Annotated in this window: 201 protein-coding genes (1 of these 201 cut by a window edge); 100 read left to right on the top strand and 101 right to left on the bottom strand. The window is 68.2% G+C overall.

What is annotated here, in order from left to right:
* The 6 genes from KM176_RS15270 to KM176_RS15245 form a co-directional block, all read left to right on the top strand.
* Positions 1–687 carry the 3' portion of an ABC transporter substrate-binding protein gene (locus KM176_RS15270; RefSeq protein ID WP_160894816.1) on the top strand. 294 nt of this gene lie to the left of the window's left edge, so the window shows 687 of its 981 coding nt (coding positions 295–981); its start codon lies off the left edge, out of view; it ends in the stop codon at positions 685–687.
* Positions 688–707: 20 nt separating this feature from the next.
* Complete coding sequence (locus tag KM176_RS15265) at positions 708–1541, top strand: ABC transporter permease (RefSeq protein ID WP_202397834.1); 834 nt, start codon at positions 708–710, stop codon at positions 1539–1541.
* Between the two features lie 10 nt (positions 1542–1551).
* A complete protein-coding gene (locus tag KM176_RS15260) occupies positions 1552–2376 on the top strand; it encodes an ABC transporter ATP-binding protein (RefSeq protein ID WP_160894817.1) in 825 nt (274 codons plus the stop codon).
* Positions 2377–2510: 134 nt separating this feature from the next.
* Positions 2511–2726 (top strand): hypothetical protein, encoded by a 216-nt coding sequence (locus tag KM176_RS15255; protein ID WP_160894818.1) that lies wholly within the window; start codon positions 2511–2513, stop codon positions 2724–2726.
* A gap of 69 nt (positions 2727–2795) precedes the next feature.
* Positions 2796–3467, top strand: coding sequence for a winged helix-turn-helix domain-containing protein (locus KM176_RS15250; protein WP_160894819.1), 672 nt, complete (start codon positions 2796–2798; stop codon positions 3465–3467).
* On the top strand, positions 3464–4807 hold the full coding sequence (locus KM176_RS15245) for a sensor histidine kinase (RefSeq protein WP_215558793.1): 1344 nt from the start codon (positions 3464–3466) through the stop codon (positions 4805–4807). The genes KM176_RS15250 and KM176_RS15245 overlap by 4 nt, the downstream gene beginning before the upstream one ends.
* A gap of 62 nt (positions 4808–4869) precedes the next feature.
* Here KM176_RS15245 and KM176_RS15240 read toward each other — a convergent pair whose 3' ends face one another.
* A complete protein-coding gene (locus KM176_RS15240; RefSeq protein WP_160894617.1) occupies positions 4870–5103 on the bottom strand; it encodes a hypothetical protein in 234 nt (77 codons plus the stop codon).
* A 180-nt stretch (positions 5104–5283) separates the two neighbouring features.
* On the opposite strand from KM176_RS15240, the gene KM176_RS15235 reads away from it, so the two are divergent.
* The 10 genes from KM176_RS15235 to KM176_RS15190 all read left to right on the top strand — a co-directional run bounded on the left by KM176_RS15235 (position 5284) and on the right by KM176_RS15190 (position 14298).
* Complete coding sequence (locus tag KM176_RS15235) at positions 5284–5931, top strand: cytochrome b/b6 domain-containing protein (RefSeq protein ID WP_160894618.1); 648 nt, start codon at positions 5284–5286, stop codon at positions 5929–5931.
* A gap of 144 nt (positions 5932–6075) precedes the next feature.
* Complete coding sequence (locus KM176_RS15230) at positions 6076–6975, top strand: LysR family transcriptional regulator (protein WP_160894619.1); 900 nt, start codon at positions 6076–6078, stop codon at positions 6973–6975.
* A gap of 137 nt (positions 6976–7112) precedes the next feature.
* Complete coding sequence (locus KM176_RS15225; RefSeq protein ID WP_160894620.1) at positions 7113–8237, top strand: BMP family ABC transporter substrate-binding protein; 1125 nt, start codon at positions 7113–7115, stop codon at positions 8235–8237.
* A 4-nt stretch (positions 8238–8241) separates the two neighbouring features.
* Positions 8242–9351 carry an ABC transporter permease gene (locus KM176_RS15220; RefSeq protein WP_160894621.1) on the top strand — a complete coding sequence of 370 codons (1110 nt, stop codon included), beginning with the start codon at positions 8242–8244 and terminating at the stop codon, positions 9349–9351.
* Complete coding sequence (locus tag KM176_RS15215; RefSeq protein ID WP_160894622.1) at positions 9344–10273, top strand: ABC transporter permease; 930 nt, start codon at positions 9344–9346, stop codon at positions 10271–10273. Before KM176_RS15220 ends, KM176_RS15215 begins: the two co-directional genes overlap by 8 nt.
* A gap of 13 nt (positions 10274–10286) precedes the next feature.
* Complete coding sequence (biuH, locus tag KM176_RS15210) at positions 10287–10967, top strand: biuret amidohydrolase (protein ID WP_160894623.1); 681 nt, start codon at positions 10287–10289, stop codon at positions 10965–10967.
* The gene (locus KM176_RS15205) at positions 10964–12484 is read left to right on the top strand and encodes an ABC transporter ATP-binding protein (RefSeq protein WP_160894624.1); all 1521 of its coding nucleotides are present in this window, start codon (positions 10964–10966) and stop codon (positions 12482–12484) included. The genes biuH and KM176_RS15205 overlap by 4 nt, the downstream gene beginning before the upstream one ends.
* A complete protein-coding gene (locus KM176_RS15200; RefSeq protein ID WP_160894625.1) occupies positions 12481–13146 on the top strand; it encodes a cysteine hydrolase family protein in 666 nt (221 codons plus the stop codon). The genes KM176_RS15205 and KM176_RS15200 overlap by 4 nt, the downstream gene beginning before the upstream one ends.
* The gene (locus KM176_RS15195; RefSeq protein ID WP_160894626.1) at positions 13139–13483 is read left to right on the top strand and encodes a cupin domain-containing protein; all 345 of its coding nucleotides are present in this window, start codon (positions 13139–13141) and stop codon (positions 13481–13483) included. The genes KM176_RS15200 and KM176_RS15195 overlap by 8 nt, the downstream gene beginning before the upstream one ends.
* Positions 13484–13845: 362 nt before the next feature.
* A complete protein-coding gene (locus tag KM176_RS15190) occupies positions 13846–14298 on the top strand; it encodes an RES family NAD+ phosphorylase (protein ID WP_160894627.1) in 453 nt (150 codons plus the stop codon).
* A 268-nt stretch (positions 14299–14566) separates the two neighbouring features.
* Here the strand turns inward: KM176_RS15190 and KM176_RS15185 are convergent, their stop codons facing one another.
* Positions 14567–15106, bottom strand: a complete 540-nt coding sequence (locus tag KM176_RS15185) for a YbhB/YbcL family Raf kinase inhibitor-like protein (protein WP_160894628.1) — start codon at positions 15104–15106, stop codon at positions 14567–14569.
* Here KM176_RS15185 and KM176_RS15180 point away from each other — a divergent pair.
* Positions 15105–15452 (top strand): GntR family transcriptional regulator, encoded by a 348-nt coding sequence (locus KM176_RS15180; RefSeq protein ID WP_160894629.1) that lies wholly within the window; start codon positions 15105–15107, stop codon positions 15450–15452. The genes KM176_RS15185 and KM176_RS15180 overlap by 2 nt on opposite strands.
* A gap of 218 nt (positions 15453–15670) precedes the next feature.
* Here KM176_RS15180 and KM176_RS15175 read toward each other — a convergent pair whose 3' ends face one another.
* A complete protein-coding gene (locus KM176_RS15175) occupies positions 15671–17389 on the bottom strand; it encodes a DUF4091 domain-containing protein (RefSeq protein WP_160894630.1) in 1719 nt (572 codons plus the stop codon).
* 370 nt (positions 17390–17759) lie between these two features.
* Between KM176_RS15175 and KM176_RS15170 the strand changes: the two genes are divergently transcribed.
* The 6 genes from KM176_RS15170 to KM176_RS15145 all read left to right on the top strand — a co-directional run bounded on the left by KM176_RS15170 (position 17760) and on the right by KM176_RS15145 (position 23973).
* Positions 17760–18548: a copper homeostasis protein CutC gene (locus KM176_RS15170; RefSeq protein ID WP_236045326.1), complete on the top strand. Its 789-nt coding sequence runs from the start codon at positions 17760–17762 to the stop codon at positions 18546–18548.
* Entirely contained in the window at positions 18545–19738 is a 1194-nt protein-coding gene (locus tag KM176_RS15165; protein ID WP_160894631.1) for a Gfo/Idh/MocA family protein, read from the top strand. The genes KM176_RS15170 and KM176_RS15165 overlap by 4 nt, the downstream gene beginning before the upstream one ends.
* A 4-nt stretch (positions 19739–19742) precedes the next feature.
* A complete protein-coding gene (locus tag KM176_RS15160; RefSeq protein ID WP_160894632.1) occupies positions 19743–20639 on the top strand; it encodes a carbohydrate ABC transporter permease in 897 nt (298 codons plus the stop codon).
* A complete protein-coding gene (locus tag KM176_RS15155; protein WP_160894633.1) occupies positions 20636–21478 on the top strand; it encodes a carbohydrate ABC transporter permease in 843 nt (280 codons plus the stop codon). The genes KM176_RS15160 and KM176_RS15155 overlap by 4 nt, the downstream gene beginning before the upstream one ends.
* A gap of 68 nt (positions 21479–21546) precedes the next feature.
* Positions 21547–22761 (top strand): ABC transporter substrate-binding protein, encoded by a 1215-nt coding sequence (locus tag KM176_RS15150; RefSeq protein WP_160894634.1) that lies wholly within the window; start codon positions 21547–21549, stop codon positions 22759–22761.
* Positions 22762–22830: 69 nt separating this feature from the next.
* On the top strand, positions 22831–23973 hold the full coding sequence (locus KM176_RS15145; RefSeq protein WP_160894635.1) for an ABC transporter ATP-binding protein: 1143 nt from the start codon (positions 22831–22833) through the stop codon (positions 23971–23973).
* Between the two features lie 6 nt (positions 23974–23979).
* On the opposite strand, the gene KM176_RS15140 is transcribed toward KM176_RS15145, so the two are convergent.
* Positions 23980–24459, bottom strand: coding sequence for a nuclear transport factor 2 family protein (locus KM176_RS15140; RefSeq protein ID WP_160894636.1), 480 nt, complete (start codon positions 24457–24459; stop codon positions 23980–23982).
* A gap of 127 nt (positions 24460–24586) precedes the next feature.
* Between KM176_RS15140 and KM176_RS15135 the strand changes: the two genes are divergently transcribed.
* Genes KM176_RS15135 through KM176_RS15100 form a run of 8 tightly spaced genes read left to right on the top strand, consistent with a single transcriptional unit; the run spans position 24587 to position 34173 of the window.
* Positions 24587–26494 carry a beta-N-acetylhexosaminidase gene (locus tag KM176_RS15135; RefSeq protein WP_160894637.1) on the top strand — a complete coding sequence of 636 codons (1908 nt, stop codon included), beginning with the start codon at positions 24587–24589 and terminating at the stop codon, positions 26492–26494.
* An 18-nt stretch (positions 26495–26512) separates the two neighbouring features.
* Positions 26513–27985, top strand: a complete 1473-nt coding sequence (locus KM176_RS15130) for a M81 family metallopeptidase (RefSeq protein WP_202397825.1) — start codon at positions 26513–26515, stop codon at positions 27983–27985.
* 49 nt (positions 27986–28034) lie between these two features.
* Positions 28035–29126, top strand: a complete 1092-nt coding sequence (locus KM176_RS15125) for an SIS domain-containing protein (RefSeq protein WP_160894638.1) — start codon at positions 28035–28037, stop codon at positions 29124–29126.
* Positions 29123–30070, top strand: a complete 948-nt coding sequence (locus KM176_RS15120) for an ROK family protein (RefSeq protein WP_160894639.1) — start codon at positions 29123–29125, stop codon at positions 30068–30070. The genes KM176_RS15125 and KM176_RS15120 overlap by 4 nt, the downstream gene beginning before the upstream one ends.
* On the top strand, positions 30070–31329 hold the full coding sequence (locus KM176_RS15115; protein WP_160894640.1) for a class II D-tagatose-bisphosphate aldolase non-catalytic subunit: 1260 nt from the start codon (positions 30070–30072) through the stop codon (positions 31327–31329). Before KM176_RS15120 ends, KM176_RS15115 begins: the two co-directional genes overlap by 1 nt.
* Complete coding sequence (locus KM176_RS15110; protein WP_160894641.1) at positions 31326–32432, top strand: N-acetylglucosamine-6-phosphate deacetylase; 1107 nt, start codon at positions 31326–31328, stop codon at positions 32430–32432. Before KM176_RS15115 ends, KM176_RS15110 begins: the two co-directional genes overlap by 4 nt.
* Before the next feature lie 3 nt (positions 32433–32435).
* Entirely contained in the window at positions 32436–33257 is an 822-nt protein-coding gene (gene nagB / locus KM176_RS15105; RefSeq protein WP_160894642.1) for a glucosamine-6-phosphate deaminase, read from the top strand.
* 58 nt (positions 33258–33315) lie between these two features.
* Positions 33316–34173 carry a DeoR/GlpR transcriptional regulator gene (locus KM176_RS15100; RefSeq protein WP_160894643.1) on the top strand — a complete coding sequence of 286 codons (858 nt, stop codon included), beginning with the start codon at positions 33316–33318 and terminating at the stop codon, positions 34171–34173.
* Between the two features lie 6 nt (positions 34174–34179).
* Here KM176_RS15100 and KM176_RS15095 read toward each other — a convergent pair whose 3' ends face one another.
* Genes KM176_RS15095 through KM176_RS15070 form a run of 6 tightly spaced genes read right to left on the bottom strand, consistent with a single transcriptional unit; the run spans position 34180 to position 40752 of the window.
* The gene (locus KM176_RS15095) at positions 34180–35055 is read right to left on the bottom strand and encodes an aminotransferase class IV (protein WP_160894644.1); all 876 of its coding nucleotides are present in this window, start codon (positions 35053–35055) and stop codon (positions 34180–34182) included.
* A gap of 3 nt (positions 35056–35058) precedes the next feature.
* Positions 35059–36012 (bottom strand): ABC transporter ATP-binding protein, encoded by a 954-nt coding sequence (locus tag KM176_RS15090; protein ID WP_160894645.1) that lies wholly within the window; start codon positions 36010–36012, stop codon positions 35059–35061.
* Complete coding sequence (locus KM176_RS15085; RefSeq protein ID WP_160894646.1) at positions 36009–37034, bottom strand: ABC transporter ATP-binding protein; 1026 nt, start codon at positions 37032–37034, stop codon at positions 36009–36011. The genes KM176_RS15090 and KM176_RS15085 overlap by 4 nt, the downstream gene beginning before the upstream one ends.
* Before the next feature lie 11 nt (positions 37035–37045).
* Positions 37046–37996 (bottom strand): ABC transporter permease, encoded by a 951-nt coding sequence (locus tag KM176_RS15080; RefSeq protein ID WP_160894647.1) that lies wholly within the window; start codon positions 37994–37996, stop codon positions 37046–37048.
* 7 nt (positions 37997–38003) lie between these two features.
* Positions 38004–39077, bottom strand: coding sequence for an ABC transporter permease (locus tag KM176_RS15075; protein WP_160894648.1), 1074 nt, complete (start codon positions 39075–39077; stop codon positions 38004–38006).
* Between the two features lie 58 nt (positions 39078–39135).
* The gene (locus KM176_RS15070; protein ID WP_160894649.1) at positions 39136–40752 is read right to left on the bottom strand and encodes an ABC transporter substrate-binding protein; all 1617 of its coding nucleotides are present in this window, start codon (positions 40750–40752) and stop codon (positions 39136–39138) included.
* 140 nt (positions 40753–40892) lie between these two features.
* Here KM176_RS15070 and KM176_RS15065 point away from each other — a divergent pair, with 140 nt between their 5' ends.
* From KM176_RS15065 to KM176_RS15055, 3 genes are read left to right on the top strand one after another with little or no spacing between them, the layout of a single operon-like run.
* A complete protein-coding gene (locus KM176_RS15065) occupies positions 40893–41618 on the top strand; it encodes a FadR/GntR family transcriptional regulator (protein ID WP_160894650.1) in 726 nt (241 codons plus the stop codon).
* Positions 41615–42796: a PLP-dependent transferase gene (locus KM176_RS15060; protein WP_160894651.1), complete on the top strand. Its 1182-nt coding sequence runs from the start codon at positions 41615–41617 to the stop codon at positions 42794–42796. The genes KM176_RS15065 and KM176_RS15060 overlap by 4 nt, the downstream gene beginning before the upstream one ends.
* Before the next feature lie 4 nt (positions 42797–42800).
* Entirely contained in the window at positions 42801–44186 is a 1386-nt protein-coding gene (locus KM176_RS15055; RefSeq protein ID WP_160894652.1) for a M20/M25/M40 family metallo-hydrolase, read from the top strand.
* A 33-nt stretch (positions 44187–44219) separates the two neighbouring features.
* Here the strand turns inward: KM176_RS15055 and KM176_RS15050 are convergent, their stop codons facing one another.
* The 13 genes from KM176_RS15050 to KM176_RS14990 all read right to left on the bottom strand — a co-directional run bounded on the left by KM176_RS15050 (position 44220) and on the right by KM176_RS14990 (position 58464).
* Positions 44220–45722 (bottom strand): aldehyde dehydrogenase family protein, encoded by a 1503-nt coding sequence (locus tag KM176_RS15050; RefSeq protein ID WP_160894653.1) that lies wholly within the window; start codon positions 45720–45722, stop codon positions 44220–44222.
* A complete protein-coding gene (locus KM176_RS25295) occupies positions 45719–46183 on the bottom strand; it encodes a (2Fe-2S)-binding protein (RefSeq protein WP_160894654.1) in 465 nt (154 codons plus the stop codon). The genes KM176_RS15050 and KM176_RS25295 overlap by 4 nt, the downstream gene beginning before the upstream one ends.
* Positions 46180–49224, bottom strand: a complete 3045-nt coding sequence (locus KM176_RS15040) for a molybdopterin cofactor-binding domain-containing protein (protein WP_160894655.1) — start codon at positions 49222–49224, stop codon at positions 46180–46182. Before KM176_RS15040 ends, KM176_RS25295 begins: the two co-directional genes overlap by 4 nt.
* The gene (locus KM176_RS15035) at positions 49221–50063 is read right to left on the bottom strand and encodes an aromatic ring-hydroxylating dioxygenase subunit alpha (protein ID WP_160894656.1); all 843 of its coding nucleotides are present in this window, start codon (positions 50061–50063) and stop codon (positions 49221–49223) included. Before KM176_RS15035 ends, KM176_RS15040 begins: the two co-directional genes overlap by 4 nt.
* 13 nt (positions 50064–50076) lie before the next feature.
* On the bottom strand, positions 50077–51450 hold the full coding sequence (locus KM176_RS15030; protein WP_160894657.1) for an amidohydrolase family protein: 1374 nt from the start codon (positions 51448–51450) through the stop codon (positions 50077–50079).
* A complete protein-coding gene (locus KM176_RS15025; protein ID WP_160894658.1) occupies positions 51447–52973 on the bottom strand; it encodes a GMC family oxidoreductase in 1527 nt (508 codons plus the stop codon). The genes KM176_RS15030 and KM176_RS15025 overlap by 4 nt, the downstream gene beginning before the upstream one ends.
* Complete coding sequence (locus KM176_RS15020) at positions 52973–53581, bottom strand: thiamine pyrophosphate-dependent enzyme (protein ID WP_160894659.1); 609 nt, start codon at positions 53579–53581, stop codon at positions 52973–52975. Before KM176_RS15020 ends, KM176_RS15025 begins: the two co-directional genes overlap by 1 nt.
* Positions 53578–54078 (bottom strand): thiamine pyrophosphate-binding protein, encoded by a 501-nt coding sequence (locus KM176_RS15015; RefSeq protein ID WP_160894660.1) that lies wholly within the window; start codon positions 54076–54078, stop codon positions 53578–53580. The genes KM176_RS15020 and KM176_RS15015 overlap by 4 nt, the downstream gene beginning before the upstream one ends.
* A 106-nt stretch (positions 54079–54184) precedes the next feature.
* Positions 54185–55102, bottom strand: coding sequence for a LysR family transcriptional regulator (locus tag KM176_RS15010; RefSeq protein ID WP_160894707.1), 918 nt, complete (start codon positions 55100–55102; stop codon positions 54185–54187).
* Positions 55102–56904, bottom strand: coding sequence for an adenine deaminase C-terminal domain-containing protein (locus KM176_RS15005; RefSeq protein WP_160894661.1), 1803 nt, complete (start codon positions 56902–56904; stop codon positions 55102–55104). Before KM176_RS15005 ends, KM176_RS15010 begins: the two co-directional genes overlap by 1 nt.
* A 17-nt stretch (positions 56905–56921) precedes the next feature.
* Positions 56922–57551 carry a glutathione S-transferase family protein gene (locus KM176_RS15000; protein WP_160894662.1) on the bottom strand — a complete coding sequence of 210 codons (630 nt, stop codon included), beginning with the start codon at positions 57549–57551 and terminating at the stop codon, positions 56922–56924.
* Positions 57548–58201, bottom strand: a complete 654-nt coding sequence (locus tag KM176_RS14995) for a Rieske (2Fe-2S) protein (RefSeq protein ID WP_160894663.1) — start codon at positions 58199–58201, stop codon at positions 57548–57550. Before KM176_RS14995 ends, KM176_RS15000 begins: the two co-directional genes overlap by 4 nt.
* The gene (locus KM176_RS14990) at positions 58198–58464 is read right to left on the bottom strand and encodes a hypothetical protein (RefSeq protein ID WP_160894664.1); all 267 of its coding nucleotides are present in this window, start codon (positions 58462–58464) and stop codon (positions 58198–58200) included. The genes KM176_RS14995 and KM176_RS14990 overlap by 4 nt, the downstream gene beginning before the upstream one ends.
* A 290-nt stretch (positions 58465–58754) precedes the next feature.
* On the opposite strand from KM176_RS14990, the gene KM176_RS14985 reads away from it, so the two are divergent.
* From KM176_RS14985 to KM176_RS14965, 5 genes are read left to right on the top strand one after another with little or no spacing between them, the layout of a single operon-like run.
* Positions 58755–59879: a BMP family ABC transporter substrate-binding protein gene (locus KM176_RS14985; RefSeq protein ID WP_160894665.1), complete on the top strand. Its 1125-nt coding sequence runs from the start codon at positions 58755–58757 to the stop codon at positions 59877–59879.
* 3 nt (positions 59880–59882) lie between these two features.
* On the top strand, positions 59883–61442 hold the full coding sequence (locus KM176_RS14980) for an ABC transporter ATP-binding protein (RefSeq protein WP_160894666.1): 1560 nt from the start codon (positions 59883–59885) through the stop codon (positions 61440–61442).
* Entirely contained in the window at positions 61439–62500 is a 1062-nt protein-coding gene (locus KM176_RS14975) for an ABC transporter permease (RefSeq protein ID WP_160894667.1), read from the top strand. The genes KM176_RS14980 and KM176_RS14975 overlap by 4 nt, the downstream gene beginning before the upstream one ends.
* Position 62501: 1 nt before the next feature.
* Positions 62502–63437, top strand: coding sequence for an ABC transporter permease (locus KM176_RS14970; protein WP_160894668.1), 936 nt, complete (start codon positions 62502–62504; stop codon positions 63435–63437).
* A complete protein-coding gene (locus KM176_RS14965) occupies positions 63434–64843 on the top strand; it encodes an 8-oxoguanine deaminase (RefSeq protein ID WP_160894669.1) in 1410 nt (469 codons plus the stop codon). The genes KM176_RS14970 and KM176_RS14965 overlap by 4 nt, the downstream gene beginning before the upstream one ends.
* A gap of 10 nt (positions 64844–64853) precedes the next feature.
* Here the strand turns inward: KM176_RS14965 and KM176_RS14960 are convergent, their stop codons facing one another.
* The 16 genes from KM176_RS14960 to KM176_RS14885 all read right to left on the bottom strand — a co-directional run bounded on the left by KM176_RS14960 (position 64854) and on the right by KM176_RS14885 (position 84583).
* Positions 64854–66155, bottom strand: a complete 1302-nt coding sequence (locus KM176_RS14960; RefSeq protein WP_160894670.1) for a type II toxin-antitoxin system HipA family toxin — start codon at positions 66153–66155, stop codon at positions 64854–64856.
* A complete protein-coding gene (locus KM176_RS14955) occupies positions 66155–66400 on the bottom strand; it encodes a helix-turn-helix domain-containing protein (protein WP_160894671.1) in 246 nt (81 codons plus the stop codon). The genes KM176_RS14960 and KM176_RS14955 overlap by 1 nt, the downstream gene beginning before the upstream one ends.
* Positions 66401–66489: 89 nt before the next feature.
* Entirely contained in the window at positions 66490–69900 is a 3411-nt protein-coding gene (locus KM176_RS14950; RefSeq protein WP_160894672.1) for a molybdopterin cofactor-binding domain-containing protein, read from the bottom strand.
* Positions 69893–70369: a (2Fe-2S)-binding protein gene (locus KM176_RS14945; protein ID WP_202397826.1), complete on the bottom strand. Its 477-nt coding sequence runs from the start codon at positions 70367–70369 to the stop codon at positions 69893–69895. Before KM176_RS14945 ends, KM176_RS14950 begins: the two co-directional genes overlap by 8 nt.
* Before the next feature lie 80 nt (positions 70370–70449).
* Positions 70450–71151, bottom strand: a complete 702-nt coding sequence (locus KM176_RS14940; RefSeq protein ID WP_160894674.1) for an ABC transporter ATP-binding protein — start codon at positions 71149–71151, stop codon at positions 70450–70452.
* Positions 71144–71920: an ABC transporter ATP-binding protein gene (locus tag KM176_RS14935; RefSeq protein WP_160894675.1), complete on the bottom strand. Its 777-nt coding sequence runs from the start codon at positions 71918–71920 to the stop codon at positions 71144–71146. Before KM176_RS14935 ends, KM176_RS14940 begins: the two co-directional genes overlap by 8 nt.
* A complete protein-coding gene (locus KM176_RS14930) occupies positions 71904–73796 on the bottom strand; it encodes an ABC transporter permease (RefSeq protein ID WP_160894676.1) in 1893 nt (630 codons plus the stop codon). The genes KM176_RS14935 and KM176_RS14930 overlap by 17 nt, the downstream gene beginning before the upstream one ends.
* 94 nt (positions 73797–73890) lie before the next feature.
* Positions 73891–75099, bottom strand: a complete 1209-nt coding sequence (locus tag KM176_RS14925) for an ABC transporter substrate-binding protein (protein WP_202397830.1) — start codon at positions 75097–75099, stop codon at positions 73891–73893.
* Positions 75100–75513: 414 nt separating this feature from the next.
* Positions 75514–76659 (bottom strand): Gfo/Idh/MocA family protein, encoded by a 1146-nt coding sequence (locus KM176_RS14920; protein WP_202397827.1) that lies wholly within the window; start codon positions 76657–76659, stop codon positions 75514–75516.
* Entirely contained in the window at positions 76656–77708 is a 1053-nt protein-coding gene (locus KM176_RS14915) for a sugar phosphate isomerase/epimerase family protein (RefSeq protein ID WP_160894679.1), read from the bottom strand. Before KM176_RS14915 ends, KM176_RS14920 begins: the two co-directional genes overlap by 4 nt.
* Positions 77709–77718: 10 nt before the next feature.
* Complete coding sequence (locus tag KM176_RS14910) at positions 77719–79368, bottom strand: GMC oxidoreductase (RefSeq protein WP_160894680.1); 1650 nt, start codon at positions 79366–79368, stop codon at positions 77719–77721.
* 51 nt (positions 79369–79419) lie between these two features.
* On the bottom strand, positions 79420–80490 hold the full coding sequence (locus KM176_RS14905; RefSeq protein ID WP_160894681.1) for an ABC transporter ATP-binding protein: 1071 nt from the start codon (positions 80488–80490) through the stop codon (positions 79420–79422).
* 3 nt (positions 80491–80493) lie between these two features.
* Positions 80494–81384, bottom strand: a complete 891-nt coding sequence (locus KM176_RS14900) for a carbohydrate ABC transporter permease (RefSeq protein WP_215558792.1) — start codon at positions 81382–81384, stop codon at positions 80494–80496.
* Positions 81381–82271, bottom strand: a complete 891-nt coding sequence (locus KM176_RS14895; protein ID WP_160894682.1) for a carbohydrate ABC transporter permease — start codon at positions 82269–82271, stop codon at positions 81381–81383. Before KM176_RS14895 ends, KM176_RS14900 begins: the two co-directional genes overlap by 4 nt.
* A gap of 93 nt (positions 82272–82364) precedes the next feature.
* The gene (locus tag KM176_RS14890; RefSeq protein ID WP_160894683.1) at positions 82365–83585 is read right to left on the bottom strand and encodes an ABC transporter substrate-binding protein; all 1221 of its coding nucleotides are present in this window, start codon (positions 83583–83585) and stop codon (positions 82365–82367) included.
* A gap of 44 nt (positions 83586–83629) precedes the next feature.
* Complete coding sequence (locus KM176_RS14885) at positions 83630–84583, bottom strand: sugar phosphate isomerase/epimerase family protein (RefSeq protein WP_160894684.1); 954 nt, start codon at positions 84581–84583, stop codon at positions 83630–83632.
* Between the two features lie 216 nt (positions 84584–84799).
* Between KM176_RS14885 and KM176_RS14880 the strand changes: the two genes are divergently transcribed.
* Positions 84800–85843, top strand: a complete 1044-nt coding sequence (locus tag KM176_RS14880; RefSeq protein ID WP_160894685.1) for a LacI family DNA-binding transcriptional regulator — start codon at positions 84800–84802, stop codon at positions 85841–85843.
* Positions 85844–85846: 3 nt separating this feature from the next.
* Here the strand turns inward: KM176_RS14880 and KM176_RS14875 are convergent, their stop codons facing one another.
* Complete coding sequence (locus KM176_RS14875; RefSeq protein WP_160894686.1) at positions 85847–86716, bottom strand: Rossmann-fold NAD(P)-binding domain-containing protein; 870 nt, start codon at positions 86714–86716, stop codon at positions 85847–85849.
* A gap of 288 nt (positions 86717–87004) precedes the next feature.
* Between KM176_RS14875 and KM176_RS14870 the strand changes: the two genes are divergently transcribed.
* The 5 genes from KM176_RS14870 (at position 87005) to KM176_RS14850 (ending at position 94498) form a co-directional block, all read left to right on the top strand.
* The gene (locus tag KM176_RS14870; protein WP_160894687.1) at positions 87005–87439 is read left to right on the top strand and encodes a hypothetical protein; all 435 of its coding nucleotides are present in this window, start codon (positions 87005–87007) and stop codon (positions 87437–87439) included.
* 68 nt (positions 87440–87507) lie between these two features.
* Positions 87508–91155: a M10 family metallopeptidase gene (locus KM176_RS14865; RefSeq protein ID WP_160894688.1), complete on the top strand. Its 3648-nt coding sequence runs from the start codon at positions 87508–87510 to the stop codon at positions 91153–91155.
* Positions 91156–91264: 109 nt separating this feature from the next.
* Positions 91265–92455 carry an MFS transporter gene (locus tag KM176_RS14860; RefSeq protein WP_160894689.1) on the top strand — a complete coding sequence of 397 codons (1191 nt, stop codon included), beginning with the start codon at positions 91265–91267 and terminating at the stop codon, positions 92453–92455.
* Positions 92452–93432: a GlxA family transcriptional regulator gene (locus tag KM176_RS14855; protein ID WP_202397828.1), complete on the top strand. Its 981-nt coding sequence runs from the start codon at positions 92452–92454 to the stop codon at positions 93430–93432. Before KM176_RS14860 ends, KM176_RS14855 begins: the two co-directional genes overlap by 4 nt.
* Positions 93433–93664: 232 nt before the next feature.
* Entirely contained in the window at positions 93665–94498 is an 834-nt protein-coding gene (locus KM176_RS14850) for a hypothetical protein (RefSeq protein ID WP_160894690.1), read from the top strand.
* 20 nt (positions 94499–94518) lie between these two features.
* Here KM176_RS14850 and KM176_RS14845 read toward each other — a convergent pair whose 3' ends face one another.
* The 7 genes from KM176_RS14845 to KM176_RS14815 form a co-directional block, all read right to left on the bottom strand.
* Positions 94519–95493, bottom strand: coding sequence for an arginase family protein (locus KM176_RS14845; RefSeq protein WP_160894691.1), 975 nt, complete (start codon positions 95491–95493; stop codon positions 94519–94521).
* A gap of 48 nt (positions 95494–95541) precedes the next feature.
* The gene (locus tag KM176_RS14840) at positions 95542–96231 is read right to left on the bottom strand and encodes an ABC transporter permease (protein WP_160894692.1); all 690 of its coding nucleotides are present in this window, start codon (positions 96229–96231) and stop codon (positions 95542–95544) included.
* Positions 96228–96917, bottom strand: coding sequence for an ABC transporter permease (locus KM176_RS14835; protein ID WP_160894693.1), 690 nt, complete (start codon positions 96915–96917; stop codon positions 96228–96230). Before KM176_RS14835 ends, KM176_RS14840 begins: the two co-directional genes overlap by 4 nt.
* 5 nt (positions 96918–96922) lie before the next feature.
* Positions 96923–97675 carry a transporter substrate-binding domain-containing protein gene (locus KM176_RS14830; RefSeq protein WP_160894694.1) on the bottom strand — a complete coding sequence of 251 codons (753 nt, stop codon included), beginning with the start codon at positions 97673–97675 and terminating at the stop codon, positions 96923–96925.
* A gap of 62 nt (positions 97676–97737) precedes the next feature.
* Positions 97738–98511 carry an ABC transporter ATP-binding protein gene (locus KM176_RS14825; protein WP_160894695.1) on the bottom strand — a complete coding sequence of 258 codons (774 nt, stop codon included), beginning with the start codon at positions 98509–98511 and terminating at the stop codon, positions 97738–97740.
* 279 nt (positions 98512–98790) lie between these two features.
* The gene (locus KM176_RS14820) at positions 98791–99708 is read right to left on the bottom strand and encodes a LysR substrate-binding domain-containing protein (protein ID WP_160894696.1); all 918 of its coding nucleotides are present in this window, start codon (positions 99706–99708) and stop codon (positions 98791–98793) included.
* A 71-nt stretch (positions 99709–99779) separates the two neighbouring features.
* Entirely contained in the window at positions 99780–100913 is a 1134-nt protein-coding gene (locus KM176_RS14815) for a citrate synthase (protein ID WP_160894697.1), read from the bottom strand.
* A 72-nt stretch (positions 100914–100985) separates the two neighbouring features.
* Here KM176_RS14815 and KM176_RS14810 point away from each other — a divergent pair, with 72 nt between their 5' ends.
* Together KM176_RS14810 and KM176_RS14805 are read left to right on the top strand one after the other, a co-directional pair.
* Positions 100986–102323: a CoA transferase gene (locus KM176_RS14810; RefSeq protein ID WP_160894698.1), complete on the top strand. Its 1338-nt coding sequence runs from the start codon at positions 100986–100988 to the stop codon at positions 102321–102323.
* A 223-nt stretch (positions 102324–102546) separates the two neighbouring features.
* A complete protein-coding gene (locus tag KM176_RS14805; protein ID WP_160894699.1) occupies positions 102547–103008 on the top strand; it encodes a GNAT family N-acetyltransferase in 462 nt (153 codons plus the stop codon).
* A gap of 13 nt (positions 103009–103021) precedes the next feature.
* Here the strand turns inward: KM176_RS14805 and KM176_RS14800 are convergent, their stop codons facing one another.
* A complete protein-coding gene (locus KM176_RS14800; RefSeq protein ID WP_160894700.1) occupies positions 103022–103903 on the bottom strand; it encodes an AraC family transcriptional regulator in 882 nt (293 codons plus the stop codon).
* Positions 103904–103998: 95 nt separating this feature from the next.
* Between KM176_RS14800 and KM176_RS14795 the strand changes: the two genes are divergently transcribed.
* The gene (locus KM176_RS14795; RefSeq protein WP_160894701.1) at positions 103999–104826 is read left to right on the top strand and encodes an oxidoreductase; all 828 of its coding nucleotides are present in this window, start codon (positions 103999–104001) and stop codon (positions 104824–104826) included.
* Positions 104827–105248: 422 nt separating this feature from the next.
* The gene (gene opgC, locus KM176_RS14790) at positions 105249–106505 is read left to right on the top strand and encodes an OpgC domain-containing protein (protein ID WP_236045325.1); all 1257 of its coding nucleotides are present in this window, start codon (positions 105249–105251) and stop codon (positions 106503–106505) included.
* Here opgC and KM176_RS14785 read toward each other — a convergent pair.
* Positions 106466–107122: a TetR/AcrR family transcriptional regulator gene (locus KM176_RS14785; protein ID WP_202397829.1), complete on the bottom strand. Its 657-nt coding sequence runs from the start codon at positions 107120–107122 to the stop codon at positions 106466–106468. The genes opgC and KM176_RS14785 overlap by 40 nt on opposite strands.
* A 191-nt stretch (positions 107123–107313) precedes the next feature.
* Here KM176_RS14785 and KM176_RS14780 point away from each other — a divergent pair, with 191 nt between their 5' ends.
* From KM176_RS14780 to KM176_RS14750, 7 genes are all read left to right on the top strand, one after another.
* Positions 107314–108609, top strand: coding sequence for an MFS transporter (locus tag KM176_RS14780; RefSeq protein WP_236045324.1), 1296 nt, complete (start codon positions 107314–107316; stop codon positions 108607–108609).
* A 54-nt stretch (positions 108610–108663) separates the two neighbouring features.
* Positions 108664–110346, top strand: a complete 1683-nt coding sequence (locus KM176_RS14775; protein WP_160894702.1) for a glycoside hydrolase family 3 protein — start codon at positions 108664–108666, stop codon at positions 110344–110346.
* Between the two features lie 228 nt (positions 110347–110574).
* A complete protein-coding gene (makB, locus tag KM176_RS14770) occupies positions 110575–111657 on the top strand; it encodes an alpha-pore-forming cytotoxin subunit MakB (RefSeq protein ID WP_160894703.1) in 1083 nt (360 codons plus the stop codon).
* A 65-nt stretch (positions 111658–111722) separates the two neighbouring features.
* Positions 111723–113138, top strand: a complete 1416-nt coding sequence (gene makA, locus KM176_RS14765; RefSeq protein WP_160894704.1) for an alpha-pore-forming cytotoxin MakA — start codon at positions 111723–111725, stop codon at positions 113136–113138.
* Positions 113139–113800: 662 nt separating this feature from the next.
* Complete coding sequence (locus tag KM176_RS14760) at positions 113801–114526, top strand: Crp/Fnr family transcriptional regulator (RefSeq protein ID WP_160894713.1); 726 nt, start codon at positions 113801–113803, stop codon at positions 114524–114526.
* A 201-nt stretch (positions 114527–114727) separates the two neighbouring features.
* Complete coding sequence (locus KM176_RS14755; protein WP_160894714.1) at positions 114728–117610, top strand: NAD(P)-binding protein; 2883 nt, start codon at positions 114728–114730, stop codon at positions 117608–117610.
* A complete protein-coding gene (locus KM176_RS14750) occupies positions 117607–120567 on the top strand; it encodes an ATP-binding protein (RefSeq protein WP_160894715.1) in 2961 nt (986 codons plus the stop codon). Before KM176_RS14755 ends, KM176_RS14750 begins: the two co-directional genes overlap by 4 nt.
* Positions 120568–120642: 75 nt before the next feature.
* On the opposite strand, the gene KM176_RS14745 is transcribed toward KM176_RS14750, so the two are convergent.
* From KM176_RS14745 to KM176_RS14710, 8 genes are all read right to left on the bottom strand, one after another.
* A complete protein-coding gene (locus tag KM176_RS14745) occupies positions 120643–122115 on the bottom strand; it encodes an NAD-dependent succinate-semialdehyde dehydrogenase (protein WP_160894716.1) in 1473 nt (490 codons plus the stop codon).
* Positions 122116–122119: 4 nt separating this feature from the next.
* Entirely contained in the window at positions 122120–123163 is a 1044-nt protein-coding gene (locus KM176_RS14740) for a tartrate dehydrogenase (RefSeq protein WP_160894717.1), read from the bottom strand.
* Between the two features lie 15 nt (positions 123164–123178).
* Positions 123179–124630: an aldehyde dehydrogenase family protein gene (locus KM176_RS14735; protein ID WP_160894718.1), complete on the bottom strand. Its 1452-nt coding sequence runs from the start codon at positions 124628–124630 to the stop codon at positions 123179–123181.
* A 108-nt stretch (positions 124631–124738) separates the two neighbouring features.
* Positions 124739–126112, bottom strand: a complete 1374-nt coding sequence (locus KM176_RS14730; RefSeq protein WP_160894719.1) for an FAD/NAD(P)-dependent oxidoreductase — start codon at positions 126110–126112, stop codon at positions 124739–124741.
* Entirely contained in the window at positions 126109–126417 is a 309-nt protein-coding gene (locus KM176_RS14725) for a (2Fe-2S)-binding protein (protein ID WP_160894720.1), read from the bottom strand. The genes KM176_RS14730 and KM176_RS14725 overlap by 4 nt, the downstream gene beginning before the upstream one ends.
* Entirely contained in the window at positions 126414–128399 is a 1986-nt protein-coding gene (locus tag KM176_RS14720; protein WP_160894721.1) for a hydantoinase B/oxoprolinase family protein, read from the bottom strand. The genes KM176_RS14725 and KM176_RS14720 overlap by 4 nt, the downstream gene beginning before the upstream one ends.
* 3 nt (positions 128400–128402) lie before the next feature.
* Entirely contained in the window at positions 128403–130445 is a 2043-nt protein-coding gene (locus KM176_RS14715) for a hydantoinase/oxoprolinase family protein (protein ID WP_160894722.1), read from the bottom strand.
* Positions 130446–130549: 104 nt separating this feature from the next.
* Positions 130550–131425 carry a LysR family transcriptional regulator gene (locus KM176_RS14710; RefSeq protein WP_160894723.1) on the bottom strand — a complete coding sequence of 292 codons (876 nt, stop codon included), beginning with the start codon at positions 131423–131425 and terminating at the stop codon, positions 130550–130552.
* Between the two features lie 97 nt (positions 131426–131522).
* Between KM176_RS14710 and KM176_RS14705 the strand changes: the two genes are divergently transcribed.
* Positions 131523–132626 carry an NAD(P)/FAD-dependent oxidoreductase gene (locus KM176_RS14705; RefSeq protein WP_160894724.1) on the top strand — a complete coding sequence of 368 codons (1104 nt, stop codon included), beginning with the start codon at positions 131523–131525 and terminating at the stop codon, positions 132624–132626.
* A gap of 2 nt (positions 132627–132628) precedes the next feature.
* Here KM176_RS14705 and KM176_RS14700 read toward each other — a convergent pair whose 3' ends face one another.
* On the bottom strand, positions 132629–133954 hold the full coding sequence (locus KM176_RS14700) for an NAD(P)/FAD-dependent oxidoreductase (RefSeq protein ID WP_160894725.1): 1326 nt from the start codon (positions 133952–133954) through the stop codon (positions 132629–132631).
* 158 nt (positions 133955–134112) lie between these two features.
* Here KM176_RS14700 and KM176_RS14695 point away from each other — a divergent pair, with 158 nt between their 5' ends.
* A complete protein-coding gene (locus tag KM176_RS14695; protein WP_160894726.1) occupies positions 134113–134610 on the top strand; it encodes an Lrp/AsnC family transcriptional regulator in 498 nt (165 codons plus the stop codon).
* A gap of 35 nt (positions 134611–134645) precedes the next feature.
* On the opposite strand, the gene KM176_RS14690 is transcribed toward KM176_RS14695, so the two are convergent.
* The 10 genes from KM176_RS14690 to KM176_RS14645 form a co-directional block, all read right to left on the bottom strand.
* Entirely contained in the window at positions 134646–136307 is a 1662-nt protein-coding gene (locus KM176_RS14690; RefSeq protein ID WP_160894727.1) for an ABC transporter ATP-binding protein, read from the bottom strand.
* Between the two features lie 3 nt (positions 136308–136310).
* Entirely contained in the window at positions 136311–137165 is an 855-nt protein-coding gene (locus KM176_RS14685) for an ABC transporter permease (protein WP_160894728.1), read from the bottom strand.
* On the bottom strand, positions 137165–138124 hold the full coding sequence (locus KM176_RS14680) for an ABC transporter permease (RefSeq protein ID WP_215558791.1): 960 nt from the start codon (positions 138122–138124) through the stop codon (positions 137165–137167). Before KM176_RS14680 ends, KM176_RS14685 begins: the two co-directional genes overlap by 1 nt.
* A gap of 67 nt (positions 138125–138191) precedes the next feature.
* Positions 138192–139802 (bottom strand): ABC transporter substrate-binding protein, encoded by a 1611-nt coding sequence (locus KM176_RS14675; protein WP_160894729.1) that lies wholly within the window; start codon positions 139800–139802, stop codon positions 138192–138194.
* A gap of 63 nt (positions 139803–139865) precedes the next feature.
* The gene (locus tag KM176_RS14670) at positions 139866–140603 is read right to left on the bottom strand and encodes an HAD-IA family hydrolase (RefSeq protein WP_160894730.1); all 738 of its coding nucleotides are present in this window, start codon (positions 140601–140603) and stop codon (positions 139866–139868) included.
* Between the two features lie 240 nt (positions 140604–140843).
* Positions 140844–141755, bottom strand: coding sequence for a 2-hydroxyacid dehydrogenase (locus KM176_RS14665; protein ID WP_160894731.1), 912 nt, complete (start codon positions 141753–141755; stop codon positions 140844–140846).
* The gene (locus tag KM176_RS14660; protein ID WP_160894732.1) at positions 141755–143125 is read right to left on the bottom strand and encodes an aspartate aminotransferase family protein; all 1371 of its coding nucleotides are present in this window, start codon (positions 143123–143125) and stop codon (positions 141755–141757) included. Before KM176_RS14660 ends, KM176_RS14665 begins: the two co-directional genes overlap by 1 nt.
* Before the next feature lie 12 nt (positions 143126–143137).
* Positions 143138–143977: a GNAT family N-acetyltransferase gene (locus KM176_RS14655; RefSeq protein WP_160894733.1), complete on the bottom strand. Its 840-nt coding sequence runs from the start codon at positions 143975–143977 to the stop codon at positions 143138–143140.
* 128 nt (positions 143978–144105) lie between these two features.
* Positions 144106–145203: an acetylornithine deacetylase gene (gene argE, locus KM176_RS14650; protein WP_160894734.1), complete on the bottom strand. Its 1098-nt coding sequence runs from the start codon at positions 145201–145203 to the stop codon at positions 144106–144108.
* A complete protein-coding gene (locus KM176_RS14645) occupies positions 145203–145571 on the bottom strand; it encodes a cupin domain-containing protein (RefSeq protein ID WP_160894735.1) in 369 nt (122 codons plus the stop codon). The genes argE and KM176_RS14645 overlap by 1 nt, the downstream gene beginning before the upstream one ends.
* A gap of 203 nt (positions 145572–145774) precedes the next feature.
* On the opposite strand from KM176_RS14645, the gene KM176_RS14640 reads away from it, so the two are divergent.
* Both KM176_RS14640 and KM176_RS14635 read left to right on the top strand, forming a co-directional pair.
* Entirely contained in the window at positions 145775–146440 is a 666-nt protein-coding gene (locus KM176_RS14640; RefSeq protein ID WP_160894736.1) for a haloacid dehalogenase type II, read from the top strand.
* A gap of 14 nt (positions 146441–146454) precedes the next feature.
* Positions 146455–147744, top strand: coding sequence for an NAD(P)/FAD-dependent oxidoreductase (locus KM176_RS14635; protein WP_160894737.1), 1290 nt, complete (start codon positions 146455–146457; stop codon positions 147742–147744).
* Positions 147745–147773: 29 nt separating this feature from the next.
* Here KM176_RS14635 and KM176_RS14630 read toward each other — a convergent pair whose 3' ends face one another.
* The 10 genes from KM176_RS14630 to KM176_RS14585 form a co-directional block, all read right to left on the bottom strand.
* Positions 147774–148763: a GNAT family N-acetyltransferase gene (locus KM176_RS14630; protein ID WP_160894738.1), complete on the bottom strand. Its 990-nt coding sequence runs from the start codon at positions 148761–148763 to the stop codon at positions 147774–147776.
* A gap of 179 nt (positions 148764–148942) precedes the next feature.
* Positions 148943–149158, bottom strand: coding sequence for a hypothetical protein (locus KM176_RS14625; protein WP_202397837.1), 216 nt, complete (start codon positions 149156–149158; stop codon positions 148943–148945).
* A gap of 81 nt (positions 149159–149239) precedes the next feature.
* Positions 149240–150352: a helix-turn-helix domain-containing protein gene (locus KM176_RS14620; protein WP_160894739.1), complete on the bottom strand. Its 1113-nt coding sequence runs from the start codon at positions 150350–150352 to the stop codon at positions 149240–149242.
* A gap of 183 nt (positions 150353–150535) precedes the next feature.
* Complete coding sequence (gene repB / locus KM176_RS14615; RefSeq protein WP_160894740.1) at positions 150536–151486, bottom strand: plasmid partitioning protein RepB; 951 nt, start codon at positions 151484–151486, stop codon at positions 150536–150538.
* Positions 151486–152706: an AAA family ATPase gene (locus tag KM176_RS14610; protein ID WP_160894741.1), complete on the bottom strand. Its 1221-nt coding sequence runs from the start codon at positions 152704–152706 to the stop codon at positions 151486–151488. The genes repB and KM176_RS14610 overlap by 1 nt, the downstream gene beginning before the upstream one ends.
* Before the next feature lie 234 nt (positions 152707–152940).
* Positions 152941–153837, bottom strand: coding sequence for a LysR family transcriptional regulator (locus KM176_RS14605; RefSeq protein ID WP_160894742.1), 897 nt, complete (start codon positions 153835–153837; stop codon positions 152941–152943).
* A 31-nt stretch (positions 153838–153868) separates the two neighbouring features.
* Entirely contained in the window at positions 153869–154705 is an 837-nt protein-coding gene (locus KM176_RS14600) for an alpha/beta fold hydrolase (RefSeq protein ID WP_160894743.1), read from the bottom strand.
* Positions 154702–155082, bottom strand: a complete 381-nt coding sequence (locus KM176_RS14595; RefSeq protein ID WP_160894744.1) for a hypothetical protein — start codon at positions 155080–155082, stop codon at positions 154702–154704. The genes KM176_RS14600 and KM176_RS14595 overlap by 4 nt, the downstream gene beginning before the upstream one ends.
* Position 155083: 1 nt before the next feature.
* Positions 155084–156256, bottom strand: coding sequence for a muconate/chloromuconate family cycloisomerase (locus tag KM176_RS14590; RefSeq protein WP_160894745.1), 1173 nt, complete (start codon positions 156254–156256; stop codon positions 155084–155086).
* 60 nt (positions 156257–156316) lie between these two features.
* Entirely contained in the window at positions 156317–157183 is an 867-nt protein-coding gene (locus KM176_RS14585) for a dioxygenase family protein (RefSeq protein WP_160894746.1), read from the bottom strand.
* Between the two features lie 305 nt (positions 157184–157488).
* On the opposite strand from KM176_RS14585, the gene KM176_RS14580 reads away from it, so the two are divergent.
* Together KM176_RS14580 and KM176_RS14575 are read left to right on the top strand one after the other, a co-directional pair.
* Positions 157489–158433 (top strand): NAD(P)-dependent oxidoreductase, encoded by a 945-nt coding sequence (locus KM176_RS14580; RefSeq protein ID WP_160894747.1) that lies wholly within the window; start codon positions 157489–157491, stop codon positions 158431–158433.
* 123 nt (positions 158434–158556) lie between these two features.
* Positions 158557–160071 carry an amidase gene (locus KM176_RS14575; RefSeq protein WP_160894748.1) on the top strand — a complete coding sequence of 505 codons (1515 nt, stop codon included), beginning with the start codon at positions 158557–158559 and terminating at the stop codon, positions 160069–160071.
* A 58-nt stretch (positions 160072–160129) separates the two neighbouring features.
* Here the strand turns inward: KM176_RS14575 and KM176_RS14570 are convergent, their stop codons facing one another.
* The 12 genes from KM176_RS14570 to KM176_RS14515 all read right to left on the bottom strand — a co-directional run bounded on the left by KM176_RS14570 (position 160130) and on the right by KM176_RS14515 (position 173331).
* Complete coding sequence (locus KM176_RS14570) at positions 160130–161485, bottom strand: TRAP transporter large permease (protein WP_160894749.1); 1356 nt, start codon at positions 161483–161485, stop codon at positions 160130–160132.
* Positions 161478–162017: a TRAP transporter small permease gene (locus tag KM176_RS14565; RefSeq protein WP_160894750.1), complete on the bottom strand. Its 540-nt coding sequence runs from the start codon at positions 162015–162017 to the stop codon at positions 161478–161480. Before KM176_RS14565 ends, KM176_RS14570 begins: the two co-directional genes overlap by 8 nt.
* Complete coding sequence (locus tag KM176_RS14560; protein WP_160894751.1) at positions 162017–163054, bottom strand: TRAP transporter substrate-binding protein; 1038 nt, start codon at positions 163052–163054, stop codon at positions 162017–162019. Before KM176_RS14560 ends, KM176_RS14565 begins: the two co-directional genes overlap by 1 nt.
* Positions 163055–163190: 136 nt before the next feature.
* Positions 163191–164912 carry a thiamine pyrophosphate-requiring protein gene (locus tag KM176_RS14555; RefSeq protein ID WP_160894752.1) on the bottom strand — a complete coding sequence of 574 codons (1722 nt, stop codon included), beginning with the start codon at positions 164910–164912 and terminating at the stop codon, positions 163191–163193.
* A gap of 135 nt (positions 164913–165047) precedes the next feature.
* Positions 165048–166493, bottom strand: a complete 1446-nt coding sequence (locus KM176_RS14550) for an aldehyde dehydrogenase (protein WP_160894753.1) — start codon at positions 166491–166493, stop codon at positions 165048–165050.
* A gap of 87 nt (positions 166494–166580) precedes the next feature.
* Complete coding sequence (locus tag KM176_RS14545) at positions 166581–167375, bottom strand: ABC transporter ATP-binding protein (protein ID WP_160894754.1); 795 nt, start codon at positions 167373–167375, stop codon at positions 166581–166583.
* Between the two features lie 33 nt (positions 167376–167408).
* On the bottom strand, positions 167409–168350 hold the full coding sequence (locus tag KM176_RS14540) for a nucleoside hydrolase (protein WP_160894755.1): 942 nt from the start codon (positions 168348–168350) through the stop codon (positions 167409–167411).
* On the bottom strand, positions 168350–169276 hold the full coding sequence (locus tag KM176_RS14535) for a cupin domain-containing protein (protein WP_160894756.1): 927 nt from the start codon (positions 169274–169276) through the stop codon (positions 168350–168352). The genes KM176_RS14540 and KM176_RS14535 overlap by 1 nt, the downstream gene beginning before the upstream one ends.
* Positions 169273–170526, bottom strand: coding sequence for a Zn-dependent hydrolase (locus KM176_RS14530; protein WP_160894757.1), 1254 nt, complete (start codon positions 170524–170526; stop codon positions 169273–169275). Before KM176_RS14530 ends, KM176_RS14535 begins: the two co-directional genes overlap by 4 nt.
* A gap of 3 nt (positions 170527–170529) precedes the next feature.
* A complete protein-coding gene (locus tag KM176_RS14525) occupies positions 170530–171408 on the bottom strand; it encodes an alpha/beta fold hydrolase (RefSeq protein ID WP_160894758.1) in 879 nt (292 codons plus the stop codon).
* Between the two features lie 10 nt (positions 171409–171418).
* Positions 171419–172549 carry a pyridoxal phosphate-dependent aminotransferase gene (locus tag KM176_RS14520; RefSeq protein ID WP_160894759.1) on the bottom strand — a complete coding sequence of 377 codons (1131 nt, stop codon included), beginning with the start codon at positions 172547–172549 and terminating at the stop codon, positions 171419–171421.
* Positions 172549–173331: an SDR family oxidoreductase gene (locus tag KM176_RS14515; protein ID WP_160894760.1), complete on the bottom strand. Its 783-nt coding sequence runs from the start codon at positions 173329–173331 to the stop codon at positions 172549–172551. The genes KM176_RS14520 and KM176_RS14515 overlap by 1 nt, the downstream gene beginning before the upstream one ends.
* Positions 173332–173641: 310 nt before the next feature.
* On the opposite strand from KM176_RS14515, the gene KM176_RS14510 reads away from it, so the two are divergent.
* The 10 genes from KM176_RS14510 to KM176_RS14465 all read left to right on the top strand — a co-directional run bounded on the left by KM176_RS14510 (position 173642) and on the right by KM176_RS14465 (position 183796).
* The gene (locus tag KM176_RS14510) at positions 173642–174709 is read left to right on the top strand and encodes an ABC transporter ATP-binding protein (RefSeq protein WP_160894761.1); all 1068 of its coding nucleotides are present in this window, start codon (positions 173642–173644) and stop codon (positions 174707–174709) included.
* A gap of 47 nt (positions 174710–174756) precedes the next feature.
* A complete protein-coding gene (locus tag KM176_RS14505; protein WP_160894762.1) occupies positions 174757–176052 on the top strand; it encodes an extracellular solute-binding protein in 1296 nt (431 codons plus the stop codon).
* Positions 176053–176114: 62 nt separating this feature from the next.
* A complete protein-coding gene (locus KM176_RS14500) occupies positions 176115–177050 on the top strand; it encodes a carbohydrate ABC transporter permease (protein ID WP_160894763.1) in 936 nt (311 codons plus the stop codon).
* The gene (locus KM176_RS14495) at positions 177050–177901 is read left to right on the top strand and encodes a carbohydrate ABC transporter permease (RefSeq protein ID WP_160894764.1); all 852 of its coding nucleotides are present in this window, start codon (positions 177050–177052) and stop codon (positions 177899–177901) included. The genes KM176_RS14500 and KM176_RS14495 overlap by 1 nt, the downstream gene beginning before the upstream one ends.
* A gap of 33 nt (positions 177902–177934) precedes the next feature.
* Positions 177935–178708 carry a class II aldolase/adducin family protein gene (locus KM176_RS14490; protein WP_160894765.1) on the top strand — a complete coding sequence of 258 codons (774 nt, stop codon included), beginning with the start codon at positions 177935–177937 and terminating at the stop codon, positions 178706–178708.
* Entirely contained in the window at positions 178705–179985 is a 1281-nt protein-coding gene (locus tag KM176_RS14485; RefSeq protein WP_160894766.1) for an LLM class flavin-dependent oxidoreductase, read from the top strand. Before KM176_RS14490 ends, KM176_RS14485 begins: the two co-directional genes overlap by 4 nt.
* On the top strand, positions 179982–180776 hold the full coding sequence (locus tag KM176_RS14480; RefSeq protein WP_160894767.1) for an alpha/beta fold hydrolase: 795 nt from the start codon (positions 179982–179984) through the stop codon (positions 180774–180776). Before KM176_RS14485 ends, KM176_RS14480 begins: the two co-directional genes overlap by 4 nt.
* Positions 180777–180876: 100 nt before the next feature.
* Positions 180877–181578: a GntR family transcriptional regulator gene (locus KM176_RS14475; protein ID WP_202397832.1), complete on the top strand. Its 702-nt coding sequence runs from the start codon at positions 180877–180879 to the stop codon at positions 181576–181578.
* 258 nt (positions 181579–181836) lie between these two features.
* The gene (locus KM176_RS14470) at positions 181837–182838 is read left to right on the top strand and encodes an ABC transporter substrate-binding protein (RefSeq protein ID WP_160894769.1); all 1002 of its coding nucleotides are present in this window, start codon (positions 181837–181839) and stop codon (positions 182836–182838) included.
* Positions 182839–182908: 70 nt separating this feature from the next.
* Entirely contained in the window at positions 182909–183796 is an 888-nt protein-coding gene (locus KM176_RS14465; protein WP_202397833.1) for a hypothetical protein, read from the top strand.
* Here the strand turns inward: KM176_RS14465 and KM176_RS14460 are convergent.
* Positions 183793–185187, bottom strand: a complete 1395-nt coding sequence (locus tag KM176_RS14460) for an amidase (protein ID WP_160894770.1) — start codon at positions 185185–185187, stop codon at positions 183793–183795. The genes KM176_RS14465 and KM176_RS14460 overlap by 4 nt on opposite strands.
* 270 nt (positions 185188–185457) lie before the next feature.
* On the opposite strand from KM176_RS14460, the gene KM176_RS14455 reads away from it, so the two are divergent.
* The 3 genes from KM176_RS14455 (at position 185458) to KM176_RS14445 (ending at position 187584) form a co-directional block, all read left to right on the top strand.
* Positions 185458–186219, top strand: a complete 762-nt coding sequence (locus KM176_RS14455; RefSeq protein WP_160894771.1) for an ABC transporter permease — start codon at positions 185458–185460, stop codon at positions 186217–186219.
* 1 nt (position 186220) lies between these two features.
* Positions 186221–186964, top strand: coding sequence for an ABC transporter permease (locus KM176_RS14450; RefSeq protein WP_160894772.1), 744 nt, complete (start codon positions 186221–186223; stop codon positions 186962–186964).
* Positions 186965–187131: 167 nt separating this feature from the next.
* Entirely contained in the window at positions 187132–187584 is a 453-nt protein-coding gene (locus tag KM176_RS14445) for a phasin, PhaP (protein ID WP_160894773.1), read from the top strand.
* 18 nt (positions 187585–187602) lie between these two features.
* On the opposite strand, the gene KM176_RS14440 is transcribed toward KM176_RS14445, so the two are convergent.
* Positions 187603–189045: an MFS transporter gene (locus KM176_RS14440; RefSeq protein WP_160894774.1), complete on the bottom strand. Its 1443-nt coding sequence runs from the start codon at positions 189043–189045 to the stop codon at positions 187603–187605.
* Between the two features lie 104 nt (positions 189046–189149).
* On the opposite strand from KM176_RS14440, the gene KM176_RS14435 reads away from it, so the two are divergent.
* Complete coding sequence (locus KM176_RS14435) at positions 189150–190031, top strand: LysR family transcriptional regulator (protein WP_160894775.1); 882 nt, start codon at positions 189150–189152, stop codon at positions 190029–190031.
* A 51-nt stretch (positions 190032–190082) separates the two neighbouring features.
* Here KM176_RS14435 and KM176_RS14430 read toward each other — a convergent pair whose 3' ends face one another.
* The 5 genes from KM176_RS14430 to KM176_RS14410 form a co-directional block, all read right to left on the bottom strand.
* On the bottom strand, positions 190083–190535 hold the full coding sequence (locus tag KM176_RS14430) for a hypothetical protein (RefSeq protein ID WP_160894776.1): 453 nt from the start codon (positions 190533–190535) through the stop codon (positions 190083–190085).
* Positions 190536–190748: 213 nt separating this feature from the next.
* Entirely contained in the window at positions 190749–191378 is a 630-nt protein-coding gene (locus KM176_RS14425) for a riboflavin synthase subunit alpha (protein WP_160894777.1), read from the bottom strand.
* A gap of 144 nt (positions 191379–191522) precedes the next feature.
* Positions 191523–193766 (bottom strand): xanthine dehydrogenase family protein molybdopterin-binding subunit, encoded by a 2244-nt coding sequence (locus KM176_RS14420; RefSeq protein ID WP_160894778.1) that lies wholly within the window; start codon positions 193764–193766, stop codon positions 191523–191525.
* On the bottom strand, positions 193759–194808 hold the full coding sequence (locus tag KM176_RS14415; RefSeq protein WP_160894779.1) for an FAD binding domain-containing protein: 1050 nt from the start codon (positions 194806–194808) through the stop codon (positions 193759–193761). The genes KM176_RS14420 and KM176_RS14415 overlap by 8 nt, the downstream gene beginning before the upstream one ends.
* Positions 194805–195314 carry a (2Fe-2S)-binding protein gene (locus KM176_RS14410; protein WP_160894780.1) on the bottom strand — a complete coding sequence of 170 codons (510 nt, stop codon included), beginning with the start codon at positions 195312–195314 and terminating at the stop codon, positions 194805–194807. The genes KM176_RS14415 and KM176_RS14410 overlap by 4 nt, the downstream gene beginning before the upstream one ends.
* Positions 195315–195483: 169 nt before the next feature.
* Between KM176_RS14410 and KM176_RS14405 the strand changes: the two genes are divergently transcribed.
* Entirely contained in the window at positions 195484–196044 is a 561-nt protein-coding gene (locus KM176_RS14405) for a TetR/AcrR family transcriptional regulator (protein ID WP_160894781.1), read from the top strand.
* Positions 196045–196062: 18 nt separating this feature from the next.
* Here the strand turns inward: KM176_RS14405 and pobA are convergent, their stop codons facing one another.
* On the bottom strand, positions 196063–197232 hold the full coding sequence (gene pobA / locus KM176_RS14400; RefSeq protein ID WP_160894782.1) for a 4-hydroxybenzoate 3-monooxygenase: 1170 nt from the start codon (positions 197230–197232) through the stop codon (positions 196063–196065).
* Positions 197233–197324: 92 nt separating this feature from the next.
* On the opposite strand from pobA, the gene KM176_RS14395 reads away from it, so the two are divergent.
* From KM176_RS14395 to fsa, 20 genes are all read left to right on the top strand, one after another.
* Complete coding sequence (locus KM176_RS14395) at positions 197325–198173, top strand: helix-turn-helix domain-containing protein (RefSeq protein ID WP_160894783.1); 849 nt, start codon at positions 197325–197327, stop codon at positions 198171–198173.
* A 175-nt stretch (positions 198174–198348) separates the two neighbouring features.
* A complete protein-coding gene (locus KM176_RS14390) occupies positions 198349–198825 on the top strand; it encodes a MarR family winged helix-turn-helix transcriptional regulator (protein ID WP_160894784.1) in 477 nt (158 codons plus the stop codon).
* Positions 198826–198888: 63 nt separating this feature from the next.
* Entirely contained in the window at positions 198889–199995 is a 1107-nt protein-coding gene (locus KM176_RS14385; RefSeq protein ID WP_160894785.1) for a C4-dicarboxylate TRAP transporter substrate-binding protein, read from the top strand.
* A 63-nt stretch (positions 199996–200058) separates the two neighbouring features.
* Entirely contained in the window at positions 200059–200598 is a 540-nt protein-coding gene (locus KM176_RS14380) for a TRAP transporter small permease (protein ID WP_160894786.1), read from the top strand.
* Positions 200598–201878 carry a TRAP transporter large permease gene (locus KM176_RS14375; protein WP_160894787.1) on the top strand — a complete coding sequence of 427 codons (1281 nt, stop codon included), beginning with the start codon at positions 200598–200600 and terminating at the stop codon, positions 201876–201878. The genes KM176_RS14380 and KM176_RS14375 overlap by 1 nt, the downstream gene beginning before the upstream one ends.
* Before the next feature lie 12 nt (positions 201879–201890).
* Positions 201891–202655, top strand: coding sequence for an SDR family NAD(P)-dependent oxidoreductase (locus KM176_RS14370; protein ID WP_160894788.1), 765 nt, complete (start codon positions 201891–201893; stop codon positions 202653–202655).
* Between the two features lie 20 nt (positions 202656–202675).
* A complete protein-coding gene (locus tag KM176_RS14365; RefSeq protein ID WP_160894789.1) occupies positions 202676–203449 on the top strand; it encodes a crotonase/enoyl-CoA hydratase family protein in 774 nt (257 codons plus the stop codon).
* 24 nt (positions 203450–203473) lie between these two features.
* Entirely contained in the window at positions 203474–205372 is a 1899-nt protein-coding gene (locus KM176_RS14360) for a feruloyl-CoA synthase (RefSeq protein ID WP_236045323.1), read from the top strand.
* A gap of 10 nt (positions 205373–205382) precedes the next feature.
* Entirely contained in the window at positions 205383–206258 is an 876-nt protein-coding gene (locus tag KM176_RS14355; RefSeq protein ID WP_160894790.1) for an amidohydrolase family protein, read from the top strand.
* Positions 206259–206270: 12 nt separating this feature from the next.
* Positions 206271–207743 (top strand): acyl-CoA dehydrogenase family protein, encoded by a 1473-nt coding sequence (locus KM176_RS14350; protein WP_160894791.1) that lies wholly within the window; start codon positions 206271–206273, stop codon positions 207741–207743.
* Between the two features lie 211 nt (positions 207744–207954).
* Positions 207955–208992, top strand: a complete 1038-nt coding sequence (locus KM176_RS14345) for an NAD(P)-dependent alcohol dehydrogenase (protein ID WP_160894792.1) — start codon at positions 207955–207957, stop codon at positions 208990–208992.
* A gap of 376 nt (positions 208993–209368) precedes the next feature.
* Positions 209369–210250, top strand: a complete 882-nt coding sequence (locus tag KM176_RS14340; RefSeq protein ID WP_160894793.1) for an AraC family transcriptional regulator — start codon at positions 209369–209371, stop codon at positions 210248–210250.
* Positions 210251–210345: 95 nt separating this feature from the next.
* Entirely contained in the window at positions 210346–211257 is a 912-nt protein-coding gene (locus tag KM176_RS14335; protein WP_160894794.1) for an ABC transporter substrate-binding protein, read from the top strand.
* A gap of 63 nt (positions 211258–211320) precedes the next feature.
* Positions 211321–212823, top strand: coding sequence for a sugar ABC transporter ATP-binding protein (locus tag KM176_RS14330; protein ID WP_160894795.1), 1503 nt, complete (start codon positions 211321–211323; stop codon positions 212821–212823).
* Positions 212813–213790 (top strand): ABC transporter permease, encoded by a 978-nt coding sequence (locus KM176_RS14325; RefSeq protein ID WP_160894796.1) that lies wholly within the window; start codon positions 212813–212815, stop codon positions 213788–213790. The genes KM176_RS14330 and KM176_RS14325 overlap by 11 nt, the downstream gene beginning before the upstream one ends.
* Positions 213791–213871: 81 nt before the next feature.
* Positions 213872–214603, top strand: a complete 732-nt coding sequence (locus KM176_RS14320; protein ID WP_160894797.1) for an SDR family oxidoreductase — start codon at positions 213872–213874, stop codon at positions 214601–214603.
* A 54-nt stretch (positions 214604–214657) separates the two neighbouring features.
* Positions 214658–216277 carry an FGGY-family carbohydrate kinase gene (locus KM176_RS14315; RefSeq protein ID WP_160894798.1) on the top strand — a complete coding sequence of 540 codons (1620 nt, stop codon included), beginning with the start codon at positions 214658–214660 and terminating at the stop codon, positions 216275–216277.
* Complete coding sequence (gene tkt, locus KM176_RS14310; protein ID WP_160894799.1) at positions 216274–218280, top strand: transketolase; 2007 nt, start codon at positions 216274–216276, stop codon at positions 218278–218280. The genes KM176_RS14315 and tkt overlap by 4 nt, the downstream gene beginning before the upstream one ends.
* 10 nt (positions 218281–218290) lie before the next feature.
* Positions 218291–219016, top strand: coding sequence for an SDR family oxidoreductase (locus KM176_RS14305; RefSeq protein WP_160894800.1), 726 nt, complete (start codon positions 218291–218293; stop codon positions 219014–219016).
* A 58-nt stretch (positions 219017–219074) separates the two neighbouring features.
* Positions 219075–219728: a fructose-6-phosphate aldolase gene (fsa, locus tag KM176_RS14300; protein ID WP_160894801.1), complete on the top strand. Its 654-nt coding sequence runs from the start codon at positions 219075–219077 to the stop codon at positions 219726–219728.
* A gap of 132 nt (positions 219729–219860) precedes the next feature.
* Here the strand turns inward: fsa and KM176_RS14295 are convergent, their stop codons facing one another.
* Positions 219861–221195: a dicarboxylate/amino acid:cation symporter gene (locus tag KM176_RS14295; RefSeq protein ID WP_160894802.1), complete on the bottom strand. Its 1335-nt coding sequence runs from the start codon at positions 221193–221195 to the stop codon at positions 219861–219863.
* A 197-nt stretch (positions 221196–221392) separates the two neighbouring features.
* Here KM176_RS14295 and KM176_RS25290 point away from each other — a divergent pair, with 197 nt between their 5' ends.
* Positions 221393–223036, top strand: coding sequence for an ATP-binding protein (locus KM176_RS25290; RefSeq protein WP_160894803.1), 1644 nt, complete (start codon positions 221393–221395; stop codon positions 223034–223036).
* A complete protein-coding gene (locus KM176_RS14285; RefSeq protein WP_160894804.1) occupies positions 223033–224388 on the top strand; it encodes a sigma-54-dependent transcriptional regulator in 1356 nt (451 codons plus the stop codon). Before KM176_RS25290 ends, KM176_RS14285 begins: the two co-directional genes overlap by 4 nt.
* Before the next feature lie 19 nt (positions 224389–224407).
* Here the strand turns inward: KM176_RS14285 and KM176_RS14280 are convergent, their stop codons facing one another.
* Both KM176_RS14280 and KM176_RS14275 read right to left on the bottom strand, forming a co-directional pair.
* Positions 224408–225187, bottom strand: coding sequence for a CPBP family intramembrane glutamic endopeptidase (locus KM176_RS14280; RefSeq protein WP_160894805.1), 780 nt, complete (start codon positions 225185–225187; stop codon positions 224408–224410).
* A 31-nt stretch (positions 225188–225218) separates the two neighbouring features.
* A complete protein-coding gene (locus tag KM176_RS14275; RefSeq protein WP_160894806.1) occupies positions 225219–225590 on the bottom strand; it encodes a response regulator in 372 nt (123 codons plus the stop codon).
* A 63-nt stretch (positions 225591–225653) separates the two neighbouring features.
* On the opposite strand from KM176_RS14275, the gene KM176_RS14270 reads away from it, so the two are divergent.
* Positions 225654–228772 (top strand): transporter substrate-binding domain-containing protein (locus tag KM176_RS14270; protein ID WP_215558790.1); only part of this gene is annotated, 3119 nt, incomplete at its 3' end.

Raw genomic sequence — 228772 nt, 5'->3', positions numbered from 1 at the left:
ATGCCGGTGAAGATCGTCGCGCTCTACCACCCGGCGGCGCCGCTGGGCATCCTCAGCTTCCCCGACAACCCGGTAAGGACCCCCGCCGATCTTGAGGGCAAGTCGCTGCCGACCTCGCCCGGGGACACCGTGACCAGCTACCTGCCGGTGTTCTGCAAGATCAACCAGATCGACTGCGGCAAGATCAAGCTGGTCTCGCTCAACACCGATGCCCGCACCTCGATGTTCATGACCAAAAGGATCGACGCCATCGGCTCCTATCTGAACGTCGATGCGCCGATCCTCGACAGCATGGTCAAGACGCCCTTCGTGCGGCTGGACCTGGCCAAGTACGGCCTGGTGCTGCCGGGTCTGGCCGTCGTGGCCTCCGACAAGGTGATTGCCGACAAGCCCGGGATGGTGACCCGCTTCCTCAGCGCGCTCAACCAAGGCACCGAGGTCGCGATCCGCGATCCGCAAGAGGCGGCCAAGGACATCAGCAAGGACTGGGCCGCCCCGCCCAAGCCCGCGATCCTGGTCGCGCAGATCAAGGCCACGACCGCCGCGATCCCGGTGACCGAGGGCAAGCCGATGGGCTATGTCCAGGAGGCCGCCCTGACCCAGGCGCTGACGCTGCTTTCGGGTGCCGACAGCGACATGAAGGTCCTGCCGGTGGCCGATTACTACACCAATGCACTGCTGCCCTGAGACGGCGGCGGAGAAAGGACATGACTATGGCACGGGCGGATCAGCCTGCGGCGGCCCCCGGGCGGGGCACCGACCATAGCCGGGCAGAAAGGATGCGCCGCCGCCGGCGCATCCGCACCCTCGAGAAGCTGGCGGCGCCGGTCCTCGGGCTGGTGCTTCTGGGAATCTGGGAGCTTTGCGTGCGCGTCTTCGATGTCAGCACCTTCATCCTGCCGCCGCCCTCGGCGATCCTGCTGCGGCTGGTCTCGGACTGGCAGCTGTTCCTCGGGCAGGGGGTGACCACCGCCATCGAGATCTCGGTGGGCTTCGCCATGGCGGTGCTGGCCGGGGTGATCATCGCGCTCTGCATCTTCTATTCCCGCATCGTCGAGGTCGCCGTCTATCCGCTGCTGATCGCGCTGCAGACCGTGCCGAAGGTGGCGCTGGCGCCGCTGGTGGTGCTGTATTTCGGCTATGGCTGGGGGCCGAAGATCTTCCTGGCCTTCCTGATCTCCTTCTTCGCGATCCTGGTGCCGACGGTCGTCGGCCTGAAGGAACTGAACCCGGGATTCGCCAACCTCGCCAAGTCGATGGGGGCCAGCGAACGCCAGGTGTTCTTCAAGATCCGTCTGCCGGCGGCGCTGCCGAACATCTTCGGCGGGCTGAAGGTCGGGCTGACGCTGTCGGTCATAGGCGCGGTGATCGGCGAATATGTCGCCGCCGAGCGCGGCCTGGGCTACCTGCAATTGCAGGCCAATGCCAATTTCGACACCACGCTGAACTTTGCCTCGGTCTTCGCGATCGCCCTGCTGGGCCTGGCGTTCTATGCCATCCTGCGGCTGATCGAGGATCTGGCAATGGGCAAGATGCGCTGAGGAGCTGGCCATGACATCCGAACTGACCCGTGATCAGGCCGGCCCCACCGGCGTTTCCGTCCGCCTCGGCGCCGTGGTGAAGGAATTCGAGACCGAGACCGGAGAGCTGATCCGCGCGCTCGACGGGCTGTCGCTGGATGTGGCCGCGGGCGAATTCATCGCCATTGTCGGCCCCAGCGGCTGCGGCAAGAGCACGCTGCTGAACATCCTCGCGGGGCTGGATCGGGCCAGCACCGGCCTGGTCGAGATCGGCGGCGCCCCGGCACGCGGGCCCCATCCCGAGGCCGGTGTGGTGTTCCAGTCCGACTATCTGCTGCCCTGGCGCAGCGTCCTCGACAACGTGCTCCTGCCGATCGAGATCAAGGGCCTGGACCGCAAGGCCCATGTCCCGGCGGCGGAACAGCTGTTGGCGGATGTCGGGCTGGCCGGTTTCGGCGCCAAGAAGCCGAGCGAACTGTCGGGGGGGATGCGCCAGCGGGCCGGGATCTGCCGGGCGATCATCCAGAAGCCCGGTCTTCTGCTGATGGACGAACCCTTCGGGGCGCTGGACGCGCTGACCCGCGAACAGATGATCATCGACCTTCAGGCACTGTGGCTGCGGCTGGGCAACACCGTGATCTTCATCACCCACGGCATCGACGAGGCCGTCTTCCTGGCCGACCGGGTGATCGTGCTGTCGCCGCGCCCGGGGCGGATCGACCTGGACCTGAAGGTCGACATGGCGCGCCCGCGGCAATGGGCCGAAGCCCACGCCGATCCGGAGTTCCAGCGCTGCATCGGCGAGGTTCGCCGCTGTTTCGAACGCCGGGGCGTGCTGCACCGCGCCCAGGGCTGAGCCCGCCTTGGGCCCGGCGGCGCTGCGGCGGGCCGGGCCGAAGATTGCGAAATGCCAATCTTGGCGTCATCCGCAGGCGAGGAACGGGACCCAGATCGGGATCGGACCTGATCACAACCCGAAAGGATTGCCTGATGAAACGCCGTCTGCCGCTGAGCCTGCTTCCGCTGACCGTCGCCGGAAGCCTTGCCGGAACCCTGGCCTGGGCCGCCGAAGGCCCGGGCGATGCCCCCCGCACCTGGCCCCTGCGGGCCGAGATCGCCCGGCCCGCCGGCCCCGCGCGCACCTGGATCATCGATCCAGAGCGCGCCACGGTCAGCGAACTGCCCGCCCGGGCCCTGCGGGACTGACAGCGCCGCCCGGGATCGCTAGAACGGGAGCGGAGCGCCGCCCGGGCGGTCCGCGCAACGGAGGCTGCGATGCATATTCTGGTCATCGAGGATGACGTCACCACCGGGGATTACGTGGCCGGCGGCCTGCGCGCCGAGGGCCATGTGGTCGACCTGTTCGACGACGGGCGCGCCGGCCTCGTGCAGGCGATGTCGGGGGAATACGACGTCATGGTGCTGGACCGGATGGTGCCCAATGTCGACGGCATGTCGATCCTGCGCACCCTCCGGGCCTCGAAGAACCCGGTGCCGGTGCTGCTGCTGACCTCGCTCGACGGGATCGAGGACCGGATTGCCGGGCTCAATGCGGGGGCCGACGACTACCTCGTGAAACCCTTCGCCTTCGGAGAGCTTTCGGCGCGGCTGAATGCGCTGGCGCGCCGTCCGCCGCCCTCGGACGAACCCACCGTGCTGCGCGCCCGCGACCTGGAAATGAACCTGCTGTCGCGCCGTGTCACCCGTGCGGGCCAAGAGATCGACCTCCAGCCCCGGGAATTTGCCCTGCTCGAACACCTGCTGCGCCGCAAGGGCCGGGTGCAGACCCGCACCATGCTGCTGGAATCCGTCTGGGACATCCATTTCGATCCCCAGACCAACGTGGTGGAAAGCCACATGAGCCGCCTGCGCGGCAAGGTCGACAAGCCCTTCGATACCCACCTGATCGAGACGGTGCGCGGCTCGGGCTACCGGATCTGCGCATGAGGGCGCTGCGCTCCACGCCGCTGCGCCTGGCGGTGGCGCTGATCGCCGTCTTCGCGGTCTTCCTGGCGGCGGGGCTGGGCACCGCCTACGTGCTGATGCACCGCACCCTCAGCGCCGAGATCGACGGCCGTGCCTTGCAGGTGGTGGCCGAGCTGCGTGCCATAGGCCGCCCCGAGGAACGCCTGGAACGGGTGCAGGAAATCGCCGCGACCTCGCGCCCCGATACGCTGCTGATTCGCCTTGAGACCGGCGGCGACAGTATCGGAAACCTGCCCGAGAGCCTGGATGCGGCCAGCCTGCGCGATGGCGGGCTGCTTTCGGGCCATGCGCTGCCCCTGGCCCATCCCGCCGACAGCTACCGGATCCTTCTGGCCACGCTGCCGGAGGGCCGGGTGGCGGTGCTGGTCGGGCGCCGTGCCCTCTCCGAGCTGAACGAGATCTTCCTGGCGATCCTGGGGTTCAGCTTCCTGCCGGCGCTGGCGATCACGTCGGGGCTGGCCATCGTCGTGGTGCGCCGTACCGGGCGCCGGGTCGAGGCGATCCGGGGCACGTTGCAGGCGCTCAGCGCCGGGCGGCTGACGGCGCGGGTCGGCGGGACCCCTCCCGATACCGATCTGGGCGACATCGCCCGCGACCTTGACCGCATGGCCAGTGCCCAGGAAGCCGCGACGGAGGCCCTGCGCCAGATCGGCTCGGACATCGCCCATGACCTGAAGACACCGATCCAGCGGGTCGCCGTGCATCTGGAACGGGTCGGGGCAGAGGCTCTGCCGGTTCCGGCGCGGACCTCCCTTGATGCGGCGCAGGCCGAGACGGCGGGGATCATCGGCACTTTCCAGTCGCTGCTGCAGATCGCCCAGCTGGAGGGCGGGCAGGGGCGCCACGGCTTTGCCCCGGTCGACCTGGGCGCGCTGGTGCGGGACATGGCCGAAATCTACGCCCCGGCGGTGGAGGAGGCGGGGGCGCGGCTGGACTGCAGCGTCACCGCGCCGCGGCCCGTTGCCGGCGATCGCCACCTTCTGGCCCGGCTGATTGCCAACCTTGTGGAAAACGCCCTGCGCCATGCCCCGGGCACCCCGATCCGGCTGGCGCTGGAGGGCCGGGTCCTGAGCGTCAGCGACGGCGGTCCGGGGATCCCGGAGGCGCGCCGCGAGGATGTTCTGCGGCGGCTGGTCCGGCTGGAAGCCAGCCGCAGCACGCCCGGATCGGGGCTGGGGCTGGCGCTGGTCAAGGCGATTGCCGACCAGCATGGCGCCGCCCTCGGCCTGGAGGACGCCGAGGGCGGGGGCCTGCGCGTGCGGCTGGTCTTTCCTGCCGGCGGAGAGCAGCCGGAGGTCTGAGCGCCGCCACGTCTTCCGGGGCCCGGCCCGTGTCCGACCGGCCCCGGCGGCATCTGCAGGGCTTACTGCGGCATCCGCACCCGGATCACCGGGCCGTCCCGCCAGCCCGCGCCGTGCATCGCCTGCATCTGCGCCTCGGCGCGTTTGAGAAGCACCGGCGCGGCGATCCGGGCGGCCAGCATCGCCACCGCGCCGATCACGGCGGTCACCAGCAGTGCGACCAGGCCGAAGCCCAGCCCGGCAAGGCCCACCGCGGCCATCAGCAGGGCGGCGCATGTCATCTTGATCCGTTCCATGTTCAGGACCTCCTGTCCCTTGTTGCGGTCATGAGGAACAGATGGGGGGCCGGTCCTGCGATCTCCTGACCGCAACATTGGGAAATCGTAATCTTCGGGCAAGGCGGCTGGAAGCTGGCCGGGACAAAACGGGACAGCGCCGCTTCCGGCGCGGTCCCGGTCTTGCCAGAGAGTTCAGCCATGTCCGTTTCCCCGTCTTCCCGTCCCCCGCTTGCCACGCGCCACGCGCTGCCGACCCGGCTGCTTCATGCCGGGCTGGCGCTGGCCATCCTGGTGCAGCTGCTGACCTCGCTCGGCATGGAGCCCGAGGAACATGGCCACGCGGGTAACCTGCTCTACACGTTCCACGAGCTGGGCGGCCTTGCCTCTCTGGGGTTGGTGCTGGCCTTCTGGCTGTGGACCCTGGCGCGGCGGCGCGGCAGCGCGCCGGGGGCGTTGTTCCCCTGGCTCTCGGCGCGGCGGCGCGGGCTTCTGGGGGCGGATATCGGCCAGCACCTGCGGCAGCTGAGCCGCCTGCGTTTTCCCGAACACGGTCCCGAGACGCCGCTGGCCTCGGCGGTGCATGGTCTGGGCCTGTGCCTGATGACGGTGATGGCCGCGACCGGCACGCTCTACCTGCTGTCGGGCGCCCCCGATCCCGAGGCCGCAGGCGCCATCATGCTGATCCACAAGGCGCTGGCGAACCTGGTCTGGGCTTATCTGATCGGCCATGCCGCCATGGCCGTGCTGGCCCATCTGTTGAGCGGCTTCGACATCCGCGAGATGTGGTCGCTTGATGCGCGCACAAAGGCCCCCGCCGATCTGCCGCCAAGGGCCCCGGGCGCCTGAAGGGCGCCGCCGCCACGGGAATGGGCGTCCGGCCCGGCCTTCCCCCGGGCCGGGCCCGCGCACGGCTTCCAAGCGCTGCCGGCAGGGTCTAGGATTTCGCCGAAGCGCTGCGAAAAATGCAGCACCCGGACGGCGGAGACAGGGATGCGGCACCTCAAGGACTTCCACTACATCGAGGCGGTGATGCGGGTCGGGTCGATCCGCAAGGCGGCGGATGACATGAACATCACCGCCTCGGCACTGAACCGGCGCATTCAGCGCTTTGAGGAGGATTTCGGCTACGAGATCTTCGAACGCCTGCCGCGAGGCGTGCGGCTGAACACCGCCGGAGAGATGCTGGTGCAGCACTTCCGCGCCCAGAACTCGGATCTGAAGCGGGTGCAGAGCCAGCTGGCCGATCTGTCGGGCGAGCGGCGCGGCCATGTCACCATCGCCTGTTCCCAGGCCCTCAGCCCTTATTTCCTGCCCGCCCGCATCGCCGCCTACCGGGGGGCCCATCCCGGGGTCACCTTCCGGGTCAAGATCCGCGACCGTGCCGCCGCCGAGGAAGAGCTGACCAGCTTCCGCAGCGACCTTGCCCTGGTGCTTGAGCCGGTGCACCTGGTCGATTTCGAAGTGCTGATGGCCGTGCCCCAGGTGATCCACGCGGTGATGCGCAGCGCCCATCCCCTGGCCGCCGAGCCCGAGCTGCGGCTGCGCCAATGCCTTGATTTCCCCTATATCCTGCCGTCCTCGGACTATGCGGTGCGCGATCTGATGGAACGCGCGCTGGCGGGGGCCTCGCGCACGCTCAGCCCGCTGATCGAGGCCGACAGCTTCGATTTCATGCGCCATTACGTGGCCCATGAGGACGTGCTGTCCTTCCAGATCCCGATCGGGCTGCGGCTGGGGCCGGACAGCGGCCTGATCTCGCGGCCCATCGCCACCCGTGACCTGGCGCCCGCCGCGCTGCTGCTGGGACAGATGAAGGGGCGCACCCTGCCCATCGCCTCGGCCAAGTTCGCCCAGGACCTGGGCCGAGAAATGCGCGCCCTGCCGGCCTGACCCCGGACCGGTGCATTTTCGGAAGCGGAGTTGGGATTTTTTAGCAGACGTCAGCAGCGCTCGGGCTGGCTACAGTCCTCTCAATCCAGACGGTCCCGCCACGAGGACCGGTTTCCCACCACAGAGAGGACCTAGAGATGACCCGCATTGCCGCGCTGTCGCGCCGACGTTTCCTGCAATCCTCCGCCGCGGCCGTCGGCGCCAGCGTGGCGCTGCCCGCGGGCCTGCGCCCCGCCCATGCCGCCGGAAAGCTGACCGTCGGCTTCATCTACGTCGGGCCGAAAGACGATTTCGGCTACAACCAGTCCCATGCCGAGGGCGCCGCGGCCCTGAAGGCGATAGCCGGCGTCACCGTCGTCGAGGAAGAGAACGTGCCGGAGTCGAATGACGTGGTCAACACCATGGAATCGATGATCAATTTCGATGGTGCCGGCCTCGTCTTCCCGACCTCCTTCGGCTATTACGACCCCTTCATCAAGGAAACCGCGCCGAAATACGGCAAGGTCCGGTTCGAGCATTGCGGCGGGCTGTGGCAGAAGGGCGACCCGCAGAACGCGGGTTCCTACTTCGGCTATATCGGCATGGGCCAGTACCTGAACGGCATCGTCGCCGGCCACATGACGAAGACCAGGAAGATCGGTTTCGTCGCCGCCAAGCCGATCCCGCAGGTCCTCAACAACATCAACTCCTTCCTGCTGGGCGCCCGTGCCGTCGATCCCGCGATCACCTGCCAGGTGATCTTTACCGGGGAATGGTCGCTGGCGGTGAAAGAGGCCGAGGCCACCAATGCCCTGGCCGACCAGGGTGCCGATGTGATCACCTGCCATGTCGACGGGCCGAAGGTGGTGGTGGAAACCGCCGCCGCCCGCGGCGCCTATGTCTGCGGCTACCATGCCGACCAGTCCTCTCTCGCGCCGGAAAAGTACCTGACGGGGGCGGAATGGAATTGGGCCAAGGTCTATACCGACATGGTGACTGCGCAGATGGCCGGGGAAACCATCCCCAATTTCGTGCGCGGCGGACTGGCCGAGGGCTTTATCAAGATGTCGCCGCTGGGCCCCGCCGTGACCGAGGCCGCCCGCGCCCAGTTCGAGGCCACGAAGGCCGAGATCCTGAAGGGCGGCTTTGCCGTCATCAAGGGACCGCTGAAGGACAACAAGGGCAATGTCATCGCGACCGAGGGCCAGGCCTTCCCCGAGGACGACGTGGCGCTGGAATCCATGAACTACCTCGTGGATGGCGTCCTGGGTTCGACCAGCTGATCCGATGAGCAAGATCAGCACGGCCGTTCCCGTGGCGGGGCGCGGCAGGGGCCTGCCGCTCCTGCCCCGTCTCGAGGCCTTCCTCATCCCCCTCATGGCGCTGATCGCGGGTGGCGTCCTGTTTTCCCTGTTCCTGCTGGTGCAGGGGAAATCCCCGGTCGAGTTCTTCTCGCTGGTCTGGCGGGCGGGCTTTTCGACCGCGTTTTCCTGGCCGAACACCCTGTCGCGGGTCAGCCCGCTGCTGTTCGCCGGTCTCTGCGTCGCGATCCCCGCGCGGCTGGGCCTGATGGTGATCGGCGGCGAGGGGGCGATCGTGCTGGGCGGGCTGGCGGCCGCCGTGTCGGGTGCCGCCCTGGGCGGTGTCCCCGCGCCCCTGGGCTTTGCCGTCATGGTGATCGCCGCCATGGCCCTGGGCGGGCTGTGGCTGGGCATCGTAGGCGCCCTTCGGGTCAGGCGCGGCGTGAACGAGACCATCGCCTCGCTGCTCATGGCCTATATCGCCACGGCACTTTTCAACCACTTCGTCGAAAGCGTCTTCCGCGATCCCGCCAGCCTCAACAAGCCCTCGACGCGGCCCCTGCCCGAGAGCCTGCGGGTGGGCGACATGCCCGTCCTGCAGGCCCACTGGGGCGTCGCGGTGGGCGTGCTGGCCTGCCTGCTGGCCTGGCTGCTGATCGAGCGCACGACGCTGGGCTTTGCCGCCCGCGTCACCGGCGACAACCCCCGCGCCGCTCAGGTGCAGGGCTTTCCGGTGGCGGGCCTGGTGATCGGCTTCACTGCGCTGGCCGGGGCGCTGGCGGGCCTCGGCGGGTTCTTCGAAGTCGCGGCGGTGCATGGCACGGCCAATGCCTCGCTGATCTCGGGGGTGGGCTATACCGGCATCCTGGTGGCCTTCCTGGCCCGGCACAACCCGCTGGCGATCATCCCCGTCGCCGTCCTCCTGGCGGGGATCGAGGCCTCCTCCGGGCTGGTGCAGCGCCGCATGGACCTGCCCGATGCCACGATCCTGGTCCTGCAGGGCTGCGTCTTCATCATCGTGCTGCTGAGCGAAACCATCCAGGGCCGTCTTCCGGCGGCGCTGCGCAGCCTGACCCGGAGGATGTCCAATGGCTGATCCTGTCGACCTCGGCCTCTGGGCCGTTCCGCTGGCGATCCTGGGCGGCGCGATCCGCGTCTCCACGCCCTTCCTCTTCGTCTCGCTGGGCGAATGCCTGACCGAACGCTCCGGGCGCATCAACCTCGGGCTCGAGGGCACGCTGATCCTCGGCGCGGTCTCGGGCTACGCGATGTCCTACCATTCCGGTTCGGCGCTGGTCGGCGTGCTGTGCGCTGCGCTGGTGGGCGGGATCTTCGGGATGCTGCACGGCTGGCTGTGCAGCTTCAAGGGGGTGAACGACATCGCCATCGGGATCTCGATGATGATCCTCGGCATGGGCCTCGCCTTCTATTTCGGCAAGGCCTACATCCAGCCGACCGCGCCGCGCCTGCCGGCGATCCCCTTCGGCGGGTGGTCCGACATCCCGCAGCTGCGCGCGGCACTGCAGGTCAACGTGCTGTTCCTGCTGGGCGGCGCGCTGGCGGTATTCCTGGCCTGGATGCTGAAGAACACCCGCGTCGGCCTGACGATCCGCGTCGTCGGCGACAGCACCGACGCGGCGCGGGCCCTAGCGATACGGCCGAACCGCGTGCGCCTCTGGGCCACCTCGGCGGGGGGCGCTCTGGCGGGGATCGGCGGGGCCTACCTGTCGCTCTACTACCCCGGGTCCTGGAACGAGGGGATCTCCTCGGGGCAGGGGCTGATGGCAGTGGCGCTGGTGATCTTCGCCCGCTGGAACCCGATCAACTGCTTCTGGGCGGCGCTGCTGTTCGGCGGCGCGGGCGCCCTTGGCCCGGCCCTGCAATCGGTGGGCATCACCGAAGGCTACTACCTGTTCTACGCCGCGCCCTACGTGCTGACCCTCGGCATCCTCATCGCAACCTCCTCGACCGAACGCGCCGTCACCGGCGCCCCGGGAGAGCTGAGCATCACGAAATAAGGACCCCTCCCTCATGAGCACCATTGCCTCCGTCCCCTATGCCTGGCCCTGGAACGGCGACCTGCGCCCCGAGAACACCGCCCTGATCGTCATCGACATGCAGATCGATTTCTGCGGACCCGGCGGCTATGTCGACCGGATGGGCTATGACCTGTCGCTGACCCGCGCCCCGATCGCGCCTATCCGGGCCGTGCTGGAGGCGCTGCGCGCCCGGGGCTTCCTGATCATCCACACCCGCGAGGGCCACCGCCCCGACCTGTCGGACCTGCCGCCCAACAAGCGCTGGCGCTCGCGCCAGATAGGGGCGGGGATCGGCGACACTGGCCCCTGCGGGCGCATCCTGGTGCGCGGCGAACCCGGCTGGAACATCATCGAGGAACTGGCGCCCCTGGACGGAGAGGTCGTCATCGACAAGCCCGGCAAGGGCAGCTTCTGCGCCACGGATCTTGAGCTGATCCTGAGGACGAAGGGCATCGACAACATCATCCTGGCGGGCATCACCACCGATGTCTGCGTCCATACCACCATGCGCGAGGCCAACGACCGTGGCTTCGAATGCGTGCTGCTGGCGGATTGCTGCGGCGCGACCGACAAGGCCAACCACGATGCCGCGCTGCACATGATCCAGATGCAGGGCGGGGTCTTCGGCTGCGTCTCCGACAGCGCCAGCCTGATCGCGGGTCTGGCGGCATGAGCGCCCCTGCGCCCAGCCTCGAGGCCGTCGGCATGACGATGCGCTTCGGCGATTTCACCGCGCTCGACAATGTGTCGCTGAGCGTGCCGCCCGGCAGTTTTCATGCCCTTCTGGGCGAGAACGGCGCCGGAAAGTCGACGCTGGTCAAATGCATCATGGGCTTTTACCACGCCACCTCGGGCGCGCTTCTGGTCGATTACCGAGAGGCCCGCATCCAGGATCCCCGCGATGCCCAGGCGCTTGGTCTTGGCATGGTCTACCAGCATTTCACCCTGGTCCCCTCGCTGAGCGCAGCTGAAAATCTGGTCATTTCCCGGGGCGACACCCCGGCGCTGATCAACTGGGCGGCGGAACGGGCGCGGCTCGAGGCCTTTCTGGCCGGGATGCCCTTCCGGGTGCCGCTGGATCGCCCGGTTTCGAGCCTTGCCGCCGGCGAGAAGCAGAAGCTGGAGATCCTCAAGCAGCTCTACCTCGGCTCGCGCTTCCTGATCCTGGACGAGCCCACCTCGGTGCTGACCCCGGACGAGGCCGACGAGGTGCTGGGCCATGTCAAGGCACTGACGGTTTCGGGCGCGCTGAGCGTGCTGATGATCAGCCACAAGTTCCGCGAGGTGCGCGCCTTTGCCGATGACGTGACCGTGCTGCGCCGGGGCGCGCTGGCGGGCCGGGGCCGGGTTGCGGAGCTGACGAACGAGGACATGGCGGCGATGATGATGGGCAAGGCCCAGATCGGCAGCGCCCCGCCGCGCACCGGGACGCCGGGTGACGCAGTGCTTGAGCTTCGCGGTGCAAGAGCCCGGGATCGCTCGGGTTTCAAGGAGATCGGCATAGAGGATCTGAAGGTCCGCGCCGGAGAGATCGTCGGCGTTGCCGGCATCTCGGGCAATGGCCAGGTCGAGCTGATGGAGGTCCTGACCGGTCAGCGGCGCCTTTTGTCGGGGGCGATGACGGTGCAGGGCGCGCCCTATGCCGCCACCCGGGCCCAGGCGCGGCGCCACCGGGTCCGCTACCTGCCGGAAGAGCCGCTGCACAACGCCTGCGCCCCGCACATGAGCGTGGCCGAGAACCTGGCGCTGCGCGATTTCGACAGCGGGCGGAACGGAACGGGCGGGCGGATCTTCCTGGGCCGGGCCCGCATGGCCCGCCGCGCCGAGGAGCTGATCCGCAGTTTCGACATCCGCACCCGGGGCCCGCAGGCGCAGATCCGGGACCTTTCGGGCGGCAATGTCCAGCGCGCGGCGCTGGCGCGCGAACTCAGCGGGGACGTGGCGCTTCTGGTTGTCGCCAACCCCTGCTTCGGGCTGGATTTCTCGGCGGCGCGGGCGATCCGGGACCGGCTGATGCAGGCCCGCAACGATGGTGTCGCCGTGCTGCTGATCAGCGAGGACCTGGACGAGATCCTGGAACTGGCCGACCGCGTGCTGGTCATGAGCGATGGCCACATCACCCACGAGGCCCGGGCCGATCAGGCGAAACCGGCGGAACTGGGCCGCTACATGGCAGGACACGCCGCATGAAGACCATGACCGCGACCCCCTTTGACTATGCCTTCGATCTCGCGACCACGGCGCTGATCGTCATCGACATGCAGCGCGATTTCATCGAGGCGGGGGGCTTCGGGGCCGCCCTTGGCAATGATGTCACGCGGCTGCAGGCCATCGTGCCGACGGTCGCGCGGCTGATCGGCGGCGCGCGGGCGGCGGGGCTGATGGTGGTCCATACCCGCGAATGCCACCGGCCCGACCTGTCGGATCTGCCCCCGGCCAAGCGCGACCGGGGCAACCCCGCGCTCAGGATCGGCGATCCCGGTCCGATGGGACGGCTCCTGATCGCGGGCGAGCCCGGCGCCGACATCCTGCCCGAGCTGGCCCCCGCTCCCGGAGAGCTGGTGATCGACAAGCCCGGCAAGGGCGCCTTCTACGCCACCGGCCTGTCCGGGGCGCTGCAGGCGCGCGGCATCCGCCAGATCCTCTTTGCCGGCGTCACCACCGAGGTCTGCGTCCAGACCACCATGCGCGAGGCCAATGATCGCGGCTACGACTGCCTGATCGTCACCGATGCGACCGAAAGCTACTTTCCCGAATTCAAGGCGGCAGCCATCGCCATGATGACCGCGCAGCAGGGCATCGTCGGTTGGGCCGCGCCCAGCGATGCCGTTCTGGAGGCCCTCGATGCCTGATCCGCAGTTCTTTCCGGCGCTGATCCCCTCAGGTTGGCGCGACCTGCCGTTCCAGCCCTTCCTGCGCGCGGGGGTCGAGGTGCACTACCTGTGGCAGACAGAGGAGGGGCCGGTCTGGGCGTTGCTGCGCTATGCGCCGGGCGCCTCGGTGCCGCGTCACCTGCACACCGGGCTGGAAACCATCCTTGTGCTTGAGGGCAGCCAGTCCGACGAACACGGTTGCTACGGGCCGGGCACCCTGGTCTGCAATCCCGCCGGCACCGTCCACAGCGTCTGGTCGGAAGAGGGCTGCACCATCCTCATCCAGTGGGAAAGCCCGGTGCAGCTGCTGGACTGATCCCGCCCGTGGCGCGCAGGGGCAGACGGCCCGCTTCCCGGCATGATGCAGCGCCGGCTTGCGGGTGCGGGGGGCCTTTCGCCCGGGTGCCCGCGTGCCGGGGCGGGCCGGTCAACGGACCACCTGTGCGGGCATCACGGCCCCGGCAGAAGCGGAAGGGCCCTCCGCAAGGCGGCTCGGCGCAAAGGAGGCTGAAAATCTGGCGGATACCGATGGCGGATCGCATGGCAAACCGATCTAATGGCTTGCCCCAAGGCCCCGGCGATCTTTTCGCGATGTTGCGGACCCCGGGGAACCCGCGCTAGGTTTCGCTTGGGCGGTGCTTCTTCGGGGAAGGCCCGTTTCCCAGCCTCGGGGGTCCGATGAAACCGATATCCAAGTTCGAGGGGCCTGTCTGGCGGATCATTCCCTCAGCCGATCTGGCAGAGCCTGGCCTGCCCGCGCGGGCTCCGGTCGGACGCTTTCACCATTCCGGACAGATTGCGATATATGCGTCCCTGAGCGCCGAAGGCGCCGGCATCGCGATCCGGCGCTACCTGAGCGATGGCGTTGCCCGGATGCTGGTCCCGATGTGGCTGTCCGTGGAAAGGGCCGCCGATGAAAGCGCAAACCGCGCCGCTTCCGTGGTCTGGCAGGATCTCCATGCCGCGGGGAAGCCGTCTCCGACCTGGGCCTATTCGGATGCCGCCCGAGAGCTGGGGGCGGAGGCCATGCTCTATGCGTCCCGATCACGTCCGGATCTGTCCCATGTCGTCATCTTCAGCCCGGGCAAGCTGCGCCCCGCCGGGCCGGCCCTGCCCTTCAATCCGGGCTAGGCCGCGTCCTCGGGGCTGGGCGGGATCACGCGGCAGCAGCGCCGTTTCCGAAGGCCGGGGTGATCCTGCGGATGTGGCGGAACGCGAAACCGTCTGTATCCGATCACCTTCACGCGGCGCGGTTGATCCCCCGTGGCGATGAGCGGGGCGGGCATCCGCAGCGACCCTTCATCGTCCTGACCGGGCCCCGGAAGCAGGGGCGATGACGGGAAGATACCAGGCGATGATGATCTGCGGCATGCCCGTCGGCGCGCCGCAGATGACCCGTTCACCGCTTGTAGATCGCGGTCAGGCGGGCCTGGCCGATGCTGTTGCCATTGATCATGTAGCTTGCCAGGGCGTTGGAGGCCTGCGCGGGCAGATCGAGCGTCTCGACGCCCAGTGCATGGACCGTGAAGATGTAGCGATGCACCTCGCCCGGCGGGGGGCAGGCGCCGCCGAACCCGGTGGCCCCGTAGTCATTCGCCAGTTCGATCACGCCCTCCGGCAGGGACCCGCTGATGCCCGTCGCAAGCTCTGTGGTGGTCGCGGGAATGTTGGCGACCAGCCAGTGCCACCAACCCGAATCCGTCGGGGCATCGGGGTCGTGGGCGGTGAGCGCGAAACTTTTCGTGCCCTCGGGGGCGCCGGACCAGGCCAGCTGCGGAGAGGTGTTGCCGCCTTCGCAGCCGAAGCCCTGGAACACCTGGGCCGGAGGCAGCTGGACGCCCTCGGCAATCGCAGTGCTGGTAAGGGTGAAATCCTGTGCCGCTGCGGGCAGGGCCGACAGGGTGATGCCCGTGCAGGCAAGGGCAGTGATGATACGCATGGTCCGGTTCCTGTTCTTCTTCGGATGGGAACAAGGTTACGTCGGCCCGGTCCCGTGCGCTTTTGGCGAACGATCAAAGACTATCGAAATTCGTTCATTTTGCAGCAATCCGGATGGATTTTGGCGGGATTCCGAAGCGCATTACACCTTCGCGACCCATCCGATCCGCACGCGGGCCTTTCCGAACGACGCGATCCGCGAGATCGCCATCGAAGAGCACTTCCGCATGATCGAGATCCTCGGACGGGGCGATCCGGAGGCGCTGCGCGAAGTGATCCTGTCGCACATCCGGCGCCCCAAGGACTTTTACCTGAAGGCCAATTTCATCATGGAACGCGCGCTCTAGCGCCACCCCGCAGCGTTCCGGCATGGGCAGGGGCGCCCCAAGGCAGCCCCGCCAGCGCCATGAACGTCAAGACGCTTCAATTCCAATCCGGATGACAGTTGAACCCGCGAAAAGAAGCGGGAGCCGAAGGGAAGCACCGCCCCCCGTTTCAACACCGAAAGCCAGCCTGATCCCGATGCGCAATCAGAGCGGTTGACAAATCATTAACATAACGTCGATTACGACCTACTCTGAACCTCTGCGACCTCCAGCGCCCGCACAAGTGTCGCCCGCTGCCGGTGGTAGTGATCGGGATCCATCGGATAGGAGGTCAGCGTCAGCGCCTCCTCGGGATCGACGATCTGTCGCACGGCATCCCGCCCGACCAGCGCCTCCAGGCTCTGCATCAGTTGCAGGTCGGCGAAGGCCTCGGCCACGACACGGCCGCGGATCGAATGCCAGGCGCAGTTGTCCGGCCCGGGATAGATCACGAAGGGATCGCCCGCCGGGAAAGCCCCCCCGGCATCGGGTTCGCGGAAGGGATCGACGGGGCGCTTCGAATGCGCCGTGTTCCAGAAGTTCAGCCCCCAGTGCAGGAAGCCCTTCGCCCCCGTCAGCCAGAGCTGCGTGCCCAAAACCCGGTTGCGCGCAGGCGGGGTCGCGAAGAAGCGGTTCGCCACGTCGCGGTGCTGGGCGACGCAGTAATACAGCCAGAAATCCGCGATCCCGCGATCCAGGAAATCCTGCCCGTGGTCGGTCGAAACCACCGGCGTCGTTACAAGGCCCTGATCGTAAAGCGCGATATCGCTCATCGCGTCGATGATCGTGCAGCCTTCCAGCAGATCCTCGACCACGGCGCGGGCGGCACCGAAGGCCTGGGCCATATGGGCCTCGGGCTCATCCGAGATATGGAACAGGCAATGCGCCAGCCCCCAGTGCCGCTCCAGCACATCGCGCAGCGCGGGCAGGAACTGTTCCAGGAAGTGGCGATAGGCGGGGTCGGTCGCAGCCACGTCCCAGCCGAAGCGGCGCTGGCCCTCGACATAGATCGCCGGGGTCGCCTCTGCGCCCCACTGGGTGAAAAGATGCGGCAATTCCAGATGGGTGAAGCCCAGGCACCGCATCCGCGCCAGCCAGTCCTCCAGCCGGGAAAAGTCGAAGGCATAGCGGCCCGGGGAAGGTTCGCGAATGATCACCAGCTGGGTGGGCATCCGCTCGGCCCCGACCTCGGTATCCAGCGGCGGGGTCCAGACCGGCACCAGCAGCGCGTTGCAGCCCAGGTCCCGGGCCGCCGCCATGCAGCTTTCGGCCAGCGCCATGAAGGGCGCCGAAAACGGCTCGGATCCGCTCTGCCGGGCGATGCCGTCACAATGCATCCAGATCGTGTTGACGATCCCAAGAGGGGCCGGCCTGACCGCGCGGATGTCCAGGTTCAGGCTATGGCGCGCGACCTCTGTGCCGTCGGCCAGGCACAACGCCAGCGTCACGGGCGTGGGGCCGCAGGGGGCATCCGCGGCGATCTCCAGGTCGATCCAGACCGATTGCCACTGCCCGGGATAGCATTTCACCCCCTCGCCCGGCGCCAGGGGCCGCAGCACATCGGGCCAGAGGCCGGCCGTGTCGCGCAGATAGCCTTCGTCATGCTGTTCGAACGCCAGGAAACGCGCCGGCACCAGATCGACGGCACTGGCCGCGATGGCAATGCCTTCCGGCGCCTGTGCGACCAGATGCACCCACGGCACCAGCCCCTCGGGCGGGGGCGGCACCACCCGCCCCATCGGCACCGAAGGCGCCCGCACCGCCAGCTGTACCGAGACCCTTGCGCCGGGCCAGCCGGCCAGCTCGCTCGCCGGGGACATCGGGCGGGGCGCCGTGTCGGGAAAGACCTTTTCGAGCGAGTCGCAGAGCAGCACCTGCCAGGCCGTGCGTTCGGGGGCGGGATGAGGTTTGGGTGGCATGTCACATTCCGTATTTTAGCAAAACAATCTTACAAAGCCGGAACACAAGGCAAGCCCCGAGGGTCGAATTCCGGCGCCCCGGAGGCGGATTGAGCCCCGAAAGGCGGTCGAAGGAACCCGAAGAATGCTGCCGGACCCCCATTATAATATTGTTTTGCATTGTTATTCTCCGTTCCAGCCGGGGTGGGCCTGTCTCCTTCCCCGGCCCGACACGGAAGTTTCCGATGACAGGCCTTTGGTCATTTCATAGGCATCCTCAGGGTTTCTTGAAGCAAACGCTAACATGATGATACTTGGATCGTCATTTTTGATGGACGCAGCAAAGGACTCTGTCGCAGCGTGCCCTCAAATCCGCTGACCGGTGATCCCGATGCCTCCCCCCCTTTCGCCCATGCCTGCGCCAGACCGCCGCCCGCCGATGCTGGAAGTCTGCGTCGACACGCCGGACGGCGCGGATCAGGCCGTGGCGGGCGGCTGCGACCGGATCGAGCTTTGCGCGGGGCTGGCCCTTGGCGGGCTGACGCCTTCTGGCGCGCTGATGGAGACCGCCGCCCGGCTGCCGGTGCCGGTGATCGCGCTGATCCGCCCCCGCGCCGGGACCTTTCAGGCCAGCCCCGCCGAGCTGGCGCAGATGCGGCGCGAGATCGCGCTGGCCCGGCAGGCCGGGCTGGCCGGCGTCGCCATCGGCGTGCTGGATGCCAACGGTCGGCTCGACACTGCGGCCCTGACACCGCTGATCGCGGCGGCGCGGGGCCTGCAGATCGTCCTGCACCGCGCCTTCGACCTGACGCCCGATCCCGAAGCGGCGCTGGAGAGCGCCATTGCCCTGGGCTTTCACCGCATCCTGACCTCGGGCGGGGCGGTATCGGCCCCCGAGGGCGCCGCGCAGCTGGCCGCGCTGGTGCGCCGGGCCGGCGACCGGATCGAGATCATGCCCGGTGCCGGGATCACGGCGGCCAATGCCGCAGCCCTGCTGGAACGCACCGGCGCAGGCAGCCTGCACGCCTCCTGCGCGGGGCCCGTGATCCCGGCGGACCCGCAGCGCGCGGCCCGCGAAAGCGCCCTGGGCTTTGCGCCGGCAGCGGGGATGCGGGCCACGCAGCGCGCCCTCGTGCAGGCGCTCAGGACAGCCATGACTGCAAAAGGATCAAGGACATGAAAGTTGGCATCGTCGGGCTTGGCGCCCGCATCTCCCACGTCGCGGCGCTCTTCAAGGAGGCCAAGCCCGATTACGATTTCGTGGCCTTCGCCGACCCGACCCCGGCCGGGCGCGCCTACCTTGAGGGCCAGATCGGCCAGACCCTGACCGCCTATGACGACCTGGCTGCGATGCTGGCCGCCGAAGACCTCGACATGCTGATGATCGGCTCTCCGAACCACATGCATATCGACCACCTGCGCGCCGCGATCGAAGCCGACGTGCCCTATATCTTCGCCGAAAAGCCGGTGGTGGTCAGCGAGGAGGAAACCTTCGAGCTGCTGGAACTGCTGCGCGACAGCGGCGGCCATCAGCGGATCATGATCGGCCTCGTGCTGCGCTACTCGCCGCTCTACATCATGCTGAAAGAGGCGCAGGCCAAGGGGCAGCTGGGCCAGATCGTCTCGATCGAGGCCTCCGAACATATCGGCGGCTACCATGGCGCCTTCTTCATGCAGGACTGGCGGCGCTACACGAAATACTCGGGCGGCTTCATGCTTGAGAAATGCTGCCACGACATCGACCTTTACCAGGGCGTCGTGGGCTGCCGGCCGAAATACATCTCTTCCTTCGGCGGTCGCAAAAGCTTCACCCCCGAGAACCGCCCCGAGACCATGCCCGACTACGATGGCATCGCGCAGCGGTTCCTGCCGGAAAAGGCCAACCGGGTGAACGGTTTCAAGCCCCGCTGGGGCGGCGGCAACGCGATCTTCGAAAGCGATGCCGACATCATCGACTACCAGACCGCCATCGTGGAATACGAGGACGGCGTGTCGATGACCTTCCACACCAACATGAACGTCCCCGACGAGTTCCGGCATTTCGCGGTCATGGGATCGCGCGGCATGGCCGAGGGGGATTTCATCCGCAACACCTTCAAGCTGACCGACGCCTTCACCGCCGAAACCCTGTCGGAAAACGCCCATGTCGGCCCGTCGCGGGCCAATCACTACGGCGCCGATGATGCCATGGCGCGCGACATTGCCGCCTGGATCGACGACGGCGTGCCGCTGAAGGTCACCGTTCTTGACGCGCTGGAGGCCGGGCTGACCGCGCTGGCCATGGACCGCGCCCGGGTCAGCCGCAGCGTCGTCGACATGACCCCCCTGTGGGAGAGGTTCGACAGCTACGGCCTGCGCGGGGAAGCCTGATCCGATGTCCGCCCCGGCCCCGAAAAAGCCCGTCGACTGGTTCCCCTACCTGCTGCTGCTGCCGGCGCTGGCGGTGACGCTGATCATCGTCGCCTGGCCCCTGGCCGAGACGGTCCGGCTGTCGTTCACCGATGCCTCGATGAACCCGGTCACCCATTACGTGGGGCTGGAAAATTACCAGAAGATGTTCGCCCGCCGCTTCCCCGAGGTGATCGGGCGGACCTTCGTCTGGATGGTGTTCAGCGTCAGCCTGAAGCTGCTGATCGGCCTTTACGCGGCGGTGCTGCTGAACGCGGCGGTGCCGGGGCGGACGCTGGCGCGCATCCTGATCATGCCGCCCTGGATCGTCCCCGTCGCCATCGGCGTCTTCATCTGGGGCTGGATGTACAACGGCCAGTTCGGCATGATCTCGGGGCTGGCGCAGCGGCTGGGCCTGCTGTCGGGCCCGTTCGAGTTTCTGGCCTACAAGAATGCCGCCTTCCTCTCGACCGTCGTCACCGACGTCTGGATCGGCACGCCGCTGGTCGCGGTCTATCTGCTGGCCGCAATGCAGGGGGTGCCGCGCGACCTTTACGAAGCCGCCTGGACCGATGGCGCCTCGCGCTTCTACCGCTTCCGCCGCATCACCCTGCCGCTGATCATGCCGGCCATCGCCACCATGTCGCTGCTTTCGGCGATCTGGACCTTCAATTCCTTCGACATCATCTGGATCCTGACCGAGGGCGGGCCGCGCAACGCCACCACCACGATGATCATCGACACCTACAAGACCGCGATCTCGCGCTTCCATTACGGAGAGGGCGCGGCCCGCGCCGTCATGATCGTGATCTTCCTGTCGCTATTCTCGGCGCTCTACTTCGCGCTGATCCGCAAACTCTCGAGCCGGGGAGACGTGAAATGATCAACCGCTACCGCTGGTGGGAATACCTGCTGATCTACCTCGGCATGGCCGTGCTGCTGATCTTCATCCTGGCCCCCTTCCTCGAGGCCTTCCTGGTCTCGCTGCGCCCGCTCGACAGCCTGTTCTCGGTGCCCTACCGCTTCGTCAGCGACCACATGTCCTTCAAGGCCTATGTCACCATGTGGCAATCGGTGCCGCTGCTGTGGCGCTACATGCTGAACAGCTTCTTCGTGGCGGGATCCGTCACCGTGCTGGGGCTGATCGCCATCATCCCCGCCGCCTATGCCTTCTCGCGCTTCGAGTTCCGTGGCCGGGGCCTGCTGATGGGGGCCTTCCTGTCGGTCAACATGGTCTCGGGCGCGGTGCTGATCATCCCGCTCTACAAGGTGATGCAGAGCCTCGGGCTGCTCAACAGCTACATCTCGATGATCGCGCCGGGGGTGGCCTTCGTCATCCCCACCGGCATCTGGCTGCTGCGCTCCTACCTGGTGAAGATCCCGAAGGAGCTGGAAGAGGCCGCGCTGGTGGACGGGGCGGGCCGTCTCTACATCCTGGTCCGGGTCATCATCCCGGTGGCCCTGCCCGGCATCATGGTGGTCGCCATCACCACCTTCATCGCCGCCTATGCGCAGCAGTTCCTCTATGCGCTGACCTTCAATTCGGTCAACGAGCTCAATCCCCTGCCGGTCGGCCTCTATCAGTTCTTCGGACGCCAGAAGGTCGTCTGGAACGAGCTTATGGCCGCCAGCCTCATCGGCATCATCCCGGTGATGCTTCTCTACGTGTTCCTGCAGAAATTCATCGTCGCCGGGCTGACCTCCGGCGCCGTGAAGGAATGACACGGGCAGCCGCAAGGCCCGGGTCCAACACCAAGAAACCAAAGATCCGCAACAGGGAGTTCACTGACATGAAGAAGATGACCACGCTGCTGGGCGCCGCCCTTCTGGCCAGCACCGCCGCCACCAGCGCCTTTGGCGCCGAGACCCTGCACATGATCATGTGCGGTGACGACACCACCCCGGGTATTCCCGTCCAGCAGGGCCTCATCTCGGACTGGGAAAAGCAGAACCCCGACTTCAAGGTCGAGGTGGAATTCGTGCCCTGGGGCCAGTGCCAGGAGAAATCCATGACGCTGGCCGCCGCCGGCAACCCGGCAGCGCTGTCCTACATGGGCTCGCGCACGCTCAAGCAGCTGGCGAAGAACGGCCTGATCATCCCCATGGACCTGACCGACGAGGAAAAGGCCAGCTATGCCGCGCCGATCCTGGGCACCGTGACCTGGGACGGCAAGATCTGGGGCCTGCCCCGCGCCTTCTCGACCAAGGCGCTGTTCTACAACAAGAAGCTGTTCAAGGAAGCCGGACTTGATCCTGAAAAGGGCCCCCAGACCTTCGATGAGCTGCTGGCCGATGCCAAGGTGATCACCGAGAAGACCGATGCGGCGGGCTATGCCATGGCCGGCGCCTCCTTCGACAACTCGATGCACCAGTTCCTGAACCTGGTCTATTCCAACGGCGGCCAGGTGATCGACGCCGACGGCAACATCGACTTCGACAGCGCCAACAACGTCCAGACCATGGAGCTGGTGAAGAACCTCGTGCCCTATGCCGAACCCGGCCCCGTCGCCTACAACCGCGGCAAGCTGGAAACCCTGATGGGAGAGGAAAAGGCGGCGATGATGATCGACGGCCACTGGCTTTACGATCGCGTGCCCGCCGATGTCGATATGGGCGTCGTGCCGGTGCCCGCCGGGCCGATGGGCAAGCATTCCTCGCTGCTGATCACCGACAGCCTGGCGGTGTTCAAGGGCTCGGGCCAGGAAGACGCCGCCATGTCGCTGGCCAAGTTCCTGACCAGCCCCGATCACCAGATGGCCTATGACATCGCCGAGGGCTACACCCCGATCCGCGGCGGCCAGAAGGTCGATGAGCTGCTGGCCAAGGATCCCAGCTGGAAGCCCTTCATCGACATCATTCCCGCCGGTGGTCCCGAGCCCTTCGTGACCGATTACGTCTCCATGCAGGATTCGATCAACGAGGCGCTGCAGGGCGTCATCCTGGGCGAGGTCGATCCCAAGGAAGCGATCGAGACCGCTGCCGAAAACCTCGAGGACGCGCAGTAAGCCCCCCCGGGCGCGGCGCCCCGGTGCCGCGCCCATCCCTTCAGAAAGACCGACGAGCGGGAGCAGCCCATGGGCCAGTTGAAGATGACCGAGGTCCGCAAGACCTACGGAACGATGGAAGTGATCAAGGGCGTGTCCCTGGATATTGCCCATGGCGAATTCGTCGTCTTCGTGGGCCCCTCGGGCTGCGGCAAGTCCACGCTGCTGCGGATGATCGCCGGGCTGGAAGAGATCTCGGGCGGAGAGGTCGCCATCGACGGCACCCGCGTGAACGACCTGCCTCCGGTCAAGCGCGGGATCTCGATGGTGTTCCAGAGCTATGCGCTCTATCCCCATATGTCGGTCTACGAGAACATCGCCTTCCCGCTGCGGGTCTCGAAGATGCCGAAGGCGGAACTGGATGCCCGGGTGCGCCGCGCCTCCTCGATCCTGAAGCTGGACGAACGGCTGCGCCACAAGCCCGGACAGCTGTCCGGCGGGCAGCGCCAGCGGGTCGCCATCGGACGCTCGATCGTGCGCGATCCGCAGGTGTTCCTGTTCGACGAGCCGCTCTCGAACCTCGATGCGGCCCTGCGCGCCGAAATGCGGGTCGAGCTGTCGAAGCTGCACGGGGAACTGGACGCGACGATGATCTATGTCACCCATGACCAGGTCGAGGCGATGACCATGGCCGACCGGATCGTGGTGCTGGACGGCGGGCGGATCAGCCAGGTGGGCAGCCCGCTCGAACTGTATCACAAGCCCGCGAATGTCTTCGTCGCGGGTTTCATCGGCAATCCCAAGATGAATTTCCTGCCCGTCACCTGCCTGGGCGCCGATGCCACGGGCGTCACGGTGGAGCTGCCGGGCGCCGGGCGCCTGACCCTGCCGGTCAGCCCGCGCGACGGTATCGCCGGACAGGCCCTGACCCTGGGCATCCGCCCCGAACACCTGAGCGCCGAGGGCGGCGATCTGCGCCTGTCGCTGATGCCGAAGGTGATCGAGCGGCTGGGGATGCAGACCGTCGCCTATGCGACCCATGGCGAAGAGGAAACCGCCTTCAACGCCATCCTGCCCGGCAGCGCCCCGGCCCGCGCCGGCACGCCGCTGTCGCTGGGCCTGTCCGCCGCCGATTGCCACCTCTTCGATGCCGAGGGGCAGGCGTTCGAGCGCCATGTCGCGCTCAGCGCGCTCGACCCTGCTCTGATGATGGCCGCCTCCGAGGCGGGCTGAGCCGCCTCAGCCTGCCGCGGGATGCGGCAGGTAGCCCGTGAACCCGCAGATCCGCCACCGCTTTTCGACCCGCTTGCAATGATAGATCGTCATCCATTCCATCCGCACGACCCCGCCATCGGCCCGGTGCAGATCGCCCAGGAACTCCTTCCGTGCGAGCGCCCGGTCACCGGCGATCTCGATATGCTCCAGCCGGGTGTTGCGATGGATGGCGGCCTCCAGATCCTCGGCCCATCCGGTGGCGGCATCGCTGGCCGACTGGCGCAGCCACTCGGCCCGGTAGCTTTCCAGCGTCGGATAGGCCAGCCGCCAGTCGCGCGGGTCAGTGGAACGCCCGGCATCGACGCCCAGGAACTCCTCGGGCAGGAAATCCCCGGCCACGCGGTCGAAATCCCCGGCGACATAGGCCGCGATGTCGCGCGGCACCAGCATCTTCCAGATCTGGGCGCGGTCGGGATCGGCGGGGAACGGGCAGATGGATGGCATCGGGGCACCTTCGGAACGGGGACGTTTGCCGGGAACCCAAGACGCTTGCCCGGGCCTTGTCAACTGACAATGACGGCAATGCCATCATCCGCCGTTAGCAAAACAAATCCTCCCGGAAGGGGCTGACATGACCACCTACAGGCTGGAAGCCTTCACCAATGGCGCCCCCGAACTGGCCGACTGCCGGATCGAGATGGTGCTGCACAATCTCTCGGACCAGCCGCTGTCGGGGGCCGTGCTGGCCATGGCCTCGATCACCCGGATGGCCGAGGACGCCCAGGTCTTCGGCGCCGATATCGGCCGCCGCTTCGCCAATTACCATGAATTTACCATGCCCGCCGGGCTGGTGGTGCCCCCCGGCGGCACCTGGAGCTTTGGCTTTATCGGCGCCCGCGGCCTGCCGCCCCGGCACCGCACCGACGGGCCGAAATCGGCGGTGCTGCTGCGGGACGGCGCCGCCCTCCCCGTCACCGTGGGCGATCTGCATCCCGGCCCCGGCACCCCGCGTCCGGGGCCGGCCAAACAGGTCCCCGAAACGCCGCTGGACCTGCCGCTGATGGCGATCCCCTGGCCCGCCGCGCTGCAGATCGACGCCTGGCAGCCGGGTCACCCGATCAGCCTGCCCCCCACGGCCCCCGCCGCCGACCGCGCCGCGCTCGACACGGTCGCGGCCCTTCACAAGCGCCTCTTCCCCGAGGCCGCCGCGCCGCTGCATATCGGCACCGATGGCCTGACCCTGACCCTCATCCCCACCGACCTGCCCGGCGAAAGGTACCGTCTGGACTTTGCGCCGGAGGGCATCACCCTGCGGTACGGCAGCGATCAGGGACGCTTCAACGGCCTTGTCGCCCTGGCCCAGATGACCCATGGCGCGCTGTCGGAACCGGGGCAGTTCCAACTGCCTGCCGCAGGCGCGATCTCGGACGCGCCCCGTTTCGGCTGGCGCGGCGCGCATCTGGATGTCTCGCGGCATTTCTGGAGCGTGGCGCAGGTGATGCGGTTCCTCGACACCATGGCCTGGGCGCGGATGAACCGCTTCCAGTGGCACCTCACCGATGACGAGGGCTGGCGGGCCGAGATCCTGGCCTATCCCGAACTGACGCGCAGCGGCGCCGAACGCGGCCCCGGCCTGGCCCTGCCCGGCCAGTACGCCCATGTCGAACGCCGCTACCACGGTCATTACACGAGGGACGAAATGCGCGCGGTGGTGGCCCATGCCGCCGCCCTCGGGATCGAGATCCTCCCCGAGATCGACATTCCCGGCCATTGCACGGCGGTCCTCGCTGCCCTGCCCCATCTGGTCGACCCGGACGAACCCGCCGACAGCTACCGTTCGGTCCAGGGCTATCCGAACAATGCGCTGAACCCGGCGCTGCCGCAGACCTGGGATTTCCTTGAAACCGTCATCGCAGAGCTTGCCGAGCTGTTTCCCGGGCGTTGGATCCATGTCGGCGCCGACGAGGTGCCCGAGGGGGCATGGATGGACAGCCCCGCGATCCAGAGGCTGGCCCAGACCGAGGGATTGCAGGGCACCGCCGCCATCCAGTCCTGGTTCCTGCGCCGGGTCCAGCAGATGCTGCGCCACCACGGCAAGGAGCTGGCCGGCTGGGACGAGGTCAGCCATGGCGCCGGGGTCGATCAGGAAAACACCCTGCTGGTGGCCTGGCAGCGCCCCGATCTGGTGCCAGCTCTCGCCGCGCAAGGATATCGCGTGATCGCCAGTCCCGGGCAGGCCTATTACCTCGACATGGTGCAGGCCGAGGGCTGGTCGGAACCCGGCACCGCCTGGGCCGGAACTGTGACGCCCGAGGTCAGCTATGCCCATGATCCCGAAGGGATGTTGCCCGAAGATCAGCGCGGTGCCCTGGCCGGTATCCAGGCCTGCATCTGGTGCGAGCACATCTACACGCCCGAGCTCTTCAACCACATGGTCTACCCCCGCCTGCATGGCGTGGCCGAGGCCGGCTGGACCCCGCAATCGGCCCGCAACTGGCCGCGTTTCGCCACCCTCTCGGCCCGGATGCCGCGGCTCTGAGCCAGAAAGGACCTTCCGATGATCCGCATCGCCACCGGCGGCCTGCACACCGAATGTTCGACCGGCAATCCGCTGATCCAGACCGAGGCCGATTTCACCGTGCTGGAAGGCGCCGACCTGCCCGACGCCATGGGGCTGCTCCCCGATCCCGAGGTCACCCTTCTGGGGCTGCTCCATGCCCGCTCGGTTCCCGGCGGGCCTGTCGCGGCCGCAACCTACCGCGCCTTCCGGGATCGTTTCCTGACACAGCTCAGCGCGGTGCTGCCGGTCGATGGCGTGCTGCTACTGATGCATGGCGCCGTCCATGTCGAGGGGATGCAGGACGCCGAGGGCGACTGGATCGGCGCGGTGCGCGCCCTGATCGGCCCCGAAGTGCCCCTTGCCGTTGCCTATGACCTGCACGGCAATGTCACCCAGCCGATCCTTGATGCGATCGACATTTTCGCCGCCTATCGCACCGCCCCGCACGAGGATGTCACCGAGACCCGCAACCGCGCCCGCACCCTGCTGGTGGATCACCTGAAGGGCGGGCCGCGCCCGATGGTGGGCTGGACCCCGGTGCCGGTGCTGCTGCCCGGGGAACGCTCTTCCACCCGGGTCGCGCCCGCCGCCGGGATCTATGCCCGCCTGCCCGAAGAGGATCGCGGCGCGGGCGTGCTCGATGCCAACATGATGGTCGGATATGTCTGGGCCGACACGCCCCGGGCCACCGCCTGCGCCGTGGTCACCGGCACCGATCCGGCGGCCATGCAGGCGGCCTCGGACCGGCTGGCGGGGGCCTGGTGGGAGGCGCGGGACAGCTTCGGCTTTGATGTGACCACGGCCCCGCTCTCCGAGTGTCTGGATCTGGCCATGGCCGTGACGACCGGTCCCGTGATCCTGGCCGACAGCGGCGACAACCCGACCGGGGGCGGCGTCGGCGACCGGGCCGATGTGCTGGCGGCGATGCTGGCGCGGGGCCTGACCGGCGCGGTCTTTGCCGGCATCGCCGACGCGCCTACCAGCCTTGCCGCCCATGCGGCCGGCGCCGGTGCCGTGATCCCGGTGCGGATCGGCAATGCCTTCGGCTCGGACGGTCCGGTCGTCACGGCACAGGCCGAGGTGCTGGCGGTGCTGGGCCAGCCGGAGGCGCGCAGCGTCGAAGCGCTGCTGCGCATCGACGGGCTGCGAGTCATCGTCACGCAGCGCCGCCGCCCCTTCCACGACCTGAAGGATTTCCGCCGCTTCGGGCTGGAACCCGCGGAACTGCCGATGCTGGTGGTGAAATCCGGCTACCTCTCGCCCGACCTGTCGCCACTGGCGGCCCCGGCGCTGATGGCCCTGACCGAGGGCGCGGTGAATCAGGACATCGAGTCCCTGCCGAACCGCCTGCGCCCGGTCCCCAGCTGGCCGTTCCAGCGCCAATTCGACTGGCAACCGTACTTCCGTCTCTCTGCCCGCGCCGAAATGACGGTCAACCGTCAAGAATTACCATATGGACAGATTGACTAACATTTGATGTTAGCAATACAAACACTCAAGAGATCTGAAAGGGACCGTCATGAGCTATACCGCCGATTGCGCAACCTGGACCGAGGTCCTGCGCCAGCCCGCGATCTGGCGTGACTGGTCCGCCCCCCTGCAAGGCCGCGCCGCCGCGATCCGCGACTGGATCGCCGACAAGGGCATCCGGGAGCTGTGGTTCTGCGGCGCCGGGACCTCGGCCTACCTGGGCGACATCCTCGCTGCCGAGCCGCATCCCGACCTGCGGCTGCGCGCCGTCCCCACCACCGATATCGTCGCCTGCCCGCAGGATTACCTGCCGGTGCCCGAGGACGTGCTGATCGTGCAGTTCGGGCGCTCGGGCAGCAGCTCTGAAACCATCGGCCTGCTGGACCTGCTGGACCGTGCCGCCCCTCAGGCGCACCGGCTGCACATCACCTGCAACCCCGAGGGCGCGCTGGCCACCCGCCCGGGCACCGGCACGGGCGAAACCCGGGTGCTGCTGCTGCCCGAGGCGACCCATGATGCGGGCTTCGCCATGACCTCGAGCTTCACCACCATGCTGCTTTCGGCGCTTGCAGTGCTTGAGGATCCGACCCGGGTGCCCGCCCGCATGGCGCATCTGGCGACCGAGGCCGAAGCGCTGCTGACCCGGCTTTCTGCCCATCCGGTCCCGCGCCCCGAGCGGGCGATCTTCCTGGGCTCTGGCGCGCTGAAGGGCGTGGCGCGCGAAGCCGCCCTGAAAGTGCTGGAACTGACCGCCGGGCAAAGCCTGACGCAATGGGACAGCACGCTGGGCTACCGCCACGGCCCCAAGGCCGCCGCCGCCCCCGGCGCGCGTTTCGCGGTGATGATCCACCCCCATCCCCATACCGCCCGCTACGACATGGATGTCGCGACCGAAATCGCCCGGCAATACCCGGATGCCACCGTGCTGACCCTGGGCCCCAAGGGCTGCGACATCGGCTTTGAGGGCACCGGACATGCCGGCTGGGACGGCGTGCTTTACGTGCTGGCGGGGCAGGTCTGGTCGGTAATGTGGTCCGACGCGCTTGGGCTGAACATCGACAACCCTTTCGCCGATCAGGGAAATCTGTCGCGCGTGGTCGCTGGCGTCACCCTCTACCCCTGGGAAGTCGAAACGGCATGACCGGCCTGCCCGCCTGCGGCGCCATCGATCTGGGCGGCACCAAGATCGAGGCCCGGCTGTTCGATGCCGATCTGGCCGATCTGGACAGCCGGCGCATTGCGACGCCGACCGCCGATTTCGACAGCTTCCTGACGGCTCTTGCCGCTCAGATCCGCTGGTTGTGCGACCGCGCGGGCCGGTCCGACCTGCCGATCGGCATCTGCGTGCCGGGGCTGGTCGATCCCGACACCGGGCTGGCCTTCGCCTCCAACGTGCCGATCACCGGGCGCGACCTTGGCCAGGCGCTTGAGGCGCTCTTTCACCGGCGCTTTCCCCTGGCCAATGATTGCATGGCCCTGGCCCTGTCCGAGGCCAACGGCGGCGCCGGGGAGGGGTTCGAAAGCGTCGTCGGCCTGATCATCGGCACCGGGGTCGGCGCCGGTCAGGCGCTGAACGGCCAGATGGTGCCGCGCCACGGCGGGCTGGCGGTCGAGATCGGCCATGTCGGCATGACCGCCCGCAAGCTGATCCCGCATGACCTGCCGCTGTCGCCCTGCGGCTGCGGCAAGACCGGCTGCATGGAACGCTACATGGCTGGATCGGCCTTCGCGCGGCTGTCGGAATGGAAGCTTGGCCATCCCGTCGAGGGGCCGGAGCTGGTGGCCCGTGCCGCCGCCGGAGAGCCCGCGATGGCCGCGATCCTCGATCTGTGGACGGATCTGGCGGCGGAATGCCTGCTGACCATCCAGCTGATGCTGGCGCCCGACTGCATCGTCATCGGCGGCGGCGTCTCGCGCCTGCCCGGGCTGATCCCGCGCCTCGCCGCCGCGCTGGAGGCCAACCGGCTGGGCCCGGCCCGCCTGCCCGAACTGCGCATCGCACAGCACGGCGACAGTTCCGGCGCCCGCGGCATGGCGCATCTGGCCCTTTCCCGGGGCCTGGAATTCAAGACGGAGGCAAGCTGATGTTCGATTTCAACGAGGGCGTGGCCCGGACCCGCGCCGGGACCGGCACCGCCTGGGTCTCGGTCTGTTCGGCCCATCCCGATGTGCTGCGGGCCAGCCTGCGCCTGGCGCGCGACAGCGGCGCGCAGATCATCGTCGAGGCGACCTCGAACCAGGTGAACCAGTTCGGCGGCTATACCGGGCTGACCCCGGCGCAGTTCATCGCCGAGGTGCAGGCCCTGGCCGACCGGCTGGACTGCCCGAGGGGCCTGCTGGCCTTCGGCGGCGATCACCTGGGACCGCAGGCCTGGAAATCCGAACCGCCCGAGGCCGCGATGGAGAAGGCCGAGGGCATGATCCGCGCCTTCGTGCAGGCGGGCTTCAGCAAGGTCCACCTGGATTGCTCCGAGGGCTGCGCCGGAGAGCCCGCGCAGGTCGGCGATGCCCTGGCCGCCGAACGCGCCGCGCGGCTTGCCGCGGTGGCCGAGGCCGCAAGCCCCGGCACGGTCTCCTACGTGGTGGGAACCGAGGTGCCGCCCCCCGGCGGCGCGCGCAACGATGCCGAGGAGGTCACGCCGACCGATCCGCAGGCCGCCCGCCGCACCCTGACCATCACCCAGGCCGCCTTCGAGGCCCTGGGCCTGCAGGACGCCTGGAGCCGGGTGCACTGGCTGGTGGTCCAGCCGGGGCTGGAATTCGCCCCCGCCCATGTCCATCCCTTCGACCGCGCCCAGCCCGATGCCCTGTCGGCGGCGCTGGCCGACCGCCCCGGCATCGCCTTCGAAGCCCATTCCACCGATTACCAGGCCGCTCCGGTTTTTGCCGATCTGGCGCGGCGCAACTTCGCGGTGCTCAAAGTCGGCCCCGCGCTCAGCTTCGCGCTGCGCGAGGCGCTTTACGCGCTGTCCCATGTCGATGGCTGGCTCAGCGGTGCGCCGCACCTCGGCCTGCTGATGGAAGAGCTGATGCTGGAAAATCCCGGCGTCTGGCAGGGCCATTACCACGGCACGCCCGAGGCACAGCGCCTGCTGCGCCATTTCGGCTATGCCGACCGAATCCGCTACCTCTGGGCGCAGCCCCGCGCGCAACAGGCCGTCTCCGCGATGAACGCACGCCTCGACGCCGCCACCCCGCCGCTGCCGCTGCTGGCGCAATACCTGACGCCTGCCGCCCTGACCCGCGCCCGTGCCTTGCAGGGAACCGGATTGCCCCTTTCCCAGGCCGTCATCGACGCCTATGTCGAAGCCGCCCTGCGTCCCTATATCGAGCTGAAATCATGACCCTTCTTCTTCCCGACCGGATCTGGCGCGACGGCGCGCTGCACGCGGACCTGGTGGCAGAGCATGACGGGAAAACCCTTACCGCGATCCGGCCCCGCCAGCCGGGCGACCAGGGACAGCAGGTGGCGCTGCTGATGCCCGCCTGCACCGATCTTCAGGTCAACGGCTCGGGCGGGGTGATGCTGAACTCCGATCCCACGCCCGAGGGGCTGGCCGCCATTGTCGCGGCGCAGCGCGCCGTTGGCACCGGCTGGGTGATGCCGACGCTGATCACCACCTCTCTGGACCAGATGCGCCAGGCGATTGCGGCGACGCTTGCGGCCTGGACCCGCCCCGGCGGTCTGCCCGGCCTTGCCGGGCTGCATATCGAGGGGCCCTACCTGAACCCGGCGCGCAAGGGGACCCACGACGCGGGCTTCATCCGCCCCTTCGACCCGGAACTGCCGGGCCTTCTGGCGCCGCTGCGCGCCGCCGGCATCCCGGTAATGGTGACGCTGGCGCCCGAGCGGGTCGATCCCGCCGACATCCGCGCGCTGCACGAACTGGGGGTCGTCGTCTCGGCCGGGCACACGGCGGCCACGGCCGAGGAAGCCCGCGCGGGCATCGCCGCTGGCATCACCTGTTTCACCCATCTTTTCAACGCCATGCCTCAGATGGAATCGCGCGCGCCGGGGGTGATCGCCGCCGCCATCAATTCCGACTGCCACGCCGGGATCATCGTCGACGGCCATCATGTCCACTGGGACATGGTGGCGCTGGCCTGCCGGGCGCGGCCCCGCGCCGGGCGCATGTTCGCGGTCTCTGACGCCATGGCGACCATCGGCGGCCCGGATCACTTCACCCTCTACGGCGAACGCATCGACGTGAAGGACGGCAAGCTGGTCAATGCCGCCGGATCGCTGGCCGGTGCCCATGTCACGCTGCTGGAGTGCCTGCGCAACCTGGTCCTGAAGGTCGGCCTGCCCGAGGCCGAGGCCATCGCCATGTGTACCGACGTGCCGAACGCGGTGATCGGCCAGCCTTCTCCGGCGCTGGCGCCCGGGATGCCGCTGGATCTGGTGCTGGCGCTCGACGCCGACTGGCGCCGGGTTCCGGCAGGCTAGACCATGCGCATCCTGATCGAGCCCTCCGCCGAACAGGCCGTCTCCCGCACTGTCGGGCTGATCGCGGAACAGATGCACCGCAACCCGGCCTCGGTGCTGGGGCTGGCGACCGGCGGCACGATGGAGGCGGTCTATGCCGGGCTGATCGAGGCGCATCGCGCGGGCGGGCTTTCCTTCGCGGGCGCGCGCAGCTTCAACCTGGATGAATATGTCGGGCTTTCGGGCGCGCATCCGCAGTCCTACCGCCACTACATGCAGGACCGGCTGTTCCGGCATGTCGACTTTCCCAGGGGCGCCACTCACCTGCCCCGCGGCGATGCCGAGGATCCGGTGGCCGCAGCCCAGCAATACGAGGCCCGCATTGCCGCCGAGGGGCCGATCGACCTGCAACTGCTGGGGCTGGGGACCAACGGCCATATCGGCTTCAACGAACCGACCAGCTCGCTCGCCTCGCGCAGCCGGGTGACCTGCCTGGCGCCCAGCACGCTGGAGGCCAACAGCCGCTTCTTCGGTCCCGGAGAGCCCCAGCCCGGCACCGCGATCACCATGGGCATCGGCACCATCCTGGAGGCCCGGCGCATCGTGCTGCTGGCCACCGGCGCCGCCAAGGCCGAGGCCGCCGCCGCGATGATCGAAGGACCGCTATCGGCCTTCTGCCCCGCCAGCGCCCTTCAGATGCACACCGATGCGACCGTGGTGCTGGACGAGGCCGCCGCCGCCCGGCTGACCCAGCGGGCCTTCTACCTGTGGGTGGCCCGGCAGGATCCCGACGGCGGCCTGTTCCGACCGCGACCCCATGGCCGGATGACACCTGTTGCAAACTGAATGCAAATTGATCTGGCACCAGACTTCACTTAAGCACACAGAAAAAGGAGGCCAGATCATGCAGGACACGGCAGACCGGGAAAACATGTTCGACGTCCTGAGGCAAAGCCTGCCCTCCCTGTCGCCGAAGATGAAGATCATCGCGACCTTCGCGCTGGATCACCCGCAGGAGTTCATTCGCCAGACCAGCAAGGACCTTTGCGCGACGCTGAACACCTCGGAACCGACGATGATCCGCTTCTGCAAGCGCTACGGGCGCTCTGGCCTGTCGGAATTCCGCATCGATCTTGCGCTGTCGCTGGTGACCGAACGCCTGGGCGAAGCCACCGGAGAGCGCAGCGTGGTCGAGCCGCGCGCCTCCGACCGGCGCAAGCTGAACTCTGACCGCAAGAGCGCCATCGCCCGCGCCGCGATCGAGCTGGTGCGCGACGACAACGCGATCCTGCTCGACAACGGTTCGACGGCCGAAAGCTTCGCCAGCGAGATGGGCGCGCTGCCCCCAATGACGGTGATGACCAGCGGGCTCACGGTGGCGCTGGCCGCGCTGGCCCATGAAAAGCACAATGTCATCGTCACCGGCGGCACGGTCCGCGCCGCCTCCATGTGCATGACCGGCTGGATGGTGCGCGAGGCGACCCGCAACATGCAGTTCGACACTTTCGTCATGGGCGCCGACAGCATCTCTCTGGAACATGGCATCACCACCTTCCTCGAGGACGAGGCCGAGAACATGCGGGTGATGATGAAGGCGGCCCGGCGGATCATCGTGCTGGCCGACGGCTCCAAGTTCACCAAGCCCTCGCTGCACCGGATCTGCGACATCGCCTCGGTCGAGCAGATCGTGACCGACCTGCCCGCCGATGATCCGACCACCCGCGCGCTGATCGCCGCGGGCGCCCGGCTGCATCTGATCTGAGCCGCCTCAGGCGCGGGCCGCCAGCCGGGCCTGCAAGGCCGCGACCGTCTGGGTTTGCAGCCAGTCCCAATAGATCCGGTGGACCTGCCGGTAGACCGGCCCCGGCGCCATGTCCCGCGCATCCAGCCGGGTGACCGGGCGGATCTGGCCGGAATTCCCGGTCGAGAACAGCTCGGACGCGGCCTCCAGATCGGCGGGGTAAAGCGGCGCCTCCTCCACGGGAAGGCCCGCCGCCCGCAGCAGATCCAGCACCCGGGCCCGGGTGATCCCCGGCAGGATGGAACCCGCATCGGGCGGTGTCACCAGCCGCCCGTCGCGCACCAGCCAGAGGTTCGCGGTCGAGAATTCGACGACCTGCCCCGACGGCGCCAGCATCACCGCATCGTCGAAGCCGCGCTGCTGCGCCGCCCGCCGCGCCGGCACCGCGTTGGCATAAAGCCAGGACGCCTTGTAGGCGGTCTGCATGGTGCCCGGCGCCGGACGGGTGATGCCGATGCCGGTGCAGACCTCCAGCCCCCGGCGCGGCAGCGGCGCCTCGGCGACCGACAGCATGAACTCGGTGGCGCCGGCATCCGGGATCAGCCCCTCTCCGGTCGAGAACAGCAGCGGCGTGATGTACAGCTCTGCCGTATCGGGAAAGCGCGCGATCCCCTCCAGCGCCAGCGCGGCGATCCGTTCCGCCGAAAGCGGCGATTGCATCAGCATCGAGGGGGCCGCATCCACCAGCCGCTGGCAGTGCTCCAGCAGGTCCGGCACCCGCCCGGAAATCGCCCGGGCCCCGTCGAAGACCGAGCAGGCATTCCACAGCCCGTGCAGCCCGATCGGCAGGCTGACCTCGCGCGCACCGCCCCAGACACCCCGGAAATAGGTCTGCTTTTCCAAGGCTCAGCCCTCGGCGTGATGGCAGGAGACCTGGGCCTCGCCGATCTCGCGCAGCGCGGGGGGCGTGCTGCGGCAGACCTCGGTTGCCAGAGGGCAGCGCGGGTGGAAGGCACAGCCCGGCGGCGGCGCCACCGGAGAGGGAATGTCGCCCTCCAGCCGGATGCGCTGGCCCCGCCGGGTCGGATCGGCGACCGGCGTCGCCGACAGCAGCGCGCGGGTATAGGGATGGCGCGGCGTGGCGAACAGGGTGGCGACCGGCGCGATCTCGACCGCGCGGCCCAGGTACATGACCATGACGTCATCGGCGATATGCTCCACCACCGCGAGGTTGTGGGAGATGAACAGCATGGTCAGCCCCAGCTCCTCCTTCAGGCGCATCAGCAGGTTCAGCACCTGCGCCTGAACCGAGACATCCAGCGCCGAGGTGGGCTCGTCGCAGATCAGCAGCTCCGGCTCAAGGATCAGCGCCCGGGCGATGCCGATGCGCTGGCGCTGCCCGCCGGAGAATTCGTGGGGAAAGCGGTCGGCGGCCTCGGGGGGCAGGCCCACCACCTCCAGCATCCGACCGACGGCGGCCCTGCGCGCCTTCGCATCGCCGATCCCGTGGATCACCAGCCCCTCGCCGATCGACTCTCCGACCGTGACCCGGGGATCGAGCGAGGCATTGGGATCCTGGAAGATGAACTGGATGCGCCGGCTCAGCGCCCGGTCATGACCCTGCACGGGCTGGCCGTCAAAGCGCACCTCGCCGCCGCTCAGCCCGTGCAGGCCGACGATGACGCGGGCCAGGGTGGACTTGCCGCAGCCGGATTCCCCCACCAGCCCCAGGGTGCGCCCGCGCTCGACCCGGGCCGAAACGCCGGAGACCGCGTGCACATGGCCGATGACCCTCTGAAAAAGCCCGGCGCGCAGGTCGAAGCTCTTGCTGACGTTGGAAAGTTCCAGAAGGGCGGTCATGCGGTCGTCTCCTTGCCGCGCAGGTCTTCGGGGCCGCGCAGGTCTTCGGGATCGACCAGCCAGCAGCGGCAGCTGCTGCCGGCAGTACTGCTCAGCGGCGGCGCTTCGGTGGTGCAGCGGGGATCGCGGACCTCGCGGTAGGCGCTGCAACGGGGATGGAACAGGCAGCCCGGCGGGCGACGCTCCAGCGGCGGCACCCGTCCCTCGATCACCTCGAGTTGCGCCGTTCGTCGCCCGATCACCGGGACCGAGCGCATCAGGGCACGGGTATAGGGATGGCGCGGGCTGCGGAACAGCGCGCCGACCTCGGCGGTTTCGACCACCTGGCCCGCGTACATCACCGCCACCCGGTCGGCCATTTCGGCCACCACGCCCAGATCGTGGGTGATCAGCAGGATCGCGGTCCCGGTTTCCTTCTGGAGATCGCGCATCAGGTCGAGGATCTGCGCCTGGATCGTCACGTCGAGCGCGGTCGTGGGTTCGTCCGCGATCAGCACCTCGGGGCGGCAGGCCAGCGCCATGGCGATCATCACCCGTTGCGCCATGCCGCCCGACAGCTCGTGCGGCCAGGCCTTCATGCGGCGTTTCGGATCGGGGATGCCCACGGCGGCCAGCACCTCGACCGCAGCCGCCTCGGCGGCGCGCCGCGCAAGGCCCTGGTGCAGCATGAAGACCTCGGCGATCTGGCGGCCCACGGTATGGACCGGGTTCAGCGCCGAGGACGGATCCTGGAAGATCATCGAGATGCGGTTGCCGCGCAGCCCCGAGAGCGTGCGCGGCGACAGGCCCAGCAGGTCGGTGCCGTCGAAGCGGACGCTTCCGCCGGTGACCCGGCCCGCCTTCGGCAGCAGACCCATCATCGCAAGCGAGGTGATCGACTTGCCGCAGCCGGATTCACCGACGATGCAGACGGTCTCTGCGCGCGCCAGATCGAGCGAGAAGCCCTGGACCGCCCGCAGCGGCCCTTCCGGGCTGGTGAAGGCGATATCGAGGTCCGAGACCTGAAGCAGGGGGGATGACATGGCGGCCCTCCTCAGTTCAGCCGCGTGTCGAGCGCGTCGCGCAGCCCGTCACCCAGCAGGTTGAAGCCCAGCACCGTCAGCATGATGGCGATGCCCGGGAAGAACACCAGATGCGGCGCGGAAAAGATCTGGTCCTTGGCAGATCCCAGCATGGTGCCCCATTCCGCCATTGGCGGCTGGGCGCCCAGGCCCAGGAAGGACAGCCCCGCCGCATCGAGGATCGAGGTGGCGATGCCCAGGGTTGCCAGCACCACGATGGGGGTCAGCGCATTGGGCAGCACGCGGCGGAACAGGATGCGCCAGCGCGAGGCGCCCAGAAGCTGCGAGGCGGCCACGAAATCGAGCGTCTTCACCGACAGCACGCTGGCCCGCGTGACCCTCGCATAGGCCGGCAGCGACACGATGGAGACCGCCAGCAGCGCGTTCTGGATGCCCGGGCCCAGCACCGCCACGATGGCAATGGCCAGCAGCAGCGAGGGGAAGCCCAGGATCACATCCATGAAGCGCATCAGGATGGTATCGGTCCAGCCGCCGAAGAACCCCGCGACGGCGCCGATCAGCACCCCGAAGATCAACGAGACCGAGACGGTGACGATGCCGATCATCAGGCTGATCCGGGCCCCGTAAAGGATGCGGGAATAGACATCGCGGACGTTTTCATCCGTGCCCATGATGTGCTGGGGCTTGCTGGCCTCGCAGCCCAGCAGGTGGATGCAGGGCGCCTCGCGGCGCTTGACGTGCTCGACCCCGATCAGCACCTGGTCGGGATCGTAGGGCGCCAGGATGGGGGCGGCCAGGGCGATCACCACCATGAAGCCGATGATGAACAGCCCGACCTGCCCCGAACGCTTGCGCAGAAGGCGCTGCCAGGTGCGCTTCCACATCGGCACGGCGGGGCCCATCAGGGTCTCTGCGGTGATATTGGCCTCGGCCGCGGCCACGGCGGTTTTCATCTTGGTCATGTCGGTCTCACTGCGGCCGGATCCGGGGATCGAGGTAGGAATAGGACAGGTCGACGATCAGGTTGATGACGACGTAGATCACGGCGATCAGCACCGTGAAGGCCTGCACCACCGGGAAATCGCGCGAGAAGATGGCATCCACCAGCATCCGCCCGACCCCCGAGAGGCCGAAGACCGTCTCGGTCAGCACGGCGCCGCCCAGCAGCGCGCCCATCTGCAGGCCCAGGATGGTGATCACCGGCAAGAGCGCATTGCCAAGCGCATGGCGCCGCACCAGCCGGCTGTCGGGCACGCCCTTGGCCCGGGCGGTGCGCACGTAGTCGCGCCCCAGCACGTCCAGCAGCGAAGAGCGCGTCATCCGTGCGATCACCGACATCGGAATGGTCGACAGGGTCAGCACCGGCAGGATCATGTGGCGCAGCGCATCCCAGAACACCGGCCAGTTGCCGGTGACCAGCGCGTTGAAGATGTAGAAATTCGAGAAGAAGGTGGCGACCTGCGCCCAGCCCCCGGAAAGCTGCCAGCCCCAGGCCTGGTAGAACGGCACCGAAACGACCCCGGCCGAAAGCCGCCCCGAGGGCGGCAGCCAGAACGGCGTGCCCCGCGCCCAGACCCCGAAGACATAGGCCAGCATCAGCCCCAGCCAGAACACCGGCATGGAGATCCCGGTATTGGCCAGGATCATGGTGCCGATATCGACCGAGGAATTGTGCCGCCGTGCGGCCAGGATGCCCAGACCGACCCCGGTGATGGTGGCCACGATCAGCGCCAGCAGGGCCAGCTCGGCGGTCAGGGGCAGGCGTTCGATGATGATCTGGGTGACCGGTCGGGAAAAGCGGACCGAGGTGCCGAAATCGCCCTGGAGGATCTTGCCGACGTAGAAGGCGAACTGCAGCGGGATCGGCTGGTCGTAGCCCTGGGCGTGGTTGAAGGCCTGGCAGGTGGCCTCGGTGGCCTTCTCGCCCAGCATGGCCTTGCAGGGATCACCGGGGATCAGGCGGCTGAGCGAAAAGGTGACAAGCAGGATCCCGAAGATCACCGGAACGGAGATCAGGATCCTTTTGAGCGCATATGAGAGCATGGGCGTTCCTTGGATCGGAAAAGGCGGCCCCCGAAGGGAGCCGCCTGTCCTGCCTTGGTTACTTGGCGTTCATCAGGCTGCCGAAGAGATAGGCATAGTAGGTGAAGGCACCGGTATTGCCGACATGCGCGGGGTTGGCGGCATCGATGCCGGCGCCCCAGCTGGCCACCACGTCATTGGCATCGAAGGCGCTGCCATCGGTGAATTTGACGCCCTCGCGCAGGTGGCAGGTCCAGACGGTGCTGTCCTCGTTGGCATCGCAGGAGGTCGCCAGGTTCGGCCCGATCTTCTTGGTCTTGGGATCGTAGCGCAGCAGCGTCTCGGTGATCGGGGTGCAGGCCGCCAGGCTCTCGCCGTCAGATTCATCCGGGCAGTAAAGGCTGATCGGCTCGGCGTTCTGCATGAAGACGAAGGTATCCTTGCCGGGATTGACGTCCTCGAAGCGGATCGCGCCGAAGGCGGGCACCTCGCCCCCCGTCAGGTTGGCCTGCGCTGCATAGGCCGAGGCGCCATGGGCGATCGGCACCGTCGGCACCAGCTTCTTGATCTCGTCGTTGGCCTCGGCATAGAGCGGCTCGGCCTTGGCGGGATCGGCGATGGTCGCGGCCTTGGCCAGCGGCTCGTAGATCGCCGGCTGCGGCTTGCCGAAGTTCTTGGTGTTCGACGAGAAGTGGTAGTCCAGGAAGTTGGTGACATGGGGATAGTCCGCGCCCCAGCCCAGCAGGTGGAAGCCATCCAGACGGCCCTGCGCGGCGGCGTCGATGAACTCGCCCGATTCCATCGGCACGACTTCGGCGTCGATGCCCAGGTTCTGCTTCAGCTGGGTCTGGATCTCGACCGCGACGGAGCCCGGCTCGGGCAGGTAGCTGCGGAAGACGTCCCGGTAGAAGATCTTGGTCTTGAAGCCGTCGGGATAGCCCGCCTCGGCCAGCAGTTCCTTCGCCTTCTTGGGATCGAAGGCGTACCAGTCATCCCCGGCACAGCCGTTCTCAAGCGAGCAGGGCGTGAAATGCGACGCCACCTCGGAGCCCTCGGGATAATAGTAGTCGATGATCCGCTGGCGATCGATGCCCATGCCGATGGCCTGGCGCACCCGCACGTCATCGAAGGGTTTGTAGGTGTTGTTCATGCCCAGGTAGAAGGAGTTCGGCGAGGCCACGGGCAGGAATTGCAGCGAGGGATCGTTTTCCACCGCGTCGAAATCGTCGGGGCTGAGGTTGGTGATCTCGTCCACCGTGCCGGCGCGCAGCTCGTTCAGGCGACCCGCCCCCGAGGCGTTCCAGCGGAACACCAGCTTGTCGTAGGCCGGTTCCTTGCCCCAGTAGTTGTCATTGCGGCTCATGACGATGGAATCGCCGCGGTTCCAGGCATCAAGCTTGAAGGGGCCGGTGCCGATGGGATCGTCCAGCAGCTTGCCCTCGGGACCAAGCGCGGCGATGTGTTCGGACGGCTGGATGCCGAAGACCGGGAAGATGATCTTGGCGCTGAACGCCGGATCGGGCTTGCACATGGTCACGGTGACGGTCAGCTCATCGGTCGCCGCGATCGACTTGATCGTGCCGCCGTAGTCGCAGGACGGCGCCGAAACGCTGGTGCCCTCGAAGGCGAAGGCCGGACTCCCCAGGACAGCCCCGAGGGCGAGCGCGGCGCCGTAGCCGAGCAGGCGAACTTTCATGCGGATTCTCCCTTATTTTTATTTGCGCGGTCTTTGACCGCGGCCTCTCTGTCGCGCCGGATGGGCCTCCGTGGGGCCCTCTGGCACCTTGACACTGGTAAGACGTCAGACCAATTGTCAATCGCATCGCAGGAGATTTCATGGACCGCCCCGCCCCGAAACCGCAGGTCACGCTCGGACCGCTCGAAAAACAGGACCGCGTGAGCCTGGTCAGCAGGGCCCTGGCCGATTTCATCCAGACCGCAGAGCTGAAGCCCGGCGACCGGCTGCCTGCCGAACGCGTTCTGATGGAAACGCTGGGCGTCGGACGCTCGACCATCCGCGAGGTGATCGGGCGCTTCCAGGCCCTGGGCGTGGTCGAGATCCGCAAGGGCAGCGGCACCTACCTGCGGCGCCGGGTCTCGGCCTCGACCATCCAGATGCCGCTGTCGATCGACGCGGCCAGCCTGGGCGATGCGCTGCGGCTGACGCTGGAGGTGCGCCGCGGGCTTGAGGTGCAGGCCTCCGCCATCGCCGCCGCCCGTCGCAGCGAAACGGACCTGCGCCAGATCGAGGCCTGCCTGCTGACCATGGAAGAGGCCCATGAACGGGAGGGATCGGCGGGGCGCGCCGATCTGGCCTTCCACCTGGCCATCTATGATGCCACCGGAAATCCGCTTTTCCGCCAGTTGCTTGAACAGATGCGCGAAGGGTTCGAACGGTTCTGGGACCAGCCCTTCGACCGTCCCGATTTCGCCGCCCGTTCCTTCCCGCTGCATCGCGACCTCTACGAGGCCATCGCCGCCGGCGATCCCGCGCAGGCCGTCGCGATCACCACCCGCATCCTCGACATCGTCGAGGAAGACCTTGAGGTCCTTTCGAAATGACGTCTTTCTTGCTGCCCGAAACCATCGTCGCCCATGATCACGACGTGCCGCTGGATGCGGTCGTGCCGCCGATCGCGCAGACCTCGCTCTTCACCTTCCGCGACTACGACGAGATGCTCGCGACCTACCGAGGAGAGCTGGCCCGCCCGGTCTATTCCCGCGGCCTCAACCCCACGGTCCGCGCCTTCGAAGAGAAGCTGGCGCAGCTGGAGGGGGCCGAGGATGCCTGCGCCTTCGGCAGCGGCATGGCGGCGATCTCGGCCACGGTGCTGACCTTCGCGGGCCCCGGTGACCGCATCGTCGCGCTGGAAAGCATCTATCCCGACGCCTACCGCTTCTTCGAAACCCTTTGCGCGCGGTTCGGCATCCAGGTCGATTACGTGGACGGCAGCGATCCTGATGCCGTCGAGGCCGCCCTGCCCGGCGCGCGGCTGCTTTACCTCGAAAGCCCGACAAGCTGGGTGATCGAAGCCCATGACGTCGGTGCACTGGCGGCGCTGGCGCGGCGCCACGGCGTGCTTTCGGTGATCGACAACAGCTGGGCCACGCCGATCTTCCAGCAACCGCTGGGGCTGGGCGTCGACATCGTGCTGCATTCCGCCTCGAAATACCTCGGGGGCCACAGCGACGTGGTGGCGGGCGTCATCGCCGGGCCGAAGGCGCTGGTCACCCGCGTCCGCAACGAGGCCCTGCCCTACCTGGGCGGCAAGTGCAGCCCTATGGACGGCTGGCTGCTGCTGCGCGGGCTGCGCACCCTGCCGCTGCGCATGAAGGCCCACCAGGAGGCTGCCGCGCTGATCGCAGACCGCCTGGCCGCGCATCCGCAGGTGACTTCGGTCGCGCATCCCTCGCGCCTGGCGACCCTCCCGCCGGGGCTGACCGGCTGGTCCGGGCTGATGTCCTTCGCCGTCAGCGAACGGATCCACATCCCCCGCTTCTGCAACGCCCTGCGTCTGTTCCGCCTGGGTGTCAGCTGGGGCGGCCACGAAAGCCTGGTGGTGCCGGCGCAGGTGGTCCTTTCGCAGGCCGCGCCCCCCAATGCCGCGCTCGCCTTCAACATGGACCCGCGCTCGGTCCGGATCCACGTCGGGCTGGAGGGCGCCGAGCCGCTCTGGGCCGATCTGAGCGCTGCCCTCGATGCCGCCGCCGCCCCCTCCCAGGATACCGCAAGGAGCTGAACCGATGACCGCCCCCCTCGATACCGTGCTGGCACGGGCCGATGCCAACCTGCCCTCCAGCCTCGACACGCTGTTTGGCCTGCTGCGCATTCCCTCCGTCTCGACCGACCCGGCCCATGCCGGCGATTGCCGCGAGGCCGCCGGGGCACTGGCCGCCTATCTCGAAACCCTTGGGCTGGCCGCAACGGTGCGCGAAACCGCCGGGCATCCGGTGGTGCTGGCCCGCCTCGACGGCCCCGAGGGCGCGCCGCATGTGCTGTTCTACGGTCATTACGATGTCCAGCCCGTCGATCCGCTTGCGCTCTGGACCCGCGATCCCTTCGACCCCGCGATCCTGACCGAGGCCTCGGGGCGCAAGATCATCGCGGCGCGCGGCGCCTCGGACGACAAGGGCCAGCTGATGACCTTCGTCGAGGCGCTGCGCGCCTGGCGCGAGGCCGCCGGTGGCCTGCCGATCGGCGTCACCCTGCTGCTGGAGGGCGAGGAGGAATGCGGCTCGGTCTCGCTGCCCGCCTTCCTTGAGGAAAACAAGGCCGAGCTTCAGGCCGATTTCGCGGTGATCTGCGACACCGGCATGTGGGATGCCGAGACGCCTTCGATCACAACCTCCCTGCGCGGGCTGGTGGGCGAGGAGGTGGTGATCCGCGCCGCCGACCGCGACCTGCATTCGGGCGGCTTCGGCGGGGCGGCGGCCAATCCGCTGCACATCCTCTCGGCGATCCTCGCGGACCTGCGCAATGCCGATGGCCGGATCACCCTGCCCGGCTTCTACGACGGCGTGGAGGAGGTCCCGGAAGAGCTGAAGGCGCAATGGGCGGCGCTGTCGGAAGGCCGCGACCCGCTGGGTGCGGTCGGGCTGTCGCAGCTCTCCGGAGAGGTCGGGCGCAGCCACCTGGAGCTGGTCTGGGCCCGCCCCACCGCCGAGGTCAACGGCATCGCCGGCGGCTATGCGGGCGCGGGCTTCAAGACGGTGATCCCGGCAGAGGCCACCGCCAAGGTGTCGTTCCGGCTGGTGGGCCATCAGGACCCCGAGAAGATCCGCGCTGCCTTCCGCGCCCATGTGCGCGACCGCCTGCCCGCCGACTGCAGCGCCAGCTTTGCCGATCACGGCGGCGCCATCGCGGTGCAGATGCCCTGGGACTGGCCGGTCTACGACGGGGTGAAGGCGGCGCTGGCCCAGGAATGGCCGCAGCCCCCGGTGCTGGTGGGCGGCGGCGGTTCGATCCCCATCGTGGCCGATTTCCGCGCCACGCTGGGCCTCGACAGCCTGATGGTCGGCTTCTCGCTGGGCGATGACCGGGTGCATTCCCCGAACGAGAAATACAACCTCGGCTCCTTCGAGGGGGGCATCCGTTCCTGGGTGCGCATCATCGCCGCACTGGCGGAATAAGGTGTCGGGGGCCGGGATCCGGCCCCCCTCGCCTCAGATCACCATGCAGACGGTCTTTTCCTCAAGGTAGTTCGACAGGCCCGCCAGGTTGTTCTCCACGCCCCAGCCCGAGGCCTTGATGCCGCCCTTGGGCAGCTCGGGGGAAAAGTAGCTGTGGCAGTTGACCCAGACCGTGCCCGCGCGGATGCCCGCCGCCAGCCGGTGCGCCGACGAGAGGTCCTGCGTCCAGACCGAGGCCGCCAGCCCGTATTCGGTGTCATTGGCCAGCGCCAGCACCTCTTCGGGACTGTCGAAGGGGGTGACGGCGGTGACCGGGCCGAAGATCTCCTCGCGCATCAGCGCCATGTCGGGGCGGGTATGGGTGACGACGGTGGGCGCGTAGAAGGCCCCGCCCAGATGCGCGCCCCCGGCAATGACCTCGGCGCCCTCGGCGCGGCCGCCGTCGACATAGCGCGCCACCCGCGCCGCCTGTGCCTCACTGACCAGGGGGCCAAGGTCGCTTTCGGGATCAAGGCCATGGCCCAGCTTCAGCCGCGTGGCCTCGGCGGCCAGCCCCTCGCAGAACCGGTCATGGACCGACCGGTGCACGTAGATGCGCGACCCCGCGACACAGACCTGACCGGAGTTGGCGAAGATACCCCGCGCCACGCCGGGCACGCTCAGCGACAGGTCGGCATCGGGCATCACGATGGCAGGGCTCTTGCCGCCCAGCTCCAGCGTCAGTTTCTTGAGGTTGCCGCGCGCCGAGTTCAGCAGGATCCGCCCCACCTCGGTCGAACCGGTGAAGGCCACCTTGGCAACGCCCGGGTGTTTCGCCAGCGCGTCGCCGACCTCGTGACCATGGCCGGTCAGCAGGTTGACGACACCGGCAGGCAGCCCGGCTTCCTGCATCAGCTCGACCAGGCGGATCGCGGTGAGCGAGGTTTCCTCGGCCGGTTTCAGCACCACCGTGCAGCCCGCGCAGAGCGCCGGCGCCAGCTTCATCGACGCCATCAGCATCGGCGAATTCCAGGGCGTGATCGCCGCCACCACGCCAATCGGCTCTGGGCGGGTATAGGCCATCACCTGCTTGCCCTTCGGCGCATAGCCGATGGAAGGCGTGATGGTCTGGCCGTGGATCTTGGTCGCCAGCCCCGCGTAATAGCGGAACTGCGCCGCCGAGGCCGGAATCTCTGCAAAGCGGGCGGTGGCATAGGTCTTGCCCTGATCGAGGCTTTCCAGCTCCGAAAGCTCCTCCGCATGGGCGTCGATCAGATCGGCGATCTTCCACAGCAGCGCCTGGCGGGCGGCGGGCAGCATCCCGGCCCAGTCCGGACCTTCCAGCGCTGCCTGGGCGGCGGCAACGGCGGCATCGGCCTCTGCCGCACCCGCGCGCGAGAGGCTGGCCAGGTGCTGGCCGGTGGCGGGATCCCAGGTCTCGAACTGCTGCTCCAGCACCGACCATTCGGCGCCGATCAGGACGGGCTTGGCACCGCCTTCGAGGAACCGGCGCGCACCGTCGGTCTTGGGGGGATGGGGGCGCAGGGTCAGGCTCATGAGGTTTCCTTGATCAGATCGCGGGCGCGGGCAGCGCCGCGCAGGATGGAATGGTAGCCGGTGCAGCGGCAGATATTGCCCTCAAGCGCCTCGCGCAGCCCCGCGTCATCGACATCGGGACGCGCCGAGAACAGCCCGGCCAGGGTCATCATCACGCCGGGCGCGCAATAGCCGCACTGGAAGGCGTTCTCCTCGGCCATGGCGCGCGCCAGGAGGGAACCCACGGGCAGGGTCTCCAGCGCTTCGATGGTGGTGACGGCGCGGCCCTGCAACTGCCACCCCATCAGCAGGCAGCTGTTCACCGCCTGCCCGTCCAGCAGCACCATGCAGGCGCCGCAGCGACCGATCTCGCAGCCGATCTTGGTGCCGGTGCGGCCCAGATCGTCGCGCAGTACCGTGGCCAGCGTCGCCTCGGGGGCGATGGTGGCGGGCAGGCCGTTCAGGATGAAGGTGACGCTCATGCCGCGCTCTCCGCTTCGCTCATCGCCAGGATCTCCTCGGGGGGGAAGGGGGCGGTGGCGGGCCAGCGCCCGGTGGCATCGGCCACCGCATTGGCAATCGCCGGGGTGATCGAGGAAAAGCCGATCTCTCCGGCGCCGCGCGGCCCGAAGGGATCGCCGGGATCCAGCGTTTCATGGGCGGTGACATGCATTTCCCCGGGCACATCGCGCACCCCGGGCATGGCGTAGGTGTCGAAATTCTTCGTCACCATCTGGCCGTCCCGCATCAGGATGTCCTCGCTCAGGGTAAAGCCCGCACCCTGGATCAGCGCCCCCTCCATCTGGCCAAGGTAGGAGGCCATATCGATCACCGGCCCCGCGGCCGAGTGGAACTCGAGCCGGACCAGCCGGACCGCGCCGGTGATGCGATTGACGGCAACGCGGGCCAGCGTCGCGCCATAGGTGAACAGGAAGCGGGCATTGCCCTTGAAGTAATCGCTTTTCGGGAAGGCGTAATGGGCCTCCTCGGCGGTGACATCGCCCAGATCGGCAAAGCGCAGCAGCGGTGCCGGGGCGTTGGCGCCCCGCGCGCCGATCCCCCCCGGCACGATGCAAAGGCTCTCGACCGCATGGCCGAGGCGTTGCGCAGCCTGCCCCAACAGGCGCGCGGACAGGCCCGGTGCGGTTTCCGAGACGCCCTTCCAGACCACGTAGCCCCCGCGCGCGGCGGTGGTCGATCCGCTGTCGGGCGCGGCACCTGTATCGCCAAAGATCACCTCCACGTCGCTGCGCGCGCAGCCCAGACGCTCGGCCACGGCGGCATGGAGCGAGGCGACAAGGCCCTGCCCCATCTCGTCCAGCCCACAAAGCGCCTGCACCTTGCCGTCCTTCAGCCGCAGCGCGAAACGGGCCTCGTCCTCGGGGATCGTGCCAAGGCCGGTGCCCTGGTAGGTCAGCGCCATGCCGGTGCCGGGGATCTCCTCGGGCGCGACCTCGAAGGGGGCCCAGATGGCAGAGGCCTGCGCGGCATCCAGCATCTCGTGCAGCCGCTCCGAGGGGCCGACGGCCTGCCCCAGATAGCCCGGGCTGCCGGGCACGCGCAGGTTGCGCCGCCGCATGGCCGCGGGATCAAGGCCCGCCTTTGCCGCCAGCCGGTCGATCTGGCATTCCACCGCATAGGTCATCTGGTTGCAGCCAAAGCCCCGGAAAGCCCCGCCGATGCCGTTGTTGGTATAGGCCAGCCGCCCCCGGGTGCGGATATTGGGGATCACATAGGGCCCGGCGCAATGTTCCATCGCGGTTTCCATCACCCCCGGAGAGAGCGAGGCATAGGCGCCGCTGTCGGCCAGTAGCGCCACCTCCTGCGCCAGCAGGAGGCCTTCGCCGTCGCAGGCGGTGCGCATCCGGATGGTCATCGGGTTGCGCTTGATCCCGGCACGGGTGCTTTCGGCGCGCGACAGCTGCAGGCGCACCGGGCGCCCGGTCTTCAGCGCCAGCAGCGCCAGCGCGGGCTGCACCGTCAGTTCGTCCTTGCCACCGAAACCGCCACCGATGGGGGATGTGATCACACGGATCTTCGCTTCGGGCAGGGCAAGGATGCGCGACAGTTGCAGCCGGTCACGGGCGCCGTGCTGACCGCCGACGCAGACCAGCAGCCCGTCACCCTCGGGGGCGATCCAGCCGCCCTCGGTCTCCATGAAGCCATGCATCTGGCGCGGCGTGGTATAGGTCGCCTCGACCACATGGGCAGCGGTGGCAAAGGCGGCCTCGGCATCGCCGCGTTCCAGCACTACCTCCGAGACGAGGTTGCCGCCCGCATGGACCTTCGCCGCCCCGGGCGCCAGGGCGGCGGCCATGTCGGTGACCAGCGGCAGCGGGCGGTAGGCGACCCGGATCAGCGCCAGCGCCGCCTCGGCGGTGGCAGCATCGCGGGCGGCGACGGCGGCCACCATGTCGCCGATATGGCGCACCTTGTCGGCACAAAGCGCCGGCTGGTCCTGAAAGACGATCCCGAAGGCATTGAGGCCCGGGATGTCGCGATGGGTGACCACGGCTTCGACGCCGGCAAGCGCCTCGGCCTCGGTGGTGTCGATCGAGAGGATCTCGGCATGGGGATGGGCGGCGCGCAGGATGCGGCCCACCAGCATGTCCGGGGCGCGGTGATCGGTCAGGTATGGCATCTGGCCGCGCACCTTGGCGGGCATGTCGGGGCGGGTCTGCCAGCGTTCGCCCCCGCTGGCGCGGCCCAGCACGGTCTGCTGCGGCGGCAGGGCGCGTGCGGGGATCGGGGTCCGGCGCCCGGGCTGCGCGGGCAGCTGCCCGGTGATCCCGAAGGCCAGCGCATTGGCGGCGATCCGGCGGCGGTAGCGGGCAGAGCGGAAGGCGCAGTCCGGCGCCTGGACCTCGGCCTCGATCCGGGCGCGCAGGGCGTCCGGGTCCAGCGTCGCGGGGTCCTGCCCGGCCAGCCAGGCCTCGGTGCCCGCAAGGCGGCGCGGCGGAACCGGGCCGCCGCCAACCGCCAGATGCGCCATGGAAATCCGCGATCCCTTCATCTTCAGCGCGAAGGCCGAGGTCAGGATCGCAGGGGAGAAGGCCGCGCGCAGGCCGGTCTTGCGCCAGCCGTGCCGGTCGGCGGGGCGGATCGCCACCGACAGGATCAACCCGCGCGGCTCGGCCAGATATTCGGCCAGGGCGCGCGGGCCCTCGGTGGTCTCCAGCTGCGCCCCCAGCACCAGAAGCGCCGGCATCAGGCAACCGGCGCCGAAACCGATCTGACCGCCCAGCGTGCCCATGCGCCGGATGCCCGGGGCGGCCACGTCGCGCAGCGCCTCAGACAAAAGCGGCAGGCCGGCGCGACGGATCTCTTCCAGCGGGGTTGCCGCGCCGATGGTCAGGCCCCGGATGCCCCGCGGCAAAAGCGAGCCGACCTCGGCCATCACGGCGGGGCGCGCGCGCCCCTGCGACCATTGCAGCTGCAACGCCGTGCCGCCCGCCACCGGCACCGCGCCCTCTGCCATCATCTCTGCCGCCTGCGTCAGAGAGGCGGGGTGCAGGATCTTCATGCGGCGGCCTCCGGCAGGGTGGTGCCGTAGGTCAGCCCCTTCTCCTTCAGCCAGCGGCGATAGGCGACGGAGGAGCCGTCGGCGCGGGTCGGGATCTCGGCGCGGGGCTCCAGCGGCAGCAGCAGCGGGCGCTGGTTCTCGACGATGATGCGGTCCTGAAGGAAGATCACCTGTTCGAAGCGCAGCAATTCCGTGTGGCTCGCGGTCTGGTCGGTCAGGTACATGACCGGCTGGGCGCGGCAGAGCCCCTCTTCCAGCGGCTGGATGAACAGCGCGATCGCGTCCAGCACCCCGCCGCTGTCGGGCACGACCCGGTACAGCATGACGACGAAGGGCGCCGGCACCCGGTAGATCAGCTGCGCGAATTCGCCTTCGGGCCGCGAGGCGGTCATCTGCGGCTGGAAGAACTTGCAGTTGGTGGCCCAGACCTCGTCCACGTCGCGGCGGATCTCGGTGGTGTAATGCAGAACCTCGGTGTGCGGTTCGGAGCCCAGGATATCCGCGTGCACGAAGGGGAAATGCGCCATGTCGAGGAAGTTCTCGACCACCCGCAGCCCCGAGGCGCGCATCTTCACCCAGCCGCAGGGCACGAAGCGGCGGGTGGGGTCGTTCGCCTCCTCGATCTCGAAGATCTCCTTCGCGGGCTGGCCGAGGGTGGTCCAGAGGCAGCCGTATTTCTCGCGCACCGGCAGGGCCGCGCCATCGCAGATGACCTGCGGGCCGGGACCCACGGTGATCTGCTGGCCCAGAAGTCGGGTCTCCTCGGCCCGGTGTAGATCGCCCATCGAGGCGACGGCATACCAGTCATCCAGAGCGACCCTGTCGGTGGTGCGTGTCATGGGAAGGCGATCCTCAGTTGTCGGTCCATTGCCGGGTGCCGCCGCCATTGGCGTCAAGCCAGGCCTGACGGCGGGTGAAATGCGCGGGCGCCAGACGGTGCACGCGTTCGATGATCTCGGCCATGTTGCCGGTCTTCAGCTGGCCGTCCTCGACGACGATCTCTCCGTTGACCATGGTCATCGACACGTCGCTGCCGCGCACCGCGTGGACCAGGTTGTGCTGCAGGTTGAACCAGGGCCCATCGGGATGGAACGGCACCATGCGCGGCTGATCGGCGCGCAGGGCGATGATATCGGCCTTCTTGCCGACCTCCAGCGATCCGGTGACATCACCCAGCCCGAGGGCCTTCGCGCCAAGCGAAGTGCCCATTTTCAACACCTGCCAGCTGTCCATGGCGGCGGCGTCGCGGTGGCGCAGCTTGCCCAGAAGCGAGGCGACCTTCATGTCCTCGAACATGTCGAAGTTGTTGTTCTCCTTCTCGCCATCGGTGCCGATGCCGACGGGCACGCCCAGCTCCAGCATCTCGGCAATCGGCGCGATGCCGGAGGCCAGCTTCATGTTCGACACCGGGTTGTGCGCGACCGAGACGTTGTGCTGCGCGATCAGCTCCACCTCGTCCTGATCCAGCCAGACGGCATGGGCGAACATGGTCCAGGGGGTCTCGAAGAAGCCCAGGTCCTTGAAGACCTGCATCGGCTTCTTGCCGTAGCGGTCCACGTACCCCTGCTTCTCGATCTCGGCCTCGGAGGAATGGGTGTGGAAGCCGGTGTTGTGCTTCTTGGCCATGTCGATGGCGCGCTGCTGGCCCTTCTCGTCGGCGTAAAAAAGGTGTTCCAGACCGACCCAGACGTTGACGCGCCCGTCCGCCCCGCCATGCCAGCGCTCGATCAGCGCCTCGTTCATGTCGAGCGTGTCGAAATAGTCGTAATCGGGATGCTCGCCCACGTAGGGCACCGCCACCAGCCGGTTGCCCAGGGTTTCGGCGGCCCGGGCCGAGCCGTCCATGTAGCGCCACATGTCGACGATGGTGGTGGTGCCACCCAGCAGGCTTTCGGCATAGGCAAGGTAGCTCGCCGCCTCGGCCTCTTCTGACAGCAGGCAGCGGTGCATCGGGTTGATGTGTTTCGTCAGCCATTCCCAGACCGGCAGGTGTTCGGCGGTGCCGCGCAGGAAGCCGGAATGGGCATGGGCGTTGATCAGGCCCGGCATCAGCACCATGCGGCCCATGTCCTTCACGGGCAGGTCGGGATGGGCGGCCAGCACCTCGGCCTTCGGGCCCACGGCGGCGATGGCATCGCCCTTCACCGCGACGGCGCCGCCGGCGATCACGCGCAGATCGGCGTCCATGGTGACGACGGCATCGGCGGTCAGGATCATGTCGGTCATTGATCTTCCAGTACGAATTGGGCCGCCCGTTCACCGATCATGGTGACGGGGGCATGGGTGTGGCAGGCGGGAATGTCCGGAATGACGGAGGCATCGGCGACCCAGAGGCCGCGGGCGCCCTTGACGGCGAGGCGCGGGGTGACGGGGGCATCGTCCCCCTGCCCCATCCGCGCGGTGCCGCAGCAATGGAAGAAGGTCGAGGTGGCGCGGCGCACGAAGGTCTCTGTCGCGGCGCCGGTGAGCTTCGTGTCGGGGGCGGCATAACCCGCGAAGAGGTCCCCGAAGCCCGCGCTTGCCACCATGTCCTGAAGGAATTCGACACCCCGGATCAGCGCCTGAAGGTCGCGCGGATCCGAGAGCAGGTTCGGCTGGATGTCCAGGGGCGCATCGGGGGCCGCCCCGCCCAGCCGCATCCGGCCCTTCGAATGCGAGCGCATGACGCCAAGGCCGATGGCAAAGACGTCGCCCTCAAGATCGTAGTGATCCCAGAGCGCCGGCACGGCGGAGCGCCCCTGCACCGGGAAGGCCAGCAGATCGGCCTGCTCCAGCGCCGCATCGGATTTCCAGATCGTCAGCGTGCCCCCGCCATTGCCCTTCATCGGGCCAAGGGGGCGGGAGGCGCGGAAGTTCAGCGCCCGGATCAGCGGGTGATCCTGAAGGTTCTCGCCCACCCCTTCGGCGCGGATGCGCAGGGGCAGGCCAAGGCGGGCCAGCTCGGCCTCGGGGCCGATGCCCGACAGCTGCAGCAGGCGCGGCGTTTCCAGCGCCCCGGCGGCCAGGATCACGCCACGGGTGGCTTCCAGCCTTTCGCTTTGACCGCTCCGCCAGACCGTGACGCCGCAAGCGCGGTCGCCGTCAAACAGCACTTCGGTTGCCCGGGCGCCGGTCAGCAGGGTCAGGCCGGGATGGTTCAGGACCGGCTCCAGATAGCCCATGGCCGAGGTCCAGCGCCGCCCGTCGGGACCAATGTTGAAATTCGCCAGCGCCACGCCAAGGGGTTCGGACCCGTTCGGATCGGCGTTTTCCGGCAGGCCCATCGACCGTGCCCCGCCCAGCATGGCCTGTGTCAGCGGATGATCGGGATCGGGCGGGGTGATCTGCATCGGGCCATCTTCGCCGCGCAGGGCGTCGGGCGCACCATGCCAGGTCTCGCAGGCCCGAAAGGCTGGCAGGCAGTCGTCCCAGCCCCAGCCCGGCGCAACGGCGTCCCAGCGGGCGTAATCCGCCGGGACACCGCGATACCACATCATCGCATTGGTGGCGGAACTGCCGCCCAGCCCAAGGCCCCGGGGGATCGGGATCTCGCGCCCAAGGATGCGCTCCGTGGGGGTGTAGCGGTGCCCCCAGTCCCAGCGGCCGCTTTGCAGGGCGAACCAGCCGGCGGCATCCTCGATCTCGGGGACGCCCAGGGTGCTTTCGCCCGCCTCGATCAGGATCACCGAGGCCCCGGCCTCCAGCAGGCGGCGCACCACCGGCGCGCCCCCCGATCCCGATCCGACGACGATGTAGTCCGCGCCGCTCATCAGTTGTGCTCCGACGGGCCCATGATGGTGATGCCCTCGGTCTTCTCGACATGGCGCACGAAGATGTACTTGTCCTCGCGCCCGTCGGAATGCTTGCGCTTGATTTCCGGCTGCACGGTGCCGGCGACCTTGGCGACGACGATATAGGGTTCGCCCGCCGCGAGGCCCGCTTCGCAATGGGCGTCGAAGTCCTCAAGCGTGCGGGCGGTATAGGCGTGTTTCACCCCCGCGCCCTGCGCGATGGCGGCCAGATCCACGGTGCCCGAGGCGGTGTGGGTCTTCGGGCCGCCGATCGACTGGTACTGTTCGTTGTCCCAGACCACGATGAAGAGGTTCTTCGGTTTCTCGTTGCCCACCGTGGCCAGGATGCCAAGGTTGAACAGCAGCCCGCCATCGGTATCCAGCGACACGATCTGCCGCTCCGGCAGGCCGGCGGCCAGACCGAAGGCCTGCGGCGTCACGCAACCCAGCTGCTGCTGGAAGAGGGACGCCTCGCGCATATGCGGCGCGGCATTGTACCATTCATCGACCGAGGCCCCGAGCGAGAGGATCACCAGCTCGTTCTCCAGCCGGGCGGCCAGTTTCGTCATGCAGTCAAAGCGTTTCATCGCACGATGCTCCCCGAAAGGGCCACGGCCGTGTGGTAGTAGGAGGAATAGGCCAGCTCGTAGGCATCCACGATGGCCTGTTCGATGCGCGCTTCCTCGCGTTCGACCACGTAGGGGATGCGCAGCGCCTGAAGGACCGGCTCCATGGTGATGCCATGCGGCACGGCCCACCAGTTGTTTTCGCCCATGTCGCCGCGATAGCTCATCAGCATGACGACGGGGATGCCGGCGCCCAGGCCCATCCGCGCCAGCGGTTCGACAGAGGCACGCAGACCCGAGTTCTCCATCACCAGGGCGGCGCGCTTTCCCGACAGGAAGACCCCGCCGCAGATCGCCGCGCCCTCGCCCTCGTTGGTGACCTGGATGGTGCGGATGTCGGGATCGGCATCCAGAGCCGGGTACAGTTCCTTGAACAGGCTGTCGGGCAGGTAGCAGACGATGCTCACTCCGGCCCGCCTGAGGCCGCGGATCACCGCGTCTACGGCGCTTTGTTGCATGGGGGGATCTCTTTCAGAAGTCTTTCAGGGGCCAGCCTGTCAGAGCCGAGGTGTTCCGAAAAGACGCTCATTTCGGAACCGGATGTTCGCCTTTATGCAACACCTTTCAGAACCTCTCGATCATCCGGGTCAGGCTGTTGCCAAGCGCCTCGGCGGCTTCCGAGGTCTCGCCCTTGGGGCGCCCGATCAGGGTCAGGCGCCGCGAGGCCAGCCGCGCATCGCTGAGCGGGATGAACACCAGCTGACCGCGCGCGATCTCGGCCTCGACGCCCAGGCGGGTCTGCATGACAGTGCCCAGCCCGCGCGTCGCGAGATCCACCATCAGCGCGATGGAATTGGTGCTGGTGCGCCGCGACAGTTCCACGAAAGAGCCGGCAAAGACCTGTTCGACGGAGTTCGCCAGGGTCAGCGATCCGTCCGACAGGATCACCCTTTCCCCTGCAAGATCATAGACCTTCAGCGGCCCTTCATGGCGGGTCAGCGGGCTGCCGGGCGGCACCAGAACGCCCAGCGGCAGCGCCACCGCCGCCATCCGGCGGGCGCGGCGCGGCAGGCGCACGTCGAAGGCCACCGCCAGATCGGCATCGCCCGCCGCCACCATGTCGGCGGCCTCCTGCCCGGAGGTGACGCGGACATCCACGCTGACCTCCGGATGACGCACCCAGAAGGACGAAAGCACCTCGGGCACCATGCCGCGCGCAACGCTTTCGATCACCGCAAGCGTCACCGAGCCGCGCCTGAGCCCGCGCAGATCGCTCAGCCCCGTCATCGCCCGGTTCAGTTCCGAACTCGACTGTTGCAGGTGGTAGGACAGCAGTTCTCCGGCCGAGGTCAGCCGCAGCCGCTGCTTGGTGCGTTCGAACAGCGGCATTCCGACATCCTCCTCCAGCTGCTTGATCGTGCGGCTGATCGAGGAGGGCGCGACATTGAGCGAGAGTGCCGCCTGCCGGATGGAGCCCAGCCGCGCCACCAGCATGAAGTGGTGAACGCGGGAGGAGACGAGGCCGAGCCGGTGAAGATCCATCACTCGGCCGATTCAAAAAGCGGCTGGATCGCCATTTCCGGCACCAAAACCAGCCCCTTGTCGGTGATGCGGATCTCGGGGATGACCGAGAGCGGGATCAGGTTGAAGCCCATGTAGGGGATGGTGCAGCCGGCCTTTTCCCATTCGACCTTCAGCGCCTTGACCTCTTCTGCGACGACGCCCACGCGCTTGTCCGACAACAGCCCCGCAACGGGCAGTTCGACCATGGCGGTGACCTGGCCGTCCATCACGACGCAGACGCCGCCCTGCGCCGCCTCGATCGCCTGAAGGGCCACGGCCATGTCGGCCTCGTTGGTGCCCGCGACGATGATGTTGTGGCTGTCATGCCCGACCGAGGAGGCCACCGCCCCCGCCTTCAGGTTGAAATTCGACAGCAGGCCATGGGCGACGTTGCCCTGCGACTTGCCATGCCGTTCCACCACGGTAACGAAGCACAGGCCGTGGGTGTCGAAATGGCTCTGCCAGTCGTTCGCGGGCTCAAGCCGGATCTTTTCATGCGGCAGGGTGATGCCCGGAAGCTCGGTCCGGATGGCATGGGCGATGACCGGCGCGGTCGGCAGGTCCGGGGTCAGCTTCAGCCCCTTCGGCAGCTTCACCGTGTGATAGGCGGCCTCGGGGTAGCGGTAGGGCTGCGACAGCGCCTGATCGAGGCGCGGCGTGACCTTGCCGTGCTCGACCATCAGTTCACCGCCATACCAGGTGTTCACCGGCTTCAGATCGTCGTCCAGCAGCACCAGATCGGCGCGCCGCCCGCCGCCCAGGCCGCCGATCTCGTCGCCCATGCCAAACCGCGTGGCACCGTGGAGCGAGCCCATGGACCAGGCGGTTTCGGGCTTCATCCCGCAGGCCACCGCCTGCCGCGTCACCCAGTCGAGCCCGAAGAGCATCAGGTCGTCGGCGTCGCGGTCATCGGTGCAGACCGCCACCCGCTTGGGGCTGGCGCCGCGTTCGGTGATGACCCTGATCGCCTCGGGAAGCGAATGCCAGGGCGTGGTGGGCGGGCCGCCACGCAGGAACAGCCAGATGCCGGCTTCCATCAGGTCCTCGGCGATATCCACGTCGATGGCCTCATGGGTGTCGGTGACGCCCCCGGCGGCATAGGCGGCGACGAATTCGCGCCCGTAGACATGGCCCGAAACCGGGCGCCCGCGTTCCAGCGCCGCCTGGATGATGGCATGGCTGCGCGGGTCGGACATGGCGACGGGGACGAAATCCATCTTCTCGCCCAGGGCCACGGCCTCGGGCCATTTGTCGAAGAGGGCCGCGATCTTTTCGGGCGTCAGGTCTCCGCCCGCGGTTTCGAGCTCGGGCGAGGTCGCGGGCACGGTGGAAGGCACCGTCAGGAAGATCGACAGCGGCGCCTGGCGGGCATCTTCCAGCATCGCCTCGACGCCGGCCACATCCATGACGTTGCCGATCTCGTGACTGTCGCAGAAGATCGTGGTGGTGCCGTTCAGCAGCGCGGCTTCGGCATAGGCGCAGGCGGTGATCATCGAGCTTTCGATGTGGATATGCGGATCGACCAGACCCGGGGCGATGATCCCGCCGCCGGCATCATAGCGCGGCGCCGCCCCCCTGTAGCTGCCCGCCGGCATCATCGCCGCGATGCGCCCGCCCGACAGCCAGAACTCCTTGCCCGGCAGGGTGCGCTGCGAATAGGTCGACAGCGCCCGCGCGCCTGTGATCACAAGGTCGGGCTCGGCCCGGCCCGAGGCGACATCGGCCAGCTGCCGGGTCATGCCCGACAGCGGGGCCACGGAAAAACGGGTGATCTTCGTCATGTCATCTCCTCCGGGGATCAGTGGTAATCGGGAATGCCGGGCATGGTGATGAACCCCTCGCAGCGGCGCACCCGGCGCGCCCAGAGGCGCAGGGCAGGAAAATCGTCATGGTCGATGCCGAAATCGCGCGACAGCGCGAAGGGCACGAACAGCGCCAGATCCGCGAGGCTGAGCGTTGCCCCCGCCACGTAGCCCTGCCCCAGCGTGCCCTGGCGGGTCATGTGGTCTTCGAGGAGGCGCAGCAGCGCGCGGCTGCGGGCCCTCAGCGCGACCTCGTCGCCCGGGGCATCCATCAGCGCGCAGGCCCGCGCGGCGCTGGCCACCGCCAGATCGCGGTCCGCGAAGATCAGCCAGTCGTGCATCCGGGCCTGTTCGGCCGGGTCAGCGGGGATCAGCGCCCGCGCGCCGGGCAGCCCGGCAAGATAAAGCTGCATCGCGGCGGGCTGGCACAGCACCAGACCGTCATGCTCCAGCGTCGGCAGCCGCCCCAGCGGGTTCTTCGCCAGATAGCCGCGCGACAGGTGATCGCGCCCCGGGAAGGCATCGAGGTTCACCAGGTCCAGCGCCACCCCGGCCACCGAGGCGGTCAGCCGCAGCCGGTAGCACTGATCATCAAGGTCGTAATTCGACAGAACGGGCGCGCTCATGCCGGGATCTCCTCTCCGGCGAGGCGGCGCAGCCATTGCGCGCGCTCCAGCAGGTCCAGCAGCAGCCCGGTGCCCGGCGCACCAAGCGCGGTGATATGCAGCGCCGAACGGGTCGCCGAGAGCGCCTGAAGCCCGATGCGCAGCTGCACCGCCCCCGCATCCAGCAGCGCAACCTGCCCCTCGCGGATCAGCGGGCCTTCGAAGGCTTCGGGAAGGGCGGCCAGCGCGGCCTCAAGCGGTACGTCCAGCACGAGGGAGCGCACCGGCGTCACCGTCGCGTCATCGGGGGGCGGCCCGGCGGGATCGCCCAGCGGCTGGAAGACCCAGATCATCCCGGCGGCCTCGGTCGCGGCATAGGTGGTCGCGCAGATCGTCGCGGGCACGTCCAGCGCGGGATGCGCGGGGATGCCAGTGCAGCGGCCCGACCCCTCGAAGGCCCAGCCATGGTAGAGACAGGTGATATGGTCGCCGCGCACGAAACCGAAGCTCAGCTTCATGCCCCGATGCGGGCAGCGATCTTCCCAGACATGGGCGGTGCCGGCCTGATCGCGCCAGACCACGATCTCCTGGCCCTCCAGCAGGGTGCCGGCAGAGCTGCCCGCTTCGATGTCGCGCGACAGCGCAATGGGGCTCCAGCCCGGGATCGTCATGGTTTCTCACTCCGGTTGCAGGGGGTGGCGGTCCGGATCACCTCCCGGACGAGGCAATCGGCAGGGCCGAGACTCATCGCCATCTCGAACGCCTCGACAAGATCGACCGGGCCGCTCACGCAGAGCGTCGCAGTGGTCGAATTTTGGGCAACCACGCGCAGACCGAGCGAAAGTCGCCCCGCCCTGTGTTGCGCGAATTCGATGAAACTCGCTTCGGGAAGGGTCCCGAGAAAGGTGAAAGTCGCCGTCTGTCGCTGCGTCATGAAAGGGGTCTTGCGCCTTGTTTTCAAGGCTTTCCTGTAGGGGTCACGGCCCGGTCGGGGCCTGTGTCGCGCCCAGTAAGGCAAGTGCACCCTCCCGGGTCAAGTGTTGTTGAAAACGCAACAACAGCATCTGTTTTTTCGATCTTGGCACCAGGACCACCGATGCCGCAGGTTTTCCCCAGCCCCGCCCCGACGCCCTCCGGTCCTGCCGACCGGACCGCGCCCGACAGGGGCGGAAGGCGCCACTCCACCAGAACAGAGCGCCGCTCACAGCCAGAGGGTCGAACCGAATGATTTCCACCAAAGAGCTTTCCCGCCGCGGGTTTCTGAACATGGGCGCCGCCGCGGGTGCCGGCCTCGTGCTGTCGCAGACCGGGCTGATCCGTCCGGCCCATGCGGCGGCCCCGCTGGCCCCCGTGAAGGCCGAGGAGGCGCTGATCGCCTTCGGCCATACCGGCCCCACCTCGGACGAGGGCTGGACCTGGGCGCATGACCAGGGGATGAAGGCCGTCGAGGCCGCCTTCCCCGGCATCAAGACCACCTATGTGGAATCGATCCCCTATTCCGCCGACGCCACCCGGATCTTCCGCCAGTTCGTCAGCCAGGGCGCCAACATGGTCTTCGCGACCTCGAACTACGGCGATTTCCTGTATGATGTCGCCAAGCGCGCGCCCAAGGTCGGCTTCTACGAATGCGACGGGCGCAACCCGCTCGACAACCTCGGCACCTACTACGTGCAGCACTGGTACCCGACCTATGTCGCGGGCATCGCCGCCGGCGCCATGTCGCCCACCGGCAAGCTGGGCTACGTGGCCTCCTTCCCCGTGCCCTCCGTCTATTCCGGCACCAACGCCTTCCTGATGGGCGCCCGCACGGTGAACCCCAACGCCACGCTGCAATGCATCTCGATCAACAGCTGGTTCGATCCCCAGGCCGCCACCCAGGCCGGCACCGCGCTGCTGGACAACGGCTGCGACGTGCTGTTCGGGATCATGGACGAGGCCGGCTACCTTCAGGTCGCGCAGGATCGCGGCAAGAAGGCCGTGATGTGGAACACCGACCTGCGCCGCTACGGGCCGGATGCCTACATCAGCTCCATCGTGGTCAACTTCAACGACTTCTACGTCAAGCAGGTCGGTCGCCGCCTTGAGGGCTCCTGGACCCCCACCTACGAGCTGCTGCCGATGGGCGGGGGCGTGGACCGCGATGCCTGGGGCGCCACCGTTCCCGCCGAGGTCGCCGCCAAGGCCGATGCCGTGCGCACCAAGATGATGACCGAGGGCTACAGCCCCTTCGTCGGCGAGATCAAGGACGCCAAGGGCAACATCAAGGTCGCCAAGGGCCAGACCATGACCGAGCAGGAGCTCTATCACTGGAACTGGTCGATCGAGGGTGTCTCCGGTCTCGACGGCTGATCCATGGCCGAGGAATCCGTGCAATCGCGTCTCGGGCTGAAGCCCGGGACGCCGCCGCTGGTCGCGCTTCGCGGCGTGGCCAAGTACTTTCCCGGCGTGATCGCGAACGAGGACGTGAACCTTGCGATCTACCCGGGCGAAATCCACGCCCTTCTGGGCGAGAACGGCGCCGGCAAGTCCACGCTGATGAACATCCTCACCGGCATCTATCAGGCCGATGCCGGAGAGATCGTGGTGGATGGCGAGACCATGGCCTTTGCCTCTCCGGTCGAGGCCATCGCCGCCGGGATCGGCATGGTGCACCAGCATTTCAAGCTGGTGCAGGCCTTCACCGTGGCCGAGAACGTGCACCTTGGCTGGTCGCAGACGCCCGCGCGCATCTCCGCCCGCGATCTTGAGGCGCGCACGCTGAAGCTGTCGCAGGATCTGGGGCTGGCCGTCACCCCGGGCGCGCGGGTCTCGGACCTGTCCACCGGCGAGCAGCAGCGGGTCGAGATCCTGCGCGTGCTCAGCCGCGATGCCCGCGTGCTGATCCTGGACGAGCCGACCGCCGTGCTGACACCGGCAGAGGCGCAGGAACTGTTCGTCGCGCTGCGCGCCTTCACTGCGCGCGGCAATGCGGTGATCTTCATCTCTCACAAGCTGGACGAGGTGATGGAGATCGCAAACCGCGTCACCATTCTGCGCGGCGGTCGCAAGGTCGCCACCGAATGGACCGAGAACTGCTCGGAAAAGGGTCTGGCGCAGATGATGGTGGGGCGCGAGATCGTGCTGAACACCCTGCGCGGCCGCCCCGAGGGCGCGGGTATCGGCGCCCCGGTGCTGGAGCTGCGCGATGTCTCCCTGAACGCCGGCGACCTGTCCCTTCTGAAAAACATCAACCTGACGCTCCATGCCGGAGAGGTGCTGGGCATCGCCGGGGTCGCCGGCAACGGCCAGCGCGAACTGAGCCACCTTCTGACCGGCATGAGCACCCCCAGCGAAGGTGCGGTGCTGCTGGAAGGGCAAGACGTCTCGCGCAGCGGCGCGCGTGCCATGGCGCAGGCCGGTGTCGGCCATATCCCCGAGGACCGGCTGCATGCCGGCATGGCCCCCGCCCTGCCGATCACCGACAATGCGGTGCTGCGCGAATACGACCGCGCGCCGCTCGCGAAGGGGCCGTGGTACCTGCCCCGGCAGGCCTTCCACCTGGCCCGCGAGATCGCGAAGATCGCCGAGGTCGCGGTGCCCGATTTCGCCATGCCCGCCCGCAACCTTTCGGGCGGCAACCAGCAGCGGCTGGTGGCGCGTCGCGAGATGCGGATCGCCGACAAGGTGCTGATCGCGGCCTACCCCTCGCGCGGGCTGGACGTCGGCGCCATCAACACGATGATGCGCTACTTCGTAGAGCTGCGCGACAGCGGCGTCGCGGTGGTGCTGATCTCCGAAGAACTGGAAGAGCTGATGAACCTGGCCGACCGGATCGCCGTCATGTTTCACGGCGAGATCATGGGCATCCTGCCCGCCGAGGGCGTCGACATCGACGAGATCGGCCTGATGATGGGCGGGAGGCGCGCGGCATGAGCACCTGGCGATTGCAACGCCTGCCCGCGGCCTCGCCGCTGGTCTCGCTCTCGGCGCGGCTGATCTCGGTCGTGCTGGCGCTGGTGACGGCCGGGATCATCCTGGCGGCGACGGGCAAGAACCCGCTCGATCTGGGGGCGCAGGTGATCTCCTCGACCTTCGGGTCCAGCTTCGGCATGGCCGATCTGGCGCTGCTGTTCACGCCGCTGCTCTATACCGGGCTTGCGGTGGCCGTGGGGCTGCGCATCGGCGTCTGGAACATCGGCGCGGAGGGCCAGTTCAACCTCGGCGCCTTCGCGGCGGCGGGCGTCGCGCTGTTCCTTCCCGGGCCCCCGGCGCTGATCCTGCCGCTGATGGCGGTGATGGGCATGGCCGCCGGGGCGCTCTGGATCCTGATCCCGACGCTGGCGCGCGCCTATGCCGACGTGTCCGAACTGATCACCACGCTGCTGATGAACTTCGTCGCCGCCCTTCTGGTGACCTATGTGGCGACCGGCCCCTGGCTGGATCCCTCGGGCATGGCGCTGGCCACCACCGCCCGCCTGCCGGTCGAGGTGCCCGCCGTCTGGGATATCGTGCACTGGGGCCTGCCCGTCGGGCTGATCCTGGCGGTGCTGCTGGCGGTGGCCTTCGGCTTTACCCGCTGGGGCTACGAGGTGCGCATCGGCGGATCGAACCCCGGCAACGCGCGCTACGCGGGGATGCCCGTGCGGCGCCACCTGATCACCGTCATGCTGGTTTCGGGCGCCATTGCGGGCCTGGGCGGCATGATGGAGGTCGCCGGCACCGTGCACCGTCTTCAGGGCGGGATTTCCAACAATTTCGGCTATATCGGCATCATGGTCGCGGTGCTGGCGCGCGCCGCGCCGCTGGGCGTGATCTTCACCGCGCTGCTGATGGCCGTCATCCTGAACGGCGGCATCATCCTGCAACCGCAGGGGCTGACCACCCAGACCGTGCTGGCGGTCACCGGGCTGATCCTGTTCTACGCCGCCATCGGCGACGAATTCGCCCGCTACCGCCTGATCCGCAACGCCAAGCCCGCGGGGACACGCTGACATGGACATTCTTGCAGGCCTGATCCAGACCGCGCTTCTGGCCGGGGGCGTGCTGGCCCTTGCCGCCCTGGGCGAGGTGCTGGCCGAACGCGTCGGCGTCGTGAACCTGGGCGTCGAGGGGCTGATCGCGCTTGGCGCCATGACCGGCATCGCCGTCGTCTCGGTCACGCCCGAGCCCTGGCTGGGCATGGCGGCGGCCCTTGGCGTGGGCCTTCTGGCGGGCATGATCTTTTCGCTGGCGACCGTCGTGGTGCGCGCCAATCAGGTCCTTGCCGGTCTGGCGCTGACCTATATCGGCACCGGCCTTGCCTCCACCCTGGGCAAGCCCTTCTCGGGCGCGCCGGCGCAGGCGACCTTCGCGCGGCTCGACATTCCGGTCCTCTCGGACCTGCCCTTCTTCGGGCGCGCCTTCTTCTCAAGCAACATCCTGGTCTACATCATCTTCCTGGTGCTGCCGCTGGCGCTGCACTACCTGATGTTCCACACCCGGCACGGGCTGAACATGCGCGCCGTGGGCGAAAACCCCGCCGCCGCCGATGCCGCCGGCATCCCGGTGCTGAAGATGCGCTTCTGGTACACCTCCATCGGGGCGGCGCTGGCGGCGGGCGCGGGCGGCTACCTGACGCTGGCCTTCGTCCCCTCCTGGTCCGAGGGCGTGGTTGCGGGGCGCGGCTGGATCGCCGTTGCGCTGGTGATCTTCGCGGGCTTCCGACCGATCAACACGGTGCTGGCGGCGCTGCTCTTCGGCTTCATCACCGCGCTCGGCTTCGTCGGTCAGGCCCGCAACTGGCCGGTCGCGGCGCCGATCCTGGCCATGCTGCCCTATGCGGGCACCATCGTGCTGATGATCCTTCCCGTGCTCGCCTGGCAGAAGATGCGCCGCCTGATGGCCGCCCCCGAGGGGCTGACCCAACCCTATTTCCGGGACGAACGATGACCACCACCTTTCTCAAGAACATCTCGAGCCTCGCCTGTTTCGACGGCACCGCCCGCGATGCCGGCACCGAGCTGTCCGACGCCGGCATCCTGATCCGCGACAAGGTGATCGAAAAGGTCGGCCCCATGGCGGCCTTCGAAGGCGTCAGCGCGGACCGGGTGATCGACATGACCGACCACGTGGTCATGCCCGGCATGGTCAACACCCACCACCACTTCTACCAGAACCTGACCCGGGTGATGGTGCAGGACGATCCGCTGTTCGTCTGGCTGAAGACGCTCTACCCGATCTGGGCCAATATCGACGATGCCGCGATGGAGACCACCGCCCGCATGGCCATGGCAGAGCTGATCGCCTCGGGCTGCACCACGTCCTCGGATCATCAGTACATCATGCCCAACAACTGCACGCTGGACACGCCGATCCGCGTCGCGCAGGAGATGGGGATGCGGTTCCACGCCGCCCGTGGCGCCATGAGCCGGGGCGAAAGCCAGGGCGGCCTGCCCCCCGACAGCTGCGTGGAGGATGAACAGGCGATCCTCAGGGATGCCGAGCGGCTGATCCAGACCTACCACGACATGTCCGACCAGGCGATGACGCGGATCGTCGTGGCGCCCTGTTCGCCGTTTTCCGTCACCCCCGGGCTGATGAAGGAGGCCGCGCAGCTGGCCCGCAGCCACGACGGCGTGCGCCTGCATTCCCACATCGCCGAGGTGCTGGACGAGGAGGTCTACTGCCAGGAGATCTACGGGATGCGTTCGGTCGGCTTCGCCGAAAGCGTCGGCTGGCTGGGAGAGGACGTCTGGTTCGCCCATGCGATCTTCCTCGACGATGCGGAGATCCGCGCCTTTGCCGAGACCGGCACCGGCGCCACCTTCTGCCCCTCGGCGCACATGCGCTGCGGCCTCGGCATCATGCGCGCGCGCGAGATGCTGGATGCCGGGGTGACGGTGGGGCTGGGGGTCGATGGTTCGGCCTCCAACGATACGTCGAACATGTTCCTCGAGGCGCGGATGGGCATGATGCTGCAACGGGTGGCGCCCAACCAGTACCTCTCGGCCAAACCGGGCGGGCGCGGGGGCTTCGGCGGCACACCGGGCGCCATGTCCGCGCGCGAGGTGCTGTGGATGGCAACGCGCGGCGGCGCAAAGTTGCTGGGGCGCGACGACATCGGCCAGATCGCCCCGGGCAAGGCCGCCGACGTCATCGCGGTCAACCTCAACCAGCTGGGGCTGGCAGGCACGCAGCGCGATCCGCTGGCCGCACTGGTGCTTTGCGGGCCGTTCCAGGTGGATTACGCCTTCATCAACGGCGTCCCGGTGGTCGAGCAGAAGGCCTTCACCCGTTTCGATACCGAGGCGGCGCTGGCCGACCACGCCCTGACGCTGAAGCGGATCTACGCCTGAGCCGAGGGCGCTAAAGCGCGGCGGCCAGCGCTGCCGCGCGTGCGCGCACGCCCTCGGCGGTGACCTCGGCCAGGGGCGCGGGAAAGTCCGCCGGCAGTGCCTCCAGCGTGGCGCTCAGCGCCGGTTCGACCCGGGCCGCGACCTCCTCCAGAAGGGACTGCATCAGCGCCACGCCATGGCCCGAGGCCCGCGCCACCTCAAGGTAATGGCGCGGCACCACCTCGTTGATGCGGTAATGCCCGGCCACCGCCATCGCCAGACGCAGCCGGTTCTGCCGGATCTGGCCGTCCTGCATCGCCTTCTGGGCGCTCAGCACGTCGTAAAGCGGCGTCATGCGGAACCCGCCGCCGGGCCGCAGCGCCAGGCTGAAGTTCTTGGCATGGCCATCCGTCGCCCCCAGCAGCCAGAACAGCAGCTGCGCGCGCAGGAAGGCCTGCTGGTCGGCGCCGGGCCGGTCGCTGCCCTGCAACAGCCCCAGCCCCTCGGCGATGCCGGGGCCGCCATCCATCTGGTACTTCAGCCCCGGCGGCACGCCGAGCGCCTGGCAGAAATCCTCCTGCGGCAGGCGGATCAGGCGACCATCGGCGGTGCGGCGGCGGTCGAACCGGGTGACGACGAGGCTGCGCATGTCCTCGAAATCATGGATCGCGACCTCGGCCACATCGGCGCCCATGGCGCGGCAGAAGGACATGCAGAGATATTCGTTTTCCACGCTGTCGGACAGGTTGATGCCGTTCGGCAGCACCCCCAGCTGGGTCTTGAAGATATGCGTCGTGGGGGTCAGACCGGCGGGGCGCAGCCAGCCGCCCTCGTGCCAGAGCAGCGCGGTCTTTTCCTGTGCCCCGGCGATGGAGATGCGGAAATCCTCGCCCTCGTCCAGGCCCAGGGGCGCCACGGCAAGATTGCGCAGCAGCGCCGCCACCTGCGCCTGCGACAGCGGCGTGCCGTCGATCCCCGGCGCGGGCTCCGGCGTGCCTTCGGGCAGGAATTGCAGCGCGCCCACGCAGTCGCGACCGATCTTCTCCAGCAGGTGCCAGGCATCGGTGCCGCCCGCCCTGACCCGCGCCGCAACCCGGGTGCGGATCGGCTGGTAGTCGGGCAAGAGGTTCTCAAGATAGGCGCTGACCAGGGCGCCCCGGTGCGGCGCCTCGCGCAGCGGCAGCGAAAGCGAGACCGGCATCGCATGTTCCCAGCCCAGCCACCCGGGCGCGTAGGTCAGGCTGATCGCCCCCGATCGCGCCATCTCGAGCGTGCCGACGTGGCGCCCGTTCAGCTGAAGCCGCATCCGGCCCGTCCCGCCCGTGCGGGCCATCAGAAGATGTCCTCCGGATCGGCACCGCCGGCGCGCGGCTCCAGCTGCAGCTCCAGCTCCAGCGCGGCCAGAACGCTCAGCAGCGTGGCGAGCCGCGTTCCCGGCTCACCGTTTTCCAGAGAAGAGATCGTTGCCACCCGCAGGTTGGTGCGCGCGCTCAGGTCGCCCTGGGTCAGCCCCTGCGCCTTGCGGGCGCGCCGCAGCGCTTCGCCGATCTGATCCGCCGTGCGAAGAGCCTGCCGCATCTGTGCCCCCTGAATTTACGCCACGGCGTAAGATTGCACAATTTACGCTATGGCGCAAATTCTACTTTCTTACGCTAGGACGTAAATTTTCAGGAGTCCGGGAAGGGCTTCAGATCCGGGGCGTATCGGGCACGCAGGAAGTCGGCGATCTGGTCGATCTGGTGGTCCGAAAGCTCTTCTCCGAAGGCGGGCATGTCGCGCAGGGGCAGCTCCAGCGGGGCGGTGATGCCTTCCCTCAGCAGGCTGCGCAGCGTCGCGCGCGTCGGCGCCCGGATCGCCGCCGAACGGGCCAGCGGTACCTGGGCCGCCGTCAGCGCACCGGCCAGGCCCGGTTCGTGGCAACTGGCGCAGGCGCCCCGGAACAGCCGCGCACCGGGGCCGGGCGTAACCTCTGCGAGGGTGGGCACGGCGGCGGGGGCAACGTCGGGGGCCGCGAGGCTGGCAAGGTAGACCGCCATCGCGCGGCGGTCGGCCTCGGGCAGGGTCGCCAGACCTGCCACGACCGGCGCCATCGGACCGGCGGCGCTGGCCAGTCCCGGCGCATGGCCGGTGCCGAGATAGGCGAACAGGCGGTCCTCGTCCCAGCCGCGCAGCGCCGGGGCCGTGCCCGCCAGCGCCGGCGCCCACCAGCCATCGACCTCGGCGCCCGAAAGCGCCGCCGCGCCACCCTTCTCGGCGCCAAGCGCGCTGCGCGGACTGTGGCAGGCAGAACAATGCCCGGCCCCCTCGACCAGATAGCGGCCCCGGTTCCAGGCCTGCGAGCGCGCCGGATCGTCGACCAGCGGCGCGCGGTCAAGGTAGAGCAGGTTCCAGGCGGCATTCACCGGGCGCAGGTTCAGCGGCGCCACCATCCGCGCCCTCGGCACCGCGGCGCGCACCGGCGCAAGCGTTTGCAGATAGGCATAGAGGGCATACATGTCCTCGCCGTCCATTTTCGCGAAGGCGGTGTAGGGGAAGGCCGGATAGAGGTTGTGACCATCGCGGCTGATGCCCCGGCGCATGGCCCGGTCGAAGGCGGCAAAGCTCCAGTTGCCAAGGCCGGTTTCGGGGTCCGGGGTCAGGTTGGTGGTAAAGACGGTGCCGAAGGGCGTCTTCATCGGGCGCCCGCCGGCATTGGGGGAACCGTCCTGCGCCGTGTGGCAGACCGCGCAATCGCCGGTCGCGAAGACCTGGCGACCGCGTTCCAGCAGCGGGGCCGCGAAGCTGGCCGCCGAAGGTGCCGCCTGTGGCGGGAGCGCCCGTGCCATCGGCAGGGCCACCGCCCCCAGGGTCAGCGCCCCGGCGATCCCGCCCGCCCAGGCGGCCCAGCGACGCCGGCGCGGCTTCTGCCCGGCATCCGGCGCCGGGAGCGGTGGCGCGCCGCCCAGCTCTGCCAGCCCGGCGCGCATCCGTTCCGGGGTGAAGGGCGCCTCGCGCAGCCGCACGCCGGTGGCATCGAAGATCGCATTGGCAATTGCCGCCGCCGCCGGAACGGCCGCACTTTCACCGACGCCAAGCGCCGGATCCCCGGGCCGCGCGATCAGCATGGAGCGGATCTCGGGCAGGGTATCGAAGCTCTGGATCGGGTAGCTGCCCCAGCTTTGCGGCGCCGGCGTGATCGCATCCACCGTCACCTCTTCCAGAAGGGTCCGGCTGGCGGTCTGGATGACATTGCCGTGGATCTGCTGGCGCACCCCGTCGGGGTTGATCACCAGACCCTGATCCTGCCCGACGAAGACGCGGGTCAGGGTGATCTCTCCGGTCCGGGTGTCGACCGCCACGTCGCAGACCCAGGCAGAGGACGCCGCCGCCGTGCCCGGGAAGGTGCCGTGCACATAGGTCGCGAAGGCAAAGCCCTGACCATAGGCCATGCGCCCCTCCCGGCGCAGCCGGGGGCCGGAGCGCGCCTGCCAGCCGGCCTCTTCGGCGGTCTTGATCACCAGATCCCGGGTGCGCGGATCGTCGAGGTGCTTCAGGCGGAAGGCCACCGGATCCTCGCCCGCCTCTGCGGCCATCTCGTCGACAAAGCTTTCATGGGCGAAGGTGTTGGGCAGCGCCGAGACCCCGCGCATCCAGGCCGCGCGCACCAGCGGCGCCATGTCGTGCACGGTGATGCGCTTGTGGGCAATGCGGTAGGGCGGGATCGCGGTGCGGTCGCCCATGTCGGCGGAGCGCGGTTCCGGAGAGATCCGGCCGGTCAGCAGCAGCGCCAGGTTCGGGCCGCGGTTCGACGGATACCAGGTGTCGAGCGTATAGGCGTGCAGATGCCCTGCCTTCAGCCCACCCGAGACCTCCATCAGCTGGGCGGCGCCGCGCGGCTCCCAGAGGTGTTCCTGCGCGCGGGTCAGCTGCACCCGGACCGGACGGCCCAGGGCGCGCGCCAGCAGCAGCGCATCGCCCGCCACGTCATCGGCACAGTTGCGCCCGTAGCAGCCCGCAGCCTGATGGCGGCGCACCTCGATCCGGTCGGGCTCCAGCCCGACCAGCTGCGCCAGATCGCCCTGCAGCATGTGCGGGTTCTGGGTGCCGGACCAGACCACAGGGGCGCCGCCGTTCCAGTCCGCCACCGCGCAGGACGGCCCGATGGAGCCATGCAGGTGATAGGGCCAGACATAGCTGCGCGCCGCCCGGTGATCGGCCCCGGCCAGGGCCGCCTCCACATCGCCGCTGCGTTCCAGAACCCGGGGCATCGAGGGGGCGGCCTTCAGCGCGTGGCGCAGGTCCGACAGGTCGGGCCCCGGGGGCGGCTGGCGCCAGTGCACCGGCAGCGCCTCGGCCAGGGTCCGGGCCTGATGCGCGGTCTCGGCCACCACGGCCAGGAAATCGCCCTCTCGCACCACGGCCAGAAAGCCCGGGCGGGTGGCAATGGCGGCCTCGTCCCAGCCCAGCAGGCTGGTGCCGATGAAGGGGCCGCTGTCGCGCCCGGCATAGGGCGGGCGGATCACATGGCCATGCACCATGCCCGGCACCCGGATGTCCTGGATGTAGTCGAACTGCCCGGTGACCTTGGCCGGCAGATCGACCCGGCCCACGGGGCGCCCGACGATGCGGTAGCCTGCCGGATCCTTCACCGGCATGTCGGGATCCAGCCGCATCGCCAGATTGTGCCCGGCCACCAGATCGCCAAAGGCGACCTCGGTCTGCTGCCAGAGCGCCCGGCCCTCGCGGGTCTCGACCTCGGCCAGGGGGGCGTTCAGGCGGCGCGCGCCCTCGCCCGCCAGGAACTGCCCCAGCTGGGCGGCGGCCTTGCGCAGCGGCACCGCCGCCACCTGGATCGTCTCGGAGGCGATGGTCGGCCCCTGGTTCGGGGTCCGCCCGGTGTCGCCCAGCACCACCGTCACCGCCTCCAGCGTGCAGCCCAGTTCCTCGGCGACGATCTGCGCCAGCGCGGTCTGGATGCCGGTGCCCAGATCGACATGGCCGTTGAAGGCCGTGACCTGGCCGCGCCCGTCAATCTGCACATGGGTCATGCGCCCCTCGGGCCGGTCCTCGTAGACCGAGATCATGCCGCCCTCAGTCATCGGCCTGCGCTCCGGAGGCCAGCAGGACAGAGGCGACGATCTCCCGGTGGGTGCCGCAGCGGCAGAGGTTGTCGCGCAGCGCCGCCTCCACCCGCGCCCGGTCCGGCGCCGGGTCCTGCCGCAGCAACGCCACCGCCGAGATCACCATGCCGTTCAGGCAATAGCCGCACTGGGCACCCTGCCGGTCGATGAAGGCCTGCTGCACGGGATGCAGCCTGCCGTCCGGCGCCAGCCCTTCCAGCGTGGTGACCTCCTGTCCCGCGACGCGCCCCGCCCGCAGCACGCAGGCCCGCGCCACCTGCCCGCCCACCAGCACCGAACAGGCGCCGCACTGGCCCTTGCCGCAGCCGTATTTCGGGCCCTTAAGCGCGAAATCGGTGCGCAGCACATCCAGAAGAGAGCGCGTCGGATCGACCTCGCCCTGCACGGGCCGACCGTTGAGGACGAAGCGTAACTGTCGAGATGCCAAAGCCAATTCCTTTCCACCCCGGGCAGATCCGGCCCCGAGCCTCGCCCGGAACGCCGCCCGGGGCAATCCCCCCGCAGCCCTCAGACCGCGAGGTATTTCGCGCTGACCTCGGGCTGGGCATCCAGCTCGGCGAAGGTGCCTTCGTAACGCATCTGGCCCTTCTCGATGATATAGGCCCGGTCCGAGACCAGCCGCGCGAAATGCAGGTTCTGTTCCGAGATCAGCACCGAGAGCCCCTCGCGCTTCAGCTCGGCGATGACATGGGCCATCTGCTCGACAATGACGGGGGCGATGCCTTCGGAGGGTTCATCCAGCAGCACCACCTTGGGATTGCCCATCAGCGTGCGCGCGATGGTCAGCATCTGCTGTTCCCCGCCCGAGAGGTGCTTGCCAAGGTTGCGCCGCCGCTCCTTCAGGTTCGGAAACAGCGTATAAAGGTGATCGAGGGTCCATTCCGGGGCATCGGCGCGTTTCTCGCGCTTGCCGACGGACAGGTTCTCTTCCACCGTCAGCTCCTTGAAGATGCGGCGTTCCTCGGGGACATAGCCGACACCGGCGCGGCAGATCACGTGACTGGGGCGGCCCAGCATCTCGGCGCCCTCGTAGAGTACGGAGCCGCTTTTCTGCCGCACCATGCCCATGATCGACTTCATCGTCGTGGACTTGCCCGCGCCGTTGCGTCCCAGCAGCGCCACCACCTCGTTGGCGCCCAGCGTCATGGTGACCCCGTGCAGGATCTTGGCGCCGCCGTATTGCGAATTCAGCTCCCGGACCTCAAGCATGGGCGGTTTCCTTTTCGTGGAACAGACTGCCGCCGCCCAGATAGACCTCCTGGACCAGGGCATTGGCGCGGATCTCGTCGCCGGTGCCCTCGGCAATCAGCTCGCCTCGGTTCAGCACCAGAATGCGGTGGGAATGGGCAAAGACCACATCCATGTCGTGTTCGGTGAAGATCACGCTGACATGGCCCCTGGCCACGATGTCGGCGGTCAGCTGCATCAGCGCGATGCGTTCGTTGGGCGCCATGCCGGCGGTGGGTTCATCCATCAGCAGCAGGTCGGGATCATGGGCCAGCGCGATCGCCAGCTCCAGCTGCTTCAGATCGCCATAGGCCAGTTCCGCACAGGGGCGGTCGGCCTGCGCGGCCATGCCGATCAGCTCCAGCAGCTTCAGCGCCTCGTCGCGGTAAAGCGCCGTCGCCTTCGAGAACAGGTCGAAGATCCGCCGGTTGTGCGAGATCAGCGCCATCTGGACATTCTCCAGCACCGTCATGGAGCGGAAGGTCTCGGTGATCTGGAAGGTCCGTCCGACCCCCATGCGCCAGACCTTGCGGGGCGGAATGCCCACCAGTTCGCGCCCCAGCAGCTTTACCGATCCGGTGTCGGGCCGCAGGTAGCCGTTCAGCATGTTGAAGCAGGTGGTCTTGCCGGCCCCGTTGGGGCCGATCAGGGCCAGAAACTCTCCGCGTTTCAGATCGAAGCTGACGTCGCGGACGGCGCGGATGCCGCCAAAGCTCTTCGACAGGGAGCGGACCTCAAGAACGTTGCCCATGCAGCGCCTCCTTCTTGGTATCGGTGCCGGGCCGGATGCGCGCCTTCAGGAAGGCCAGCAGCCGCGACAGCGCCCCGGCCAGCCCGTCGGGGGCGATCAGCACGACGCCCAGGATGATCAGGCCGAAGATGAAGCGCCAGTATTCCAGCCGCGTCACCCAGCTTTCGATCAGCACGAAGACCGAGGCGCCCAGAAGCGGCCCGAGCAGCGTGTGGATACCCCCCAGCAGCACCATGATCAGCGCGTCGATGGAGCTGGAGATATTGAGCACATCCGGGAAGACCGAGCCCTTGGCGAAGGCCGACACCACCCCCGCCAGCCCCGCCAGCGTGCCCGCGAAGGTGAAGGCCATCCATTGATGGAAGCGGGTGTCGACGCCGATCGCCTCGGCGCGGATCTCGCTGTCGCGGATGCCGCGCAGCATGTAGCCGAAGGGCGCATGGGCGGCGCGGCGCAGCAGCCAGACGCCGCCCGCGCAAAGCACCAGCGCCAGGTAGAAATAGGCGGTTTCGGAGCTGGCCCATTTCGCCGGCCAGACGCCGATGATGCCATCATCGCCGCCGGTGACGTCCTGCCACTGGAAGGTGACGCCCCAGACGATCTGCGCGGCGGCCAGCGTCAGCATGCCAAGGTAAACCCCCGACAGGCGCACGCAGAACCAGCCGAAGACCAGCGCCGCCAGCCCCGAGGCCACGGGCGCGACGATCATCGCCGGCACCATCGACAGGCCCAGCCACTTGACGACCAGCGCCGCCGCATAGGCGCCGACCCCGAAATAGGCGGCATGGCCGAAAGAGATCATGCCCCCCGTGCCCATGATGAAATGCAGCGAGGCCGCGAACAGCACCGCGATCAGCACGTCGACCAGCAGGATCATGGTGAAATCGGCCGAGACCAGCGGCACCAGCGCCAGGATCACCACCACGGCGCCCATGGCCAGCCGCCCGGCCGGGTTCAGCGGGCGCAGCGGCGCCTCGGGATCGGCAGGGGCGCCCTTCTCGCTGCCGGGCTTGCCCAGCAGGCCGTAGGGACGCACCACCAGCACCAGCGCCATGACGATGAACGGCAGCACGAGCGAGATCTGCGGGAAGACCAGCACCGCAAAGGCATTGAGGACCGAGATCAGCACCGCCGCGATGAAGGCGCCGGTGACGCTGCCCATGCCGCCGATCACCACCACCACGAAGGCGTCGCCGATGACGGAAAGGTCCATGTTCAGGTTCACCGCCTCGCGCGGGATCTGCAACGCGCCCCCCAGACCGGCCATGACCGAGCCCAGGAAAAAGGCCGAGGAAAACAGCAGCGCCTGGTTGACGCCAAGGGCGCCGACCATCTCGCGGTCCTGGGTGGCGGCGCGCACCAGCACGCCCCAGCGGGTGCGGTGGAAGATCAGCCAGATCAGCCCCAGCACCACCGGCCCGATGACGATCAGCGCCAGATCATATTGCGGAATGGGTTCCCCCAGGATGCGCACGGCCTTCGACAGGCCCGGGGCGCGCGGCCCCAGCAGGTCCTGGGCGCCCCAGATCGCCAGCGCCGCGTCCTCGATGATCAGCAGGATGCCGAAGGTGGCGACCAGCTGGAACAGCTCGGGGGCGCGGTAGATGCGGCGCAGGATCAGCACCTCGACCAGCAGCCCGATCACCCCCACCAGAAGCGCCGAAACCAGCACGCCGCCCCAGAAGCCAAGCGCGCCAAGGGCGCTCAGATGGGTGACCAGCGTATAGGAAAGATAGGCGCCCAGCATGTAGAAGGAACCATGGGCGAAGTTCACGATCCGGGTCACGCCGAAGATGATCGACAGGCCACAGGCAATCAGGAACAGCGAAGAGGCATTGGCCAGCCCGGTCAGGAGCTGCGCGAGGTAGAAACCCATGGCGGGTCTCCCTTCTGGAGAAACGTCGGGAAGGCGGGCGGCGGCTGGCCCCCCGCCCGGACCGGCGCGGATCAGACCGCGCCGGGAAAGGCGATCAGCTGGCCGGGCGCAGCTTGGCGGCCTCTTCCTCGGAGGGCAGGAAGTCGGCGCCGTCCTCGTAGCTCCAGTCGATCATCTTCGGCTTGCCGTCGACCAGCGCGGTCTTGCCGACCCAGGCGCCCATGGTGGACTGGTGGTCGGCGGCCCGGAAGTAGAACTCGCCCGTGGGGGCCTTCACGTGCAGCTCGTCCATCGCGGCCAGCATGGCATCGGTGTCGGTGGAGCCCGCCTTCTCCATCGCCGTGGCAGCGGCGAGAAGCGAGTTGTAGCCCACCACCGAGCCGGTCTTGGGGTCTTCGCCCCAGCGGTCGATATAGGCCTTGGCGAAGGCCTCGTGCTCGGGCGTCTTGATGTCGGTGCCCGGATAGCCGGTGACGATCCAGCCGTCGGGGCATTCATCGCCCAGAGGATCAAGGTACTCGGGCTCGCCGGTCAGCAGGGAGACCACGGAACGGTCATCGAAGAGGCCGCGCAGCGACCCCTCGCGGACGAATTTCGCCAGATCCGCGCCGAAGGTGACGTTGTAGATCGCCTCGGGCTTGGCGGCCTCCAGGGCGCGCACGGTGGCACCGGCGTCGATCTTGAAGACCGGCGGCCATTGTTCCTCGACGAACTCGACCTCGGGCTTGAGCTTTTTCAGCGCGGTCTTGAAGGCCGCGACCGCATCCTTGCCGTAGGCGTAGTTCGGCGCCACGGTCGCCCATTTGGTGACGTCGAGCTTGGCGGCCTGCTCGGCCAGCATGGAAGACTGGGTATAGGTCGCCGGGCGCAGGCGATAGGTGTACTTGTTGCCGCTCGACCAGATGATCGCGTCGGTCAGCGGTTCGGAGGCCAGGAAGAACACTTCCTTCTGCTTGGCGAAATCCGAGACCGCCAGGCCGATGTTCGAAAGGTAGGTGCCGAACAGCATCGCCACGCCATCCTTGGAGACCAGCTCCTCGGCGATGCGGATGGCGGTGGAGGGATCGCCGGTGTCATCGCGGCTGATCACCTCAAGCTGCTTGCCCAGCACGCCGCCCTTGGCATTGATGTCCTCCATCGCCAGCGTCCAGCCCTTCTTGTAGGGCTCGGTGAAGGCGGGAAGCGCGGTGTAGGAGTTGATGTCCCCGATCTTGATCGTCGCCCCCTGCGCCAGCAGGCGTGCCGGCAGGGCCCCGACCGCACCAAGCGCGGCCATCGACGTCAGTAGCGTTCTTCTCTTCATCATCTCGCGAAGCTCCAGATCCCTAAGCTGTTGGACGGTCTTTCGACCCGGTCCGCCTTTTTGGCGGCTTCTTTCCGACCCGGCAGCAGACATGCCGCCACCCTGCGCGCGCCGGACAGCCGGGCACGTTCGGGGTGCGGGAGCCGCGCCCGGGACCCGGCCGCAGGCCGGAACCGAGGGCAGATCCCGAGGATCGGACACTCATTAGTATGCAAACGGTATTTGCGGATTTCCCGGGCCGTCAAATGCTTTTGCCGCAACGCCCGGGGCTGTGATCCCCGCGCCTTTCGGCTGCATGAATTTTCGGCGCAGGACGTCCCGGGCCACCCGCCCGGCGCGAAATGGCGGGGTCAGGGAACGCGAAAAGGCGCGGAACCGGGGCTCCGCGCCTTGCAGACTCGCCTCTTGGGCGGATCAGGGGGCCGTGACCGGATCCAGCGGCAGCCAGCGGCCATCCTGCGCCGAGGACTCGACACAGGCGGCGATGAACTGCATTCCCTCCAGCCCCTCCTTCAGCCCGGGCAGCAGGCCGATGTCGCGCCCGTTGCCGGCCCGGGCCGCGCGGATCGCCGCGGCGGCCTCGGTGTAGAGATTGGCGAAGGCCTCGATATAGCCCTCCGGATGGCCCGAAGGCGTGCGGCTGAGTCCAGCGGGTCCGGTTCCCGGCCCGGCACGCGTCAGCCGCTGGCGGGGTTCGCCGAACCGGGTGTACCACAGCAGCTCGGGCTCTTCCTGGGACCATTCGATCCCCGCCTCGGCACCGAAGACGCGCAGCCGCAGCCCGTTGCCGCAGCCCACCGCCACCTGAGAGAACCACAGCATCCCGCGCACGCCGCCACCATAGCGCAGCATCACGTGGCCATTGTCATCGACCCGCCGCCCCGGCACGAAGCTTTGCAGATCGGCCGAGAGCGCCTCGGCCCGCAGGCCGGTGACGAAGCCCGCCAGATTGAAGGCATGGGTGCCGATGTCGCCCACCGCGCCGCCGATGCCGGCGCGGGCCGGATCACCGCGCCAGTCCGCCTGCTTCCCGGTGCTGTCCCGGGTCAGCCAGTCCTGGGCATATTCCGCCTGCACGACGCGCAGCGGTCCCAGATCGCCCCGGGCAATCATCGCGCGGGCCTCGCGGATCATCGGATAGGCGGTGTAGTTGTGGGTCAGAATGAACAGCGCGGCGCTGTCCTGCACCGCATCGGCCAGCATCCCCGCCTGCTCCATCGTGGCGGCCAGGGGCTTGTCGCAGATCACGTGGATGCCCTCGGCCAGGAAGGCCGATGCCGCCGCCGCATGGACATGGTTCGGCGTCACGATCACCACCGCCTCGATACCATCGGGGCGGGCGGCCTCGGCGCGGGCCATCTCGGCGAAGCTGCCGTAGCAGCGCCCCGGATCAAGCCCGAGCGCCAGCCCGCTTTCCAGCGATTTCTCCGGGGTCGAGGACAGCGCCCCCGCGACCAGATCAAACTGGCCATCCAGCCGTGCGCCCAGCCGGTGCACCTCTCCGATCAGGGCGTCCTTGCCGCCGCCGACCATCCCCAGCCTGATCCGTGCCATCGTCATAGTCCCAGCATCCTGCGGTTGGCCGCCGCATCCGTACCGGCGGCGGCGAAATCGTCAAAGGCCCGGTCGGCGACCCGGATGATGTGATCGCGCACGAACTGCGCGCCCTCGCGCGCGCCGTCCTCGGCATGTTTCAGGCAGCATTCCCATTCCACCACGGCCCAGCCATCGAACCCCATGGCCGTGAGTTTCGAGAACACCGCGCCGAAGTCAACCTGCCCGTCCCCCGGCGAGCGGAAGCGCCCGGCGCGCGCCAGCCAGGGCTGGTAACCGCCATAGACCCCTTGCCGCCCCGAGGGCGTGAACTCTGCATCCTTGACGTGGAACATGCCGATCCGCTCGGCGTAGATGTCCAGATTGGCAAGGTAATCGAGGCATTGCAGCACGTAATGCGACGGATCATAGAGCATCTTCGCGCGCGGATGCCCGTCCACGCGGTCCAGGAACATCTCGAAGCTGATGCCGTCGTGCAGGTCCTCTCCGGGGTGGATCTCGTAGCAGATGTCGACGCCGCAGTCCTCGGCATGATCGAGGATCGGACGCCAGCGCGCGGCCAGCGTGTCGAAGGCGGTCTCGATCAGGCCGGGAGGGCGCTGCGGCCAGGGATAGAGATAGGGCCAGGCGAGGGCACCGGAAAAGCTTGCCATGGCGGTCAGGCCGAGGTTGCGCGAGGCGGTGATCGTCTTTTTCACCTGATCGACCGCCCACGCCTGACGCGCCGCCGGGTTGCCGCGCAGCTGCGGCGGGGCGAAACCGTCGAAGGCCGTGTCATAGGCGGGATGCACCGCGACCAGCTGGCCCTGAAGATGCGCCGAAAGCTCGGTGATGGTGACGCCGTTCTCCTGCGCCTGCCCCAGCAGCTCCTGGCAATAGGCGGGGCTTTCGGCGGCCAGGTCCAGATCCATCAGGCGCGTATCACCGCTGGGCACCTGGACGCCCAGATAGCCGCAGCCGGCGGCCCAGCGGGTGATGCCCTCCCAGCTGTCGAAGGGCGCAGCATCGCCCGCGAACTGCGCCAGGAACAGGCCCGGCCCCTTGATCGTCTTCATCGCCGCCCCCTCAGCCCTGCTTCAGATCGGCGGCCAGGGCCCTGCAGGCGCGCACGGTCAGTGCCATGGCGGTCAGCGTGGTGCCGGTGACGCCGCTGGTGCAGAAGGCCGAGGCATCGGTCACCAGCAGGTTCGGCGCATCCCAGCAGCGGTTCATCCCGTCCAGTACCGACGCAGCGGGGTCCTCGCCCATGCGCGCACCGCCCGTCTCGTGGATCGCGGCGCCCATGACCATGGTCCTGGCGAACCACTTGCGGAAGATGAAGCGACTGAAGGCATCGGCATCGGGATAGGCGCCCCGACCCATTTCGCGCAGCCCGTTCGGAGAGCCGATGAATTCCAGCTTGGCGCCGGTCTTTTCGGCCATGTCGATCAGGGTCTCTTCCTGTTCGGCCAGCAGCGCCTCGTCCTCGGGGGCCATCTTGCAGCGGATATGCGGCACCGGGATGCCCCAAGCATCCTTGCGCCCGGGATCAAGGGTCACGCGGTTCTCGGGCGCGGGCATCATCTGGCCGAAGCCGAAGACCGAGAACCGCGCATCCTGATCCTCGGGCACGGGGATGCGCCCGACGGTGGCCTGGAAATCGTAAAGGCTTTCGGCGCTGCCATCGGGGGCGACGAAACGCGGGATGAAGGCGCCGCCGCTGGGCGGGTAGAACGGATCCTCGGGCGAGGCGGTGTCGAGCGTCCAGCCTTTCGCCCGGCTGTAGGAACCGACCGCGAGGCAGGGCAGCTGGTCCATGAAGTAGCGCCCCAGCGTCCCCGAGCTGTTGCCAAGCCCCTGCGGATGCGCCTCGGAGGTCGAGTTCAGCATCAGCCGCACGCTTTCGATGGCCGAGGCACACAGGACGACCGCATCGGCCTCCACCGTTTCCACCGCGCGGGTCTTTGCATCCAGCAGCTCGACCCCGGTGGCGCGACCGGTTTCCGGATCGGTCAGCACCTTGCGGGCGATGCTGTCGTAGCGCACGCTCAGCCGGCCCGTCGCAAGGGCCGCGCGCAGCGGCGAGGGCACGCGTTCGGGCTCGGTCGCGATGTAGCGCCAGGTGGTCACGCGTCGGTTCGGCCAGAGCGCCTCCAGGTCGGTCTTGAAGCGCGTTTCGGCGGGGTTCAGCTGGGCCTCGTGGGCATAGACCCCGTCGGGGAAGGTCGGGATGTCGTCCTTCTGGCCGTAAAGACCCAGGAAACCCTCGACCTCGTCGTAGAAGGGGGCAATGTCATCGTAACGGATCGGCCAGTCGGCGCCCTTGCCGGTGCGGGTCTTCAGCTTGAAATCATCATCCGTCCAGCGCAGCAGCACCCGCCCGAAGGTATGCATCCGCCCGCCCGACTGCTTGCCGCGGATCCACAGGAAGGGGGCGTCCTTCGGCGTCGTATAGGGGTTCTGGCGGTCGTTGACGTAAAGATGCGCCAGCTTTTCGGAAAAGAAGGCGGCACGGGCCTGCACCGGCTGGCCCTTCAGGGTCGCGCGGGCGCGTTCCCAGATGTTGATGTCGCTTTGCGGCGGCTTCTTGCGATTGGGGTCGAAGGCCTCGGGGCCGACCTCGGGGCCGGCTTCCAGAAGCAGCACGTTCAGCCCCTGCTCCGTCAGTTCCTTGACCGCGAAGGATCCGGTCGGGCCGGACCCGATCACAACCGCGTCGTAGCGCGTGCGGGACATGTCATTCTCCAGTACGTTGGGTCGGCGGACCCGGGCGCGCCCGGGCAAAGCTCAAAGGCGGGTGCCGTCGGCTCCGAAAAGATTGGCGCGGGTGATGTCGATCCCGGCGCGCAGGGGGTCGCGGGGACGCAGGCCGGTGTCGCCCATCAGGCGCAGCGAATGGCTCTGGCCCTCGTGGCTGAACCAGACCACCGTGTCGGCGCCCATCGGTTCGACCACGCTGACCGTGCCCTCGATCGCCGGGCCGCCGCCGGCTTCGGGCATCAGATGCTCGGGGCGGAAGCCGAGGGTTGCGGGACCGGGCAGCGGGGCGCCCTGATACCCGGCCAGATCCAGATCAAGCCCGCCCGCCACGAAGGCATGGCCCGCGCCGCGCGCCACGATCTGCCCTTCGATGAAATTCATCGCCGGGGCGCCGATGAAGCCCGCGACAAAAAGGTTGGCGGGGCGATGGTAGATCTCGGCCGGGGCGGCAAGCTGCTGGATCACCCCGTCCTTCATGATCGCGATCCGGTCGGCCAGCGTCATCGCCTCCACCTGGTCGTGGGTCACGTAGATCATCGTGTTGCCCAGATCCTGGTGCAGCTTCTTGATCTCGACCCGCAGCTCGTTCCTGAGCTTGGCATCGAGGTTCGAGAGCGGCTCGTCGAAGAGGAACACGTCGACCTGACGCACCAGCGCGCGCCCGATGGCGACCCGCTGGCGCTGCCCGCCCGACAGTTCCGCCGGGCGGCGGTCCAGCAGCGGCGTCAGGTGCAGCATCTCGGCGGCGCGGTTCGCCCGCGCGGCGATCTCGGCCTTGGGCAGGCCCGCGACGCGCAGACCGAAGCCGAGGTTCTTGCGCACGCTCATCCGCGGATAGAGCGCATAGCTCTGGAACACCATGCCGATGCCACGGTCCTTGGGCTCGGCCCAGGTGACGTTCCTGCCCTCGATCCAGACCTCTCCGTCGGCGATGTCGGTGAGGCCCGCAATGGCGTTCAGCAGGGTGGACTTGCCGCAGCCCGAGGCCCCCAGAAGCACCAGGAATTCCCGCGGCGCGATCTCGAGGTTGATGTTCTGCAGCACGACAGTGCTGCCATAGGCGATCTTCAGATCCTTGACGGAAACGGCAGATTGCATGGCTTAGCCTTTCACGGCGCCGGCGGCGATCCCGCGGACGAACCAGCGGCCGGACACGAAATAGATGACGAGGGGAACCAGCGCGGTCAGGATCGTGGCAGCCATGTTGACGTTGTAGAGCCGCTCTCCGGTGGTGGTGTTGACGATATTGTTGAGCTGCACGGTCATCGGCAGGTTCTCCCGCCCGGCAAAGACCAGACCCAGCAGGAAGTCGTTCCAGATCCCGGTGAACTGCATCATCGCGGCCACCACCAGCATCGGCACCGACATCGGCAGCATGATCTCGGCGAAGATCCTCCAGAAGCCGGCCCCGTCAAGGCGCGAGGCCTTGAACAGCTCCTCCGGGATGGTGACGAAGTAGTTGCGGAACAGCAGCGTCACCAGCGGCAGGCCGAAGAGGATGTGCACCAGCACGATCCCCGGCAGCGAGTTGTAAAGATGCCCCGTGGCGAACCAGCGCACCAGCGGGTAGAGGAACACCTGATAGGGCACCAGCGCGCCGGCCATCAGCAGGCCGAACATCAGCGTGCCGCCACGCGGGCGCCAGAACGACAGCGCGTAGCCGTTGACCGCCCCCACGAGAACCGAGATCGCCACCGCCGGCAGGGTGATGCGGACCGAGTTCCAGAACCCCGCCTGCACGCCCGCGCATTCGGTGCCCGCGCAGGCCCCCGACCAGGCCGTCTTCCAGGCCGACAGGTCGAGCCCCTGCGGCAGGGAGAAGATGCCCCCGGCGCGGATTTCCGGCATGGTCTTCAGCGAGGTGACGATCATCACGTAGAGCGGCACGGAGAAGAACAGCGCCGCCGAGATCAGGAAAGCATAGAGGCCGAAGCGGCCCAGGGTCAGCCGACCGGGCTTTGGCCCGCGGGGAGTGACGGAAGCGACGCTCACAGGACACCTGCCTTGCGCCTTGCGCGCATCGAGGAAACGAAGCGGAACGGCGCCACGACGATCAGGACGCTCATCAGCAGCATCACCGCCGCCGCCGTCGCGAGGCCCAGGTTCTGACGCTGGAAGAGGTTGTCCATGATGAACTTGGCGGGCACCTCGGTCGCGGTGCCGGGGCCGCCGTTGGTGATCGCGACCACCAGGTCGTAGGTCTTGATCACCCCCATGGTCAGGATGGTCGAGACCGCCGCCAGCGCCGGACCAAGCTGGGGCAGCACCACCGAGACATAGGTCCGCCAGACCGGGATGCCGTCGATGCGCGCGGCGCGCCATTGTTCGGTATCGATGCCGCGCATCCCCGCCAGCATCATCACCATGACCAGCCCGGCACCCTGCCAGACCCCGGCGATGACCACGCCGTAGATCGCCAGTTCCCGGCTGGAAAGAAGATCGAAGGAAAAGCCGCTCCAGCCCCAGGCCTGAACGCTGGCCTGGACCCCCAGAAGCGGGTTCATCAGCCATTGCCAGATCAGCCCGGTGACCACGAAGGACATGGCATAGGGGTAAAGGAAGATGGTGCGGAACAGGCTTTCGAAGCGCACCTGCCGGTCGAGCGCCGCCGCCAGCAGGAAGCCGATCACCAGGCAACCGGCGATGTAGAGCACGCCGAAGACCACCAGATTGCCCGCCGCCGCCATCCATTTCGACGACGACAGCAGCTTTTCGTACTGCGCGAAGCCGACGTAATGGTCCGTCGGGAAGATCCGCGAATTGGTGAAGGACAGCCGAAGCGTCCAGACCATCGCGCCGATATAGACCAGCACCACGGCCAGCCAGGTCGGAAGCAGCGCCCCGAAGGGCATCAGCGACCGCTTGATCCTGTGTTTCATGTCCTGTCCTTCACGCTCCGGCCCGCCCGGGCGTCTGCGCGGAAAAAATGGCGCAGGGCCGTCCGGAAACGGACCCTGCGCCAGTCGGGGAGGTTATTCGAAGACTTCCGCGAAGCTCTCCATCGCGTCGTCCAGATCGGCCTCGGGGTTGGAGAAGAAATCGCCGACGAAATCGGTCAGCATGCCGGTCTGCTCCAGCGTCAGGGTGATCGCGTGTTCGGGCACGATCTTGCCGTCGTTCATCAGCGTGATCGCCTGCTGGGTGCAGACATCGAACTGGCTGGTATCGACATCGGTGCGCACCGGGATCGACCCCTTGGCCAGCGAGAAGGCAACCTGCACCTTGGGATCCATCACCACCTCTGCCAGCAGATCCTGCGCGGCCTCGGCCCCCTTGAGGTTGGGGAAGGCGAAGGCATCGCCGATGTAGATCATGCCGGGGCTGGCAGGCGCCAGGGCGCAGCCGTAATCGACGCCGGCGGTTTCGCCCGCATTGCTGAATTCGCCCTTCGCCCAGTCGCCCATGAACTGCACGCCGGCAGTGCCCTTGATCACCATCGCCGTGGCGTCGTTCCAGTTGCGCCCCGCCGCGCCCTCGTCGATGTAGCCGCGCAGCTTGCCGAAGATCTCAAGCGTCTTGCGCACGCCCTCGGACTTGATCGCTGCGGCGTCGCGGTCGATGTAGATCTTGCGGAAGCCGTCCAGGCCGACCTGGCTCAGCAGGATCATGTTGAAGACCTTGGTTTCCTGCCAGGACTGGCCGCCCCAGGCGATCGGGGTCAGGCCCGCCGCCTTCAGCTTGTCCATGTCGGCAAAGAAGCTGTCCCAGTCGGCGGGCGCGGCCTCGATCCCGGCCTTCTTGAAGGCGGCCATGGAATAGAACATCCAGCTTTCGCCGTGGATGCCGGTCGGCACCTCGTAGACCTCACCATCGAAGGTGACGTTGTCGTAGATCGCCTTGGGCATGACATCGGCCCAGTGGCCGGCCTCGGCAACCTTGGTGATCGGCATGTAGAGGCCGCCGTCGATGTATTCGCGCTGCTCCATGCCGATCACGACCTGCTTGGCGGCCGGCGGATCGCCCGCCATCATGCGGTTCTGGAAGGCGGCATTGGCGTTCTCGAAACCGGCGACCGAGGAGGTCTCCCAGGTGCCGCCGCGGGCCTCGAAGGCCTGCTTGATGGCATCCGCCGCCTTCAGCTCTCCGCCCGTGGTCCAGGAGGTGAAGACCTCGGCCTTCAGATCCTCGGCGGCTGCCATCCCCGTCGTGGCCGCGAAAGCGACCCCGGCAAGCAAGAGGGAAGCAAGTTTCATCGTCTGTCTCCTGTTGGATTATGCTTGGTTATTATGGGGGGCCGTCAGGCCGGGATCGGCAGCAGCGCCTGGCGCACGAAGCCAAGGCCCCGCGTCAGGTCGCCCACCGGATCGGGGGCGGCGTCCAGTTCCAGGATCGCCCAGCCACCGATGCCGCGCCGGCGCATCAGGCGCATCCAGGCGTGCCAGTCGACCCGGCCCAGGCCGAAGCCGCAGAAATAGGGGCGGTGGCGGTCGTGGATCAGATCGTCGATCGGGGTGTCGGCGGGCATCGGGCCGGTGGCATCCTTCCAGTGCGCGATCACCACCCGCTCGTGGTGGCGTTCCACCAGCTGCACCGGATCGCCGCCCATCAGCAGGATATGCGCGGTGTCGGGGCACAGGCCGACATAGGCCGGATCGGTCAGCAGCAGCATCAGGTCGACATCGCGGGCGGCGGCAAAGACCGAATGCCCCTCGGTGTGCAACGCCAGGCGCAGCCCCTTCGCCGCCAGCAGCGCCCCCAGCCGGTTCAGCAGATCGGCCAGCGCCCGCGCCGCGTCGAAATCGAAGAAACGGGCGGGCGTTTCCCCCGGGGTCTGGCGCATCGGCAGGCCGGCCACCATCACCTCGGCCCCGCAGGCCGCGAGGAAATCGCCGTAGCGTGCCGCGCTGGCAAGGATCCCGGCCTCGACCGCCGGATCTGTCAGATCGGCACCAAGCGCCAGCTCGGCGAAGAAGCCGCTGCACAGCCGAAGGCCGCGTGCCGAAAGCGCCTCTGCCAGTCCCGCCTCAGAGCCGAAGGCCGCCACCGCGCCCTGCCAGTCGAAGGGCGGGAAGGTCATCTCGATCCCTTCAAGGCCGGTCTCGGCCACCGCATCGAGGATCTTCGTCCAGAAGCCCAGCGGGTCCTCGGCGGCGCGGCGCGCGATGCCGGCATAATCCTCGACACCCCAGAACCCCGGGTGATGGAAGGTGACCAGATCGACCCCGAAACGCAGCTCCGCCTTGTCAGACATGCCCGACTCCTGCCCAAGAATGTCGCGAAACGAGTCGCGCTCAGTCTTTTAATTTCAATTATTTACGTTTGGCAATCGTTTGCCATAATGCGACCATGGCGAAACTGTCGCGTCGTCACAATCCATTTTCCGCTTGCGAGGCCGCTAAACTGGCTGGACGTTGCGGCGACCGACCAAATATTGGGCGCAGGCAGATACAGGGCGCCGGGAGGCCGCATGAAGAAACCCACTCCGCCCGTCAGCGGCGCAGCCCCGAACATGAAGCAGGTGGCCGAGGCCGCAGGCGTCGCCGTCTCGACCGTGAGCCGGGCGCTGACCAATCCGGGCCGGGTGAACGAAAAGACCCGCACCCGCGTCGCCGAGGCGGCGCGCAAGCTGGGCTACACGCCCAATGCGGCGGCGCGCTCGTTGCGGATGGGCAAGTCGAAGACCATCATGATCGTGCTGCCCGGGGCGCTGTATTACGGTGCCTCGCAGATCATTCCGCTGGCGCTGGCGGGCATCGACGGCCTGCTGGCACGCAACGGCTTCAAGATCCTGATCGCCAACCTCGACCGAGAGGAAGCCACCGAACAGCACATCATCAACCTGGCCGGCAGCGGCACGGTCGACGGGGCCATCGTGCTGTCCTCGGCGCCGCCCAGCGTCGGCGGGCGGTCCCTCAAGGATCTCGGGCTGCCGGTGGTGGCGATGCTGCACGACATCAGCGACCAGGGCGTGCCCAGCGTGATCACGAATGAACACCAGATCATGTGCGCCGCGACCGAACTGCTGATCGCCGAGGGGCACCGCCAGTTCCTTTATGTCGCGGGTCCCGACGGCGTCTACCACGAGGTGCACCGCTATGCCGGTATCCGCGAGGCCATCGCCCGCCACGGCCTGCCCGAAAGCGCCCTGACGCGCACCGAGGGCGTGGGCGCCTATCAGGAGGGTTTCAACATCGGTTTCGCCGCCGCCGAGCAGCTGCTGGCGATGGCACCGCGCCCGACCGCCGCGCTGTGCTGTTCCGATGATGCCGCGCTCGCCCTGCTGAAGCGGCTGCTGGACGAGGGGATCGAGGTCCCCTCGGAGGTCGCGGTGATGGGGTTCGACGGTGCTGCCGTCGGCGCGCTGTTCCGCCCCGCCCTTTCGACGATCGAACAGCCCGCGACCGAGATGGGCACCCGCGCCGCCGCCCTGCTGCTAGAGATGCTGGCCGGAGAAGAGGTGCCCCCGGTCACCGTGGTCGACAGCACCATCCTGCGGCGCGGCAGCGCCTGACGCTCAGGCCCGCAACCGCTCCGGCAGGGCCGCCGCCAGCGCCGCGTCAAGCGGCGTCGGCACCAGCCCGGGCAGCAACGCCCGGAACCGCCGGTCGTCCAGCCAATGCGGCGTGTTCCAGAGATAGCGCAACTCGACCAGCCCGCGGGCGGTGGGCCAGACCGGCGCCGCCAGCCGCAGGAGGCCCCAGGGCACCGGGCGCAGCCGGACCGGACGGCCCAGCACACGCGCCAGCGCCGCCGCCATTTCGGTGCCGCTGGGTGCCAGCCCGGGGAAGGGAATGTCGGTGAACCCGTCGAAGGCATCGCTGCGGGCCGCCAGCGCCTCGGTCGCGCGGGCCAGGTCGGGCAGGAAGGCCCAGGCATGGGGGCAATCCACCGGCCCGGGATAGCGCAGCACGCCCCGCTCCAGCCCCCGGGTCATCAGCGCGTCGAACCAGTTGCCGGAGGCCCGGGTGTCCAGGAAATCTCCGGCCCGCAGCAGGATCACCGGCACGCCCGCGGCATGGTAGGCCGCCTCCATGCGGATCCGGGCCCGCCCCAGCGGATGGGTCGCGGCATGGGCCGAGGTCTCGGACCAGGGCGGCGGGGTGGCCGGCCCGAAGACATAGACATTGCCCGGCAGGATCACCGGCACATCCCGGCGGGCGGCGGCGGCGATCACCTGGCCGTGCAGCTCCGGCAGCAGCCGGGGCCAGTCGCCGTAGGGCGGGTTCCAGCCATTGACGATGACATCGGCGCCCCGGGCGCTGCGCATCAGGTCGTCCCGCTGCCGGTCGAACCGGCGCAGCTGCCAGCCCCGGGCCTCGAAGGCGGTGGCGCAGGCGCGCCCGAAACGTCCCGACGCCCCCAGAAGAAGGGCAATCCGGGTCATCGGAACCTCCCTGAGATCGCCGCCAGCCTGCGCCGGAGCGCCCGCTCCGGCCATGATCGAGATCAAGCGGCGTGCCGATTCTGGCCACAGTCTTGGGCGGCGCCCGGCCCCGCCACCGGAGTCGGCGGAAAATTGTCCTGATGTCAGTCACTTGCCAAAGTGTGACGCCACGAAACCCCGCCGCAATTCGGCCATATCCCGGCGCTAGGGTGCAACCCGGGCAGCGCCAGTAACGGCCGCGTCACCGACCGGAGAACCCGGGGCCTCTGACCAGGAGACCGAGCGTCCATGACCGACCGATTGTCGCGTTGCCTGCTGCTGCCCCCCGTGGCGGCGGCGCTGATGTGCGGGTTGCCCGATGCGGGCGGCGCCCGGGCCGGCGCCCCCCCGGGCCAGATCCTGTTCCATTGCGATGCCGCCCCCGCGCTCTGCGCGGCGCTTTACCGGGCGCTGGACACGGCCCTGTCCGACCGGGCCCCGGGCACGGCCCTGGCGCGGGCCTCAGATCCCCTTCCCCCCGGCGCGACCGGGCTGCTGATCCGCTACCGGTCGCTCGACGGCCCGCCGGGCGGGCTGCGCGGGCAACTCTGCTGGCAGGTCGGCCCCGATCCTGCCGTCAGCGGACCGCCCGTGGCCTTCACGGTGCTGGATCAGCCGCTGGCCGACGCCATGCTGCAGGATTTCGCCACCGCGCTGGTCCGGGCCTCCGACCTGCCCCTCTGAACCGCCTTTCCCCTTCTGTTCCGCGCCCGGCCCCGGTCCGCGCCCCAAAGGTTGATGCCATGTGCCTCATGTGCCAAGCCCTGAACCCTTCCGCGACGGGCTATGACAGCCACGGACTGGTCAACCTGACCACGACCGGTACCGGCGCCGTCCCCACGGCAGCCGCGCTGCCGACCTACAGCGTCGACCAGGCCGCCTACCAGCTGACCCACGGGTTCTGGGCCTCGGTCGGCTCTGGCAGCCGGCATTTCGATGTGCAGAGCGGCGGCACGCTGACCGTCAACCTGACCGCGCTCGGCAGCACCGCGAAGGCCACGGCGCTGAAGGCGCTCGATGCCTGGTCGCAGGTCACCGGGCTGACCTTCGTGCAGGCCAGCGGCGCCGACATCACCTTCGGATCGTCGCAATCGGGTGCCTATGCCACCTCCTCCACCATCGGGGAGCGCATCGTCTCGTCCAATGTCAACGTGCATGACAGCTGGCAGGGCTACGGCGACTACTACCTGCAGACCTACATCCACGAGATCGGCCATGCCCTTGGGCTGGGCCATGCCGGCAACTACAACGGCACCGCCGATTTCAACACCCAGGCGGTCTTTGCCAACGACAGCTGGTCGATGTCGGTGATGTCCTACTTCAGCCAGAGCCAGAATCCCAACATCGCCAACAGCTACGCCTTCACCGCGACGCCGCAGCTGGCCGACATCGTGGCGATCCAGAATCTCTACGGCGCCGCGACCACGGTGAACACCGGCAACACCGTCTATGGCGACAATGCCAATGTCAGCCAGACCGGCATGACCCTGACCGGCTGGGCGGTCTGCCTGCTGGACAATGGCGGCAGCGATGCGATCAACCTCGCGAGCCGCGCCGCGGCGCAGCGCCTTGACCTGAACGCCGAGGCCTATTCCGACGTCGACGGCAAGATCAACGTCCTCTCCATCGCCCGCGGCACGGTGATCGAGAACGCCTTCACCGGGTCGGGCAACGACACGATCACCGGCAATGCCGCCGACAACCTGCTGTCGGGTGGCGGCGGCAACGACCTGATCCGCGGTGGCGACGGTCAGGACAGCCTGATCGGCGGCAGCGGGGCGGATACGCTCTGGGGCGGGGCGGGCAGCGATGCCTTCATCTTCACCGCCCTGTCGGAGGCCGGCGACACCATCGCCGACCTGTCGCTGGCGGACCGGGACTGGATCGACCTGGGCGGCCTGCTGGCCGGGCTGGGCCTGACCGGCGCCTCGGCGCTCAGCGATGCCATCGCGGCGGGGGTGATCCGGCTGCAGGCCGCGACCGGCGGCGCCGACCTGATGATCGATGCCGACGGCAGCGGCGCGGGGGCCGCCCAGCGGTTGGCCTTCCTCAGCGGGATCAGCGCCGGGGCCGACCTGGCCGCCCTGCTGAGCGGCACGGGATCGGGCGACGGCGCGACCGTCACGGATCCGGAGGCCGGGATCGACACGCTCTTCTCGGTGACCGACGCGGTGCTGCGTGGCTGGGGCACCGGCTGGCTGCTGAGCGATGTCGATGGCGGGCGCGACACGCTGGACCTGCGGACGCTGCGCGGCTCGGTGGTGCTGGACCTGGGGGCCGGCCAGAGCAGCACGATCGCCGGCAAGGTTCTGACCATCGGCAGCGCCACGGTGATAGAGAACGCGCGCACCGGCCTTGGCCACGACAGGATCCTGGGCAATGCCAGCGCCAACCGGATCGAGGGCAACGCCGGCAACGACACCCTGAGCGGCCTGGCCGGCAACGACACGCTGCTGGGCGGGCTGGGCAACGACCTTGCAGAGGGCGGTCTGGGCGATGACCTGTTCGACGGCTCGGCGGGCAACGACCTGGCCTATGGCGGGGAAGGCAACGACACGCTGCTGGGCGGGATCGGCGTCGACCGGCTGTTCGGCGGCTCGGGCGACGATCTGGTCGACGGTGGCACCGGGAACGGCACCCTTGCGGGTGGCGCGGGCAATGACACCCTGATCGGCGGCACTGGCAACGACAACCTGACCGGGGACGAGGGCGATGACCGGATGACCGCCGGGGCCGGCAACGATATCGGCGACGGCGGACTGGGTAATGACCTGTTCGACGGCGGCGCCGGCAACGACCTGGCCTATGGCGGGGCCGGGGGCGACACGCTGCTGGGCGGGATCGGCGTCGACCGGCTGTTCGGTGGCTCGGGCGATGATGTGCTGGACGGCGGCGCCGGCAACGGTCTGCTGGTCGGCGGCGCCGGGCGGGATCTGCTGACCGGGGGATCGGGGATCGACAATCTGAAGGGCGACGAGGGCAATGACACCCTGCGCGCGGGCGCGGGCAACGATCTGGCCTCTGGCGGGGCGGGCAATGACCTGATCGACGGCGAGGCCGGCAATGACCGCCTTTTCGGCGGCACCGGCAACGACAGCCTGACCGGCGGGGCGGGCAACGACCAGCTGCGCGGCGACTCCGGCGACGACCTGCTGGACGGCGGCAGCGGCAATGGCCTGCTGATCGGCGGCACCGGCAACGATACCCTGCTGGGAGGCTCGGGGATCGACAACCTGCAGGGCGATGAGGGCCACGATACCCTGCGGGCGGGCGCGGGCAACGATCTGGCCAACGGCGGGGCGGGCAACGACCTGATCGAGGCGGGCGACGGCAATGACCGCGCCTATGGCGGCACGGGCAAGGACACGCTGCTGGGGGGCTTCGGCCTTGACCTGCTCTACGGCCTGTCCGGCGACGACCTGATCGATGGCGGCGACGGCAATGACCGCGCCTTCGGCGGGGCCGGAAACGACACCCTGCGCGGCGGGGCGGGCGATGACCAGCTGCGCGGCGAAGCCGGCAATGACCAGCTGGAGGGCGGCGACGGGCGCAACATCCTGATCGGCGGCGATGGGGACGACACGCTGCTGGGCGGCGCCCAGGACGACCAGCTGTCCGGCGATGCGGGCCGCGACCTGCTCTCGGGCGGCGCGGGACGCGACCGGATGCTGGGCGGGCTGGGCGACGATCTGCTCTCGGGGGGGCTGGGCGATGACAGCCTTTACGGCGACGATGGCAACGACACCCTGCACGGAGAGGACGGCAACGACCTGCTGTACGGGCGGACCGGCAATGACCTGATCACCGGCGGCAGCGGCAATGACCGTCTCTTTGGCGACCAGGGACTGGACACGCTGGAGGGCGGGGCGGGCAACGACCAGCTGGACGGCGGCGCGGGGGGCGATGTGCTGCGCGGCGGCGACGGCCTTGACCTGCTGCGTGGCGGCGCCGAGGACGACCTGCTGGACGGCGGCACCGGGGTCGACCGGCTTTACGGCGATGCCGGCAACGATACCCTGCTGGGCGGCGAAGGCGCCGACAGCCTGGACGGCGGCACCGGAAACGACGTGCTGAGCGGGGGGCTGGGCGCGGACATATTGCGCGGCGGGCTGGGCGCCGATGTCTTCGTCTTCGAGGCGCTGGAGGAAGCCGGCGACCTGATCGCCGATTTCTCGCTCGCCTCCGGCGACGGGCTGCGGATCTCGGGGCTGCTGGCGGGCCAGGGGCTGACCCTTGCCCAGGCGCTGAGCGGCAACATGCTCTCTCTCAGCCTCTCGGGTCGGCGGGACGCGGCGCTGGACATCGACTTCGATGGCAGCGGCGGGGCCGAGGCGGTACGCCTGGCCGTGCTGGCAAATACCCGGGCCGCGACGGTGCTGGACGAATCCTGGCTGACCTGACCCGAAGGGGCATGGCGCGGAAACTGGCCAGATCTGCCGGATGATTGGCCACCGGGCCAGCCGCATCCCCGGCATCCTGTCGGCACATGACAGGACGAAAGGACCGCCCATGCCCCGCCCCTTCACCGGGATCTCGCGCAATGCGATGCTCCTGATGCTTTGCAACGCGCTGTTCATCTGCGCGATCTCCATCGATCTGGCGCTGACCGGGATCGTCGGCTTCCAGCTCTCTCCGGCGCCCTGGCTGGCCACCCTGCCCTTCGCGCTGATCACCGTGGGCACCGCCCTGACCACCTGGGCCGCCTCCGGCCTGATGGAGCGGATCGGACGGCGCGGCGGCTTCCTGCTGGGCAGCACCGCCGGGCTGAGCGGCGGCGCGATCTCGGTCTGGGCGGTACTGCACGGGCTGTTCTGGCCGTTCTGCCTCGGCACCGCGCTGGTCGGCGTCTGGCAGGCCTTTTCGCAGTATTACCGTCTGGCCGTGGCCGATACCGCCCCGCCCGAACGCAAGGGTCGGCTGATCTCCTGGGTGCTGACAGGCGGGCTGATCGCCGCCCTCGCCGGACCCGTTCTGGCCGAGCACAGCCGCGGCTGGCTGGGCGATCCCTTCTTTGCCGGGGCCTACCTGGCGGTGGCGATCCTGGCGGCGCTGTCGCTGCTGCTGATGCTGGCCTACCGCGAGGCGCCCCGCCCGGAGGAGGCCCTGCCGCCGCTCCGGCCCGCGCTGCGCAGCCTGATCGCCCGGCCCGACTACCGCGCGGCCCTGGTCACCTCCATCACCGCCGGGGTGGTGATGATGACGCTGATGACCGCCGCGCCGCTGGCCGCCGTGGCCTGCGGGCTGGGGGTCGACCGCGCCACCAGCATCATCCAGTGGCACCTGCTGGGAATGTACGGCCCCTCGCTCTTTACGGGGTTGCTGATCGCGCGGCTGGGTCTGGGCCGGATGCTTCAGAGCGGCCTCGCGGTGCTGGGGCTTTGCGTCGTGGTCGGGATTACGGCACAGGGTGACCTGGGCTTCCATGTCGCGCTTATGCTGCTGGGGCTGGGGTGGAACTTTCTGTTTGTCGGCGGCACCACGCTTCTGGCGCAAAGCCATGCGCCCCGCGAACGGGCCCGCGCCCAGGGCTTTGCCGAGATGCTGCGCTATGGTGCCACGGCGCTTGGCGCGCTCTCTGCCGGGCCGCTCCAGGCCGTGCTGGGTTGGCAGGCACTGAACCTTGCGGTCCTGCCATTGCTTGCGCTGGCCAGCTGGGTCACCCTTGGCTGGCACCGCAAGAACAGGATGGCCGCCGCGTGACCCAGACCCCGCACCTTGTTGTCCTCCTCGCCTCCGAGGGGGTCAACATGATCGACCTCGGAGGGCCGATGCAGGCCTTTGCCTCGTGCAACGCAGAGGCCGGACAAGAGCTTTACCGCCTGGTCACCGCCTCGGCGCGGGGCGGCCCGCTGCGCACCGGCCCGGGCCTGATGGTCGAGACGGTGGCCGCCGACACCCTGGACCCCGCCGCAATCGGCACGCTGATCGTGCCGGGCGGCAGCACCACCGGACGCCCGCCGCAGGACCGTCCGCTCTCGGCCTGGCTGGCGGCGCACGGCCCCCGGGTCGGGCGGCTCTGCTCGGTCTGCACCGGGGCCTTCCTGCTGGGCGCGGCGGGGCTTCTGTCGGGACGGCGGGCGGTGACCCACTGGCGCTGGAGCGGCGAGCTGCAGCGCCGCTGCCCCGAGGCAAGGATCGAGCTTGACCCGATCTTCATCGAGGATCACGGCCTCTGGACCTCCGCCGGGGTCAGTTCCGGCATCGACCTGGCGCTGGCGCTGATCACCCGCGACCACGGGCGCGCCATGGCCATGGCGGTGGCCCGGACGCTGGTCGTCTATGTCACCCGCGACGGCGGGCAGGCGCAGTTCTCGGTGCCGCTGGAGGCCCAGAGCCGCGCCGACGACAGCTTTGCCGCCCTCGACAGCTGGATCATGGCGCATCTGGGCGCGCGGCTCGACCTGGAGACGCTGGCCGCCCGGGCCGGAATGTCGGAGCGCACCTTCCGGCGCCGCTACCGCGCGGCCACGGGACGCTCTCCGGCGCAGGCGGTCGAGGCGTTCCGGCTGGAAGCCGCCGCCCAGGCCCTGGCCTCCGGGCCTCTCAGCCTCAAGGACATCGCCCGGCAGGTCGGCTGCGATGGCGAAAGCGCCCTGCTGCGCCTGTTCCGCCGCCACTACGGCGTCACCCCCAGCGAATACCGCCGCCGCTTCGCCCAGACGACCAGCACCGGCTGACCGGAACAGCCCCGCGCTTGCCCCCCGTGCCCGGGAATGCAAGGCTCTGTTACATCCACCGCGCCCGCCCTCACGACACCAGAGCATTCCCGGAGCGGATCCCATGAAAGCACTCGGCCTCATCGCGGCCCTGTTGGGTGCCGCCGGGCCGCTGGCGGCCCAGACCGCCCCGGCCCATGACTAGAGCTACCAGATCCACGAGGACCCGGGCCGCTTCCGCTCGGCCCGGCTGGTGCGCGACGACAACCAGCTGGCCTTCCAGTGCGGCACCGTTCTGAGTGACGAGGGCGGCCTTTGGGAAGAGCTGATCTTTTCCCGCCCCGGGCACCTGAACCTGCTGGCCGGCACGGCGCTGCTGGGCCCCTACGGGGCCGAGGTGCCCGATCCGCAGCGCGTTCAGGGCCAGGCTCGCGGCAGCGCGCTGGAGATGCCGGACTTCTTCTACGACGTCCTGGGCGGCACCGGCTGGGTGGCCGACCTGACCGCCGACGCCCCGCTGATCGCCGCCACACTGGAAGGCACCAAGGTAGCCCTGTCCCCGCAGCAGGGCGTCGCGCAGTTCGCCCTGTCCGGTGACGGGCTGGCCGGGGGCATGGCCCGGATGCTGGACTATTGCGGCATGGCGCCCCCCGCGCCGGACGCCGCCGCGATCCCGCCGGCGGACCTTGATCCGGCCCTTTTTGCCCGGGCCGAAGATGTGCTGCGCGGGCAATGCGCGGGCGGAGATTTCATCGCCGGCGCCGGGGTTTACCGAAGCGTCGATCTGACCGGAGACGACCTGCCCGACCTGGTTCTGAACGCCCGCGACCTGACCTGCAGCGGCGGGCTGTTCGACGGGCGCACGCCCGGATGCACGGATGGCATCTGCCGCTTCGACATCCTGACCACCCAGACCGGCACGCCGATGATCTTCTACGGTCGCGCGCTGGAACCGGTGCCCGGCACCCCGGGCGCGATGCGGATCTTCTTCGATGACGCGACCTGCCGCGAGGCCGACCGCCCCCCCGGCTGCGCCGCGCGGATGCGCTGGAGCGGCGACACCTTCGGGTCGGTCGGGATGGAGTGATCCCCGACCGACCGCAAAGCTCAGCCCGCGTCGACGGCCCGCGCGATCACCCCCATCGAGGTCATGATGATGCGCGCGAAGGTCAGCGCACCGATGCCGTCCACATCCCGTTCCGGCATGAATTCGACGAAATCCATCGCCCGGATGCGGCCCCGCGCCGCCACCCCCTCTATCAGGTCGCAGACATCGCCATAGCTCAGCCCCCCGGGCGCCCGCCCGATCACCCCGGGCAGGATCCCCGGATCAAGCGCATCGGCATCGATGCAGATCACCACGTCGGCGCCGCGCGGGATCATCTCCAGCACGGCGGCGGCGCCGATGCGGTGGAAGGTGCGGCCCGGCACGAAGGTCACGCCCCAGGCCAGCGCATCGGCGACATCGTTGACCCCGGCAGAGCCGATGCCGCGCGCGCCCACCTGGACGATGCGTTCGACCTGGCTCAGCTCGGAGGCGCGGCGCATGGTCGAGGACAGGCCCTGCGTCTCGTCCATGTGGCTGTCGCGCCAGTCGATATGGGCGTCGATCTGCAACACCGTCAGCTTGCGCCCCTCGGCGGCAGCCCGGGCATTCACCGCCTCGAGCATCGGGATCGGCACGGAATCGTCGCCCCCCATCAGCAGCGGCACGGCGCCGCGCTCCAGCAGGGTGGCGATGGCGGTGCGGATCGCCTCGCGGTTGGCGGCAGGCTGCCCCTCCTGGTGGGGCAGGTTGCCGCAATCGACCGCGCGCAGCTCGGGCCGGGGAAAGAGCCGGCCACCCAGATCGAAATCGTGGTGATCCAGGTTGGCGGTGAAGGCGCGGGTGGCCAGGCGCAGCGCATCGGGCCCCTCGGCACAGTAGGAGCCGACCGAGGCATAGGGCGTGGCGCCCGGCGCCCCGATCAGCGCCATGGGCGCGGTGACGGCGGACAGCTCCGGCGCTGCGGCGAGGCCCAGGAAGGTGGTCTCGGTTCCGGCGGCGCCATAGAGCGCACCGAGGTTGGGAGAAGAGGTCATCGGATGTCCTTCGGCAGGGGCACGGGCCACGGGAACCCGCGCGATGGATCAGCGGCGCAGCCGCAGGTAGCGGGCGTGGCGGGCCTCAAGGATCTGGAAGCCGCCGACCAGAACGGCCGTCAGCCCAAGGTAGATCAGCGCCGCCGCCGCGTAGGGCTCAAGCTGGATGTAGTAGTTCAGGGTCAGGTTGCGGGCGACGCCCGTCACCTCGAGCAGCGTCACGGTGGAGGCCAGCGAGGTGGCATGAAGCATCATGATCACCTCGTTGCCGTAAAGCGGCAGGGCGCGGGTCAGCATGGCGGGGATGAGGATCCGCCGCGCCGCCTGCAGGGGCGAGAAGCCGCAGGCGCGGGCCGCCTCGACCTCTCCTTTCGGGATGGCGCGCAGACCGCCCGCGAAGATCTCGGTCGTGTAGGCACCCGAGTTCAGCACGAAGGTCAGGATGGCGCAGACCAGCGGGCTGGACAGCCAGGGCCACAGAATACTGGCGCGCAGCCAGCCGAATTGCGCCAGGCCGAAATAGATCAGGAACAGCTGCACCAGCAGCGGCGTACCGCGGAAAAGCGTGGTGTAGACCTGCACGGCGCCGGAAATCCGGCGGTCGGCACTGTTGCGGGCAAAGGCCAGCGGCACCGCAAGACAGAAGGCCAGCAGCAGCGACACCACCGTCAGCAGCAGGGTCAGCCGGGCGCCGGCGGCATATTGGCCAAGGTTCTCGGTGACGACGTACCAGTTCATGCGCGCGCTCCCGTCCGGGCCGGATCAAGCCGGCGGCCCAGCCGCGCCAGCGCCCAGGTCGAGCCCAGGGTGACCAGCAGGTAGAAACCGGCCGCGACAAGGTAGTAGGTGAAGGGCTGGCCCGTCGCCTCGGCGGCGGCCTTGGCGCGGAACATCACGTCCTGCAACCCGATGAGCGAGACAAGGGCCGTCGCCTTGACCAGCACCAGCCAGTTGTTGGTGAAACCGGGCAGCGCCAGCAGGGCCATCTGCGGCAGGGTGATCCGCAGGAAGATCCGCAGCGGATGCAGGCCAAGCGCCTGCGCCGCCTCGATCTGGCCCGCAGGGATGTTGCCAAGGGCGCTTCGGAAGGTTTCCGACATGTAGGCGCTGAAGAGGATGCCCAGGGTCACGGTGCCCGCCGCGAAGGGCGAGAAATCGACATAAAGATCGATCCCCGCCCGCTCCAGCAGCTGGTTGATCAGCGCCGGCAGGCTGTAGAACGCCAGCAGCATCATCACCAGGTCGGGGATGCCCCGGATCACGAAGGTAAAGGCCACGGCCAGCCCGGCCAGCCAGCGCCGCCCCGACAGCCGCGCCCCGGCCAGCGCCAGCCCCAGGGCGCTGGCCAGGACCAGCGCCCCGATCGCCAGCAGCAGCGTCAGGCCCGCCGCAGCCAGGATCGTGGAGGCAAATTGCACGACCATGCGGCTCAGTCGCCGAAATAGGTCTTGTTCAGGGCCGCCAGCGTGCCGTCTTCGCGGATTTTCGCAAGGCCCGCGTTGACCGCCTTCACCAGCTCCGGATCGCGCTTGTTCAGGGCGATGGCGACACCCTCGCCCAGCTCGGGGCTGTCCTCACCGGTATAGCGCGGGCCGGTCAGGGCGTAATCGGCGCCCTCGGGCGATTTCAGGAAGGAATAGCGGATCTGCGCCTCGTAGCTGATCGTCACGTCCGCCCGACCGCCGGTCAGATCCAGGTAGGTGGCCGAGCCGCTGTCGTAGCGCTTGATCTTCGCCTTGGGAAACTCCGCGGTGACGAACTTGTCCATCGGGGTGCCGGTCTGCACGGCGATGGTCTTGCCGGCCAGCCCCTCGGGCGAGATGTCGATGCCGCTGTCCTTCCTGGCCACGAAGCGGAAGATCGGGTGGCTGTAGATATCGGAGAAGGCGATGATCTTGCGGCGCTGGTCGGTCACCGTCAGCTGAGAGATCAGCGCGTCGTACTTGCCCTGCATCAGGCCGGGGATCATGCCGTCCCAGGCAGCGGGCTGGATGTCGCACGCCAGCGCGGCCGCCTTGCAGACGGCGGTCATCAGGTCGATGTCGTAGCCCACCAGCTTGCCGTCGGCATCCAGGGATTCGAAGGGCGGAAAGGTCGCGTCGGTGGCGATCCTGAGCGTTTCGGCATGGGCCGGAACGGCCAGGGCAACCATCGCGGCAAGGCAGGCAGAGAGGCGTTTCATCGGGTCTTCCTTGAGGTCTTTGGGGATCGGATCCGGCGGGCCAGGCGCCGCGCCGGGGGCGTTCAGGGCTGCAGCCGGCCCGCCAGAAAGCGTTGCAGGCGGGGGTTTTCGGTGCGGGTGAAAATGTCCTCGGGCGGGCCCTCGGCGCCGATACGGCCCTCTTCGAGGAAGACGACCCGGGTCGAGGCATGGCGGGCAAAGCCCATCTCGTGGGTGACGACGATCATGGTGCGGCCTTCCTCGGCCAGCGCCTGCATGACCTTCAGCACCTCGGCCACCCGTTCGGGATCAAGTGCGCTGGTGGGTTCGTCGAACAGCATCACCTCGGGCTCCATGCAGAGCGCGCGGGCAATGGCGACCCGCTGCTGCTGACCACCCGAGAGCTGGCCGGGATGGCGGTTCAGCACGGTTTCGGGCAGGCCGACCTTGGCAAGGGTACGCCGCGCCAGGTCCTCGGCCTCCGCGCGGCTCTTGCCCAGCACCTGGCGCGGCGCCTCGGTGAGGTTGTGCAGGATGGTCATGTGCGACCACAGGCAGAAATCCTGGAACACCATCGACAGCCGCGCCCGCATCCGCCGCAGCTGCTTCGGATCGGCGGCGCCCAACCGGCCATCCCTCTGCCGGGCCAGGGCCAGCGCCTCGCCCTCCAGAAGGATGCGGCCCGCATCGGGGCGCTCCAGCAGGTTGAGGCAGCGCAGCAGGGTGCTCTTGCCCGAGCCGCTCGAGCCGATCAGGCTGATCACGTCGCCCGCACCCGCGGTCAGGGACACGCCGCGCAGCACCTCGTGGGTGCCATAGGATTTGCGGATGCCCTCGGCCCGCAGTTTCTCGGTCATCTTGGCCTCCCGGGGGTCGGTCGTTCAGCGTCGCCCGGAGCTATCCCGGGCCGCGCCGCCAAGCACAAATGATGGATTTTCACATGATCATTCTGATTTTCTCATGAGTCCGCCCCTTCGGGCGCCATTCCCCGACGGAAATACCCGATAAGGTGAGAATTTCTCATGAGATTGCGGCCCTTCCCGATGGCCCCTGCGCCCCCGGAGACACGGGCGACCGGCGCCTGTCCCGGGTCCCGCCCCTGCGGCGTGATCAAAATACATGCAGATCGGCCCCGTTCAGCCGCCGGGCTCTGCCGCGCCCTGGCCGAAGCGGGTCAGCAGCCAGCCCAGGAACAGGCGCACCACAGGGCGTTCCTGGATCTCGGGTCGATGGGTGACGTACCAGCCGCCGTTGGGCCGGATCGCCTGCCGGAACGGCCGCATCAGCCGTCCCGAGGCCAGGTCGCCCCGCGCCAGCGTGTCACTGGCCAGCGCGCAGCCGACGCCGTTCTGCGCCAGGTCGATGGCGGTGCCCAGATCGCTGCAGTAGACGTTGCGGGCAAAGCGGGCGGTGTCGCGGATCCCCGCCAGCGCCAGCCAGCGCCGCCATTCCTCGCCATTGTCCCAGTGCAGCAGCACCACCTCGGCCAGGTCGGCGGGGCGACGCAGCGGATGTCCGATCCGGTTCAGCAGCGCCGGCGCGCAGACCGGCGCGATCGCGGTCTCGCTCAGCAGGGTCGACACCAGCCCCGGCCAGTCGCCGGTGCCGAAGGTGATGCCGATGGCCTCGCCCAGCTGTTCGGAGATGGCGGGGTTGTCGGCCAGCCGGATATGGCATTCGACCTTCGGGTGATCATCGCAGAAATCGGCCAGGTTGCGCGACAGCCAGCCGCTGGCGAACATCGGCGGGCACAGCAGGTCCAGCCGCCCGCCCTCGACCCCGCTTTCCGCAAGGCGCAGCGCCGTGCCGTAGATCTGGCGCAGACTGGCCGACACGTCGCGCGCGAAGATCTCTCCGGCCTCGGTCAGCTGCACGCCGCGCCCGGCCTTGCGGAACAGCGCGAAGCCCAGCACGCCCTCCAGCTTGCGGATCTGGTGGCTGATGGCGCTGTCCGAGACGTTCAGCTCGGCGGCGGCCAGGTGAAAGCTCAGGTGCCGGGCGGCCACCTCGAAGGTGCGCAGGCTGCCCAGCGGCAGATGTGCAGGATTGGCCATCGGACCCCCATGCCTGAGACGCAACCGGGACGGGATAGCCAGCCGGTCGCCAAAGCGCAAGCCGACCGCCCTCAGACCTTCCCGGCATAGCGCGCGCGCGGACGGATGAGGGCGCCGCTGTCGACCTGTTCCATCGCATGGGCCACCCAGCCGGCGGACCGGGCTGTGGCGAACAGCGCGAAGCCCGCCGCGTCCGACAAGCCATGGGCCAGCGTCAACGCCGCCAGCGCCGCGTCGATATTGGGTGCCAGGCCCAGCCGGTCGGACAGCGCCCGCACGGCGCCAAGCGCCGGTGCATCCCGGGGCAATCGTGCCAGCAGATGGCGCGCGCGCGGATCTCCGTCCGGGTATAGCGGATGCCCGAAACCGAAGGCATAGGGATCGGGCGCGCGGGCAAGAAAGGTATCGACCCGGTCCGCCCGGGCCGCCCGCAGGGCCCGCAGCGCCTGGACGGCCACCCCGCCATGGCGCGCCCCGCTGAGCGTCGCGAGACCGCAGATCAGCGCCGCCGGCAGGCTGGCCCCGGTCGAGGCCGCCACCCGCACCGCGAAGGTCGAAGGGTTGAGTTCGTGATCACTGAGCAGCACGAGCGCGCGGCGCAGATCCTCGCAGGCGGGCGGGGCAAGTCCCCAGGCCCGGCCCAGGCGCCGGTGCATCGGACCGCCACCCGCCCCTCCCATGAGCGCGCCGCCCATCGCCGACAGCAGGCTCCTCCCCTGCGCGGCCAGCACCGCGCGCTGTCCCGGCTGCATCGGACCCGCTGTCTCCACCGCCCGGGTCAGCCCGGCGAGCGCCCGCACCAGCGGTTCTGAGCCGGCGGACAGGCCCTCGCTGGCGGGGAAGGCCGCGACCGGCACGTCCCACAGATGCGCGGCCATCTCCTCCAGCGTCATCCGCTCGGCGCAATCCTCCACCGCAAGCCCCCGCAGCCACAGGCCGCCCTCCCGGACTTCCGACAGGGCGGTGGACAGCACCGGATCCCCCCAGCGGATCGCCTGTTCGGCCACCTCGGCCCGGGCGCGCGGACGATGGTTCTGGCGCGCCAGCGTCTCGATATCGGGACGGGCGTACAGCCGGTGCCGGGCATCGGCCAGGTCGACCTGCACCCGGATTTTCTTCCGGCTGACATAGGCATAGAGCGTCTGCGGCTTGACACCGAGCAGCGCGCAGGCCGTGCCCGCATCAATCCAGTCCGCATTTTTCATATTGATTATCTTGATCAAGATTTACCCAAGATCAATCCCGGTGTGGACTGCCCCGACCGCAGGGAGCCCGCCATGAGCCAGACCATAGACACCCAGATCCGCGACGCCCTCGGCTCCGCCCTGACGCCCGAGGTCACGATCGGCCTGCATCCCGCCGCGCCGCTGCGCGCCTGCTTCGCGGTCAGCGAACTGATCCTCGCCAGCCTCGGGGCGGCGGCCCGGGAATGCGCGGCGCTGAGCGGTGCGAGAGAGGTCTTGATCGACCAGCGGCAGGCGCAGCTGTGGTTTGCCATGACGCTGCGCCCCCGGGGCTGGGATCTGCCCTCGGCCTGGGACCCGGTGGCGGGGGACTACCGGACGGCGGATGGCTGGATCCGGCTGCACACCAATGCGCCGCATCACCGGGCTGCCGCCCTGCGGGTCCTGGACTGCGCGCCCGAACGGCTCCGCGTTGCCGAGGCCGTTGCCGGCTGGACGGGCGACATGCTCGAGACCGCGATCCTGGCGGCGGGCGGCGCCGCCGCCGCCATGCGCGACCTTAAGGCCTGGGCGGATCATCCGCAGGGCCGGGCCGTGGCCGCCGAACCGCTGATCGCCTGGGAGCTGAGCGGAGAGGCCCCCCGGGAAGCCCGGTTGCCGGGCCTGCGGGTGCTGGACCTGACGCGGGTCCTGGCCGGGCCGGTCGCGACGCGGTTTCTGGCCGGCTATGGCGCGGATGTGCTGCGCCTCGATCCGCCCGGCTGGCAGGAGCCGGGGGTGGAGCCCGAGGTGACCCTTGGCAAGCGCCGCGCCGGGCTGGATCTGCACCGCGCCGATGACCGGCAGCGCTTCGAAGCCCTGCTGGCAGAGGCCGACGTGCTGGTCCACGGCTACCGGCCCGGCGCCCTGGACCGCCTGGGCTACGGTGCGCCAGAGCGGCGGCGGCTGGCCCCCGGCCTGATCGACGTCAGCCTTGATGCCTATGGCTGGAGCGGCCCCTGGGCCGGTCGGCGCGGCTTCGACAGCCTGCTGCAGATGAGCACCGGCATCGCCGCCGAAGGGATGCGGCGGCGTGGGGCCGACCGCCCGGTGCCCCTGCCCGTCCAGGCGCTGGATCATGCCACCGGCTACCTGATGGCCGCGGCGGTGCTGCGCGTCCTGCGGCGGCGGGGCGCAACCGGAGAGATCCTGTCGGCCCGCCTGTCGCTAGCCCGGACCGCCGCCCTTCTGATCTCTGCCGGCACGCGGGATCCGCAGGGCATCCCGCCAGAGCCCCTTCCCCGGGACTTTGCCCCGCAGACCGAGGCCACCGGCTGGGGCCCGGCCCACCGCATCCGCTTTCCGCTCCGCATCCCGGGGCAGCCGGTACGCTGGCGGCATCCGGCCGGCCCCCTGCGCAGCGATCCGGCCCGCTGGACGCCCCGCCCCTGAGCCACGGCTGCCTGTCCCGCAGGCGCTTGCCCGGGCGGGGGGCACCGGCGGCGGCCCGCGCTTGACGCCCCGCCCGGCGGGGCCCAGGGTACGCCCATGACCGTCTTCCGCCCCGCCCTTTCCGTTTCCTATCGCCACCGCCCGTTTCGGACGCGGTAGCCTGTCCCATGGTGCCGCCGCAGGGTGGCACGGCGCTGACCCCGCGGCGGGTCAGGAGCCCCGCATGACCCCGCCCCCCCTCATCCGTCCCGCCCGCCCGCAGGATGTCCCGCAGATCCTGAAGATGGTCGGCCAGCTGGCAGCACATCACGGCGATGTCCCGACCCTGACCGCCGAAGCCCTGCAACGCGACCTGTTCGGCGATCCGCCCTGGATCTGCGCCCTGGTCGCCGAAAGTGGCGAAGACCTCGTCGGATATGCGGTGATGTGCGGGCTGATCCAGCTGCAGTTCGGCGCCCGGGGCATGGACCTGCACCACCTGTTCACCGACGCCGCGCGGCGTGGCGAAGGCATCGGGCGCCGCCTGGTAGAGGCCTGCCGGCGCGAGGCCATGGCCCGGTCCTGCCGCGTCCTGACCGTCGGAACCCACCCGGATAACCACGCCGCCCAGGCCTTCTACGCGGACCTCGGCTTTGAACGCCGCGACAGCCACCCGCCGCGCTTCACCCTGCGGCTCGATCCCTGATCGTCCGGCGCCCTCAGGCCCCCTCGCCCAGGTGCAGCCGCATCCAGCGGGCCTCCTCGGTGGCGCTGCGGCCGAAATGGCGGCGGAAATCCCGGCTGAACTGGGCCGCGCTGGCATAGCCCACCTCGGCGGCGATGGTGGTGACCGGGCCGTGGTTGCGGGCGATCATCAGCCGCGCCTCATGCAGGCGCATCGCCTTGATGTAGCGCAGCGGGGATGTCCCGGTAAGCGCCTTGAAATGGGCGTGGTAGGACGGCACGCTCATCCCCGCCTCTGCCGCCAGATCCGCCACGGACAGCCCGCTGGCAAACTGCACCCGGATCCGCCCCAGGCTGCGCACGATGCGCCCGGCGGTGCCCCGGTGCCGCAGCGCCGCCCGGAGCGCGCCGCCCTGAGGGCCCACCAGGACCCGGTAGTGCAACTCCCGCAGCAGGGCCGGCCCGAGGATCGCACTTTCCTGCGGATCGGCCAGCGTTTGCAGCAGCCGGCGCAGGAGATCGCGCATCCGCAGGTCCATCGGGCTTGAGACAAGGCCGCGCGCAGGCGCGACCGCCCGCCCCTCCAGCGCCACCGCGATCTCCGCCGCCAGCACCATGTCGAACTCCACGTAAAGCGCCAGCAGCGGACGGGCCGCGCTGGCCCGGGAGGCCATGCGGAACGGCACCGGCACCGAAACCGCCAGGTAGTGATCGGCGTCGTAGCGGTAGACCTGCCCGTCCAGAAGGCCCTGCTTGGCGCCTTGCAGGACGAAGACCACGCCGGGCCGGTACAGCACCGGCACGTCCTCCAGCACGGTCTCGGAGCGCAGAAGACGGACCTCGGCCAGGGCCGTCGGATTATAGCCGGGGCGGGGGGCAAGCCCCGAGGCCAGCCGCAGGATATCATCAGGAATCATAGGATCAGACAAGTCATGCAGAGAAATCGCCGTATTTCGGCGGCTGCCCCAAGACTATCTGCAAAGTCCTGTATCCCTCAACAAGGAAGATCGCCATGACGGCCAGAACCTTTTTCATCACCGGCGCCAATTCTGGTTTCGGCTTTGCCATCGCCGAGGCTGCCCTGGGCGCCGGCCACCGGGTCATCGGCACCGTCCGCTCCGAAGCGGCGCGCCGCACCCTTGAAGACCGCCTGCCAAAGGTCCGTACGCTGCTCTGCGATGTCACGGAGTTCGACCGCATCCCCGACCTGGTGGCGCAGGCCGAGGCGGACCATGGGCCCGTCGACGTGCTGATCAACAACGCAGGCTACGGCCATGAGGGGGTGCTGGAGGAATCCCCGCTGGAAGAGATGCGGCGCCAGTTCGACGTCAATGTCTTCGGCGCGGTGGCCGTGGCCAAGGCCTTCCTGCCGCGGTTCCGCAGCCGGCGCGCCGGGTTCATCGTCAACGTCACCTCGATGGGCGGCATGATCACCCTGCCGGGCATCGCCTACTACTGCGGCAGCAAGTTCGCGCTGCAGGGCATCTCGGAGGTGATGCGCGCCGAGATGGCGCCCTTCGGCGTCCATGTGACCACGCTCTGCCCCGGCTCCTTCCGGACCGACTGGGCCGGACGCTCGATGGTGCGGACCGCGCGTTCGATTGCCGATTACGACGCGCTCTTCGATCCGATCCGCAGCACCCGGCAAGAACGTCACGGCGCCCAGCCCGGGGATCCCGAGAAGCTGGCCCAGGCGGTGCTGCGCCTGGTGGACTCCGACGCTCCGCCGCCGCAGCTGCTGCTGGGCAGCGACGCCCTGGCGCTGGTGCGCGCTCGCCTTGCCGCCCTCGACCGGGAGATCACCGGCTGGGAGGCGCTGAGCCGCTCGACCGACGGCTGAGCGCCCGGCCCGCCCCGGTCCGGGGCGGGCCGGATTTCCGGGGGCTCGGCGGATCTTCACCGAATCCGCACGGCTCTGGCGCATCCATGACCTCAGGCGGGAACACCCCTGCCCCGAGTCGCGTTATGCCAGAACCCGGCCTGCGCACCGCAGCCGGCACAGGGGCCATCCCGGCCCAGGACGAAGGAGAAGACGCCCGCCCCGGACGATGCGCGCCGGACCGCCTCAGGATGCACAACCAAGGCCCGACATGGGCGCAACTGTGCCGCACAACACCTTGAGATAAGCGGAACTTTGCGCAGTCCACCTGTCGCGTCTGCCGGCGCGACGCCCTGTATTGAAGACCGCATGAGCTGCGGATACTTCCCCGAAATTCGCGTGGCCGGTCCCCCCGGCGGCGCATCCTGTCGAGGTACGGACCCTTGGAAGCACTGACCGCGAAACGCTACGACTACCTGGACGGGCTGAGAGGGTTCTTCCTGCTCACCATGACCCTGTCGCATCTGATCCTGCAGGGCGGCCTGTGGCTGACCGAGGTGCATTTCCGCCAGGTGATGTTCGTCGAAAGCGCGCAGGGCTTCGTGTTCCTGTCGGGCCTGATGATCGGCATCGTGCAGGGTCGGCGCCTGCTGCGCAAGGGCGAGGCCAGTATGCGCGCCTCGATCCGGTCGCGGATGATCGAGCTCTGGCTCTGGACCATCGGGCTGGTCTTCACGGCACTTCTGGCGCGTGATCTGCTGCCCGGCGGGGTCGAGGCCTGGCACAACTGGCTGGCGACCGCCCGGCTGGATGACCCGGTGCGCGTCTTCGCCATCCTGACGCTGATGTTCCAGCCCACCTTCATGGACATCCTGCCGATGTACATCCTGTTCATGGCGGCGGCCCCGATGGTGCTTCGCTGGGTCATGGCGGGGCGCTGGATGCTGGCCGTGGGGGCCGCCGCACTGGTCTGGACCGCCTGCCAGCTGGGGGTGATGCAGATCTTCTCGATCCCGCTCGACCAGCTTCTTGAGACCGGCGACAAGCAGGGCCTGCGCATGGCCTTCGACCCGATGGGCTGGCAGCTGCCCTTCATGGCCGGCGTGATCCTGGGTGGGCTCTGGGTCTCGGGGCAGATCAAGTGGGAGAACCTGCTGGGGCCGCGCACCCGCGACCTCGCGCTGGTGGCGGGGCTGTTCATGCTGTTCTTCGCGCCGCTGCGCATCGCCACCGCCCACGGGCTGATGCCCGATGCCATGCTGAAGGTCTTTGCCCCCTTCGAGCAGCGCTCCAACTTCGGCCCGGTCTACCTGCTGAACTTTGCCGCGGCGGCCTTCCTGTTCGCCTGGCTGGCCATCGGCGGCGCCACTGCCCCGCAGGCCTGGATCCGCGCCCTGTCGCAGGGCATGCGCTGGTTCTTCACCCGGCCCGCCCTGTGCCTGCTGGGGCGCCATTCGCTGCATGTCTACGCCTGGCACGTCGTGCTGGTCTATGCGCTGCGCTACATCGACGCCAGCCACAGCGGCGGCGGGGTGCTGGTGAACACCACCCTGGGCCTCTACGTGCTGGCCCTGCTGTGGCTGCCCCCGCTCTGGCGCGAACGCGCCCGGGTGCCCGCCGCGGCACCGGTGGCACCGCCACTGATCGGCCCGCTGCCACCTCAGGACGCGCGGATCGAACCGTCGAGCCGCTCGAGGTAAAGATCGAACTGCCGGACCAGATCCACCCGGTCCGGCATCCTGAGCCAAGCGATCTGCAATCCGTCCATGGTCGCCGCGATCTCGGTCGCGATGATCCCGGGATCGGCATCGGCGCGGATCTCACCGTTCAGGCGCGCCTGCTCCAGCATCGCCGCGAGGCCCGCGTTCACCTCCCGCGTGCGGGTTTCGAACCAGCCCCTGGCCGGATGCTCCCGCCCCAGGCTCTCGGCGCTGAGGGCCGAGAACATCTGCACGATTTCCGGGATCTCGGCATTGCGGCGGCACAGCTCGTGCAGGGCGCGCTTCATCCCCGCCCAGCCGCCCTGCGGCCCGCCGGTATGGGCGGCAATCAGCGCCACGGTCTCGCGGTCACGTTCGTCGAGGATCGCCAGCAACAGGTCGGTCTTGCGCGGAAAGTAGTGCAGCAACCCCGGCAGGGTCATCCCCACCCGTTCGGCAATCGCCGCGAAGGACGCCCCGTTGAAGCCCTGCTGGGCGAAGGCCTCGGTTGCGGCGGCGATGATCTGGCGGCGGCGCTCCGGGGTGGCGGCGGCGCGGGGACGGCCCCGGCGCGGCTTTCCCCCGGGGGGCACCCGGGCGGGATCGGTAGCGGACAAGCGGGCTCTCTCCCCATGGTTTCGGACCGCGCGACCCTGCCAGCCACAGCGGAAAATGCCAAGTCCGGACCCCGGCTCCAGACCCCGGCCCGACTCCGCCGTTGCATTTTACCTATCACTTAGTATGTAAATTATCCGAACGCCGCAGCGGGAGGTCCGGACGCGGCATCTGACTGTCATGGGAGGACAGATTGGCCACAGATATTCATGCCGACGCCCTGGCGGCGCCGATGCCGCGCGGCACCGCGACAGAGCCCGCCGCCGTTTCCAACTGGTTCTTCGTCCGCTACGCACTGGCCTATATCGGGACCTTCACGGCCCTGATGACGCCTCCGATCCTGACCCTGGCGGTGCGCATCGAAAACATCGACCCGGCGTCGAAGGGCGCGAACCTCGGCCTGGTGCTGGGGCTGGGCGCGCTGGCCGCGCTGATTTCAAACCCTCTGTTCGGGATGCTGTCGGACCGCACGGGGTCGCGCTTCGGGCGCCGCCGGCCCTGGATGATGGGCGGCACGCTGGTCGGGCTGGCGGCCCTGATGATCATCTCTCAGACCCAGAGCATCGCACTGATCGCGCTTCTGTGGTGCCTGGCCCAGGCGGCGATGAACGCCACGCTGGCAGCCATCAGCGCGGTGGTGCCGGACCAGGTGCCGGAACATCAGCGCGGGCGGGTCTCGGCGATCTCGGGGATGGCGACCAACATCGGCATGATGGTCGGCACCGGCATCGTCGCTCTGGTGGGCACCGGGGGCATGCCGATGTTCCTGTGGCCGTCGCTGTTCGGCATGGTCACCGTCTGGCTGTTCTGCTTCACCAATGCCGATCCCGCAGCGCCTGCAAGCGCCGCGGCGCCGCGCCGCCGGACCGGGATCGGCACGATCCTAGGCGCCTTCTGGGTGAACCCGCTGGAATTCCCCGATTTCGCCTGGGCCTGGCTGTCGCGCTTCCTGGTGTTCTACGGCATCGCGACGCTGCTGGCCTACCAGGTCTACGTGCTGATCGACCTGTTCCATGTCGCCCCCTCGGGCGTGCAGAACATGATGTTCCTGTCGACCCTGATCACCACGGTCATGGTGGTCATCTTCGCCTCCCTCGCCGGCTACCAGTCCGACAAGACCGGCAAGCGCAAGGTCTTCGTCTTCATCGCCGCCGTGGTCTTTGCCCTGGGTCTTGCAGTGATGGTCAGCCTGAATTCGCTGACCGGGTTCTACATCGGCATCGCCATCGCCGCCGCGGGCTTCGGCGTCTACCTCTCGATCGACCAGGCGCTGGTCGTCGACGTGCTGCCCAACCGAGAGACCGAGGCCGCCAAGAACCTGGGCGTGATCAACATCGCCAACGCGGTGCCCCAGACCCTGGCGCCGGCCATCGCACCGCTGATCATCGCGCTCGGAGGCGGGGGCAACTATGCCCTGCTGTTCTTCGTGGCCGCCGCCGCGACCTTCTGCGGCGCCCTGGCAATCCTGCCGGTGCGCGGCGCGAAATAAACCTGCCTGCGGCGCGCGCCCCGCGCCGCAGCCTTGCCCACAGGGAAGATTTCCATGACAGAACAGCTGCGCCGGATGCTGGCCGCCGCCCCCTTCGACCTTGCCCCCGAGGCCATCGACTGGGTCGCGGCCACCCATGCCGGCCTGTCCGAGGCCGAGAAGATCGGCCAGCTCTTCGTGATCTCCTCGATGGGGTTCGACCCCGCCGAGGCCGCGCGGCTGAAGGCCTTCGGCCCCGCCGGGATCACCCGCTTCTTCTTCGGCGGCAAGGCCGAAGAGGCCGGTTTCCTCGACACCCTGCGCCGCGACGCCAAGGTGCCGCCCTTCTTCAGCGCCGACCTGGAAGGCAGCCGGATGAGCCTGCCCTTCGGCGCCGAGGCCCCGAACCCGCTGGCGCTGGCCGCCGTCGATGACGTGGAGGCGACCCGGGCGATCTCTGGCCTGATGGCACGCGAGGCGGCGGCGCTCGGGCTCAACTGGTCCTTCACCCCGGTCATCGACATCAACCGCGCCTTCCGCTCGCCCATCGTGGCGACGCGCGGCTTTGGTTCGGACGTGGAGCGCATCCGCGCCCATGCCCTGGCCGCCATCGAGGCCTTCCAGGCCGAGGGCATCGCCGCCACCGTCAAGCACTGGCCGGGCGAGGGGATCGACGACCGCGACCAGCACCTTGTGACCACCATCAACCCGCTGTCGCTGGACGAATGGGAGGCCAGCTTTGGCCATCTCTACCGTTCGGCCATCGCAGCCGGGGTGAAATCGGTGATGTCCGCCCATATTGCCCTGCCCGCCTTCGTGCGCGAGCTCTGGCCCGATGCCGGGATCGAACAGTTCCGACCCGCTTCCGTCAGCCGTCTGCTGAACCGCGACCTGCTGCGCGAGCGGCTGGGCTTCAACGGGGTCATCGTCTCGGATGCCACGATGATGGCAGGGTTCGGCGCCTGGGGTCCGCGCGCGCAGATGATCCCCGAGGTGATCGAGAACGGCTGCGACATCATCCTGTTCTCCGACGATCCGGTCGCGGATGCGGGTTTTGTCGCCGAGGCGCTGAAGGATGGCCGGCTCAGCCGGGAACGGCTGGACGAGGCGCTGTGGCGCTCGCTTGGTCTGAAGGCCTCGCTCGGGCTGCACGAGGGGCCGCGCCCGCAGCGCCCCGAGGCCATCGGCACAGAGGCGGACCGCGCCACCGCCCGCGCCGTCACCGCCCGCGCGCCGACGCTGGTCAAGGATGTGCAGGGCCTGCTGCCGCTTTCGGTCGAACGGCACCGCCGGATCTACCTTTACACTTCGGGCGTCGTCTCTCCGCTGCACGGATCCGGCCCGCCGGCGCTGATCGGGATGCTGCGCGCCGAGGGCTTCGAGGTGACGGTGCATGACCCCGCCGACGAGGCGCTGAAATGGCAGGAACAGCCCTGGAAGGACCATGACCTAGTGCTTTACGTCATGGCCGAGGAAACCCTGCTGTCGCGCGAGCGGATCTTCATGAACTGGCAATCCCTGACCGGGCAGTTCCTGCGCGCGATGGAGCGGCCCTGGCATGACGTGCCCTGCGCGCTGATCAGCTTCGGCTATCCCTACTACCTTTACGACGCACCGCGGATGCCCTGCGTGATCAACGCCTATGCGACCATGGACAGCATGCAGGCCGCAGTGCTTGAGGCGCTGATGGGGCGGGCGGACTTCCGTGGCCGCTCTCCGGTCGATCCGTTCTGCGGCCTGCCCGACGCCGCCTACTGAGTGATCGCACGGCCGGAAAGGGGCGCGCTTCGGGCGCGCCCCTTGCGATTCCGCCCCCCCCCTTTTCCTGCAAGAACAGCGATCGGACCGGATGCCGCAAGGAAAGGCTCCGGAGACGGAAGATTTTTCACGTTATGTGTCCCCGCGCACAGAAGCCCTCCGGCAGCGGCGCTATGCATCGGGCAAGAGACGCATTTGGCGCCACGGCGCATCGCAAAGGACCCGACCATGTTCAGCCCCGACCTGACCGAGACGAGCAGTCATCTGGCAGGTGCCTTCACGCAGACGCTGTCGGTCGCGGGCTTTGCAAGGTCGGCCGCGCAGATCCGGCTCAGCACGCTGTCGCCGGAACCGCTCTGGATCTCGCCGCTGCGCCTGCGCCTGGCCAAGCTGGTGCGTCAGGGCCATATCTGGGAGGACGAGGCCCCGAAGATCCGCGCCGACATCCTGACCCCCTTCGTCACCTATGCCTCGCTGATCGCCACGACCGCCCAGACCCTGCCGGCGCTGCGCGCAGACCGGGCCGCCGTGCGCGGCCTGCTGGAGCGCCTGCACGGGGCCGCCGAAAGCTGCGCCGCCAAGACCCGCGATGCCGCCACCCGCCTTCAGGGCCAGCTGGGCGCCCTGTCCATGATCGAGGCCGAGCTGCGCGACAGCCTGTCCCAGGCCCGCGCCGGGCTGGCCCATGAAATCCGCCAGGTCACCGCCATCGCCGAGCTGGTCGGCGCGCTTCTCGACCGGCTCTTCGCGCTTCAGGACGGCATAACCGCCCCGCGCATCGCCGCCGGCACGACCTTCTACCAGACCCCGACAACGATCTCCTTCACCCTGGCCGGAGAGCTGGGCCGGGAGATGCCCTTCCTGACGCTGACCGACACCATCCATTCCACCGAAGGCATGGCCTACGACCGGATCGTCTCGGATCCCGAGGTTGCCGAGATCATCGACACCCTGGTTGCCCGCCGCACCGGCACCAGCGCCTCCGGCCAGGCCGCCGCCATGTCCGAGGCGGTGACCCGGATGATCCGCCGCCTGCACCTGCAGGTCGCCGGGCTGTCGCACTGCCTGCCCGCCCTCGACCGGACCTGGCGCGCCGAGGCCGCCAAGCTGGCCGCCGCGCTTCGGGCGCTGGATGGCGGTGCCGACCCGGCCACCCTGATCGACCTTTCGACCCTGCCCGCCGCCGTCGGCAACTGGCGCGCGCTGGCAGACCTCGCCCATGGCTGCGTGACCTTCCCCAGCCAGAACATCCTGCCAGGCAAGGCGGTGGCGCTGACCACCGAACAACCTGCCCCGCAAACCATCTTCTAGCCAGACCGCCCCGGCGGTCCCGCCCGAAACGTACAGACTGCATACGCTTCCCAAGGAGACGTGACATGCCCCTGACCATGCTGCGGGCCGAATCCGAGCTGAAACCCGTCTTCATCTTTACCGTGTCCGGGCTTTCGCCCGCCGATGTCGCCGTGCTGGACAGCAACCACGGCGACCGGCTGGAGGCCCTGCCCCGCCGGCTCTCCGACAGCTTCCGCGACAACGGGCTGTGGCTGAGCGCCGCCGCCCAGGTCCACATCCTGTCCGGTGGCACCAGCTGGCTGCTGCAGGACGGCGCCCGCCAGTACCACATCAGCCACGACGGCCGCAGCGGCGACCTTGAGGTCTTCGCGCTGACCCCGGCGATGGCAGGGGTGCTTCAGACCTCGGCCGCCACGGCCTCCGGGGTGACGTCGGTGCATGTGATCACGGCGGCCTGCCACGGTGTCCTCAATACCCGGCTGTCGCCCCTGCCCGCCTGGGAGGAGGATCCCGCCAGCCGTCCCGACTGGTTCGAGCCGCTGCAGGCCAAGCTGACCCATGCCAAGGTCCTGGCCGCCGAATGGATCGAGGATATCGGCCCGGCGATGACGGCCTGCCTGCCCGCCCAGGTGGTCTCCTACAGCGCCGCCCATGCCACCCTGACCGATCGGATCTTCCGCATCGCGGAGGCCAACCCGGCCGCCCGCGGCGCCGAGGACCCGCATGTGCGCGATGTCTGCGCGATGATCGACGGTCTGCGCAGCGAGGTCGCGCGGATCGAAACCGCCCTGCAGGAGCAGGACATGAGCTTGCGCCACTGGAGCCTGAAGATGCAGGACGCCTACGACACGCTTTCCGCCGGGATCACCGGCATCCAGTCCACCGACCTCAGCCTCCAGGGAGAGATCCGTTCCATGAACGCGGCGATCACCGGGCTGCAGGACAGCATCCACACCGAGAACCTGGCGATTGCCGCAGGCGCGCTGGTGATCGCGGGCGGGCTGCTGGCCATGGTGGTGGGCGTCGCGCTGTCGCCGGTGCATGGCGGGACCTCTGCGGTGGTTGCCGGCGCCGGTGGCCTGGCCGCCCTTGGCGGCGGCCTGACCTGGAACATGATGCGCAGCAAGATCGGTCGCGACTTCGAACAGATCCGCGTCGATCAGGGCCAGCTGGGCGATGACCAGAACCAGCTGGTGGCCCTGCGCGGCCTCGAGACCGGCGCCCAGCAGGCGCTGCGCGCCACCGGCGTCGCAAGCGCCATGCTGGCCCGCCTGCGCGGCCTCTGGCGCCGCCTGACCACCGAGCTGGAGGCCGTCCGCCAAAGCCTGACCGGCAGCGATCAGGAGCTGGCGCTGGTGGTCAACGAAGGCTTCGTCAACGGCGCCTCCCGCGAATGGAGCACCGCCGACAGCCTTGCCCGCAGCGTCCTGAACACCGAACTGCGCGTCGAAACCCAGGTCCTGCCGCTGGATGCGCCGCGCAAGCTGGCCGCGGCCTGAACCGAACCCTAACCGGGCCGGTCCCGCCGGCCCCCACCCCTTCCCGCATCGGGCCCCTTGCCAGGGCCTGATCTGATCCGCCGCCCGCCGTTCTGCCTGCCCCGAGCCCAGAGGACTGCCCATGACTGCCATCACGGATGCCGCTGCGTGCCCCCACGGCGCCCGCGCCTACGAGCGCCGCCACGCAGTTCCGGCAATGCTGGTCCCCTCCGGCCGGGGGGCGCGGCTGCGGATCGACCGGCTCCGGCCCGCAGGAGCGCTCCACTCTCCTGCGGGCCGGACGCCCAGGTTCCGCCCATTCGTCTGCTTCCCGATCCGTGCCCACCTTCCTCCAGAGGTGTGCGGCACGGGCCCCGTTCCCGGCGCGCGTTCGCCCCGGTGGCGGGGGGAGGACCCGTGCCGGTCGCTTCAACCGCGACTGGCGCCGATCGGGAGCCCGAGGTCCTGCGCCTGCCGCCTGCCCGCCGCAGGCGCAGGACCCTTTTACAGCCTGACCCGCCGCCGCGCCCGAAGGCGCCCCGGCCCGCTCTGACCCCGAAAGGACTCCGCACCGCCCAAGCCGCAATCCCGTCTCCCTGCCCACCTGCCGCAAGTTGCCCCTTGCGACGGGGCAGGCGTTGTCATGCCGTCGAACCCCATGCTAATGAACCGGAAAACGGCGCATGAAACGGTGGGCAAAGGGTATGACAGAGGCCGAGATCGCGGAACTGGGACAGCTTCCGCTGCTGGCTGGCGTGCCGGCGGACCTGCTGCGCGCGCCCGCCCTGCGCTGGACCCGGCGGCATTACGATGCCGGCCAGATCGTCTTTGACCGCGACAGCCGCGACGGCGATGTCTACTTCGTGCGCTCCGGCGCCGTGATGGCGATCTACTGGACCGCCGATGGCCGCGAACTGGTGTTCTCGAAGATGGGGCCGGGCAGCTACCTGGGCGAACTGGCCGCCCTTGATGACGGGCCGCGCTCGGTCAGCATCTACGCCCAGCAGCCGACCGAGGTCCTCGTGCTCGGCCAGGCCGGTTTCCTGTGGCTGCTGGAAGAGGTTCCGGCCCTGAAACTCCAGATCATCCGCGACCTGTCGGGCCGGGTCCGGGCGCTGACCGAACGGGTCGCCGCCCTGCTGAGCCAGAGCGTCGAAGAGCGCGTGCGCGGCTTCCTGGCGCGGCTGGCGCTGGAAACCGGCCAGTTCCATCCCGGCGGGCTGATCAACGGTGCCCCCACCCATGCGGAGATCGCCGGCAATGTCGGCGCCAACCGCGAGGCCGTCAGCCGCACCATGTCGGCCCTGGCCCGCGCCGGCATCATCGAGACCGCCCGCCAGAAAATCACCATCCTGGTCCCCGAGGCCCTGCAGGCCGGCACCGGCACCGCGACACCCGCCGCGGAATGATGGCCGACGCGGCACGAATGCCACGATTTGCCGCAGGGCACTGCCAGATCAACGTTTCGAACTGGCGGTAAACGTTGGGATTTAATATATCCTGACAAGTTGTTAACGGTAGCACGTGTTTAATTTCGTGCCGCCGCCCATGCGCGCCGCCAAGGGTCGACATGGCGCGCTGCGGACTTACCGCTATTGGGGAGTGGGAAATTGACCAAGAAGATTGCGGTCATCGGCGGGGGCGTCGGAGCCATGACTGCCGTCTGGGGCCTGTTGCAGGATCCGGACTGGAAAGAGAAATACGAGATCACGGTCTACCAGATGGGCTGGCGGCTGGGGGGCAAGGGGGCCTCGGGGCGCAACATGGCCGAAGGCGCCCGGATCGAGGAACACGGGCTGCATGTCTGGGCCGGCTTCTACGAGAACGCCTTCCGCAACATGCGCGCCTGCTACGCAGAGCTGACCGAGATGGGCCTGCGCGATCCCGAAGCCCCGCTGGGCACCTTCGAGGCCGCCTTCAAGCCGCTGGACCACCTGTTCCTGGCCGAGAAGGTCGGCGAGGAATGGCGCCCCTGGCTGATCGACCTGCCCACCAACGACAAGCTGCCCGGCACCGGCAACGAGGTTCCGGCGCCCTGGGTGCTGTTCCTGCGGGCGCTGAAGGCGCTTCAGAAGCTGATCGAGACCGGCACCTTCGGCAAGGCCCAGAGCGCCGAAAGCGCCGAGGCCGCCCGCCGCCTGTCGCCGCTGAAGGCCGCGCATCTGCGCCTGCTGACGCTGGCGCGCACCATGCCGATGGACCCGCGCGCCCACAAGGCCAGCGTGAACGCCCTGCTGGGCTCTCTGATCCGCGGGCTGCAATCGCGCGTCCACAAGCTCGAAACCCCCGAGAACCTGGAAAACGACGCCACGCGGCGCGCGCTCTACCTGCTGGATCTGGGGCTAGCCTGTGCCCGGGGTCTGGTGGAAAGCCGCGTGTTCCTGCGCGGTTACGACATCCTGGACCAATGGGAATTCACCGACTGGCTGCGCGGCAACGGCGCCAGCGAGGCGGTGCTGGATTCCGTCCTGATGCGGGGCTGCTACGATTTCGTCTTCGGCTTCCACGCTGGCGACATCCATGACCGCAACGCCGGGGCCGGCACCGCGATCCGCGCCATGGGGCGGCTGACGCTGACCTATTGCGGCGCGATCTTCTGGAAGATGCAGGCCGGCATGGGCGACACGATCTTCGGCCCCTATTACCAGGTGATGCGCGCCAAGGGGGTGAAGTTCGAATTCTTCAGCGCCGCCACCGCGCTGCGCATCGGCCCCGCCAATACCGGCATCGGCAAGATCGAGATGGTTCGCCAGGCCCGGCTTGCTGGCGACAGCTACGACCCCTTCGTCACCGTGCGCGGCCTGCCCTGCTGGCCCTCGGAACCGCTCTGGGACCAGCTTGAGAACGGCGAGGAGCTGCGCGCCTCGGGCATCAACTTCGAGCACGAGGCCCCCACCGGCCAGCCCTTCACGCTGGAGCGCGGGCGCGATTTCGACACGCTGATCCTGGGCGCTTCGATGGGCTCCCTGCCCTATCTGACGAAGGACCTTGCCAAGGCCTCGCCGCGCTGGAAGCGGATGCTGGACGAGGTGCAGACCGTCGGCACCCATGCCGCGCAGTTCTGGATGACCGAGACCGCCGATGCCCTTGGCTGGCGCGACGTGGTGCAAACCTCGAACCCGCCCGAGGCGATCCCGAACGGCCCGCTGCGCACCGTGATCACCGGCTTCGCCGAGCCGCTGGACACCTGGGCGGACATGAGCCACCTGCTGGACCGCGAGGACTGGCCAAACCCCGGCCCCGCCTCGATCGCCTATTTCTGCGCCCCCGCCCCGGACGGAGAGACCCTGCCCGAGTTCCGCGCGGACCTTGCGCAATGGACAGAGACCGAGCTGCCGAAGCTCTGGCCGAACCTGCCCGATGTCGCCGATCCCTTCTATCCGCCGGGTCGCGGCCTTGCTGGGCAATATGCCCGGGTCAACATGGAGGGCTCGGAGCGCTACGTGCTTTCGACCGCCGGCAGCGTCTTCCATCGCCTCGCCCCCGATGAAAGCGGCTTCGACAACCTCTACCTTGCCGGCGACTGGACACGCTGCGGGCTGAATGCCGGCTGCGTCGAGGCCGCCACCATGTCGGGCCTGGCCGCCGCCAATGCGATCAGCGGGCAGAACCTGCCGATCAACGGCGGCGCCGACATCTCCTCCAACAGCACCATTGCCAGCACGGCGAAGTACCAGTCGCTCTCTGCCACGGCGGCGGGCTGGCCGCTGGACGGGTTCTATGCCAAGGGCAAGATGACCGGCTGGTTCATGTTCTACGCCATGCCCCGCGCCGAGGTCGAAGCGCTGCTGCCCCCGGGCCTGCACCTGGGCGCCTCCGATCTGGTGGAGCCGGGCTATCACCCGGTGGGGCTGTCGTTCTGCCATTACGAACATGTGCGCGGCTCCTTCGTGCCGGGCTTCATGGCGATGAAACCCTATGGCGAGGCGACCTTCGCGATCCCGGGCCTGCGCTCGGATGAGACCGGGCAGGCCGACCTGCTCTATCCGCGCCGGCTCTACGTCAACAATCCAAGCGCGATTGCCGCCGGCAAGCTGTTCTACGCGATGAACAAGAAGCCTGCGACGATCCAGCAGGACGCCGCGACCTTCGTGGCGACCGACCCCTCGGGCCTGTCGCTGGAAGCCCAGTTCCAGGAGCGCGACGAGACCGTCTTTGCCCCCGATCACCCCGCCTTCGGGGCGATCACGCAGCTTCTGGGCACCGCCTTCGTGACCCGCACGCCGCTTGGCCAGCAGCTGTTCAACGCCTTCAACCTCGAGCTGTCGAATTGCTGGATCGCGCCTGCCTCCGGGCAGGTCCGCGTCCGCGATCCCGATCCGCTCGGCTTCCCCGCCTACGAGGGCGCCGTTCCCGCCCTTGGTCCGAAAGCGCCGCGCGGCCTGCCCGGCGCCTTCCGTATCTGGAGTTCCTGGTCGATGACGAACCCCCTCGATTCCCGACGGGTTGCCAAGGCAGCGGAGGCGGAGGCCTGGCTCCGCGAAACGTATTGAGCGCGCTCTGCCCCCGCTGCACCGCGCCGGTTTCCGACAGCGCGCGCTTCTGCGGCAGCTGTGGCGTCCGACTGCAGCGCGGCACCGCCGCACCGCAGGGCGAACGCCGCATCCTGACGCTGATGTTCGCGGATCTGGTCGGTTCGACCCGGCTGGCGGCGCAGCTGGGGGTGGAGGAATACACCGACCTGATGGACCGCTTCCACCGCATCGGCCAGGCCCAGGTGCGGACCTGCGGCGGGCGGCTGCTGCAACACTACGGAGACGGCCTTCTGGCCGCCTTCGGCATGGCCGAGGAGGCCGAGGATGCCGCCGGCGCCTCGATCGCCGCGGCGCTGGCCCTGGCCGAACGCATCCCCGATGAGCTGGACGGCGCCCGCGTGCGCATCGGGCTTCATGCAGGGGCCGTGCTCTGCCGCATCGGCGGCGGAGAGCTGATCCCCCAGGTCACCGGCCTTGACGTCAACATTGCTGCCCGGGTCGCCGAAAGCGCCGGCCCCGGCATGGTGCGCGCCACGGCCCCGGTGCTGCGCGCCGCGCAACGCGTGGTCCGCGTCACCGCCGATCCGCTGAGCCAGGAAACCTTCCGCGGCTTCGACACCCCCGTTTCGGTCGCCCGGGTCGAGGCGCTGTCCGGTCCCGGAGAGGATGCCCGCACCGGCCTTGCCGAACGCGACGGCGTGCTGCGCAGCATCCTGACCGGGCGCATCGGCACCACCCGCACCCGTGCCTTCCTGGTCGAGGGGGCTGCCGGCATGGGCAAGTCCGCCCTGCGGGCCGAGCTGGTGGCGCGCAGCGGTGCGACGATGGACCTGATCCAGATCGACTCGCGTTCCAACCTGACCCGCTCGCCGCTCTATCCGCTGACCGTCTGGCTGCAGGACCGTTTCGGCAGCGAAGAGGAGCAGGCGCGGCTGGCCCTGCGCCTGGACCGCGATCACCTGGAGGCCCTGGCCGAGGCCCGCGGTGCCGCCCCCGCAGGCAATGACGGCGCCACCGCCAGCCTGCGCCGGACCCGCCGGATCGAGGCGCTGGTGGCCCTGCTGCACCAGATGATGACCGAGGCGCCCACCACGATGCATGTCGACGACGTGCACTGGATGGACGATGACAGCCGCAGCGTCATCGCCGGCCTGCTGGCCCGCGGTGTGCCCGAGGGCAGCCGTCTGGTGCTCTATGCCCGGCCCGACACCGGCATCGCCGAGAGCTTCGGCCCCGCCGCCCTGTCGGTGCTGAGCCTGGCCCCGCTGTCCGACAGTGCCAGCGCCCGGCTTCTGGAGGCCGAGGGCGAGGCGCTGGACGCGGCCACCCGCGCCCGCATCATCGAGACCGCTGCCGGCAACCCGCTGTACCTGCGCGCGCTGCGCGAAGCGGCGCGCAACAACGGCGGCACCCTGCCCGGCCAGTTGCCGCCCTCAATCGAGGCGACGCTGCAATCCAACATCGCCGCCACCGGAGAGCTGCGCCACGTGCTGCAGGCCGCCGCCCTGATCGGACGCGGCGCCAGCCTGCCGCTGATCGCCGCCCTGACCGGCACCCCCCCCGAGACGCTGCGCGCGGGGCTGGACAGCCTGGCGGCGCGCGGGCTGGTCGATTGCTCGGGGGCCGAGGTCGCCTTCACCCACCCGCTGCTGCGCGATGCCGCCTACGAGATGCTGCCCCCCGGCCACCGCCGCAGCCTGCATGGCCGCCTGGTGCCGCTGCTGCAGGACCTCTCGCCCGATCTCTGCGCCACGCTGCCGGAATGGCTGGCCGATCACGCGCTGCAATCCGACCAGCCGGACCTGTGCATCGCCCCCTGCATCGCCGCCGGGTTCAAGTTCCTGGCCGCCGCCCACTTCGACCTGGCCGAACGCTATTTGGAAGCCGCCGAGGAAGCCCTGGCCCGCGATCCCGCCCGTGCCCAGGAACGGGTGCAGGTGCTGACGCTTCTGGCCAGTGCCCGGGTGCAGCGGCTTGGTTTCGCCCATCCGGACGTGGAACGCGCCTATCGCCACCTCGAGACCGGCCTCGAGGGCGCCGAGATGCGCAGCGGCGACCGGATGCGCGCGCTTTATGGTCTGTTTGCCCATCGCATCATCTCGGGTCAGGTGCGGACCTGCGTGCCGATGGTGCGCCAGATGGCCCTGACCGCAGACCCCGCCCAGCCCCATGACCGGCTGATGCATCTGGTCAATGTCACCGCGCTGCACTTCTATTCCGGCCGGTTCGACCGCTCGCTGGCCGCCGCGGCCGAGGTCGAGGCGATCTATGATCCGGACCGCGACGGACGCCTATTCCTGGAACTGGGCGCCGATCCGCTGATTTCGGTGCTCTCGGCGCGCTGCCACATCCTGATCCGGCGCGGCGCCCTGGCCGAGGGGCACGCCGCCCATGACCGCGCCGTCGCCCATATGGCGCATCTGTCCAGCCCCGGTCAGGATCCCTGGCTGAAGGTGGTCAGCGGCATGGCCGAATATGCCACCGGCCAGGACGCCACCGCGCGGCGCAACCTGACCGCCGCGATCGAGCTGGCCGACCGTCAGGGCGCCGCCTTCTGGTCTCTGGTGGCGCGGATCTGGGAGGCAAGCTACGACTGCCGCGACAATGTCCCCGATGCGCCGGAGCGACTGACCGGCCTGCTGGCTGGCGCCGATGCCGTGGGCCTGGGGGTCTGCCAGCCCTATTTCTGGAGCTCTCTGGCGCTGGCACACCACCAGCAGGGGCGCAGCGCGGAGGCGCTGGCCCTGTCGGAACGCGCCGTGCGCCGGATTGCCGCCACCGGCGAGGGGATGTGGGGCGCAGAGGTCTGGGAAGACCGTGCCCGGATCCTCGCCGCGCACGACCCCACGGGCGCGGCCCGTGCGCTGCGGCTGTCCCAGGCCTTCCGGACGCGCTCGGGGACCATCGGCAGGCCGGCTCCCCCCGCCGGCCCCGCGACGGTCGATCCCGTGGCCCGGAGCATCATCGGCGCCTGAGCGCGCCGCCCGAAAGCAAAGGGGCGCATCCGCGGATGCGCCCCTTGCCATTTTCCCGATGTCCCTTGCCCGGGCTCAGAGGCCGCCGAAGTGGAAGGCCTTTGTTTCGAGGTATTCCTCGATGCCCTCCTGGGCGCCCTCGCGGCCGAGGCCGGAGGATTTGACGCCGCCGAAGGGGGCCTCGGCATGGCTGACCGCGCCGGTGTTCAGCCCTACCAGCCCGACCTCCAGCGCCTCGCCGAAGCGGAAGGCGCGGGCCATGTCGGTGGTGTAGAAATAGGCCGCCAGACCGAAGGGCGTGCCGTTGGCGATCTCCAGCGCCTCGGCCTCGGTCTCGAACTTGAAGACCGGGGCGACGGGGCCGAAGGTTTCCTCGGAGGCCAGGCGCATTTCGGTCGTGGCGCCGGTCAGCACCACCGGATCGGCATACTGGCCGTCAAGGTCGCGCGGCGCGGTGGCGCGGGCGGCCCCTTTCGACAGGGCGTCCTCCACGTGGGCGGTGATCTTGGTGATCGCGGCGGCGTTGATCATCGGACCGATGGTCGTGCCCTCCGCCAGGCCCGGGCCGACCTGCAGCGCATCGACCTTGGCGGCCAGTGCCGCGACGAAGGCGTCGTGGATGCCCGACTGCACGAGGATGCGGTTGGCGCAGACGCAGGTCTGGCCGCCGTTGCGGAACTTGCTGACCATCGCGCCCTCGACGGCGGCGTCCAGATCGGCATCGTCGAAGACGATGAAGGGCGCGTTGCCGCCCAGCTCCAGCGACATCTTCTTCAGCGTCGGCGCGCATTGCTCGGCCAGCAGGGCGCCCACGCGGGTCGAGCCGGTGAAGGAGAGCTTCCTCACCACCGGCGAGGCGGTCAGCGTGCCGCCAATCTCCTCGGGGCGGCCCGTCAGGCAGTTCAGCACCCCCGCCGGAATGCCCGCGCGTTCGCCCAGAACGCAGAGCGCCAGCGCCGAATAGGGCGTGAAATCAGAGGGTTTGATGACCATGGTGCAGCCGGCGGCCAGGCCGGGGGCCACCTTGCGGGTGATCATCGCATTGGGGAAGTTCCAGGGCGTGATGATCGCGCAGACGCCGACGGGCTCCTTCATGGCGAAGATCTTCTTGCCGGGCACCGGGCTCGGGATGATCGTGCCGTTGATGCGGCGGGCTTCCTCGGCGAACCAGCGCACGAAGGAGGCGCCGTAGAGGATCTCTCCCTTCGCCTCGGCCAGCGGCTTGCCCTGTTCGGCGGTCAGGATCAGCGCCAGATCGTCGGCGTGCTCCAGCATCAGGGTGTACCAGGCCATCAGGATGTCGGCGCGCTCGGCGTGGGTCTTCGCCTTCCAGCCGGTCATCGCCTCGGCGGCGGCGGCAATGGCGGCCTCGGTCTCGGCGGCGGTGCAGTCGGGCATCCGGCCCAGGGCCGCGCCGGTTGCCGGGTTGATCACGTCCATGTCGGCCCGGGCGATCCAGTCACCACCGATCAGGGCGGCTTCGCGGAACAGCTCCGGATCCTTCAGGGAGGCGCGGATATCGGTGGGGAAAGTGTCTTGCACGGTCATGCTCTCAGGCCTCCAGCGCGGCCAGGATGGCGGCGGTGATGTCGGACGTGGAATGGCTGCCGGGGCGGGTGCCGATGCCCTGGGCGGTGGCGGCCTCGATGGCCGAGAGGATCTCGGCGGCGGTTTCGGCCTCGCCCAGATGCTCGAGCATCATGGCGCCGGACCAGATCGCGGCGATCGGGTTGGCAATGTCCTTGCCGGCAATGTCGGGGGCCGAGCCATGCACCGGCTCGAACATGGACGGTCCCGTACGGTCGGGGCAGATATTGGCCGAGGCCGCAAACCCGAGGCCGCCCTGGATCGCCGCGCCGAGGTCGGTCAGGATGTCGCCGAAGAGGTTCGAGGCGACGATCACGTCCAGATCCTGCGGTGCCATCACCATCTTGGCGGCCATGGCGTCGATATGCATGTGGCTGACGGTGACGTCCGGGTATTCGGCGGCGATTTCCTTCGTCACCTCGTCCCAGAACACCATGGAATATTTCTGGGCATTGGATTTCGTCACGGATGTCAGGTGCTTGCGCCGCGCGCGCGCCTGTTCGAAGCCGAAACGGAGGATCCGCTCGACGCCCTTGCGGGTGAAGACGGCGACCTCGGTCGCGACCTCGTTGTCCTGGCCCATGTGGACCCGGCCCCCGGCGCCGGAATATTCGCCCTCGGTGTTCTCGCGGATGCAGAGGATGTCGAAGCCCTCGGCCTTCAGCGGCCCCTCGACGCCCGGCAGCAGGCGGTGGGGGCGGATGTTGGCGTATTGCGTGAAGGCCTTGCGGATCGGCAGCAGCAGCCCGTGCAGCGAGACGCTGTCGGGGACGGTCGCGGGCCAGCCGACGGCGCCGAGATAGATCGCGTCGAAGCCCTTCAGCGTCTCGATCCCGTCCCCGGGCATCATCTGGCCGTGTTCGAGGTAGTATTCGCAGGACCAGGGGAAGGTCTCGGCCTCAAGCGTGAAGCGGTTCCGGGCAGCGGCGCGCAGAACCTCCATCGTGGCATCGGTCACGTCCACGCCAATCCCGTCGCCGGGAATGAGAGCAAGGCGGTAGTTGGTCATCGGGGGCTCCGGATCTTACAGGTCGATGAGTACGGATTTCGTGCGGCGGTTGGCAAGATAGGCTTCGCGGCCCAGATCCTTGCCAAGCCCGCTCGCCTTCCAGCCGCCGGTGGGCAGGATGTGATCGCGCGAGCGGCCGTAGCGGTTCACCCAGACCGTCCCGGCCTCAAGCCGGCGGGTCAGGCGCAGCGCACGGCTGAGGTCGCCGGTGAACAGGCCCGCCGCCAGACCATAGGTCGGATGCGCGGCCAGCGTCATCGCCTCTTCCTCGTCGCGGAAGGTCTGGAAGGTGGCGACGGGGCCGAAGATCTCCTCGGTCACGGCGGGGCTGTACTGGGTCACGCCGGCAATCAGCGTCGGCTGGTAATAGCTGCCCTCGCGGTCAAAGGCCTGGCCGCCGCAGAGGATCTCGGCGCCCTGGGCCGCGGCTGCCTGCACGATGCTGTCGATCCGCGCCATCTGCCGCCCCGAGATGATCGGAGAGAACCCGGCCTCGGGCGCCAGCGTGTCGGCGGGACGGTAGCAGGCGAAACGGGCACGCAGCCGCTCTGCCAGGGCCTCGGCGATGCTTTCATGCACCAGCATACGCGAACCGGCGACGCAGAACTGCCCGGCATTGGGCATGATGCCCCGGTCCAGGCACTCGGCGGCCAGGTCGAGATCGCAATCCTCGAAGACCAGCATCGGGCTTTTCCCGCCCAGCTCCAGCGTCATCGGCTTGATGCCGTGGCGGGCGATGTTCTCCATGATGGCGGCGCCGGCGCGGGTCGATCCGGTGAAGGAGACCTTGTCGATGCCGGAATGCCCGGTGATTGCGTTGCCGGTGACCGGCCCGTCGCCCATCACCACGTTGATCAGCCCCGCGGGCATCCCCGCCTGCACCGAGAGTTCCGCCAGACGCAGCGTCGTCCAGGGCGTCATCTCGGACGGTTTGATGACCACGGCATTTCCTGCTGCCAGCGCCGGGCCCAGTTTCCAGCCCGCCATGGAGATCGGGAAGTTCCAGGGCGTGATCGCCCCGATGACGCCATAGGGATGGTCCGAGATGAAGCCGAAGCTGCTGTCGGGGGTCGGCACCAGCGCACCCCCTTCCTTGTCGGCGAATTCGGCGAAGAAGCGGATCTGCTCGGCGGTGACCAGCACGTCGCCGGTTTCGGCCTGGGCCGCGGGGCGCGAGGAACAGATGGCTTCAAGCCGGGCCAGCGGGGCGGCCTCGGCCTCGATCAGGTCGGCCCAGGCGTGAAGGACACGGGCACGGGCGCGCGGCGCCATGCCGCCCCAGCCCGAGGTCCGCAGGGCGTCGCGCGCGGCGGTGACGGCCTGATCGACCACATCGGCATCGGCGCGCGGGATCGCCCCGATGCGCTGGCCGGTCGAGGGCGAGAGGACCTCGATCGCCTCGGGGGCGGGGACCAGGCGACCGGCGATGAAATGGGCCGAGGGCAGCGGGATGTCGAAGCCGTGCATGAAGAAGTTCCTTCCGTCTTGGGAACAGGCTGGACCGGCCCGCCCGGTGCATGGTGCCGAAAGCGGGCGTGCAGCAGAATTACCTGCGGGATGCGGCGGGCTGGCAGATTATTCTGCCTCTCGCTCCGGCGGCGTGGAAAGCCAGGCCCCGATCGGCGCGGGCCGGGCCGGGGGCTGGGCGCGCAAGCGACCGGCGCGGGGCACCGCAAGGCCCTGATCGGCGGCGATGATCTCGGCCCCGGCAAGCTGGCAATAGCGGCCCTGGCACCGCCCCATGCCGACGCGGGACAGCGCCTTGGCGCGGTTTGCCTCCGGTCCCGAGGCCGGCAGAGTGGCGCGCAGGGTGCCGGCGGTGACGCCTTCGCAGCGGCAGATCACCGTGTCGTCGGGCAGGGCCGCCACGGCTTCGGCGGGCCAGGGAAAGGCGCGGGCCATGGCATTGGCAAAGCGCTGCATCCGGGCGCGGCGGCGCAGCAGGCCATAGGCGGCAGGGGCCGGGCGGCCAAGGTCGCGCAGCAGCGCGATGGCGGCAAGCCGTCCGGCCAGTTCCGCCCCGTCGGCGCCCAGCAGGCGCTGGCCATCCCCTGCCAGGTAAAGGTCCTTGCCCGCGCGCCCCATGTCATCGCAGCGCACCAGCCACTGGCGGGCACTCGGGCACCAGTCGAATTCGGCACCGGCCAGATCGGCCAGGTGCGTCTCGGCCCGCAGGTGCCAGCCAAGCGCGGCCATGTCGCAGGCAGTGCGGTGGGACTGACCGCGCGCATTGCGCCAGTGCAGCGCCTGCACGCCATGGTCGGGATCGGCCTCGATCCGCTCCAGCGTGACGCCGGCATGATAGAGATTGCCCAGCCGGGCCCGCATCGACACCCCGCGCAGCGCCACCACCGGACGCGCCGCCGCCATCGCAAGCCCGCCGCGCAGCTGGTCGCGCATCGGCGCGGTGTCCAGCACCGCCACCAGCCCGGCCCCCGCCGCGCGCAGCTGCATTGCCAGAAGGGTCAGCAGCGGCCCGGTACCCGCCAGCACGATCTGCCGGCCAAGCGCCACACCCTGCGCCTTCAGCGCGATCTGCGCCGCCCCCAGAGAATAGACCCCGGCATTCTGCCAGCCCGGCACCGGCGCCAGCCGGTCGGTGGCCCCGGTCGCCAGGATCAGCCGGTCATAGGGGATCTGCCGGCGCGTCTCGCCCAGCACATGGGCCACGCCGTCGCGCAGCGCCAGCACCGAGGTTTCGGGCAGGTGCCAGACCTTGCCCTGCGCCACCAGCCAGTCGAAGCGGCCATGCAGCGCGCGCGCCTTTCCGGCCTCGGAGCCATAGAGCTTTTCCGGCGTCCGTCCAAAGCCCAGAGGCGGGCGGCGGTAGATCTGGCCGCCCGCCCGCGCGCCCTCGTCCACCACGGTGGGGCACAGGCCCGCGCCCGCCAGCACCTCGGCCGCGCGGATGCCCGCAGGCCCCGCGCCGACGATCAGCACCCGGGTCATGCCCCGGCCCCCGGCCAGTCCCCGGCATCGGAGCGCAGCCGCATCCCCGCCCGCAGCGGGGTCGAGCAGGCCCGCAGCCGCCCGCCCTCCTCCTGCCAGATCCAGCAGTCCTGACAGGCCCCCATCAGGCAGAAACCGGCGCGCGCCTCGGGGCCGAACTCGGCCCGGCGCAGGGCGCGGCGCGACAGCAGGATCGCGGTCAGCACCGTATCCCCCTCCAGCCCGGTCAGCTCTTCGCCATCAAGGCTGAAGCGGACCGGGCTGCGGGCGGTCTCGGCCAGTCGGACAAGACGCGGCTGGCTCATTCGGCGGCCTCGGCATAGGACGCGGGGCGTGGCAGTTCGGGGAAGCGGGCGCAGGTGGCCTCGAAGGCCGCCTCCACCGCCGCCGCGCCCGAGCCTTCGATCCGGGCGAAGATCTCGGTCTTGGTAAAGAAGCGCCAGTGGATCGGCAGGGCGGCGAGGATCTGGGTCAGCCGGTCATAGGCAGCCGGGGTCCAGCGTGCCTCGTAGCCGTCACGTTCGGGGCCGTAGTGGAAGAAGGCATCCGAAGGCGCGGGCATCGCGGCGCGGGCCTTGGCGGTTGCGTCCTCGTCCACCTCGCCATCCTTCAGGATGACACCGTAGTCGCGTTCGGCGGCCTCGGTCGAGACATAGCCGCGGGCCACGTCGCGGGCCACCCGCCAGGGTTCACGATCCAGCGGGTTGCCACGGCCCCCGCCCCCGGCAGAGCGCACCTCCAGCACGTCGCCCGGTTGCAGGATCGCGGTATCCTTCGATCCCATGCGGCGTTCCTCGGGCGTGCCGGGGTTCACCACCATGTCGGCAAGGCCAGCGGCGCGGCCCCCCTCCGTGCCCCAGGGCCGGAAGAAGCTGCGGTCGCGGTTCCTTGCCGTGATGCGGCTGTCGGGGGTGAAGACACGGAAGGCCATCTCGGTCGCGAGGCCGCCGCGCCAGCGCCCTGCCCCGCCGGTGTCCTGCGCAAGGCCGTATTTCACGAACTCGACCGGAACCTCGGTCTCGGTGATCTCGATCGGGGTGTTCTTCAGATAGGCCGCATCGGCGCCGGAGCCGTTGGTGCCGTCGCGGTGCGGCATCCCGCCGCCACCGCCCACCACCGGGTTCACGGCGGCGATCACGGTCTTCTGGCTGCGCTCGTCCCGGGTCATCACGTTGACGATGCAGTTGTTGCCGGCGGGGGCCGCGGGCATCCGGTCGGGGATCGCCTGGACGAAGGCGCCGAAGATCACCGAACGCAGACGCGCGCAGGTCAGCGAGCGCATCCCGACGGCGGCGGGCGAGACCGGGTTCAGCACCGTGCCTTCCGGCGTGATGCAGGTGAAGGGCCGGGTCAGGCCGGTGTTCAGCAGGATGCGCGGGTTCAGCGTGTAAAGCACGTAGTAGACGCCCACCAGCAGCATCGTGTGGCGCGGATCCCCGCCCGAGGGCACGTTGAGCGAGGACGCAAGCTGCGGATCGGAGCCGGTGAAGTCCAGGATCGCCTCGTCGCCCCGGATGGTCAGGGTCAGCTTCAGGCGGCAGGGGTTGGCCTGGTCGCTGTCCTCATCGGCGTAATCGGCGAAGACGTATTCGCCGTCGGGGATCTCCGACAGGATCGAGCGCGCCTGGGCCTCGGCCTGCTCCATCAGCGCCGCGACACCCGAAAGGAAGCCCTGCTTGCCGAAGCGGTCGATCATCGCATGGACCTTGCGCTCACCGGTATTCAGCGCGCCGACCAGCGCCTTGATGTCCCCGATGTTGAGCGCCGGCTTGCGCACGTTCGTGGACATGATCTGCAGGATCTGGCTGTCGAAAACGCCTTCGCGCACCAGCTTCATCGGCGGAAAGCGCAGACCTTCCTGGTGGATCTCGGTCAGCGAACGCGAGAGAGAGGCCGGCACCGCACCGCCCATGTCGGTGTTGTGGATGTGCCCGCCGGTCCAGGCGACGATCTCTCCCTCCGCGAAGACCGGCTTCCAGAGGTGGGTGTCGGGCGCATGGGTCGCCACGTGACCCGAGTAGGGATCATTGGTGAAGGCCACGTCGCCGGGCCGGTAATCCTGCACCATGTCGATGGCTCGGCCATAGGTCAGGCCCGGGTACCAGGTCGCGCCCAGCTCCATCGGGACGGCGAAGGTATCGCCGCGCTGGTCCATCAGCATGACGGTGAAGTCCTGCGTTTCCTTCACGAAGGCGGAATGCGCGGTGCGGTGCAGGGTGTGGGCCATGTTCTCGGCGGCGGCGCGGGCGTGGTTGGCCAGCACCTGAAGGGTCATCTTGTCGAACATGGATCAGGCCTCGAAGCTGAGATGGATGTTGAGCGTCTCGTCCACGCGGGCGCGGGCGCCCGGGGGAATGGCGAAGGTGGTGTCCTCCTGGGCGACGATGGCGGGGCCGTCGAAGACCGTTCCGGCGGCAAGCCCTGCGCGGTTGTGCAGCGGCACCGGGCGCCAGCCGCCGATATGGACCTGCACGTCGCGGCTTTCAGCCGCCTCGACCCGGGCCAGTTCCGCCAGATCGGGCTTGGGCCCGGCGCCAATGGCAGACAGGCGCAGGTTGACGATCTCGATCCGGCCCTCGGGGTCGTCGAAATCGTAGATCCGGCGGTGGGTCTCGTGGAAGGCGCGGGCCATCTGCGGCAGGTCCGACAGCCAGTCGGGCTCCAGCGCCACCTCGATCTCGTAGCTTTGGCCTCCGTAGCGCATGTCGGCGGAAAGCCTCAGGTCGGCGGCGCCCTCATGGCCCTGGGCGGTCAGCCAGGCGGTACCTTCGGCGGCCAGCGCCCGGAAGTGATCGGCCAGCAGCGGCAGGCGTTCGCTGTCCAGATCGGCAAAGACGGTGCGGATGAAATCGCCCTTCAGATCCGCGACCAGCCCCCCTAGGGCCGAGACGACGCCCGGACGGCGCGGCGCCACGACGCGCGCCATCCCCAGTTCCTTGGCAAGGAACGCCCCCAGCATGGGGCCACCCCCGCCAAAGGGCATCAGCGCAAAGTCCCGCAGGTCGACCCCTGCGCGCGACGACAGCTTCTCGACCTCGACGAACATCTCGGAAATCGCGATGTCGAGGATCGCCTGCGCGGTTTCCTCCACGCCGCGCCCCAGTTGCGCGGCCAGCTTGCCCACGACCGCGCGGGCCAGATCGACATTCATGTCAAGCTGCCCGTAGGCCATTTCCGAATGGCCCAGCCAGCCGCAGACCGCCATGGCATCCGTCACGGTCGCCCGTTCGCCGCCGCGCCCGTAGCAGGCCGGCCCGGGGTTCGAGCCCGCGCTTTCGGGGCCCACCCGCAGCACGCCATGGTCATCCACCGACGCGATGGAGCCGCCGCCGATCCCGATCGAGCTGACCGAGACAGAGGGGATGTGCAGCGGGAATTCCCCCACCAGCTCGTCCGAACCGAACTGCACCTCTCCGTCGATGATCAGTGCGAAATCGGCCGAGGTGCCGCCGATATCCAGCGTCAGGATGCGGCTTTCACCGGCCTGACGGGCCAGCCAGGCGGCCCCGATGACGCCCGAGGCGGTACCCGACAGCAGCATCGACACGCAGTCGCGGCGCCCCTCGGCGGCGGTCATCACGCCACCGTTGGATTTCGTCAGCATGGCGCGGGCGGGAACGCCCTGGGCCTTCAGGCGTGCCTCCAGCGCTTCAAGGTAGCCCGAGACGCGCGGATAGACATAGCCGTTCAGGATTGCGGTCGAGGTGCGCTCGTATTCGCGGATCACCGGCCAGACCTCGGAGGAGGTGAAGACGAAAAGATCGGGGGCGAGCGCCTCGATTTCCTTGCGGATCTCGGCCTCCTGGGTGCTGTCGCGCCAGGCATGGAGCAGGGCGACGATGATGCCTTCGGCGCCCGCGGCGCGGGCCTTGGCGACGACCTCGGCCACCGCGCCTTCGGGGGCATCGCTGCGCCGGCCATCGGCGCGCATCCGCACCGGCAGGCCGAAGATGCGGTCACGCGGCACCAGCGGATCGGGGCGCTGGCAGAACAGCGAATACATGTCGGGCATCCGCAGGCGGGCCAGTTCGATCACGTCCTCGAAGCCCGCGTTGGTGACCATGGCCAGCTTGGCACCCTTGCGCTGGATGATGGTGTTGATGCCGACCGTGGTGCCATGCACGAAGCGGCTGACCGCCTCGGCCGACAGCCCCTCGCGCTCGGCCAGCAGATCGAGGCCCCGGCGCAGCTCCGCGCCCGGATCCTCGGGCGTTGTCAGCACCTTCAGCGAGGCGATGCGCCCGGAGCGGGCCTCCAGCGCGCAGAAGTCCATGAAGGTGCCGCCAATGTCGACACCGATCTTCCAGTCCTCTGCAGGGGTGAGACCGTCCATGAATGATCGCCTTTCCGTTCGTTTGCCCCAGTCGAGCAGAGCAGACGCGCCAGGTCCAAGACGGAAGACGGGCGACCCCATAAGCAAAGCCTATGGGTTGGGGATCAGCTTACCTGCGCACGGATCTGCGCCCGCATCAGCTCCTCGGGGCGCGACAGGCTGCGCCCGCGCAGGGTCAGCAGCGACAGCGGCAGCGCCGGGGATCCGGCCAGCGGGCGCACCGCGAGGCCGGCGAACTGCGCCCAGGGCAGCAGAGAATCGACCACCGCGATGCCCAGCCCCGCCTGCACGAAGCCCACCGCCGAGATCGATGTGTCGATTTCCAGCCGCGGCTCAAAGCGCAGCCCGGCGCGGCGGGCGGCACTGTCCAGCTCTTCGTGCGGGCGGGTGGCGGCGCGGTAGGAGATCACGAATTCCTCCGACAGGTCGGCCAGCGCGATCTGGTCCTGCGCGGCCAGGGGGTGATCTTCGGGCAGCAGGCAGCAAAAGCCGGTGCGGCCCAGCACCTCGACCTCGATATCGGGGGGCATCCGGTCGGTCAGGGCGATGGCCATGGCGGTGTCGCCCTCGCGCAGCATGGTGCGCAGCGACATGACCGGGGCGACGTTGCAGCGCAGCGCGATGTCGGGATGGCGGACCCGGAAGGCCGCCATGACCTGCGGCAGCAGCGACATGGCCGGCGGGGTCGAGCAGCCGATGCGCACCAGACCCGCCCGCCCCAGCTTCAGATCGGCGGTCTTGCGGCGCAGCCCCTCCAGCTCTCCGAACAGGCGCTCGGCCTCGGGGTACAGCTCCTGCGCCTCGGGGGTGGGTTTCAGGCGGCCCTTTTCGCGGTCGAACAGGGCAAAGCCCAGCTCATCCTCCGTATGCCGCAGGATCTGGCTGAGTGCGGGCTGAGAGATGTTCAGCATCCTTGCCGCCTCGGTGACGGTTCCGGCCCGCATGACGGCGGTAAAGATTTCCAGCTGGCGCGCGCGCATCATTCATCCATAGGTTCGGCTTATGACTCTCTCCGTTTCCCGTCTTTGACCCGGGCCGTCAAGGCGCGTTCTTCTGGGGGCAACGAAAGGGGCAGACATGCAGGTGATCGTTCTGGGCGGCGGGCTGATGGGTACGGCCACGGCCTTCTTCCTGGCCCGCAGGGGCCATCGGGTGCAGCTGATCGAGCGCGGCCATATCGGCGCGGGGGCCACCGTCGCCTCCTTCGGCAATATCCGCCGCACCGGGCGCTACCTGCCACAGCTGCCGCTGGCGCATCGCTCGCTCGCGCTGTGGAACCGCGCCGAAGAGCTGCTGGGCCAGGATGTGGAATTCCGCGCCACCGGTCACCTGCGGCTGATCTTCGACGCCGCCTCCCAGGCCGACATGGAGCGTTTTGCCTCAGAGGCCCGCGCCTGGGGGCTGGAGATCGACGCACTGTCCCCCGCCGAGATCCGCCGCCGCTTTCCGGGCCTTGGGCCGCAGGCGATCGGCGCCAGCTTCTCCCCGCAGGACGGCAGCGCCAATCCCCGTCTGGTCGGCCCCGCCTTCGCGCAGGCGGCGGCGCGCCTCGGGGTCGAGATCCTGGACCAGGCCGGAGAGCCCGACGTGACACGCACCGCTGCCGGGTTCCGGGTTTCGACCGCGCGCGGCACGCTGGGGGCGGAGGTGCTGGTCAACTGCGCGGGCGCCTGGGGCCGCGAGATCGCCCGCCAGTTCGGCGAACCCGTCCCGCTGAGCACCCATGGCCCGCAGATGGCGGTGACGGAACCCCTGCCCCACCGCATCCTGCCGGTGGTCGGCATGTGGAGCCAGGATGCCGGCGCCTACCTGCGCCAGGTGGAACGCGGCAACGTGGTCTTCGGCGGCGGGGTGGCGCGCACGCCGGTCGGCGCCTCGGGGCTGGCGAAGGCCGATCCGGCACGGCTGGAAACCCAGCTGCGCAAGGTCGTGCAGCTGTGCCCGGCGCTGGCCGATGTGGCGATCATCCGGCAATGGTCGGGCTGCGAGGGCTATGTGGCCGACGGGCTGCCGGTGATGGGCGCCTCGGGCACCACGCCGGGGCTGTTCCATGCCTTCGGCTTCTGCGGCCATGGCTTCCAGCTGGGCCCGGGCGTGGGCGATGCCATGGCCGAGCTGATCGACCGGGGCCGCTGCGAGACACCGCTGGCGCCCTTCGCGATCACCCGGTTCGCGGCATGAGATCAGAACTCCGACACCTTGCCCCATTGCGACTGGCCGAAGCGCGCCAGCCGGTACTGGCGGGTTTCGGTGATCGGATCGCGGCCCAGCAGCATGTCGGCCACCAGATGCCCGACCCCCGGCCCGATGCCGAAGCCATGGCCCGACAGGCCCGCCGCCAGCGTCAGCCCGGGCAGGCCGATGTCGGTGTCGATCACCGGCACGCCGTCGGGAGTACTGTCGATATAGCCCGCCCAGGTCGCCTGCACCGGCAGGCCCTTCAGCGCCGGCAGCAGGCGGTGGGCATTGTTCAGCGTCTCGCGGATCAACGCGGCAGAGGGCTTGGGATCGAGGATGCGCATCCGCTCCATCGGGGTTTCGCGGTCCAGCGCCCAGCGTTTGCGGGTCTCGTGCCCGGCGCGCCAGGCCTGCAACCCGCCCGGAGAGAGCACCCGCCAGCGCTTTGCGGCCATCGGCAGGAAATGCTTCAGCCCCATCAGCGCGCCCGGCGTCAGGTCCAGGCTGGCCCGCCCCGAGATCGCCAGCGTCCAGGCGCCATCGCCGCGCGCGGTGACCGAGATGTCCTTGGTGTGCAGCGCCGGCGGCAGACCTTCAACCCCGGGCCCCACCGACAGGATGGAAGAGCGCACGGCGCTTTGCGGGAAGGCGATGCCCTGCTGGTGCAGGAAGCTGGCCGCCCAGGCGCCGCCCGACAGCACCACCTGGCGGGTGCGGATCCTGCCCTTTTCCGTCACCACCGCACTGACCGCGCCGCCCTCCAGCTCCAGCCCGCGCGCTGCGCAGCCCTGCACGACGATGCCGCCATGCTTCATCACGCCCTTGGCGATCAGCGGCGCGGCGCGCGAGGGATCGGCGATGCCGTCGGTCGGCGACCAGACCCCGCCCGCCCAGGACTGGCCGGTGGCACGGCCACGCTCGGCGGCTTCGGTCGCGTCCAGCATCCGGGTGTCGATCCCCTCGCCCCGCGCGAAGCGGCCCCATTTCGCCCAGCCCTCGATCTCGGCCGGATCGCGGGAAAGATAGAGCAGGCCGCAGCGACGAAAGCCCAGGTCCTCGCCGATATCGCTGGTCATCTCTTCCCAGAGGCCGAGGCTTTGGGTCGACAGCGGAAGTTCGCGGGCGTCACGGTTCTGCTGGCGGCACCAGCCCCAGTTGCGGCTGGATTGCTCGGCGCCGACGCGGCCCTTTTCGACCAGCACGACCCGCTGCCCGGCCCGCGCCAGCCAGTAGGCGGTGCTGACCCCCACGATGCCCGCACCGATGACGACACAATCGGCGCTCTCGGGGGGAAGATCCTGTGTTACGATGGGCAGAAGGGGGGCGGTCATGGCGTCTCACTCCGGTATTTGAGACAGGAGTACCATCACCGCATCAGCGCCATCTGCCAATTCCCGCAGGCTGACGGCATATCCTTCCGAATGCGATTGACACGACAGGCCACCTGGCCTTTTCAGACCACAATGACAAAGACTTGGGAACGCCCCGCATGACTGCCCGATACAAGCTCGACCGGATCGACCTGAAGATTCTTGCCGAGTTGCAGCGCAATGGGCGGATCACCAACGTGGAGCTGGCCGACAAGGTTGCCCTGTCGCCCTCACCCTGCCTCATGCGGGTGAAGAAATTGCAGCAGTCGGGCTATATCACCGGCTACGCGGCACAGATCGACGTGCCGAAGCTGGGGGAAACGCTGACAGTTTTCACTGAATTCACCCTGAAAAACCACCGCCAGATCGATTTTGCCCGTTTCCAGGACGCGCTGGAAAAGGTCGACAGCTGCGTCGAATGCCACCTGGTCTCGGGCGGGTACGATTATCTGGCGAAATTCGTCTGCGGGTCGATCTCGGACTACCAGACCATCATCGAGGCGCTGATCGACCGCGACGAGGTGGGGATCGACAAGTACTTCAGCTTCGTCGTCATGAAGACGCCCTTCGCCAAGACCCAGATCCCGCTCAGCCGGCTGTTCGCCGACAAGCTGTAGGGGCAAGGGGCGATCCCCCCTGCCCCGCCGGCGGCTCAGCGGTTGCCGAAGCGTTCCAGCAGCGCCGGGTCCTGCTCGAGGCCGGACAGCCACCCGGTGTCGAGCTTCGGCACCGAGGACACCAGAAGCTGCGAATAGGGATGGGTCGCATCGGTGCTCATTTTTGCGGCAGGCAGGCGTTCGACCACCTCGCCCTTGTACATCACCAGCACGTCATCGCAGATCGCCTCGACCGTCGAAAGGTCGTGGCTGATGAACATGTAGGACAGCCGCAGTTCGCGCTGCAGCTCCTTCAGCAGGTCGATGATCGCGGCGGCAACCACGGTATCGAGCGCCGAGGTGATCTCGTCGCAGAGGATCAGCTGGGGTTCGGCAGCCAGCGCCCGGGCCAGGTTGATCCGCTGCTTCTGCCCGCCCGAAAGTTCGGACGGAAGCCGGTGACGCAGGTTCGCCGGCAGGCGCACCATGTCCAGAAGCTCGATCACGCGGGCCTCGCGGGCCTTGCCCTTCATGCCGTGGTAGAAGGTCAGCGGGCGGCCCAGGATGGTCTCGATCGACTGCGCGGGGTTCAGCGCGGTGTCGGCCAGCTGGAAGACGATCTGGGCATGGCGCAGCTGTTCCTTCGAACGCTGCGCGAGGCTCGCCTCCTGCTGGAAACCGTCGACCAGAACCTCGCCCCGGTAGGGCGGCAGGATGCCCGCTACGGCGCGCGCCAGGGTCGACTTGCCCGAGCCGCTTTCCCCGATCACGCCAAGGTTGCGGCCCCGTTCCAGCGCGAAGTTGATATCCTTGAGGATCTTCGCCCCCGGCTCTCCGTTGCGGATCGGCCCGTAGCCGGCCGAGAGGTTGCGCACCTCCAGGATCGGCGGCTGGTGGTCGGCATCGTCGAATTCCAGCGGCTTGTGCAGCACCGGTTCGAAGGCCGCCAGAAGCTCTCGGGTGTAGGGATGGGCGGGGGCGTCGAGGATCTGCTGGGTCGCTCCCTCTTCCTGGATCTCTCCACCTTTCAGCACGATGATCCGGTCGGCGATCTGGGCCACGACGGCCAGGTCGTGGCTGACGTAGACGCCTGCCATGCCGCCCTTCTCCATCACCGAGCGGAAGGCGCGCAGCACCTCGATCTGGGTGGTCACGTCGAGCGCGGTGGTGGGTTCGTCGAAGATCACCAGCTTCGGATCGCCGATCAGCGCCATCGCCGCCGAAAGCCGCTGCAGCTGCCCCCCCGAGACCTGGTGGGGATAGCGTGACCCGATGGTGTCGGCATGGGGCAGCGCCAGGGCGCGGAACAGCTCAACCGCCTTCTTCTCGGCGGCGTCGCGCGGCATCAGCTTGTGGATCGCGGTGATCTCGATCACCTGGTCCATGATCCGCTGGCTGGGGTTGAAGGCGGCGGCAGCCGATTGCGGCACGTAGGAGACCTCGGTGCCGCGGATCTCGGCGCGCTGGCCCTCGCTCATGGCGGTGACGGTGTTGGCGCCCAGGCGGATCTCTCCGCCCTCGATCCGGCAGCCGGTGCGGGTATGGCCCATCAGCGACAGCGCGATGGTGGTCTTGCCCGAGCCGCTTTCGCCGATCAGCGCCACGATCTCTCCGGGGGCGATGTCGAAGCTGACGCCCTTGATGATCTCCACGTGGCGGCCGCTGTCGGTGGTGGCGCCGATCTTCAGGTCGCGGACGGAAACGAGGGGGGTGCTCATGGGTCAGCTCCTGTCGCGGATCTTGGTGGGCAGGTTGTCGATGAACATGTTCACCGAGATGGTCAGCGAGGCGATGGCGACCGAGGGGAAGAGGATCGCCGGCGCGCCCAGCGACAGCCCCTCGATGTTCTCGCGCACCAGCGCACCCCAGTCAGCATTGGGCGGCTGCACGCCCAGACCCAGGAACGACAGGCCCGACAGCACCAGCACGATGAAGACGAAGCGCAGGCCAAGGTCGGCCAGCACGGGGCCAAGAATGTTCGGGAAGATCTCGCGCAGGATCAGGTAGGGGGTCCTTTCGCCACGGGCGCGGGCCACGGTGACGAAGTCCATGGTGTTGACGTTGACCGAGAGGGCGCGGGCAAAGCGGTAGCTGCCGGGCAGGTAGATCGCCGCCAGCGTCAGCACCAGAACCGGGATGGAGGATCCCACGGCCGCCACGGTCACCAGCCCGAAGAGCAGCGAGGGGATGCCGTTGAATGCATCCAGCAGCCGCGACAGGATCATGTCGAACCAGCCGCCCACGACAGCCGCGACCATGCCCAGGATGACGCCGCCCGCGCAGGCCAGGAAGACCGAGACCAGCGCGATGCCGACGGTGTAGCGCGCGCCCATCAGGATCCGCGACAGCACGTCCCGGCCCAGGTAGTCGGTGCCCAGCAGGTAATCATGGGACATCGGGGTGAAGTAGTCCCAGTTGACGATCTCGCCCGGGGGATAGGGGGCGATCTCGGGGCCGATGATGGCGACGACGGCCCAGAACAGGATCACCAGCAGACCGATGCGGCCCACCCAGTTGAAGGAATAGCCCAGGTTGCGGGGCGTCGGCAGGCGGAAGGAAAGAGCCTTGTCGGTCATCAGCGGCGCAGCCTCGGGTTGGAGAGAATGGCAATCAGGTCGGCGAGGGTGATCAGCGACAGGTAGCTGACGCAGAAGATCATCGCGCAGGACTGGATCAGCGGCAGGTCCCGGGTCGAGACCGCATCCACCATCAGCTTGGCGACGCCGGGATAGTTGAAGATCGTCTCGACGATGATCACGCCGCCGACGAGGTAGGACAGCGACAGCGCGATGGCATTGGCAATCGGGCCCAGGGCGTTCGGCAGGGCATGGCGCAGCACCATCCGCGAGCGCCGCGCGCCCTTCAGCAGGGCCATTTCCACGTAGGGGGTGTTGATCGTCTCGATCACCGCGGCGCGGGTCATGCGGATCATCTGCGCCGAGACCACGAAGGTCAGCGTGATCACCGGCATGGCATAGGCCTTCAGAATGGCGGTGAAGCTGCTGGTGTCGGCGGCGTAGGACAGCGCCGGCAGCCAGCCCAGCCAGACCGCGAAGATCAGCACCGCCAGCGTCGCCACCATGAATTCCGGCACCGAGATCACCGAGATGGTCAACACCGTGACCACCCGGTCCAGGATAGAGCCGCGCCACATCGCCGCCGAGATGCCCAGTACCAGCGACACCGGCACCGAGACCAGCGTGGTGATGCCGGCCAGCTTCAACGAGTTGACCAGCCGGTCTCCGATCAGCTGCGCCACCGCCATGTGGTTGACGTAGGACGTGCCGAGGTCGCCGTGCAGCAGCCCCGCCAGCCAGCCCAGGAACCGCAAGATGGCCGGTTCATCGAGGCCCATCGCCTTGCGCAGACCGGCCACCGCCTCGGGCGTGGCGGCCTGGCCAAGCAGGATCTGGGCCACGTCTCCGGGAAGAAGCTCGGTTGCGAAGAAGACGGCGAAGGAAACGATGACCAGGGTCAGCAGCGCGATGGCAAGGCGCTGGCCGACGAGCATCCATGTGGTGAGAGAGCGGAGCAATGGCGACCTCGGCGTTTGGTGTCGTATCGGGGGCCGGGCGGATCGGAGCGACCCGCCCGGCAGGGGATCAGGCGTTCAGCCAGACGTATTCGGCGAAAGCATAGCCCATCATGCCGCCCAGCGGGTTGGGCTTGAGGCCACCGACCTTCGAGGACAGCGCATCGACGTTGGAAATGTAGACCGGGATCGCGGTGCCGGCCTCGTTGGCGACCATTTCCTGCATCTCCCAGTAGATTTCCTTGCGCTTGGCGTCGTCCAGGGCACCACGGGCCTCGACCAGCATCTTGTCGAACTTCGGCGACTTGTACTGGCTTTCGTTCCAGGGCGCGTCCGAAGCGTAGAGCAGCGAGAACAGGATGTCCGGGGTCGGGCGCGGGTTGATGTTGCCGAAGTGCACCGGCGCCTTCAGCCAGTAGTTCGACCAGTAGCCGTCGGAGGGCACGCGATCGACCTTGAACTTCATGCCGATCTGGTCGCCCGACTGCTGCACGATGGTCGCCATGTCGACCGAGGCGGTGGCCGCGTCGGAGGCGACGATCGGGATCTCGGTGCCCAGCAGGCCGGCCTTGTCGAACAGCGCCTTGGCCTTCTCGGGGTCGAACTCGCGCGGCTTGAGGTTCGGGTTGTGGTAGCGGTTCGCCGAGGAGACCGGCTGGTCGTTGGCGATCTCGGCCAGGCCGCGGAACACCGACTTCTGGATGGCCTCGCGGTTGATCAGGTACTTCATGCCCTCGACGAAGCCGGCCTTGTCACCGGGGTTCAGGTCAAGGCGCATGTTGAGGTTGGTGTAGTTGCCCGAGGTCGTGACCGAGGTCGCGACGTTGGAGTTGCCCTTGAGCAGGCGCATGGAGCGCGGGTTGATCGAGGCCGCCAGCTGGATGTCACCCGACATCAGCGCGTTGACGCGGGCGTTGTTGTCGGAGATCGCGAAGAACTCGAAGCTGTCGAGGTAGGGGCCTTCGGGCTTCCAGTAGTTGGTGTTCTTCACGCCGACGGACTTCACGCCCGGCTCGAAGGTTTCCATGACGAAGGCACCGGTGCCGTTGGCCTTGGTGAAATCGGTGGTGCCATCGGCCACGATCATGAAGTGGTGCAGCGCCAGGATGGTCGGAAGGTCGGCGTTGGCGGCGGCCAGCACGATCTTCACGGTCTTGTCGTCGACCTTGGAAATCTCGGTCATCTGCTTGGCGATGGAGTTCACCTTGGAGCCCACGGCCGGGTCGAGGTGACGCTTCAGCGAGTAGACGACATCGTCGGCGGTCAGGGTCTTGCCGTCGTGGAAGGTGACGCCGGACTTCAGCGTGATCTGCCAGGTCTGTGCATCGTCGGTGGCGATGTCGTCGGCCAGTTCCATCTGCACTTCGCCGTGCTCGTCCAGGAAGGTCAGGCGGTTGTAGACCGAGCAGCAGCGCACGTAGTCGGTCGACAGCGACGCCTTCGCCGGGTCCAGCGTGTCGGCGGTGGACGAAGACCAGCCGGCCGCGCGGAGCGAACCGCCCGAGACCGGGGTGGCGGCGACGGCGGTGGTGGCGCGCATCAGCAGCGAACCACCGGCCGCGACACCGACGCCCGAGGCCATCAGCATCTTCAGCAGGTCGCGGCGGCTGGCGCCGCGACGGATCATGTGCTCGACCATCGCATCGTCGCGATGGGTCCAGTTGGTCGGGGTCTTCGTCATGGTCTACTCCTCGTTGGTGTGTTTGAACGGCGTCCGGCGATCTTCAGGCCGCCTGGGGCCGGATCATGCCTTCGTCGCGAAGGCGTCCTCTGCCGCCTCGGCCAGTTCGGCCAGGGCGTGGAAGTGGTAGTCGGGCTCAGTGAACTCCTTCGGCTCGATCGTGCCGCCATAGCCCTTCTGGGCGTGCCGGCGCTGGATCCAGGCATTGGTCATGCCCAGCTCGCGCGAGATGCCGATGTCGTGGTACTGGCTTTGCGCGGTGTGCAGGATGTCATCCTTGGAGCCGCCGTCCTTCTCCACATAGGCGAAGACCTGGTGGAAATAGTCGGGGTTGGGCTTTTCGCAGCCGGTATCGTCGGTGGTGAAGCCCGCCCAGAACGGCTGGCCCAGCTTCTCGGCGTATTTGTCGAAGGCCCAGCGACGCGCGTTGGTCATCGCGATCAGCTTGTAGCGCGCCTTCAGCTTGGCCATAGCGGCGGCGCTGTCGGGGAAGGGTTTCGCATCGCCCACCATGTCGATCATGAACTGGCGGTTTTCCTCGGTGTCGGGCAGGCCGGTCTTCTCGGCAATGCGCGAGAAGCAGCGGCCCAGATCATCGGGGAAGCGCAGCGCGTCCGGCTCGTAGCGGGCATCGCGGTAGATCGCCAGGGCGGCCTCTCCGTCGATGTCCATCCCGGCCTTCTCGGCGATGGCAGCAAGCCCGTCCTTGATGGCGCCTTCGAAGTCGATCAGCGTGCCCACCACGTCGAAGGTGACATAGGAGAATTCGGTCAGGGGTTTCACGGTCGTCATCGCCGTCATCACGGCAGTCCTTTCCTGGAAGAGCCACTGAGGGTGGCTGGCCTTCTGCTGAAGTCCGCGCGGGAGGGGCGCGGACGGTCCTGGGGGATGCCTGGGGCTGGATCCCGGCCCTGGGATCAGCCTCTCCCGGATGGGCGGGTCCATGGATCCATAATCCATGCGGGAGGCGGCATTTTCTTCTCTATTCGGGCGCGGCGCAGCAGATCCGGCGGTCTGCTGCGCCCGCCTCGGTATGCGGGCTCAGTACCCGCGCGCCGGATCGACCAGACCGGGCAGTTCTTCACCTGCGCGCCCTGCCCGGATCACGTTCAGCCCATGGCGCGCGCCCTCTTCGTAATCCGTCACGGAACCGATATGCGGCGTCACCACGACCTTCGGATGCGTCCAGGCCCAATGGTCCTGCGGCAGCGGTTCGGGATCGGTGACATCCAGCATGGCCGCCCCGATCTGACCGCTGTCGAGCGCCGCACCAAGCGCATCCAGATGCAGCTGCGCCCCGCGCCCGGCATGGACCAGAAGCGCGCCCTTCGGCAGTTTCGCCAGGAAGGCCGCATCCATCAGGCCGCGGGTTTCGTCGGTCAGCGGCAACAGGCAGATCAGCAGATCCGTCTGCGCGAGGAAGGTATCCAGCATATCCTGCCCGCAGACCTCAAGCCCCTCGACCGGGCGGCCCGAACGGGAATAGCCCAGCACCGGGAAGTCGAGCGCCCGAAGCGTTTCGGCCACCTTGCGCCCGATCCGGCCCGTGCCCATGATCCCGACCCGGCGCGAGCGCGCCTGGCGGGTCGGATGTTCCTGCCAGAGCCCCTGCCCCGCCTGATCCAGATAGGCCGGCATGTCGCGGTGCAGCATGAGGCTGGCCATTACCACCCAGTCGCGCACCATGCCCTCGATCCCCGGGGCAAGCGTGCGCACCAGCGCGACGCCCTCGGGCACGGGGCGGATGTGATCGACACCCGCGCCCGAGCAGATCACCGCCTGAAGGTTGGGATAGAGCGTGAGGTCCCCCGGAGGGGACCAGCACAGGATATGGGTGATCGCGGCCGGGTCGGTGACCGCATCGGCGCCGATCACGATCTCTTCGCCGGCCTCGGCGAAGACCTGCTTCCAGACCGCGCCCCGTTCGGGGGTGGAGAGGAACAGAAGCGCCATCAGGCCAGCGCCGCGCGGACGTCCGCGTCTTCCAGCGTCAGGTCCAGCACCTTGCGGGTGCGTTCGACGATCTGGTCGATCTCTTCCATCGTGCAGCACAGCGGCGGCGCATAGCCGAAGATGCCCTGGGCGAAGGAACGGATGATCAGGCCCTGTTCCCAGGCGCGGTCAAAGAGGCGGGTTGCCGGTTGCACCGAAGCGGGCAGCGGCGTCTTCTTGTCCTTATCGGTCACCAGCTCGACCGCCGCCAGCATCCCGCGACCGCGCACATCGCCGACCAGCGGGTGATCCTTCAGGCCGTTCAGCCCTTCCATCAGCCGGGCTCCGGCCTTGCGACCGTTCTCAAGCAGGCCGCCCTCGTACAGGCGCAGCACTTCCAGTGCCACCGCAGCCGAGACCGGGTGCGCGGAATAGGTGAAGCCGTGACCCACGGCCTTCGCCCCTGCCCCTTCGGCGATGGTCTCGTAGACATGGTCGCGCATGAAGACCGCGCCCATAGGCACATAGCCAGAGGTCAGGCCCTTGGCGCAGGTCATCAGGTCGGGAACGATCTCTTCCTCGGAGCAGGCGAACAGCGGGCCGGTGCGCCCGAAGCCGGTGATCACCTCATCGGCGATGAACAGCACGCCATATTCGGCGCAGAGGTCGTGCATCGCCTTGACCCAGCCCTTCGGCGGCACCAGCACCCCGCCCGAGCCCTGGATGGGCTCAAGGTAGAAGGCCGCAACCTTCTCGGGGCCGATGGCCTCGATCTTGGCCTTCAGCTCGGCCACGGAGGCGTCGATGATCGCCTGATCGCCCTGGATCGGGTTGCGATAGGTGTAGTGCGAGGAAATCTTGTGCTGCCATTGGTAGGGCACGCCGAAACCGTCGTGGAAGCCCGGCAGCGCGGTCAGGCCGGCGCCCATGGTCGAGGAGCCGTGGTAGCCCTGCTCGACCGAGATGAACTGGTCGCGCTGCGGTTCACCCTTGGCATGCCAGTAGTAGCGCACGAAGCGGATCGTGCTGTCGACCGAGTCCGAGCCGCCAAGCGCGAAGTAGACATGGTTCAGGTCGCCCGGCGCGCGTTCGGCCAGGGCGGCGGCCAGCTTGATCGGGGCTTCGGCGCCCAGGTCGAAGTATCCGGTGGCGTAGGGCAGCTTGCGCATCTGCTCGGCAGCGGCCTCGACGATGCTTTCATGGCCATAGCCGGCGTTGACGCACCACAGGCCCGCGAAGCCGTCCAGCAGCTGGCGGCCTTCGGAATCGGTGACCGTGGCGCCCTGGGCGCCGGTCAGCACGCGCACGCCGCGCGCCTCGTGGCCACGGAAGGAGGAAACGGGATGGACGAGGTGCTGGCGGTCCAGCTCGACCAGGGAATTTGTCAGCATGATATGCTCCGCTCAGCCCAGTGCCTGAGAGACAAGGGCGTAGGTTGTGAAATCTGCGTCGGTGCGGGACCTTGCGTCACGCACCATGGAGACACCGCCACCGGCATGGGCGAGGCCCAGGCTTTCGGCGTAATCCGAAAGGCCTGCGGTCTCGGGCAGGTCGATGCGCAGGAAACGGCCCTCGCATTTCGTGGCCGCCGCGGCGATCAGCGCGCGGGCGGTCGGAAGATCGCGGGCCACCACGGGTCCGACGACATGGCCGCGCCCGAAGGGCCGCAGCAGGGCGAAGCCGCCCTCGGTCACCAGCATCTCGCCCTCGGCCTCGATGCGGGCCAGAAGGGCTGCGCGCTCCAGCCCGCTGGCGGCCAGATCGGCGGCGGCGAAGGCGTCAAGATCCGCAACCGTACCCTGCCGTATGTCACGGCGCGGATCACTGGCCCGGGCGATGCCCTGATGCTGGAGGATCTGGCCGGTGGCGACGAAACCCAGCTTTTCGTACAGCGGCAGGCCGTCGGCGGTGGCGACCAGCCGCAGCTCGTGCCCGGCGCCGAGGTTCAGCACCGCCTGCATCAGCCGACGGCCCAGGCCGCAGCCGCGCATCCGTTCCGCCACGATGATCATGTTGACCGTCGCCGCCGTGCCGAAGGCCGAGCAGATCGCCGTGCCGACCACCGTCTCTCCTTCAAGCGCCACGACCCCGCGCGACACCCCAAGCGTCAGCGCCCAGTCCTCGGCCCGGTGCGGCCAGGCGCATTCCTGCGACAGGCGCAGCGCCCCGGGGATATGGGCGGGGGTGAAGGGCTGGATGGTGATCTCGGGCGTGGCGGCCGCGAGGGAGGAGGCTGCGGTCATGGGGGTCTCTTCTTCTTGTCTTGCCACCGTCAGGCTAGCGTGGGGATGGCGGCATGTTCGCCCTGATCCCCTGCCCCGGCAGCAGTTTTCCCTGCGGCAGGGCGGGGCCGCCGCAGGAAATGCCGTGTTCAGGACAGATGCCGCCCGAGGGCCAGCACCATCTCGACCGCGCCGGTCAGCTCGGCTTCGGTCAGGTATTCCTCGGGCTTGTGGGCGCGGGCGATGTCGCCCGGTCCGCAGATCACCGAAGGCACGCCGGCGGCCTGGAACAGCCCCGCCTCGGTGCCGTAGGACACCGCCTGAAGCGCGGGGTTGCCGGAGATCGCGCAGGCCAGATCGGCCAGCGGATGCCCTTCGGGCAGCGCCAAAGCGGGATAGCTGGAGAGCCATTCGGCCTCCACCCCCGGCAGGCCGATCAGCGGCGCAAGGATCTCTTCGGGGTCGACACCGGCGATGGCGCGGGCCTCGACCCTGGCTTCGGCGGCATCGGGGATGATGTTGATCGCCTGCCCCCCCGACAGCGTGCCGATCTGGAGCGAGGACCAGGGCGGCGCGAAGCGTGCATCCTGCGGTCCCGTCTTCAGGGCCTCGGCCTGGACCACGGCGGCAGAAAGTGCGGGCAGCAGCGCATGGATCGCGTTCACCCCCAGGTCGGGACGCGACGAATGCCCCGAAACACCCCGGGCCGAGAGCTTCAGCGCGGCCTTGCCCTTGTGGGCCAGCACCGGCACCAGCCCCGAAGGTTCGCCCACGATGCAGCCCAGGGGCGGCGCGCAAAGCTCTGGCAGGCGCGCCAGAAGGTGCGGCACGCCCTTGCAGCCAGCTTCCTCGTCATAGGAAAAGGCGATGTGCACCGGGGCCTTCAGCGCCATGTTGGCAAGCTCCGGCACGGCGGCCAGAACGGCGGCATCGAACCCCTTCATGTCGCAGGCGCCGCGCCCGATCAACCGGTCCCCGTCGCGCCGCAGCACGAAGGGATCGGCGGCCCAGCCCGGTTCACCCGCCGGCACCACGTCGACATGGCCCGACAGGATGTAGCCCGGCACCGAGGCATCGCCCAGCGTCGCGAACAGGTTCATCCGGTCGCCCTCGGGCCCCGGCAGCAGGTTCACCTGCGCGCCGTGGGCCTTCAGGTAATCGGCGACATACTCCATCAGGGCGCCGTTCGGGGTGCCGACGACGCTGGGAAAGGCCACAAGCCTTTCCAGGATCTCGGCGGCACGCATCAGGAGGCGATCACGAAGATCTTGCGCACTGTCTCCAGCGTGTTCCAGGTGCCGACGAAACCGGGCTTCATCACGAAGCTGTCGCCGGGGCCGAAGACATGGGAGGCACCACCGTCTTCCGCAATCTCGCAGCGGCCCGACAGGATGTGGCAGAACTCGAAGGTCTCGCCCTTCATGGAGATGGTCTTGCCGGGGGTGGCTTCCCAGATGCCGGTGCGCACCTTGCCCCACTGGGCGGCCTCGGCGATGGCGGTATCCAGTTCCCAGGTCTTGTAGCTGGGCGCGCCTTCGATCAGGCGCTCGGGGGCGGCCTCACCGGGGCGGGGATCGAAAGTCGGTTGGGTCTCAAGGGGCACGAGCAGGGTCATCTGTCTCTCCGGTAGGGTGTCGTTTGCCCCCCTACCCTGCCCTGTCCGCCGCCTGTGAAGGCACCGAAAGCGCCACCGCCACGGCACGGCCTGCCGCCTTCCGCGCGACAAACGCAATTTCCTGCGCTGAAAGTGGCAAACGCGGCAGGCGCTGTGGCCCGGCCCGGGTGAACATGACGGCATCAAGGACTCCGGAGAACGACATGACCTTCCGCCCCAAATTCATCACCTTCGACTGCCACGGCACCATGATCTATTTCGACATGGCCGGTGCCGCGCGTGATTTCTACGGCGAACAGCTTGGCCCCGAGAAGATCGAGACCTTCATCCGCGATTTCTCGGCCTACCGCCTGGACGAGGTGCTGGGTGCCTGGAAGCCCTATGCCGAGGTGGTGCACAATTCGCTGGAACGCACCTGCAAGCGCAACGGCGTGGCCTTCGATCCGGAGATCGCCGTCAAGATCTACGAGCGCGTACCGACCTGGGGTCCGAATGCCGACGTGCCCGCTGGCCTTGCCAAGATCGCACCGCATATCCCTCTGGTTGCATTGACGAATTCCATGAACAGCCAGATCCCGCACAATATTGCCAAGCTGGGCGCCCCGATCGCCCATGTCTACACGGCCGAGGATGCGCAGGCCTACAAGCCGCAGATGAAAGCCTTTGAATACATGCTGGACCAGCTGGGCTGTGGCCCCGAGGACGTGCTGCACGTCTCCTCCAGCTTCCGCTACGATCTGATGACGGCGCATGACATGGGGATCAAGAACAAGGTCTGGGTCAACCGCGGCCATGAGCCCGCGAACCCCTACTACGGCTACACCGAGATCAAGGACATCTCCGAGCTTCCCGCCGTCGTCGGCCTGTGAGAGGACGCACCGCGATGCAATTCAAATCCTACTGGCACGACACCTCCGTCCCCTTCGCCCATGGCCAGAGCGGCCCGGTCGAAGGCAAGGTCGATGTCGTCGTGATCGGGGCCGGGTTCACCGGCCTCAATGCCGCCCGCAAGCTGGCCCGTGAAGGGGTAAGCGTCGCGGTGCTGGAGGCCCGCCACGTCGGGTTCGGCGGCTCCGGGCGCAATGGCGGGCACCTCAACAACGGCATGGCGCACGGCTATGGCGAGGCGAAGGCCCATCTGGGTGCCGAGCGCGCGAAGGCGCTGTGGCAGGCTTACGACCGTTCGATCGACATGATTGAGGACGTGATCGCGGAAGAAGGCATCGCCTGCGACTTCCGCCGGGCCGGCAAGCTGAAGCTGGCCTCCAAGCCCAGCCACGTTGCCGGGCTGCGCGCCAATTTCGAGACCATCCACCGCGAGGTCGATTCCGACACCCGTTTCCTGGAGAAATCCGAACTGGGCGCCGAGGTCGGCTCGGACGCGTTCCATGGCGCCATGCTGTACGGCAAGTCGGCCATGATGCACATGGGGCGTTACGTGAACGGCCTGGCCGAAGCGGCGCATCGCCACGGCGCGCGGATCTGGGAAGACGCCCCGGTGATCGACCGGCGCCGGGATGGCAGCGGCTGGCGGATCGAAACGCCGAAGGGCGCGATCCTGACGGACCGGGTGATCGTCGCGACCAATGCCTATTCCAACAGCGTGCCCCAGGCGCCGCTGGCGCATTTCCGCAGCCGCATCATCTCGGTCGGGTCCTTCATCGTCGCAACCCGTCCGCTGAGCGATGACGAGATCGCGGCCACCCTGCCCGGCAACCGCACCTACGTGACCTCGATGAGCATCGGGAACTATTTCCGCCTGTCCCCGGACAAGCGGATCATCTTCGGCGGCCGCGCACGCTTTTCGGCCACTTCCGACCAGAACTCGGATGCGAAGTCGGGCGTGGTGCTGCGTGCCGGGCTTGAGGGGATGTTCCCGCAGCTGAAGGGGATCGATCTGGACTATTGCTGGGGCGGCATGGTCGGCATGACCAAGGACCGTTACCCCCGTGCCGGCGAAGTCGACGGCATGATCTACGGCATGGGCTATTCCGGCCACGGCGCGCAGATGTCGACGCTGATCGGCCAGGTCCTGGCGGATCAGGCCATGGGCCGGACCGATACCAACCCGTTGCAGGGCCTTGATTGGCCGAAGGTGCCGCTGCATTCCGGCAAGCCATGGTTCCTGCCCCTGGTGGGCATGTACTTCGGTCTGAAGGACCGGATCTCGTAACAAGAAAGGGGGCCGAAAGGCCCCCTTTTCTATCCCAGCGACTGCATGGCCAGCCCGTAGGTGACCGGCCCCGTGGTGGCCCGGCGCAACCGACCGAAGCGCATGTCCGTCACCGTGTCGTAGACCCCCATCCCCGCAGCCGAAAGGAAGGCCTCGAACCGTTCGCTCTCGACAATCGTGTCGAGGCGCAGGAACGACCCCTCTTGCGCCATGATGAAATGCGCGGCCAGCTGCATCGCCACGTCGTCCTGTTCGGCAATGAGCGGGCCGATCACCTTGCCCTTGCCGAAGTTCCGCATCATCGCGAAGCCCTCGATCTGGCCTCCTCGTTCGGCCACGATGGCCTCGGACGCCCCCAGAAGCACATCCAGGATCGCCCGACGCGCGGCCCCGAAGGCATGCAGGTCGAGGCCGAGAACAGCCTCCATGTCGCGCGGCTCCAGCGGGCGCAGGGACAGGCCCGGTACAGATGCGGGCGGACGGATCGCCCGGGCAATGCCCTGATGCTGGTAGACCAGACCGACCGGCGTGAAACCCGCGGATTCGTAAAGCCGGTAGCCCTGGCGCGTCGCCGACAGCCGCAGGTCGCGTCCCTGGCAATCCGTCATCACGCGACGCAGAAGACGCCCGCCGGTGCCCTGGGCCTGCAGGCGCGGCATCGTCACCATCATCCCCAGCATGGCGAAATCGGGGTCGCTGCAGAACCCCATGACCGAGCTTAGCGGGCGCCCGATCTCGTCCAGGGCGACGTAGCCGGTGCCCAGCCCGACGACCAGCTCGATATCGGGGGCACGGTGCGGCCAGAAGACGCTGACTGTCAGCTCGTGCAGGCGGTTCACCATCGAAGGGTCCAGCGCCTCGATGGTGGCCTTGTAGATGTCAACCTGCATCCAGTCATCCTGCACCTTGGGCGCCTCGCGGCGCATGAAGGCGCGATACCGCGACAGGGCCTCGGGGGGCATCTGGGCGGCGCTGCCCTGCGGCAACGGGATGGCAGATGGGTCTTGATCCACGGTCATGCTCTGTACTTTCGTTCCTGGCCCCGGGTCCCTGCGCGGACCTGCAAGCCCCTTATCCCTCGGATCGCGTGAACAGATGTGCCGTATCACCGCGCCATCCCCGAAGTTTCTGCCGTTCCGAGCCGCGGGAACAAGCCTTCTCCTGCCGAAGTGCCCGATTTCCCCGAAACTGGTGCGGATCAGCCCTGCAATCGGGCCTGCGCCTGTTCCAGCAGGGCAATCGTGCGGTCATAGGTGTCCAGCGACTTCGGGAAATGCTCCCTCTGGGATCTGTAGAAGGCCAGCCACCGGTCCAGATCCGCGACAGGATAGGTATTTTCCCAGGTCCCGAGCGCCAAGGTGAAGGTCCCGGCTTCGCGGTCAAGGGTGCAGTTTGCTTCGTTTTTCTGTGCCATGGGCCCGTCATGCCCCCAGCCCGGGCCGGGCACAAGGGGCAAGCTTTGGTGGAGCCGCGCGAAAGATCTCTATGACCGCGGTCATAAATGCGATGCGGCCATCCTGGCGGATATGACCGCGGTCATAGGCCGTTTCTCAGCACCGCGTGACAGGCTTGCCAGATAACTGTCCGGTTGACGGATCTGGTCGAGCCTAGCCGCCATCCTATCAAGGAAGCACAGGGTCCGTTCAGGGCCGGCCTCTCGGATCGAAGCGACAAGGCTTGTCTTTCTAAGCCCCAGGAATCCCGAAAATTCAAAAATGACTTTCAAAAGGCTGGGCGCATCTCGGGGCGGAGAGGGGTAAAGCGCGGCAACTTCCGGCAGGCTGGGCCAGAGTCTGTGCAGATCACTCGCAGGCTGGGGCTCGGACCTTGTATATTCTTTTTCTTGGGGTTCTGAGTGCCGGGCACTCTGTCCGGCATCGGCGGACGAACTGTCCGGCAGAACTTCCGGCGCAGCGCTCTCGGCGGGCAGGGCAGGGGGGGCGAGATCCTCCAGGGCTCTCAGGGCACCGCGCAGCTCGGCCTCGGAGGTGCCGGCGCGGCGCAGCAGGTTGCGCAGATCCTGGTGCAGGGTCCGGATGTCCGCGGGCAAGGCGCCGAGGCGGGCCTCCAGGGTACGTCTCTGGGCCGACAGGGCGGCGCTGATCCGCGAGCGCAGCGCATTGCGCCGGCAGGTCTCTTCGGCTCCTTCTGCCCGCAGGGCCAAGAGTTCTTCAAGGCGCAGGAACAGCGGACGCAGGTCAATTCCATAGGCGTCGACGATCCGGCCGGAACTGTCACGGACCGGGTAGCGCCGGGCATTGCCGCTAAGCCTGCGGGTGACAAAGCCCAGCTCTTCCAGCCGAGCCTCTCCGCGTCGGAAACGGCGTTCATCCATGCAATTCGCCCGGTCCAGCATTCCTGCCACCTGGGCATAGGAAATCAGCAGCTGGTCGGCCCGTACAGGGCCCTTGGTCAGGACGCTCAGATGCGCGGCCAGGACAGCGACCTCTCGTTCGCCCAGACCGGTCTGGCGGGCCGTGTCCTTGACCAGTTGCAGAACCTCCCAGCGATCCACGATGAAATGGCCGGGGCGGGGGGCAGGAACCAGGGGATCGGACAAAAGATCCCCGGTCCCGGACAGGAAATCTGCCGGATTAACGTGTTTCATGCCTGTATCAGACGGCAAAAGAAGACCGTTCACCGAAGTTCGGTGTTGTACGAAGGCGCTAATCGGGGTATCAGGAAGTTGCTACACAACATGACGGCCCTTCAGAGCTTCGGCTTTGGGGGGTCTTTTTTTACCTTCCTGTCTGCTCCTTGCTGCTTGTGGGGTGCCGCGGTTTGTCCGCGGTCACTTGGATTTTTCGGTAAATTCTTCCAGAAGCGCGGGCAGCCGCGCCTCGAGGAATTCCAGAAGCGCTTCGGGGGTCTGTCGCCCACCTTTCAGCGTCAGGGCCTTACCCTTGCGGCTTGCAGTCAGCCCATGGCCCAGATCGGTGCCGCTTTTCACCCGTGCCGGGGCGGCACGGGGCGCTTTAGGCGCCCGCCGCTCCATGACCTCCAGCAGGGCGTCGAAACGTTCCACGCTGTCGGGCAGGGCAGGGACCTCGGTTGCCAGGATCTCGGTCGGGCTGCCGCTTTCGGCAACCAGCTTCTGCAGCCGTTCCCACTTGCGCCGGCCAATGCCGCGCGCGGGTCCGATCGCCATGACCAGGGATTCACCGAGGCCGGTGTAGATCGTCTTCATCCGGCTGATCATCGTCTGGTCGACGCCCAGGAACTTCTCGACCTGGACCTGGGTAAACCCGGTCTCCAGCGCCGACAGGATGGTGCGGGCCCGTTCGATGAAGGAGGTCTCAAGCCGGGCGTTGTTCTCGACCCCCTGGGCAATGAAGGCCTCCTCGTCGCTCATCCGGCGGACGAAGGCCTGGATCTGGTCGCGCCCGATCTCCTTGGTGGCCTGAAGGCGGCGGCGGCCGGTGACGATCTCGTAGCGGTCGCCGGGCTTGGGGCGCACCAGGATCGGGATCTGCTGGCCTTCCTCGGCCAGGCTGCGCTTCAGCGTTTCAAGGTCTTCGCTGATGTCGATCCGGTCGCGGATCGGCGAGGGGTCGATCAGATCGACCGGCAGCATGCGGTACATCCGCGTCTCGGCGGCGGCGCTTTGCTGCGCGGTGTCGAGGCTTGCCGCCCCCTTCACGAACATCGGCGCCCGGCGCGGCTTGCGCCCGGCTTCCTCGGGGGTGTCGGCGGCGCCCGAACCGGGCGTGGCAGGAAAGGCGGTGCGGGGCTTGCGGGCCATCAGTCATCCTCCCTTTCAAAGGGGATCCGTCCCCAGGAGCGCATGATCTCGGCGTCGACCTCGTCGGCGATGCCCGAGAGGCTTTCGAAAATGCGGTCGTAGGTCTTTCGGTTGAAGCCGGAAGGATCGATTTCCAGCAAGGGATTCATGGTGTTACCGGCATCCGCAATGGCCGTTGAGCTGACGAAGTCATGCTTCAGCATCGCGTCGCGCAGATGGGTGCGCAGGAAGGACGACAGTTGCAGCTGCGCCGGGTCCGAAGCCGAATAGCGCGTCAGCACGAAGCGGATGAAATCATAGCGCTTGTCCTGGTGCTGCTCGACCACCTCCATGGTGCCGGCGGCCAGTTCCAGGAACTTCGCCAGGGAAACCACGTCGAGCATGCCCGCTGACAGCGGGATCAGCATTCCCCGGGCCGCATAGACGGCCGCGATCACGGCAAAGCTCATGTGCGGGGGGGTGTCGAACAGGACCAGGTCGTAATAGTCGTCCACCAGTTCCAGCGCATCGGCAATGCGACGGTGGAACGGGGTACCCCCGTCGCCGGCGCGGAAAGAGGCGGAGGTCTCGAATTCGAATTCCGTCATCGACATGGAGCCGGGCACGATGTCGATATTGGGGACGTAGGTGGCCTGGATCGCCTCGGTGATCGGCAGCGGCGCCGCGCCGGTATGGGGATCCTCGTAGCGCAGCACGTCGTAGATCGAGGGCAGCTCGTCCACATCGGCCTGAATGTCGAACATGTCCGAGAAGCTGGCCTGCGGATCAAGGTCGATCGCCAGGATCCGATAGCCGCGCAGGGCCAGGAACTGCGCCAGGTTGGCCGAGAGCGAGGTCTTGGAGACCCCGCCCTTGAGGTTGTAGACCACCAGTCGGGCCTGGTCATCGCCGGGCTGGCGACGGGGAAAGCGCTCGGGGCCGATCTTGCCTTCGGCCATCAGCACCTCGAGGATCTGGTTGACCTCGTCGGCGGTGAAATACTTGCGGTTTCCGGCCTCCAGCGTGCCGGCAGGCATGCCCTCCAGCGTGTTCAGGTACTGCCGCAGGGAGTTGTACTTGACCCGCAGGGCATGTGACACTTCCCGGACCGAGAAACTGCGCAGGGGCTTGTCGGATTTCCGCTTGTCGGGAGAATGCAGAAGTTCCCGCTGCTGCGTGAGCGCGGAATCGATGATCTCGCTGAATCGCATCAGCTGCTCAGATGCCAGAAGGTCTGCCACGCGCTGTCCTGTTCCTGCCTGCGGTTCTTTTTCGACTCTTATATCAACGTATCTCGTAAAATCCAGAATTTACTGACATGCATCGACGTGGCTGAGATGGTCAGCGTCTGGTGATTGATAAATTACCAATAATAACATGGACTTATGGGATTTGTGCCGGTTTTCCACAGGGGCGGATTTCCGGTGCCTCGGGGGAAATCTGTTGCAGAAGGGCCCGGAAACCGAGTCGTTTTCTCATCCGGCGGGGGCCCTGGTGAATCGCCGGACCACCTCGAAGAAGTTCATCACCTGCGGTTTCCGGTTGTCGCGCCGGGCCTGGATCGTCAGCGAGGTGCCGGGGTTGTGGCCCTCGTAGGGGCGGAAGAAGACGCCCGGGCGTTTCACCTGCGCGACGCTCTGCGGCACCAGCGACAGCCCGACTCCGACCGACACCAGAGAGATCGCGGTCTGGTAGTCCTGGGCAAAGACCTGATCGCGGGGGGTAAAGCCCTCGCCCTCGCAGGTTTTCAGGACGTGATCGGCAAAGCTGGGGCGGGGCCGGCGGGGAAACAGCACGAAGGTCTCTCCGGCAAGGTCGCGCAGCCGGATCGGCGGCATCTGGTGGGCGAGGGGGGCATTGTCGGGCAGCGCCAGCACCAGCGGCTCCTCGATCAGCAGGGCCGAGCGGAAATCGTCGCCCTCCAGCCGGGGTCGCGCGATGGCGATGTCGATATCCTGCTGGATCAGGGCGCGTTCCAGCTCGGCGTTGTTCATGGCGGCCAGCGACAGGTCCACGTCGGGGTAATGCATCCGGTAGGACTTGATCAGCGTCGGCATCGGGCCGTGGGTGGCGGAGCCGACGAAGGCAATACGCAACCGTCCGGCGCCGCCCTGTCCGATCAGGCGCACCTCGCGCCAGGTGCTGTCGAGGCGCTCCAGCATGTCGCGGGCGCGTTCCAGCATCACCTCTCCGGCCTGGGTCAGGCGGATCTGGCTGCGCGAGCGATCGAAAAGCTGGACGCCCAGGTCCTTTTCCAGCGCCGCGATCTGGCGTGACAGCGGTGGTTGCGCCATGTCGAGACGCGCTGCGGCGCGGCCGAAGTGCAATTCCTCGGCCACGGCCACGAAGTATTTCAGTCGTCTGAGTTCCAACGCTTTCTCCCCCTGCGGGGACCGCCGGACCTCAGGCCATCTTCTCCAGAGCCTCGATGAAGAAGGGGCGGAACCGGTCCGGATCCTCGCTCATGGGAAAATGACCGATGCCGGGCATGACGGCAAGCGTGGCGCCGGGGATGGCGGCGGCGGTGCGCTGCGCATCCTCGGGGGTGCAGGTCATGTCGTATTCCCCGACCATGATGTGAACCGGCTTGGCGGAGGTGTCGATGCCGCCCAGATGGCCCACCAGGCTGTCGTCCTTGGTGTAAAAGCTCAGATCGCCCCGGAACACGCCCGGCCCCGATTGCATGAACATCCACTGGGTGTTCCAGCGCTCGGCCTCCGGCGCCTGGGGCGCGATATTGGCCGAAACCAGCGCCGCGCCCATTTCGCCGCCATGGGCGTCGGGGCGGTGGAACCAGTCGATGTCGTACCAGGCGGGCTGGAAGTCGCTGGCCTCGATGGCGATGAAGCCCTTGAACGGGGCAGGGTGTTTCAGCGCAAGCTGCAGCGCGATGCGCCCGCCCATGGAGCAGCCCGCGTAAACCGGGTTCTCCAGCCCGAGGGTCTTCACCATGGCCAGCACGACCTCGATGTAGAAGCCGGTGGTCAGCAGGTATTCCTCGGTCTGCCAGCCTTCGGGGGGCAGGGACTTGCCATGCCAGGGCAGGTCGACGGCAATGATGCGGTGATCGCGGGTGATCTCTGCATCGTTCATGATGTGGCGCCATTGCCGGGTGTCGGCGCCGGCGGTGTGGAAGCAGATGACAGGCTGACCCTGACCGGCTTCCTCGAAGTAGATACGGTGGGCGCGGCCTTCGGCCTGAATGGTGACATAGCGCCCGATGATCGGCTCGAGGCTCATGCTGCTCTCCCCAGTGCCATGAATTCCTTGAAGAAGCGCAGGTTCTTGACCAGCGTCAGGATATCGCCCTCGATCCGGCCGCGCCCGGTTTTCACGAAGCCGAAGATGTCGTGGAAGCCGGGTTCGGGGATCGGCGCCCAGAACTTGTCCAGCGCCGCGCGGTCGACCCGGATGGCAAAGCGCCACGGGATCTTGCGCGAGGGGCCGGGGGTGATGGTTTCCAGCGTGCCACGATGGAAGGTCAGGTACAGTTCCTCTCCGTCCACCTCGATCAGCACGGTTTCCGAGAAGAGCGCCCCCAGCCGGGCCAGATGCGGACGGCTGCCAAGGGCCGCCCCCATGGCCTGGAAGCGGGGCATGAGATCGCTGTCGCTCATGTCAGTCTTTCCTTGCGTATTTTGCGATCCGGTCGAAATCGGGGGTCACGCCCAGGCCGGGGCCTTCGGGCAGATGCACCTGGAAGCCCTCGTAGCGCAGGCTGTCGGTGACCAGGTCCTCGACCAGGATCTTGGGGCCGAAATGTTCGGTCCCCCATTCCAGTTTCGGCAGGGTGGCGAAGGTGTGCAAGTGCCCCGCCGCCCCGATGGAGCTTTCCAGAAGACAGCCACCGTACATCTGCACGCCGCCCGCCGCGGCAATCCCCGCCACCCGCTTGAGATTGTGCGCCGAGCCGTGCTTGCAAAGCTTCAGCGACAGCACCGAGCCGGTGGCAGCGGCGGTCTCCCGCGCCGCCTCCGACAGGGTCGAGACGCTCTCGTCCATCATGATCGGCAGGGAGGAGCGCTGCGCGACGCGGGCCGAGGCCTCGGTCTGCCCCGCCGCGATCGGCTGTTCCACCAGGCTCACCGCAAGCTCCGCCAGCACCGGCAGATAGCGGATGCATTCGGCCTCGGACCAGCCCTGGTTGACGTCGGCCACCAGCATGGTGCCCTCCGGCAGGGCGGCCTTCAGTGCGGCCAGGCGGTTCAGGTCGGTCTGGGGATCGGCAAAGCCCAGCTTGATCTTGAAGCGGTTGAACCAGCCCCTTTCGATCATCTTCTGGGCTTCCTCGACCTCCTGGACCGCATCGCCCGAGGCTAGCGCCCAGATCGCATCGAAGCGGGTGCGCACGGCGCCGCCCAGCAGCACATGCGCGGGCACGCCCAGCGTCTTGCCTATCGCATCGATCAGCGCCATGTCGACGGCTGATTTGGCGGTGAAGTTGCGCTTCGCGGCCTTGTCCATGAGGATCGTCGCGGACTCCAGGTTGCAGGCCGGCTGCCCGATCAGCGCCGGGGCCAGGTAGGCGTCGATATTGGCCTTCATGGCTTCGACGCTTTCCTCGGCCCAGCGGGGCCCGCCCAGGGTCGAACCCTCGCCATAGCCGGTGACGCCATTTTCCAGCAGCACTTCGACGAAGACATAGCCCTGATGGCTGACCGAGGTGTTGGAAAGGCGGTGCTTGCGGGTCGTGGGGGCCTCGATGATCCGGACCGAGATCTGCCGGATGGCCGTGTCGCGCATCAGGTCCGGGGCGGGCAGGGGAACGGTGGCGGCGAGGGACATGGTCATGGAGAGCCTTCAATCATTGGATCTGGGGCGGCCCCCGGTGCGGGGGCCGCCCGAAGGAGGTTATTCCGCCGCCTGGGCCAGCACGGCGTTGTTGCGGATGACGAAATCGAAGGTCATGACGTAATCGGTGTCGGCGCCTTCGGGGGCGGGCTTCAGCTCGCCGATGAGGTCTTCCTTGACGGCAAAGACGGAGTCGTTGTCGAGGTACTCGGTCTCGCTGTCGTAGATCTGGCTGATCAGGGTCTTGTAGCCGTCCTTCATCACCATGAAGTGGATATGGCCCGGGCGCATCGGGTGGTGACCCATGTACTTCAGCAGCTCGCCCGCCGCGCCGTCATAGGGGATCGGATAGGGGACGGGACGGATGCCGACGAATTCGTAACGGCCCTCCGCGTCGGTCTCCAGCCGGCCGCGCAGGTTGAAATCGGGCTGATCGGGGTCCTGCTGTTCGTAAAGGCCGTTCGGCGCGTCCTCCCAGACGTCGATGGTGACGCCGGGCACCGGGGTGCCGTCGGTGTCGCGGATCTGGCCCGAGACGCGCACCGTTTCCTGGCCCTCGAAGTCCTTCTGGATGATCGAGGCGCCCTTGGGCAGCACCGGCGGGTTGTCGCGGTAGAACGGGCCCAGCACGGTCGAGATCGTCTCGTTGTGGGTGGGCTTCTTGTCGATCATGTCGGCCAGCACCTCGACGCCGAGAATGTCCGAGATCAGGATGAATTCGTTGCGCGCGTCGCTCGAGATGTCGCCGGCCCGGCGCATCCATTCCATCGCCTCCATCCATTCGTCGTAGGACAGGTTCACGTCCTTCATGAACAGGTGGATGTGCTTGAGGGCGGATTCCAGGATCTCGCGGTTGCGCGCGGGGATCTCCGCGCCCAGCGAGGCGACCACGGCTTCGGTGATGTTCTCAAGGGTGATGTTACGCATGTCGTCTCCTCCCGATCAGTGCGTTGCGGGGGGAGAATGCGCAGGGCGGGGCGGTGGCTCAATGCCTGCGCCGGTATACGGAGATACCTTTGGGGTATCAGGCGATAAGGTGTTCTGCCGCTACAGGTATTTTTCAAGGGGGCGATGGGCCCGCGCCGAAATGATCACTGGGCGGGCAGGGCCGGGATTTCCGGGCCGGATCAAGGGGGGCAGGTCTGGCCTTCCGGGGATGAAGCGGCCAGACAGGGGGCATTCAACCGGCCGCCCGGCGGCCAGCCCGACGTGCTTTCCCAGGAGTTTCCGCCATGACCGGACCGGTGATCGTCAACCAGATCAGCGCCGCTTTCGGCCAGCGCATCGCCGCGTTGCCCTGCGCCCCTGTGGTGATCGACTGCCTCGACCGCGACGCCCCCTGGCGGATCCCCCCCGAGGCCGAGATCCTGCTGACCCGCGCGATGCCGTCCTGGCGACAGGCCCCGGGCGAGGGCCCGGCGCTGCCGGCGCTGAAATGGGTGCAGACCTATTCGGTGGGCACCGAGGCCTATCCCGACTGGCTGAAGGCGGGCCGCATCGTGACAACCGGCCAGGGGCTGACCGCACCGCAGATTGCCGAATACGTGCTGGCCGCAGTGCTGCGTGTCTCCAAGGACCTGGAGGGCCGCCGGGTTCATCGCCCGCAGGACTGGGAGCATATCCCGATGGGCGGGGTGCAGGGCAGGGGCCTGGGCCTGATCGGCTTCGGGGCCATCGGCGAAGAGGTCGCGCGCCGCGCGCTGGCCTTCGACATGCGCATCCTGGCCAGCCGCCGCTCCGCCCGTCCGGGCGGCATGGCCGGGGTCGAGATGACGACCGATCCGCTGGAGGTCGCGGCCATGGCCGATCACCTGGTCGTCGCCGCGCCGCTGACCGAGGAGACCCGGGGCATGATCGACGCGGCGTTCCTGGCGGCGCTGCCGCAGGGCGCGCATCTGGTCAACGTGGCCCGGGGCGGTCTGATCGACGATGCGGCGCTTCTGGCCGCGCTTGACAGTGGTCAGCTGGCGCAGGCGACGCTGGATGTCACCGCGCCCGAGCCCCTGCCCGAGGGGCACCCGTTCTGGACCCATCCGAAGATCCTGCTGACCCCCCATGTCAGCTATACCGGCGGCCCCGAGGAGGATCGCTTCTTCGTCAAGGTCAGCGGCAACCTCCTAGCCTACCTGGAAGGCGGCCCGATGCAGAGCCTTTACGATCCCGGGCGCGGCTACTGACACTGCGCCCGCACGCGCCCCGATCCCTGGCCGATACGGACCATGACTTTGGCTGGGGCAGCCAAGCCGATCCCGACGCGCTCGCATAGCCTTGCGGAAATGCAGTCAATCAGGATCGGCACAATGGCAGTTCATGCACCCACCCGCGAAGAGCTTCGCAAGACCGCGGAGACCTACGGGATGTCCTTCTCCGAGAGCGAGCTGGACGCCTACCAGAGCGCGATCGCCGAGCGCCTCTCTTCCTACACCGTCGTCGCCCAGATGGCCGACGAGGTGCCCGAGGTCCGCTATCCCCGCACCCCCGGCCACCGCGTCCTGCCGCAGGACAACCCCCACAATGCCTGGTACTGGAAAAGCTCGGTCAAGGGGGCGGCCAGTGGCAAGCTGAAGGGCAAGACCGTCTCGCTCAAGGATAACGTGATGCTGGCGGGCGTGCCGATGATGAACGGCACGCCGCATCTGGAAGGCTACGTGCCCGAGTTCGACGCCACGGTGGTGACCCGGATGCTGGACGCCGGCGCCGAGATCGTCGGCAAGGCCCATTGCGAACTGCTGTGCATGACCGGCAGCTCCTTCACCAATGCGACCGGCCCTGTCCACAACCCCTGGCGGCATGGCTATTCCGCCGGCGGCTCTTCCTCGGGCTCTGCCGTGACCGTCGCCACCGGCGAGGTCGACATGTCGATCGGCTGCGACCAGGGCGGCTCGATCCGGATGCCCTCGTCCTTCTGTGGCATCTACGGCATGAAGCCGACCCATGGCCTGGTGCCCTATACCGGCATCATGCCCATCGAGATCCAGATCGACCACGCCGGCCCGATGACCCGCACGGTCGAGGATAACGCCCTGCTGCTGGAGGTGATCGCCGGGGATGACGGCTTCGATCCCCGCATCAAGGCGCCCGTCGTGCCCGAATACACCAAGGCGCTGAGCGGCGACATTCGCGGCCTGAAGATCGGCATCCTGAAGGAAGGCTTCGAAAGCCGTTTCGCCGATGAGGCGGTCAATGCCAAGGTCCGCGCGGCGGCAAAGCGCCTGGAGGCGCTTGGTGCCGAGGTGATCGAGGTCTCGGTGCCGATGCACCAGCAGGCCGGGGCGATCTTCGAACCCATCGTGACCGAGGGCGCCTTCACCACCATGTTCGAGGGCGACGGTTACGGCGCCTCGCGCCAGGATCTCTATGCGGTCTCGATGATGGACCACTACCGGGGCTGGCGGCGTTCGGCGGATGATCTTTCGCCCACCGCCAAGATCGCGCTGCTGGCAGGGCGCTACGTGACGCAGAAATACGGCACGCGCTACTACGGCAAGGCGATGAACATCTCGCGCCGACTGCGCGCCGCCTATGATGCCCAGCTCGCGCAGGTCGACCTGCTGCTGATGCCGACGACCGCCGTCACCGCCCAGCCGCTGCCCGGCCCCGATGCCACCCTTGCCGAGATCGTGACCCATGCCCACCAGCCGGTGGCGATCACCTGTCCCTTCGACATCACCCATCACCCGGCGATGTCGGTGCCCTGCGGCCTGTCCGACGGGCTGCCGGTCGGCATGATGCTGGTGGGGCGCCATTTCGATGAGGCGACGATCTACCGCGCCGCCCATGCCTTCGAGCAATCCGGCGACTGGAAGAGCTTCTGAACGGAAAACCCCGCCCGGATCTCTCCGGGCGGGGCAATCCCGTCGCTTCTTTCTCTGCTCACGACAGCAGCCGTGGCAAGCCCAGGATCAGGATCGGGAAGGCCACCAGAAGCACCACGCGCAGGATCTCGGCGGCGAAGAAGGGCGCCACGCCGCGGAAGGTCTGGGCCATCGGCACATCCTTCGCCAGCGAGGAGATGACGAAGACGTTCATCCCCACCGGTGGAGTGATCAGCCCCAGCTCCACCACGATCAGCGCAAGGATGCCGAACCAGATTTTCAGGTCCTCCGTGCTCATGCCGAAGCCCGCGCCTTCGGCGCCTTGGTAGAGGCCGCCGTTGACCTCGACCAGGACGGGCCAGAAGAACGGCACCACCAGCAGGATCATCGACAGGGAATCCATCAGGCAGCCCAGCAGGATCAGCGCCACCAGCAGCAGGATCAGCACCAGCATCGGCGCCAGGCCCGATTGCACCACCCAGGCGGCGGTCTCCTGCGGCAGGCCCGAACGCGACATGAAGATCTTCAGCATCTCCGCGCCCAGCAGGATCAGGTAGATCATCCCGCTGGTCGCGGCGGTCTCCAGCAGCGCCTCGCGCAGCGCCGGCAGGCCGAGGCGGCGTTGCACGATCCCGAAGGCCAGCACCAGAAAGACCCCCACCGCCGCCGCCGGCGTCGGGTTGAAGAAGCCCAGGTAGATGCCGCCGATGACCAGCCCGAAGATGATCAGCACCGGGATCATGCCCAGGGTCGCGGCGGTGAACTCGGCCCGGTCGGGGGTGCCGCCCTTGGGGCCGGCCTCGGGGCGGATCGCCACATAGGCGGCGATGGTCAGCAGGAACAGGATCACCGCCAGCGCACCGGGCAGGAAGGCCGCCATGAACATGGTGACGATATTGGCCTCGACGATGATGGCATAGATGATCAGCACCACCGAGGGCGGGATCAGGATGCCCAGCACGCCCCCTGCCGCCAGCGTGCCGGTGGCCAGCGCGCCGGAATAGTTGTAGCGGCGCAGCTCCGGCAGGGCGACCTTGCCCATGGTCGAGGCGGTGGCCAGCGACGATCCGCAGACCGCCCCGAAGCCCGCGCAACCGGCGATGGCGGCCATGGCGGTGCCGCCGGGCAGCCAGCCCAGCCAGGCATTCGCCGCCCGGAACAGCGCCTGCGACAGCCCGGTCTTGGAGGCAATCGCCCCCATCAGCACGAACATTGGCACCACCGACAGATCGTAGATCGAGAACTGCCCGTAGGCGAGCGTCTTCAGCTGGCTCAGCACCAGCGCGGGGCCGCTGATCAGTACGGTGCCGATGCCGCCCACCAGGATCATCGCATAGGCAATCGGCAGGCGCAGGCCGATCAGCAGGATCAGCGCCACCAGACCGCCCAGCCCGAGGCTCAGCGCATCACTCATCGGTCTTTCCCTCCGGGCTCAGGCGGCGGGCCTCCTGCATCAGGGAGGCAAGCGCCGACAGGGCCAGCAGCCCGAGCGAGGCCAGGATCGGCACGAAGGCCCACCAGTGCGGCACCTGAAGGATCGCCGTCGTGTAGTCGTAGGCCTTCTGATCCAGCAGCCCCGCGTACATCCGCCAGATCAGCAGGGCGCTGAAGGCCAGCGCCACCAGCGCGCCGATCAGGCTGAGGAAGGCGATCACCCGGGGCGAAGCGCCCGAGGTGAAGATGTCGGCGGTCACGTTGGCGCCGGTGATCTGGCAATAGGGCAGGAAGGCGAAGGCCGCGACGGCCACGCCCATCTCGGTCAGTTCGAAATCGCCGGGCAGGGGGGCGCCGAAGATACCCGCGATCACCGAGGCCATGTTGAGCGCCACCACGATCAGCAGCAGCGCCCCGCCCAGCAGCGCCCAGAACGTGACGATGCGGGTGACGGCGCCGGTGAACCCGGTGCCGTCCTGCCCTTCCCGGGGGGCCGCGACCGGGCTGCCCATCAGCGGGTCGCGTGGGCCTTGGTGGCGGCGCGGGCCTTCTCGACCAGCCCGGCACCGTCGATGCCCTTGCCCTTCACCTCGTCGACCCAGCGGTCCACCACCGGCTGCATGGCCTCTTCGAAGGCTGCGGTCTCTTCCTCGGTCAGAACGATGTGGGTGTTGCCGCTCTCGACCGCCAGCTTGATGCCGAAATCGTCCGAGGCGCGCCAGATCGCCCCGACCTCGGCCAGCCAGTCGGGGCCAGAGGCGGCGCGGAAGGCGTCCTGGATCTCGGGGGGCAGGCCGTCCCAGCGGCCCTTGTTCATCGAGACCTGGAAGGTCGTGGTGCCGAAGCGGGTCTCGTCCTTGCCCTCGATCTGGTATTCGGTCTGGTCCTGGATCTTCAGCGGCGGAATGATCTCCCATGGGATGAAGGCGCCGTCCACCACGCCCTTCTGCAGCGCCGGCGGCAGTTCCGGGACCGGCATGGCGACCGGGGCCGCACCCAGGGCCTCGATCACCCAGGCTCCGGTGCGGGTCGGCACGCGGATCTTCTTGCCCATGAGGTCGGCGGGCATGTGCACGGCGCTGTCGCGCATCTGGATGCCCTGGCCGGCATGGACATGCAGGAACATCACCTCCAGCCCCTTGTATTCGCCGGCAAGATCCGGCAGCAGATCGGCCATCGCCAGGTTGGTCGCCGCAGGGTCGTTGCGGTAGACGGTGGGCAGTTCGAAGACCTCGGTGCGCGGGAACAGGCCGGGGGTGTAGCCGTTCACCGTCCAGATCAGGTCCACCACCCCGTCGCGCGCCTGAGAGACCAGCTCGGGCGGGCGCCCGCCCAGGGTCATGCTGGGATAGATCTCGATATGGACCTTGCCGCCCGAGGCCTCTTCCACCGCCTTGGCCCAGGGTTCCAGCATCTTGGTCTGGGCCGGGGAATTGGCGCTCAGGAAGTGGTGCAGCTTGAACTCGTATTCGGCGGCGCTGGCGGGGCCCGCGCCCAGCAGGGCAAGGCCGCCGGCCATCCCGGCCAGCAGGTGACGGCGTGTCAGCATGGATCTTCTCCTCCCGTTTCGGTGACCGGCCCGCATCTGGTCGTCGGGTCCGGCCCGCACCGGCCTCCTCCTGCGCGGTGCGGACCTGAACCTTAGCCGATTCCCGTCCGGCGGGAAGGGGAAATATCCTATCGCCTCAGGCCTGTGTCGGGGCGATGGCAATGTTGAGCAGTACCTGGCGCCGCTCGCGGGTGGCGATGTCGATGGCGCGCTCCAGGGCGGCCGGCAGCGCCGCGCCCTCGGTCACGGTTTCGCTCCAGGCACGGCTGGCCTCGGCCACGCGGGCGAAATCGGGGCTGGGGGTCAGGGCGGTCAGCGGCACGGCATTCGCCCGCATCGCCGCACCGCCGGGATAGAGCCCCTCGACCGAGCTGCGCACCGCCCCCCATTCGCCGTTGTTGAGCACGAGGACCACCACCGGCAGGGCCAGCGCCTCGGCCAGCTGGTGGCAGACGGTGGGGTTGGCGAACATGTAGCTGCCATCGCCCATGGTGGCGATGACCAGCCTTTCGGGATCGGCGAGCTGCGCGCCAAGGGCCGCCGGAAAGCCCCAGCCCAGACCGCCGGAATGGGGCTCCTGGACATAGCCCATGTGCTGATCGGGCGAGAGTGGCTCCAGCGGGCAGCCAAGCTCGTGATAGACGGTGGCGGGGCGGCCCTTGAGGGCCCGGCTCAGGCACAGGCTGACCCAGTCCTTGGTCATCGGGGCGCGGCAGCCGACCTCGGCCCGGGCGATGACATCGGTGCGGCGGGCCTCCGAAAGGGCGCGGATGCGGGTATGGCGTTGGGCGATGCGGGCCCTGTCGCGGGGGTGGGCCTGCATGGCCGCGATCAGCGCCAGCAGGGTCGGCGCGGTTTCCCCCGGCAGGGTCAGGTCGGCGCGGAAGTTGCGCACCGGGGTGCGGGAAAACAGCGGGTCGGGGCCAAGGTGGATGACCTTCGCATCGTCGCGCAGCCGCACCCGGTCCGGCGACCAGGGCGCCAGGCTGTTGATCACCAGCACCACGTCGGCCTCGGCCAACAGCGCCTCGGGGTCGGTGCCCATCTGCATCGGATGGGTCATCGGGACCGAGATCTGGTTGGCCCAGTAATGCGACAGCGGGATCGCCCAGTCGTCGATGAAGGCGGACAGGGCCTCGAAGGCGCGCGCCGATCCGGCTCCGCGCTGGCTGATGATGAGCGGCGTTTGTGCCCCCGCCAGAAGGGCGGCGGCGCGGGCCAGCGCCTCGGGCGGCGGGGCGGTCAGGGCGGGGGTCATGCGGGCCGGATGGCCCAGGGTGGCGGGATCGACGGGGGCGCAGAGAACCTCGCGCGGCAGGCTCAGGTAGACCGGACCGGCGGGGGTGGAACGCGCGATGGCCAGGGCCCGGTCGAAAAGATCGGGCAGCTGTTCGGGAAAGCGCAGCTCATAGTCCCACTTGGTGGCCTCGCGCACCAGGGCGGTCTGGTCGTACATCTCCTGGCCCCAGCCGATCGGCACGGTACGGGCGCCAAAGCGCCCCTCTTCGGTGACCGGCGTGCGCCCCGACATCAGCAGCATGGGGATGTGATCACAGGAGGCATTGATCGCCCCCGTCGCCCCGTTCGACAGCCCCACGTTGGTGTGCAGCATCACCGCCTGGGCCCGGCCCGAGATCTGGAAATAGCCATGCGCCATGCTGACGGCGGCCATCTCGTGCGGGACGGTGATGGCCTGGGGCAGCGGCAGTTCCTGCTGGCGGGCAGTGGCCAGACCCTCGATCACCGGCGGGAAGTCGGTGCCGGAATTGGCAAAGACATAATCCACGCCGAGGGCCTTCAGCGTACCGAAGATGGCCCCCCCGGCGCTCAGCCCGGGGGGATTGTCCTGATCGCGCATCTGGCGGGCCTCCTCTGCCGTGCCATGCGGGGCGCGCCCTGGCGCCCCGTCCTCCTGTCCCGCGCGGGCGGGATCCTCCGGAGGTCAGGCTGCGATCAATCGGGGGGCGCTGTCAACGCCTGGCAAAAGGGCGGTTCAGAACGGGAAGTGCTGATGCGGATCCTCGATGGTGACCCAGCGGGTCGAGGTGAAGGCGTCGATGGCGGCCTTGCCACCGAAGCGGCCATAGCCCGAATCCTTCACGCCGCCAAAGGGCATCTGCGCCTCGTCGGCGACCGTGGGGCCGTTGATGTGGCAGATCCCGCTTTCGATCCGGTCGGCGACCGAGAGGGCGCGGGTGATGTCCGATCCGTAGACCGCCGCCGAGAGGCCATAGGCGGTGTCGTTCGCGACCCGGATCGCCTCTTCGTCGTCGCGCACCCGGATGATCGGCTTCACCGGGCCAAAGCTCTCCTCGGCATAGATCGTCATCTCGGGGGTCACGTGATCCAGCAGCGTCGCCGCGACCACGGCACCGTCGCGGGTGCCGCCGGCCAGCAGCGTAGCCCCCTTGGCGGTGGCGTCGGCGATCAGCCGGTCCATCTTCTGCGCCGCCTCCGGGGTGACCAGAGCGCCCAGCACCACCTGGTCCCGGGGATCGCCCGCCGGCAGGCCCGCGACCTTGGCGGCCAGCGCGGGGATGAAGCGGTCGGCGATCCCCTCGTGGACGATGATCCGTTCGGTGGACATGCAGATCTGGCCCTGGTTCATGAAGGCGCCGAAGGCCGCGCCGTTCACTGCGGCCTCGACATCGGCATCGTCCAGGATCACCAGCGGCGCCTTGCCGCCCAGTTCCAGCAGCACCGGCTTCAGCTGATCGGCGGCGGCGCGGGCGATGATCCGGCCCACGGCGGTCGAGCCGGTAAAGTTCACATGGCGCACTTCGGGGGCGGCGATCAGGGCACCGACGATCTGCGCGGCATCCTCGGGGGCATTGGTGATCACGTTCATCACCCCGGGCGGGAAGCCGGCGCGGCGGAAGGCTTCGCCGATGGCCAGATGGGTGGCCGGGCACAGCTCTGAGGCCTTCAGGATCGCGGTGTTGCCGCAGGCGATGGCCATGGCGACGGCGCGGGTGCCCAGGATCACCGGCGCGTTCCAGGGGGCGATGCCCAGGCATACGCCCAGCGGCTTGCGCTGCGCCATCGCCAGGGTGCCGGGCTTGTTCGACGGGATCACCTCTCCGGTGATCTGGGTGGTCATGCTGGCGGCCTCGCGCAGGATGCCGGCAGAGAGCATGCAGTTGAAGCCGGTCCAGGGGGCGGTGGCGCCGGTCTCGGTGATGGCGGTGGCGACGATCTCGGGCGTCATCGCCTCCAGCGCATCGGCGGCCTTCAGCAGCAGCGCGCGCCGTTCGGCGGGGGCGGTGGCGGCCCAGCCGGGGAAGGCGGCCCCGGCGGCGCGGGCGACGGTGGCCACGTCCTCGGGGGTGGCGGCGGGCGCCCGGGTGGCGACCTCGCCGGTCACCGGGTCCAGCCGGTCATAGCAGCGCCCGTCAGAGGCCTGGGCATCGGCCCCGTTGATGATCATCGAAATCTGCATGGCGGTCTCCTCTCCTTCGCGAAGGGCCGGGGCCCTCCGGGGCGAAAGGAAACCACCGCGCCGGGATTGTCCAGAGCGCCCGGACCCTCAGCCGACGGGGCCGAAGGTCTTCATGCTTTCCTCTTCGATGGCTTCCAGCAGCTCGCGTTTCAGCGCGATGAACTCGGGCGCGGTGACGACGTTGCCGCCGCGCGGGCGCTCCAGCTCGATCCGGCGTTCCAGCTTGATGGTGCCGGGGCGGGCCGACATCACCAGCACCCGGTCGCCCAGGAAGATCGCCTCGTCCACGTCGTGGGTGATGAAAAGGACGGTGCGCTTGTGCTTCTGCCAGACATCCAGCAGCCAGCGCTGCATCATCGTGCGCGTCAGCGCGTCCAGCGCCCCGAAGGGTTCGTCCAGCAGCATCAGGTCGCGCTTGAACATGAAGGTGCGCATCAGGGCGACGCGCTGGCGCATGCCGCCCGAAAGTTCATGCGGGTACTTGCCGTCAAAGCCCGAGAGGCCGAATTCCGGCAGCATCCGCGCCGCCTCCTTGCGGGCCTCGGCGCGGTTGGCGCCCTCCATTTCCAGCGGCAGGATGGCGTTGTCGATCACGTTGCGCCAGGCCAGCAGCAGGTCGCGCTGCGGCATGAACGACACCCGCCCCAGCAGGTCCTTTGCCATGACCGAACGGTCCTCGAAGCGCACGGTGGCGCCGGTGTCGGGCTCTTCCAGCCCCGCCACGATGTTGAACAGCGTGGACTTGCCGCAGCCCGAGGGGCCGACGACGGTAACGAATTCACCCGGCTGCACCGCGAGGTTGACATCGGTCAGGGCCTTCATGTCGCCGAAGGTCTTGGAGAGGTTGCGCAGATCGAGGATCGGCTTCTGGTCAGCGGACATCGGGGGCTCCGGGAAAGGGGAAGGGAGGGAGGGTCATGCGGAGAACGCCCGTTCCAGCATGGCGAAGAAGGCGGTGTTGTCGGCGTCTTCGATGATGCGGGCGTTGTCGTGGTACTCGGGCCAGCGCGCGCCAAGCTTGGCCGGATGCATGGCCGAAAACCCGCGGGTGATCTTGCCGGCGGTCTCGATCCGGACCACGGCGGGGCGGGCGGCGCGGATGATCGAGGGGTCGATGGCACAGGCGCAGGTCAGCGTGTCGGGATGGGTGCAGATCACCCGGCCGTAGCGTTCCAGCGCCACCTTGCGCGGCGTGTCCGAGACCTTGCGGTAGAATTCCGACAGCGGCGTTTCCAGCGCATCGAGGCGCGCCAGCTGGTCCGCATCGAAGGTCGAGGCGCGCATGGTCAGCGTCCAGGTCGAGACGGTGATGTCGAACCCGGCGCGGAAGACGATTTCGGCGGCCTCGGGATCGACGTAGAAGTTGAACTCGGCGCAGGGGGTGACATTGCCGACCGAGTTGTCGGTGCCGCCCATGATCCACAGATGTTTCAGCGCCTTGGCGATGCGCGGCTCTTTCGTGACGGCAAGCGCCAGGTTGGTCAGCGGCGCCTGGGCGATCATCTCGATCTCGCCCGGGGCGGCCATGATGCGTTCGATCAGCGCATCGACCGCGTGCTGATCCTCGGGGCGCTGGCGGGCGCGGGGCAGGTTCGCGCCGCTCATGCCGTCGGCGCCGTGCATCTGGGCGGGCTCCCATTCGGCCAGCAGCGGTTTGCGGGCGCCAAGGTAGACCGGCACCTGCCCGGACAGGCCGGCGGCCTCGATCGTGGCCAGGGCATTTTCCGCCTGCTGGTCGAAATCGACATTGCCGTTGCAGATCGTGACCGCCTCCAGCGTCACGCCGGGGGTCTTCATCGCCAGCAGCAGCGAAAAGCAGTCATCCCCGGCGGTATCGGTGTCGATGATCAGGCGCATCAGAAGAATTCGAACCCCATGGTGCGACCGTGGTAGTAGAAGCCCCCGTCCTGCACGATCAGGAACTCGGCCCTGGTGTCGCCGTCATTGTGATGGCTGTGCTTGGCGGTCGGCGGGGTCAAGAGCGTCGCCCAGGGAGACCAGTCGCATTTCAGGTCATCGACCATGGAATAGGCAGGATCGCCCGCCACCGCCAGCGTCAGCGCCGCCGAGTTGTGCCGGTGCGGCGGCTGGAAGCTGTGCGGCTTCAGCGTGTTGAGAGAGAGCGTCAGGGTGGGGGCGATATTGCGCGAGGCCTCGGTCTGCTCGGCCGAGAAGATCAGCGCGTGGCCCGAGGTCGTCTCGTTCGCATCGCGGTTGTAGACCACGTCGAGCTGGTGGGTGATTTCGGCGGCGGGGTAGTGGACGAAGGCGGTGGCGGCTTCGGGGCCGGTGATCGGGGCGGCCTTCTCGAACGCCAGCTGGGGATCGTTGCCGACGGCCCAGAAGACGGAGGTTGCCGTGGCCTCGATGCGGCTTTCGACGCCGCCGGGCAGCAGGAAGACATCGCCCTTGCCCAGGATCGCGGTCTCCTCGCCCACATGGATCGTGGCCGTCCCCTCGATCACGTACCAGATCGAGGCGGTGCAAGTGAAGGTGGTGTCCAGGCTCTCGCCCGCCAGCACGGTCGCATAGCGCGCCAGCATCAGCGGCGTGGTGGCGGGGAAGGGACAGTCGAGTTCCGCCGAAAGATCGCACAGCACCCAGCCGGTCGCGGATTTGGCCAGCGCCTGCGCGGGCTCCTCGCGCAGGATGCGCGGCGGCACCGGGGGCAGCTTGATGTTGAAGGCATTGCCGGAGTTGAAGTAGCGGCCCCGCGCCTCGGCGCCGGTCTTCGGATCGGTCGGCAGCTGGACCGGCATTTCCGCCATGTCGTTCATCGTCATGAGAGGTCTCCTTGGTCGGGGGTGGCAGCGGCGCGCAGGCAGACATCCAGCAGAACCTGGGCGCCGGCGGCCAGATGGGCGGGATCGGCCCATTCGTCGGGGTGATGGCTGAGCCCGCCGCGACAGGGCACGAAGATCATCGCCGAGGGGGCGAGGGGCGCCATGTGGCGGGCATCGTGACCCGCCGCCGACAGCAGGTCGGTGGCGGGAAAGCCGTGGCTTTTGGCGCTGTCGCGGATCGCGGCGCGCAGGGGGGCGGCAAAGGCGTTGGCGGGGGCATCCACCATGGGGCGGATCTGCACCTCGCAGGGGGCGGCCTGGTCGCAGGCGGCCTCAATCGCCGTGGCGGTGGCGTCCAGAACGGCGTTTTCGGGATGGCGCAGGTCGATGCGGAAGCGCACCCGGGCGGGCACGACGGAGGGCGCATTGGGCAGCACCTCGACCCGGCCGATGGTAAAGCGGATGTCCTCGCCGGCGGCCAGCGCGGCCTCCTGCATGGCCAGCGCCACCCGGGCGAAGGCCTGCACCGCGTCGCGGCGCCGCGCCATGGGTTCGGTGCCCGCATGGGCCTCCTGTCCGAGGATCGTGACCTCGAAGGTCTTCTTGCCCTGGATGCCGGTCACCGCGCCGATCACATTCGCCGTCGCCTCAAGGTGGTCGGCCTGTTCGATATGCGGCTCTAGATAGGCATGAAGGGCAAAGCCCGGCTCCTGCACCGCAATGCCGGCAAAGCTTTCGGCCAGCACGTCCAGCTCGGCCCCGACGCTGATGCCCTCCGCATCGGTGACCGCGCGGATCTGGTCTAGGGTCCGCACGCCCGCGAAAACCTCCGATCCCATCATGCCGGGGGCAAAGCGGCTGCCTTCCTCGTTCATCCAGGCGACCAGGGTGATCGGGCGGGGTGGGGTGATCCCGGCCTCATGCAGGGTTTCCAGCGCCTCGAAGGCGGCCAGAACGCCGTAGACGCCGTCGAAACGCCCCCCCGTCGGCTGGCTGTCAAGGTGAGAGCCGATCAGCACCGGCGCCCCCCCGGTCGTCCCCGCCATCGTCAGGAACAGGTTCCCGGCCCGGTCGAAGGCGGGCGTCAGGCCGATGGCGCGGCCCCAGCCGATGAGGCAGGCCATGGCGGCGCGGTCCTCGGCGGAGAGCGACTGGCGGTTCACGCCATCGCCGGGGATGGCACCGATCCGGGCCATGTCCATCAGCCGTTTCCACAGCCGGTCGGGGTTGATCAGGGGGGCATCCGTCATGGCTCAGTCCGTCCGCATGACCTGGCCGGGATCGGCGCGCGGATCGCGCTGCTTCCAGGCACCGGCCTCGGCCTGGGCCAGGAACTCGGCCAGGTGGAGGTTGAACAGCGCGGGTTCCTCAAGGTTCAGCGTATGGCCGGTCTTGGGCAGGATCAGCAGCCCCGAGGCGGGCATCATCTTCTTGAGGTAGATGCCCGGCTGCAGGCAGTGGTCATCCTCGTCGCCGACCATGATCAGCGTCGGCAGGGTGCAGGCCTTCAGCCCCTCTTCGAGATCCCAGAACGAGGGACGGCGCGCCTGCACGCCGCGCATGGTGTTGGCGGCGCCGACCTTGTCGTGACGGGCCAGGCGGGCGACGAACTTCAGATGTTCGCGCGGGTCCTTGTTCTCGAACTGGACGCGGCTGGCGCCCCGGCCGTAGACCTCGGCGAAGGCCACGGGATCTTCCTCGAACTTGTCGGCCACGGTCAGGGAGACGCCCTTGAAGTACTCTTCCGTCTCCTTCTCGCAGCCATAGCCCGCGCCGGCGATGGTCAGCGACAGGGCGCGGTCGGGATGGGTCAGGCCGAAATGCACCACGGCAAAGCCGCCCATCGACAGGCCGACGATATGGGCCTTCTCGATGCCCAGATCATCCAGCACCGCCACCGCATCCTCGACCGCGATGGCCTGGGAATACTGCTCCAGATCGGTCGGAATGTCGGAGGGCGCATAGCCCCGCGCCGCATAGGTGATGCAGCGGTGACGGCGCGCGAAGTAGCTCATCTGAGGCTCCCACGCGTCGTAATTGCCGCCGAATTCATGGATGAACAGGATCGGGGTCCCGGTCTCTCCGGCGGTTTCGTAGTAGATCTTCGTGCCGTCCTGTGCGGTCGCGTACATGATCACCCTCTCAGAACAGGGCGGGGACGTCGGTCAGGCCCCTGGCCGTCTCGACATACCCCGCGAGGTTGGTGGCAAGCTTGTCGGCCCAGGCCTCGGGGACCGTGGTCGACACCTTGATGAAGCGGTCGCCGAACGCGGCCGTATGGTAGGCACCCTGACGGATCATCACGCCATCCAGGCGCGCCGCCTCGACGATGGCCTCCGGCGTGACGCCGGTGGCACCGGTCTCGATCACCAGGAAGTTGCCATGCGAGGGCCAGACCGGCACGGTCATGCCGATGGCTTCGGCTGCCGCCCTGATCTTGACCTTGTTGGCGAAGTCGATGCGGCGGACCTCGGCCATCCATTCGGCCTTGACCTTGAGGCCGGCCATGGCGCCGCGCTGCGCCACCACGTTGCCCCCCAGCACCGAGGTCGACACCGCGGCCAGCTCGGCGATCAGCTCGGGGCGGCCGACCAGCCCGCCGATGCGCATCCCCGCAAGGCCCAGCCACTTGGAGAAGGAGAGCGAGCAAATGCAGTTCTCGGCATCCACGGCGACGGCGGGGGTGTGGCCCTCGGCGAAGTCGCGATAGGTGCAGTCATGCACCAGAAGCGCGCCGTTCTCCTTCGCGATGGCGGCGAACTCGGTGATTTCCTCGGCCGAGTAGGTCACGCCCAGCGGGTTATTGGGATCGACCACGTAGAGGATCGCGCAACGTTCGTCGATATGGGCACGCAGCAGGTCGGGCGTCAGTTTGTAGCCGGTCTCGGGACCGTAGATCGGCGTCTGGATCACCTCGGCGCCCTGCTGCTCGGCGAACTGGCAGGGCCATTTCCAGGTGGGGTCGGTGGTGACCAGCGTGGTGCCGGGCTTGGCACGCGCCCGGGTGATCAGCGCCAGCGCGTTCACGCCGCCCTCGGTCACCAGCGCCTCAAGGCCGGGCACGCCGAAATCCTCGACGATGGCGGCGCGCAGGGCCTCGAACCCCAGGGGGGGCGCATAGGCGTTGAACTCTCCCGCCTCGATCGAGGCCACCATGGCGGCGGTCACGGCGGGGTGGGCGGGGATGTGGTTGGTGTTCTGCCCCATCCACGCCAGGTCCGGCGTGGAGAAGAGATCGTCGAAATACCGGTTCCGGACAGAGAGGTCGGCCATCAGATCACGGAGCCCCGGGCCGAGATGCCGCCATCGATGGTGACCACGGTGCCGGTGATGTAGCCGGCCTTGGGCGAGGCCAGGAAGGCGCAGAGGTCGGCCACTTCCTGGGCGGTGGCGGGGCGCTTGCCCGGGTATTTCTCGTAAAGTTCTTTCCAGCGGCTCTCATCGCCCAGCATGTCGATGGCCTTGCGCTTCATGATCTTGAACATGCGGTCGGTGTCGACGGGGCCGGGGTTCACGCCGACGACGCGGATGCCCTCATCCAGAGAACGCCCGCCGATCGCCTTGGTGAAGGACATCAGAGAGGCATTGCCGGTCGAGCCCGCGAAATAGGCCGCATCCCAGTTCTCGCCCGAGTTGCCGATGACGTTGATGATCACGCTGTCGGGTTTGCCCTTGCGCTTCTGCCAGAACAGCCGCGACAGGGTGATGTAGCCGAAGACCTTCAGCTCGAACCCGGTGCGGATCGCTTCGTCGGTGACTTCCTCCAGCGGGCCGGCGGGGATGTCGCCGGCGTTGTTGATCAGGATGTCGTAGTCGCCGGCGGCGGCGTCGAGGGCGATCATCGCCTCGGCAGAGCCCAGATCGGCGGGGTGGATGGTGACGGTGACGTCGTGCTTGGCTTCGATCTCTGCCTTGAGGGCCGCCAGCGCCGCGCCGTTGCGGGCCGCGAGGTGCAGGTTGCAGCCCTCTGCCGCAAGGGTCAGGGCGCAGCTGTAACCGATCCCCTTGGAGGCGCCGGTGATCAGGGCCGTCTTGCCGGTCAGGTTGAGTTCCATCGAAGTCTCCAAAATGAATACAAAAGTCTTGTATCTGCATACGCAATCGCAAGGCCCTGTCCATACTTCATTTGCGGAGGGTTGGCGGAATCCAGAGATTTCCTCCTTATGATTGTCTGTTTATCCAGCATATTTTTACGTGCCTGCCTTTTGGGCGGGCTTCCGGAAGCGGCGCCTTGAAAGTGAACAGCCCGGGAAGTCACGTCCTGAAAATTCCCATGTGTATGCATGAAATGACTTTACGGATGCCAATTGCGCGGCTTCAGTGCCGGTGTACTCCCCGAATATCCGCCTTCCGGAAAGGATCGTCATGGCTCAGGTCAGACTCGCAAGCATCGGCAAGACCTACGAGGGCGCCACCGCCAACACGATCCGGGGCCTTGATCTGGAGGTGCAGGATGGCGAATTCTTGGTGCTGGTGGGGCCGTCGGGCTGCGGCAAGTCGACGACGCTGCGGATGATCGCCGGGCTGGAAGAACCGACCGAGGGCGCGATCTGGATCGGCAACCGCCGGGTTGACGGGCTGGAGCCGCGCGAGCGTGACATCGCGATGGTGTTCCAGAACTACGCGCTTTATCCGCACATGACCGTCGCCCAGAACATGAGCTTCGGGCTGCGGCTGGCGAAGGTGCCGAAACCCGAGATCCGCCGCCGGGTCGAGGCCGCCGCCGAAACCCTGGGGCTGAGCGCTCTGCTGGGGCGGCACCCCAAGGCGCTGTCGGGCGGGCAGCGTCAGCGCGTCGCCATGGGGCGCGCCATTGTGCGCGAACCGGGAGTCTTCCTTTTCGACGAGCCGCTTTCGAACCTGGATGCGCAGCTGCGCGGCCAGATGCGTGCCGAGATCCGCCGCCTGCATGACCGCCTGTCGGCGACCACCGTCTACGTCACCCATGATCAGGTCGAGGCCATGACCCTCGCGGATCGTGTGGTGGTGCTGAAGGATGGCCGGATCGAGCAGCAGGGCACCCCGCAGGAGCTGTATGATCGCCCCGCGACCCGCTTCGTGGCGGGGTTCCTGGGCTCTCCGCAGATGAATTTCCTGGCCGGGGAGGTGCGCCAGGGCGCGCTGGATCTGGGCGCCGGTCTGGTGCTGGCACTGCCGCCCGGCCACGCGCTGGCCGAGGGGCGCAAGCTGGATGTCGGCATCCGCCCCGAGGCTTTCGCAGTTGCCGCGCCGGGGGCTGCGATCCTCAGCCCGCGCGCCGATCTGGTGGAACTGCTGGGCGCGACCTCTCTGGTGCATTTCAGCCATGCGGATCAGCCCTGCACGGCGCTGGTCCCGCCCGCGCAGGCGCCCCGCGCGGGCGCGGTGATCGGGCTGACGCTGGCGCCCGACAGGATCTCTCTGTTCGACGCGGAAACGGGCCGCGCCGTCTGAAATACGTCTGAAAACAACAAGAACCCGAACCCGACAGGAGCCCTCTCATGAAAACCCTCATCCTTGCGGTGCTGGCAGGCGGAACCGCCCTTGCGGCGGCACCCGCCTTCGCGCAGGACGCGCAATGCGATGGTGATCCGGTGACGCTGCGCATCCTGCGCACTCCCGGAAACTATCCCTATCCCGCGCCGATGAAGCTTTGGCAGAAGGACCATCCCTGCGTCTCGTTCGAGATCAACGAGGTGCCCTTCGCGCAGCTTGCCGACACGATCTCGGTGCAGGCCTCCTCGGACAATCCGCCCGATATCCTGGTCTATGACGGGCCGAACACCCAGTCCTACGCCAAGGCCGGCATCCTGCTGCCGCTCGACAAGTACCTGCCCGAGGGCTGGAGCGACGATATCCTGCCCGCGACGAAGGCCGAGCATTCCTACCAGGGCCATGTCTATTCCCCGGGGATCGAGCAGACCACCGTGGCGATGTACTACAACAAGACCCTGACCGACGCTGCCGGCATCCACCCGCCGAAGACGCTGGAGGACGCCTGGACCTGGCCCGAGGCGCTGGCCGCCTTCAAGGCCTGCCAGAAGGGCGAGCCCGGCGCGCCCGAGATCTGGGGCCTTGGCCCGACCCGCTTTGGCAATGGTCAGCCCGGTCTGGTCTACAACGACCTGATCTACCAGCGTTCTGCCGGTGATCCCAAGGCCGATCCCTCCAGTTCCGCCTACAAGACCTTCTGGGCGATGGCGCCCGATGGCTCGACCGTGAAGGGCTACCTGGATACGCCCGAGGCGATCGAGGCGCTGAAATTCTACCGCTCGCTCTTCAATTCCGAGGGCGTGGCGCCCAAGGCCGGCATCCCGAACGCCTTCTTCGACGGCAAGGCCTGCTTCTATGTCGATACCCCCGCTGCCGGCAATGCGCTGCTGAAGGATCCGGTGATCGAATGGGGCGTGACGCCGATGCCCTATTTCAAGACGCCCATCGTGCACACCGGATCGACCACCATCGGCGTGACGGCGCGTTCGAAACATGCCGACATCGCCGCGCAGTTCGCGGTGGACATGGAATGGGGCGAATATGCCTACATGAACGTCGAAGAGCGCGGCAACCTGCCGACGCTGAAATCGCTCTTCCCGCGCTTCCCCGAGTATCAGAGCTATCCGATGAAGATTTTCGTCGACCAGCTTGAGCACTGGGGCCAGCCGCGTCCGCCCAGCCCCTATTTCGCCCAGTACGACCGGATCGTCACCGATGCGCTGCGCTCGGTCGCCTTCGGCGGCGATCCCGAAGAGGCGATGAAGGACGCGGAGCGCGAAGTGGATCGCGCGATGCGCCGCTGACCTCCCCGACTGCCGGGCCCTTTCGGGGGCCCGGCCCTTTTCCCGATCCCGACGGAGGCCGCATGTCCGCGACGTTCGAGCAGACCTCATCCGATATGGCGGGCCTGGCCCCCGACCGCCGCCGCCGCAGGCGCCGCGACACCGCCACGGCGCTGGCCTTTCTGGCGCCCTTCCTGCTGCTGCTGCTGATCTTCCAGTACCTGCCGCTGGCGATGATGGCGAAGAACTCGGTGCTGGATTACTCGCTGCTGAACCCCCATGCGGCCAAGTTCGTCGGCCTGCGCAATTTCACCGACATGCTGGACTACGAGGACATGCGCGAAAGCCTGGCGGCGACCTTCCTGTTCGCGCTCGGCGTCGTGGTGATCGTCATCCCGCTGGGCTTTGCACTGGCGCTGTTCCTGAATTCGAAGCTGCGCGCGCGCGGCCTCGTGCGCACCATCATCATGCTGCCGGTGGTGACCTCGGCCGTGGTGGTGGCGACGATGTGGAACTTCCTGCTGGACCCGTCGAACGGCTTGCTGAACGGGGTGATCACCGCCCTTGGCCTGCCGCGCCAGCCCTTCCTGACCTCGCCGGATCAGGCGCTGCTGATGGTGTCGATCATGACCGCCTGGCAGCAGGTGGGCTTTGCCGCCATCCTGTTCCTGGGCGGCCTTCAGGGCGTGCCGAACGAACTGGCCGAGGCCGCCCGCATCGACGGCGCCACGAAACGCCAGGTGCTGTGGAACATCACCATCCCGCTGCTGTCGCGCACCACGCTGTTCGTCGTGGTGATCATGACGGTGTTTTCCCTGCAGGCCTTCGCGCCGGCCTTCCTGATGACCGACGGCGGCCCCCGCGACAGCACCAACCTGATCGTCTACCACATCTACAAGACCGCCTTCGTGATGCAGAACGCGGGCTATGCCTCGGCGCTGTCGCTGGTGCTGCTGGTGATCGTGCTGGGCATCTCGCTGCTGCAAATGTGGATCCTGCGCGCAAGGTGGAACTACTGATGACCGAAAACCGCTCCCGCTCCCGCCGCGTCCTGGGCGTGTCGCTGATCCTTGTCGCGATCGTTCTGTGCTTCTTCACGCCCTTCCTGTGGATCGTGTCGAATTCCTTCAAGCCGCAGCTGACGATCTTTGCCGATGTGACACCGCTGTCGTGGAAGACCTTCCTGCCGGTGCACCCGGTGCTGGAGAACTACCGCACCCTGTTTGCGCGCACCAATATTCTGCACGCGCTGCTCAACACCGCCATCGTTTCGGCGGCGCAGGTGGCGCTGACGCTGGTGCTGTGTTCCATGGCGGCCTATGCGCTGACCCGGATCAGGTTTCGCGGCAGCAAGGTCGTCTTCGCGCTGATCCTGCTGACCTTCCTGCTGCCGGTCGAGGCGATGCTGGTGCCGCTGTACCAGGTGGTTTCGGGACTCGGCCTCGACAATACCCTGCTGGGGGTGATGATCCCCTGGATCGCCTCGCCCTTCGGGCTGTTCCTGCTGAAGCAATCCTTCGAGGAACTGCCTCGCGATCTGGAGGACGCCGCCCGCATCGACGGCGCCGGCCACCTGCGCACCTTCGTTTCCGTCATCCTGCCCAACGTCAAGGTGCCCCTCCTGACGCTGGGGCTGGTGACCTTCCTGTTTTCCTGGAACAGCTTCCTGTGGCCCCTGGTGATTGCCCAGGCCCCCGAGATCCAGCTGATCCAGGTCGCCATTGCCCAACAGGGCTCTCCGACGCAGCTGCCGAACTGGGGCGAGACCTTCGCCGGTGCCACGGTGGCCACGCTGCCCCTGATCCTGCTCTTCCTCCTCTTGCAGAAGTATTTCACGCAAGGGATGGCGATGAGCGGCATCAAGGGCTGACCCTTCCCCGAAAAGATCCTGAGAGGGACCGACATGACCGAATATCCGAAACCCGAGCGCTATGATGACGCCGAATGGCAGGCCCGCGTGTCGCTGGCCGCGACCTATCGCATGGTGGCCAAGCTGGGCCTCGACGACCTGATCTACAACCACATCTCGATGCGGGTGCCGGGCAAGTCGGACGAGTTCCTGATCAACCCCTACGGCCTGCTGTTCAACGAGATCACGGCCTCTTCCCTGGTGAAGATCAACACCCGGGGCGACATCATCGAGGACACCGAATATACGGTGAACAAGGCCGCCTTCGTCATCCATGCCGCCGTCCACAAGACGCGGGAGGATGGCCATTGCGTGCTGCACACCCATTCGGATGCCTCGACCGCCGTGTCGGGCCAGCCCGACGGCCTGCTGCCGCTGTCGCAATTTGCCATGCGCTTCTACAACCGCCAGGGCTTCCATGAATACGAAGGCGTCGCCATCGACGAGGCCGAGCAGCAGCGCATCGTCGCGCATCTGGGCGACAACCCGGTCATGCTGATGCGCAACCACGGCATCCTGACCGTGGGCCGCACCCCCGGAGAGGCCTTCATGCTGCTCTATTATTTCGAGCGCGCCGCGAAGATCCAGCTTCAGATGCAGGCCGCCTGCGCCTCGGGGATCGGCCTTGTCATCCCCGAACACGATGTCTGCGAAAAGGCCGCCCGCCAGTTCTGGGAGCTTCAGGGCGATATCCTGATCCCGGGCGAACGCGAATGGCCCGCGCTGCTGCGCGATCTGGATCGCGGCGATGCGGGGTACCGGGCATGAGCCGCCAGATGCGTCTTGGCCTGTTCCTTCTGGGGACGGGCAGCCACATTTCCGGCTGGCGGATGCCCGGCGCCGTCGACAGTTTCGAGGATATCGGCCAGATCACCGCGATCTGCCAGGAGGCCGAGCGCGGCCTGTTCGACCTGATCTTCATGGGCGACAACCTGAATGCCGATCCCAAGGCCCACCCGTCCTACTGTTCGCGTCTGGAACCGCTGACCATGCTGTCTGCCGTGTCGATGGTGACGAAGCACATCGGCCTCGGTGCGACCTCCTCGACGACCTACGGCGATCCCTGGACGCTGGCGCGCGCCTTCGCCTCGCTCGATCATATCTCGGGCGGGCGGGCGGCTTGGAACTCCGTCACCACCTCTGCGCCGCAGGCGGCGGCGAATTTCGGCAAGGTCCATCCCGACCATGCCCGCCGTTACGAGATGTCGGCGGAATTCATCGCGGTGGTCAATGCCCTCTGGACCGCCTGGGAAGAGGGCGCGACGCCGAAGGATCCCGAAACGGGGCAGTATTTCGACGCCGCGAAGATTCACGCCATCGACCATGACGGCGAATTCTTCAAGGTGAAGGGGCCGGTCAACATCACCCGTCCGCCGCAGGGGCGCCCGCTGATCCTTCAGGCCGGGGGCTCCGAGCCCGGGCAGGAGCTGGCGGCGAAACATGCCGACGTGGTCTTCACCGTGACCCAGGACCGCGACGAGGCGATTGCCTTCTACGACGGTCTGAAGGCGCGGCTGCCGAAGAACGGGCGCGGGGCGGACAGCATGGTCGTGCTGCCGGGCGTCATGCCCGTGGTCGGGCGGACCGAGGCGGAGGCGCGCGAAAAGCTCTCTCGCCTGATGAGCTTCGTCGATGACGACACCGCGCTTGGCATGTTGTCGGAGCGGTTCAACACCGACATGTCGGGCTATGATCTGGACGGGCCGATCCCCGATCTGGGCGAGAACGACGCCTATCACGCCTTCGCCGCCGCCATGCTGTCGAAGGCGCGGCGCGAGAACATGCGCCTGCGCGATCTTTACGCTCTGGTCGCGGCGGCGCGCGGGCACTGGGTGCTCTGCGGCTCTGCCGAGCAGGTCGCCGACACGTTGCAGGACTGGTTCGAAAGCGGCGCCGCCGACGGGTTCAACATCATGCCCGGCTGGTTCATGGAGGGCTTCACCGACTTCATCGACCTGGTGGTGCCGATCCTTCAGGACCGGGGCCTCTACAAGAACGCCTATGCCGAGGGCACGCTGCGCGACAAGCTGGGCCTGCCCGCATGAAGGCCGGGGACCGCCTCGATATTGTCCAGCCCGTGGGTCGGTTCCGGCTGACCTGCGCGGGCGGGCAGGGGCGGCCCCTGGTGCTGATCCACGGCTGGGGCGGGGAGGCGGGGCAATGGGATGCGCTGCTTCCCGGTCTTGCCGGGGACTATGTGCTGTGGCTTGTGGACATGCCCGGCGGCCCGGTGCTGCCGCTGGACGGTCCGGTCGATCTGCCGGCCCTGGGCCGGGGCATCGCCGCCGCCCTGGTGCAGGCGGATCTGCGGGATGTCCTGCTGCTGGGCCATTCCATGGGCGGTCCCGTCGCGGTCGAGGCCGCCCTGGCTGCGCCGGAGCGGGTGGCGGGGATCCTGGGGCTGGATACGCTGGCCGACAAGGTCTTCTACGGCGGGGCCCCGCCCGAGGAGATCGCCTTTCGCCGCAAGGTTTTCGGCGCCGATCTGCCGGGCCAGACCCGCGCCATGATCGACGCGATCACCGCACCCGATACCTCGGACGCGCTGCGCGCCGCGATGACCCGCGATATTCTTCAGGCCGACCCGCAGGATCTTCTGGCGCTGCGCGACGCCATGTTCGCCTGGCGCATTGCTGATCGCTTGCCGGCCCTTGCCGTTCCGCTGCGGCTGCTGAACTCGGGCGTCGTGGATGCGGCCCATCGCCGCGATCCGCTGGAATGCCTGCGTGACGTGCCCCAAACCGTCTATGGTCAGGGGCATTTCCCCCAGATCGAGGCCCCCGACGCGCTGTTGCCGTTCCTGAAGGCTGAACTTGCCGCGCTGGTTTTGCGCTGACCAGAACACCTTCATGCAGATTTTGCATATACAACGCGCCGATTTGGTATAAATGGCCCCGCATGCCATGATTGCCCTGACCAACAAAGAAAGTATCCCGATGACCCAGACACTTGAGACCCGCTCTGAAACCACGGGGCGTCGCCAGCCGACGCGGGCTGAGGAGCTGCGGCGGGATCTGGAAGGGATGATCGTGGCCGGAGAGCTGAAGCCCGGCGACCGTCTGGATGAAACCGAGATCGCCAAGCGGTTCAACGTCTCGCGCACCCCGGTGCGTGAAGCGATCAAGGCGCTGGTCGCCACCGGCCTGGTCGAGGTCCGAGGCCGTCAGGGCACCATGGTCGCCACCCTGTCGATCCCGATGCTGATCGAGATGTTCGACCTGATGGCGGCGCTGGAAGGGCTGTGCGCCCGGCTGGCCGCGCGCCGCGCCTCCCGCGAGGAAAAGGACCGCATGTCCGAGGTCCAGGCCCGTCTGGTGCGCGCCTTCGAAGAGAACGAGCCCGAGGCCTTCTACAAGATCAACGAGGAGTTCCATGATCTTCTCTACCTCGCGGCGCATACCCATTTCCTGGCCGACCAGACCATCGCGCTGCGGCTGCGCCTGTCGCCCTATCGCCGCCAGGTGACCTTCCAGCCGGGCAAGATGCGCGCCACCCTGACCGAGCATCAGAGCATCATCGACGCCATCGAGGCCGGGGATTCCGATGCCGCCATGGTTGCGGCCAGCGAACATGTCCGCCTGCTGGGCGATCATCTGTCGGATTTCATCGCCACCATTCCCCCGCATCTTCTGGGCTGAGGTCCGGGGCTGTAACGCGCCCGGGCAGGGTGACTCGGGCGCGGTTTGGGTGATTTGGATGCAGAAATCACGTATCTGCATAAATAAGGTTTCAAACCCGCTTCAATATCACGCAGTTCCCGAAGCAGCTGCCTTCCGCTGGCGAGGATTTGAGCGTCATATGCAATTTTTCCGGATTCTAGCGATAATTTCTCCGGAAATGCTTCGAGGTATCTAAGGTTAGGTATCCCGAAACAGAATGATTGCATACGTGATACCATGAGAAAGATCCTCACCGCCTCGCTTCTCGCAGCTGTCTCCGTGTTCGGCGCGGCGTCCGCGCATGCCAACGAAGCCGTTTCCCTGCGTCTGAAATGGCTGACCCAGGCCCAGTTCGCCGGCGTTTACGTCGCCAAGGCCAAGGGCTTCTATTCGGACGCCGGCTTGGACATGACGATCCAGCCGGGTGGCCCCAACATCAACGTGGAAACCCTGGTCGCCTCGGGCGCCGACACCTTCGGCATCGCCTCGGGCACCGAGGGCGTGCTGGCCTCGCGCGCCAAGGGCCTGCCGATCAAGGCCATCGGCATGGATCAGCAGATCACCCCCTATGTCTACGTGACCAAGCCCGATTCCGGCATCAAGACCGCCGCCGACTTCAAGGGCAAGAAGGTCGCCACCTGGTTCACCGGCCCGCAATACGTGCTGTATTCGGTGCTGGCGGCCAACGGGATCGATCGCAAGGATGTCGACATCATCTCGCAATCCGTGACGCTGCAGCCCTTCATCGACGGTGATTTCGATGTGGCCACCGCGACGCTTTACAATGAATACAACACCCTGCTGGAAAAGGGCCTGACCGATCTGACGGTGATTTCGCCCGAAGACAGCGGCATGACCTCTCAGCAGGATGCGATCATCACCTCCGACAAGATGATCGCCGAGAAGCCCGAGGTGGTGCAGGCCTTCCTGAACGCCACCCTGCGCGGCTGGAAATACGCCTTCCAGCACCCCGATGAGGCCGTCGATATCGTGATGGATGCCGGCACCGGCCTGGACCGCGATCACCAGGCCAAGATGCTGGACAAGGTGAAGGACCTGATGACCGGCTCCACCGGCGCCTCCAAGGGGCTGGGCTACCTGAACCTCGATGCCATTTCCGCCGTCGAGAAGAACCTGGTGAAATACGAGGCGATCACCAAGCCGGTCGAGATCTCGGACGCCTTCGACCCCTCCTTCTGGGACAAGGTGCCCGCCGAAGACAAGCTGATGGACAAGTGATCCATCCCGCCTGACGCAGATCCGGGCGCCCTTCGGGGCGCCCGTCGTGTTTTCCCCCGGAGATTCCAAGATGCCCAGACGCCTGGCCGTGCTGTCCAACTGCCTTGCCAACCAGAATGCCAAGGTCGCCGAATTCGAGGTCTGCGCCGGCGCGATGTTCCCGCTGGTCGAGATCCTGCGCGCCGCCGATTACCGGATCCTCCAGATGCCCTGCCCGGAGATGACCTTTCTGGGATGTGGCCGCTGGTGGCAGTCGCGCCCGCAATACGACACCCCCGGCTACCGTCGCCACTGCCGCGCCCTGGCCGAAACCGTGGCCGACCTGCTGGAGGGCGCCGGGGCGGCCGAGGCCGAGGACGTGGTGCTGTTCGGCATCGACGGCTCTCCCTCCAGCGGGGTCGGCGTAACCTCTTTCGCAGAGGGATGGGGCGGGCGGCCGATGCATCATCCTTCGAAACATGTCTACGGGCGCGGTGTCTGGATGGAGGTCCTGCTGGAGGTCTTCGCCGCCCGGGGCCTGGCAGAGCCGCGCCTGATCGGGGTCGGGACGGAGCTTGTCGGCTATGACCAGCCGCAGGAGCTGGAGCGTGTGCGCGCCTTCCTCAACAGCCCTCGCCACGAGGCCGAGCCGACGCCGCCGCCCGCCCGCAAGGAGGCGCCCAAGGCCCACAGCCGGACGCCGCGCAGCCGCAGCGTTCTGGTTCTGCCCGAAGGCGGCATGAACGACGCGGCCCTGTGTGCCCGGATGGAGGCCGAGGGTTGGGGCCTTCTGCAACTGCCCCCCGACGGGCTGGAAACCGACGCCCGCGACCGGGCGCTTTCCTACCTTGTTGATCAGGTGCAGGATTATCTGGCCCATGATCACCGGGTCGCCCTGGCGCCGGGGGCCGACTGCGATCTGCTGGGGGCGGCCTTGGCGGCGCGGGGCCTTGGCCCTCTGCCGGCCTGGCCGGTCTAGTCGGGGGCGACCCCGTGCCAGTCGGTGGCGTCCTGATAGGCCGCCCCGATCCGGCACAGCACCGGTTCGGCCAGGCGGTTGCCGCAAAGCTGCATTCCGATCGGGATGCCCTCGGCGCTGCGCCCGCAGGGCAGGGTCAGGGTCGGCAGACCGCTCATGTTGAAGGGCACGGTATAGCGCCCGATCACCTGGCTGGAGGCACGGTCCGACGGGAAGGCGGCCATGTAGGCCTTCGACGGGCCGCCCACCGGCAGCGCCGGCAGCAGCACGGCGTCCAGCCCCTCGAAGGCCGCGACCAGCGCGCCGCTGTAGCTCCGCCGCAGCGCCATGGCGTCGATGATCTGGGCGCCGGAATGCCGCAGACCCCGTTCGATCAGGGCACTCAGGGCGCTGCCGTAAAGCGCCCGGTGGGCGGGGTAGCTTTCGGCATGGATACGGGCGGCCTCGGCGGCCAGCAGGAGGCTCCAGGCGTCGATGGCGGGTTCGGGGTCGGGCAGGGCCAGCGGCACCAGTGTCGCGCCCAGGCGGGCAAAGGTGTCTGCCGCCCCGGCCAGCGCCGCGCGCACGCTGTCGTCGGCTTGGGCGATCTCTGCCTCGGGCAGGCCCAGGCGCAAGCCGCGCAGGTCTGGTCGTCCCTCGACCCGGCAGGGCAGGGGGCGGGCGCGCAGGCTGGTCGGATCCTGCGGATCGGGCCCCGCCAGCACATCCATCAGCAGCGCCACGTCGCGGGCGGTGCGTGCCATCGGGCCCACCGTGTCGAAGGAGGGCGCCAGCGGATGCACCCCCGAGACCCCGATACGCCCCCAGCTGGGCTTCAGCCCCGTCACCCCGCAACAGCCCGAGGGCAGCCGGATCGAGCCGCCGGTATCGGTGCCAACGCTGGCGGGCACCATGCCTGCGGCCAGCGCCACCCCCGACCCGCTTGAGGAATTGCCGGTCCAGTGATCGGCGCCGTGGGGGTTCACCGGCTCGGTCACGCTGGAATGGTGCTGGACCCAGACGCCCTCGGTCAGGGTCAGGGCGCCCATGCGGACCATGCCGGCGGCGCGCAGGCGGCTGTCGACCGCCGAAGGGCCGCCCCTGCGGCCCCGGTGCAGCACCGGGTTGCCGAAGAGCGCCGGCTGATCCGGCGCGTCGATCGCATCCTTCACCGCCACAGGCGCACCGCACAGCGGCCCGGGGCTGTGGCCGGCGCGCAGCAGCGCATCGGCCTGGTCGGCCTCGGCCCGGGCGCGGGCCGGGGTCAGCTGGGCGAAGGCATGAAAGCGGGGCTCGGTTTGCGCGATCCGCTCCAGCAGGGCCTCGGTCAGGTCGCGCGCCCGCAGCCGCCCCGAGGCCAGCGCCTCGGAAGTCTCGGTCAGGGAAAGCCTGTACAGGGAAGTCATGTCCATGGGATCGGTCTACGCCGCCCACTCTTTCTGTGTATGCAAAATCATCACCAGGGGATTCGGAAAGGCGAAAATTTGGAGGGCCTCGCGAAAATTCGCCGCATTTTCGGTCATGCAAGCGGGCTCCCACGCGAAATTACGGATTTTGGGCGCCTGTTTGACCAAGATTTCTGGCGGAAGAGAAATGAACGGCGTTTTCTGTATGCAAACAATGGCCCTTTGTCTTCGCAGCCCCGGCGCAGGGCAGGGCGGCCTCTCAGAACAGATGGACGTATGACCGACAAACCTCTCTCTCCCACGGCGCGGGTCCTGCGCAGCGCCCCGGCGGTGGGGGCCATCGTGCTCCTGCTGTGGCTGATCCTGGTGCCGCTGCTGGGCATCTCGGCGCGCACCCTGCCGCCCCTGCCCGATGTGCTGGCCAGTGGCGCCAAGATCTGGACCGACCTGCTGCACAGCACCGTCTACACCCTGACCGAGACCTTCTTCGGCTTCCTGGCCGGGGGGCTGATCGGCATCCTGAGCGGCATCCTCTTCTGGCGCTCCAAGCGGGCCGAGCAGATGCTGCTGCCGATCTTCGTGGCGCTTCAGACGGTGCCGATCATCGCCTTCGGCGCCATCGTGGTGATCTGGTTCGGCAACGGCATGGCCTCCAAGGTGGTGATCGCGCTCTATCTTACCTTCTTCCCGGTGGCGGTGAACACCGCGCGGGGGCTGGATCGTACCGACCCCGAGCTGATCCGCCTGCTGCGCAGCTTCGGCGCCAGCGAGATGCGGATCTTCCGCACCGTGTCGCTGCCGACGGCGCTGTCCTCGATCATGACGGGCCTCAAGCTCGGCATCCAGCTGAGCCTTGTGGGCGCGCTGGTCGGCGAATGGTTCGGCGATACCACCGGCCTTGGCACGCTGCTGCTGCAAAGCCTCTACTTCGAGGACACCGAGCGCGTCTGGCTGCTGATCCTGCTGCTGGGGGTGATCGGGCAGATCCTGTTCGTGCTGCTCAGCAGCATCGAGAAACGCTTTATCTGGTGGAAATGACATGACCCGTTTCAAGAAGGCCCTGATGCCGGCGATCTCGGTGCTGCTGCTGTTCGTGGTCTGGCAGCTGGCGGTGCTGATGTTCAAGCTGCCCACCTACATCCTGCCCGGCCCGGTCGAGATCTTCGGCGGCATCTGGGACCAGAGCGACAAGCTCGGCAGCAACATCACCGTCACCCTTGGCAACACGCTGATCGGTTTCGTCATCGGCACGGCCATCGGGCTGGGTCTGGCGGTGGTCATGGTGCTGTCGGGCTGGATCTACGATTTCGTCATGCCGGTGGCGGTGGCGATCTCCTCGGTGCCGACGGCGGCCTTCGTGCCGCTGGCGCTGATCTGGTTCGGCATGGGCGATGAATCCAAGATCGCCATGGCGGCGCTGGCGGTCAGCTTCGCTGTGCTGCTGAATGCCGTGACCGGCCTGCAATCCAGCCCTCGCGATCAGGTGAACCTGCTGCGCAGCTTCGGGGCCAGCCGCTTCAAGGTGCTGCTGAAGCTGCAACTGCCCGCTGCCATGCCCTCGATCATGACGGGGATGCGGGTGGGCCTGTCGCGCGCCACCATCACCGTCATCGTGACCGAGATGCTGGGCGCCTATTCCGGCATCGGTCAGGTGATCTACCAGGCGACCTCGGTGGTGGATTACGTAACGGTCTGGGCGGCGGTTCTGGTGGCCTCGGCAGGCAGTCTGGTGCTGTACGGTCTCCTCGCGGCGCTCGATGCGCGGCTGGTCTGGTGGCGCTGAGGGCCCCCGGGACAAAGACGGCGGCTGCGGGCAAATGCGCTCGCAGCCCGTAGCATTGCCGAGAAATTCCTTGCATTTCTGCGCTGCAGCATTCCACTATGACCATGGGACGGCAGTGCGGTCTTTCCGGCCGGACACCTGTTCCGCTGCCAGTATGGGAGGAACCAATGGCAAAAGCTCAGGACTTCTCCGCAATCATGAAGGATTTCATGGGGTCCTTCCCGGTTGACAACAGCGCGATGGAAAAGGCCTTCAAGGCGCAGGCCAGCTTTGGCGAGGATTTCGCCGGTGCCGTGATCGAAGCCTCCGGAAAGGCTGCCGATCTTGCCTCGAAATGGAGCAAGGGCACCATCGCCGAGCTCTACGAGCTGACCAAGGCCAAGAAGGAACCCGCCGCCTATGTCGAGGCAATGTCGGAATGCATGGCCTCCTGTTCGGCGCTTTCCTCAGAGCATCTCGCGGCCTTTGCCGAGATCTCCAAGAAGATGCAGGTCGACACGGTCGAGCTGACGATCGCGGCGCTCAAGGATGTCACGGACGAGGCCAACAAGGTGTTCTCCGCCGCCGCGACCGAGATGTCGGCCGCAGCCAAGAAGAGCCACGCGATGGCTGCGAAATAAGCCGGCCCCGGCCCGTGTTCAGCGCGGGCCGAGCCTGCGGCGGATCAGCAGCGCCATCAGCAGCGTCAGCGCGGCAAGGCCCCAGAACAGGGCCCGACAGGCCTCGGTCACCGCCGGATGCAGCGCCCGGGGCACCGCGCCGCCCGCCACGATCCCCGAGGCGGTGGCGCTGTCGGTGCCACCCAGCCAGGTGATCAGCCCGGCATAGATCGCCGAGACCAGCGCCAGCACGATCCCCTCGGAGGCGACCCGCACGGTCGAGAACATCCCCGTCGCGACGCCCGCCTTGTCGCGCGGTGCCACCTCGATCGCGAGGCCGTCCATCAGCCCCCAGGGCAGGCCCGAGCCGAGACCGATCAGCAGCAGGGCCGGGATCAGCGCCGCCAGGGATCCGTCGAAGGGCGTCAGCCCCAGGGCGAACAGCCCGAGCGCGGCCAGCGACAGCCCGCCCGCGATCAGACGGTCGCGCCGGGGCGGGCTGAAGCGTGCCAGCAGCATCGGCACCAGAAAGACCGGCGCCGAGAGCGCCAGGGAGATTGCCGCGGCCATGACTTCGGAATGGCCGGCGCCGATCAGCTGGACCGGCACGATCACCAGAAGCGAGACGAAGCCGAAGCAGGTGGCGACCGGCAGGGCCTGCACCCCCAGGAAGGCCGGGTCGCGCAGCAGGGTAAGGTCGAACATCGGCGCCGGGCAGCGGCGTTCCCAGGCGATGAAGGCGATCAGCAGCAGCACGAAGGCGGCGATCAGCAGGCCCTGCGGTCCCGCGATCAGGCCGCTTTGCGGCACCAGGATCGCCCAGGCGGTCAGGCTGCACAGAAGCCCGGCGAACAGGGCCGCCCCGGGTGCATCGAAGCGTCCGGCCTGCGGTGCCCGGCTTTCCGGCACGGCCCCCGCCCCGCTGATCAGAGAGGCAACGGCCAGCGCCGAGGCGGCCAGGAAGACGCCGCGCCAGCCGCCCAGCGACAGGGCCCAGCCCGCGACCAGCGGTCCGAAGGCCAGCCCCAGTCCGAAGGTCGCCCCGATCATCGAGAAGGCGCGGCGCCGGGGTCCCTCGTCGGGGATCTGCGCCAGAACCGCCGTGCCGCCCGCCAGCGTGGCGGCGGCAAAGACCCCCTGAAGCCCGCGCAGCAGGTCGATCACCAGCAGGGAGGGCGCGAGGGCCAGTGCGACGCCGGTCAGTGCAAAGCCCGTCACGCCAAAGCGGAACACCCGCCGCCGGCCGATCCGGTCGGCCAGCGCCCCGGCGATCAGCGGCAGGGCTCCGAAGACCATCATGAAGGCGTTTACGACCCAGCTCAGCGCCGGGCCGGTGTTCTGGAAACTGCGCCCCAGCTCGGGCGTGGCGATGGCGCCGCCGGTGAAGGTCATCGGCATGACGGCGGCAGCCAGGCAGATCGACAGCACCATCCGCCTGTGCGTGGCGGCGTGCCGCGCGAGGGGAGGAAGGACATGGGTCATCGGGAACTCCTTGCAGGTCCGGGGAGAGACCCAGGCACTGTACGACCCAAGGAAATATCCGTAATAATCCATTAATTCCGTATATTCAGGATAGGAATTCCCGAATGGCGCTGCCCAGCCTGACCCTTCTGGAAAGTTTCGCCACCACGGCGCGGCTCGGTTCCTTCGCGGCGGCGGGGCGTCGGCTGGGGGTCTCGGCCTCGGCGGTGGGCAAGGCGATCCAGCGGCTGGAGGAGGAGATGGAGCTGGCGCTGTTCCGCCGCACCACCCGCCAGCTTGAGCTGACGGAGGCCGGGCGGCATCTTCTGACGGGACTGGCCCCGGCGCTCGACATGCTGGAAGAGGTCGTCTCGGAGGCGCGCGACAGGACCGAGCGGATCGAGGGGCCGGTGGTTCTGACGGTGCCGCTGGTGGGCTATCACCTGGTCAACGCGCGGCTGAAGGACTTTCTGGCGCGCTATCCGGGGGTGCGGCTGGACATCCGCTTTGCCGATACCATGGTGGACCTGATCCAGGAGGGGGTGGACCTGGGCATCCGCAACGGGCCGCTGCGCGACAGCAGCCTGAAACATCGGCGCTTCGGCAGCTATCGCCATGGTCTTTTTGCCGCGCCCGGCTATCTGGCGGCACATGGCACCCCGACACTGGAAACGCTGGAAGCCCATGACCGCATCACTTTCCGCTTTTCCGAAACCGGGCGGCTGCAACCCTGGCTGGCGCGTGATGGCCGGGTGCTGGACCTGTCGGCCCCGCGCCTGGTGACGACCGCGATCGAGGGCGCGCGGACGGCGGCGGTGGCGGGGATGGGCATCGCCTGGCTGCCCGATTTCATCCTGGCAGAGGACCTGGCCCGGGGCCGGCTGGCGCGGGTGCTGGAGGAGGAAGTGGACGAGACCGGCGAATTCTTCCTGGTCTGGCCGGCGGCCCGGGCCTTGCCCCGGCGGCTGCGGCTGCTGATCGACCACCTGGTGACGCCTGGCGCCTGACACGGGAAAGGCCCCCCGAAGGGGGCCTCTCATTGCGCGGTAACGCTGCGATTACTTGTAGTTGGCGGCGGGGCCGACGACCTTGGCAATGGCCTGGGTGGTCTTGGTGATCAGCACGACATAGTCGTTGACGACGCGATATTCCTGGCCCGAGGGGGCCTTGCCCAGCTTGCTGTTCGCAGCCGGGGTGAACTTGTGGCCGGACTTGCCGCTTTCGCCGACCTTGGGCGCCTTGGCCTTGCTGGTGGCGGCCTTCGCGGTCGAGGAAGACTGCGCTGCGGGCTGCTGCTTGGTCGCGGTCTGGTGGCTCGAGGCCTTCGGCGTGGTCGAGGTCGCCGGGGCGGTGGAATGCTGTTTCTGCTGGGTGGATTTCTGATCCTTGCAGCCGGACTTGGAGGTGCAATCCTGCTGCTGCTGCATGTTGCCCTGGGTCTGCGCGAAGGCGCCGGAGACCGGGCCGAAGGCCAGAAGGGCGGTCACTGCGAGTGCAAAAGTCTTGTTCATGATTATGGTCACTTGCCTGATTGCGATAGGTATTGAACGCAGCGGCCGTCGGGTTCCGTTCCGAAAAAATCCGATTTCGTGAAAAAAATCCTGGCACGTAGCGTCAGCGCGGTGTGCCGTGTCCCCTGGGAACCCGCAAGGCGGGTCCGGGGGCAGGGGGCGCGGCTGGGCAAGCTTTGGCTCAGCCTGCCGCATCAGGCGAGGCGGCGCGGCTCAGCGCCCGCCAAGGTATTGCGGCATCAGCCTTTCCAGAGTCCGCTCCATCACGTCGACGGTGACCTTGGTCTGGTGATCGACCTCGATATTGACGTGATCGCCGGGTTGGTAGTCGCGGAAGGTGGTCTGGCGCAGGGTCTCGGGGATCAGGTAGACGGTGAACTCCTGGCCTTCCGCCTCGGCGACGGTCAGGCTGGCGCCGTTGATCGCGATGAAGCCCCGGTCGAAGATGTATTTCGACCATTCGGCGGGCACGCGGAAACGCAGGAAGGCGCCGTCCTCCTCGGTCTTCAGCGCCACGATCTCGGCGGTGCAGGAGATGTGGCCGGCAATCGGATGGCCGCCGTTCTCGTCCGACATCTTGGCAGAGCGTTCGACATTGACGGCCATGCCGGGGGCGAGGCGGGACAGGTTGGTGCGCTCCAGCGTCATGGTCATGGCATCGAAAGAGACCTTCGAGCCCTCGATCACGGTTGCCGAGAGGCAGACCCCCTCAATGGCGACGCTGCCGCCGATCTTCAGATCCTCCAGGTGGTCCGGATCAATGTCGATGACGAAGCTGCGGAAACCCTTGTGCTCTGTCACGGAGGCGACGGAGGCGACGGTCTGGACGATGCCGGTGTACATGCTGTGGCCCTTTCGGTTCGTTGCCCGACAGATAAGCGCAGCCGGGCCCGGGCGAAAGGGTTTCCCGCCCCTTGATCGGTGCGCCCTTGCAGGGGCGCCGTGATCGCAGGCAGGGCGGGGGGCGTTGCGGCCCCCCGCGGTGGCTCATTCGGCCAGCAGATCCTCGATCCGGATCGGAAAGCGGCGGATGCGCTTGCCGGTGGCGTGCCAGATCGCATTGCCGATGGCGCCGACGGTGCCGGTGACGCCGATTTCTCCGACGCCCTTGATGCCGAGGATGTTCACATGGGGATCCTCCTCGTGCACGGTCAGCACCTCAAGGCCGGTCACGTCGGCATTCACCGGCACGTGGTAGCCCGCCAGATCGGCATTCAGCACCCGCCCGGTGCGCGGATCGTGATGCGCCTCCTCGTGAAGCGCCATGCCGATGCCCCAGATCATGCCGCCGTAAAGCTGGCTGTCGGCCAGGCGCGGGTTGATGATCCGTCCGGCGGCAAAGGCCCCGACCAGACGGGTGACACGCACCTGACACAGCTCCGGATCCACCTTCACCTCGGCAAAGACCGCGCCATGAGAGGACATGGCGTGGCGCTGCGCATCCTCGGGCGGACGCGCGGCGCTGCCGCCCCCGGTCAGGGACTGGCCGCCATGCCGGGCCAGGATCGCCTCGAAGGCCTCGGCGCGGGTTTCGTCATCCACCAGGAACAGCTGTCCGTCGCGGGCCGCGACCCGGGCATTGCCGGCGCCATGCAGCGGAGAGGCCGGATCGGCGGTGGCGATCTCCGCCAGCTGGCGGATCACGTCGGTCCCGGCGGCATGGAGCGCGCCGCCGGCGGTGGCGGTATGCCCCGATCCCCCGGCGACCCCGCCATCGGGCAGAGAGGAATGGCCGGAATGGAAGGTCACCTTCTCCAGCGGCAGGCCAAGCGCATCGGCGGCGATCTGCGCCAGCGCCGTCCAGGCACCCTGGCCCATGTCGGCGGCGGCGGTCTCGACCAGGGCGGTGCCGTCGGGGTTCAGCGTGGCGCGGGCCTGGGCCTGGAACATCGGCGCCGGGAACAGCGCCGTGCCCATGCCCCAGCCCACCAGCATGCCCTCGGCGTCACGCATCTGGCGCGGCGTCAGCGGGCGGTGCGCCCAGCCGAAACGCTCGGCTCCCAGTCGGTAGCAGTCCCGCAGCGCCTTGGAGGAATAGGGCCGCCCGGTGCCGGGCTCCGTCTCGGCATAGTTCAGCAGCCGGAAGGCCAGCGGATCGAGGCCCGCCTGCTCGGCCATCTCGTCCATGGCGCATTCCAGCGCGGCGGAGCCCGAGGCCTCTCCGGGCGCGCGCATCGGGCCGGGGGTGCCGACATCCAGCCGCACGCCCCGGTGGGTCGAGCGCAGCGCCTGCGCCGCATAGAGCCCCTGGGAGGCATTGGCGGCAGGTTCGTGGAAATCGTCGAAGCTTGAGGTCTCGGACAGGCTGTCGTGATCCAGCGCGGTCAGCGCGAAATCATCGTCGATCCCCAGCCGCAGCCGCTGCCGGGTGGCGCCGCGATGGCCGGTGGGGCCGAACATCTGGGCGCGCGGCAGCATCAGCTTCACCGGGCGGCCCAGGACGCGCGCCGCCAGGATTGCCAGCACCTGCGGGCCGGTGGGGATCGCCTTGGAGCCGAAGCCGCCGCCCAGATAGGGGCTGGAGAGGGTGACGTTCTCGACCGGGATGCCGAAGAACCAGGCATAGGCGGCGCAGGACATGGCCAGGGCCTGGCTGGGCAGCGCCAGGTGCAGCCGGTCCCCCGTCCATTCCGCCACGACCGCGTGGGTTTCCATGGCGTTATGGTACTGCGGCGCGGTCGTGTAGGTCACATCCAGCGCCCGGGTCGCCGCCCCATGGGCCGCCTCGATATCGCCGTGCAGCGTGGCGGCGGGGCGCCCGAACCCGCCCGGTTCCACCGGGTAGGCGGCCTCTTCGTCCAGGGTGACCCGGGGCGTTTCGGCGGCGTATTGCGGGTTCAGCAGGCGCACGCCCTCGGCGGCGGCCTCGGGGGTTTCGGCCAGGACCATGGCGATGGGCTGGCCGGCATAGCGCACGCTGTCGTCCTGCAAGACCTCGATCCGGAACGAGAACATGGTGGGCTTTTCGGCGGGATCGCCCTCAAGGAAGGGGCGGTTGGCGGGGGTCAGCACGCGCACCACGCCGGGATGGGACTCGGCGCGGGCGATATCCAGATGGGTGACGCGGCCCCGGGCGATGGCGGCGGGGGCGCAGAGCGCGTGCAGCAGGCCCGCAGGTGCGGTGTCGGCGGCGAAGGCGGCGGCGCCGGTCACCTTGGCGATACCGTCGCGCCGGGTCACCGGCTGCCCGGCGTTGGAGCCGAAGCGGAAGGGCTGGGCGATCTCAGGCATGGGATACCTCCTGGGCGGGGGAACGGAAGACCGATCCGGGCAGGGCGGGCAGGGTTTCGGGGGTGCCGAGGGCCGCCATGTGCAGGGCTTTCTGGGCGGTGCGGATCGCCAGCAGCCGGCGCCAGTTCTTGCGCGCGGCAGGGTCGGCGCCCTCAAGCGCATGGGCCGCGGCGCGGGCAAAGACCTCGGCCCCGGGGGGCTGGCCGATCAGCAGCGCCTCGGCTTCGGGGACGCGCCAGGGTTTCGGGGCGATACCGCCCAGGGCCAGCCGGGCAGCGGTGATGCGCCCGTCGCGCAGCTCCAGCGCGGCGGCGGCCGAGGTCAGCGCGAAGGCGAAGGAGGTGCGCTCGCGCACTTTCAGATAGGCGGCATGACCGGCAAAGCGGGCCGCCCCGGCGGGCAGGCGCAGCGCCACGATCAGCTCTCCGGGGGCGAGGGTGGTGGCGGTTTCGGGATGCTCGCCCGGCAGGCGGTGCAGCGTGGCAAAGGGAACCTCGCGGTGCCCGTCGGGGCCGGCGACCTCGACCACCGCGTCCAGCGCCAGCAGCGGCACGCAGAGGTCGCTGGGGTGGATCGCCGAACAGCCCTCGCTTGCCCCGATCAGGGCCAGCCCGCCCACCTGCCGGGCATCGCAGCCGCTGCCGGGATTGCGGCGGTTGCAGGCGCTTTCGGGCAGCTGGAACCAGGGGCAGCGGGGCGCCTGCATCAGGTTGCCGCCCAGCGTCGCGGCATTGCGCAGCTGTCCCGAGGCGCCCGACAGCAGCGCCTCGGCCACCATGGGGAAGCGCGCGGCGAAGCCCGGGTGATCGGCCAGGTCGCTGTTCTTCACCAGCGCGCCGATCCGGGCGCTGCCGTCGTCGGCCAGATCGATCTCTGATAGGCCGGGAATGCGGGTGATGTCGATCACGGTGTCGGGTCGGGCGACGCCGATCTTCATCAGGTCCACCAGATTGGTGCCCCCGCCCAGCCAGGCGGCGCCGGGATGCCAGAGCGTCAGGGCCTGCTCAAGCGTTGCGGGTTGCTTGAAATCGAAGGGCTTCATGCGGCGTCTCCGGTCTTTGCGGCGGTGTCGGGATGGACCATGCTGCGGGTGGCCTGCTGCACCGCCAGGGTGATCCCGTGGTAGGCGGCACAGCGGCAGATGTTGCCGCTCATGCCTTCGCGGATGCGCTCCGGATCGGTGCCGGCGCGGCCCTCGGCGATCAGGCCGACCGCGCTCATGATCTGGCCGGGGGTGCAGTAGCCGCACTGGAAGGCGTCGTTGTCGATGAAGGCCTGCTGCACGGGATGCAGCGTGCCCTCCGGTGCCAGCCCTTCGATCGTGGTGACCTCGGCGCCCTCCAGGGTCGCGGCAAGCGTCAGGCAGGCGGTGGTGCGCCGCCCGTTCACCAGCACGGTGCAGGCGCCGCACTGGCCGCGGTCGCAGCCCTTCTTGGTGCCCGGCAGGTCCAGCCGGTCGCGCAGCAGGTCCAGTAGCGTCACGCGCGCGTCCTCGAACGCGATGGCGCGGGTGACCCCGTTCAGGGTCAGGGTGATGGAGAGTGACATGCGTCCCCCCTTGGCTCATGTGACGATTATGCGAAGATCCGGGCCTCGCGCCCGGGGAGAGAGTTCCGTATGATCGGGCCAGCCGCGCCGGTCGGGGCGGCTGATGGGATAATAATACGGAGGCACCCTCCGTTTTCAAGGGCGGGGTGACGATTTCTTGCAGGCCCAGATGCGCAAACCCCGGGCGGATGCCCAGAAGAACCGTGAAAAGCTGATTGACGCGGCCCGCGAGGTGCTGGGCGGCGGCGGCCCCGAGGCCAGTCTGGAAGCGGTGGCGCGGCGCGCGGGCGTGGGAATCGGCACGCTCTACCGGCATTTCCCGAACCGCGAGGTGCTGTTCCATGCGGTGTTCCGGCAGGACCTTGAGGGGCTGGTGGAGCAGGCCGAGGCGCTGGAACCGGGCGAGGCGCCGCTGGAGGCGGTGCGCGGCTGGCTTCATGCCAACGTGGCCCTGGTCGAGACCAAGCGGGGGATGCTCGGCGCGCTTTCGGTGGTGATGAGCGAGGAATCCAAGCAGACCTACGCAGAGCTGACCGGTCGCGTGGTCCGGGCGCTGAACCGGCTGCTGGCGGCGGGCGTGGCACGCGGCCAGATCCGCGAGGGCATTGCCGCCGAGGATCTGCTGCAGACGATGTACGCCTTCTGCTATGCGCGCGAACCGGGGCCGGAGTGGCGCGCCCATGTGCTGCGTCTGCTCGACATCTTCATCGACGGCCTGCGCCGCGCCTAGGGGCGCAGGCCGGATGGGTCAGAAGGGCAGGCCGATGTAATTCTCGGCCAGGTCCTTCTGGGCGGTCTCGGATTCGGCCAGATGGGCCAGGGTGGCGCGGCGCATCTGCGCGGCAAAGCTGTCCTCGCCGTCGAAACGGTGCAGCATCGTCGTCATCTGCCAGGAGAAACGCATCGCCTTCCAGATCCGCGCCAGCGCGCGTTCGGAATAGCCGTCGATGCCGCTTTCATCGCCCGACCTGAAGACCCTGATCAGCGCCTCGGACAGGTAATGCACGTCCGACACCGCCAGGTTCAGCCCCTTGGCGCCGGTCGGCGGCACGATATGCGCCGCATCGCCCACCAGGAACAGCCGGCCCCACCGCAACGGCTCCGACACGAAGCTGCGCAGCGGCGCGATGCTTTTCTCGATCGAGGGTCCGGTGATCAGCCTGGCGGCGGCGCTGGCGGGGATGCGGCGCTTGAATTCGCTCCAGAAGCGCTCGTCCGACCAGTCCTCGACCTTGTCGCTCAGCGGCACCTGGACGTAGTAGCGCACCAGGCTTTCGCTGCGCATCGAGGCCAGGGCAAAGCCGTGGTCCGAATTGGCATAGATCAGCTCGTCATGGACGGGGGGCGTGCGCGACAGGATGCCCAGCCAGCCGAAGGGGTAGACCCGTTCGAATTCGCGGCGCTTTTCCTCGGGGATGGTCTTGCGGCTGACGCCATGGAAGCCGTCGCAACCGGCGACATAGGCGCAGCTGAGGCTGCGGCGCTCGCCGGCGACGGTGAAGGACACCTTGGCCTGGGAAGCATCCAGATCCTTGATCACCACGTCCTCGACATTGTGCAGGATCGTCGTGCCCATGGCATCCTGCGCGCCGTAAAGGTCTTCGGTCACCTCGGTCTGGCCGTAGACCATCACCTGCTTGCCGGTCAGCCGCTTGAAGTCGATATGCACCATCCGGTCGCCGTCGGTGATGTAGGTGCCGTCATGGGGCAGGCCCATGCGGTCCATCCGCTCCGACACGCCCGCCTCGCGCAGCATCTCGACCGAACCCCATTCCAGGATCCCGGCGCGGATGCGCGACAGGACGTGTTCGCGGGTCGAACGTTCCAGGATGGTCGTGGCGATCCCCGCGCGGTTCAGCATTTGCGACAGCAGCAGGCCGGAAGGCCCGCCGCCGATGATGACGACCTGGGTATCCATGGGTGATTTCCTCCTAAAATCTGCGGCGAAGATAGACCTTGGCCAGGGCGGGGCGAATGGACGGGCCTCGCAAAGGCTGGTACTTTTCGGGCATGATGCGAACTGACCTCATCCCCGCCTTCACGCTGTTTGGCGAAACCGGTGCCTTTCCGGACGTGATCCACTGCGAACGGATCTGGGACCGGGCGCGTCTGCATGACTGGGTGATTTCCCCGCATCGCCACCACGAGATGGTGCAGGTCTTCTTCATGCGGCAGGGCGCCGCGAAGGTGCGATTGGACGGGCGGGACAGTGGTTTGCAGGACGGAGACTTCCTGTTCGTGCCGGCGGGCATCGTCCATGCCTTCCAGTTCCGCAAGGGCTGCGAGGGGCTGGTTCTGTCCTTTCCCGCCACGGTGATCGCCGGGATGGCGCGGGCTTCGGGGGATCTGGGACAGGCCCTGCGCGCGCCTTTCAGCGGCCAGGCGCCCGATTTCGCCGTCACCCTGATGGATGAAATCGCGCAGCAATTCGCCAGCTCTGGCACTTTTCGCGCAACCCGGCTGGTGGCACTGGCCCATGCGCTGTTCGCCACCCTGGCCGCCGATCAACCCCAGGACCCCGCGCCTGCCAGCCCCGCCGATCTGCGGATGCGCGCCTTCGAGGCGCAGGTGGCCGCCCATCTGGGCGAGGGCTGGCGGGTGGCCGACCATGCCCGCGCCCTCGGGATCACGCCGGGCCACCTGACGCGGATTTGTCGTGCCGCCACCGGCCTCAGCGCCTCGCGCTACCTGGAGACTGCCGTGATGACCGAGGCCGCGCGATTGCTGGCCTTCACCCGGATCAATGCCGCCGAGATCGGCTACCGGCTGGGATTCGAGGATCCTTCCTACTTTTCCCGCCGCTTCCGGGCGCTGCGCGGAGAGACCCCCTCGGCCTATCGTGCCCGGGTCGCAGGCTAGCGGATTCTGGCGGAAAAACCGGAGGCGCCCTCCTGTCCTTCTCGGGGCGATCCGACTCACATGTCATGTAAATTCAGTGGGATAGAGCGAAGAATTTCCGCAAAATCGGCCTCCACAATATAGTTATTGACCATAATCATTATCCCATATAGCGTTCCGATAAGAGGAGGAGCGGATGCCGAAATCGGAAGAGAATCCGGACCATCGGGAGGCGTCGGGCGTGGAGGATACGGTGCTTGGCAACCTGATCGGATACCGGATGAAGCGGGCCTACATGCAGATCCAGCCGGAGGCGCAGCGCGTTCTGGCCGAGGATGACCTGCGGGTGGTCAGTTTTTCCTGCCTGTCGATCATCACCGACAATCCGGGGATCGTGCAGTCCGAGCTGGCAGAGGCGTTGCAGATGGAGCGTTCCAACCTGGTCGTCGTCATCGACGAGCTGGAGGATCGCGGCCTGATCGCACGCAAGAAGGTTCCCACCGACCGGCGGCGCTATGCGCTGACCGCGACATTGCGGGGTCGCCGTCTGCGCGACCGCGCCGCCCTTCGGGTCAGGCAGGTCGAGGACGCGGTCGTCGGCTGTCTGGATGCGGAGGACCGTGCCCGCCTGATGGCCGTTCTGGAACGGCTGGAGGCCCGGCGGGCGCGCTGAAGAGGGAGGGCCCCGGCCAGCGAGAGGAGCGCTGGCCCGGGTTGCACACAGGGAGGAGATACCATGAAAACGCGCATTGCCGCGACCGTGCTTGCATGTTCGGTCGCTGCGCTGGCGGCTGCCAGCGCCCAGGCCGACACGATCCGCGCCACCAGCGGCTTCGGCCCCAACCACGCCATCGCCAAGGATGTCTATCCGGCGATGTTCGCCAAGCTTTCGGAGCTGACCGACGGCCGCTGGAAGGGCCGCGACACGCCCTCGGGGCTGGTCGCCCCGAACGAGATGTCGACCGGCCTGCGCGACGGCGTGACCGATTTCGGCCCGTTGCTGATGCCCTATTTCATCGCCGATTATCCCGAAAGCGCCATGATGTCAGAGCTTTCGATGCTGGGCTCCTCGGCGCAGGTGGTTTCGGCGGCGGTGACGGAATATGTCGTCACCTGCGCCCCCTGCCAGGCGGAATTCAAGCGCAACGGCCAGGTTTACCTCGGCTCGGACGCGACGCCGCTTTACGACATCCTGTCGACCAAGCCGGTGAAGACGCTGGAGGACATGAAGGGGCTGAAGATCCGCTCGGGCTCGCCCTTCTATGCCGCCTTCATCGAGAAGACCGGCGGCGCCCCGGTGCAGATGCCCTCGAGCGAGCTGTTCGAGAGCCTCAGCCAGGGGGTGATCGACGCCACCTTCAGCTCTCCGCACGAGGTGATCGCGAACCGGTTGGGCGATGTCGTCGATTACGTGACCGAGATCGAGGAGGGGGTCTTCAACGGTGCCGCCACCACCACGGCCTCAAAGATGCTCTGGGACCGGATGAGCGCCGAGGACCGCGGCGCCCTTGCCACCGCCTCGCAATACGGGCTGGTCGCGGGGGTGGACGGTTTCGGCAAGCAGATCGAGGAGGTCCGCGCCGAGAAGCTGGTGACCTTCATCGCGCCGGACCAGAGCCTGATCGACGCCCGCGACAGCTTCAACGCCGAGCGTCTGGCCAATGCCGCGACGATCCTTGAAGGCCGTGGCGTCACCGACGCCCAGGCCAAGATCGACCGCTACAAGGCGCTGATCGACAAGTGGGAAGGCCTGATCACCCCGGAGATGACCCCGGATGAGCTGGCCGCCCTGCGCACCAAGGAAATCTGGTCGAAGATCGACCTCGCCTCCTACGGCGAGTGACGGCCCGGGGGGCGCGCCCCGAACCGGCGCGCCCCCGATCTTCCCGTTCCCCCGGAGACCGAAATGCTGAACCTTCTCGAAACCGCCATTGCGCGGCTGAGCATGGTATTGGGTGCGCTGGTGCTGCTGGCGATGATGCTTCAGGTCGTGATCGACGTCTTCACGCGCACCTTTCTGGGCGCCGGCTTTCCCGCTACCCCCGACCTTGTGGGCAAGTACTACATGGTCGCGGTCAGCGTGCTGCCGCTGGCGCTGACCGAGCTGAAGCGCCGCCATATCGAGGCCACCGTCTTCACCCACAACCTGCGCGGCGTGCCGCTGCGGGTGGTGCAGATGCTGGGCTTCGGGATCTTTACCGCAGTGCTGGCGGTGATGACCTGGGGCTCCGGCCAGGAGGCGATCCGCCAGATGTCGCGCGGCGCCTATATCGAGGCCGGCACGCTGAAGTTCATCACCTGGCCCAGCTACTGGATCCTGCCGATCTCTTTCGCCCTGGCGCTGGTGGTGCTGCTGATCCGCATCTTCGAAACCCTGACGGGCCGCTTTGGCGATCATGACGACGATCCGGTCGGCGCCCTGGAAGACATGCAGGAGGAAATCTGATGGATCCGGTCACCATCGGGGTTCTGGCCCTTGTCGCACTGCTGGTCCTGATCGGCCTCCGGGTGCCGATCGCCGCCAGCCTGATCGCGGTCTCCTTCGTGGGGATCTGGGCGGTCGCGGGGCTGCGCCCGGCGATGTCGATGCTCTCGACCATTCCCTACACCACCTCGGCCAGCTGGACGCTGTCCTCGATCCCGATGTTCCTGCTGATGGGCTACATCGCCTTCCATTCCGGCCTGACCCGCGGCCTGTTCGAGGCCGCAAGGGTCTGGTGGGGCTGGCTGCCGGGGGGGCTGGCCATCGCCTCGCTCGCCGGGGCCTCGGGCTTTGCGGCGGTCTCGGGCTCGTCGGTGGCCTGCTCGGCCGCCATCGGCCGGATCGCGGTGCCGGAAATGGCGCGGGCGGGCTACGATCTGCGCATCGCCACCGGATCGGTCGCCGCCGGGGGCACCATCGGGGCGCTGATCCCGCCCTCGATCATCCTGATCCTGTTCGGCATCCAGGCCGAAACCTCGATCAACGACCTGTTCCTGGGTGGCCTGATCCTGGGTCTCGGATCGCTGGCCTTCTACGTCGCCGCCGTGCTGATCGTCTGGTGGCGCCACCCCGAACGCCTGCCCCGCGCCGCTGGCCATTCGATGGGCGACCGCTGGAAGAAGACGCTCGAGATCTGGCCGGTGCTGCTGCTGATCGGTGCGGTCTTCGGCGGGCTTTTCTCGGGTATCTTCACCGCCACCGAGGCGGGCGCCTTCGGCAGTTTCATGGCGCTGGCCATCGGCATCGGGCGCCGCACCCTCAGCTGGGCGCGCTTCAAGGAAAGCCTGGTCGATACGCTGCTGTCCTCGGGCTCGCTCTTCATCATCGCCATCGGTGCGAACCTCTTCACCCGGCTGGTGGCGATGTCGGGGCTGTCGATGCAGATGGGCGATTTCGTAGACGGGCTGGGGCTGGGCACGCTGACGCTGCTGCTGCTGATCGTGCTGATCTATCTGGTCATCGGCATGTTTCTTGAGCCCATCGGGGCGCTGCTGCTGACCCTGCCGCTGTTCCTGCCGGTGCTGGCGGAACACGGCGTCGACAAGCTGTGGTTCGGCCTGCTGGTCGCCAAGCTGCTGGAGATCGGGATGATCACGCCGCCGGTGGGTCTGAACGTCTTCGTCATCCATTCCGTCGCGCGCGACTACGTGCGGCTGGAGCAGATCTTTGCCGGGATCGTCCCCTTCATCCTGGCCGATCTGGCTCTGGTTGCCACCATGCTCGCCCTGCGCGGCTTCATGTAAGGACTTTTGAACATGGAGATTTCCGATACCATCGCGCTTGTGACCGGGGCCGGGAGCGGCCTTGGCGAAGCCACCGCCCGCCGCCTGGCGGGGCTGGGCGCGAAGGTCGCCGTCATGGACCTGTCCGAGGCCGCCGCCGCCCGCGTCGCGGACCAGATCGGCGGGATCGCGGTTGCCGCCGATGTCGCGGACAGTGCCGCGGTCGAGGCTGCCTTCGCGACGGTCGCCGCGCAGCTCGGTACGCCGCGCATCGTGGTGAACTGCGCCGGGATCGGCACCGCTGCCCGCATCCTGCCCCGCGACGGCGCCCTGCCCATCGACGCTTTCGAGCGCACGCTGCGGGTCAACCTGCTGGGCAGCTACGTGGTCCTGAGCCATGCCGCCAAGGCCATGTCCGCTGCCGATCCGCTGGATGCGGACGGCGCGCGCGGCGTCATCGTCAACACCGCCTCGGTCGCCTACCAGGACGGCCAGATCGGCCAGGCGGCCTATGCGGCCTCCAAGGGGGGTATCGCCTCACTGACGCTGCCGGCGGCCCGCGAACTCGCCCGCTGGGGCATCCGGGTCATGACCATCGCGCCGGGCCTGTTCGAGACCGCGATGAGCGCGGGCCTGCCCCCTGACGTGCGCAAGACGCTGGAAGCGGGGCTTCCCTTCCCCTCCCGCATGGGCCGGCCCGGCGAATATGCCATGCTGGTCCAGCAGATCATCGAAAATCCGCTGCTGAACGGCGAGGTGATCCGCCTCGACAGTGCCGTCCGGCTTGCCCCGAAATGACAGCTCCGAAGGAGATGCTGATGTCCGCCCCCGAACAATTCCTCACCACCGCGCTGGACGGCCATATCGCCACCATCACCCTGATCCGCACCGACAAGCGCAACGCGATGTCCGACGGGCTGATCGCCGCGCTGGAGGCCGCCTATGCCGGCCTGCCAAAGGAGATCCGCGTGGTCATCCTGACAGGGGCGGGGGGGCATTACTGCTCGGGGCTGGACCTGTCGGAACATGTGGCGCGCTCGGCCGAGGAGGGCGTCTACCATTCGCGCAACTGGCACCGGGTCATGGACATGATCCAGTTCGGCGGTCGGGTGACGATCAGCGCCATGACCGGCGCGGTGATCGGCGGCGGGCTGGAAATGGCGGCGGCCACCCATGTGCGCATCGCGGAACCCTCGGTGATGTTCCAGCTGCCCGAGGGGCGGCGCGGCATCTTCGTGGGCGGCGGCGCCAGCGTCCGGGTGGGGCGCATCCTGGGCCCCGACCGCATGGTCGAGATGATGCTGACCGGGCGCAAGTACAACGCCGACGAGGGCCTGTCGCTGGGTCTTGCCCATTACAGCGTCGGCGCGGACGAGGCGCTGCCGCTGGCCCGCAAGCTGGCGGAACAGATCGCCGGGAACGCGCCGATGTCCAACTACTTCATGGTTCAGGCCCTGAGCCGGATCAACGACATGTCCCGCGCCGACGGGCTGTTTACCGAAAGTCTCTGTGCCGCGCTGGTGCAGACCACGCCGGACGCGGAGGAGGGGCTGCGCGCCTTCCTGGAGAAACGCGCGCCCGTGTTCCGCTGAACCCCGCCTGAGGAGGAGGAGACGATGGAGGATTTCTCGATGACCAATATCCCGCCGCTCATGCAGGACAATATCGAGGAGCGCGCGGCCTGGGCGCGCGCCAATACCAAGACGCAGTGGATCGCCCATGACACGCTGCGCGAGGACCGGCCCGACGGCACGATCCGCCTGCGTGCCCGCCAGCCGATGGGAGAGGTCGTGCCCAACACCGGCACCTGGCTGCACCGCTGGGCCGAAGAGGCGCCCTACCGCGTCGCGATCTCGGAACGGGTGACGCCGGGGCTGGATCGCGGCCCCTGGCGCAACGTGACCTACGGAGAGCTGCTGATCCAGGTGCGCGCCGTCGCCTCGGCGCTGCTGGAGCGGGGGCTGGGGCAGGGCGACTGCATCGCGCTGATGTCGGGCAACGGCGTCGACCACCTGCTGCTGTCGCTGGCTGCGCAGTACGTGGGCGTGCCGGTTGTCCCCCTGGCCGAGCAGTATTCCCTGATCGAAGAGGCCCATGGCCGGCTGGTCTACGTGCTGGACAAGGTGAGCCCGAAGATGGCCTTCGTCGATGATGCCGGGCGCTACGCCAGGGCGCTGGCACTGCCGCAGTTGGAGGGTGTCGAATGCGTTGCCGCCCAGACCGGCGGCGCGCCGCGTCCCGTCACCGCCTTCTCCGAGATGCTGGAAACGACCGAGCATCCCGACCTCGACAAGGTGCACGCCACCGTCGGGCCCGAGACGCTGGCGAAGATCCTCTTCACCTCCGGCTCCTCCTCCGATCCCAAGGGGGTGCTGACCACCCATGGCATGATGTGCGCCAACCAGACGCAGATGTCGGCGGTGATGCCCTATCTCTCGACCCATCCGCCCCGGGTCACCGACTGGCTGCCCTGGAACCACGTCTTTGGCGGCAGCCACAACGTCAACATGATGCTGGCCCATGGCGGCACCCTGACCATCGACCACGGCAAGCCCACCAAGCGGGCCTTCCCGGTGACCCTGGCCAGCCGCCGCGAACGCCCCGGCACCCTGGCCTTCAACGTTCCCGTCGGCTTCCAGATGATCACCGAGGCCGCGGAAGAAGAAGAGGCCCTGCGCCACACGCTGTTTCGGGACATGGACCTGATCTTCTACGCCGGCGCTTCTCTGCCGCAGGAGGTCTGGCTGCGGCTGGAACGCTTCTGCATCGAGGCGCGCGGCGGCCTGCCGCTGATGGCCTCCAGCTGGGGGCTGACCGAAACCGCCCCCGCCTGCGTCATGGTGCACGAACCCATCGGGCGCTCGGGCATCATCGGGGTGCCGCTGCCGGGCGTCGAGGTCAAGCTGATCCCCGATGACGAGATGCGCTGCGAGATCCGCGTGAAGGGGCCGAACGTCACCAAGGGCTACTACGCCGCCCCCGAGAAGACCGCCGAGGCCTTCGACGAGGAGGGCTTCTTCATCACCGGCGACGCGGTGCGCTTCGTGAACCCCGACGATCCCTCGCGCGGGCTGATCTTCGATGGCCGCGTCTCGGAGGATTTCAAGCTTTCCACCGGGACCTGGGTGCAGGCCGGCACGCTGCGGATGAATGTCCTCGACCGGCTGAAGGGGCTGGTGCAGGACGTGGTGATCTGCGGCCATGACCGGGGAGAGATCGGCGTCTTCCTGTTCCCGCAGGCCAGCCTTTCCGCCGAGGCGACCGAGGCCGAGGGCGCTTTGATCGAGCCCCACCTGGCCGCGAAGATCGAGGAAGCGCTGCGGGCGCTGAACGCCACGACCTCGGGCTCTGCCAAGCGGGTGACCCGGGCGCTGATGCTCTCCGAGGCGCCGTCGCTGGCCGATCACGAGGTGACCGACAAGGGCTCGCTCAACGTGCGCAAGATCCTGACGCGCCGAGCGGCGCTGCTGGAACGCCTTTACGACAATGAAGACCCGGCGCTGATCCGCGTCTGAGGAGAATGACATGATCGACTTCGACAAGGTCCGCGCGATCGACTTCCACACCCATGCCGAGGAATCCTGCGGCTGCCATGCTGATGACGGCTATGATGAGCTGCAATCGACCATGGCGCAGTATTTCAACGCCCCCTGGGCGCATCCGCCGACCATCGACCAGACCGCGGCCCATTACCGCGAAAAGAACATCGCGGCGGTGATCTTCCCCGTCGATGCAGAGCGCGAGACGGGCTATCGCCGCTACAACAACTACGAGGTCGCCGATGCCTGCGCGAAGCACAGCGACATCCTGATCCCCTTCGCCTCGATCGACCCGGCAAAGGGCAAGCTTGGCGCGCGCGAGGCCCGCGATCTGGTGGCAAACCACGGCATCAGGGGGTTCAAGTTCCACCCCACGATGCAGGGCTTCTATCCCAACGACCGCATGGCCTATCCGCTTTACGAAGCGATTGCCGAGGCGGGCGTGCCGGCGCTGTTCCACACCGGGCAGACCGGGGTCGGGTCGGGGATGCGCGGCGGCAACGGCATGCGCCTGAAGTATTCCAACCCGATGTACATGGATGATCTGGCGGTGGATTTCCCCGACATGCCGATCATCCTGGCGCATCCCTCCTTCCCCTGGCAGGAAGAGGCGCTTTCGGTCGCGACCCACAAGCCCAATGTCTACATCGATCTGTCCGGCTGGTCGCCGAAGTATTTCCCCAAGATCCTGGTCCAGTACGCCAACACGCTGCTGAAGAAGAAGATGCTGTTCGGATCGGACTGGCCGATGATCGCGCCCGAGAAATGGCTGGACGCCTTCGACAAGGCCGAGTTCCGCGACGAGGTGCGCCCGCTGATCCTGAAGGAAAACGCCCTGCGCCTGCTGGGCGTGACGGGCTGAGGGAGGCCGCGCATGATCCCCTTTCAGGCCCCGGTGGACGAGATCTACCGCAGTTTCGCGCTGTTCGCGGGCGATCTGCCCGACTGGGACGCCGAATTCTCGGCCGAGATTGCCGGCCATTTCGCCGCCTTCGCCGAAGGGGTGCTGGCGCCCCTCAACACCCCCGGCGACCGTCAGGGCTGCCGGCTGGACGCGGGCCGGGTGAAGATGCCCGACGGTTTCGCCGCCGCCTATGTGGAGCTTGCCGAAAGCGGCTGGCAGGGCCTGACCGCGCCCGAGGCTTTCGGCGGCCAGGCGCTTGACCACCTGACCGCCGCCGCCGTGTCCGAGATCTTCTCGGGCGCCAACCATTCCCTTCAGATGGTGACGGGGCTGGTGCCCGGCGCCATCTCGACCCTGCTGGCGCATGGCACGCCCGCCCAGCAGGAAGCTTATATCCCGCGCCTCACCTCCGGAGAGTGGCTCTCGACCATGTGCCTGACCGAGGCCGGGGCGGGATCGGACCTGTCGACCATCCGCTGCCGCGCCGTTGCGACCGCGACCGGATGGGCGATCACCGGCCAGAAGATCTTTATCTCGGGCGGGGATCAGGACATGTCCGAGGGGATCCTGCATCTCGTGCTGGCACGCACGGGTACGGCAGAGGAGGGGGTCAGGGGGCTGTCCCTCTTCCTCTGCCGGTCAGACACCGGGACGGGGCGCAACGCCATCACCGTCACCCGGATCGAGGAGAAGCTGGGCCTGCACGCCTCGCCCACCTGCCAGGTGGAGTTCGACGGCGCCGAGGCCGAGCTGATCGGCACCGAGGGGCGGGGCCTGGCGGCGATGTTCACGATGATGAACCACGCGCGCCTCGACGTGGCCTTGCAGGGGGTGGCCCATGCCACCCGCGCCCATGCGATTGCCTCAGCCTATGCGGGCGAGCGCAGGCAGGGGCGCCTGCCCGATGGCAGCCCCGCGGTGCTGGCCGATCACCCGGACGTGCAGCGGATGCTGGAGGAACAGCGCATCTCCGCGCAGGTGTCGCGCGCCATGGTCCATATCGCGCTTGGCGAACTGGAGCGCGGCGACCGGCCCGCCCTGATCGAGTTCCTGACGCCGCTGTGCAAGCTTTACGCCACCGAGGCCGGCATCCGGGCGGCGGATCTGGGGATCCAGGTGCTGGGCGGTTACGGCTACCTTGAAGAATACGGGCTGGCGCAGGTCTGGCGCGACGCGCGGATCACCGCGATCTACGAAGGGGCGAACGGCATCCACGCGCTGACCCTTGCGACGCGGGGGCTGAAGCTGGAGGGCGGCGCGGCTATCGGCCAGTTCGCGGCGCTGGTCACCACCCTTTCCGATGGCAGCGTCGATCCCACTGACTGGATGGCGCAGGCCACCGCTCTGGCGGCCAAAGCCGATGTCCGCGCCGTGGCCCATGCCTTCGCCCAGGAAACGGCGGCGCTTCTGGCCGCCGCGATCGGGCATCGGCTGGCCGCCTGATCCCGGGGTCCGAATCGTATCACGGGGCAATGCCCGCATCCCGCCGGGATTGCCCCGTTTTTCCCGCCTCTTCGCAGATCCGGCGCGCGGGCTGATACGATTTTTCCAGCGCCGGGGAAAAATTGCGTCCTGTCCCGGGTTTCCGTTTACTTCCGCGCGGCGTCGGGCCAGCACATCGGATCAGAACCCTGACTTGAGGAGGAGGAACCCGATGAAGGCGCTGGTACTGGAGGAAAAGGGCAGGCTGTCCCTGCGGGATTTCGACATTCCCGGAACCCTCGGCCCCGCGGATGTCCGCATCCGCACCCATACCGTGGGGATCTGCGGTTCGGACGTGCATTACTACACCCACGGCAAGATCGGCCATTTCGTGGTCAACGACCCCATGGTGCTGGGTCACGAAGCCTCGGGCACCGTGATCGAGGTCGGCGCGGCGGTCACCCATCTGGCCCCCGGCGACCGCGTCTGCATGGAGCCCGGCATCCCCGATCCGACCTCGCGTGCCGCGAAGCTCGGGATCTACAACGTCGATCCGGCGGTGCGCTTTTGGGCGACGCCGCCGGTGCATGGCTGCCTGACGCCCGAGGTCATCCACCCCGCCGCCTTCACCTACAAGCTGCCCGAGGCGGTCAGCTTTGCCGAGGGCGCCATGGCCGAACCCTTCGCCATCGGCATGCAGGCGGCGCTGCGCGCGCGCATCCAGCCCGGCGACATCGCCGTGGTGACCGGCGCCGGACCCATCGGCATGATGGTGGCGCTGGCCGCACTGGCGGGGGGCTGCGCCAAGGTGCTGGTGGCGGACCTGGCCCAGCCCAAGCTGGACATCATCGGCGCCTATGACGGTATCGAAACGGTCAACATCCGCGAAAAATCCGCCGCCCAGGCGGTGGCCGAGATGACCGATGGCTGGGGCGCCGACGTCGTCTTCGAATGCTCCGGCGCCGCGCCTGCGGTTCTGGGCGTGCCGCAGCTGGCGCGGCCCGGCGGTGCGGTGGTGCTGGTGGGGATGCCGGTCGATCCGGTGCCCGTCGACATCGTCGGCCTGCAGGCGAAGGAGCTGCGGATCGAGACCGTCTTCCGCTACGCCAATGTCTATGACCGGGCGATTGCGCTGATGGCTTCGGGCAAGGTGGACCTGAAGCCGCTGATCTCGGCCTCGCTGCCCTTCGAGGAGGCCATCGCCGGGTTCGACCGTGCCGTCGAGGCCCGCGAGACGGATGTGAAACTGCAGATCGTCATGCCCGCATGACCTGCTCCGGGCTGCGCTGCGGCGTGGCCCGGGCCGCAATCCCTCCGACACCATTCGCAACCGTGGCGCCGGAAAAAGTATGATGCCCCCGTGGGCAGTTGCGTTGCCGTTAGCGATACCAAAGCCTGTATCATGTGGCGGTTTCCCCTTCAATATCCCGTAAAACAAGGGCGTTTGCGCCGCGCTGCGGCATGACCTGCCCCGAGATCCGGCCCGCGCGCGTTTCCCTTTGCCCAGTTCCGGCCCGGATTGATGCAAAAAAGTATCGGTTAAAATTCCGTTCTGATGTAGCGGCCCCGTCCCACCGGGGGTAGGGTCCAGACACCCCGGGTCAGCCAGTTGAGGAGCCGGACCCCGGGGGCAGGAGGAGACGTCAATGCAACCCGATCTGGAACTGGTCCACATCCGCAAGGGCGAGAGCTTTGCCGCCTGGATGCACGGCTACCCGTTCCGGACCGTGCGCTGGCATTACCACCCCGAATACGAGATCCACCTTGTGGTGGACACCAGCGGCACCTTTTACATCGGCGACCATATCGGCAGCTTCGGCCCCGGCCAGCTGATCATGACCGGTCCGAACCTGCCGCAGAACTGGATTTCCGACATCGCGCCGGGGCAGGTCGTGCCCGCGCGTTCCTACGTGATCCAGTTCCCCGAATGCTTCATCGCCGACGCGCTGGAGACCATGGCCGAGATGGAGCTGGTGCGCCCGCTTCTGGAACGCAGCCACCGCGGGCTGCTGTTCGATCGTGCCACCAGCGCCCGGGTGGAGCCCCTGATGCGCGCTCTGGTCGAGGCCCGGGGCCTGAAACGCCTGGCGCTGTTCTGGGAGGTGCTCGACATCCTGTCGCAGGCCCCCGATCCGGAGGTCCTGGCCAGCCTCAGCTACGAACTCGACCTGCAGGAGCTGCATGAGAGCGGCGTCAACCGCGCCATCGCCTACCTGCGCGAGAACCTGGCCGAAAGCGTCGATGAACGTGATCTGGCCGCGCTGGTGGGGCAAAGCCCCTCGGCGTTCTCGCGCGCCTTCAAACGGCACACCGGCTCGACGCTGGTGCGCTACAAGAACCAGCTACGGGTGGATCTGGCCTGCCAGATCCTGCTCACGCATCCCGAGGCCAGAGTGGCCGACATCTGCTACGACGTCGGCTTTTCCAACCTGTCGAATTTCAACCGACACTTTCTGAAACTGAAAGGAATGTCGCCCTCGCAATTCCGGGCGACCTTTGCCGCCAACGGGGCCTTCGCCGCCAAGTAGCCGTCACACATACGCTTTTCTAGAATTCGGGCGACAGGACGTCGCCCGGAGGCGGGCAGATCATGCCCGTCAGCACCACTGGGAGGACAGACACCATGAAGAAATTCCTTTGCGCCGCCTCGGTTGCGGCCCTGGGCCTTGCCGCCGCCAGCCCGGCCTTCGCTGCCGACAAGCTGAAGATCGGCATGACGTTCCAGGAACTCAACAACCCCTATTTCGTCTCCATGAAGGAGGCGCTGCAACAGGCCGCCGCCAGCATCGGCGCCGATGTGGTCTTTACCGATGCCGGCCATGACGTGGCCAAGCAGATCTCGGACGTGGAGGACATGCTGCAGCAGAACATCGACATCCTGCTGCTGAACCCCACCGACACCGCCGGTATCGAAAGCGCCGTGCGCATGGCCAAGCAGCAGGGCGTCATCGTCGTGGCGGTGGATGCCAATGCCAACGGCCCCGTCGACAGCTTCGTCGGCTCCAAGAACAAGGATGCCGGCTACAAGTCCTGCAAGTACCTGGCCGAGGACCTGGGCGGCAAGGGCGAGGTCGCGATCCTCGACGGCATCCCGGTGGTGCCGATCCTGCAACGGGTCGAGGGCTGCAAGGAGGCGCTGGCCGAATACAGCGACATCAAGCTGGTCGATACCCAGAACGGTCGCCAGGACCGCTCCGTCGCCATGGGCGTGGTCGAGAACATGATCCAGTCCCATCCCAACCTGAACGGCCTCTTCTCCGTCAACGACGGCGGTGCGATGGGCGCTCTGGCCGCCATCCAGGGGTCGGGCAAGGACATCAAGCTGACCTCGGTCGACGGGGCGCCGGAAGCGGTCGATGCCATCGCCAAGGGCACCCCCTTCATCGAGACCACGGCTCAGTTCCCGCGCGATCAGGTGCGCGTCGCCCTCGGCATGGCGCTGGCGGAACACTGGGGCGCCCAGGTGGTGCCGAAGGAAGTCCCGATCGACGTGGAAGTCGTGGACCAGAAGAACGCCGAAGGCTTTGCCTGGTAACCCCCTCTGCCGCCTCCGGAACCTTCCGGGGGCGGCCCCCTCAACACCAAGCAGGAGGAAGCGATGCTGGAACTGCAAGGGATCCGCAAGAGCTTTGGCAAGATCGAGGTCCTGCACGGGGTCAACCTGAGCATCCGCGGCGGCGAGGTCCACGCCCTTCTGGGCGAGAACGGCGCCGGGAAATCGACGCTGATGAAGATCCTCAGCGGCATCCTTCAGCCGACCGCCGGAAAGATCGTCCTGGACGGGACAGAGCGCCACTTTGCCGATTACGATGCCGCCATCGCGGCGGGGATCGGCATCGTGTTTCAGGAATTCAGCCTGATCCCCTATCTGACGGCGGTGGAAAACATGTTCCTCGCGCGCGAGATGAAGACGCGCCTGGGCCTTCTGGACCGCCGCGCCATGACCGCGCGGGCCAGGGAGATCCTGGCGATGCTCGACGTCGATCTGCCGCTTGACGTGCCGATCAGCCGCCTGTCGGTCGCCGAACAGCAGTTCGTCGAGATCGCCAAGGCGCTGTCGCTGGACGCCCGCATTCTGGTGCTGGACGAACCCACCGCGACACTGACCCCTTCGGAGGTCGAGCATCTTTTCAAGGTGATGCGCCAGCTGCGCCTGAACGGCGTGGCCATCGTCTTCATCTCGCACCACCTGGAGGAGATCTTCGAGATCTGCGACCGCATCACCGTGCTGCGGGACGGGGAATTCATCGGCGATTGCGCGGTCAGCGACACCGACACCGACCGCCTGGTCGAGATGATGGTGGGCCGCCGGATCGAGAACAGCTTTCCCGAAAAGCCCGCCATTCCCGCCGATGCCCCCGTGGTGCTGGACTGCGAGGAGGTGCAGCTGAGGAAAGGCGGCCCGGTGTCGTCCTTCCGCCTGCGCGCCGGAGAGATCCTTGGCTTTGCGGGCCTTGTCGGTTCGGGGCGCACGGAAACCGCGCTGGCGATGCTGGGCGCGCATCCTTCGGTGCGCTGCAAGGTGCTGGTCGACGGCGCCGAGACGCGCTTCCGCGAACCCGCCGAGGGGCTGGCCCATGGCATCGGCCTGCTGCCGGAAAGCCGCAAGGAACAGGGGCTGATCACCAGCTTCCCGATCCTTCAGAACATCTCGATCAACAATTACGGCAAGTACCGCAAGAACCACTGGTTCATCGACATGAAGCAGGAACTGGCCGCCACCGAAGAGGCGATGGCCCAGGTCCGCGTCAAGGCGCAGGGGCCCCATGCCCGCGTCGACACGCTGTCGGGGGGCAACCAGCAGAAGGTGGTGATCGCGCGCTGGCTGAACCACCAGATGAAGGTGCTGATCTTCGACGAGCCCACCCGCGGCATCGACGTCGGTGCCAAGGCCGAGATCTATGCCCTGATGCGCGAATTCACCGCCAAGGGCTATTCCATCATCATGATTTCTTCCGAACTGCCCGAAGTCATCGGCATGTCGGACCGCGTCTGCGTCTTCCGCTCGGGCGGGATCGTCGCGACGGTCGAGGGCGATCAGATCACCTCGGAACAGATCATGACCCATGCCACGACCGGGAGGGTCCAGAATGTCGCATGATGCCAACACCGTACCATCGCAGAGCCGCAGCACGGGGTTTTCCGTCGCGGGCCTGCTGAAATCGCCGCTGGCGCTGCCGCTGATCGGGCTGATCGTCGTTTCGGTCCTGATGGGCTTTGCCTCGGACAACTTCTTTTCGGTCAACAACCTGCTGAACGTGCTGCGGCAGGTGTCGATCGTCGGCATCATCGCGGTCGGCATGACCTTCGTGATCCTGACCGGCGGCATCGACCTGTCGGTGGGCGCCGTGATGGCGCTGGCGGGCACGATCTCGGCGGGGCTGATGGTCAACTTCGGGATGCCCGGCATCGTCGGCCTGCTGGCCGGGCTGGTGATCGGCGTGCTGCTGGGCCTGTTCAACGGCGTGCTGGTGGCCTGGGGGCGGATGCCCGCGATCATCGTGACGCTGGCGACCATGGGCATGGCGCGCGGCTTCGGCCTGCTTTATTCCGGCGGCTACCCGATCTCGGGCCTGCCCGGCTGGATCTCGTGGTTCGGCATTGGCCGCATCGGCATCATCCCGGTGCCCGTCATCCTCATGTTCGTGATCTATGCCCTGGCCTGGGTGCTGCTGCAACGCACGCCCTTCGGACGCCATGTCTATGCCATCGGCGGCAATGAGCTGGCGGCGAAACTGTCCGGCGTGAAGACCCAGCGGGTCAAGCTGGCGGTCTACGGCATTTCGGGGCTGACCTCGGCCTTCGCGGCGATCGTCCTGACGGGCCGCCTGATGTCGGGCCAGCCTAATGCGGGCGTGGGCTTCGAACTTGATGCCATCGCCGCCGTCGTGCTGGGCGGTACCGCGATTGCCGGCGGCCGCGGGTTGATCCTGGGCACGCTGATCGGGGCGATCCTTCTGGGGATCCTCAACAACGGTCTGAACCTGATGGGCATCAACCCCTATCTTCAGGACGTCATCAAGGGCGCCATCATCCTCCTGGCGATCTACATCGGCCGCGAATGGTGATCCTTGGCGCGCGCCCCCGCCCTCCCGCTTCGGGGCGCGCGCACCAATTCTCTCCCCTTTGAAATCCTTTGGAGAACGTGCATGTCTCAATCGCTGGAAGGCAAGATTGCCGTCGTCACCGGCGCGGCCTCGGGCATCGGGCTGGCCACCACGAAGATGCTTCTCGACAATGGCGTGACCGTGGTCATGGCCGACTGGAACGAGGCCGCCCTGGCCGCCCTTACCGCCGAGCTGGGCGGGAAGGCCATCCCCCAGGTCACCAACCTGCTGGACCCCGAAAGCTGCAAGGCCATGGTCCCCGAGGTGCTGGAGAAGGTCGGCCATATCGACATCCTCTATTGCAATGCCGGCACCTATATCGGCGGTGACCTGTGGGACACCGATGCCGACACGATTGACCGGATGCTGAACCTCAACGTCAATGCGGCGATCAAGAACATCCAGGCCGTCGTACCCCACATGATGGAACGCAAGAGCGGCGATATCGTCGTGACCTGCTCGATCTCGGGTCACTTCCCGGCGGAATGGGAGCCGGTCTACTCGGCCTCGAAATGGGCGATCACCAGCTTCGTGCAGGGCGTGCGGCGGCAGATGATCCCCTATGGCGTGCGGGTGGCGCAGGTCTCGCCCGGGCCCGTCATCAGCGCCCTCTTGGCCGACTGGCCCGAGGAAAACCTGCGCAAGGCCAAGGAAGAAGGCGCCCTGATGGATGCCGAAGAGGTCGCCGAGGCGGTCGAGTTCATGCTGACCCGGCGCCGTCAGGTGACGGTGCGCGACCTGGTGGTCCTGCCGACCGCCTTCGCCCGCATGTGATCCCTGCTGCGGGGGGCGTGCCTCCCGCAGCCTCAAAGCCCCGAAGGAAATCCCATGTCCCAGCATTTCATCGGCGTGGATGTCGGCACGGGATCGGCCCGTGCGGGTGTCTTCGATGCCAGCGGCCAGCTGCTGGCCACCGCGAAACGCCCCCTCACCCTGCACCGCACCGACGCCGGCCATGTCGAGCAATCCAGCATCCAGGTCTGGGATGCCGTCTGCGAGAGCGTCGCCGAGGCCGTGCGGGGATCGGGCGTGGCGCCCGGCTCCATCACCGGGATCGGCTTTGACGCCACCTGTTCGCTGGTGGTGCAGGGGCCCGAAGGCGGCCTGCCGGTGGGCGAGCCGGACCATCCCGAACGCGACATCATCGTCTGGATGGACCACCGCGCGCTGGATCAGGCGGCACGGATCAACGCCGGGTCCCACGACGTGCTGAAATATGTGGGCGGCGTGATCTCTCCGGAAATGGAAACGCCCAAGCTGCTGTGGCTGAAGGAAAACCGCCCCGAGGTCTATGAAGGCGCGCAGCATTTCTTCGACCTGACAGACTTCCTGACCTGGAAGGCCACCGGCGCCACGGAGCGCTCGTCCTGCACGGTAACCTGCAAATGGACCTACCTTGCGCATGAGGACCGCTGGGATCCGGCGTATTTCCACGCCATCGGGCTGGGGGATCTGGCGGACCAGGGCTTTGCGCGCATCGGGGCAAGGGTCGTGCATCCCGGCACCGCCCTCGGCCAGGGCCTGACCGAGACGGCCGCCCGATCCATGGGGCTGAATCCCGGCACCGCCGTCGCCGCCGGGCTGATCGACGCCCATGCGGGCGGCATCGGCACGGTTGCGGCCAGGGGCGGCGCGCAGGATGCCACAGCCTGCCTCGGCTATGTCTTCGGCACCTCCTCCTGCACCATGACGACCACCGCCGAACCCGCCTTCGTGCCGGGCGTCTGGGGGCCCTACTATTCCGCGATGGTGCCGGGCATGTGGCTGAACGAGGGCGGCCAGTCCGCCGCCGGTGCCGCCATCGCCCAGCTGGTGCAGCTGCACCCCGCCACCGCCGCGGCCACCGAAGCGGCGGGTGACAAGGGTCTGGTCCCCTATCTGGCCGACCGCGCGCTGGCGCTGGCGGGTAGCGCTTCGGAGGCCGTCCGGCTGGCCGATACCCTGCATGTGGTGCCGGAGTTCCTCGGCAACCGCGCGCCCTTTGCCGATCCCCATGCCCGCGCCGTGATCGCGGGGCAGGGGATGGAAGAAGGCACCGACAGCCTTGTCGCGCTTTATGTCGCGGGGGTCTGCGGGCTGGGCTACGGCCTGCGCCAGATCATCGAGACGCAATCCGCCCATGGCGCGCCCATTCGCACCATCTCGGTCTCGGGGGGGGCGGGGGCGCATCCGCTGACCCGCCAGATCCTGGCCGATGCCACGGGCCTCCCGGTCGAGGTCACGGCCTGCGAGGAACCCGTGCTGCTGGGCTCGGCCATGCTGGGGGCGGTGGCGGCGGGGGCCTTCCCGGACCTGCCCACCGCGATGCCCGCCCTGTCGCGCGTCGCCACCCTGTGCCAGCCGGACACGGGGCTGAAGGCGCTGCATGACGCCCGTTACCGCGCCTTCCTGGCGCTGCAATCCACCGCGCGGGACATCCGCCACGCCCTCGAGAAGGTTACCACATGAACGTGATTTCCACCGCCCTCGCCACGGCCCGCGAGGATACCCATGCCTTTGCCCTGGCGAACTGCCTGCGCGGCCTTGCCATTGACGGGGTCGAGGCCGCCAATTCCGGCCATCCCGGGGCCCCCATGGGCATGGCTGAGGCCGCAACCGCCCTGTGGATGCGGCATCTGAAGTTTGATGCTTCGAGCCCCGACTGGCCGGACCGCGACCGCTTCGTGCTGTCGAACGGGCATGGCTCCATGCTGCTCTATGCGCTGCTGCACCTTTCGGGCTATCAGGACATGCCGCTGGAACAGCTGAAGAACTTCCGTCAGTGGGGGGCAAAGACCGCAGGCCACCCGGAATACGGCCACGCCAAGGGGATCGAGGTCACCACTGGCCCGCTGGGGCAGGGCCTCGCATCCGCCGTGGGCATGGCGCTGGCGGAACGCAAGCTGAATGCCGAGTTCGGCGATGATCTGGTGGACCACCGCACCTGGGTCTTTGCCGGTGACGGCTGCCTGATGGAGGGGATCAGCCAGGAGGCGATTTCGCTGGCCGGGCACCTGCGGCTGGACCGGCTGACGGTGCTCTACGATGACAACGGGATTTCCATCGACGGGCCGACCTCGAAGGCCTTCACCGAGGACGTGACGGGCCGGTTCGAGGCCGCGGGTTGGGCGGTGCTGTCCTGCGACGGCCATTCGGTGGCGCAGGTTGATGCGGCCATCGCGCAGGCCAAGGGGATTGACCGCCCGGTGCTGATCCGGATGCGCACGGTGATCGGGCTGGGGGCGCCGCACAAGGCCGGGACGGCGGGCGTGCATGGCTCTCCGCTGGGCGACGCGGAACGCGCAATGGCGCGCGAGGCGCTTGGGCTGGGGCCGCAGGATTTCAGCATCCCCGACGATCTGCTGGCCGAATGGCGCGCGGCTGGCATCCGCGCGCAGGCGGATCGCATCGCATGGGAGGGGCGGCTGGCCGCCTCGGACAAGGGAGGCGAATTCACCCGCCGCATGGCCGGGGACCTGCCCGCAGGGTTCGACGCCGCCGTGGCAGCCGCCCGGCAGGCGCTGTTTGAGGCGCCGCAGAACGTTGCCACCCGCAAGGCCAGCCAGCTGGCCCTTGCCCCCCTGACCGCAGCCTGCCCCGAGATGATCGGCGGATCCGCCGACCTGACCGGATCGAACCTGACGCGGGTGCCGGCGGTCGACAGCGATTTCCAGCCCGGCGCCTATGGCGGGCGCTATGTCTCTTACGGTGTGCGGGAATTCGGCATGGCGGCGGCGATGAACGGCATCGCCTGCCATGGCGGGCTGATCCCCTATGGCGGCACCTTCCTGGTGTTCTCGGATTACGCACGCAACGCCATCCGGCTGTCGGCGCTGATGGGGGTGGGGGTGGTCTATGTGATGACCCATGATTCCATCGGGCTGGGAGAGGACGGACCCACCCACCAGCCGGTCGAACACCTGGCCGCGCTGCGGGCGATGCCCAACCTCAATGTCATGCGCCCCGCCGATGCGGTCGAGGCGCTGGAATGCTGGGAGATCGCGCTGCGCGCGCGCAAGACGCCCTCGCTTCTGGCGCTGTCGCGTCAGGCGGTGCCGCAGCTGCGTGGTGCGGGAGAGGAGAACCTTTCCGCCAAGGGCGCCTATGTGATCCGCGATACCGACGCCCCCCGAGACGCGACGATCCTTGCCACCGGCACCGAGGTCGCCATCGCGGTCGATGCGGCAGAGGCTTTGAAAGCCCAGGGCATTCATGCCGCCGTCGTCTCCATGCCCTGCTGGGAGCTGTTCGAGGCCCAGCCCGCCGCCTATCGCGCCGCCGTTCTGGGTACCGCCCCCCGCGTCGCCATCGAGGCCGCCGGGACCTTCGGCTGGACCCGCTATGTCGCGACCGAGGAGGACGTGCTGGGCCTTCGGGGCTTTGGCGCCTCGGCCCCGGCAGAGCGTCTTTACGCCGAATTCGGCATCACCGCTGCGGGCCTGATCGCCCGTGTCAAACATCACCTGGCCTGAGAGAGGCAGAATGCAGTTTTCCGGAAAATCCGTCATCATCACCGGCGCGGGCAAGGGCATCGGACGTGCCTGTGCCCTGGCCATGGCCGCCCGCGGCGCCGAGGTCATCGCCATGACCCGCACCGCCGCCGACCTTGAAACCCTGCACGCCGAGATCGGCGGGCGTTCGATCGCGGTGGATCTGCAGGACCCCGCCGCCACCCGCGCCGCCATGGCCGAGGCGGGCCCGGCCGATTTCTTGATCAACTCGGCCGGGATCAACGTGCTGGAGAGCAGCTTCGAGATGACCGAGGCGGGCTATGAGGCGGTGCTGGGCATCAACCTGCGCGCCGCCCTGATCACCTGCCAGGAGTTCGCCCGGGCCCGGGTGGCAGAGGGCGGCGGCGGGGCCATCGTCAACATTACCTCGATTGCCGGGCATCGCGGCTTCACCGAACACCTGTGCTACGCGGCCTCCAAGGCGGGGCTGGAGGGCGCAAGCCGCGTCATGGCAAAGGAATTCGGGCCCCATGGCATCCGCGTCAACTGCGTGGCGCCGACGATCACGCTGACGGAACTCGCGGTCGAGGCCTGGTCGGATCCGGTGAAATCCCAGCCGATGATGGTGCGCCACCCGATGAACCGCTTTGCCGAGGCCGAGGAGGTCGCCGATAGCATCGCCATGCTGCTGTCGCAGGACGCGCGCATGATCACCGGCGCGGTGCTGCCGGTGGACGGCGGTTTCCTTTCGGTGTGATCCGCGCGGCCCCTTCGGGGGCCGCAGCCTTTCCCCAAGTCCCTTTCAGGAGAACGAGATGAAATTCTTCGTCGACACTGCCATCGTGGAGGAGATCCGCGAGCTGAACGATTACGGTCTGCTGGACGGCGTGACCACCAATCCGACGCTGATCGCCAAATCTGGCCGCGATTTCCGCGAGGTGATCGCGGAGATCTGCGCGGTGGTCGAGGGCCCGGTCTCGGCCGAGGTGGCGGCGATGGAGGCGGGCGCGATGATCGCCGAGGGCGAGAGCCTGGCGCAGATCGCGGATAACGTGGTGATCAAGCTGCCGCTGACGCTGGACGGGCTGAAGGCCTGCCGGCATTTTGCGGGCCAGGGGATCGCGACGAACGTGACGCTGTGCTTTTCGGCCAACCAGGCGCTGCTGGCCGCAAAAGCGGGGGCGACGTTCATCAGCCCCTTCGTCGGACGGCTGGACGACATCAACCTGGACGGCATGGAGCTGATCCGGGAGATCCGCGAGATCTACGACAATTACGCCTTCGGGACCGAGATCCTGGCGGCCTCGGTGCGCACGGCGAACCATGTGAAGGAGGCGGCGCTGGCCGGCGCCGACGTGGCGACGATCCCGGCGAAGGTGATCAAGGGCCTGGCCGGGCATCCGCTGACCGACAGGGGGCTTGAGCAGTTCGCCAGGGACTGGGCCGCGACGGGGCAGTCGATCCTGTGACGGCAGGGGCGCGTTCCGGGGCCATCGAGGCCCCCGGAACGCGGCGCGCGGATCGCGCGCGCGCCCGGCGCTCTCTGGAAATGCGAAGGGCCCGGAGCGATGCTCCGGGCCCTTTTGCGATCTGGCGGGTGCTTATTCCGCCGGTTTCAGCTGAGCCTCGGGTTCGGCCGAAAGCGGCGGCAGGTCGCCGTTCAGCGCTTTCGTCAGCTGTTCGTGGTCGAGCTTGCCTTCCCACTTGCTGACCACGATCGTGGCCACGGCGTTGCCGATGAAGTTGGTCAGCGAGCGGCATTCGGACATGAAGCGGTCGACGCCCAGGATCAGCGCCATGCCGGCGACCGGAACGGTGGGCACCACCGAGAGGGTCGCGGCGAGGGTGATGAAGCCCGCCCCCGTCACGCCTGCGGCCCCTTTGGAGGACAGCATTGCCACCAGCAGCAGCAGGATCTGGTCGCCGAGGCCGATGTGGATGTCCATCGACTGCGCGATGAACAGCGCGGCCAGCGTCATGTAGATGTTGGTGCCATCCAGGTTGAACGAATAGCCGGTGGGCACGACCAGGCCGACGACGGGGCGGGCGCAGCCGGCGCGCTCCATCTTCTGCATCAGGGCGGGCAGCGCGGATTCGGAGGACGAGGTGCCCAGAACCAGCAGCAGTTCCGCCTTCAGGTAGCCGATCAGCTTGAAGATCGAGAAGCCGCAGAGCTTGCCGACGATGCCCAGGACGCCGACCACGAAGATCACGGCGGTCAGGTAGAAGGTGCCGACCAGCATCGCCAGGTTGGCGATCGAGCCGATGCCGTACTTGCCGATGGTGAAGGCGAAGGCGCCGAAGGCCCCGATCGGTGCCGCTTTCATCAGGATCGCCACAAGGCGGAACATGATGATCGAGGTCTTTTCGCAGAAGTTCACCACCGGGGCGGCGTGATCGCCCACCAGGATGCAGGAAATGCCGAACAGGATCGCGACGAACAGGACCTGCAGGATGTTGCCATCGGTGAAGGCCGACAGCAGCGTCGTCGGGATGATCCCCATCAGGAAACCCTGAAGCGAGGTCTCATGTGCCTTGGTGGCATAGCTTGCGACCGCATCGCCGTTCAGCGAGGCCGGGTCGATATGCATGCCGGCGCCGGGCTGGACCACGTTGGCGATGATCAGGCCGACGATCAGCGCGAGGGTGGAGAAGAACAGGAAGTAGCCGAAGGCCTTGGCCGCGACGGAGCCCACCTGCTTGAGGTTGCCCATCCCCGCGAGGCCGGTGACGATGGTCAGGAAGATCACCGGCGCGATGATCATCTTCACCAGCTTGATGAAGGCATCGCCCAGCGGCTTCATCGCCTCGCCGGTCTGGGGGTAGAAATGCCCCAGCAGCGCGCCGATCGTGATGGCGATCAGCACCTGGAAATAGAGATGGCGATAGAAGGGGATATGTTTGGGCGCGGCAGCAGGGCCGGGTTCGAAGTGCATCTGCTCCTCCACATGCTATGGTTCGGCCCACAGGATAGGAAGCGCAGCGAAAACGTGCCAACCTGATGACATTTCCGGCAAACTGCCGTTTTTCTTGATGATTTGTCAGAGAGGGTGCCCAGAAGTGTTTCGGTTTCCACACAGGGTATTTTCTGCTAGTGCGGAATTCGAAACACTTCTGATCGCACCGGAGCGCCGTGACCCCGACTCCTCCCTCCGTCCTCAAACGCCTTCCGGGCTGGATCTGGCCGCTGGCTGCCGGGCTGGTGCTGCTGGCGCTGGTCTGGCTCATCGCCTTCGAGGTCGCCCTGGCCGGCCTGCGCGCCGAGGCGCGCACCGATGCCCGCACCCGCGCGCTGTCCATTGCCTCCGAACTGTCGCGCCAGCAGACCGCCGGCGCGGTGCTTGCCAGCGATCCGCAGGTCGTCGCGGCGCAGAAGGCGCCCTCCGAGGCCGCCCATCTGGCCCTGTCGCGCCGGCTTGAAGCGCTGAACGACGATATCGGCGCCAGCGTGCTGTATGTCACCGATGACCAGGGCAATGCCACCTCGGCTTCGAACTGGGACGAAGACGGCTCCTTCGTCGGCTCCAGCTACGGCTACCGTGCCTATGTCACCCAGGCGCTGACCTCGGGAGAGGGGCGGGAATATGCGCTCGGATCGGTCAGCCACCGGCCCGGGCTCTACCTGTCGCGGCGCATCGGCAGCAAGGCCGATCCCCTGGGCGTCGTCGTCGTCAAGCTGGAGTTCCACGCGCTGGAAGCCAACTGGCGGGCCTCCGCCCGGCCCAGCTATGTCGTCGATGCGACCGGCACGGTCACGCTGACCTCGGACCCCGCGCTGCGCTTCCAAAGAGCCCCGGCGACCGGACACTGGAGCGTTTCGACCCCGGTGCCGCGCTCGGACTGGGCGCTGGTGCTGACGCTGCCGCGCGGGCCGGTCTACCTGCGCGCCGCGGTGGCGGTTCTGGTGGTGGCCCTGATGCTGGCGGGCGGGCTGCTGCTGTGGCAGGGAATGCGCCGCCGCCAGACCGAGGCCGCGCGCTACCGCGACCGGCTGGAACGCGCGGTCGAGACCCGCACCCGCGCGCTGTCCCAGCAGATCCACGAGCGAGAGGAGGCCGAGGCCCAGCTGGCGGGGATGCAGGCGGCGCTGGTACAGGCCAACAAGCTGGCCTCGCTCGGGCAGATTTCGGCCGGGGTGGCGCATGAGATCAACCAGCCGCTCTCGACCATCCGGCTGCTGGCGGAATACGGGCAGGACATGCTGCCCGAGGGCGATGTTCCGGTGCGCGAGAACCTGTGCCAGATCGTCGCCATGTCGCACCGGATCGAGACGATCACCTCGGACCTGAAGGGCTTTGCCCGCAAGGCGCGGGGCGAACAGGCGCCGGTGTCCTTGGCCGAGGCCTGGCTGGCCTCGCTGCGGCTGGCGGCCAGCCGGCGGGCTTCCAACCCGGTCGAGGTGCGCTCGGATCCGATCCCTGCCGACTTGCGCGTCATGGCCGAGACGGTGCGGCTGGAACAGGTGCTGGTGAACCTGCTTCAGAATGCCCAGGAGGCGCTGGCCGGGCGCGAGGACGGGCGCATCAACATGCGCCTTGAGGTATCGCAGGAGCGGGTGCGGATCTGGATTTCCGACAATGGCCCCGGTCTGGCGCCGCAGGTGGCCGAGGCGCCCTTCACCCCGTTCCAGACCACCAAGCCCGGCGGGCTGGGGCTGGGTCTGGTGATCTGCCAGGGCATTGTGCGTGATTTCGGTGGCGATCTGCGCCCTGACCCGCGCCCGGGCCTGTCCGGCGCCTGCTTCCGGCTGGAGCTGCAACGATGGAGCGCCCCATGAGCGACACCGCCGCCCCCGACAGCGCCGGGCTGGTCCGCCTGGTCGAGGATGACGCCGCCCTGCTGGCCGCCCAGGCGCAGGGTCTGAAGATGGCGGGTTTCACCCCCGAACCCTTCCCGATCTCGACCGAGGCGCTGGCGGATCTGGGGCCGGACTGGCCCGGTGTGGTGCTGTCGGACGTGCGGATGCCCGGGATCGACGGGATCGAGCTGGCGGCGCGGATCCGGGCGCTGGACCCGGAGCTGCCGGTGATCCTGCTGACCGGCCATGGCGACGTCGAGATGGCGGTGCAGGCGCTGCACGACGGGGTCTACGACTTCCTGACCAAGCCGGTCAGCCGCGGCCCGCTTGAGGCGACGCTGCGCCGCGCCCTGGCCGCCCGCCGTCTGGTGCTTGAGAACCGCCGCCTGCGGCAGGCCCAGCAGATGGCCCAGGACAAGACCCAGGTCAGCCCCGCCGACGGGCTGGTCGGTCAAAGTCCGGCGATCCGCCACATGCGCGAGACCGCCGATCACATCGCCGGCGCCGGCATCAACGCGCTTTTCCTGGGCGAGGCCGGCGTCGGCAAGGAACGGCTGGCGCGCCATATCCATTCGCTCTCGCCGCGCCGGGCACGGCCCTTCGTCGCGGTCAATTGCGCCGCCATCGCCCCCGAACGTTTCGATGCCGAATACCTGGGCACGGTGGCCAGCGGCGGCCCGCATCTGCGCAACTATGGCCGGATCGAGAGCGCCTCGCGCGGGATGCTTTATCTCGACGGGATCGAGGCGCTGCCGCCGGGGCTTCAGGCCCGCATGCTGGAGGTGATCGAGACCGGCACGGTCTGGCCCACCGGCGCCTCCGCGCCCCGCCCCGTCGATCTCTGGGTCATTGCCTCCAGCCGCACGGACCTGGCCGCCGAGGTCGCCGCCGGGCGGTTCCGCGACGACCTTTACTATCGCCTCTCCGGCCTGTCGCTGACCCTGCCGCCGCTGCGCGCCCGGCGCGAGGACGTGCCGCTGCTGTTTCGTCATTTCGTCCAGCGCTTCGCCGAACGCACCGGGCGCCGCGCCCCGCCGCTGAGCGAGGTCGATCAGGCGCATCTGGACACCCATGACTGGCCGGGCAACCTGCGCGAGCTGGAGCAATTCGCGGAAACCTACTGCCTGGGACTGGAGGCCATGCCCGAGGCCCCGGGCGAAGGCGCCTCGCTTGCCGAACTGGTCAGCCGCTACGAGGCGGCGCTGCTCAGGAACGCCCTGCGCCAGGCCGGCGGCAACGCGACCGAGGCGATGGCGCGCCTGCAGATCCCGCGCAAGACCTTCTACGACAAGCTGGCGAAACACGGCATCCGCAGCGGCGATTTCCGCTGAACGCGCGCTTCGGGCCGCGTCAGAGCGCGGCACGGCCCCGGCGCAGCAGGAAGAGCGCGTAGAACACCCCCGGCAGCACCAGCACCAGCGGCATCAGCGCCTGGCTCAGGCCGATGCCCTGGCTGGCCATCTGCTGCACCTCGGTCTGGCTCATGCGGGCCTGGGCGGCCAGAGCCACCAGGAAGGTCACCCAGTCCCAGAGCGCATGGTAGAGGATCGCCACCCAGAGCGAACCGGTGCGCAGCATCAGCGCCATCAGCAAGAGCCCGGTGCCGGCGGCATTGCAGGCCTGGACCGCCGAGGCGACGAAATCCCCGGTGACCAGCCCGTTCAGCACGTGCACCGCGCCGAACCCGCCCGAGGTCAGCAGGATCGCCGGCCAGGCTCGCAGCCGGCTGCGCAGGCCGCGGAACAGCACGCCGCGGAACATCACCTCTTCTGAGAAGCCGATCAGCAGGGCGTTGACCAGCAGCAGCCCCATCATCGCCGGCGCCGGCAGGCCCAGCAGCAGCGCGCCGCCGAACAGCAGCCCCAGCATCAGTGCCGGCAGCCACAGCAGCCGCAGCGTGCCGCGTTCCGGCCAGCCCAGCCGCAGGTTGCGCCATCCGCGCGCGCGCAGCACCACGATCAGGAACAGCCCGGCGGCCAGCACCTGCCAGGCGATGTCGCCGGTGGCCAGGTCCTGCAGGGACTGCTGTTCGGGATGCAGGACATGACCGCTCAGCAGGGTGATCGCGATCCAGCCGGCGAGGGTCAGCAGCGCGCCGCGCAGGCGCGGGCCGGGAAGGGTGTCGGACATCAGGGGCCTTTCGGGGACGGTCAGGTGAGGGTTATGCGCGGGGCGCGCTGACACGCTCCAGCGCCGCCTTCAGCGCCAGGATGCCGGCGGTCTTGGCGACGACCTCGGTGATCGCGGGGCCATGATCGTGCTGCGGATCGGCGGCGCCGGTCAGCAGGATCACCGGCAGGCCGGGACGGGCGGCCAGGGCGGCCTCGGCCAGATGGCGCCCGCTGGGGCCGGGGCCGAGGTTCAGATCGACCACCAGAATGTCGAAGGCCGGGCCCTCGGCGACGCGCACCAGGGCGCGATCCGGATCCGACAGGGCCTCGACGGCATAGCCCAGCATGTCCAGCGCCTCCGAGGCGATGGAAAGGAAGTCTACATTGTCGTCGATTAGCATGACGGTTCTGCCCGCGGCCATGCGCTTCTCCGGTTCCTGAGGGGCCCTGTGCGGGCACAGTGCCATCGTAAACGTCGGAAGACCATGATCAAAGTCGCCCTTCCCCCGCAGCTTCGCCGCTTTGTCCGGCGGAATGCCGATCCCGGATGCAGGCGGCGGCCCGGGATCTTCGCGGTCCTGGCGGGGCTTTTCCTGGCACTTGCCCTGCCCTCCGGTGCGCAGGCACAGGCCCCCGTGGACGCAGAGGCGCTGCGGGTGCCCTGGACCGACAGTGCCGGCCTGGGCTTCGTCTCGGACGCCGGAGAGGTGCGCAGCTTCGCCGCTGACCTTGCGCGGATGATCGCCGGGGAGGCGGGCCTTGCCCTGCGGTTCGAACGTTACGACACCCCCGGCCAGCTGATCGAGGCGATCGGTGACGGGCGCAGCGACCTGGCCTTCATTGCCGACCTGCCGCCGCTGCGCGCCCGCAACCTGGCGCTGGCCCCGGTGGCCGAGGTGCAGCTGCTGCTCTATGTCCGCCAGTCCGAACCCGCCGAGGTCACGCTGGCGGGAATGGGCGGGCGACGGATCGGCGTCATGCAGGGCACCGCAGGGGCGCGGCTGGCCTTGCCCGAAGGCGCCAGACGGGTGGTCTTCGACGATCAGATCGTGGCCTTCGCCCAGCTTCTGGCCGGACGGGTCGATGGCGTGCTGATGGCCCATACCTTTGCCGAACGCACGCTGCGCCTGTCGGGCATCTCGGGTCTGGTCCGACCGGTCTTTCCGCCGGCCCAGGTGGTGGTCCAGCACCTGCTGCTCAACCGCGACCGCGCCGCGCTGGCCCCCCGGATCGAGGCGGCCCTGACCCGGCTTGAGGCCTCGGGCGCGATGACGGATCTGCGCACCCGCTGGTCGATGGTGCCGCCGGTGCCGATCCCCGAGGTGCTGACCGTCGGCGTGCAGCCCTTTCCGCCCTACCAGGTGGTGCGGCCCGACGGCTCGGTCACAGGCTTCTCGGTCGAGACGCTGAAGGCGCTGGCCGCACGTTCGGACCTGAAGCTGCGATTCAAGGTCGTGACGCCCGAGGACTGGCTGCGCGGCCCGAGGCCCGGCAGCTTCGACCTGCTTCCGGCGCGCAGCATCACCCGCGAGGAGATCCAGTGGATGCAGTTCTCCCTGCCGGTGCAGACCATCGAATACGCGGTCTTCGTACCGGCGGCGCGGGCCGGTCTGGGGCTGGACCCGGGGCGGATGCGCATCGGCATCCTGGCCACCAGCCCGATCCGCTCTGAGGTTGCGCGGGACCTGGGCCGCGCGCTGCTGCCTGTGGCCGATGCCGCCGCCGGGGTGGAGGCGCTGCGGAGCGGGCGGCTGGATGCGGTGATCTTTCCCGCCGTCTCCTTCGAGGATTACCTCTCCGGGCGCGGCGAGGCCGGGCAGGTGCACCGGCTGGCCGCCCCGGTCTTCCGTGGAGAGCTTGCCATCGCGATGCGTGCTGGTCTGGGCGATCTGAAGGCCCGGCTGAACGTGGTGATCCCGGGCTTTCTGGGCTCGCTCGAATATCAGACCCTAGTGCGGCGCTGGTTTGACGATCCGCCGTTCTGGACCCGCGCGCGGGTGCATGGCGCGCTGGCGATGGGCGGGGCGCTGGCCCTTCTGGGGGCGCTGGCCTTTCTGGCGCAGACCTGGCGGGCGCGCCGCCAGGAGGCGCGGCTGCGGGCCGAGACCACCGCCGTCAGTGACCGGCTGGCCGCGATCCTGGCCAGCACCCGCCAGGCGATCTTCGGATTCGATTCCGCGGGCGGGATCGCCGTGATCAATCCCAGCGGCCGGCAGCTTCTGTCGCTGCCGGAGGGAGCCGTGCCGCGCCGCTGGCCGCCCCGGGCCGTCTTCCTCGATCCGCTGAGCGCAGAGGCCCTGCCGCCGGGAGAGGACCCGCTGGACCGGCTGTCCCGGGACGTGCTGCTGCGCGGCGCGGTCTACCTGTTCCGCGCCGACCCCGGGGCGGAGCCGCATTATGTCCGCGTCTCCATCGATCGCGTCACCGATCCGCACAGCGCTCTGGCCCATGTGCTGATCCTGGAGGATGACGACGAGAACGAGCTGACCCGCCAGAAGCTGATCCGGGCGCAGCGGCTGTCGTCCATGGGCCTGCTGACCGGTGGCCTGGCCCATGATTTCAACAATATCCTGGCCACCATCCTCTACAACGCCCAGCTTGCCCGGCTGACCGCCGAGGGGCCGGGTGCCACGGTGCTGGACCGGATCATCGCCTCGGTCGAGCAGGGCAGCGCCCTGACGCGGCGGCTGCTGGGCTTCGCGCGACGGCGGGCGCAGGCCGGCGGGGCGGTGCGGCTGGCCGACAGCCTGCGCGAGGTCGAGGCGCTGGCGGCCCCGGCGATCGGCGCGGCGCTGCGGCTGGAGGTTGCGCTGCCCGAAGAGGACCTGTTCCTGGGCTGCGACGGCGGCGAGCTGGAGAATGCGCTGCTGAACCTGGTGCTGAACGCCCGCGACGCGATCCAGCAGGCGGGGCAGGGGGACCGGATCCGGATCGCCGTGCGCTGCCGCGACCTTGATGCGGGGGACGGCGCCGGCCAGCCTCGCCCGATGGCCGAGATCGCGGTCAGCGACAACGGCCCCGGCATGACCGAGGAAGTCCGGCGGCGGGCGGCGGATCCGTTCTTTTCGACCAAGGTGGCCTCGGGCGGTTCCGGGCTGGGCCTGGCGATGGTCGAAAGCTTCGTGACCCGCGCGGCGGGGCGGTTTCTGATCTATTCCGAGCCGGGCGAGGGGACGACGGTGCGCCTCTGCCTGCCGCGCGTCTCGGCCGAGGGGGGGGCGCTGGCTCCGGTGCCGCCCGACGCGGTGCCGCTGGGCCGGGGCGCCCGCATCCTGCTGGTCGAGGACAATGCCGAGCTGAGAGAGCCGATGGCCGACCTGCTGCGCGACATCGGCTATGTGGTCGAGACGGCGCCTTCGGCGGTGGTGGCGCGGGCGCGGCTGGAGGCCGGGCGGCTGCCGGACCTCGTGCTGAGCGACATCGTCCTGCCCGGGGGGCTGTCCGGGGTGGCCCTGGCGCAGGAGGTGCGCCGCCGCCACCCGGGCCTGCCGATCGTGCTGATCACGGGCTTTGCCGAATACGATGCCGCCCAGGTGCAGGCGCTGGCGGTGCCGGTGCTGTCGAAACCCTGCCCCCTGCCCGAGCTGGCCCGGGCGATCCGCGG

The organism is Pseudooceanicola endophyticus (assembly GCF_018760365.1).
Lineage (GTDB): Bacteria > Pseudomonadota > Alphaproteobacteria > Rhodobacterales > Rhodobacteraceae > Pseudooceanicola > Pseudooceanicola endophyticus.
Note: the sequence above shows the minus strand (reverse complement) of the source record. Positions and strands in the feature narration are given on the sequence as shown.

Bases quoted from the DNA above. Each gene is read 5' to 3' on its own strand.
- KM176_RS15250 (WP_160894819.1), top strand. From the start codon at position 2,796: ATGCATATTCTGGTCATCGAGGATGACGTCACCACCGGGGATTACGTG.
- KM176_RS14895 (WP_160894682.1), bottom strand. From the start codon at position 82,271: ATGAAACACAGGATCAAGCGGTCGCTGATGCCCTTCGGGGCGCTGCTT.
- KM176_RS14995 (WP_160894663.1), bottom strand. From the start codon at position 58,201: ATGACGATCCCGGGCTGGAGCCCCATTGCGCTGTCGCGCGACATCGAA.
- KM176_RS14950 (WP_160894672.1), bottom strand. From the start codon at position 69,900: ATGACTGAGGGCGGCATGATCTCGGTCTACGAGGACCGGCCCGAGGGG.
- KM176_RS14505 (WP_160894762.1), top strand. From the start codon at position 174,757: ATGAAAACCCTCATCCTTGCGGTGCTGGCAGGCGGAACCGCCCTTGCG.
- KM176_RS14495 (WP_160894764.1), top strand. From the start codon at position 177,050: ATGACCGAAAACCGCTCCCGCTCCCGCCGCGTCCTGGGCGTGTCGCTG.
- KM176_RS15005 (WP_160894661.1), bottom strand. From the start codon at position 56,904: ATGACGAAGATCACCCGTTTTTCCGTGGCCCCGCTGTCGGGCATGACC.
- KM176_RS15140 (WP_160894636.1), bottom strand. From the start codon at position 24,459: ATGCCATCCATCTGCCCGTTCCCCGCCGATCCCGACCGCGCCCAGATC.
- KM176_RS14410 (WP_160894780.1), bottom strand. From the start codon at position 195,314: ATGTCACTCTCCATCACCCTGACCCTGAACGGGGTCACCCGCGCCATC.
- KM176_RS14625 (WP_202397837.1), bottom strand. From the start codon at position 149,158: ATGGCACAGAAAAACGAAGCAAACTGCACCCTTGACCGCGAAGCCGGG.
- KM176_RS15025 (WP_160894658.1), bottom strand. From the start codon at position 52,973: ATGAGCGGCGCGGACTACATCGTCGTCGGATCGGGATCGGGGGGCGCG.
- pobA (WP_160894782.1), bottom strand. From the start codon at position 197,232: ATGGATACCCAGGTCGTCATCATCGGCGGCGGGCCTTCCGGCCTGCTG.
- KM176_RS14565 (WP_160894750.1), bottom strand. From the start codon at position 162,017: ATGGGCAGCCCGGTCGCGGCCCCCCGGGAAGGGCAGGACGGCACCGGG.
- KM176_RS14575 (WP_160894748.1), top strand. From the start codon at position 158,557: ATGGCAGTTCATGCACCCACCCGCGAAGAGCTTCGCAAGACCGCGGAG.
- KM176_RS15165 (WP_160894631.1), top strand. From the start codon at position 18,545: ATGAAAGTTGGCATCGTCGGGCTTGGCGCCCGCATCTCCCACGTCGCG.
- KM176_RS15085 (WP_160894646.1), bottom strand. From the start codon at position 37,034: ATGTCATCCCCCCTGCTTCAGGTCTCGGACCTCGATATCGCCTTCACC.
- KM176_RS14640 (WP_160894736.1), top strand. From the start codon at position 145,775: ATGACCTTCCGCCCCAAATTCATCACCTTCGACTGCCACGGCACCATG.
- KM176_RS14500 (WP_160894763.1), top strand. From the start codon at position 176,115: ATGTCCGCGACGTTCGAGCAGACCTCATCCGATATGGCGGGCCTGGCC.
- KM176_RS14930 (WP_160894676.1), bottom strand. From the start codon at position 73,796: ATGGGTTTCTACCTCGCGCAGCTCCTGACCGGGCTGGCCAATGCCTCT.
- KM176_RS14580 (WP_160894747.1), top strand. From the start codon at position 157,489: ATGACCGGACCGGTGATCGTCAACCAGATCAGCGCCGCTTTCGGCCAG.
- KM176_RS14380 (WP_160894786.1), top strand. From the start codon at position 200,059: ATGCTGAACCTTCTCGAAACCGCCATTGCGCGGCTGAGCATGGTATTG.
- KM176_RS14800 (WP_160894700.1), bottom strand. From the start codon at position 103,903: ATGATTCCTGATGATATCCTGCGGCTGGCCTCGGGGCTTGCCCCCCGC.
- KM176_RS15130 (WP_202397825.1), top strand. From the start codon at position 26,513: ATGATCCGCATCGCCACCGGCGGCCTGCACACCGAATGTTCGACCGGC.
- KM176_RS15100 (WP_160894643.1), top strand. From the start codon at position 33,316: ATGCAGGACACGGCAGACCGGGAAAACATGTTCGACGTCCTGAGGCAA.
- KM176_RS15050 (WP_160894653.1), bottom strand. From the start codon at position 45,722: ATGAGCCTGACCCTGCGCCCCCATCCCCCCAAGACCGACGGTGCGCGC.
- KM176_RS14920 (WP_202397827.1), bottom strand. From the start codon at position 76,659: ATGACGATGGCACGGATCAGGCTGGGGATGGTCGGCGGCGGCAAGGAC.
- makA (WP_160894704.1), top strand. From the start codon at position 111,723: ATGCCCCTGACCATGCTGCGGGCCGAATCCGAGCTGAAACCCGTCTTC.
- KM176_RS14905 (WP_160894681.1), bottom strand. From the start codon at position 80,490: ATGCAATCTGCCGTTTCCGTCAAGGATCTGAAGATCGCCTATGGCAGC.
- KM176_RS15090 (WP_160894645.1), bottom strand. From the start codon at position 36,012: ATGACCGCCCTTCTGGAACTTTCCAACGTCAGCAAGAGCTTCGACCTG.
- KM176_RS14840 (WP_160894692.1), bottom strand. From the start codon at position 96,231: ATGAACTGGTACGTCGTCACCGAGAACCTTGGCCAATATGCCGCCGGC.
- KM176_RS14465 (WP_202397833.1), top strand. From the start codon at position 182,909: ATGCCCAGACGCCTGGCCGTGCTGTCCAACTGCCTTGCCAACCAGAAT.
- KM176_RS14730 (WP_160894719.1), bottom strand. From the start codon at position 126,112: ATGACCCGGGTGCTGATCGTCGGCGCGGGGCCTGCGGGCATCCGCGCG.
- KM176_RS14970 (WP_160894668.1), top strand. From the start codon at position 62,502: ATGGACATTCTTGCAGGCCTGATCCAGACCGCGCTTCTGGCCGGGGGC.
- KM176_RS14460 (WP_160894770.1), bottom strand. From the start codon at position 185,187: ATGGACATGACTTCCCTGTACAGGCTTTCCCTGACCGAGACTTCCGAG.
- KM176_RS15255 (WP_160894818.1), top strand. From the start codon at position 2,511: ATGAAACGCCGTCTGCCGCTGAGCCTGCTTCCGCTGACCGTCGCCGGA.
- KM176_RS14280 (WP_160894805.1), bottom strand. From the start codon at position 225,187: ATGTCCGACACCCTTCCCGGCCCGCGCCTGCGCGGCGCGCTGCTGACC.
- KM176_RS14885 (WP_160894684.1), bottom strand. From the start codon at position 84,583: ATGTCTGACAAGGCGGAGCTGCGTTTCGGGGTCGATCTGGTCACCTTC.
- KM176_RS14710 (WP_160894723.1), bottom strand. From the start codon at position 131,425: ATGCGCGCGCGCCAGCTGGAAATCTTTACCGCCGTCATGCGGGCCGGA.
- nagB (WP_160894642.1), top strand. From the start codon at position 32,436: ATGCGCATCCTGATCGAGCCCTCCGCCGAACAGGCCGTCTCCCGCACT.
- KM176_RS14405 (WP_160894781.1), top strand. From the start codon at position 195,484: ATGCGCAAACCCCGGGCGGATGCCCAGAAGAACCGTGAAAAGCTGATT.
- KM176_RS14355 (WP_160894790.1), top strand. From the start codon at position 205,383: ATGATCGACTTCGACAAGGTCCGCGCGATCGACTTCCACACCCATGCC.
- KM176_RS14560 (WP_160894751.1), bottom strand. From the start codon at position 163,054: ATGCTGACACGCCGTCACCTGCTGGCCGGGATGGCCGGCGGCCTTGCC.
- KM176_RS14925 (WP_202397830.1), bottom strand. From the start codon at position 75,099: ATGAAGAGAAGAACGCTACTGACGTCGATGGCCGCGCTTGGTGCGGTC.
- KM176_RS15175 (WP_160894630.1), bottom strand. From the start codon at position 17,389: ATGCCACCCAAACCTCATCCCGCCCCCGAACGCACGGCCTGGCAGGTG.
- KM176_RS15190 (WP_160894627.1), top strand. From the start codon at position 13,846: ATGAAACCGATATCCAAGTTCGAGGGGCCTGTCTGGCGGATCATTCCC.
- KM176_RS15120 (WP_160894639.1), top strand. From the start codon at position 29,123: ATGACCGGCCTGCCCGCCTGCGGCGCCATCGATCTGGGCGGCACCAAG.
- KM176_RS14365 (WP_160894789.1), top strand. From the start codon at position 202,676: ATGTCCGCCCCCGAACAATTCCTCACCACCGCGCTGGACGGCCATATC.
- KM176_RS14705 (WP_160894724.1), top strand. From the start codon at position 131,523: ATGCAGGTGATCGTTCTGGGCGGCGGGCTGATGGGTACGGCCACGGCC.
- KM176_RS15160 (WP_160894632.1), top strand. From the start codon at position 19,743: ATGTCCGCCCCGGCCCCGAAAAAGCCCGTCGACTGGTTCCCCTACCTG.
- KM176_RS15245 (WP_215558793.1), top strand. From the start codon at position 3,464: ATGAGGGCGCTGCGCTCCACGCCGCTGCGCCTGGCGGTGGCGCTGATC.
- KM176_RS14535 (WP_160894756.1), bottom strand. From the start codon at position 169,276: ATGACGATGAACGACATGGCGGAAATGCCGGTCCAGCTGCCGACCGAT.
- KM176_RS14340 (WP_160894793.1), top strand. From the start codon at position 209,369: ATGCAACCCGATCTGGAACTGGTCCACATCCGCAAGGGCGAGAGCTTT.
- KM176_RS14875 (WP_160894686.1), bottom strand. From the start codon at position 86,716: ATGACCCGGATTGCCCTTCTTCTGGGGGCGTCGGGACGTTTCGGGCGC.
- KM176_RS14390 (WP_160894784.1), top strand. From the start codon at position 198,349: ATGCCGAAATCGGAAGAGAATCCGGACCATCGGGAGGCGTCGGGCGTG.
- KM176_RS14665 (WP_160894731.1), bottom strand. From the start codon at position 141,755: ATGGCGCTTCTGTTCCTCTCCACCCCCGAACGGGGCGCGGTCTGGAAG.
- KM176_RS15215 (WP_160894622.1), top strand. From the start codon at position 9,344: ATGGCTGATCCTGTCGACCTCGGCCTCTGGGCCGTTCCGCTGGCGATC.
- KM176_RS14805 (WP_160894699.1), top strand. From the start codon at position 102,547: ATGACCCCGCCCCCCCTCATCCGTCCCGCCCGCCCGCAGGATGTCCCG.
- KM176_RS14335 (WP_160894794.1), top strand. From the start codon at position 210,346: ATGAAGAAATTCCTTTGCGCCGCCTCGGTTGCGGCCCTGGGCCTTGCC.
- KM176_RS15185 (WP_160894628.1), bottom strand. From the start codon at position 15,106: ATGCGTATCATCACTGCCCTTGCCTGCACGGGCATCACCCTGTCGGCC.
- KM176_RS14375 (WP_160894787.1), top strand. From the start codon at position 200,598: ATGGATCCGGTCACCATCGGGGTTCTGGCCCTTGTCGCACTGCTGGTC.
- KM176_RS14820 (WP_160894696.1), bottom strand. From the start codon at position 99,708: ATGGCCAATCCTGCACATCTGCCGCTGGGCAGCCTGCGCACCTTCGAG.
- KM176_RS14330 (WP_160894795.1), top strand. From the start codon at position 211,321: ATGCTGGAACTGCAAGGGATCCGCAAGAGCTTTGGCAAGATCGAGGTC.
- KM176_RS14435 (WP_160894775.1), top strand. From the start codon at position 189,150: ATGGCGCTGCCCAGCCTGACCCTTCTGGAAAGTTTCGCCACCACGGCG.
- KM176_RS15220 (WP_160894621.1), top strand. From the start codon at position 8,242: ATGAGCAAGATCAGCACGGCCGTTCCCGTGGCGGGGCGCGGCAGGGGC.
- KM176_RS15030 (WP_160894657.1), bottom strand. From the start codon at position 51,450: ATGACCGACATGATCCTGACCGCCGATGCCGTCGTCACCATGGACGCC.
- KM176_RS14325 (WP_160894796.1), top strand. From the start codon at position 212,813: ATGTCGCATGATGCCAACACCGTACCATCGCAGAGCCGCAGCACGGGG.
- argE (WP_160894734.1), bottom strand. From the start codon at position 145,203: ATGCGTGCCGCCGAGATCCTGGAAAGGCTTGTGGCCTTTCCCAGCGTC.
- KM176_RS15205 (WP_160894624.1), top strand. From the start codon at position 10,964: ATGAGCGCCCCTGCGCCCAGCCTCGAGGCCGTCGGCATGACGATGCGC.
- fsa (WP_160894801.1), top strand. From the start codon at position 219,075: ATGAAATTCTTCGTCGACACTGCCATCGTGGAGGAGATCCGCGAGCTG.
- KM176_RS15135 (WP_160894637.1), top strand. From the start codon at position 24,587: ATGACCACCTACAGGCTGGAAGCCTTCACCAATGGCGCCCCCGAACTG.
- KM176_RS14395 (WP_160894783.1), top strand. From the start codon at position 197,325: ATGATGCGAACTGACCTCATCCCCGCCTTCACGCTGTTTGGCGAAACC.
- KM176_RS14815 (WP_160894697.1), bottom strand. From the start codon at position 100,913: ATGAAAAATGCGGACTGGATTGATGCGGGCACGGCCTGCGCGCTGCTC.
- KM176_RS14735 (WP_160894718.1), bottom strand. From the start codon at position 124,630: ATGCACGGCTTCGACATCCCGCTGCCCTCGGCCCATTTCATCGCCGGT.
- KM176_RS15060 (WP_160894651.1), top strand. From the start codon at position 41,615: ATGACGTCTTTCTTGCTGCCCGAAACCATCGTCGCCCATGATCACGAC.
- KM176_RS14795 (WP_160894701.1), top strand. From the start codon at position 103,999: ATGACGGCCAGAACCTTTTTCATCACCGGCGCCAATTCTGGTTTCGGC.
- KM176_RS14720 (WP_160894721.1), bottom strand. From the start codon at position 128,399: ATGTTCGACAAGATGACCCTTCAGGTGCTGGCCAACCACGCCCGCGCC.
- KM176_RS14525 (WP_160894758.1), bottom strand. From the start codon at position 171,408: ATGTACGCGACCGCACAGGACGGCACGAAGATCTACTACGAAACCGCC.
- KM176_RS14835 (WP_160894693.1), bottom strand. From the start codon at position 96,917: ATGGTCGTGCAATTTGCCTCCACGATCCTGGCTGCGGCGGGCCTGACG.
- KM176_RS14585 (WP_160894746.1), bottom strand. From the start codon at position 157,183: ATGCGTAACATCACCCTTGAGAACATCACCGAAGCCGTGGTCGCCTCG.
- KM176_RS14295 (WP_160894802.1), bottom strand. From the start codon at position 221,195: ATGCACTTCGAACCCGGCCCTGCTGCCGCGCCCAAACATATCCCCTTC.
- KM176_RS15235 (WP_160894618.1), top strand. From the start codon at position 5,284: ATGTCCGTTTCCCCGTCTTCCCGTCCCCCGCTTGCCACGCGCCACGCG.
- KM176_RS14940 (WP_160894674.1), bottom strand. From the start codon at position 71,151: ATGCTTGAGGTCCGGGAGCTGAATTCGCAATACGGCGGCGCCAAGATC.
- KM176_RS14315 (WP_160894798.1), top strand. From the start codon at position 214,658: ATGTCCCAGCATTTCATCGGCGTGGATGTCGGCACGGGATCGGCCCGT.
- KM176_RS14630 (WP_160894738.1), bottom strand. From the start codon at position 148,763: ATGACCGTGGATCAAGACCCATCTGCCATCCCGTTGCCGCAGGGCAGC.
- KM176_RS15145 (WP_160894635.1), top strand. From the start codon at position 22,831: ATGGGCCAGTTGAAGATGACCGAGGTCCGCAAGACCTACGGAACGATG.
- KM176_RS14670 (WP_160894730.1), bottom strand. From the start codon at position 140,603: ATGACGGCGATGACGACCGTGAAACCCCTGACCGAATTCTCCTATGTC.
- KM176_RS14700 (WP_160894725.1), bottom strand. From the start codon at position 133,954: ATGACCGCCCCCCTTCTGCCCATCGTAACACAGGATCTTCCCCCCGAG.
- KM176_RS15075 (WP_160894648.1), bottom strand. From the start codon at position 39,077: ATGCTCTCATATGCGCTCAAAAGGATCCTGATCTCCGTTCCGGTGATC.
- KM176_RS14965 (WP_160894669.1), top strand. From the start codon at position 63,434: ATGACCACCACCTTTCTCAAGAACATCTCGAGCCTCGCCTGTTTCGAC.
- KM176_RS14510 (WP_160894761.1), top strand. From the start codon at position 173,642: ATGGCTCAGGTCAGACTCGCAAGCATCGGCAAGACCTACGAGGGCGCC.
- KM176_RS14830 (WP_160894694.1), bottom strand. From the start codon at position 97,675: ATGAAACGCCTCTCTGCCTGCCTTGCCGCGATGGTTGCCCTGGCCGTT.
- KM176_RS15240 (WP_160894617.1), bottom strand. From the start codon at position 5,103: ATGGAACGGATCAAGATGACATGCGCCGCCCTGCTGATGGCCGCGGTG.
- KM176_RS14655 (WP_160894733.1), bottom strand. From the start codon at position 143,977: ATGACCGCAGCCTCCTCCCTCGCGGCCGCCACGCCCGAGATCACCATC.
- KM176_RS15070 (WP_160894649.1), bottom strand. From the start codon at position 40,752: ATGAAAGTTCGCCTGCTCGGCTACGGCGCCGCGCTCGCCCTCGGGGCT.
- KM176_RS15170 (WP_236045326.1), top strand. From the start codon at position 17,760: ATGCCTCCCCCCCTTTCGCCCATGCCTGCGCCAGACCGCCGCCCGCCG.
- KM176_RS15015 (WP_160894660.1), bottom strand. From the start codon at position 54,078: ATGCAACAAAGCGCCGTAGACGCGGTGATCCGCGGCCTCAGGCGGGCC.
- KM176_RS14880 (WP_160894685.1), top strand. From the start codon at position 84,800: ATGAAGAAACCCACTCCGCCCGTCAGCGGCGCAGCCCCGAACATGAAG.
- KM176_RS15180 (WP_160894629.1), top strand. From the start codon at position 15,105: ATGGTCCGGTTCCTGTTCTTCTTCGGATGGGAACAAGGTTACGTCGGC.
- KM176_RS14695 (WP_160894726.1), top strand. From the start codon at position 134,113: ATGACTGCCCGATACAAGCTCGACCGGATCGACCTGAAGATTCTTGCC.
- KM176_RS14555 (WP_160894752.1), bottom strand. From the start codon at position 164,912: ATGCGCGATCAGGACAATCCCCCCGGGCTGAGCGCCGGGGGGGCCATC.
- repB (WP_160894740.1), bottom strand. From the start codon at position 151,486: ATGGCCCGCAAGCCCCGCACCGCCTTTCCTGCCACGCCCGGTTCGGGC.
- KM176_RS15225 (WP_160894620.1), top strand. From the start codon at position 7,113: ATGACCCGCATTGCCGCGCTGTCGCGCCGACGTTTCCTGCAATCCTCC.
- KM176_RS14515 (WP_160894760.1), bottom strand. From the start codon at position 173,331: ATGGAACTCAACCTGACCGGCAAGACGGCCCTGATCACCGGCGCCTCC.
- KM176_RS15110 (WP_160894641.1), top strand. From the start codon at position 31,326: ATGACCCTTCTTCTTCCCGACCGGATCTGGCGCGACGGCGCGCTGCAC.
- KM176_RS14520 (WP_160894759.1), bottom strand. From the start codon at position 172,549: ATGGCCGACCTCTCTGTCCGGAACCGGTATTTCGACGATCTCTTCTCC.
- KM176_RS14430 (WP_160894776.1), bottom strand. From the start codon at position 190,535: ATGAACAAGACTTTTGCACTCGCAGTGACCGCCCTTCTGGCCTTCGGC.
- KM176_RS14385 (WP_160894785.1), top strand. From the start codon at position 198,889: ATGAAAACGCGCATTGCCGCGACCGTGCTTGCATGTTCGGTCGCTGCG.
- KM176_RS14550 (WP_160894753.1), bottom strand. From the start codon at position 166,493: ATGCAGATTTCGATGATCATCAACGGGGCCGATGCCCAGGCCTCTGAC.
- KM176_RS14860 (WP_160894689.1), top strand. From the start codon at position 91,265: ATGCCCCGCCCCTTCACCGGGATCTCGCGCAATGCGATGCTCCTGATG.
- KM176_RS14660 (WP_160894732.1), bottom strand. From the start codon at position 143,125: ATGCTGACAAATTCCCTGGTCGAGCTGGACCGCCAGCACCTCGTCCAT.
- KM176_RS14890 (WP_160894683.1), bottom strand. From the start codon at position 83,585: ATGAAACTTGCTTCCCTCTTGCTTGCCGGGGTCGCTTTCGCGGCCACG.
- KM176_RS25295 (WP_160894654.1), bottom strand. From the start codon at position 46,183: ATGAGCGTCACCTTCATCCTGAACGGCCTGCCCGCCACCATCGCCCCC.
- makB (WP_160894703.1), top strand. From the start codon at position 110,575: ATGTTCAGCCCCGACCTGACCGAGACGAGCAGTCATCTGGCAGGTGCC.
- KM176_RS14960 (WP_160894670.1), bottom strand. From the start codon at position 66,155: ATGGCCCGCACGGGCGGGACGGGCCGGATGCGGCTTCAGCTGAACGGG.
- KM176_RS14455 (WP_160894771.1), top strand. From the start codon at position 185,458: ATGACCGACAAACCTCTCTCTCCCACGGCGCGGGTCCTGCGCAGCGCC.
- biuH (WP_160894623.1), top strand. From the start codon at position 10,287: ATGAGCACCATTGCCTCCGTCCCCTATGCCTGGCCCTGGAACGGCGAC.
- KM176_RS14725 (WP_160894720.1), bottom strand. From the start codon at position 126,417: ATGAGCCAGCCGCGTCTTGTCCGACTGGCCGAGACCGCCCGCAGCCCG.
- KM176_RS14990 (WP_160894664.1), bottom strand. From the start codon at position 58,464: ATGACGCAGCGACAGACGGCGACTTTCACCTTTCTCGGGACCCTTCCC.
- KM176_RS14360 (WP_236045323.1), top strand. From the start codon at position 203,474: ATGGAGGATTTCTCGATGACCAATATCCCGCCGCTCATGCAGGACAAT.
- KM176_RS14600 (WP_160894743.1), bottom strand. From the start codon at position 154,705: ATGAGCCTCGAGCCGATCATCGGGCGCTATGTCACCATTCAGGCCGAA.
- KM176_RS15260 (WP_160894817.1), top strand. From the start codon at position 1,552: ATGACATCCGAACTGACCCGTGATCAGGCCGGCCCCACCGGCGTTTCC.
- KM176_RS14775 (WP_160894702.1), top strand. From the start codon at position 108,664: ATGACAGAACAGCTGCGCCGGATGCTGGCCGCCGCCCCCTTCGACCTT.
- KM176_RS14645 (WP_160894735.1), bottom strand. From the start codon at position 145,571: ATGACCCTGCTCGTGCCCCTTGAGACCCAACCGACTTTCGATCCCCGC.
- KM176_RS14675 (WP_160894729.1), bottom strand. From the start codon at position 139,802: ATGACGAAGACCCCGACCAACTGGACCCATCGCGACGATGCGATGGTC.
- KM176_RS15080 (WP_160894647.1), bottom strand. From the start codon at position 37,996: ATGACCAAGATGAAAACCGCCGTGGCCGCGGCCGAGGCCAATATCACC.
- KM176_RS14915 (WP_160894679.1), bottom strand. From the start codon at position 77,708: ATGAAGACGATCAAGGGGCCGGGCCTGTTCCTGGCGCAGTTCGCGGGC.
- KM176_RS14955 (WP_160894671.1), bottom strand. From the start codon at position 66,400: ATGCGGCAGGCTCTTCGCACGGCGGATCAGATCGGCGAAGCGCTGCGG.
- KM176_RS14475 (WP_202397832.1), top strand. From the start codon at position 180,877: ATGACCCAGACACTTGAGACCCGCTCTGAAACCACGGGGCGTCGCCAG.
- KM176_RS14415 (WP_160894779.1), bottom strand. From the start codon at position 194,808: ATGAAGCCCTTCGATTTCAAGCAACCCGCAACGCTTGAGCAGGCCCTG.
- KM176_RS14760 (WP_160894713.1), top strand. From the start codon at position 113,801: ATGAAACGGTGGGCAAAGGGTATGACAGAGGCCGAGATCGCGGAACTG.
- KM176_RS14870 (WP_160894687.1), top strand. From the start codon at position 87,005: ATGACCGACCGATTGTCGCGTTGCCTGCTGCTGCCCCCCGTGGCGGCG.
- KM176_RS15040 (WP_160894655.1), bottom strand. From the start codon at position 49,224: ATGAAGATCCTGCACCCCGCCTCTCTGACGCAGGCGGCAGAGATGATG.
- KM176_RS15065 (WP_160894650.1), top strand. From the start codon at position 40,893: ATGGACCGCCCCGCCCCGAAACCGCAGGTCACGCTCGGACCGCTCGAA.
- KM176_RS14690 (WP_160894727.1), bottom strand. From the start codon at position 136,307: ATGAGCACCCCCCTCGTTTCCGTCCGCGACCTGAAGATCGGCGCCACC.
- KM176_RS14975 (WP_160894667.1), top strand. From the start codon at position 61,439: ATGAGCACCTGGCGATTGCAACGCCTGCCCGCGGCCTCGCCGCTGGTC.
- KM176_RS15265 (WP_202397834.1), top strand. From the start codon at position 708: ATGACTATGGCACGGGCGGATCAGCCTGCGGCGGCCCCCGGGCGGGGC.
- KM176_RS14590 (WP_160894745.1), bottom strand. From the start codon at position 156,256: ATGACCATGTCCCTCGCCGCCACCGTTCCCCTGCCCGCCCCGGACCTG.
- KM176_RS14470 (WP_160894769.1), top strand. From the start codon at position 181,837: ATGAGAAAGATCCTCACCGCCTCGCTTCTCGCAGCTGTCTCCGTGTTC.
- KM176_RS14370 (WP_160894788.1), top strand. From the start codon at position 201,891: ATGGAGATTTCCGATACCATCGCGCTTGTGACCGGGGCCGGGAGCGGC.
- KM176_RS15035 (WP_160894656.1), bottom strand. From the start codon at position 50,063: ATGACACGCACCACCGACAGGGTCGCTCTGGATGACTGGTATGCCGTC.
- KM176_RS14445 (WP_160894773.1), top strand. From the start codon at position 187,132: ATGGCAAAAGCTCAGGACTTCTCCGCAATCATGAAGGATTTCATGGGG.
- KM176_RS14350 (WP_160894791.1), top strand. From the start codon at position 206,271: ATGATCCCCTTTCAGGCCCCGGTGGACGAGATCTACCGCAGTTTCGCG.
- KM176_RS15195 (WP_160894626.1), top strand. From the start codon at position 13,139: ATGCCTGATCCGCAGTTCTTTCCGGCGCTGATCCCCTCAGGTTGGCGC.
- KM176_RS15150 (WP_160894634.1), top strand. From the start codon at position 21,547: ATGAAGAAGATGACCACGCTGCTGGGCGCCGCCCTTCTGGCCAGCACC.
- KM176_RS14420 (WP_160894778.1), bottom strand. From the start codon at position 193,766: ATGCCTGAGATCGCCCAGCCCTTCCGCTTCGGCTCCAACGCCGGGCAG.
- KM176_RS14440 (WP_160894774.1), bottom strand. From the start codon at position 189,045: ATGACCCATGTCCTTCCTCCCCTCGCGCGGCACGCCGCCACGCACAGG.
- KM176_RS14485 (WP_160894766.1), top strand. From the start codon at position 178,705: ATGAGCCGCCAGATGCGTCTTGGCCTGTTCCTTCTGGGGACGGGCAGC.
- KM176_RS15055 (WP_160894652.1), top strand. From the start codon at position 42,801: ATGACCGCCCCCCTCGATACCGTGCTGGCACGGGCCGATGCCAACCTG.
- KM176_RS15000 (WP_160894662.1), bottom strand. From the start codon at position 57,551: ATGAGCGCGCCCGTTCTGTCGAATTACGACCTTGATGATCAGTGCTAC.
- tkt (WP_160894799.1), top strand. From the start codon at position 216,274: ATGAACGTGATTTCCACCGCCCTCGCCACGGCCCGCGAGGATACCCAT.
- KM176_RS14450 (WP_160894772.1), top strand. From the start codon at position 186,221: ATGACCCGTTTCAAGAAGGCCCTGATGCCGGCGATCTCGGTGCTGCTG.
- KM176_RS14620 (WP_160894739.1), bottom strand. From the start codon at position 150,352: ATGAAACACGTTAATCCGGCAGATTTCCTGTCCGGGACCGGGGATCTT.
- KM176_RS15155 (WP_160894633.1), top strand. From the start codon at position 20,636: ATGATCAACCGCTACCGCTGGTGGGAATACCTGCTGATCTACCTCGGC.
- KM176_RS14985 (WP_160894665.1), top strand. From the start codon at position 58,755: ATGATTTCCACCAAAGAGCTTTCCCGCCGCGGGTTTCTGAACATGGGC.
- KM176_RS14935 (WP_160894675.1), bottom strand. From the start codon at position 71,920: ATGGGCAACGTTCTTGAGGTCCGCTCCCTGTCGAAGAGCTTTGGCGGC.
- KM176_RS14345 (WP_160894792.1), top strand. From the start codon at position 207,955: ATGAAGGCGCTGGTACTGGAGGAAAAGGGCAGGCTGTCCCTGCGGGAT.
- KM176_RS14845 (WP_160894691.1), bottom strand. From the start codon at position 95,493: ATGACCTCTTCTCCCAACCTCGGTGCGCTCTATGGCGCCGCCGGAACC.
- KM176_RS14810 (WP_160894698.1), top strand. From the start codon at position 100,986: ATGAGCCAGACCATAGACACCCAGATCCGCGACGCCCTCGGCTCCGCC.
- KM176_RS14490 (WP_160894765.1), top strand. From the start codon at position 177,935: ATGACCGAATATCCGAAACCCGAGCGCTATGATGACGCCGAATGGCAG.
- KM176_RS15125 (WP_160894638.1), top strand. From the start codon at position 28,035: ATGAGCTATACCGCCGATTGCGCAACCTGGACCGAGGTCCTGCGCCAG.
- KM176_RS14715 (WP_160894722.1), bottom strand. From the start codon at position 130,445: ATGGACGGTCTCACCCCTGCAGAGGACTGGAAGATCGGTGTCGACATT.
- KM176_RS15230 (WP_160894619.1), top strand. From the start codon at position 6,076: ATGCGGCACCTCAAGGACTTCCACTACATCGAGGCGGTGATGCGGGTC.
- KM176_RS14740 (WP_160894717.1), bottom strand. From the start codon at position 123,163: ATGACCAACTACCGCCTTGCTCTCATTCCCGGCGACGGGATTGGCGTG.
- KM176_RS14825 (WP_160894695.1), bottom strand. From the start codon at position 98,511: ATGACCGAGAAACTGCGGGCCGAGGGCATCCGCAAATCCTATGGCACC.
- KM176_RS14305 (WP_160894800.1), top strand. From the start codon at position 218,291: ATGCAGTTTTCCGGAAAATCCGTCATCATCACCGGCGCGGGCAAGGGC.
- KM176_RS14540 (WP_160894755.1), bottom strand. From the start codon at position 168,350: ATGCGCCTGATCATCGACACCGATACCGCCGGGGATGACTGCTTTTCG.
- KM176_RS14480 (WP_160894767.1), top strand. From the start codon at position 179,982: ATGAAGGCCGGGGACCGCCTCGATATTGTCCAGCCCGTGGGTCGGTTC.
- KM176_RS14285 (WP_160894804.1), top strand. From the start codon at position 223,033: ATGAGCGACACCGCCGCCCCCGACAGCGCCGGGCTGGTCCGCCTGGTC.
- KM176_RS14865 (WP_160894688.1), top strand. From the start codon at position 87,508: ATGTGCCAAGCCCTGAACCCTTCCGCGACGGGCTATGACAGCCACGGA.
- KM176_RS14745 (WP_160894716.1), bottom strand. From the start codon at position 122,115: ATGACCGTGCAAGACACTTTCCCCACCGATATCCGCGCCTCCCTGAAG.
- KM176_RS14635 (WP_160894737.1), top strand. From the start codon at position 146,455: ATGCAATTCAAATCCTACTGGCACGACACCTCCGTCCCCTTCGCCCAT.
- KM176_RS15020 (WP_160894659.1), bottom strand. From the start codon at position 53,581: ATGAAACGCTTTGACTGCATGACGAAACTGGCCGCCCGGCTGGAGAAC.
- KM176_RS14425 (WP_160894777.1), bottom strand. From the start codon at position 191,378: ATGTACACCGGCATCGTCCAGACCGTCGCCTCCGTCGCCTCCGTGACA.
- KM176_RS14275 (WP_160894806.1), bottom strand. From the start codon at position 225,590: ATGGCCGCGGGCAGAACCGTCATGCTAATCGACGACAATGTAGACTTC.
- KM176_RS14320 (WP_160894797.1), top strand. From the start codon at position 213,872: ATGTCTCAATCGCTGGAAGGCAAGATTGCCGTCGTCACCGGCGCGGCC.
- KM176_RS14570 (WP_160894749.1), bottom strand. From the start codon at position 161,485: ATGAGTGATGCGCTGAGCCTCGGGCTGGGCGGTCTGGTGGCGCTGATC.
- KM176_RS15010 (WP_160894707.1), bottom strand. From the start codon at position 55,102: ATGGATCTTCACCGGCTCGGCCTCGTCTCCTCCCGCGTTCACCACTTC.
- KM176_RS14980 (WP_160894666.1), top strand. From the start codon at position 59,883: ATGGCCGAGGAATCCGTGCAATCGCGTCTCGGGCTGAAGCCCGGGACG.
- KM176_RS14685 (WP_160894728.1), bottom strand. From the start codon at position 137,165: ATGACCGACAAGGCTCTTTCCTTCCGCCTGCCGACGCCCCGCAACCTG.
- KM176_RS14910 (WP_160894680.1), bottom strand. From the start codon at position 79,368: ATGTCCCGCACGCGCTACGACGCGGTTGTGATCGGGTCCGGCCCGACC.
- KM176_RS14530 (WP_160894757.1), bottom strand. From the start codon at position 170,526: ATGACGGATGCCCCCCTGATCAACCCCGACCGGCTGTGGAAACGGCTG.
- KM176_RS14595 (WP_160894744.1), bottom strand. From the start codon at position 155,082: ATGAGCGACAGCGATCTCATGCCCCGCTTCCAGGCCATGGGGGCGGCC.
- KM176_RS15115 (WP_160894640.1), top strand. From the start codon at position 30,070: ATGTTCGATTTCAACGAGGGCGTGGCCCGGACCCGCGCCGGGACCGGC.
- KM176_RS14545 (WP_160894754.1), bottom strand. From the start codon at position 167,375: ATGTCCGCTGACCAGAAGCCGATCCTCGATCTGCGCAACCTCTCCAAG.
- KM176_RS15200 (WP_160894625.1), top strand. From the start codon at position 12,481: ATGAAGACCATGACCGCGACCCCCTTTGACTATGCCTTCGATCTCGCG.